General features: G+C 62.3%; 197 protein-coding genes, 1 tRNA gene and 4 pseudogenes (1 of these 202 only partly in view). 126 read left to right on the forward strand and 76 right to left on the reverse strand.

Features of this window, described 5'->3' with window-relative positions; all coding sequences use genetic code 11:
* On the forward strand, positions 1-341 hold the final stretch of the coding sequence (locus tag BLR26_RS26050) for a tetratricopeptide repeat-containing response regulator (protein ID WP_093387961.1). The gene continues 1,267 nt to the left of window position 1, outside the view; 341 of the gene's 1,608 nt are visible here — the last part of the coding sequence; its start codon lies beyond the left edge, outside the window; the stop codon is at positions 339-341.
* Complete coding sequence (locus BLR26_RS26055; protein ID WP_045196047.1) at positions 338-1,030, forward strand: sensor histidine kinase; 693 nt, start codon at positions 338-340, stop codon at positions 1,028-1,030. The genes BLR26_RS26050 and BLR26_RS26055 overlap by 4 nt, the downstream gene beginning before the upstream one ends.
* 68 nt (positions 1,031-1,098) lie before the next feature.
* Here BLR26_RS26055 and dctM read toward each other — a convergent pair whose 3' ends face one another.
* From dctM to dctP, 3 genes are all read right to left on the reverse strand, one after another.
* Complete coding sequence (gene dctM, locus BLR26_RS26060) at positions 1,099-2,379, reverse strand: C4-dicarboxylate TRAP transporter large permease protein DctM (RefSeq protein WP_093387964.1); 1,281 nt, start codon at positions 2,377-2,379, stop codon at positions 1,099-1,101.
* Complete coding sequence (locus BLR26_RS26065; protein WP_093387966.1) at positions 2,376-3,008, reverse strand: TRAP transporter small permease; 633 nt, start codon at positions 3,006-3,008, stop codon at positions 2,376-2,378. Before BLR26_RS26065 ends, dctM begins: the two co-directional genes overlap by 4 nt.
* Positions 3,009-3,070: 62 nt before the next feature.
* Positions 3,071-4,066, reverse strand: coding sequence for a C4-dicarboxylate TRAP substrate-binding protein DctP (dctP, locus tag BLR26_RS26070; RefSeq protein WP_093387969.1), 996 nt, complete (start codon positions 4,064-4,066; stop codon positions 3,071-3,073).
* 233 nt (positions 4,067-4,299) lie between these two features.
* Between dctP and BLR26_RS26075 the strand changes: the two genes are divergently transcribed.
* A complete protein-coding gene (locus BLR26_RS26075) occupies positions 4,300-4,944 on the forward strand; it encodes an MBL fold metallo-hydrolase (RefSeq protein ID WP_093387972.1) in 645 nt (214 codons plus the stop codon).
* Between the two features lie 95 nt (positions 4,945-5,039).
* On the forward strand, positions 5,040-5,735 hold the full coding sequence (locus BLR26_RS26080) for a YiaD family glycine zipper/OmpA-like lipoprotein (RefSeq protein ID WP_045196051.1): 696 nt from the start codon (positions 5,040-5,042) through the stop codon (positions 5,733-5,735).
* Between the two features lie 56 nt (positions 5,736-5,791).
* Here BLR26_RS26080 and BLR26_RS26085 read toward each other — a convergent pair whose 3' ends face one another.
* The 4 genes from BLR26_RS26085 to BLR26_RS26100 all read right to left on the reverse strand — a co-directional run bounded on the left by BLR26_RS26085 (position 5,792) and on the right by BLR26_RS26100 (position 9,816).
* A complete protein-coding gene (locus BLR26_RS26085; protein ID WP_093387974.1) occupies positions 5,792-6,376 on the reverse strand; it encodes a hypothetical protein in 585 nt (194 codons plus the stop codon).
* 68 nt (positions 6,377-6,444) lie between these two features.
* Positions 6,445-7,347: an acyltransferase gene (locus BLR26_RS26090; RefSeq protein ID WP_045196055.1), complete on the reverse strand. Its 903-nt coding sequence runs from the start codon at positions 7,345-7,347 to the stop codon at positions 6,445-6,447.
* 2 nt (positions 7,348-7,349) lie between these two features.
* Positions 7,350-9,446 (reverse strand): phosphate acetyltransferase, encoded by a 2,097-nt coding sequence (pta, locus tag BLR26_RS26095; RefSeq protein ID WP_045196057.1) that lies wholly within the window; start codon positions 9,444-9,446, stop codon positions 7,350-7,352.
* 31 nt (positions 9,447-9,477) lie between these two features.
* Positions 9,478-9,816 (reverse strand): DUF3565 domain-containing protein, encoded by a 339-nt coding sequence (locus BLR26_RS26100; protein ID WP_082075423.1) that lies wholly within the window; start codon positions 9,814-9,816, stop codon positions 9,478-9,480.
* Between BLR26_RS26100 and BLR26_RS26105 the strand changes: the two genes are divergently transcribed.
* From BLR26_RS26105 to BLR26_RS26115, 3 genes are all read left to right on the forward strand, one after another.
* Positions 9,785-10,270, forward strand: a complete 486-nt coding sequence (locus tag BLR26_RS26105) for an FKBP-type peptidyl-prolyl cis-trans isomerase (protein ID WP_045196060.1) — start codon at positions 9,785-9,787, stop codon at positions 10,268-10,270. The two genes, BLR26_RS26100 and BLR26_RS26105, sit on opposite strands and share 32 nt — an antisense overlap.
* Before the next feature lie 155 nt (positions 10,271-10,425).
* Positions 10,426-10,908, forward strand: a complete 483-nt coding sequence (locus BLR26_RS26110; protein WP_045196062.1) for a glutathione peroxidase — start codon at positions 10,426-10,428, stop codon at positions 10,906-10,908.
* A 117-nt stretch (positions 10,909-11,025) separates the two neighbouring features.
* Positions 11,026-12,129 (forward strand): NADH:flavin oxidoreductase, encoded by a 1,104-nt coding sequence (locus BLR26_RS26115; RefSeq protein WP_093387977.1) that lies wholly within the window; start codon positions 11,026-11,028, stop codon positions 12,127-12,129.
* Here BLR26_RS26115 and BLR26_RS26120 read toward each other — a convergent pair.
* Positions 12,098-13,315, reverse strand: coding sequence for a glycosyltransferase family 4 protein (locus BLR26_RS26120; protein ID WP_045196066.1), 1,218 nt, complete (start codon positions 13,313-13,315; stop codon positions 12,098-12,100). The two genes, BLR26_RS26115 and BLR26_RS26120, sit on opposite strands and share 32 nt — an antisense overlap.
* 267 nt (positions 13,316-13,582) lie before the next feature.
* On the opposite strand from BLR26_RS26120, the pseudogene BLR26_RS27845 reads away from it, so the two are divergent.
* Both BLR26_RS27845 and BLR26_RS27850 read left to right on the forward strand, forming a co-directional pair.
* Positions 13,583-14,218 (forward strand): annotated as a pseudogene (locus BLR26_RS27845) (PAS domain-containing protein); the annotation flags it as partial.
* Between the two features lie 231 nt (positions 14,219-14,449).
* Positions 14,450-14,809 (forward strand): annotated as a pseudogene (locus tag BLR26_RS27850) (methyl-accepting chemotaxis protein); the annotation flags it as partial.
* A 39-nt stretch (positions 14,810-14,848) separates the two neighbouring features.
* Here BLR26_RS27850 and cysZ read toward each other — a convergent pair.
* Positions 14,849-15,577 carry a sulfate transporter CysZ gene (cysZ, locus tag BLR26_RS26130; protein WP_045196071.1) on the reverse strand — a complete coding sequence of 243 codons (729 nt, stop codon included), beginning with the start codon at positions 15,575-15,577 and terminating at the stop codon, positions 14,849-14,851.
* A gap of 271 nt (positions 15,578-15,848) precedes the next feature.
* Between cysZ and BLR26_RS26135 the strand changes: the two genes are divergently transcribed.
* Positions 15,849-16,448, forward strand: a complete 600-nt coding sequence (locus BLR26_RS26135) for a peroxiredoxin (RefSeq protein WP_038993853.1) — start codon at positions 15,849-15,851, stop codon at positions 16,446-16,448.
* Positions 16,449-16,583: 135 nt separating this feature from the next.
* On the forward strand, positions 16,584-17,546 hold the full coding sequence (trxB, locus tag BLR26_RS26140) for a thioredoxin-disulfide reductase (protein ID WP_045196073.1): 963 nt from the start codon (positions 16,584-16,586) through the stop codon (positions 17,544-17,546).
* Between the two features lie 63 nt (positions 17,547-17,609).
* Here trxB and nadC read toward each other — a convergent pair whose 3' ends face one another.
* A complete protein-coding gene (gene nadC, locus BLR26_RS26145) occupies positions 17,610-18,458 on the reverse strand; it encodes a carboxylating nicotinate-nucleotide diphosphorylase (RefSeq protein WP_045196075.1) in 849 nt (282 codons plus the stop codon).
* 253 nt (positions 18,459-18,711) lie between these two features.
* On the opposite strand from nadC, the gene BLR26_RS26150 reads away from it, so the two are divergent.
* The 8 genes and pseudogenes from BLR26_RS26150 to BLR26_RS26180 all read left to right on the forward strand — a co-directional run bounded on the left by BLR26_RS26150 (position 18,712) and on the right by BLR26_RS26180 (position 27,778).
* Positions 18,712-20,910, forward strand: a complete 2,199-nt coding sequence (locus BLR26_RS26150) for a DUF1631 domain-containing protein (protein WP_093387980.1) — start codon at positions 18,712-18,714, stop codon at positions 20,908-20,910.
* Positions 20,911-20,989: 79 nt separating this feature from the next.
* Positions 20,990-21,556 (forward strand): 1,6-anhydro-N-acetylmuramyl-L-alanine amidase AmpD, encoded by a 567-nt coding sequence (gene ampD, locus BLR26_RS26155; RefSeq protein ID WP_093387983.1) that lies wholly within the window; start codon positions 20,990-20,992, stop codon positions 21,554-21,556.
* The gene (ampE, locus tag BLR26_RS26160; protein WP_045196081.1) at positions 21,553-22,386 is read left to right on the forward strand and encodes a regulatory signaling modulator protein AmpE; all 834 of its coding nucleotides are present in this window, start codon (positions 21,553-21,555) and stop codon (positions 22,384-22,386) included. Before ampD ends, ampE begins: the two co-directional genes overlap by 4 nt.
* A 1,122-nt stretch (positions 22,387-23,508) precedes the next feature.
* Positions 23,509-23,715, forward strand: a pseudogene (locus BLR26_RS27855) (HAMP domain-containing protein); the annotation flags it as partial.
* Positions 23,716-23,865: 150 nt separating this feature from the next.
* Positions 23,866-24,570, forward strand: coding sequence for a methyl-accepting chemotaxis protein (locus BLR26_RS27860; RefSeq protein WP_371128694.1), 705 nt, complete (start codon positions 23,866-23,868; stop codon positions 24,568-24,570).
* Between the two features lie 171 nt (positions 24,571-24,741).
* Complete coding sequence (fabV, locus tag BLR26_RS26170) at positions 24,742-25,956, forward strand: enoyl-ACP reductase FabV (protein WP_093387989.1); 1,215 nt, start codon at positions 24,742-24,744, stop codon at positions 25,954-25,956.
* A 181-nt stretch (positions 25,957-26,137) separates the two neighbouring features.
* Complete coding sequence (locus tag BLR26_RS26175; RefSeq protein WP_045196087.1) at positions 26,138-26,824, forward strand: GNAT family N-acetyltransferase; 687 nt, start codon at positions 26,138-26,140, stop codon at positions 26,822-26,824.
* A gap of 9 nt (positions 26,825-26,833) precedes the next feature.
* On the forward strand, positions 26,834-27,778 hold the full coding sequence (locus BLR26_RS26180) for an alpha/beta hydrolase family protein (protein ID WP_093387992.1): 945 nt from the start codon (positions 26,834-26,836) through the stop codon (positions 27,776-27,778).
* Here the strand turns inward: BLR26_RS26180 and BLR26_RS26185 are convergent.
* Genes BLR26_RS26185 through BLR26_RS26200 form a run of 4 tightly spaced genes read right to left on the reverse strand, consistent with a single transcriptional unit; the run spans position 27,762 to position 29,740 of the window.
* Positions 27,762-28,103 carry a HopJ type III effector protein gene (locus BLR26_RS26185; RefSeq protein ID WP_045196090.1) on the reverse strand — a complete coding sequence of 114 codons (342 nt, stop codon included), beginning with the start codon at positions 28,101-28,103 and terminating at the stop codon, positions 27,762-27,764. The genes BLR26_RS26180 and BLR26_RS26185 overlap by 17 nt on opposite strands.
* Positions 28,096-28,392, reverse strand: a complete 297-nt coding sequence (locus BLR26_RS26190) for a DUF1244 domain-containing protein (RefSeq protein WP_045196092.1) — start codon at positions 28,390-28,392, stop codon at positions 28,096-28,098. Before BLR26_RS26190 ends, BLR26_RS26185 begins: the two co-directional genes overlap by 8 nt.
* Before the next feature lie 24 nt (positions 28,393-28,416).
* Complete coding sequence (gene folM / locus BLR26_RS26195) at positions 28,417-29,115, reverse strand: dihydromonapterin reductase (protein ID WP_093387995.1); 699 nt, start codon at positions 29,113-29,115, stop codon at positions 28,417-28,419.
* A 55-nt stretch (positions 29,116-29,170) separates the two neighbouring features.
* Positions 29,171-29,740, reverse strand: coding sequence for an antibiotic biosynthesis monooxygenase (locus BLR26_RS26200; protein ID WP_045196096.1), 570 nt, complete (start codon positions 29,738-29,740; stop codon positions 29,171-29,173).
* Positions 29,741-29,978: 238 nt separating this feature from the next.
* Here BLR26_RS26200 and BLR26_RS26205 point away from each other — a divergent pair, with 238 nt between their 5' ends.
* On the forward strand, positions 29,979-30,929 hold the full coding sequence (locus BLR26_RS26205) for a MerR family transcriptional regulator (RefSeq protein ID WP_176794344.1): 951 nt from the start codon (positions 29,979-29,981) through the stop codon (positions 30,927-30,929).
* Here BLR26_RS26205 and BLR26_RS26210 read toward each other — a convergent pair.
* Positions 30,914-31,531: a hypothetical protein gene (locus BLR26_RS26210; protein ID WP_093387998.1), complete on the reverse strand. Its 618-nt coding sequence runs from the start codon at positions 31,529-31,531 to the stop codon at positions 30,914-30,916. The genes BLR26_RS26205 and BLR26_RS26210 overlap by 16 nt on opposite strands.
* A 68-nt stretch (positions 31,532-31,599) precedes the next feature.
* The gene (locus tag BLR26_RS26215) at positions 31,600-32,061 is read right to left on the reverse strand and encodes a PAS domain-containing protein (protein WP_045196101.1); all 462 of its coding nucleotides are present in this window, start codon (positions 32,059-32,061) and stop codon (positions 31,600-31,602) included.
* Positions 32,062-32,203: 142 nt separating this feature from the next.
* Here BLR26_RS26215 and BLR26_RS26220 point away from each other — a divergent pair, with 142 nt between their 5' ends.
* Positions 32,204-32,659 (forward strand): flavodoxin, encoded by a 456-nt coding sequence (locus BLR26_RS26220; RefSeq protein ID WP_093388001.1) that lies wholly within the window; start codon positions 32,204-32,206, stop codon positions 32,657-32,659.
* 3 nt (positions 32,660-32,662) lie between these two features.
* Here BLR26_RS26220 and BLR26_RS26225 read toward each other — a convergent pair whose 3' ends face one another.
* Positions 32,663-33,547: a LysR family transcriptional regulator gene (locus tag BLR26_RS26225; RefSeq protein ID WP_093388004.1), complete on the reverse strand. Its 885-nt coding sequence runs from the start codon at positions 33,545-33,547 to the stop codon at positions 32,663-32,665.
* A 96-nt stretch (positions 33,548-33,643) separates the two neighbouring features.
* On the opposite strand from BLR26_RS26225, the gene BLR26_RS26230 reads away from it, so the two are divergent.
* The 6 genes from BLR26_RS26230 (at position 33,644) to BLR26_RS26255 (ending at position 40,824) form a co-directional block, all read left to right on the forward strand.
* The gene (locus tag BLR26_RS26230) at positions 33,644-34,030 is read left to right on the forward strand and encodes a CidA/LrgA family protein (RefSeq protein WP_093388007.1); all 387 of its coding nucleotides are present in this window, start codon (positions 33,644-33,646) and stop codon (positions 34,028-34,030) included.
* On the forward strand, positions 34,020-34,706 hold the full coding sequence (locus BLR26_RS26235) for an LrgB family protein (RefSeq protein ID WP_093388009.1): 687 nt from the start codon (positions 34,020-34,022) through the stop codon (positions 34,704-34,706). The genes BLR26_RS26230 and BLR26_RS26235 overlap by 11 nt, the downstream gene beginning before the upstream one ends.
* 186 nt (positions 34,707-34,892) lie before the next feature.
* Complete coding sequence (locus tag BLR26_RS26240) at positions 34,893-35,798, forward strand: alpha/beta fold hydrolase (RefSeq protein ID WP_093388012.1); 906 nt, start codon at positions 34,893-34,895, stop codon at positions 35,796-35,798.
* A gap of 129 nt (positions 35,799-35,927) precedes the next feature.
* On the forward strand, positions 35,928-36,836 hold the full coding sequence (locus tag BLR26_RS26245; RefSeq protein ID WP_371128689.1) for an SDR family oxidoreductase: 909 nt from the start codon (positions 35,928-35,930) through the stop codon (positions 36,834-36,836).
* A gap of 75 nt (positions 36,837-36,911) precedes the next feature.
* A complete protein-coding gene (locus BLR26_RS26250; protein ID WP_045196112.1) occupies positions 36,912-37,265 on the forward strand; it encodes a hypothetical protein in 354 nt (117 codons plus the stop codon).
* A 502-nt stretch (positions 37,266-37,767) separates the two neighbouring features.
* Positions 37,768-40,824 (forward strand): hypothetical protein, encoded by a 3,057-nt coding sequence (locus tag BLR26_RS26255; protein ID WP_093388015.1) that lies wholly within the window; start codon positions 37,768-37,770, stop codon positions 40,822-40,824.
* A 10-nt stretch (positions 40,825-40,834) separates the two neighbouring features.
* On the opposite strand, the gene BLR26_RS26260 is transcribed toward BLR26_RS26255, so the two are convergent.
* Positions 40,835-41,614, reverse strand: coding sequence for an IclR family transcriptional regulator (locus tag BLR26_RS26260; RefSeq protein ID WP_093388018.1), 780 nt, complete (start codon positions 41,612-41,614; stop codon positions 40,835-40,837).
* A 173-nt stretch (positions 41,615-41,787) separates the two neighbouring features.
* Between BLR26_RS26260 and hmgA the strand changes: the two genes are divergently transcribed.
* Genes hmgA through maiA form a run of 3 tightly spaced genes read left to right on the forward strand, consistent with a single transcriptional unit; the run spans position 41,788 to position 45,024 of the window.
* Positions 41,788-43,089: a homogentisate 1,2-dioxygenase gene (gene hmgA, locus BLR26_RS26265; protein WP_045196118.1), complete on the forward strand. Its 1,302-nt coding sequence runs from the start codon at positions 41,788-41,790 to the stop codon at positions 43,087-43,089.
* 3 nt (positions 43,090-43,092) lie between these two features.
* On the forward strand, positions 43,093-44,385 hold the full coding sequence (fahA, locus tag BLR26_RS26270) for a fumarylacetoacetase (RefSeq protein WP_093388021.1): 1,293 nt from the start codon (positions 43,093-43,095) through the stop codon (positions 44,383-44,385).
* 12 nt (positions 44,386-44,397) lie between these two features.
* The gene (gene maiA / locus BLR26_RS26275; protein ID WP_093388023.1) at positions 44,398-45,024 is read left to right on the forward strand and encodes a maleylacetoacetate isomerase; all 627 of its coding nucleotides are present in this window, start codon (positions 44,398-44,400) and stop codon (positions 45,022-45,024) included.
* Positions 45,025-45,052: 28 nt separating this feature from the next.
* Here maiA and BLR26_RS26280 read toward each other — a convergent pair whose 3' ends face one another.
* The gene (locus BLR26_RS26280) at positions 45,053-45,859 is read right to left on the reverse strand and encodes a SirB1 family protein (protein ID WP_093388025.1); all 807 of its coding nucleotides are present in this window, start codon (positions 45,857-45,859) and stop codon (positions 45,053-45,055) included.
* 125 nt (positions 45,860-45,984) lie between these two features.
* Between BLR26_RS26280 and BLR26_RS26285 the strand changes: the two genes are divergently transcribed.
* Positions 45,985-47,004, forward strand: a complete 1,020-nt coding sequence (locus tag BLR26_RS26285) for a Leu/Phe/Val dehydrogenase (RefSeq protein ID WP_045196126.1) — start codon at positions 45,985-45,987, stop codon at positions 47,002-47,004.
* Between the two features lie 7 nt (positions 47,005-47,011).
* On the opposite strand, the gene BLR26_RS26290 is transcribed toward BLR26_RS26285, so the two are convergent.
* On the reverse strand, positions 47,012-47,275 hold the full coding sequence (locus tag BLR26_RS26290) for a YebG family protein (RefSeq protein WP_045196128.1): 264 nt from the start codon (positions 47,273-47,275) through the stop codon (positions 47,012-47,014).
* A 226-nt stretch (positions 47,276-47,501) separates the two neighbouring features.
* On the opposite strand from BLR26_RS26290, the gene BLR26_RS26295 reads away from it, so the two are divergent.
* From BLR26_RS26295 to BLR26_RS26380, 18 genes are all read left to right on the forward strand, one after another.
* Positions 47,502-48,008, forward strand: a complete 507-nt coding sequence (locus BLR26_RS26295) for a disulfide bond formation protein B (RefSeq protein WP_045196130.1) — start codon at positions 47,502-47,504, stop codon at positions 48,006-48,008.
* A gap of 565 nt (positions 48,009-48,573) precedes the next feature.
* Positions 48,574-49,518, forward strand: coding sequence for a ubiquinol oxidase subunit II (cyoA, locus tag BLR26_RS26300; protein ID WP_045196132.1), 945 nt, complete (start codon positions 48,574-48,576; stop codon positions 49,516-49,518).
* Positions 49,519-49,521: 3 nt separating this feature from the next.
* Entirely contained in the window at positions 49,522-51,540 is a 2,019-nt protein-coding gene (gene cyoB, locus BLR26_RS26305; RefSeq protein ID WP_045196135.1) for a cytochrome o ubiquinol oxidase subunit I, read from the forward strand.
* 3 nt (positions 51,541-51,543) lie between these two features.
* Positions 51,544-52,173: a cytochrome o ubiquinol oxidase subunit III gene (locus BLR26_RS26310; RefSeq protein ID WP_026001353.1), complete on the forward strand. Its 630-nt coding sequence runs from the start codon at positions 51,544-51,546 to the stop codon at positions 52,171-52,173.
* Entirely contained in the window at positions 52,174-52,506 is a 333-nt protein-coding gene (gene cyoD / locus BLR26_RS26315; RefSeq protein WP_038997063.1) for a cytochrome o ubiquinol oxidase subunit IV, read from the forward strand.
* 11 nt (positions 52,507-52,517) lie between these two features.
* A complete protein-coding gene (gene cyoE, locus BLR26_RS26320) occupies positions 52,518-53,405 on the forward strand; it encodes a heme o synthase (protein ID WP_038997062.1) in 888 nt (295 codons plus the stop codon).
* A gap of 194 nt (positions 53,406-53,599) precedes the next feature.
* Positions 53,600-54,595, forward strand: coding sequence for an isocyanide synthase family protein (locus BLR26_RS26325; RefSeq protein WP_093388028.1), 996 nt, complete (start codon positions 53,600-53,602; stop codon positions 54,593-54,595).
* Positions 54,595-55,299: an HAD family hydrolase gene (locus BLR26_RS26330; RefSeq protein ID WP_371128690.1), complete on the forward strand. Its 705-nt coding sequence runs from the start codon at positions 54,595-54,597 to the stop codon at positions 55,297-55,299. Before BLR26_RS26325 ends, BLR26_RS26330 begins: the two co-directional genes overlap by 1 nt.
* A 27-nt stretch (positions 55,300-55,326) precedes the next feature.
* Positions 55,327-57,087 (forward strand): isocyanide synthase family protein, encoded by a 1,761-nt coding sequence (locus tag BLR26_RS26335; protein WP_045196142.1) that lies wholly within the window; start codon positions 55,327-55,329, stop codon positions 57,085-57,087.
* 114 nt (positions 57,088-57,201) lie between these two features.
* Entirely contained in the window at positions 57,202-58,335 is a 1,134-nt protein-coding gene (locus BLR26_RS26340; RefSeq protein WP_093388034.1) for a hypothetical protein, read from the forward strand.
* A gap of 113 nt (positions 58,336-58,448) precedes the next feature.
* Positions 58,449-59,669 carry an alanine transaminase gene (gene alaC / locus BLR26_RS26345; RefSeq protein WP_045196146.1) on the forward strand — a complete coding sequence of 407 codons (1,221 nt, stop codon included), beginning with the start codon at positions 58,449-58,451 and terminating at the stop codon, positions 59,667-59,669.
* A 180-nt stretch (positions 59,670-59,849) separates the two neighbouring features.
* Positions 59,850-60,224 carry a YkgJ family cysteine cluster protein gene (locus tag BLR26_RS26350; RefSeq protein ID WP_045196148.1) on the forward strand — a complete coding sequence of 125 codons (375 nt, stop codon included), beginning with the start codon at positions 59,850-59,852 and terminating at the stop codon, positions 60,222-60,224.
* A 54-nt stretch (positions 60,225-60,278) separates the two neighbouring features.
* Positions 60,279-60,848, forward strand: coding sequence for a GNAT family N-acetyltransferase (locus BLR26_RS26355; protein WP_093388037.1), 570 nt, complete (start codon positions 60,279-60,281; stop codon positions 60,846-60,848).
* Positions 60,849-60,936: 88 nt separating this feature from the next.
* The gene (locus BLR26_RS26360) at positions 60,937-61,455 is read left to right on the forward strand and encodes a sigma-70 family RNA polymerase sigma factor (protein WP_045196152.1); all 519 of its coding nucleotides are present in this window, start codon (positions 60,937-60,939) and stop codon (positions 61,453-61,455) included.
* Between the two features lie 6 nt (positions 61,456-61,461).
* Positions 61,462-62,436 (forward strand): FecR family protein, encoded by a 975-nt coding sequence (locus tag BLR26_RS26365; RefSeq protein WP_093388040.1) that lies wholly within the window; start codon positions 61,462-61,464, stop codon positions 62,434-62,436.
* A gap of 80 nt (positions 62,437-62,516) precedes the next feature.
* The gene (locus BLR26_RS26370) at positions 62,517-65,036 is read left to right on the forward strand and encodes a TonB-dependent siderophore receptor (RefSeq protein ID WP_093388043.1); all 2,520 of its coding nucleotides are present in this window, start codon (positions 62,517-62,519) and stop codon (positions 65,034-65,036) included.
* A gap of 73 nt (positions 65,037-65,109) precedes the next feature.
* Positions 65,110-65,637 (forward strand): hypothetical protein, encoded by a 528-nt coding sequence (locus BLR26_RS26375; protein ID WP_093388046.1) that lies wholly within the window; start codon positions 65,110-65,112, stop codon positions 65,635-65,637.
* Positions 65,637-66,191, forward strand: coding sequence for a hypothetical protein (locus tag BLR26_RS26380; protein WP_093388049.1), 555 nt, complete (start codon positions 65,637-65,639; stop codon positions 66,189-66,191). The genes BLR26_RS26375 and BLR26_RS26380 overlap by 1 nt, the downstream gene beginning before the upstream one ends.
* Here the strand turns inward: BLR26_RS26380 and BLR26_RS26385 are convergent.
* Entirely contained in the window at positions 66,188-66,670 is a 483-nt protein-coding gene (locus tag BLR26_RS26385; protein WP_045196159.1) for a DMT family transporter, read from the reverse strand. The genes BLR26_RS26380 and BLR26_RS26385 overlap by 4 nt on opposite strands.
* Before the next feature lie 88 nt (positions 66,671-66,758).
* Here BLR26_RS26385 and BLR26_RS26390 point away from each other — a divergent pair, with 88 nt between their 5' ends.
* Together BLR26_RS26390 and BLR26_RS26395 are read left to right on the forward strand one after the other, a co-directional pair.
* The gene (locus BLR26_RS26390; RefSeq protein WP_093388052.1) at positions 66,759-67,730 is read left to right on the forward strand and encodes a LysR family transcriptional regulator; all 972 of its coding nucleotides are present in this window, start codon (positions 66,759-66,761) and stop codon (positions 67,728-67,730) included.
* Complete coding sequence (locus tag BLR26_RS26395; protein WP_093388055.1) at positions 67,727-68,110, forward strand: lysozyme inhibitor LprI family protein; 384 nt, start codon at positions 67,727-67,729, stop codon at positions 68,108-68,110. The genes BLR26_RS26390 and BLR26_RS26395 overlap by 4 nt, the downstream gene beginning before the upstream one ends.
* A 2-nt stretch (positions 68,111-68,112) precedes the next feature.
* On the opposite strand, the gene mnmH is transcribed toward BLR26_RS26395, so the two are convergent.
* A complete protein-coding gene (mnmH, locus tag BLR26_RS26400; RefSeq protein WP_093388058.1) occupies positions 68,113-69,216 on the reverse strand; it encodes a tRNA 2-selenouridine(34) synthase MnmH in 1,104 nt (367 codons plus the stop codon).
* Positions 69,216-70,250, reverse strand: coding sequence for a selenide, water dikinase SelD (gene selD / locus BLR26_RS26405; protein WP_045196165.1), 1,035 nt, complete (start codon positions 70,248-70,250; stop codon positions 69,216-69,218). Before selD ends, mnmH begins: the two co-directional genes overlap by 1 nt.
* A 121-nt stretch (positions 70,251-70,371) precedes the next feature.
* Between selD and BLR26_RS26410 the strand changes: the two genes are divergently transcribed.
* Genes BLR26_RS26410 through phnE form a run of 4 tightly spaced genes read left to right on the forward strand, consistent with a single transcriptional unit; the run spans position 70,372 to position 73,602 of the window.
* Positions 70,372-71,226, forward strand: coding sequence for a putative selenate ABC transporter substrate-binding protein (locus BLR26_RS26410; RefSeq protein WP_093388061.1), 855 nt, complete (start codon positions 70,372-70,374; stop codon positions 71,224-71,226).
* Positions 71,223-72,017 (forward strand): phosphonate ABC transporter ATP-binding protein, encoded by a 795-nt coding sequence (locus BLR26_RS26415; protein ID WP_093388064.1) that lies wholly within the window; start codon positions 71,223-71,225, stop codon positions 72,015-72,017. Before BLR26_RS26410 ends, BLR26_RS26415 begins: the two co-directional genes overlap by 4 nt.
* Positions 72,011-72,838, forward strand: a complete 828-nt coding sequence (locus BLR26_RS26420) for a PhnE/PtxC family ABC transporter permease (RefSeq protein WP_093388067.1) — start codon at positions 72,011-72,013, stop codon at positions 72,836-72,838. The genes BLR26_RS26415 and BLR26_RS26420 overlap by 7 nt, the downstream gene beginning before the upstream one ends.
* Positions 72,835-73,602 (forward strand): phosphonate ABC transporter, permease protein PhnE, encoded by a 768-nt coding sequence (phnE, locus tag BLR26_RS26425; RefSeq protein ID WP_093388070.1) that lies wholly within the window; start codon positions 72,835-72,837, stop codon positions 73,600-73,602. The genes BLR26_RS26420 and phnE overlap by 4 nt, the downstream gene beginning before the upstream one ends.
* A 14-nt stretch (positions 73,603-73,616) precedes the next feature.
* Here phnE and BLR26_RS26430 read toward each other — a convergent pair whose 3' ends face one another.
* The 4 genes from BLR26_RS26430 to BLR26_RS26445 form a co-directional block, all read right to left on the reverse strand.
* Positions 73,617-74,282, reverse strand: coding sequence for a hypothetical protein (locus BLR26_RS26430; protein WP_093388073.1), 666 nt, complete (start codon positions 74,280-74,282; stop codon positions 73,617-73,619).
* A 276-nt stretch (positions 74,283-74,558) separates the two neighbouring features.
* Positions 74,559-74,795 carry a hypothetical protein gene (locus tag BLR26_RS26435; RefSeq protein ID WP_093388076.1) on the reverse strand — a complete coding sequence of 79 codons (237 nt, stop codon included), beginning with the start codon at positions 74,793-74,795 and terminating at the stop codon, positions 74,559-74,561.
* A 392-nt stretch (positions 74,796-75,187) separates the two neighbouring features.
* Positions 75,188-76,066, reverse strand: a complete 879-nt coding sequence (locus BLR26_RS26440) for a bestrophin family protein (RefSeq protein WP_093388079.1) — start codon at positions 76,064-76,066, stop codon at positions 75,188-75,190.
* A 76-nt stretch (positions 76,067-76,142) separates the two neighbouring features.
* Positions 76,143-76,619 carry a GNAT family N-acetyltransferase gene (locus tag BLR26_RS26445; RefSeq protein ID WP_093388082.1) on the reverse strand — a complete coding sequence of 159 codons (477 nt, stop codon included), beginning with the start codon at positions 76,617-76,619 and terminating at the stop codon, positions 76,143-76,145.
* A gap of 138 nt (positions 76,620-76,757) precedes the next feature.
* Between BLR26_RS26445 and sodC the strand changes: the two genes are divergently transcribed.
* Positions 76,758-77,270 (forward strand): superoxide dismutase family protein, encoded by a 513-nt coding sequence (sodC, locus tag BLR26_RS26450; protein WP_093388085.1) that lies wholly within the window; start codon positions 76,758-76,760, stop codon positions 77,268-77,270.
* Positions 77,271-77,342: 72 nt separating this feature from the next.
* A complete protein-coding gene (locus tag BLR26_RS26455; RefSeq protein WP_093388223.1) occupies positions 77,343-77,648 on the forward strand; it encodes a HigA family addiction module antitoxin in 306 nt (101 codons plus the stop codon).
* 49 nt (positions 77,649-77,697) lie between these two features.
* Here BLR26_RS26455 and BLR26_RS26460 read toward each other — a convergent pair.
* Positions 77,698-77,782: transfer RNA gene (locus tag BLR26_RS26460), tRNA-Leu, on the reverse strand.
* Between the two features lie 108 nt (positions 77,783-77,890).
* On the opposite strand from BLR26_RS26460, the gene queA reads away from it, so the two are divergent.
* The 6 genes from queA to BLR26_RS26490 all read left to right on the forward strand — a co-directional run bounded on the left by queA (position 77,891) and on the right by BLR26_RS26490 (position 83,972).
* The gene (queA, locus tag BLR26_RS26465; protein WP_093388087.1) at positions 77,891-78,940 is read left to right on the forward strand and encodes a tRNA preQ1(34) S-adenosylmethionine ribosyltransferase-isomerase QueA; all 1,050 of its coding nucleotides are present in this window, start codon (positions 77,891-77,893) and stop codon (positions 78,938-78,940) included.
* Positions 78,941-78,954: 14 nt separating this feature from the next.
* Positions 78,955-80,070 carry a tRNA guanosine(34) transglycosylase Tgt gene (gene tgt, locus BLR26_RS26470; RefSeq protein ID WP_162195925.1) on the forward strand — a complete coding sequence of 372 codons (1,116 nt, stop codon included), beginning with the start codon at positions 78,955-78,957 and terminating at the stop codon, positions 80,068-80,070.
* Between the two features lie 47 nt (positions 80,071-80,117).
* Positions 80,118-80,453 carry a preprotein translocase subunit YajC gene (gene yajC, locus BLR26_RS26475; RefSeq protein WP_010223473.1) on the forward strand — a complete coding sequence of 112 codons (336 nt, stop codon included), beginning with the start codon at positions 80,118-80,120 and terminating at the stop codon, positions 80,451-80,453.
* 63 nt (positions 80,454-80,516) lie between these two features.
* Positions 80,517-82,382 (forward strand): protein translocase subunit SecD, encoded by a 1,866-nt coding sequence (gene secD / locus BLR26_RS26480; RefSeq protein ID WP_045196186.1) that lies wholly within the window; start codon positions 80,517-80,519, stop codon positions 82,380-82,382.
* A 9-nt stretch (positions 82,383-82,391) separates the two neighbouring features.
* Positions 82,392-83,303 (forward strand): protein translocase subunit SecF, encoded by a 912-nt coding sequence (gene secF / locus BLR26_RS26485; RefSeq protein ID WP_045196188.1) that lies wholly within the window; start codon positions 82,392-82,394, stop codon positions 83,301-83,303.
* Between the two features lie 120 nt (positions 83,304-83,423).
* Entirely contained in the window at positions 83,424-83,972 is a 549-nt protein-coding gene (locus BLR26_RS26490; RefSeq protein ID WP_045196190.1) for a glycine zipper 2TM domain-containing protein, read from the forward strand.
* A 126-nt stretch (positions 83,973-84,098) separates the two neighbouring features.
* Here BLR26_RS26490 and suhB read toward each other — a convergent pair whose 3' ends face one another.
* Entirely contained in the window at positions 84,099-84,917 is an 819-nt protein-coding gene (suhB, locus tag BLR26_RS26495; protein WP_010223469.1) for a type III secretion system regulator SuhB, read from the reverse strand.
* Positions 84,918-85,062: 145 nt separating this feature from the next.
* On the opposite strand from suhB, the gene trmJ reads away from it, so the two are divergent.
* From trmJ to BLR26_RS26600, 21 genes are all read left to right on the forward strand, one after another.
* A complete protein-coding gene (trmJ, locus tag BLR26_RS26500; RefSeq protein WP_093388088.1) occupies positions 85,063-85,821 on the forward strand; it encodes a tRNA (cytosine(32)/uridine(32)-2'-O)-methyltransferase TrmJ in 759 nt (252 codons plus the stop codon).
* Positions 85,822-86,604: a serine O-acetyltransferase gene (gene cysE / locus BLR26_RS26505; RefSeq protein WP_045196194.1), complete on the forward strand. Its 783-nt coding sequence runs from the start codon at positions 85,822-85,824 to the stop codon at positions 86,602-86,604.
* Between the two features lie 153 nt (positions 86,605-86,757).
* Positions 86,758-87,249 (forward strand): Fe-S cluster assembly transcriptional regulator IscR, encoded by a 492-nt coding sequence (gene iscR / locus BLR26_RS26510; RefSeq protein ID WP_036993915.1) that lies wholly within the window; start codon positions 86,758-86,760, stop codon positions 87,247-87,249.
* A 42-nt stretch (positions 87,250-87,291) separates the two neighbouring features.
* On the forward strand, positions 87,292-88,506 hold the full coding sequence (locus BLR26_RS26515) for an IscS subfamily cysteine desulfurase (protein ID WP_045196198.1): 1,215 nt from the start codon (positions 87,292-87,294) through the stop codon (positions 88,504-88,506).
* A gap of 46 nt (positions 88,507-88,552) precedes the next feature.
* The gene (iscU, locus tag BLR26_RS26520; RefSeq protein ID WP_002552476.1) at positions 88,553-88,939 is read left to right on the forward strand and encodes a Fe-S cluster assembly scaffold IscU; all 387 of its coding nucleotides are present in this window, start codon (positions 88,553-88,555) and stop codon (positions 88,937-88,939) included.
* Between the two features lie 28 nt (positions 88,940-88,967).
* Entirely contained in the window at positions 88,968-89,291 is a 324-nt protein-coding gene (iscA, locus tag BLR26_RS26525; RefSeq protein ID WP_045196204.1) for an iron-sulfur cluster assembly protein IscA, read from the forward strand.
* Between the two features lie 8 nt (positions 89,292-89,299).
* Positions 89,300-89,821: a co-chaperone HscB gene (hscB, locus tag BLR26_RS26530; RefSeq protein ID WP_093388090.1), complete on the forward strand. Its 522-nt coding sequence runs from the start codon at positions 89,300-89,302 to the stop codon at positions 89,819-89,821.
* A gap of 42 nt (positions 89,822-89,863) precedes the next feature.
* Positions 89,864-91,726 carry a Fe-S protein assembly chaperone HscA gene (gene hscA / locus BLR26_RS26535; RefSeq protein ID WP_093388092.1) on the forward strand — a complete coding sequence of 621 codons (1,863 nt, stop codon included), beginning with the start codon at positions 89,864-89,866 and terminating at the stop codon, positions 91,724-91,726.
* A 3-nt stretch (positions 91,727-91,729) separates the two neighbouring features.
* Positions 91,730-92,071 (forward strand): ISC system 2Fe-2S type ferredoxin, encoded by a 342-nt coding sequence (fdx, locus tag BLR26_RS26540; RefSeq protein ID WP_045196210.1) that lies wholly within the window; start codon positions 91,730-91,732, stop codon positions 92,069-92,071.
* 13 nt (positions 92,072-92,084) lie between these two features.
* Positions 92,085-92,285 carry a Fe-S cluster assembly protein IscX gene (gene iscX / locus BLR26_RS26545; RefSeq protein WP_045196212.1) on the forward strand — a complete coding sequence of 67 codons (201 nt, stop codon included), beginning with the start codon at positions 92,085-92,087 and terminating at the stop codon, positions 92,283-92,285.
* 91 nt (positions 92,286-92,376) lie between these two features.
* Positions 92,377-92,802 carry a nucleoside-diphosphate kinase gene (ndk, locus tag BLR26_RS26550; RefSeq protein WP_007964426.1) on the forward strand — a complete coding sequence of 142 codons (426 nt, stop codon included), beginning with the start codon at positions 92,377-92,379 and terminating at the stop codon, positions 92,800-92,802.
* Positions 92,803-92,830: 28 nt separating this feature from the next.
* Positions 92,831-93,976, forward strand: coding sequence for a dual-specificity RNA methyltransferase RlmN (rlmN, locus tag BLR26_RS26555; RefSeq protein WP_045196215.1), 1,146 nt, complete (start codon positions 92,831-92,833; stop codon positions 93,974-93,976).
* A 13-nt stretch (positions 93,977-93,989) separates the two neighbouring features.
* A complete protein-coding gene (gene pilW / locus BLR26_RS26560; RefSeq protein WP_045196217.1) occupies positions 93,990-94,748 on the forward strand; it encodes a type IV pilus biogenesis/stability protein PilW in 759 nt (252 codons plus the stop codon).
* Positions 94,748-95,758, forward strand: coding sequence for a RodZ domain-containing protein (locus BLR26_RS26565; protein ID WP_093388094.1), 1,011 nt, complete (start codon positions 94,748-94,750; stop codon positions 95,756-95,758). The genes pilW and BLR26_RS26565 overlap by 1 nt, the downstream gene beginning before the upstream one ends.
* A gap of 3 nt (positions 95,759-95,761) precedes the next feature.
* Positions 95,762-96,871 (forward strand): flavodoxin-dependent (E)-4-hydroxy-3-methylbut-2-enyl-diphosphate synthase, encoded by a 1,110-nt coding sequence (gene ispG, locus BLR26_RS26570; protein WP_038997015.1) that lies wholly within the window; start codon positions 95,762-95,764, stop codon positions 96,869-96,871.
* A 28-nt stretch (positions 96,872-96,899) separates the two neighbouring features.
* Positions 96,900-98,189 (forward strand): histidine--tRNA ligase, encoded by a 1,290-nt coding sequence (gene hisS, locus BLR26_RS26575; protein WP_045196222.1) that lies wholly within the window; start codon positions 96,900-96,902, stop codon positions 98,187-98,189.
* Positions 98,190-98,261: 72 nt separating this feature from the next.
* Positions 98,262-98,870 carry a tetratricopeptide repeat protein gene (locus BLR26_RS26580; RefSeq protein WP_176470444.1) on the forward strand — a complete coding sequence of 203 codons (609 nt, stop codon included), beginning with the start codon at positions 98,262-98,264 and terminating at the stop codon, positions 98,868-98,870.
* Entirely contained in the window at positions 98,863-100,014 is a 1,152-nt protein-coding gene (gene bamB, locus BLR26_RS26585) for an outer membrane protein assembly factor BamB (RefSeq protein WP_045196225.1), read from the forward strand. Before BLR26_RS26580 ends, bamB begins: the two co-directional genes overlap by 8 nt.
* 116 nt (positions 100,015-100,130) lie before the next feature.
* Positions 100,131-101,594: a ribosome biogenesis GTPase Der gene (gene der / locus BLR26_RS26590; protein WP_045196227.1), complete on the forward strand. Its 1,464-nt coding sequence runs from the start codon at positions 100,131-100,133 to the stop codon at positions 101,592-101,594.
* A 154-nt stretch (positions 101,595-101,748) separates the two neighbouring features.
* Complete coding sequence (locus tag BLR26_RS26595; protein ID WP_093388096.1) at positions 101,749-102,897, forward strand: pyridoxal phosphate-dependent aminotransferase; 1,149 nt, start codon at positions 101,749-101,751, stop codon at positions 102,895-102,897.
* Entirely contained in the window at positions 102,885-103,676 is a 792-nt protein-coding gene (locus BLR26_RS26600; RefSeq protein WP_093388098.1) for an amidohydrolase, read from the forward strand. Before BLR26_RS26595 ends, BLR26_RS26600 begins: the two co-directional genes overlap by 13 nt.
* A gap of 88 nt (positions 103,677-103,764) precedes the next feature.
* Here BLR26_RS26600 and BLR26_RS26605 read toward each other — a convergent pair whose 3' ends face one another.
* The 4 genes from BLR26_RS26605 to BLR26_RS26615 all read right to left on the reverse strand — a co-directional run bounded on the left by BLR26_RS26605 (position 103,765) and on the right by BLR26_RS26615 (position 109,957).
* Positions 103,765-104,607 (reverse strand): IS3 family transposase, encoded by an 843-nt coding sequence (locus BLR26_RS26605; RefSeq protein ID WP_371128695.1) that lies wholly within the window; start codon positions 104,605-104,607, stop codon positions 103,765-103,767.
* The gene (locus BLR26_RS27585) at positions 104,604-104,912 is read right to left on the reverse strand and encodes a transposase (RefSeq protein WP_256326695.1); all 309 of its coding nucleotides are present in this window, start codon (positions 104,910-104,912) and stop codon (positions 104,604-104,606) included. Before BLR26_RS27585 ends, BLR26_RS26605 begins: the two co-directional genes overlap by 4 nt.
* A gap of 93 nt (positions 104,913-105,005) precedes the next feature.
* On the reverse strand, positions 105,006-107,561 hold the full coding sequence (locus tag BLR26_RS26610) for a PepSY domain-containing protein (RefSeq protein WP_093388226.1): 2,556 nt from the start codon (positions 107,559-107,561) through the stop codon (positions 105,006-105,008).
* Positions 107,562-107,665: 104 nt separating this feature from the next.
* Complete coding sequence (locus BLR26_RS26615) at positions 107,666-109,957, reverse strand: TonB-dependent receptor (protein ID WP_045196234.1); 2,292 nt, start codon at positions 109,955-109,957, stop codon at positions 107,666-107,668.
* 216 nt (positions 109,958-110,173) lie between these two features.
* On the opposite strand from BLR26_RS26615, the gene BLR26_RS26620 reads away from it, so the two are divergent.
* Genes BLR26_RS26620 through BLR26_RS26630 form a run of 3 tightly spaced genes read left to right on the forward strand, consistent with a single transcriptional unit; the run spans position 110,174 to position 112,207 of the window.
* Entirely contained in the window at positions 110,174-110,854 is a 681-nt protein-coding gene (locus BLR26_RS26620; RefSeq protein ID WP_093388100.1) for a Fe2+-dependent dioxygenase, read from the forward strand.
* Between the two features lie 3 nt (positions 110,855-110,857).
* Positions 110,858-111,616: a tetratricopeptide repeat protein gene (locus tag BLR26_RS26625; protein WP_093388102.1), complete on the forward strand. Its 759-nt coding sequence runs from the start codon at positions 110,858-110,860 to the stop codon at positions 111,614-111,616.
* Positions 111,617-111,646: 30 nt separating this feature from the next.
* Positions 111,647-112,207, forward strand: a complete 561-nt coding sequence (locus BLR26_RS26630; RefSeq protein WP_143013315.1) for a hypothetical protein — start codon at positions 111,647-111,649, stop codon at positions 112,205-112,207.
* Positions 112,208-112,290: 83 nt separating this feature from the next.
* Here BLR26_RS26630 and BLR26_RS26635 read toward each other — a convergent pair whose 3' ends face one another.
* On the reverse strand, positions 112,291-113,454 hold the full coding sequence (locus tag BLR26_RS26635; protein ID WP_036993923.1) for a type III PLP-dependent enzyme: 1,164 nt from the start codon (positions 113,452-113,454) through the stop codon (positions 112,291-112,293).
* Between the two features lie 648 nt (positions 113,455-114,102).
* On the opposite strand from BLR26_RS26635, the gene BLR26_RS26640 reads away from it, so the two are divergent.
* From BLR26_RS26640 to BLR26_RS26650, 3 genes are all read left to right on the forward strand, one after another.
* Positions 114,103-114,591 (forward strand): RNA polymerase sigma factor, encoded by a 489-nt coding sequence (locus BLR26_RS26640; protein ID WP_045196243.1) that lies wholly within the window; start codon positions 114,103-114,105, stop codon positions 114,589-114,591.
* Between the two features lie 17 nt (positions 114,592-114,608).
* Positions 114,609-115,583: a FecR family protein gene (locus tag BLR26_RS26645; protein ID WP_093388107.1), complete on the forward strand. Its 975-nt coding sequence runs from the start codon at positions 114,609-114,611 to the stop codon at positions 115,581-115,583.
* A 108-nt stretch (positions 115,584-115,691) separates the two neighbouring features.
* The gene (locus BLR26_RS26650) at positions 115,692-118,130 is read left to right on the forward strand and encodes a TonB-dependent siderophore receptor (RefSeq protein WP_045196248.1); all 2,439 of its coding nucleotides are present in this window, start codon (positions 115,692-115,694) and stop codon (positions 118,128-118,130) included.
* 97 nt (positions 118,131-118,227) lie between these two features.
* Here BLR26_RS26650 and BLR26_RS26655 read toward each other — a convergent pair whose 3' ends face one another.
* From BLR26_RS26655 to BLR26_RS26670, 4 genes are read right to left on the reverse strand one after another with little or no spacing between them, the layout of a single operon-like run.
* Positions 118,228-119,382, reverse strand: coding sequence for an osmoprotectant ABC transporter ATP-binding protein OsmV (locus BLR26_RS26655; protein ID WP_093388110.1), 1,155 nt, complete (start codon positions 119,380-119,382; stop codon positions 118,228-118,230).
* Positions 119,379-120,026, reverse strand: coding sequence for an ABC transporter permease (locus tag BLR26_RS26660; protein ID WP_045196252.1), 648 nt, complete (start codon positions 120,024-120,026; stop codon positions 119,379-119,381). The genes BLR26_RS26655 and BLR26_RS26660 overlap by 4 nt, the downstream gene beginning before the upstream one ends.
* A 1-nt stretch (position 120,027) precedes the next feature.
* The gene (locus BLR26_RS26665) at positions 120,028-120,936 is read right to left on the reverse strand and encodes a glycine betaine ABC transporter substrate-binding protein (RefSeq protein WP_045196254.1); all 909 of its coding nucleotides are present in this window, start codon (positions 120,934-120,936) and stop codon (positions 120,028-120,030) included.
* A gap of 14 nt (positions 120,937-120,950) precedes the next feature.
* Positions 120,951-121,664: an ABC transporter permease gene (locus BLR26_RS26670; RefSeq protein WP_045196256.1), complete on the reverse strand. Its 714-nt coding sequence runs from the start codon at positions 121,662-121,664 to the stop codon at positions 120,951-120,953.
* Between the two features lie 380 nt (positions 121,665-122,044).
* On the opposite strand from BLR26_RS26670, the gene BLR26_RS26675 reads away from it, so the two are divergent.
* From BLR26_RS26675 to BLR26_RS26685, 3 genes are all read left to right on the forward strand, one after another.
* The gene (locus BLR26_RS26675; RefSeq protein ID WP_256326784.1) at positions 122,045-122,443 is read left to right on the forward strand and encodes a type II toxin-antitoxin system RelE/ParE family toxin; all 399 of its coding nucleotides are present in this window, start codon (positions 122,045-122,047) and stop codon (positions 122,441-122,443) included.
* Entirely contained in the window at positions 122,427-122,756 is a 330-nt protein-coding gene (locus BLR26_RS26680) for an XRE family transcriptional regulator (protein ID WP_093388115.1), read from the forward strand. The genes BLR26_RS26675 and BLR26_RS26680 overlap by 17 nt, the downstream gene beginning before the upstream one ends.
* A 105-nt stretch (positions 122,757-122,861) precedes the next feature.
* Entirely contained in the window at positions 122,862-124,445 is a 1,584-nt protein-coding gene (locus BLR26_RS26685) for a peptide chain release factor 3 (protein ID WP_093388118.1), read from the forward strand.
* Between the two features lie 42 nt (positions 124,446-124,487).
* On the opposite strand, the gene BLR26_RS26690 is transcribed toward BLR26_RS26685, so the two are convergent.
* The 14 genes from BLR26_RS26690 to BLR26_RS26755 form a co-directional block, all read right to left on the reverse strand.
* Positions 124,488-127,925, reverse strand: coding sequence for a dermonecrotic toxin domain-containing protein (locus BLR26_RS26690; protein WP_093388121.1), 3,438 nt, complete (start codon positions 127,923-127,925; stop codon positions 124,488-124,490).
* 95 nt (positions 127,926-128,020) lie between these two features.
* Positions 128,021-129,100, reverse strand: coding sequence for a polyamine ABC transporter substrate-binding protein (locus tag BLR26_RS26695; RefSeq protein ID WP_093388122.1), 1,080 nt, complete (start codon positions 129,098-129,100; stop codon positions 128,021-128,023).
* 55 nt (positions 129,101-129,155) lie between these two features.
* Entirely contained in the window at positions 129,156-129,497 is a 342-nt protein-coding gene (locus BLR26_RS26700) for a cupin domain-containing protein (RefSeq protein ID WP_045196265.1), read from the reverse strand.
* Positions 129,498-129,529: 32 nt separating this feature from the next.
* Positions 129,530-130,936, reverse strand: a complete 1,407-nt coding sequence (locus tag BLR26_RS26705) for an NAD(P)/FAD-dependent oxidoreductase (RefSeq protein ID WP_093388125.1) — start codon at positions 130,934-130,936, stop codon at positions 129,530-129,532.
* Positions 130,937-130,997: 61 nt separating this feature from the next.
* Entirely contained in the window at positions 130,998-131,807 is an 810-nt protein-coding gene (locus BLR26_RS26710) for an AraC family transcriptional regulator (RefSeq protein WP_093388127.1), read from the reverse strand.
* Positions 131,808-131,951: 144 nt separating this feature from the next.
* Entirely contained in the window at positions 131,952-132,920 is a 969-nt protein-coding gene (locus tag BLR26_RS26715; RefSeq protein WP_093388130.1) for a peptide ABC transporter ATP-binding protein, read from the reverse strand.
* On the reverse strand, positions 132,920-133,888 hold the full coding sequence (locus tag BLR26_RS26720) for an ABC transporter ATP-binding protein (RefSeq protein ID WP_045196592.1): 969 nt from the start codon (positions 133,886-133,888) through the stop codon (positions 132,920-132,922). The genes BLR26_RS26715 and BLR26_RS26720 overlap by 1 nt, the downstream gene beginning before the upstream one ends.
* Positions 133,889-133,898: 10 nt before the next feature.
* Positions 133,899-134,828, reverse strand: coding sequence for an ABC transporter permease subunit (locus BLR26_RS26725; RefSeq protein WP_045196274.1), 930 nt, complete (start codon positions 134,826-134,828; stop codon positions 133,899-133,901).
* A gap of 10 nt (positions 134,829-134,838) precedes the next feature.
* Positions 134,839-135,849 (reverse strand): ABC transporter permease subunit, encoded by a 1,011-nt coding sequence (locus BLR26_RS26730; protein WP_036993941.1) that lies wholly within the window; start codon positions 135,847-135,849, stop codon positions 134,839-134,841.
* A 74-nt stretch (positions 135,850-135,923) separates the two neighbouring features.
* Complete coding sequence (locus tag BLR26_RS26735; RefSeq protein ID WP_045196276.1) at positions 135,924-137,519, reverse strand: ABC transporter substrate-binding protein; 1,596 nt, start codon at positions 137,517-137,519, stop codon at positions 135,924-135,926.
* A 72-nt stretch (positions 137,520-137,591) separates the two neighbouring features.
* On the reverse strand, positions 137,592-138,917 hold the full coding sequence (locus BLR26_RS26740) for an OprD family porin (RefSeq protein ID WP_093388136.1): 1,326 nt from the start codon (positions 138,915-138,917) through the stop codon (positions 137,592-137,594).
* A 225-nt stretch (positions 138,918-139,142) separates the two neighbouring features.
* Complete coding sequence (locus BLR26_RS26745) at positions 139,143-140,735, reverse strand: ABC transporter substrate-binding protein (protein WP_093388229.1); 1,593 nt, start codon at positions 140,733-140,735, stop codon at positions 139,143-139,145.
* A 254-nt stretch (positions 140,736-140,989) separates the two neighbouring features.
* Positions 140,990-142,615 carry an ABC transporter substrate-binding protein gene (locus BLR26_RS26750; protein WP_045196280.1) on the reverse strand — a complete coding sequence of 542 codons (1,626 nt, stop codon included), beginning with the start codon at positions 142,613-142,615 and terminating at the stop codon, positions 140,990-140,992.
* 313 nt (positions 142,616-142,928) lie between these two features.
* The gene (locus BLR26_RS26755) at positions 142,929-143,648 is read right to left on the reverse strand and encodes an SIMPL domain-containing protein (RefSeq protein ID WP_093388139.1); all 720 of its coding nucleotides are present in this window, start codon (positions 143,646-143,648) and stop codon (positions 142,929-142,931) included.
* Between the two features lie 202 nt (positions 143,649-143,850).
* On the opposite strand from BLR26_RS26755, the gene BLR26_RS26760 reads away from it, so the two are divergent.
* Both BLR26_RS26760 and BLR26_RS26765 read left to right on the forward strand, forming a co-directional pair.
* Entirely contained in the window at positions 143,851-145,107 is a 1,257-nt protein-coding gene (locus BLR26_RS26760; protein WP_045196284.1) for an ATP-binding protein, read from the forward strand.
* The gene (locus tag BLR26_RS26765) at positions 145,107-145,667 is read left to right on the forward strand and encodes a response regulator transcription factor (RefSeq protein WP_010223415.1); all 561 of its coding nucleotides are present in this window, start codon (positions 145,107-145,109) and stop codon (positions 145,665-145,667) included. Before BLR26_RS26760 ends, BLR26_RS26765 begins: the two co-directional genes overlap by 1 nt.
* 59 nt (positions 145,668-145,726) lie before the next feature.
* On the opposite strand, the gene BLR26_RS26770 is transcribed toward BLR26_RS26765, so the two are convergent.
* Positions 145,727-145,918 (reverse strand): hypothetical protein, encoded by a 192-nt coding sequence (locus BLR26_RS26770; protein ID WP_093388142.1) that lies wholly within the window; start codon positions 145,916-145,918, stop codon positions 145,727-145,729.
* A gap of 14 nt (positions 145,919-145,932) precedes the next feature.
* Positions 145,933-147,573 (reverse strand): phospholipase, encoded by a 1,641-nt coding sequence (locus tag BLR26_RS26775; RefSeq protein WP_093388145.1) that lies wholly within the window; start codon positions 147,571-147,573, stop codon positions 145,933-145,935.
* A gap of 182 nt (positions 147,574-147,755) precedes the next feature.
* On the opposite strand from BLR26_RS26775, the gene BLR26_RS26780 reads away from it, so the two are divergent.
* The gene (locus BLR26_RS26780) at positions 147,756-148,697 is read left to right on the forward strand and encodes an AEC family transporter (RefSeq protein ID WP_093388147.1); all 942 of its coding nucleotides are present in this window, start codon (positions 147,756-147,758) and stop codon (positions 148,695-148,697) included.
* A 52-nt stretch (positions 148,698-148,749) separates the two neighbouring features.
* A complete protein-coding gene (locus tag BLR26_RS26785; protein ID WP_045196293.1) occupies positions 148,750-150,123 on the forward strand; it encodes an amino acid permease in 1,374 nt (457 codons plus the stop codon).
* A gap of 22 nt (positions 150,124-150,145) precedes the next feature.
* Here the strand turns inward: BLR26_RS26785 and BLR26_RS26790 are convergent, their stop codons facing one another.
* The 6 genes from BLR26_RS26790 to gatC form a co-directional block, all read right to left on the reverse strand.
* Entirely contained in the window at positions 150,146-150,523 is a 378-nt protein-coding gene (locus tag BLR26_RS26790; RefSeq protein ID WP_045196295.1) for a carboxymuconolactone decarboxylase family protein, read from the reverse strand.
* A 10-nt stretch (positions 150,524-150,533) separates the two neighbouring features.
* The gene (locus tag BLR26_RS26795; RefSeq protein ID WP_045196297.1) at positions 150,534-151,577 is read right to left on the reverse strand and encodes a calcium/sodium antiporter; all 1,044 of its coding nucleotides are present in this window, start codon (positions 151,575-151,577) and stop codon (positions 150,534-150,536) included.
* A gap of 62 nt (positions 151,578-151,639) precedes the next feature.
* On the reverse strand, positions 151,640-152,011 hold the full coding sequence (locus tag BLR26_RS26800) for a septal ring lytic transglycosylase RlpA family protein (RefSeq protein ID WP_093388150.1): 372 nt from the start codon (positions 152,009-152,011) through the stop codon (positions 151,640-151,642).
* Positions 152,012-152,096: 85 nt separating this feature from the next.
* Positions 152,097-153,542 carry an Asp-tRNA(Asn)/Glu-tRNA(Gln) amidotransferase subunit GatB gene (gene gatB / locus BLR26_RS26805; protein WP_045196301.1) on the reverse strand — a complete coding sequence of 482 codons (1,446 nt, stop codon included), beginning with the start codon at positions 153,540-153,542 and terminating at the stop codon, positions 152,097-152,099.
* An 11-nt stretch (positions 153,543-153,553) separates the two neighbouring features.
* On the reverse strand, positions 153,554-155,005 hold the full coding sequence (gene gatA, locus BLR26_RS26810; protein WP_093388153.1) for an Asp-tRNA(Asn)/Glu-tRNA(Gln) amidotransferase subunit GatA: 1,452 nt from the start codon (positions 155,003-155,005) through the stop codon (positions 153,554-153,556).
* A 16-nt stretch (positions 155,006-155,021) separates the two neighbouring features.
* Entirely contained in the window at positions 155,022-155,309 is a 288-nt protein-coding gene (gatC, locus tag BLR26_RS26815; protein WP_045196305.1) for an Asp-tRNA(Asn)/Glu-tRNA(Gln) amidotransferase subunit GatC, read from the reverse strand.
* 202 nt (positions 155,310-155,511) lie between these two features.
* On the opposite strand from gatC, the gene mreB reads away from it, so the two are divergent.
* From mreB to tldD, 8 genes are all read left to right on the forward strand, one after another.
* Entirely contained in the window at positions 155,512-156,549 is a 1,038-nt protein-coding gene (gene mreB / locus BLR26_RS26820) for a rod shape-determining protein MreB (RefSeq protein ID WP_008371426.1), read from the forward strand.
* 167 nt (positions 156,550-156,716) lie between these two features.
* Positions 156,717-157,784: a rod shape-determining protein MreC gene (gene mreC / locus BLR26_RS26825; RefSeq protein ID WP_093388156.1), complete on the forward strand. Its 1,068-nt coding sequence runs from the start codon at positions 156,717-156,719 to the stop codon at positions 157,782-157,784.
* Entirely contained in the window at positions 157,784-158,272 is a 489-nt protein-coding gene (mreD, locus tag BLR26_RS26830; RefSeq protein WP_045196310.1) for a rod shape-determining protein MreD, read from the forward strand. The genes mreC and mreD overlap by 1 nt, the downstream gene beginning before the upstream one ends.
* A 35-nt stretch (positions 158,273-158,307) precedes the next feature.
* The gene (locus BLR26_RS26835) at positions 158,308-158,910 is read left to right on the forward strand and encodes a Maf family protein (RefSeq protein WP_093388159.1); all 603 of its coding nucleotides are present in this window, start codon (positions 158,308-158,310) and stop codon (positions 158,908-158,910) included.
* A gap of 80 nt (positions 158,911-158,990) precedes the next feature.
* On the forward strand, positions 158,991-160,448 hold the full coding sequence (gene rng, locus BLR26_RS26840) for a ribonuclease G (protein WP_045196314.1): 1,458 nt from the start codon (positions 158,991-158,993) through the stop codon (positions 160,446-160,448).
* Positions 160,449-160,536: 88 nt separating this feature from the next.
* A complete protein-coding gene (locus BLR26_RS26845) occupies positions 160,537-164,352 on the forward strand; it encodes a YhdP family protein (RefSeq protein ID WP_093388162.1) in 3,816 nt (1,271 codons plus the stop codon).
* Between the two features lie 8 nt (positions 164,353-164,360).
* Positions 164,361-165,212, forward strand: coding sequence for a carbon-nitrogen hydrolase family protein (locus tag BLR26_RS26850; protein WP_093388165.1), 852 nt, complete (start codon positions 164,361-164,363; stop codon positions 165,210-165,212).
* Positions 165,213-165,214: 2 nt separating this feature from the next.
* Positions 165,215-166,654 carry a metalloprotease TldD gene (gene tldD / locus BLR26_RS26855; protein ID WP_093388168.1) on the forward strand — a complete coding sequence of 480 codons (1,440 nt, stop codon included), beginning with the start codon at positions 165,215-165,217 and terminating at the stop codon, positions 166,652-166,654.
* Positions 166,655-166,696: 42 nt separating this feature from the next.
* Here tldD and yjgA read toward each other — a convergent pair whose 3' ends face one another.
* The gene (gene yjgA, locus BLR26_RS26860; protein WP_045196322.1) at positions 166,697-167,218 is read right to left on the reverse strand and encodes a ribosome biogenesis factor YjgA; all 522 of its coding nucleotides are present in this window, start codon (positions 167,216-167,218) and stop codon (positions 166,697-166,699) included.
* A gap of 108 nt (positions 167,219-167,326) precedes the next feature.
* Between yjgA and pmbA the strand changes: the two genes are divergently transcribed.
* From pmbA to BLR26_RS26890, 6 genes are all read left to right on the forward strand, one after another.
* Positions 167,327-168,673, forward strand: a complete 1,347-nt coding sequence (gene pmbA / locus BLR26_RS26865) for a metalloprotease PmbA (RefSeq protein ID WP_093388171.1) — start codon at positions 167,327-167,329, stop codon at positions 168,671-168,673.
* 118 nt (positions 168,674-168,791) lie between these two features.
* A complete protein-coding gene (locus BLR26_RS26870) occupies positions 168,792-169,193 on the forward strand; it encodes a FagA protein (protein ID WP_082075425.1) in 402 nt (133 codons plus the stop codon).
* The gene (locus tag BLR26_RS26875) at positions 169,186-170,562 is read left to right on the forward strand and encodes a class II fumarate hydratase (protein ID WP_045196328.1); all 1,377 of its coding nucleotides are present in this window, start codon (positions 169,186-169,188) and stop codon (positions 170,560-170,562) included. The genes BLR26_RS26870 and BLR26_RS26875 overlap by 8 nt, the downstream gene beginning before the upstream one ends.
* Positions 170,563-170,589: 27 nt before the next feature.
* Positions 170,590-171,051, forward strand: coding sequence for a hypothetical protein (locus BLR26_RS26880; protein WP_093388174.1), 462 nt, complete (start codon positions 170,590-170,592; stop codon positions 171,049-171,051).
* Between the two features lies 1 nt (position 171,052).
* The gene (locus tag BLR26_RS26885; RefSeq protein WP_045196333.1) at positions 171,053-171,664 is read left to right on the forward strand and encodes a superoxide dismutase; all 612 of its coding nucleotides are present in this window, start codon (positions 171,053-171,055) and stop codon (positions 171,662-171,664) included.
* 11 nt (positions 171,665-171,675) lie between these two features.
* Positions 171,676-172,569: a ZIP family metal transporter gene (locus BLR26_RS26890; RefSeq protein ID WP_045196335.1), complete on the forward strand. Its 894-nt coding sequence runs from the start codon at positions 171,676-171,678 to the stop codon at positions 172,567-172,569.
* A gap of 14 nt (positions 172,570-172,583) precedes the next feature.
* On the opposite strand, the gene BLR26_RS26895 is transcribed toward BLR26_RS26890, so the two are convergent.
* The 10 genes from BLR26_RS26895 to BLR26_RS26940 form a co-directional block, all read right to left on the reverse strand.
* Entirely contained in the window at positions 172,584-172,856 is a 273-nt protein-coding gene (locus tag BLR26_RS26895; protein ID WP_045196337.1) for an HPr family phosphocarrier protein, read from the reverse strand.
* A gap of 20 nt (positions 172,857-172,876) precedes the next feature.
* Positions 172,877-173,731 (reverse strand): RNase adapter RapZ, encoded by an 855-nt coding sequence (rapZ, locus tag BLR26_RS26900; RefSeq protein ID WP_045196339.1) that lies wholly within the window; start codon positions 173,729-173,731, stop codon positions 172,877-172,879.
* A 2-nt stretch (positions 173,732-173,733) separates the two neighbouring features.
* Positions 173,734-174,198: a PTS IIA-like nitrogen regulatory protein PtsN gene (ptsN, locus tag BLR26_RS26905; protein WP_045196342.1), complete on the reverse strand. Its 465-nt coding sequence runs from the start codon at positions 174,196-174,198 to the stop codon at positions 173,734-173,736.
* A 12-nt stretch (positions 174,199-174,210) separates the two neighbouring features.
* A complete protein-coding gene (gene hpf, locus BLR26_RS26910) occupies positions 174,211-174,519 on the reverse strand; it encodes a ribosome hibernation-promoting factor, HPF/YfiA family (protein ID WP_010223385.1) in 309 nt (102 codons plus the stop codon).
* An 81-nt stretch (positions 174,520-174,600) separates the two neighbouring features.
* Complete coding sequence (locus BLR26_RS26915) at positions 174,601-176,094, reverse strand: RNA polymerase factor sigma-54 (protein ID WP_045196344.1); 1,494 nt, start codon at positions 176,092-176,094, stop codon at positions 174,601-174,603.
* Positions 176,095-176,273: 179 nt separating this feature from the next.
* On the reverse strand, positions 176,274-176,999 hold the full coding sequence (gene lptB / locus BLR26_RS26920) for an LPS export ABC transporter ATP-binding protein (RefSeq protein ID WP_038996944.1): 726 nt from the start codon (positions 176,997-176,999) through the stop codon (positions 176,274-176,276).
* A complete protein-coding gene (lptA, locus tag BLR26_RS26925) occupies positions 177,000-177,524 on the reverse strand; it encodes a lipopolysaccharide transport periplasmic protein LptA (RefSeq protein WP_045196347.1) in 525 nt (174 codons plus the stop codon).
* Entirely contained in the window at positions 177,511-178,086 is a 576-nt protein-coding gene (gene lptC / locus BLR26_RS26930) for an LPS export ABC transporter periplasmic protein LptC (RefSeq protein ID WP_045196349.1), read from the reverse strand. Before lptC ends, lptA begins: the two co-directional genes overlap by 14 nt.
* Before the next feature lie 8 nt (positions 178,087-178,094).
* Positions 178,095-178,619, reverse strand: a complete 525-nt coding sequence (locus tag BLR26_RS26935) for a KdsC family phosphatase (protein ID WP_093388177.1) — start codon at positions 178,617-178,619, stop codon at positions 178,095-178,097.
* Positions 178,620-179,594, reverse strand: a complete 975-nt coding sequence (locus BLR26_RS26940) for a KpsF/GutQ family sugar-phosphate isomerase (protein ID WP_045196353.1) — start codon at positions 179,592-179,594, stop codon at positions 178,620-178,622.
* Between the two features lie 244 nt (positions 179,595-179,838).
* Between BLR26_RS26940 and BLR26_RS26945 the strand changes: the two genes are divergently transcribed.
* The 14 genes from BLR26_RS26945 to BLR26_RS27010 all read left to right on the forward strand — a co-directional run bounded on the left by BLR26_RS26945 (position 179,839) and on the right by BLR26_RS27010 (position 190,725).
* Complete coding sequence (locus BLR26_RS26945; protein WP_045196354.1) at positions 179,839-180,648, forward strand: ATP-binding cassette domain-containing protein; 810 nt, start codon at positions 179,839-179,841, stop codon at positions 180,646-180,648.
* Positions 180,648-181,445 (forward strand): lipid asymmetry maintenance ABC transporter permease subunit MlaE, encoded by a 798-nt coding sequence (mlaE, locus tag BLR26_RS26950; RefSeq protein ID WP_045196357.1) that lies wholly within the window; start codon positions 180,648-180,650, stop codon positions 181,443-181,445. Before BLR26_RS26945 ends, mlaE begins: the two co-directional genes overlap by 1 nt.
* Positions 181,445-181,912 carry an outer membrane lipid asymmetry maintenance protein MlaD gene (gene mlaD / locus BLR26_RS26955; RefSeq protein WP_010223376.1) on the forward strand — a complete coding sequence of 156 codons (468 nt, stop codon included), beginning with the start codon at positions 181,445-181,447 and terminating at the stop codon, positions 181,910-181,912. The genes mlaE and mlaD overlap by 1 nt, the downstream gene beginning before the upstream one ends.
* Positions 181,913-181,921: 9 nt before the next feature.
* Positions 181,922-182,572 (forward strand): MlaC/ttg2D family ABC transporter substrate-binding protein, encoded by a 651-nt coding sequence (locus BLR26_RS26960; protein ID WP_045196359.1) that lies wholly within the window; start codon positions 181,922-181,924, stop codon positions 182,570-182,572.
* Positions 182,569-182,874: an STAS domain-containing protein gene (locus BLR26_RS26965; protein ID WP_045196361.1), complete on the forward strand. Its 306-nt coding sequence runs from the start codon at positions 182,569-182,571 to the stop codon at positions 182,872-182,874. Before BLR26_RS26960 ends, BLR26_RS26965 begins: the two co-directional genes overlap by 4 nt.
* Before the next feature lie 115 nt (positions 182,875-182,989).
* Positions 182,990-183,229, forward strand: a complete 240-nt coding sequence (locus BLR26_RS26970) for a BolA family protein (RefSeq protein ID WP_093388180.1) — start codon at positions 182,990-182,992, stop codon at positions 183,227-183,229.
* 23 nt (positions 183,230-183,252) lie between these two features.
* Positions 183,253-184,518 (forward strand): UDP-N-acetylglucosamine 1-carboxyvinyltransferase, encoded by a 1,266-nt coding sequence (murA, locus tag BLR26_RS26975; protein ID WP_010223372.1) that lies wholly within the window; start codon positions 183,253-183,255, stop codon positions 184,516-184,518.
* 107 nt (positions 184,519-184,625) lie between these two features.
* Positions 184,626-185,261: an ATP phosphoribosyltransferase gene (gene hisG, locus BLR26_RS26980; RefSeq protein WP_038996931.1), complete on the forward strand. Its 636-nt coding sequence runs from the start codon at positions 184,626-184,628 to the stop codon at positions 185,259-185,261.
* Between the two features lie 135 nt (positions 185,262-185,396).
* Positions 185,397-186,722, forward strand: coding sequence for a histidinol dehydrogenase (hisD, locus tag BLR26_RS26985; RefSeq protein ID WP_093388183.1), 1,326 nt, complete (start codon positions 185,397-185,399; stop codon positions 186,720-186,722).
* Positions 186,723-186,724: 2 nt separating this feature from the next.
* Positions 186,725-187,771: a histidinol-phosphate transaminase gene (hisC, locus tag BLR26_RS26990; RefSeq protein ID WP_093388186.1), complete on the forward strand. Its 1,047-nt coding sequence runs from the start codon at positions 186,725-186,727 to the stop codon at positions 187,769-187,771.
* Positions 187,772-187,877: 106 nt separating this feature from the next.
* Positions 187,878-188,528, forward strand: a complete 651-nt coding sequence (locus tag BLR26_RS26995; protein ID WP_093388189.1) for a FadR/GntR family transcriptional regulator — start codon at positions 187,878-187,880, stop codon at positions 188,526-188,528.
* A gap of 15 nt (positions 188,529-188,543) precedes the next feature.
* Positions 188,544-189,827 carry a CynX/NimT family MFS transporter gene (locus BLR26_RS27000; RefSeq protein ID WP_093388192.1) on the forward strand — a complete coding sequence of 428 codons (1,284 nt, stop codon included), beginning with the start codon at positions 188,544-188,546 and terminating at the stop codon, positions 189,825-189,827.
* Positions 189,828-189,915: 88 nt separating this feature from the next.
* The gene (locus BLR26_RS27005; RefSeq protein ID WP_093387155.1) at positions 189,916-190,386 is read left to right on the forward strand and encodes a nuclear transport factor 2 family protein; all 471 of its coding nucleotides are present in this window, start codon (positions 189,916-189,918) and stop codon (positions 190,384-190,386) included.
* A 39-nt stretch (positions 190,387-190,425) separates the two neighbouring features.
* Positions 190,426-190,725: a GIY-YIG nuclease family protein gene (locus BLR26_RS27010; protein ID WP_045196374.1), complete on the forward strand. Its 300-nt coding sequence runs from the start codon at positions 190,426-190,428 to the stop codon at positions 190,723-190,725.
* Here BLR26_RS27010 and yejK read toward each other — a convergent pair.
* Positions 190,706-191,713, reverse strand: coding sequence for a nucleoid-associated protein YejK (gene yejK, locus BLR26_RS27015; protein WP_045196375.1), 1,008 nt, complete (start codon positions 191,711-191,713; stop codon positions 190,706-190,708). The two genes, BLR26_RS27010 and yejK, sit on opposite strands and share 20 nt — an antisense overlap.
* A 408-nt stretch (positions 191,714-192,121) precedes the next feature.
* Here yejK and BLR26_RS27020 point away from each other — a divergent pair, with 408 nt between their 5' ends.
* Positions 192,122-192,403 (forward strand): HU family DNA-binding protein, encoded by a 282-nt coding sequence (locus tag BLR26_RS27020; RefSeq protein WP_009398256.1) that lies wholly within the window; start codon positions 192,122-192,124, stop codon positions 192,401-192,403.
* 51 nt (positions 192,404-192,454) lie between these two features.
* Here BLR26_RS27020 and rlmF read toward each other — a convergent pair whose 3' ends face one another.
* From rlmF to BLR26_RS27040, 4 genes and pseudogenes are all read right to left on the reverse strand, one after another.
* Positions 192,455-193,417, reverse strand: a complete 963-nt coding sequence (gene rlmF, locus BLR26_RS27025) for a 23S rRNA (adenine(1618)-N(6))-methyltransferase RlmF (protein WP_093387145.1) — start codon at positions 193,415-193,417, stop codon at positions 192,455-192,457.
* A gap of 101 nt (positions 193,418-193,518) precedes the next feature.
* Positions 193,519-196,365 carry a valine--tRNA ligase gene (locus tag BLR26_RS27030; RefSeq protein ID WP_045196381.1) on the reverse strand — a complete coding sequence of 949 codons (2,847 nt, stop codon included), beginning with the start codon at positions 196,363-196,365 and terminating at the stop codon, positions 193,519-193,521.
* Between the two features lie 434 nt (positions 196,366-196,799).
* The gene (locus BLR26_RS27035) at positions 196,800-197,120 is read right to left on the reverse strand and encodes a DNA polymerase III subunit chi (RefSeq protein WP_093388195.1); all 321 of its coding nucleotides are present in this window, start codon (positions 197,118-197,120) and stop codon (positions 196,800-196,802) included.
* A gap of 30 nt (positions 197,121-197,150) precedes the next feature.
* Positions 197,151-197,577: pseudogene (locus BLR26_RS27040) on the reverse strand (DNA polymerase III subunit chi).
* Positions 197,578-197,602 lie beyond the last annotated feature (25 nt).

Raw genomic sequence — 197,602 nt, forward strand, 5'->3', positions numbered from 1 at the left:
CTAAAGTCATGCAGAGCGTGGCGCAACTGACCGATGACCCGAGCGTGCTCGGCGCGGTGACCGAAGCGGTCGACCTCAACCGCCAGGGCGTGCGCAGCTACCAGGCCGGCCAGCTCAGCGAAGCCCTGGCGCAGTTCCGCCGGGCACTGACGCTGCAGCCGAAGAACATCAGTATCGCCCTCAACACCGCCCAGGCGCTGTTGCGCATCGGTGGCGAGACACCGCCGCCGGCGATCATGGACGAATGCCGCGCGTGCCTGGGCAGCGTCACCGGCATCCCGAAAAGCGATAACCGTTACGATCGCTACCGCAAACTGCACATCCGGGCTTTCGGCGCATGAACCAGGACAACCAGGGGCTGGATTTCTCGACGGTGATCGCCTCCACCGTGCACGACATGAAAAACTCCCTCGCCGCCTTGACCCAGGCCCACAGCCAGTGGCTGGCGCGCCTGCCCGAGGCGCTGCGCAGCGGCAGCGAGCAAGGGGTGATGGAGCATGAGTTCAGCCACCTCAACGGCATGCTGGTGCAGTTGCTGGGGCTGTACAAACTGGGCGTCAACCAATTGCCCATGTGCCCCGACTACCACGAGCTCGACGACTTCATCGAAGCCCAGCTGGCGGCCCAGCAGAACCTGCTGCAGCATCGCGACATCCTCGCCAGCTGGCGCATCGAAACCGCCAGCCCGCTGGGCTTTTTCGACCGTGAACTGGTCGGTTCGGTGGTCGCCAACATCCTCAACAACGCCATTCGCTACGCTGGCCATACCTTGCTGATCAGCGTCAATGACGAGGGCGAGCAACTGGTACTGAGCATCAACGATGACGGCCCGGGCTTCCCGGCGCGCATGCTCGAGCGCCAGCAGGAATATGTGCAGGGTATCGATGGCCAGAGCGGCAGCACCGGCCTGGGTTTGTACTTTGCCGCACGGATTGCCGGCCTGCATGAGCGCAACGGGGTCAAAGGGCGGATCGAGATTGCCAACGGCGGGGTCCTGGGCGGCGGGCTGTTCAGGCTTTACCTGCCTTGATCAACAGTGCCTGGGCAAACCTGAGGCAATGAGCTGCGACCGCCATTTGGCGGTCACAGCCCTGATGCTCACATACCAAGCAGATCAGGAAGCACCAGCGAGATCCAGGGCACATAGGTGACCAGAATCAGGAAGCCGACCAATAACGTCAGCCAAGGCATTGCCGCGCGCACGGTTGCCGTCAGCGGCATTCCGGTTACCGCCGAGGTGACGAACAGGTTCAGGCCGACCGGCGGGGTGATCAAGCCGATCTCCAGATTGACCACCATGATGATGCCCAGGTGAATCGGGTCGATGCCCAGTTTCATAGCGATCGGGAACAGGATCGGGGCCAGGATCAGGATGATCGCCGATGGCTCCATGAAGGCACCGGCCACCAGCAGCACGATGTTCACCACCAGCAAGAACGTCACCGGCGTCAGCCCGGCTTCGATTACCCAGGTGGTGATTTGTTGCGGTAGCTGTTCGGTGGTCAGGACGTGGGCGAAGAGCATCGCGTTGGCAATGATGAACATCAGCATGATGCTCAGTTTTGCCGACTCCAGCAGCACCTTGGGCGCTTCCTTGAACGACATGTCACGGTACACGAACAAGGCGATGAAGGCCGAGTACACCGCAGCGACCGCCGCCGCCTCAGTCGGGGTGAACATACCGCTGTAGATGCCGCCGAGGATGATCACCATCAGCAACAGACCCCAGACGGCCTTGCGGGCGGCACTGAGCCATTCCCTGAAAGTGGCACGGGGCAGGGCTGGCAGGTTCTTTTTCACCGCCACGATGTAGATGGCGATCATCAGGATCAAGCCCAGCATCAAGCCTGGTACTACGCCGGCCATGAACAGTTTGCCTACCGAGGTTTCGGTGGCGGCGGCATACACCACCATCACGATCGACGGTGGGATGAGGATACCCAGGGTGCCGGCGTTGCAGATGATGCCGGCGCCGAAGGCTTGTGGATAACCGGACCGAACCATCCCGGCAATCGCAATCGAGCCGACCGCAGCCACGGTTGCCGGGCTAGAACCTGACAGTGCGGCGAACAGTACGCAGGCCAATACGGCGGCAATCGCCAGACCTCCGCGAATGTGTCCGACACAGGTATTGGCAAAGTCAATCAGGCGCCGAGCCACGCCACCGGTGGTCATGAACGCCCCGGCCAGGAGAAAGAACGGAATTGCCAGCAAGGTGTAGTGTTCCGAGGTCTCGAACAACTTGATCGCCAGCGAGCGAACCGAGTCCTGGCTGAACAGCATGATAGTCAGCGAGCCGGAGAGCCCCAGGGAAATGGCAATGGGGACGCCGATGAACATCAGGGCGAAGAGGGTGACGAAGAGAAAGAGGATGGTCATCGCTTGTCGTCCTCATGCTCGGCCAGTTTCAGCGCATCCGCCGCTTCGTCGGCCAACCCCAAACCGGTCTGGCGGTGCTGGAGTATTCGTACCAGGATTTCGGTGAAACGGATGAACACCAGGGCAAAGCCCACCGGTACGATCAGGCCAACTTGCCACTGCATGATGCCGAAGTGACCCAGGTCCTCGGCGCCAATACCGGCATTGAACAGGGTTTGAATCCACTCGAAACTGGCGATGCTCAGCAAGCCGGCATAACCGAGGCAGCACAGACAGGCAAGCATGCCGAGTAGCCGTTGAACCGGCTTGCTGGCCAGTTTTACCAAGGCGTCGACACCAATGTGCCCGGCCACGCGAACGCCATAGGACAGGCCGAAAAAAATCAGCCAGCCGAACAGCGCCTTGGTCAGGGCATTGCTCCAGGTCATCGACTGGGCGGCGTCCATCACATGGTCGCCTATGCCGTTGAACAGGTCGGCCGCACCGGGCCAGCGCTCGGCAAGGCTGTAGAACAGGGTGTAGAGGTTGTTGAGGATGACGTAGACGAAGGTCACCAAGGTCATGGCGGCCAGGAGGAAGACGATAAAGCCCTCCTCGAAATGCTCCCAGATACGCCGTAAGGCATTCATGCGTATTCTCCGATGTGTAGCGGACACAGCTGCCGCCGTGGCGGCGGCAACTGTCTGCGGGCTTACTGCACCTGGTTGGCCGCCTCGGCTGCCTGGATCAGCTCGGCACCGATTTCACCTTCGAATTTTTTCCACACCGGCTTCATCGCCGTTCGCCATTGCTCGCGTTGCTCAGGCGTGAGCGTAATGATCTCGGTGGTCTTGGCCGCAATGATGCGTTCCTTGTCTCCCTGGTTGAGCGCCTCGGCTTCTTTGTTCACGTGCTGGGTGACTTCGCTGATGATTTTCTCAAGCTCTGGCTTCAAATCGGCTGGCAGGCCGTTCCAGAACTTGGTGTTGGTGATCAGCATGTAGTCGAGCACGCCATGATTGGACTCGGTGATGTACTTTTGCACTTCGTGCATTTTCTGGCTGTAGATGTTCGAGTAGGGGTTTTCCGCACCATTGACCACACCGGTCTGCAAGCCCTGGTAGACCTCGGCAAAACTCATTTTGCGCGGGTTGGCACGCACCGCCTTGAACTGTTCTTCCAGCACTGCCGAAGCCTGCACGCGGAATTTCAGACCGCGGGCATCTGCGGGAACGTGCAAGGCCTTGTTGGCCGACAATTGCTTCATACCGTTGTGCCAATAAGCCAGGCCGGTGATGTTCTTGTCCTCCATGGACTTGAGCAGGCCCTGGCCGGCGGGGCTCATCTGAAAGCGGTCCACGGCGTGGATGTCGTTGAACAGGAAGGGCAGGTCAAACAGTTGAACCTTCTTGGTGTACTGCTCGAATTTGGCCAGCGACGGCGCAATGATCTGTACATCGCCCAGCAGCAGTGCCTCCATTTCCTTGCCATCACCGAACAGCGACGAGTTGGGGTAGACATCGACCTTGACCTTGCCTGGCAGGCGCTCTTCCACCAGCTTCTTGAACATGATTGCGCCCTGGCCCTTGGGCGTTGAGTCGGCAACAACATGGGAAAACTTGATGGTAATCGGGTCAGCGGCCTGGGCCCAGCCAGCGGCCGAAAGGGTCAGCGCACAAACCAGTACCTTGAGTGAGGGAGTGAACATCCTGATTCTTCCTTTTTTTGTTGTAATGCTGCACTTTGCGCTGACGCGCGCAGGCAGGTTGACCCCGGCAAGTCTAGGTGGCTATTCAGAGATTGCTTTGTGCAAGATCAATGTCTGGTGAACTGCAAGGCACCTGTGCGTCTGCCAGGTCGATGGCCGGGGCTGGCCAACAGGCAGAAATGAGGTTAAGAAGTGGCATCGCTTCAGTGCCCCCACTATTTTCCGGTAACCCCATGCACGTTGCTCAACCCCAGCTAATCCGCGAAACCTTCCCCGTCGGCCCGCTGCAGTGCAATTGCACGATCATCGGCGACCCGATCAGCAAAAAGGCCATCGTCGTCGACCCGGGCGGCAACCCTGAGCAGATCCTCGCCCGCCTTGATGCCCATGGCCTCAAGGTGGTGAGCATCATCCATACCCACGCGCACCTGGATCACTTCCTCGCCTCCGGGCAGTTGAAGGAGATGACCGGCGCCACCTTGCACCTGCACAAGGACGACCAGTTCCTCTGGGACAACCTGGAAATGCAGTGCCAGATGTTCGGCGTGCCCTACACCCCGGTTCCGCCGCCGGACCGCTGGCTGGCCGACGACGAAGAGCTGGCCTGCGGCTGTGGCGTGGCCTTGCACACGCCGGGGCACACACCGGGCTCGATGAGCTTCTGGTTCGCCGAGGCCAAGCTGTTGATTGCAGGCGATACGCTTTTTCGTCGTGGGATTGGTCGCACCGATTTGTGGGGTGGCGATCAGGCGACTATCGTTCGTTCCATCAAGCAGCGCCTGTACAGCCTGGATGAAGAGGCTACGGTGGTCACCGGCCATGGCCCGGACACCCGCCTGGGGGATGAGATGCGCCAGAACCCGTTTGTGCGCGCCTGAGATTCCAGGGAATTTTTCTGCTTTGCTGCAATCCAAGGCTGGCATAGATCCGAATCAGATCCGCTGCACTTTCGAATTACAGTAGGAGCTTGTCCATGTTCACCATGCGTCGTTTGATTATCGTCGCTACCGCTGCCGCGCTGATGTCCGGGTGCGCCAGCCCCAACCCGTATGACAGCCAGGGTCAGGCGCAGCAGGGTTCCACAGGGATGAGCAAAACCGCCAAGTATGGCGGCCTGGGTGCGCTGGCCGGTGCCATCGCGGGCGCCGCCATCGACCATAACAACCGCGGCAAGGGTGCGCTGATCGGCGCTGCCGCCGTCGGTGCTGCCGCAGCAGGTTATGGCTACTACGCCGACAAACAGGAAGCCGAATTGCGTGCAAGCATGGCCAACACCGGTGTCGAGGTGCAGCGCCAGGGCGACCAGATCAAACTGATCATGCCGGGTAACATCACCTTTGCCACCGACTCGGCCAACATCGCGCCGAGCTTCTACTCGCCGCTGAACAACCTGGCAAACTCCTTCAAGCAGTTCAACCAGAACACCATTGAAGTGGTCGGCTACACCGACAGCACCGGCAGCCGCCAGCACAACATGGACCTGTCCCAGCGTCGTGCACAATCGGTGGTTACCTACCTGACTTCCCAGGGCGTCGATGGCAGCCGCGTCAGCGCCCGCGGCCTGGGCCCGGACCAGCCGATCGCCAGCAACGCCGACGCCAACGGCCGCGCGCAGAACCGTCGGGTAGAGGTCAACCTCAAGCCGATTCCCGGGCAGCAGTATCAGTAAGTCGCAAGATGTGAAGAAGGGGAGCCTGGCTCCCCTTTTTTGTGCCTGCGAATTTCTCAGCTTGGGCTTTTGGTGGTGACTTTCAGCACATCGGTAAACACGATGACCACAGACTGGCCGACCTTGAGATTCTTCATGCGCTCCTGAAGTTCAGGGTCTTCGACTTTCACGACCCTTTGCGGGCCTTCAGGCGGCATCAGCGTGACTTCGTGGGTTTTCAGATCAATCTTGGTGATCTTCGAGGTGACCTTGATCTGCCGGAATGCCTCACCACCCGGGTTGGGGTTGTCCTTGGTGGCACGGATGACGCCAGCGTCCTTGCTGATGCCCGGGGCTTTGCTAAGGTCGGTTTCCAGCACGGTAGCAACCGAGCGGTTGACGGTGATGTTGACCAGGTCGCCGACCTTGAGGTTATGCAGGTCCTTGGCCTGTTCGCTCAGCTGGATCGGCACCTCGGAGTCCTTAGGGCCAGCCACCGTAACAATGCGCTTGTCCTGGTCGATGGCAAGGACTTTGGTATCCACCATATCTTGTGTAGCGACAGCGTCGATCAAGATGTCTTCTGCCTGCACCGTGAAACTGGCTGCAGACAGAAGCGAAATGACAGCAACAGCATGGGCGAAGCGGCGCAGCGGTTTCATAGGCTTACGTTCCTTGTGATTGCTAGTGAAATCATCGTAGGAAGTGAGCATAGATGCTGTCTGGCAAATTACCCGTCGGCGTTTTGTCGCAGCCGTTCCAGCAAGGCGTCCTTGTCGCTCCACAGCTGGTTGATCCATTGCTGGAAAGCCAGGCGGTAGGTTTCATCCTGGTCGTAGTTCCTGCCCAGGAACTCGGCCGGAATCGCCAGCTCCTCGAAGTGCACGACGATGTGCCTGACCCGCCCGCACAACAAGTCCCAGAACCCTGGCGCACCGTTCGGATAATGAATGGTGACATTGACGATCGACTGCAATTGCTCGCCCATGGCATCAAGCACAAAGGCAATGCCGCCGGCCTTGGGCTTGAGCAGGTGTTTGAACGGCGACTGCTGCTGGCGATGCTTGGCTGCGGTGAAGCGCGTGCCTTCGGCGAAGTTGAAGATCGCCGTCGGCTTGCCGCGGAATTTGGCGCAGGTGCGGCGAGTGGTTTCCAGGTCCTTGCCGGCCTTTTCCGGGTGCTTGGCCAGGTACGCCTTGGAATAGCGCTTCATGAACGGGAAGCCCAGCGCCCACCAGGCCAGGCCAATCACCGGCACCCAGATCAGCACCTGCTTGAGGAAGAACTTCAGCGGGCGGATACGCCGATTGAGCACGTATTGCAGCACCAGGATATCGACCCAGCTCTGGTGGTTACTGGTGACCAGGTAGCTGTGCTGGTAATCCAGCCCGGCCAGGCCCTCGACCTGCCAGCGGGCCTTGCCCAGCAGGTTGATCCAGGCATTGTTGTTGCTGATCCAGGCCTCGTGAATGTGGCGCATCAGTTCATCGGTGAGGCGCTGCGCCGCGGCGAACGGCAGCAACAGCTTGAACAGGCTGACGATGAACAGCGGGGTGCAGCAGACGATGGTGTTGAGCCCCAGCAGCAGCGAGGCGATAACCCCGCGCAGTGGCGCGGGTAGCAATCCGAGCATGTTCAACTATCCAGTGAGCGGTTGGCCTGAATGGCGGTCAGGGCGATGGTGTAGACGATGTCGTCGACCTGGGCGCCGCGCGGCAGGTCGTTGACCGGCTTGCGCAGGCCTTGCAGCATCGGCCCCAGGCTGACGCAATCGGCGCTGCGCTGGACGGCCTTGTGGGTGGTGTTGCCGGTGTTCAGGTCGGGGAACACGAATACCGTGGCGCGGCCAGCCACCTGGCTGTTGGGCGCCAGTTGCCGGGCGATCTCCAGGTTGGCGGCGGCATCGTATTGCAACGGGCCGTCGATCAGCAGGCCGCGCTGGGTTTCCTGGGCCAGCAGGGTGGCTTCGCGGACCTTCTCGACCTCTTCGCCAGTGGCCGAATCACCGCTGGAGTAGCTGATCATCGCCACCCGCGGGGCAATGCCGAAGGCTGCGGCGGAATCGGCGCTCTGCAGGGCGATTTCCGCCAGTTCATTGGCCGTCGGGTGCGGGTTCATCACGCAGTCGCCGTACACCAGCACCTGCTCGGGAAAAAGCATGAAGAACACCGATGACACCAGGCTGCAGCCGGGGGCGGTCTTGATCAGTTGCAGGGCCGGGCGGATGGTGTTGGCGGTGGAGTGCACCAGGCCCGAGACCAGGCCGTCGACCTCGTCCAGGGCGAGCATCATGGTGCCGATCACCACCGGGTCTTCCAGTTGTTGCTCGGCCATCGGTGCATTGAGGCTTTTGCTCTTGCGCAGGCTGACCATTGGCTCGACGTAGCGCTCGCGGATCAGGTCCGGGTCAAGAATCTCCAGGCCCTCGGGCAAGGTGATGCCCTGGGCGCGGGCCACGGCCTGGACGTCGTCGGGCTTGGCCAGTAACACGCAGCGGGCGATGCCGCGAGCCTGGCAGATGGCGGCGGCCTGCACGGTCATCGGTTCTGCGCCTTCGGGCAGGACGATGCGTTTGTTGGCCTGCTGGGCGCGCTGGATCAACTGGTAGCGAAACACCGCTGGTGACAGGCGCAGTTCGCGCGGGGTGCCGCAGCGCTGGTGCAGCCAGTCGGCGTCCAGGTAGCTGGCGACGAAATCGGTGATCAGCTCGGCGCGCTCACGGTCATCCACCGGGATTTCCTTGTTCAGGCCATTGAGCTGGTTGGCGGTGTCGTAGGAGCCGGTGCTCACCGAGAGGATCGGCAAGCCGGCCAGCAGCGCGCCCTGGCACAGTTCGAGGATGCGCGGGTCGGGCTTGCTGTCGCTGGTCAGCAGCAGGCCGGCCAGCGGTACGCCGTTGATCGCCGCCAGGCTCACGGCGAGGATGATGTCGTCGCGATCACCCGGGGTCACCACCAGGGTGCCGGGCTTGAGCAGCGGCACGGTGTTGGCCACGGTCCGGGCACAGATGATGATCTTGTTCATGCGCCGGGTTTCGTAGTCACCGGCGTTGAGCACCTGGGCACCGAGCAGCTCGGCGACGTCGCGGGTGCGCGGGTCGTTGAGGCCGGCCTGGAACGGGATGCAGCCGAGCAGGCGGAAGTCGCCGCCACGCAGCAGCGGCGAATGCTCGGTCAGGCGCGCGGCGAAGGCGTTCATGTCTTCGTCGGTGCGCACCTTGTTGAGGATCACCCCAAGCACTTTCGGGTCGCGCGGGCCGCCGAACAACTGGGCCTGCAGCTCGACGCGCCCGGACAGCTCGGTGAGCACTTCGTTTTCCGGCGCCGAGACCAGGATCACCTCGGCATCCAGGCTCTTGGCCAGGTGCAGGTTGACCCGCGCGGCGTAGCTGGCGTGGCGGGTCGGGACCATGCCTTCGACCACTACCACGTCCTTGCCGACGCAGGCCTGCTGGTACAGGGTGATGATCTCCTCGAGCAGTTCATCCAGCTGGCCATCGCCGAGCATGCGCTCGACATGGGCCAGGCTCAGCGGCTGGGGCGGCTTCAGGCCATGGGTGCGGGCAACCAGTTCGGTGGAGCGTTCCGGGCCGGTATCGCCCGGGTGCGGCTGGGCGATCGGCTTGAAGAAGCCGACCTTGAGGCCGGCGCGCTCCAGGGTGCGCACCAGGCCCAGGCTGATCGAAGTCAGGCCGACCCCAAAGTCGGTCGGCGCGATAAAAAATGTCTGCATGCGAGCTTCTCGAAATGAGCTGTGCAAAGAATCAATTGCCAAGGGTAGCGCTATCGGCCCCCTGAGCGCACCAGCCACAGGCAAATGCCTGGCCGATGCGTTGCTGGCGTTGCTCGGGGTCGAGCACCCAGCTGCGTGATTGCCAGGGCGGCTGATGGCGCAGGTGCTGGGTGTGTCCGCACGACAGCTCGACCACCCAGTGGCCGTCCTCGTCCTGATGGAAACCCAGCACCTGGCTGAAGTATCCGGCAACCCGTTTGTCCGGGTTGCGTTCGCTTTCAGGCGATGCCTTGGTTACACTTGTTCGTTCTACATTCTTATGCAAAAGGTCTCGCCCCATGCTGATCGCCGCCAACAAGGCTGTCTCCATCGACTATACCCTCACCAACGACGCTGGTGAGGTCATCGACAGCTCCGCCGGCGGCGCTCCGCTGGTCTACCTGCATGGCGCAGGCAACATCATCCCGGGCCTGGAAAAAGCCCTGGAAGGCAAAACCACCGGTGACGAGCTGGACGTTGCCGTCGAGCCGGAAGACGCCTACGGCGAATACCTGGCCGAGCTGGTCAGCACCCTGAACCGCAGCATGTTCGAAGGTGTCGACGAGCTGGAAGTGGGCATGCAGTTCCACGCTTCGGCGCCGGATGGCCAGATGCAGATCGTCACCATTCGCGACCTGGACGGCGACGACGTCACCGTTGATGGCAACCACCCACTGGCTGGCCAGCGCCTGAACTTCAAGGTCAAGGTCGTCGATGTTCGTGATGCCAGCGAAGAAGAAATCGCTCATCGCCACATCCATGGCGAAGGTGGCCATCACCACTGATTTTCTGCGCTAAGCTCAGAGAGTCGCGAAGGCGCCCGGGCAAGTCCGTCGCACTCCAGCAGGGGAAGACGGCTTGGCAGGGCGCCTTTTTAATGGGCTGGTTTTATTGATTGCAGCCCGCAGCGACAACCGGGATCTGGAAAGGGGAGTACGTCATGAGTGCATTTCACGACCTGAAGTTGCAGGCACTGGATGGCCAGGAGTTGCCTCTGGCGCCGTTCAAGGGCCAGGTGGTGCTGGTGGTCAATGTCGCCTCCAAGTGTGGCCTGACCCCGCAGTACGCGGCGCTGGAAAACCTCTATCAGCAGTACAAGGGCAAAGGTTTCAGCGTACTGGGCCTGCCGTGCAACCAGTTTGCCGGGCAGGAGCCGGGCACTGAAGAAGAAATCCAGAAGTTCTGCAGCCTGAACTACGGCGTGACCTTTCCGTTGGGCAGCAAGCTGGAGGTCAATGGTCATGACCGCCATCAGTTGTACCGTTTGCTGGCCGGTGAAGGTGCCGAGTTCCCTGGCGATATCACCTGGAACTTCGAGAAGTTTCTGGTTGGCAAGGACGGCCGGGTATTGGCGCGCTTCTCGCCGCGTACCGCGCCGGATGATCCGGCGGTGGTGCAGGCGATCGAGAAGGCCTTGGCCTGATCGGTTGATCGCGGGGCTAGCCCCGCGATGCTGTTTAATCACCCAGATCAATAGTACTGGGCCACCCGAACGGCTCACCCTATCCTCAGGCGCATTCCCTCTTCCCAGGAGCGCCGCATGTCCGCCACCGCACTGTTCACACCCTTCCAATTGGGCGCCCTCGAGCTGCCAAGCCGCGTGGTCATGGCACCGATGACCCGCACCTTCTGCCCTGGCGGCGTGCCCCACGCACAAGTGGTCGAGTACTACCGCCGCCGCGCCGCTGCCGGCGTTGGGCTGATCATCACCGAAGGCACCACCGTCGGTCACCAGGCTGCCAACGGCTACCCGAATGTGCCGCGTTTTTACGGCGACGACGCCCTGGCTGGCTGGAAGAATGTCGTCGATGCCGTGCACGCCGAAGGCGGGCGCATCGTGCCGCAGCTCTGGCACGTGGGCAGCGTGCGCCGCCTGGGCACCGAGCCGGACGCCAGCGTGCCGGGTTACGGCCCGAGCGAAAAGTTCAAGGATGGCCAGGTTGTGGTGCACGGCATGAGCAAGGCCGATATCCGCGAAGTGATCGAGGCGTTTGCCCAGGCCGCTCGCGATGCCCAGGCCATCGGCATGGATGGCGTCGAGATCCACGGTGCCCACGGCTACCTGATTGACCAGTTCTTCTGGGAGGCCAGCAACCAGCGCACGGATGAGTACGGCGGCGACCTGGCCGGCCGTTCGCGTTTTGCCATCGAACTGATCCAGGCGGTGCGTGCGGCGGTGGGCCCGGAATTCCCGATCATTTTCCGCTTTTCGCAGTGGAAGCAGCAGGACTACAGCGCCCGCCTGGTACAGAGCGCCGAGGCCCTCGGCGCCTTCCTGCAGCCATTGGTAGACGCCGGTGTGGATATCTTCCACTGCTCGACCCGGCGCTTCTGGGAGCCGGAGTTCGAAGGTTCGGACCTCAACCTGGCCGGCTGGACCCGCCAGCTCACCGGCAAGCCGACCATCACCGTCGGCAGCGTTGGCCTGGATGGCGAGTTCCTGCAGTTCATGGTGGCGACCGACAAGGTGGCGCAACCGGCCAGCCTAGAGAACCTGCTCAAGCGCCTGAACAACGATGAGTTCGACCTGGTGGCGGTGGGCCGGGCGCTGCTGGTCGACCCGGAGTGGGCCGCCAAGGTGCGCGATGGCCGCGAGCAAGACATCCTGCCGTTCAGCCGTGAGGCGTTGACGACCCTGGTTTGATCGCAAGTGTCGCCGGGCCTGGGCGCGCAATGCTGCCCTGGTCCTGGCGACAGGCTGCCTGCAGGTGCGCTTCGAACTGTTCGACAATCGCCGGCCAGCCTTGGCGGCTGGCGTGCTGGCGGGCATTGAGGCGCACCCGGCGCAGAGTTTCCGGCTCTTCCAGCAACCAGCAGGCGGCATCGATAAAGGCTGCTGCATCCCCCGGCATGGCCAGCGCACCGCTATGCCCGTGGCGAATGTGCTGGGCTGCCGCGGCTTGATCGTAGGCAACCACACCCAGGCCTGAGGCCAAGGCTTCTAGCACGACGTTGCCGAAGGTTTCGGTCAGGCTGGGAAACACAAAAATATCCCCTGATGCATAGTGTTCAGCCAGGCTTTCGCCGCGCTGGGCGCCGCAGAATATTGCGCCCGGCAGGCGTTGTTCGAGCACGCTGCGTTGCGGCCCGTCACCGACCACGATCAATTTGATGCGCCGTTGCGGATACTGCTGTTGCAGGGCGTCCAGGCAAGGTTGCAGCAAACCTAGGTTCTTCTCGGCGGCCAGGCGTCCGACATGCAACAGGGCAATATCATCGGCGCCCACCCCCCATTGCTCACGCAGCGCCTGGCTGCGCCGCGCCGGGTTGAACAACTGGCTATCGACTCCCCGGGCCATCAGGCTGAGGTTGTCGAAGCCGCGCCGTTCCAGCTCCAGGCGCTGGCTTGGGCTGGGCACCAGGGTGCTGTGGGTGCGCCGGTGGAACCAGCGTAGGTAGTGGGTCAGCAGGCGCGCCAGCAGGCCCAGGCCGTATTCGCTGGAGTACTGCTGGAAATTGGTGTGAAAACCGCTGACCACGGCGATCCCCAGGCGCCGCGCCGCGCGCAGAGCGCTCAGGCCCAGCGGGCCTTCGGTGGCGATGTACAGTACGTCCGGGCGCTGCCGGCGCCAGCGGCGCAGCAGCTTGTGCATCGACACCTGGCCCCATTGCAAACCCGGGTACCCCGGCAACGGCCAGCCGCGGCACAGCAGCAGGTTGTCGTCGCTGGCCGAGGGCAGTTCGGCCGCTTGCCGCGGGCGCACCAACTCGACCCGATGGCCGCGCGATCGCAAGCCATCGCTGAGGCGGCCAAGGGTGTTGGCCACGCCGTTGATCTCGGGTGGGAAGGTTTCGCTGATCAGGGTGACATGCAGGGGCGGTGTGCTCATGAAGCCAGTTTCGACCGTGCCGATTGCCGCTCTATGACCGCAAAATGACAGATCGATGACGCCTGATTACTGGCGATTACAGGTGCGCAAATATTTCCCAGCAAGTGACTCAAGATTGCAGGTCCGCCAGCCGATGCAGAAGCATTCGAATGACTGATTTCGCTCCGGGAGAGCGTCATGTTCAACAGCAAACTCAAGCAAGAAATCCTCCGGCTGCGCGAAGAACTGCAATCAGTGGAGCAAGTAAAGTGCAGCCTCGACAGTGAGATGCTGGTGCTGCAGCTCGATCCGCAGGGGCGCATCGAATCGGTCAACAGCAATTTCGAAAAAGAGATGCTCTACAGCAGCCATCAACTGATTGGCCGCAACATCGAGGAAATCGTCCCGGCGCACGTCAAGCAACTCGACTTTTACCAGCGCATGAAGCACGCCATTGCCCGTAGCGAGCATCTCAATGGTGCTTTCCGCCTGCTGCGGGGCAATGGCGAAGAGGCCTGGCTGCGCTCGATCCTGCAGCCGGTGAAAAACAGCGAAGGGCGCATCAAGTATTTCACCCTGCACTCCAGCGACCTGACCCGCACCATTGAAACCTCCCGCGAGCACGAGAGCCTGATCAAGGCGCTGATGCGCTCCACGGCGGTGATCGAGTTCAACCTCAACGGTGAGGTGCTGGCCGCCAACGAGCGCTTCCTGCAGACCATGGGCTACAAGCTCGACCAGGTGGTGGGCAAGCATCACCGTCTGTTCTGCGAGCCGGAAGAGTACAACTCGGTGGGCTATCACGCGTTCTGGGACAAGCTGCGCCGTGGTGAGTTCGTCGCCGAACGCTTCAAGCGCATTGATGCCCATGGCCGCGTGGTGTGGCTGGAGGCGTCTTACAACCCGATCATCGATGCCCACGACGTGCTCTACAAAGTGGTCAAGTTCGCCACCGTGATCACCGATCAGGTCAACCAGGAAACGGCCGTGGCCCAGGCCGCCGACATTGCCTACACCACCTCGCTGGAAACCGACGCCTGTGCGCGCAAGGCCACCGAAGTGGTGACCCAGACCGTTGACGTCATGCGCGGCCTGGAAACTTACATGCAGGAGGCTGCCGAAGGCATCGAGGCGCTGGACAAGCAGTCGCAGGTGATCGGCTCGATCATCAAGACCATCAGCGACATTGCCGGGCAGACCAACCTGCTGGCCCTCAACGCCGCCATCGAGGCCGCACGTGCCGGTGAGCAGGGCCGCGGCTTTGCCGTGGTCGCCGACGAGGTCCGGCAACTGGCCTCGCGCACCAGCACCGCCACCGAGGAAATCGCCCGGGTGGTGCAGCAGAACGAACAACTGGCCAAGGCAGCGGTGGACATCATCGACAGCAGCAAGCGCCAGGCCGAGCAGGGCCTGTCACTGGCCGGGCAGACCGGCACGGTGATCGTCGAGATTCAGGACGGTGCACAGAAGGTGGTCAACGCGGTAGGGCAGTTTTCCAACCAGCTGTCGAGCTGATGGTAGTGCCGCGTAGCCGGGCGGCTACGCGGCGCTGCTTCAGGTACGCTCGCGGACCCAGAACAGCGTGGCGCCAGCCACTGCTGCCGGCATCATCAGGATGTTGAGGAACGGCACCAGCAGCACCAGGTACACCGAGCCACCAAAACCCAGGCTCTGCCAGCGCTTTTCGCGCAGCCAGGCGAGCATGTCCTGCCAGCTCATCTTGTGGTTGTCGGCCGGGTAGTCGATGTACTGGATGGCCATCATCCAGATCCCGAACAGCAGCCACAGCGGCGCGGCGATGATGTTCACCACCGGGATCAGCGAGAGGATGAACAGGCCGATCGCCCGTGGCAGGAAGTAGCCCAGCTTGCGCGCTTCGCGGCCCAGGGTACGGGGCACCATGGCGGTGAGTTCGGCCCAACTGAAGGCCGGAAAGTCATCGGTGCCGCGCACCACCACTTCGACCTTTTCCGCCAGGAAACCATTGAACGGCGCGGCAATGATGTTGGCCAGCATGGTGAAGGTGAAGAACACCATCAGCCCCACCAACACCACGAACAGCGGCCACAGCACGTAGTTGAGAAAACTCAGCCAGCTCGGCAGGCTGGGCATCAGCGAGTCGACCCAGAGGCTGAACTGGTGGCCGGCCAGGTAGATCAGGCCGACGAACAGCAGCAGGTTGACTGCCAGCGGCAGCAACACGAACAGGCGCAGGCTCGGGCTCAGGACCAGTTTCAGCCCTTCACGCAGGTACTGTGGGCCAGAGAGGACAGGGGCTTGCATATAAGGGAAGGCTCCGGGTAAAGGCAAACGCGCTGACCTTACCGAGTTTGCGCGACGGGCGAAAGCGCGGCGCAGAGCGAGAAACGGGCTGTAACAAAACCTCGGCAGCATCTGCGGCCAGGGCTCATAGATAAACCGCGCGCGCCTTTGCTGATGAATAGAGCCGGCCTATAAGGTGGATTGTCTAAGGATATTTCCTTAATCTCTGCCACCTCGCTAAAGTGCGCACATCTTTTCAACGCCTTCGAATTCTGACTTTCAAGGAGTTTCCATGAGCATTCTGGTCAACAAGCAAGCCCCTGATTTCGACGCGGCGGCAGTGTTGGGCGACGGTTCGATCGTCGACAGCTTCAAGCTTTCTTCCCTGCGCGGCAAGTACGTCGTGCTGTTCTTCTGGCCGCTGGACTTCACCTTTGTCTGCCCGTCGGAAATCATTGCTCACAACAACCGCATGGACAAGTTCCGCGAGCTGGGTGTGGAAGTGGTCGGTGTTTCCATCGACTCGCAGTTCACCCACCACGCCTGGCGCAGCACGCCGGTGGAGAAGGGCGGTATCGGCGCGGTCGAGTTCACCATGGTCGCCGACGTCAAGCACGAGATCACCCGTGCCTACGGTATCGAGCACGATGACGGCGTGGCCCTGCGTGCCTCGTTCCTGATCGACCAGCAAGGCGTTGTCCAGCACCAGGTGGTCAACAACCTGCCGCTGGGCCGTGAAGTCGACGAGATGATCCGCCTGGTCGAAGCCCTGCAGTTCACCGAACAGCACGGCGAGGTCTGCCCGGCCGGTTGGCGCAAGGGCCAGAAAGGCATGAAGGCCGACGCCAAGGGCGTTGCCGACTACCTGGCCGAGAACGCCGCCAGCCTGTAAGGCTGTGGCTTAACGCTTTTCAGGACCTGCGACCCAAAGCCTTCCCCAAGTGCTTCGCAGGTTCTTTTTTATTCCAGCCGGCAATCCCGGCAAAACGATGCTGGCCAGCAAGTGCCAGCTCGACAGGAGTGTGACATGTCTGAAGTACGCCATTCGCGAGTGATCATCCTCGGTTCCGGCCCTGCCGGTTACAGCGCCGCCGTCTATGCCGCGCGCGCCAACCTCAAGCCGCTGCTGATCACCGGCATGCAAGCTGGCGGCCAGCTGACCACCACCACCGAAGTCGACAACTGGCCGGGCGACGCCCACGGCCTGACCGGCCCGGCGCTGATGCAACGCATGCAGGAACACGCCGAGCGTTTCGAAACCGAAGTGGTGTTCGACCACATCAACGCCGTTGACCTGGCCAGCAAGCCGTACACCCTCAAGGGCGACAGCGCCACCTACACCTGCGACGCACTGATCATCGCCACCGGCGCCAGCGCTCGCTACCTGGGCCTGCCATCGGAAGAAGCGTTCATGGGCAAAGGCGTTTCCGCCTGCGCGACCTGCGACGGTTTCTTCTACCGCAACAAGCCGGTCGCCGTGGTCGGTGGTGGCAACACTGCTGTCGAGGAAGCCCTGTACCTGGCCAACATCGCCAGCAAGGTCACCCTGGTTCACCGCCGCGAGACCTTCCGTGCCGAGAAGATCCTCATCGACAAGCTCAACGCCCGCGTGGCCGAAGGCAAGATCGAGCTGAAACTCAATGCCACCCTGGACGAAGTGCTGGGCGACGACATGGGCGTCACCGGTGCGCGCCTGAAGAACAACGACGGCAGCTTCGACGAAATCAAGGTCGACGGCGTGTTCATCGCCATCGGTCACACCCCGAACACCTCGCTGTTCGAAGGCCAATTGACCTTGAAAGACGGCTACCTGGTAGTCAACGGTGGCCGTGACGGCAACGCCACCGCGACCAACGTTGAAGGTGTGTTCGCTGCCGGTGACGTGGCTGACCACGTGTACCGCCAGGCCATCACCTCGGCCGGTGCCGGCTGCATGGCCGCGCTGGATGTCGAGCGTTACCTGGATGGGCTGCAGAACGCAGCGCTCTGACAGGTTTGATGGTGAACAAAAAAACCGGCCTGATGGCCGGTTTTTTTGTCTCTGCATTCTGCCTCAGAGGCTCAGGCGCATGGACAGGTCCACCGCCTTCACATCCTTGGTCATCGCTCCGATGGAGATGTAGTCGACACCCGTTTCAGCGATCACCCGCAAGGTGCTTTCCGTCACCCCGCCGCTGGCTTCCAGCTTGGCCTTGCCGGCATTCAGGCGCACCGCTTCGCGCATGTCGTCCAGGCTCAGTTCATCGAGCATGATGATGTCGGCGCCCGCTTCCAGCGCTTCTTTGAGCTCATCCAGGCTTTCGACCTCGATTTCTACCGGCTTGCCCGGGGCAATGCGGTGCGCGGCGCTGATCGCCTGGGCGATGCCACCGCTGGCGGCGATGTGGTTTTCCTTGATCAGGAAGGCGTCGTAGAGGCCGATGCGGTGGTTATGGCAGCCGCCGCAGGTGACCGCGTACTTTTGCGCCAGGCGCAGGCCGGGCAGGGTCTTGCGGGTGTCGAGCAGTTTGACCTGGGTGTCGGCGACCTTGTCGGCGAGGAACTGCGCGTGGCTGGCGACGCCTGAGAGCATCTGCAGGAAGTTAAGCGCCGAGCGCTCGCCACTGAGCAAGGATCGGGCCGGGCCTTCAAGGTGGAACAGTACCTGGTTGGCGCTGGCGCGCTCGCCATCAGCGACCTGCCAGTGCACCGCAACCCGTGGGTCGAGTTGGCGGAACACCGCGTCGACCCAGGCCGTGCCGGCAATCACGCAGTCATCGCGGGTAATGATGGTGGCCTTGGCCAGGCGCTCGGCCGGGATCAACTGGGCGGTGATGTCGCCACTGCCGATGTCTTCAAGCAACGCACGGCGCACGTTGGCTTCGATTTCGGCGGTCAGGTCGGCGAGGCGTAAATTCGGCATGGCGGGCTCCACAAGCTAAGTGCTGGCGATTATAGGGCAGGGCAGCCCGCGCTTGCAGCAAACACTGTAGTGGCGGCCAAAGCTTGACCTTTGGTCAGGCCAACTGAGCTTTTTGTCCGGGCACCGGTCTATCAGCAGCGGCATGTGCGCACTGGCGAGCAGGAGGTTTTTACTCGATAATGCGCCTTGTATTTGGCGTCATAGCTTTGACGACCGCTAAAAAGCTCAAAATCGAACCTGCAAGGAGACCAGGATGCACAACGACGGGAAGGTGGTGCCGATCAAGGCCATCACCGATCAGGCGCACACAGCGCCCCTCGCTCGTCTGCCGGTGGTGCTTCTGCAGGTACGTGACAAGGCCGCGCTGCAACTGCGCCAGGGCCTGCAGGCGTTGTTCGACAACGCCGACGACACCCTGTTCGAGATGGCCGACAAGGCCGCGAGCAACGTTGAACAGAACATCCTTTTCGAAGCCATGCGCGACCTGCGCCTCAAGCGCAAGAACATCGAGCGCGGTTACCTCGACCATTTCTATGAAGCGTTCGTGCAGATCGGCCAGCCCGAGGCCCTGCCGGCCCTGCACAGCCATGGCTACGACCGCCTGGCGCTGGTGGCCAATGACGAGCTGGAACGTACCGTGGCCCTGGATGCCATGGTCGCGCGGGTGCTGGCCCGCGACGGTATCGCCCTCAACCAGTTGACCTTGCGCTTCAGCGCCCTGGTCGGCCAGGCCCTGGACGATCCGCGCAACCCGCTGGGCCCGGCGATGCTGTGCGATTATTTTTTGCGCGCCGGGCGCAGCCTGGGCGTGGGCATCAAGGTCAAGCTGATCATCCTCAAATTGTTTGAGCGCTATGTGCTGCACGATGCCGACCAGTTGTACGGCGAGGCCAACCAGTTGCTGATTGCCACCGGCGTGTTGCCCGAACTCAAGGCCGTGCCGCGACGCCGCGCCCAGGACCGCCCGCCGGCTGAGCGCGAGGCTGCGGCCAGCACAACCGACCAGCAATCGCCCAGTGATCCGCTGGATGCCAACGGCCAGGCGGTATTTGCCTCGTTGCAGGCGCTGCTGTCGCCGGTGCGCGGGCGAGTTGCCCCGCGCCTGGAGGCCTGTGAGCAGGTCCAGGCGATCAGCACCCGTGACCTGTTGCGCCTGCTTTCGCACCTGCAGCATTACGTGCCGCCGACAGCGCAGACCGATGACTTCGACCTGCACCAGCAGCTTGAACAGTTGCTGACCCGGGTCAGCGTAAAGAGCGGCACCTACCGCAAGATCGAGGTGGTCGACGAAGATGTCATCAACCTGATCGCCATGCTCTTCGAGTTCATCCTCGCCGATCGCAACCTGCCGCGTTCACTGCGCGCCCTGATCGGCCGCATGCAAATCCCGATGCTCAAGGTCGCGGTCCTCGACAAGAGTTTTTTCAGCCGCAGCAGCCATCCGGCCCGGCGCCTGCTCAACGAAATCGCCACGGCGGCCATGGGCTGGGGCGCCAGCGATGATTGCCAGCGCGACAGCCTGTACCTGCGGGTAGAAAAAATCGTCCAGCGCCTGCTCAACGACTTTGTCGACGACCCAGCGATATTTTCCGAACTGCTCGCCGAATTTCTCGCCTTCAGCAGTGATGAGCGACGTCGCAATGAGCTGCTCGAACAACGCACCCGCGACGCTGAAGAAGGCCGCGCACGTACCGCCCTGGCCCGTCAGCGGGTGCAGCAGGAGCTCAACCGACGCCTGCTTGGCCGCTCGCTGCCGCGGGTGGTGGTGCGCTTGCTTGAAGAGGCCTGGAGCCAGGTGCTGTTGCTGGCCTGCCTCAAGCATGGCGACACCTCCAGCCAGTGGCTCGAAGCCCTGGAGACCATGGATGAGCTGATCTGGAGCGTGCAACCGCACACTGAAGACGTAGCGCGCCTGCGCCTGCTGGAGCTGGTGCCGGGCCTGCTCAAGGCCTTGCGCGATGGCCTGGCCAGCGCCGCGTTCGATCCGTTTGCCACCAGCGAATTCTTTGCCCAGCTTGAAATTCTCCATGTGCAGATGTTCGATACGCCGGTGGTCGGTGGGCGGGTGGTGCCCAACGACGTCAGCGAGCGGGTGCTGGTGCTTGATGAAATCGTCCTGCGCGCGCCTGAGGCCGGCGAGCCGCAAGCAGCCCAGGTACGCCTGGCCGATGACGACCCGGCATTGCTGCAGGTCGAGCGCCTGCGCATCGGTGCCTGGGTCGAGCTGCTCGATGAAGACGAGGTGCAGCGCTGCAAGCTGATTGCCCAGATCGACAGCACCGACCGTTTCATCTTCGTCAACCGTACCGGCCTCAAGGTCCGCGAATGGTCGCGCATGGCCCTGGCCGTGGCCTTGCGCCGCGGGCATGTGCGCCAGCTGGACGACACCCTGCTGTTCGACCGGGCCCTGGACTCTGTGCTCAGCCAGTTACGCCAGGCGCAGGCACGCTAGTTTCCTGCGCGTTTTAACGATGCATCCCGCGTCACCACGGGGCATACTGAGCCAGTGCCCCCGTGTCTCAGGATTTTCTATGCAACTGGACCGCGCTACTGGCTGGTTCGCCGGCGTTTGCCACTGTCCCTCGCCCAACTGCAATGCCCGCGCCGAGGGCGAAGTCATCTCCCTGCTGGTTATCCACAACATCAGCTTGCCGCCAGCGCAGTTCGGTACCGGCAAGGTCCAGGAATTTTTCCAGAACCGCCTGGATGCCAGCGAACACCCGTATTTCGAAGGTATCCAGCACCTGCGCGTGTCGGCGCACTTTCTCATCGAACGTGACGGCAAGGTCACTCAGTTTGTCTCTTGTCTGGACCGCGCCTGGCATGCCGGAGTGTCCTGTTTCGACGGGCGTGAGGCATGCAACGACTTTTCCATCGGTATCGAGCTTGAAGGCACTGATGAATTGCCTTTCACCGATGCCCAGTATCAGGCGCTACAAACATTGACCCGGCAGATCCAGGCTGCCTGGCCAGCCATTGGCACTGAACGGATTCAGGGCCACAGCGACATTGCCCCGGGACGCAAGACCGACCCTGGTGATGCATTTGACTGGCCGCGCTACCGCGCCGGCCTCAAGGACAAGGAGGAACACCCATGAGTTTTCTGGTGCTGTTGCTGGTGCTGTGGTTCGAGAAGTTCTCGGCCCTGCGCCAGCGCCTGCAACGCGACGGTTTTTTCGTCACCGAGCTTGCGCGCCTGGAGCGTGACGGCAGACGCCACCCCTGGTGGGTGTTGGGCATCCTGGTGTTGCTGCCGGTGGGCCTGCTGGCCTTGCTGCTGCACGTGCTGGAGCCGGTGGCCTACGGTTTGCTGGCCTTGCCGGTGCACCTGCTGGTGCTGATCTACAGCCTCGGTCGTGGCGACATCAAGGCCGCGCAAGGACCGTTTCGCGATGCCTGGCGCCGTGGTGACGAGCAAGCGGCAGTGCATGTCGCCGAGCGCGACCTGGGCCTGACCGCCGACGATGCCCAGGCACTGCTGGAGCGGGTGCAGGGCAACCTGTTGTGGCAGGCCTACCAGAGCTTTTTCGCGGTGATTTTCTGGTACTTCCTGCTCGGCCCGGCGGCTGCCCTGGCCTATCGGCTATTGGCGCTGACCGCCGAACATGGGCGCACCCCTGCGTTGCGCGAGCATGCCTTGCAACTGCGCCACGCCTTTGACTGGGCGCCGGTGCGCGTGCTGGGCGTGAGTTTTGCCCTGGTTGGCAACTTCGTCGCGGTCAGCCGGGTGATGCTGCATGAACTGCTCAACTGGCACATCAGTGCCGCCGGCTTGATCAGCACAGTTGGCCGTGTAGCCGGTGATTTGCCGGCCAGCACGTCGGCAGGCCCCGATGGTCTGCTCGGGCTGGATAACCTCTGGGAGTTGCTGCTGCGCTCGGCAGTGCTCTGGTACGCCTGTTTCGCCCTGTGGACCGTGCTTGGCTAAGAGTCGTGACGGAGCGGCCGTTGGTCGCTCCGCAGCCGGTTAACCTTAAGTTACAAACCCCCGATCCGATATGCGCTATACAGGTGCTGCTGAATACACTCAGTGGCCTTGTGCCACTGTGCGCAGAACAATAAGAATCGGAGGGCGCCACCTGTGAACAGCCTGTTGTATCCGGCCATCGCGTTGATGAACCGACTGAGCTTCGGGATGAAGTTCAGCCTGATCAGTATTCTGTTTTTCCTGCCCATGCTGGTGACCAACTATTACCTGGTCCGCGATTCCTATGCGCAGTTCCACGCCACCCGCACCGAGCTGCAGAGCCTGGAGTTGCTGGCCAGCAGCCTGGCCCTGCGCGGCGAGGTGGAAGCCCTCGGCAACCTGGTGCAGATCAATGCCGTGCTCGGCCAATCGGGCAAGGCCGCGGATCTCGAGACGCAGATAGCCGGCGTCGAGCAACAGGTGCAGCGGCGCCTGTCCGCCTTGGCGGCAATGAGCGGCGATGAAGCACAGGTCAAGGCTTTTGATGACAAGCGCAGCGAGATGCTCGAGACCCTCAAGGCGGCCCAGGGCGAGTCTTCGCTGTCCAGCAAGGTGGCGTTTTTCGACAAGCTGCTGGGCCAGGCCCAGGTGCTCAGCAAAGTGGTTGCCAGCCAGTCCGGGCTCAGCCAGGACAGTGACTCGGCGATTCGCCAGCTCAGTGAACTGATGACCACGGTCACTGCGCAGGTGACCCAGACCCTCGGCGAGGGACGGGCGATCGGCTCGTATTCGCTGGGCCAGGGCTTTGTCAATTCGGCGTCCAGCGCACGCTTCGATGACCTGCTGCAGAAACTGGAAAAACTCGGCGCCGACTACGCCATCCGCCTGGATGAAGCGCTGGCTACCGAGCCCGGCGCGCAAGCGCGGCTGGGCAGCCTGGCCAGCAGCAGCCAGGCGTCGCTCAAGCAGGCCAGTGAACTGATCGAGGAGCAGGTCGTGGTCGCCGACACCCTCGACGCGCCCTGGCCGGGGTTCTACAAGCAGTTCAGCGGTTTGATCGAGCAGACCTACACGCTCAACAGCGCCGTCGGCGAGTTCCTCGGCCACCAGCTCGAGCAACGCCTGGCGGAACACCGCTCGCACATGATCCTGCAGGTCTGCGCGCTGGCCGCGGTGTTCCTGCTGATTGTCTACCTCTACAGCGGCTTCTACGCCTCGACCCGCAACACCCTCAAAAGCCTCGGCGCGGTGATGGACAAGGTCGCTGCCGGTGACATGACGGTGAACTTCCAGGCCAGCAGCCGCGATGAACTGGGCGAGTTGGGCCAGGTATTCAACGGCACCGTGCGGCGCATTCATGACCTGATCGAACAGGTCGGCCACACCGTCGCCGAGGTCGAGCGCCAGGCCGAGCAGGTGCACGCGGTGTCGGCGCGCAGCAACCAGGCGGTCAGCGGCCAGCGTGGGCAGATCGAACAGGTGGCCACGGCCATGAACCAGATGTCGGCCACCGCCCAGGAGGTAGCGCGCAGCGCCGCGGCGGCAGTCAGCAGCGCCCACGGCGTCAACCGCGAAACTGTCAGCGGCCGCGGCCTGGTGCAAACTCAGCAGGGCAATATCGCCCGCCTGGCCGGCGAAATCGACCAGTCGGTGGCGGTGATCAACCAGCTGGCCAGCGACAGCAAGGCTATCAGCCGGGTGCTGGAGGTGATCAAGAGCATCGCCGAGCAGACCAACCTGCTGGCCCTCAACGCTGCTATCGAAGCGGCCCGGGCGGGTGAGCAGGGTCGTGGCTTTGCCGTGGTCGCCGATGAAGTGCGGACCCTGGCCAAGCGCACCCAGCACTCCACCGAGGAGATCGAGCAGATGATCTCGCGCCTGCAAGGCGGGGTAGGGGCTGCCGTCAAGGCCATGGACAGCAGCCATCAGATGGCCTCGGGCACCGTCGGCGAGTCGCAACAGGTGCAGCAGGCGCTGGAGAACATCCTTGGCGCCATCGGCAGTATCGTCGACCAGAACCAGCAGATCGCCGCCGCAGTGGAGCAGCAGACGGCGGTGGCCCATGACATCGACCAGAACATCGTCGAGATCAACCGGGCGGCGGAAAACACCACCCAGGGCGCGCACCAGACCGAGGACGCCAGCCGCCAGCTGTCGACCCAGGTGCTGGAACTCAAGCGTCTGATCGGTGCGTTCCGGGTCTGAGATCAGCGGTTGCTGAAGTTTTCCGCGCTGTGACAAAGTAGCGCCCTGCAGGATTCCAGGGAGCCGGATGTGTCGGCAACGCTGCGGGTGTAGTCTCACCCTCACAGCAAACGGAACCTCGAGTCCACGCGATTCGGCTCCCTCAGCAAATTCACTGACGAGGTACAGACATTGGCCATCATCCATCCCAAAGTCCGCGGTTTTATCTGCACCACTACGCACCCGACCGGTTGCGAGCTGAACGTACGTGATCAGATCGAAGCCACCCGCAAGCTGGGCGTGCGCGAGGATGGTCCGAAAAAAGTACTGGTGATCGGTGCATCCAGCGGCTACGGCCTGGCAGCGCGCATCACCGCAGCGTTCGGTTTCAAGGCCGACACCCTGGGCGTGTTCTTCGAAAAACCGGGCACTGAAACCAAGGCCGGCACCGCGGGCTGGTACAACGCTGCCGCCTTCGACAAGTTCGCCAAGGCCGAAGGCCTGTACAGCAAGTCGATCAATGGCGATGCCTTCTCTGACGAAGCGCGGGCCAAGGTCATCGAGCTGATCAAGAACGAAATGGGCGGCCAGGTCGACCTGGTGATCTACTCGCTGGCCTCGCCAGTGCGCAAACTGCCTGCCTCGGCCGGTGAGCGCGCCGGCGAGCTGGTTCGCTCGGCGCTCAAGCCAATCGGCCAGCCGTACAAGTCGACCGCCATCGACACCAACAAGGACACCATCATTGAGGCGTCCATCGAGCCGGCTACCGAACAGGAAATTGCCGACACCGTCACCGTCATGGGCGGCCAGGACTGGGAGCTGTGGATCGACGCCCTGAACGCCACCGGTGTTCTGGCGCCGCAAGCGCGCACCGTGGCCTTCAGCTACATCGGCACCGAGATCACCTGGCCGATCTACTGGCACGGTGCCCTGGGCAAGGCCAAGCAGGACCTGGACGAAACTGCCCTGCGCCTGAGCAAAAAGGTCGGTGGCAGCGCCAACGTGGCGGTGCTCAAGTCGGTGGTTACCCAGGCCAGCTCGGCCATTCCGGTAATGCCGCTGTACCTGTCGATGGTCTTCAAGATCATGCAGGAAAAGGGCGTTCACGAAGGGACCCAGGATCAACTGGATCGCATGTTCCGTGACCGTATGTACCGTGCGGACGGTGCTGCGCCGCAGCTGGACGAGAAAGGCCGCCTGCGCCTGGACGACTGGGAACTGCGTGACGACGTACAGGATGCCTGCAAGGCCCTGTGGCCGCAGGTGACCACCGAGAACCTGTTCGAAATGACCGACTACGCCGGTTACAAGAAGCAGTTCCTCAACCTGTTCGGTTTCGAGCGTCAGGATGTTGACTATGACGCCGATGTGGCGACCGACGTACGGTTCGACTGCGTCGAGCTGTAATTAGGCGTTGCTAACTCTTTGTTGTCGCACCTGTTTTTCCTCGGGTGCGGCAACAGTTTCAAACTCGAAACACAATTTGAAACAAGTATGTCAGTGGCCTTTTGCTACCCCCTCCTCGGCACTGATCTATACCACTCATTCAAATGCCCTTTAAACCGTCAAGGTTTCGACAGGAGGCACCATGAGTGGACTGCAAAAACTAAAAGAGCGGATCAGGCAAAAGGGTCTGCAAAAGGTCCTCAAAACCCTGTGTGAGCGCTACATCTTCTTCCATTGGGAGTTGCTGTGGATGGAGCGCGACCTGATCAGCCCGGTACCGCCGCACAATCTGCGTGAGCATCCTGCGGTGCGCCTGGTGCAAATCACCACGGACAACGCCGATGCCTTCGCCCGCTATTTTGGCGACCGCGTGCAGACCATGCGCGAACTGGCCGCCGAAGGTCACACCGGGCACATGTACCTGGACGAGCAGGGCGACGCCGTGGCGTTTATTTTTGCCAGCATGCGCGACTATCACGACCGTCATTACTACGGCTGCACCTTCCCGGTGAAGCCCGGCGAGTTCTTTGAGTTCGGCGGCGAGATGACCCGTGCCTTCTTTGGCACCCGGCTGTCGGTGGATGCCCAGGTCAATTTGTGGGAAGCCATGCGGGAAAAGGGCTGCCACAAGGTGGTGGACGTCTGCGAAACCCACAACATTCCGGCGCTCAAGCTGCATCTGCGCATGGGCTATCACGAGCAGGGGCGGGTGATGCACGTGTATGGCCTGTTCGGACGCTGGCGCCTGTTCCGTGAAACCCGCTACGATGGCTCGCGACTGAGCGGTTTGCGCAAGGTCCCTGCACCGCGGGTAGCGGCTTCGGCATGACAGAGGTCGATGAGCAGTCTCGAAGCATTCCCGGCTTTGCCCGTTGCCAGCAACTGCGGCGAGGCCTTTCGTGAGATCACCGCCGATGGCTATGCCCTCGGCGGTTTCTGTTGGCGCCAGCAGGTGCCGGACGCCACGCGCCCGCTGGTGATCATCAATGCCGCCACGTCGGTGCGCTGCAGCTACTATGCCCGTTTTGCCCAGTACCTGTTCGGCCATGGCCTGGATGTCATCACCTATGACTATCGTGGCATCGGTGAGTCGCGTCCGGCGTCCATGCGCCATTTCCAGGCGTCCTGGAGCGACTGGGGCGTGCTGGATTTCGAAGCCATCCTGCAACGTGCCCAGCGCGAGTTCCGCGGCCAGCCCATCGATGTGGTCGGCCACAGTTTTGGCGGTTGCGCGGCGGGGCTGGCGCCTTCGGCGGGGCAATTGCGCCGGCTGGTCACAGTGGGCGCGCAGTTTGCCTACTGGCGCGACTATGCCGCCGACAGCCGCTGGCAACTGTTCGGCAAATGGCACGTGCTGATGCCGTTGCTGACCCGCGTGTTCGGTTACTTTCCCGGCAAGCGCCTGGGCTGGCTGGAAGACACCCCGGCCGGGGTGGTTCGCGACTGGAGTACGCGCACGGCGGCGTATGAGCAGCGCCCCAGTGGCCGGGCGCTGGGTGAATTGCCCTTCGCCCGGGTCAGGGCGCAAACCCTGGCCATCAGCCTGAGTGACGACCCGTTTGGCACGGTGGCGGCGATCGAGCGCTTACTGGCGTACTTCGAGGACAGTGAGCGCAGCCATCTGCGCATCGCCCCGGGGGATATCGATGAAAGCCGGATCGGTCATTTCGCCTTTTTCCACAGCCGCTTCCAGGACCGGCTGTGGCCAATTGCCCTGCACTGGTTGCAGCACGGGCAACTGGCCGAAGGCACGCCAGGGCGCTTGATCAGCCCAGGCGCTTGAGCGGCTGGGCGGCGAACTTGACGCCCGCCAGGCCATGCTCGATCAACGCGCGAATGTTGCTGTGGTCGCTGCCTTGCGGGGTGGCCAGCACCGAGCGGTAGTGCTCGCCGAACGCCAGCAGGGCTTCGTCATCGCTCAGGCCCTCAAGCAGGGCCAGGCCCAGGGTCTTGCACGAACCTTCGTTTTGCCCGGCTGCGTTGTCGACGCCGCCGTTGTTGAAGGCTTGTGGCTGGTAGCTGTAGTTGGCGGCGATGAAGGCCAGGGTGTCGGCGAAGGCATGTTCGCCGGATTTCAGGCTGGCGCGCAGGGTACTCAGGTCAGTCATTGGGTTTTCCTTTGGCGAACGCCGCTTGTTGTTCGGCGCTGGCTTCTTGCTGGTAAAGGGATTTCCATTCGGCGTAAGGCATGCCGTAGACCACTTCGCGGGCCTCATCCATGCTCAGCTCGATCTGCTTTTCGTCGGCGGCGGCCTTGTACCATTTGGACAGGCAGTTGCGGCAGAAGCCGGCGAGGTTCATCAGGTCGATGTTCTGCACGTCCTTGCGGCTGTCCAGATGGGCAACCAGGCGGCGGAAGGCGGCGGCTTCAAGTTCGAGTTTCTGTTGATCGTTCATGGACGTTCTCGTGACAGCGGTAGTTCAGTCTACCGCGATGCGGTTTTTCAGGTGGCGGCCACCGTTGATGACCAGGTTGCTGCCGGTGCTGTACTGGCTGTCGAGCAGAAAACGCACGGCATCGATCAGCGGCTGGGCGCCGGGCTCGAATTCCAGCAGGGCCTTTCTCAGGGTCTGCTGGCGGTAGGCCTCGTCGCTGTTTTCCTTGAGGATCAGCAAGCCCGGGAGGATCGCGTTGACGCGAATGCTCGGCGCGTACTTGGCAGCGAACGACAGCACCATGTTCTGCAGCGCGGCCTTGGTGGCGGCATAGCCGATATGGCTGCCGCTGCCGCGCGAGGAGGTCTCGTCGCAGATATGGATGATGTCGGCTTTGTCGACTTTGGCCAGTTGCGCGCCGAGGGCCAGGTTCAGGTGGTAGGGCGCCTCGACGTGCAGCTTGAACATGGTGTTGAGGTTGGCCAGGTCATCGTCGAGCCACAACGAGGCGTTGTGCACGATCGCCCGCAAGCCGTCGTAATTGCTTTGCAGGTGCTCGATCAGGGCCAGGCGGTCGGCTTCCTGGCACAGGTCGGCCTGGAACTGGATGATGTTCGGGTGCGCGGCCTCGGGGCTTTTGCTGCGGCTGGCGCTGACCACGGTATGGCCGGCCTGCGCCAGGTTCAGGGCCAGCGCCAGCCCGACTCGCTGGCTGGCTCCGGTGACAAGAATTGGGCTGTTCATGGTGGGGGCGGTCAACTTTTACTGGTTCGCTTGGATAACCCCCAGCATACCCGAACTAAGCGGGATTGCGCGCGCCCTGCGGCCCCGGGCGGGCGGGGCTGGCGTTCAGCCAGTTGGCCAGCAGGCGGGTCGACAATGGAATAAAGAAATACACCATCAACGGCGTCAGCCCCAGGGTACTGAGAAGGATGCGCGGCACCAGCTCCAGCGCGCCCAGCCAGTGGCCGAAGATCAGGTTGAACAGCAGTGACACCGGAAAGAACGCCAGCCAGATCGCCACCGCCTGCTTCCAGCGCGGCGGGCGCTGCACCGGGTTATTGCCGAACCAGCCTTCCAGGCCGCTGACCCGCTGTTCCGATGGCTCGGCGAACAGGCCATTGCCACGGGCCAGCCAGGCCTTGCGCGAGGCCGAATGCTCCCAGGCATGCATGGTCTGCTCGTTGGCAAAGCGGAAGATAATCTGGAATTCGTCGCCTTGCGGCGGCGGCGCGAGCACGCCCGAGCCCAGGTAGCCGGGAAAGTCGGTGGCCAGCTGTTCGCCTTCGTGCAGCCAGGCCATCAGGTCCTGGTAGCGACCATCGGCGACGCGGCGGGTAACCATCAGGGTTACGGGTGGGGTAGACATGGTATATCTCCTGGCAACTGGGCGTGGCGGGTAGGCCTGCCCCTTGAACGCCGCCCGGGGTGCTGGGCGGTATTCGCTTCTGTGCAAGAATCGATGCAAGAATCGGGCGCGGATTATTCCTTAAATAAGCTGACTCGTCAGTGCTGGTACTCGCCCACCTGTTAGAAATGCCAATGGTGGTGCTGGTGATTGGCGGAGTAGAATGACAATTGGCCCATAAACCCGCGGTTTCCCGGCAATGATCGAACCAGACCAGCCTTCATTGAATTCCCGTGAGTTTGACCACGAAGAACTGTTCCCGATCCGCGAAGTATCCCGCCTGACCGGTATCAATCCGGTCACCCTGCGTGCCTGGGAGCGCCGTTATGGGCTGATTCAGCCCACGCGCACCGAAAGTGGGCACCGTTTGTACTCGCAAGCGGACATCGACGAGGTACGTAGCATCCTCGGCTGGATCGAGCGCGGGGTTGCCGTCAGCAAGGTCGGGCGCATTTTGGCCAAAAGCCAGAATCTGAAGAGCGAAAGCCAGTCACCGCGTAGCGACGAATCCCAGGCCGATTTCAACCAATGGCAAACCCAGCTGCGCCAGGCCGTGAGGGCATTCGACGAGCGCCGCCTGGAGCGGGTGTACGGCCAGGTGTTCAGCAGTTATCCACAGCTGGTGGTGTTCCAGGACATCCTTATGCCGGTCTGGCAGGAGCTGCGCAGTACCCACGAAGCTTTCGGCCAGGCCAGTGAATGGCTGTTTCTCGACAGCTTCCTGCGCGGGCGGGTGTTGCAACGTTTGCAGCTGGCGCGTGAGCAGCAGGAAGTGCGCGTGCTGCTGGCGGCGATCCCCGGCCAGTGCCGGGAACTTGAGTTGCTAGTGGCGGCGCTGTTGCTCGGCACCAGCGAAATCGCCATCAGCGTGCTCGGCCTCGGTCAGCCGCTGGAAGAGCTTGGCCTGGTCTGCGAGCGCATGACCCCGCATGCTCTGGTGCTGTTTTCCAATCATCCGCCGGCCAGTGATTTACCCAAGCGCCTGGCGCGCCTGGCGCTGGCACTGGAGTGTCCGTTGTTGCTGGCGGGAGAGGCGGCGGACCTGGCTCAGGACAGCCTGATCGGCTCGCAAGTCGCGTGTTTGGGCAGCGAAGGACGCTTGATGCGCCGGCGGCTGCAGCAGTACCTGGCCGGTCACCTGGATTCTTGAGGGTGCAGCTCCGGATGGGCGCGGCGGTGTGCCTGGAGAATGTATTCGCGTAGCCGCTCGATTTCAGCCGGCAAGCTCTGGCCCAGGTTATAGGCGGCCAGGCGTTCGCCGGTGCGCCGCTGCAGGGTGCCGTGCAAGGCAATCGGGGCATCGCCGTCGGGGCTGAACCAGAGGTCGAAGTGTTTTGGTGGTTCGGGCAGCTCGCGCACTTCCAGCAACACACCCTTGAACGAGATTTCCCGCACCCACAAGCCGGTACTCAGGCCCAGCTCGTCTTCCAGTGCCACCGGTTGCTCCAGGGTCAGGCGCCAGGGGCGAACCACGGCGCCTTCTTCATAGATGTTCGGTGCACCCAGTTGCAGGTGCAGGGCATGGAACTCGTCTTCAACCAACTGCAGCGGAAAGGTCATCTGCTGGTTATTGAACTGGGCCTGCAGGGTTACCTGCTCGTCGGCGATCAGTCGGGTCAGCAGGTTTTTGATTGCGCTGCCGCCATTGACCATCAGGCGCGACGCCGGTTCAGCCGGGATGGGCTGGGCCGCGTGCTGCATGGAGCGGATGAAGTCCAGCTCATCCTGGGTCAGAAGGGCATCTGCTTGCATGGTCGAACTCGAAGTGACAATCGTGAATGCGTTTCTTCACCGTCATGGACAACCAAACGGCGTGTTTGTTAAGACCGTTGGTCGGCTTCCAGCGCCGCGATGCGCGCGCGGGCGTCGGCCAGTTGGCGCTCAAGCTCGACTACCCGCTGTTCGGCTTCGACCTGGCGGCTGACATCCTTCTGGATGCCGATGAAATACTTGCGCTTGTCAGCCTCATTGAGCACCGGGGTAATGGACAGTTCATTCCAGAACGCGCTGCCGTCCTTGCGGTAGTTGCGCAGGATTTCCCGGCTTGGCAGGCCATCCTTGATCGCCTGGCGGATCAATACCCGGGCGCCCTGGTCGCGATCGTCGTTCTGCAGGAAGCGGCAGTCGCGATAGAGGATGTCGTTGGCGTCATAGCCGGTCAGGCGCTCGAAGGCCGGGTTGACGTAGATCAGGATGGTGTCGTCGTCGCCTTCCTGTTCGGCCACCACGATCCCGTCGTTAGAGGCGTCAATCATGCGCTGCAGCAGTGTGGCATTGATCATCTTGTTAGGTCCGCAAGGGCTGTAGATCGGGCATGCTGGCTGATTCTAGTGGATTGGCCGTCGCTGTACAGCGGCAGATTAAGGCCTTTTGCCAGTGCCTGATGCTAGTATCCTACGTTTTTACTCAGTTTCGGAAACCTCTATGAAAGTCGTGATCCTTTCCGGTTCGGTCTATGGCACCGCCGAAGAAGTCGCTCGGCATGCCGAGAAGTTGCTCAAACAAGCGGGTTTCGAGGCCTGGCACGCCCACCGGGCTACCCTGCAGGACATCCAGGGCTTTGCCCCGCAGGCATTTTTGGCCGTGACCTCGACCACCGGCATGGGCGAGCTGCCGGACAACCTCATGCCGCTGTTCAGTACCATTCGCGATGCGCTGCCGGCCGAGTGGCGCGGCTTCAAGGGCGCGGTGATCGGCCTGGGCGATTCCAGCTATGGCGATACCTTCTGCGGTGGCGGCGAGCAACTGCGCGAGCTGTTCGCCGAGATGGGCCTGGTAGAGGTTCAGCCGATGCTGCGCCTGGATGCCAGCGAAACCGTTACCCCGGAAACCGACGCCGAGCCGTGGCTTGCCGAGCTGGCCAACAAGCTGCGCGGCTGATCATTACGACTGTGGCTGCTCGCGCAGCAGCTGCAGCCAGGCCTGGGCGGCGCGCGACAGGTAGGCGCCCTGGCGCCAGATGAAGGCGATGTCCCAGCGCAGGTCGGTCGGCGCGCTCAGTGCCAGGCGCACTACCCCCGGTCGTTCCAGGCCGCGGGCCACCACACTGGGCAACAGCACCACCCCCTGGCCGGCCGCCACCAGCGCGGCGAGAAAGTCGGCCTGGCCGCTACGGCCACCCTCCCTGGGGGTGAAGCCCAACTGCTGGCAAGCGCCGAGCAATCGGTCATTGAGCACGAAGCTGCGCTGATAAAGCAGGAACGGCGTGTCGGCCAGTTGCGCCAGGCTGACCTGGCCGGCAGCGGCTAAAGGGTGCTCGGTGGGCAGCAGCGCATCGAGGGGCTCGTTGCAAAATGGCTGGAAGGCAAAGGCCGGGTCGCTGGGGGTGAGGCTGCCGCCCAGTTCCAGTTCCCCGCTCAGTACGGCCTGCTCGACGCTGCGACTGCCGCCTTCGAACAGTTGAATGCTGATGTTCGGGTAGCGCCGCCGGTATTCGGCGAACAACCGTGCGAACAGCGCATCACTGCCCAGCAGTGGCAAGCCCAGGCGCAGTTCGCCGCGGGCCAGCTGGCTCAGGTCATCGAGCTCGCTGAGCAGTTCCTGGCGCAGGCGCAGCATGGCCTCGCCGCGTTCAAGCACGATCTTGCCGGCAGCGGTCAGGTGCAACTGCGAGCCCTGGCGCTCCAGCAGCGGCACGCCCAGGTCCTGCTCCAGTTGCGCAACCTGCTTGCTCACCGCCGACTGGCTGATGTGCAGGGTTTGCCCGGCCTGGGTAAAGCCGCCACGGTGCACCACTTCAAGAAAACTGCGTAGCTGTTTGAATTCCATAGCCTGAATTCCAATCTGGAATAGCTAGCAGTCTAACAATTCGCTTTTGGCGTGGGGAGCAGGCTTTTAAAATACAGGCCTGAGAGGACCCCCGCGATGAAACCCCCTGCGTTAAACCGATTTGTCCGCCTGCTCGCCGAGCTTGCGGTGTTGCTTGCTCTTTATAAGGTCGGTGGCCTGCTAGCCGCCTGGTTGGCCTGGCCGATTCCCGGCGGGGTCATGGGCCTTGCGCTGTTGCTGCTGCTGTTTGCTTTGGGTGTGCTCAAGCCGGCCATGTTGCAGCTCGGTGCCGGGTTGTTGATGGCCGAGATGCTGCTGTTCTTTATTCCGGCGCTGATGAGCCTGCTCGATTACGGCAGCCTGCTGCGCGATGAGGGCTGGCGGATTCTGCTGGTGATCGGCGTGAGTACCCTGTTGGTGATGGTGGTGACGGCGGTGACGGTGGAGTGGATCTGCCGCTGGAGGTTGCGCCATGACGCTTGAGCCGATGCCGCTGTTCTGGCTGGCCCTGACCCTGCTGGCCTATCTTGGCAGCCGTTGGTTGTACCGGCGCACCGGGCGTTACCTGCTGTCACCGTTGATCCTGGTGCCGGCCGTGCTGCTGGCGATCGCCGTGCCGCTGCACACCGCCTATGCCGAGTACGCGCGCAACACTCACTGGCTGATGTCGGTGCTGGGCCCGGTCACGGTGGCCTTTGCCGTACCGATCTGGCAACAGCGCGCCTTGCTCGCCCGCCACTGGCCGGCCCTGACCCTCGGCATGCTGGTCGGCAGTGCGGCCTCGATTGGCAGTTCCTGGGGCCTGGCGCAGCTGTTGGCACTGGACAGCTCGGTGAGCCTGTCGCTGGTGCCGCGCTCGATCACCACGCCCTTTGCCATGCCGCTGGCCAAAGACCTGGGCGGCGTGCCGGAGCTGACCGCGGTGTTCGTGATGTTCACCGGAGTGCTCGGGGCGATGTTTGGTGGCGTGCTGCTCAAGTACCTGCCGCTGCGCACGCCGTTGGCCCGTGGCGCGCTGTTCGGCGTCGGCGCCCATGGAGCGGGCGTCAGCCGCGCACATGAAGTGGGCGGTGAAGAGGGTTCGGTGGCCGGCCTGGTGATGGTTCTCACCGGCCTGCTCAATCTGTTTGCCGCGCCGTTGCTGACCTTGCTGCTGTGATTCACCTCGCTATTTTGCGCCCTGACTCCCAAGGTCAATAAGCTGGCTGCCAACGCAACTCTCGGCCAGGGCCTGCCTGACTAGACTGACGATCAATAGAGCACACGTATGTGCCGAGGTGATTGCAATGATCGCAGCCGATGCCTTGCCCAACACGACTACCTGTAACTTACCGGGACCACTGTGATGCCTTTGGCCGAGATTCCATTGTGCGTCTGGCGGACCCGGGGCCTGAATTTCTCGTTCCGTGGCCAGACCATTCGTTACTGGAGCGCAGGGCAGGGCGAACCGCTACTGCTCATTCATGGCTTTCCCACCGCCAGTTGGGACTGGCACTACCTGTGGGCGCCGTTGGCCCAGCGTTTCCGGGTGATTGCCTGTGACATGCTCGGCTTTGGCGATTCGGCCAAACCGCTGCATCATGACTACAGCCTGCTGGAACAGGCCGACCTGCAACAGGCGCTGCTGGCGCACCTGCAGGTCGAGCAGCCGGTGCATGTGCTCGGCCATGACTATGGCGGCAGCGTCGCTCAGGAGTTGCTCGCCCGCCACCATGAGGGCCGGGTGCAGATCGCCAGTTGCGTGTTCCTCAATGGCGGTCTGTTCCCCGAGCGTCATCGGCCGCTGATGATCCAGAAACTGCTGCTCAGCCGCCTGGGCTGGCTGGTCGGGCGCTCGTTCGGGCGTGATGACCTGGTGCGCCACGTTACCCAGATCTACGGCCCCTGCACCCATCCCAGCGAGAGTGCGCTGGACGATTACTGGAGCCTGATTGCTTCCAACCGTGGCACGCGCATCCTGCACAAGCTCATTGCCTACCTGCCCGAGCGGGTCGCCCACCGCGAGCGCTGGGTTGGCGCGATGCAGGCCGAAGGGGTGCCGCTGCGGCTGATCAACGGCGCGGTCGATCCGGTGTCCGGAGCGCATATGCTCGAGCGTTATCAGGAGCTGGTGCCCAATGCCGATACGGTGATGCTCCAGGGCATCGGTCATTACCCCCATACCGAAGCACCGGTACAGGTGCTGCGCCATTACCTGGCGTTTCGTGAACAACCCTTGGTGAGTGTGCCGCAGAAAGTCGCCTGGTCCTGAGCGACCCGGCGTGCGCAATCATCGCCTGGCCTTATCGCCTGCCATTCAGCGCCTGCCCGCTTGATTGTGTGCCAGCCGCGGCTGGTCGACACTCGGGCATCCCTCCCTTGTTCTGCTGGAGAACTGAGCATGACGATTCGCTTGGACGATAAAGTGGTGATTGTCACCGGCGCTGGCGGTGGCCTGGGTCGCGCCCATGCCCTGCTGTTTGCCCGCCATGGCGCGCGAGTGGTGGTCAACGATCTGGGCGGCTCGACCCACGGCGAAGGCGCCAGCGCCTCGGCTGCCGACCGGGTGGTGGCGCAGATTTGTGAAGCGGGCGGCATGGCCGTGGCCAACCATGACTCGGTCACCGATGGCCAGCGCATTGTCGAACAGGCCCTGGACAGCTTCGGCCGCGTCGATATCGTCATCAACAATGCCGGTATCCTGCGCGACAAGACCTTCCACAAAATGGACGACAGCGATTGGGAGCAGGTCTACCAGGTACACCTCGAAGGGGCCTACAAAGTCACCCGCGCCGCCTGGCCGCACTTGCGCGAGCAGAACTGGGGGCGGGTGATCTTCACCGCCTCGACCTCGGGCATCTATGGCAACTTCGGCCAGGCCAACTATGGCGCGGCCAAGCTCGGCCTGTATGGCCTGACCCGCACCCTGGCCATCGAAGGGCGCAAGCATGGCGTCCTGGTCAACGCCATCGCCCCCACGGGTGGCACGCGCATGACCGAAGGGCTGATTCCGCCACAGGTGTTCGAACAACTCAAGCCCGAGCTGGTCAGCCCGCTGGTGGTGTACCTGGGCAGTGACGCCTGCCAGGACAGCGGCGGCTTGTATGAAGTTGGCGGCGGCTGGGTCGGCAAGGTGCGCTGGGAGCGTAGCCTGGGTGTTGGCTTCGACCCGCGCGAGGGCTTTTCGCCTGAAGACATCGCTGCCAACTGGCAGCAGATCGGCAGCTTTGACAACGCCGTACATCCCAAGGACAGCCTCGAAGCCCTGCAACAGATGATGGCCAACCTGCAGAAGTATCCACAGGGCTGAACCTTGCCCAAGGTTGTGGTCGCCGGCTGAAGTTGCCTATGCTGGACGGCCACCTTGGTTGCAGGAGCACAGAGGATGTACGAATCCAGAACGGACGCTGTCATCTCTACCCGACAGTTCGGCTATCGCCTGATGTGGCACGGGATCGCGGCCTGCCTGTTGCTGATCGGCTCGATCCTGTTTGGCGTGGTTGGCCATCTGTACTTCGAGCCGCAAGTGCCCTGGCACGATGCCGTGTTCAACGCCACCTTGCTGCTGGGCGGGGTAGGGCCGGTGATCCTTCCCGAGTCTATTGGCGGCAAGCTGTTTTTTGCAGGTTACGGCCTGTATGTCGGCCTGGTGTTCGTCGCCAGCATCGGCCTGATCCTGGCGCCCATCGCTCACCGATTGTTGCACCGATTCCACTTTGATGACGCCGACGACGACTGAGTTGCAGGCATAAAAAAGGCCGCTGCAGTGCAGCGGCCAAGTAAGACGCAGATCAAGGAGCTTCAAAATCAACGTCGGTGAACCTGGAGAAGACGCCATCAGGCGGGGTGTGCACGCCGGTTGATGGAATGGGCTGACGCTTTGATTTGGCGTCTGCACCGTCTTGGTGTAACCAGAATAGGCGCCTGTCAGAATCGGAAAAATAGGTATTTCTGACATTCACTGTTACAACTCAGGTAACAGTCAGCCCCAAGACAGTAACCCGCTGTTTCACGAAAGTCAGTAAGCGAGTGTAAGCAACTGTGCACACTGTCCTCTTATTCTTATATGGAAATGGGCTGTTGCTTTAGTTAGCTGTAGGGCAATTCATTGGGTTTGAAAAAACGGGAGCCTGGGCACTTTCCAGAGATAGCAACCGGGACGGGTTTCGCTGAAATTTCCCTGAAGGTGGGCAAGTCAATTAGTCGCGTTATGACTATCAACCACCAACGGACATCAGCATATGGAATCGACCCGTTCGCTTGACACACCCGCGTTGAGCTACGACGACAGTACTCTGGAGACACTGCTGCTGGAAATGACCAGCAGCACTTTTGAAATCCAGCGCCAGCTTGAGTCGGTGGCAACGCTGCAGGATGCGGCGCTGATCAGTTTCTGGGAGAGGGCACGCAAGCCGGGTACTAAGCCGCTGAGCCTGTTTGTGCACCTGTCGAAATTGTTTTTTTTCGATCTGCGCTACTTTGCTTTGCGCCATCCCTGGCAGCAGCCGGAAATGGCAGCGCTGGAGGGGCAGATTTTCGATCCCGATGAGCACGTTCGCATTCTGACCCTCGATATTCAGGGACAGACGGCGATGTTGCCGTTGGCGTTTGTCATCAGCGAGTCGTTCGCCCCGTCATCCACCAGCAAACTCTGGTTTTACAGCCTGCAGGAGGGGTTGCAAGAGCAGGGGGATGCGCGGCGATTCATCGACAGAATGATGCTGCGCCTGTGCGCACCGGCTGCCAAGGATCCCTTGGTGCAGCCGTTGCCGCACGGAATAAAACAGCTACTTGCGCAAGGCCACACGCCGCTATTGAGCCTGGTATCGCTGAGCGATAGTCCGTTTCGACAACAGGTAGACGATGTCCGCCAAGCCCTGCGCGGGGTTCCTGCCCACGCTCTGCTGCAACAACGTCTCGCAACCCGGCTCAGGCAGCACCGCCACGCTCAATTGCCTGAATGGTTACGTGTTCTTGAGGGTGAACAACGTACCGCCTTCGAGTTGCGCGAAGGCGCTGTTGCTTTGTGCCAGCAACGGGTCGATGAACACCTGCAAGGTAGGGCCAGCGTTGAGGACTATGCCGCTGCGCAGATCGCCGCTTACCTGTTGCAGGCCTTGGGTGTCGAGACAGATGCCGGGCTACTGCGCGTTCGAGTCAGGCATGCACTGGACGTCGAGGGTGAAACGATACAGGGTGAGCGCGAGATGACGCTGGTGCAGTGGGTGTTGTCCGGTGGTTACCCCGGCAGTGAGTTTCAGGCCCACGTCATCGATGACACGTTGGCGGCGCGGCTGACACCGGATGTCATTCAACGAATGATTGATGAACTTGAGGTGCGCCAGAGTTATCCGCAAGCGCTGCAGTCTTCCTACCTTGAAGGCTCTGGCCCTCAACTGATGAGCGACGTGGTCAATGCACGGTTGGCCTTGAGCGCCCTGGCCGCGCGCTACCAAGGGTTCGACCGGGAGGCTTGCGACGCTCTGGAAGCTGCTCGCAACCATACCGGCGCCCTGGCTGCGCTTGGGATCGACGCGGGTGCGGTGATCCTTGAGCCCTTGCAGTTGGCGTTCAAGGATATGCTCTACCTGAGTTTTGGCTCGCAGGACGATCATCGTTTCCTGCTCTATGCCCCTGGCGCGCCGGAAGCGGATCTGCGGGTGTTCAGCAATGTGGGGCAGCTCAGCCTGGAAATTGCCCGGTGGGCCCTGACCGACCAGGGGCAAACCTATCTGCTTGGCCAAGTGCCAGTCAACGCCAGGATGAGCTTCAGTCGGTTTCTCAAGCAGACGCAAAAATTGCCGGGCACCTGGTCCCGACAAACAGTGGCACTGGAGCGCTGGCCCGATGCGAGCTGGCCGAGGGTGTTGTCGCAAGTTGCTTTCAGGAAGGTCTCGGCGTTACTTGACCAACAGCAATTGGCCACGCCTCAGTGGTTCATCGATGCATCCCGAGTTCAACGCCAGCAACTGAGCCATGTTGATGCTCAACTGGGTGCGATCCAGGACGCCTACCAACAGCTCAACACCATCGAGCCCTTTGCCAAATACGCCCATCGCCAGGTGCAGGACTGGATCAAGAAGCTTCTACCTGCGTCTGATATAGACCCTGATACCGTACTGGTGGAGCTTGAGGACGGTGGCATAAAGACGCTCACCCGCACGGTCATTGAAGGTTACGACAGCAGTTTCAACTTCGCCGACTTTGCCAGAATCACCTCCACCATCGGCCAGGACCTGTCGCGACTCGATCGTCCCTCTGTCGATGGCTACATTCGATCTGCCAGGCTGGGTGAGCGCTACATCCAGATGATTCGCCGGCGCCTGCTCGACCCCGTTGAGCCACAGTACAAGCGCCGTCGCCTGCTTCACCGCGAGCTGCTGCGTTTGCAGGTCCGCCGCGCCTGGCTGAGTGAAAGCATGGCGGGGCGCCTGACGTCCGAGCAGAGCGGGTGGCTGGGCATTGCTGTCGACAAGCTGGTTGATCTGGAGCCCGCGGTCGTTGGCGGTGAGCGGACCTCTGGCAAGAACGGTCTGTTCCAGCTGGCCCTGAGGGGCCGAAGGGTCGAGGGTGTGTACCTGTTCAGGAACGTATCGCAAAGCGTTGTCGAAGATCTTGTCTACACCCCCGATGCGCCGGATGACCTGATCTTCCGTACGCCGCAAGCGTTGGCGCTTCAATGGGAAGCGCTGCAGGACTATTTCTACCTGCGCGTGAGCATCGATGATCAGCCGGCCATCGGCAGCCTGATCGACAGTGTTGAACGAGCAGCTGATGGTCAGGCAATGGTCTTCGAGGCGATCAGCGACTATAAGCGCGTGACCGATCTTGCCTATGAATTCGACGTGATGGTCGAGCGGATCATTGCCGATGTGGACGCCGACACCACCAGTGTGGCCGAACGAATCTGGGGCATCCTCTTCGAGGTCGCCATCGGCGTTGCGGCGATTCTTTCGATTCCCTTTCCACCGGCCACCCTGGCGCTGAACGTGGTGCTGACCCTGCGCTCGTTCGTGCAAGGTGCGCTGGCCTACGAGGATGGCGATCGGGCTTCAGCCTTGAAGTGGTTTGTTGTCACGGCTGTGGGGGTCGTGTCGATTTCCGGCGTGGCAGGGCGCTTCGCCAGAGCGTTATCGAAGCTGTCCAAGGGTCCCGGCTCGCCGACCACCGAGCTGCTGAAAAAGCTGGTCGCCGACTTTGGCAAGGCGGGTTCGGAAACAGTCTCCAGCGTCGGTGAGGCGTTGGACGATGAACTCACCTTGTTCCTCAAGTACCTGGAGCGAACGGTTCCTGCCTGACGAGACTGGCTCAGGCTTCATGCCCCATGCGCCAACTGATGGTCCTGGCGGTGGCCAGCAGTTGTTGCGCAGCGGGGCCCTGTTCATCCGCGTGGAAAATCGAGGTCGGGCCGACCACGGTCAGCACTGCGGCAATCTTGCCCACGGCGTTGAACACAGGAGCGGAAAGCGCATCGACTCCGGGCATCAGCAGGCCATGCACATGATGCAGGCCGCGTTGGCGGATGGTCGCAAACAATGCCTGGTATTCGTCGGCACTGTGACCTGATGCGGCCAGCTCTTGCTCGCGCAGCTCGATGGTTTCACGTTCTGGCAGGTAAGCGCCGAACACCAGGCCAGTGGAGGACGTCAGCAAGGGCAGCACCGAACCGATCTGGGTGACCACGGTAACCGCGCGCACCGCCGGCTCGATGTTGACCACGGTGGCGCCCTGGTTGCCCCACACGGCGATGAAGCAGCTTTCGTTGAGCTCGTCGCGCAGTTGCGACAGCGGCAGCGCCGCCTCTTTCAATACATCCATCCCGCCAAGCGCGGCCAGGCCCACGCGCAGGGCTTCGCGACCGAGGCCGTAATGGTTGGTGGCCGGGTTCTGCTCGGCAAAGCCGCTGGCGATCAAGGCCTGCAGGTAGCGGTGGACCTTGCTCGCCGGCATGTCGACGTGCTCGGCCAGGCGCGACAGCGAGGTGGACGGCGATAACTGGGCCAGAGCCTTGAGGATGTCGGTGCCGACCTCGGCCGAGCGGACCTTCTGTTTGCCGGAGCTGTCGGCGGGGGAGCTGGCTTTGGCCATGGGGGAGTCGATCCGGGGAGTTAGATGGGCGTCTTTATAGCTTGACGGTCTTCACCAATCAAATTACGTTATGCGTAATGTAATTACGATAAAAATAACGCAGAAGCGCTGCCATTCCTTCAAGGCCCGCAGCCAACTGCCATTGACCGGCCTGCACTGGGCCCGGAGGCTCGATGAACCTCGATAACACCCCCGTCCTTGGCTACCAGAGCGGTTTCGGCAACGAATTCGCCAGCGAAGCCTTGCCTGGCGCGCTGCCGGTCGGGCAGAACTCGCCGCAAAAAGCCCCGTATGGCCTGTATGCCGAACTGTTTTCCGGCACTGCCTTCACCATGGCCCGCAACGAACAGCGCCGCACCTGGCTGTACCGCATTCGCCCTTCGGCCCTGCACCCGCGCTTCGAGCGCCTGCAGCGTCAACTGGCCGGTGGCCCGCTGGGCCCGGTGACGCCCAACCGCCTGCGCTGGAGCCCGCAACCGATGCCGAGCGAGGCAACCGACTTCATCGACGGCTGGGTGGCCATGGCGGCCAACTCGGCAGGCGAGAAACCGGCCGGCATCAGCATCTATACCTACTGCGCCAATCGCTCCATGGAGCGGGTGTTCTTCAACGCTGATGGCGAACTGCTGCTGGTGCCTGAGCAAGGTCGCCTGCGCATCGTCACCGAGCTGGGCGTGCTGGAAGTCGAGCCGCTGGAGATCGCCGTGTTGCCCCGTGGCCTGAAGTTTCGCGTCGAACTGCTCGACGGCAAGGCCCGTGGCTATCTGGCCGAGAACCACGGTGCGCCGCTGCGCATCCCGGACCTGGGGCCGATTGGCAGCAATGGCCTGGCCAACCCGCGCGATTTCCTCGCGCCGGTGGCCCATTACGAAGAAACCGACGCCCCGGTGCAGCTGGTGCAGAAGTTCCTCGGCGAACTGTGGGGCTGCCAGCTCAATCATTCGCCCCTGGACGTAGTCGCCTGGCACGGCAACAACGTGCCGTACAAATATGACCTGCGCCGCTTCAACACCATCGGCACGGTCAGCTTCGACCACCCGGACCCTTCGATCTTCACCGTGCTGACCTCGCCGACCAGCGTACCGGGCATGGCCAACCTCGACTTCGTGATCTTCCCGCCGCGCTGGATGGTGGCCGAGAACACCTTCCGTCCACCGTGGTTCCATCGCAACCTGATGAACGAGTTCATGGGCCTGATCAAGGGCGAGTACGACGCCAAGGCCGAAGGCTTCCTGCCCGGCGGTGCCTCGCTGCACAGCTGCATGAGCGCCCACGGCCCGGATGCCGAGACCTGCAGCAAGGCTATCGCCGTAGAGCTGGCACCGAACAAGATCGACAACACCATGGCCTTCATGTTCGAGACCAGCCAGGTGCTGCGCCCGAGCCGTCATGCGCTCGAATGCCCGCAATTGCAGGCCGACTACGATAGTTGCTGGGCCTCGTTGCCGAGCACCTTTACCCCGAATCGGAGATAACCAATGAATCAGTCCGCCCTTGCCCGCAGTTGGGTAGAACACGCCAACGGCCACGGCGACTTCCCGCTGCAGAACCTGCCGCTGGGCATCTTCAGCCGCAAGGACCAGGCGCCGCGCTGTGGCGTGGCCATCGGTGATGCCATCCTCGACCTCGAAGCAGTGCTGGCCGCCGGCCTGTTCGACGGCCAGGCCCGCGCCGCAGTCGAGGCCACCCGTGGTGGTGCGCTGAACGCTTTCTTCGCCCTTGGTCGTGGCGCCCGGGTGGCCCTGCGCGAGCGCCTGCTGCAACTGCTAGGCGAGCACAGCGAGCACCAGGCCGCGCTCAAGCCGCTGCTGCATGCGGCCAGCGAATGCCAGTTGCACCTGCCGGCGCGCATCGGCGACTACACCGACTTCTATGTCGGCATCGAGCACGCCAAGAACGTCGGCAAGCTGTTCCGCCCCGACAACCCGCTGCTGCCCAACTATAAATATGTGCCGATCGGTTACCACGGCCGCGCCTCGACCATCCGCCCCTCGGGCACCGACGTGCGCCGGCCAAAAGGCCAGACCCTGCCTGCTGGCCAGAGCGAACCAAGCTTCGGCCCGTGCGCGCGTCTGGACTACGAGTTGGAACTGGGTATCTGGATCGGCCAGGGCAACGACATGGGCGATTCGATTCCGGTGGCCGAAGCCGCCGAGCACATCGCCGGTTTCTGCCTGCTCAACGACTGGTCGGCGCGTGATATCCAGGCCTGGGAATACCAGCCGCTGGGGCCGTTCCTGTCCAAGAGCTTCATTTCCACCGTTTCGCCGTGGGTAGTCACTGCCGAAGCCCTGGAGCCGTTCCGCTGCGCCCAGCCGGCGCGCCCGGAAGGTGATCCGCAGCCGCTGTCGTACCTGCTGGACAAACGCGACCAGGCCAATGGCGCTTTTGATATCGAGCTGGAAGTGCTGCTGCTGACCGAGCGCATGCGCGAGCAGAACCTGCCAGCCCATCGCCTGACCCTGAGCAACACCTTGAGCATGTACTGGACCGTGGCGCAGATGGTTGCCCACCACAGCGTCAACGGTTGCCAGTTGCAGCCGGGCGACCTGTTCGGCTCCGGCACCCTGTCCGGTGCCCAGCCTGGCCAGTTCGGCAGCCTGCTGGAAATCACCCAGGGCGGCAAGGAACCGGTCGAACTGGCCTCGGGCGAGGTGCGCAAGTTCCTTGAGGACGGCGACGAAATCATCCTGCGTGCCCGTTGCAAGCGCGACGGCGTAGCCTCGATCGGCTTCGGCGAGTGCCGCGGCAAGATCCTGCCGGCGCACTGAGAGGGCAGGGCCATGGAACTCTTTGGTTACTACCGCTCGACCTCATCCTACCGGGTGCGCATTGCCCTGGCGCTCAAGCAGCTGGAGGTCCAGCAGGTGCCGGTCAACCTGCTCAAGGGCGAACAGCGCGAAGCACAGTTCCTGGCCCTCAACCCGCAAGGGCGAGTGCCGGCGCTGAAGATCGACTCCGGTGAGCTGCTGGTGCAGTCGCCGGCGATCATCGAGTACCTGGAAGAAGTTTATCCACAACCCGCGCTGTTGCCCCAGGACCCGCTGCGCCGGGCCCAGGTGCGTGGCGTGGCGGCGCTGATCGGCTGCGACATCCACCCCCTGCACAACGTCAGCGTGCTCAATCAGCTGCGCGGCCTGGGTCATGACGACGCCCAGGTCAACCAGTGGATCGGCCACTGGATCAGCCAGGGCCTTGCCGCGGTCGAGCAGTTGATCGGTGACCAGGGCTTCTGCTTTGGCGACGAGCCGGGGCTGGCCGACGTCTACCTTGTTCCGCAGTTGTACGCCGCCGAGCGCTTCAATATCGACCTCAGTGGCTTCCCGCGCATTCGCCGGGTCGCGGCCCTGGCCGAGGCGCATTCGGCGTTTGCCCAGGCTCATCCGTCGAGGCAGCCCGACGCACCATAAATCATGCTGCTCAGCCCGGAGCAGAATGTCAGTGCACCGATTGCGACGCTGGCGGCAGATGGCTCAGGCGTTCCGTCAGGCGCAAGCGCTGGATTGGATCGTCGCTGAGCAGCAAGGCGTGCTCCAGGTCGAAGCGTTCGGCCTGGGGGCACTCCAGGTGCTGATACAGGGTGGCGCGGGCCATGTAGTCGGCGGCAGTGCCAGGGCCTAGCTGCAACACCCGTTCAGCGTCCTTCAGGGCTTCGAGATGATCGTCGTGGCTGGCGTGCAGCTGGCGCAGGTTGCGTGACAGGCGCTGGAGCGTCTGCAGCGGGCTGGCGGTCAGCAGGTGGTCGGCGCTCAAGGCCAGTTGCGGGCCGAACTGACGGCCAAGCAGCTCGCGGCAATCGGCCGGGTACAGGCGTCGGCCGCCACAGGGGTCGAGCAGATGGTCGGCACCGGGCACGCGCAAGAGAAAGTGCCCGGGGAAGTTCACTCCCTCAAGAGGGATCGACAGGCCGCGGGCCAGTTCCAGGCTCAGCAGGGCCAAGGCCAGGGGCTGGCCGCGGCGGCGTTGCATGACTTTGTCGAGCAGCGCCGCCTGGGGCCGCAGCGGGTGGTATTCGTCCTGCTGGAAGCCCAGGGCGTTGAGGCGGCGTAACAACGGCTGGGCCAGTTCGCTGAGCGGCAGCATCGGCAGCCCGGTGCTGACTTCCTGCTGCAGGGCCTGAACCTCGGCCATGACGCGCGCAGGCACCACGCTGTCATCGTGCTCGGCAGCGATCCACAGCGCCGCCTCCAGCAAGGCGACCGGGTCACGTTCAAGGCAAGCCAGACAGGCACTACGTGGGTTCATCACAACCTCCGCTCAAGCTTCTGTTGTAGCGCTGGCGCGGCCTTTCGTCCAGTGGTCCGAGTGTTGTCATCGGGGTGTAAAGCGCGACCTATACTGGGATCAGCACCTCATCGAGGAGCCTGCCGATGTTCGCTCTCATGCAAAGCACTCGCACGCAGTCGCTGCACCTGTGCATCGACCCGCCGACCGGCCTCAAAGCAGTGGTCGCCATTCATAGCGAACACCTGGGCCCGGCCATGGGAGGCTGTCGCTACCTGGCTTACCCGGACGACGACAGCGCCATGGTCGACGCCATTCGCCTGGCCCAGGGCATGAGCTACAAGGCCGCCCTGGCCGGGTTGCCGTTGGGTGGCGGCAAGGCGGTGATCATTCGCAACCCCCATGTGGAAAACCGCGCGGCCTTGTTCGAGGCGTTCGGGCGCTTCGTCGAAACCCTGCAGGGGCGCTTCATCACGGCCGTGGACAGCGGCACCTCGACCCTGGACATGGACTGCATCGCCCAGACCACCCAACACGTCACCAGCACCACCGCTGCCGGTGATCCGTCACCCCATGCGGCCATGGGCGTGTTCGCCGGCATTCGCGCCACCTCGATGGCGCGCCTGGGCAGTGACAACCTCGAAGGCTTGCGCATCGCCGTGCAGGGCTTGGGCAATGTCGGCTACGCCCTGGCCGAGCAGCTGCATGCCGCGGGCGCCGAGCTATTGGTCAGTGACCATGACCCGGGCCGGGTGCAACTGGCGATCGAGCAGTTCAATGCCCGGCCGGTGGCCAATGAAATGTTGATCAGCACGCCCTGCGACATTTTTGCCCCGTGCGGGGTAGGGCCGATACTCACCGGCCAGAGCGTGATGCAGTTGCGCTGTGCGGCGGTGGCGGGGGCGGCGAACAATCAGCTGACCACCCTGCAGGTGGCCGACCAGCTGGAAAGCCGCGGCATTTTGTATGCGCCCGATTACGTGATCAACGCCGGCGGGTTGATCTATGTGGCGCTCAAGCACCGTGGCGAGGACCTGGGCACCATTACCGCGCACCTGGCGCGCATTCCCTCGCGCCTGACCGAAGTGTTCGCCCACGCCCAGGCGGAAAAACGCTCGCCGGCGCGAGTGGCGCAGATGCTCGCCGAGCAGATGATCTACAACTGAACGGCGCCTACTCGGCGGCGCCCTCGGCGAGCAGCTCGGACAGGGCGTCGGGCTGGCTCTTGAAGGCCTTGGCGAACACGTCACGGTTTTTCGCCATATAGATACCGGCATCCTCGACCTGCTGTTCGCTCAGCGACGGCACGGCTTTTTTCAGGACCTCGGCCAGCAGCTCGGCCAGCTCCAGCATCTTGTCGTGACGGTCTGCTTCGGCTTTATCCATGAACAAGCGCTCCAGGTCGCGGCTGCTGCGGTATACCACTTCGACGGCCATTCATCACCTCACATGCCTTTGGTAATCGATGTATTCGATACTGTTTATTTGTACAGTGTTAATGATAGGGTAATCCACAGGACTAAGATAGTGGCAAATCAGTATTCTGCTGTTGCCCATTCTTCACCAGGGCCTGGGACGGCACTTTTGCCGCTCTCTATGGTCTGCTTCAGCGTGTAGAATTGCGCATCGGCAGTCGAGCCATCCAGTCTACGAAGGAACAGCAATGAACGAGCAAACATCGCGCCTGAATCGGGAACGGCGCTTTCTGGTACTGCTGGGGGTGATCTGCCTGGCGCTGATCGGCGGTGCGCTGTACATGCAGATCGTGCTCGGCGAGGCGCCATGCCCGCTTTGCATCCTGCAGCGCTATGCGTTGCTGCTGATCGCCGTGTTTGCCTTCATTGGCGCAGCCATGCCCGGCAAGCGCAGCCTGACCCTGCTCGAAGGCCTGGTGGTGCTCAGCGCCATCGGTGGCATCGCCGCTGCCGGTAACCACGTGTACATCCTCGCCAATCCGGCGGTCAGCTGCGGCATCGACACCTTGCAACCGATCGTCGACGGCCTGCCGCTGGCCTCGGTGCTGCCGCTGGTGTTCCAGGTCGATGGCTTCTGTTCCACGCCGTACCCGCCGGTCATGGGCCTGTCCCTGGCGCAATGGGCACTGGTAGCCTTTATACTGACCGCCGTTCTGGTACCCCTGGGCATCTACCGCAACCGCCGTCAGGCTTAGACAAAAGTCATGTATTGACGCAAGCCTGTTGTGCAATCAACTTTGCAAAGTTTGTCGCACCAAACTTGATCCTGATCAAGTTCTAACCCTTGTAGAACGGGCGTTCCAGGGGTATTGAAAGGGGTGCGACAAACTGTCGCGAAACTGATTTTTCGGGCGCGATTGTTACACAATTGGTAAAGGACTGTTGCTCAATAAGTCATAGTCAACGATAGGTTACCTATCTACAATCGCCCCCAATTTCCGTTCGGCACCGCTTGCGAGTCGCAGGATTAAAGGAGCTCCAGGGCTCTTTTCGCTGACTCTGACGAGCATCGCCTGCGGCGATGCCGGGCTGACTCCCCTCCGTGATTTCCCGCACCAAATGGAATTGGTCTGAACACAGGCCTGTTGCCTACTGAAGTCAAAATAATAAACACCGCAATACCCGGTTTATGCCGAGCCGCCGCAGCTGGCCTCAAGGTATGACCGTATTCGATCCCATAAATGCTGACGCTTGGCAGGACGAAGTGTTGGCGACCAAAACACAAATTGCATTGAAGCAAGCTGCTCTAGAGGTCGTGAGATGAGTAAAAAGCGTTACCCCAGACTGTTTGGCATTCTGCCCTTTTTAGGCATGCTTTTACTCAGTGGGTGCAACTGGACCCTGCTCGACCCGAAGGGCCAGGTCGGCATTGAGCAAAAGAACCTTATCCTGATCGCTACCGGCTTGATGTTGCTGGTGGTGATTCCTGTCATTTTCATGACCCTGGCGTTTGCCTGGAAGTACCGCGCTTCCAACAAGGCAGCCACCTACACCCCGGACTGGTCGCACTCGACCAAGATCGAAGTGGCGGTCTGGACCATCCCGGTGCTGATCATCATTGCCCTGGGTTACGTGACCTACAAGACCACCCATGAGCTGGACCCGTATCGTCCGCTGGTTTCCGACGTGAAGCCGGTGCAGATCGACGTGGTCGCCCTGGACTGGAAATGGCTGTTCATCTACCCGGAACAAGGCATTGCCACGGTCAACAAGATCGTCTTCCCGGCCAACACTCCGGTCAACTTCCGCGTGACCTCGGATTCGGTGATGAACTCCTTCTTCATCCCGGGCCTGGGCGGGCAGATCTACGCAATGGCTGGCATGACCACCAAACTGCACCTGATCGCCAACGAGAACGGTGAGTTCGACGGTATCTCCGCCAACTACAGCGGTGCTGGTTTCACCGGTATGAAGTTCAAGGCAACCGCCACCTCCCAGGCCGATTTCGAAGCATGGGTGAACGAAGTCAAGCAATCGCCTAAAAAGCTGGATGCCGCTGAATACGCAGCATTGGCCAAAACAAGCGAAAACAATCCAGTCGCGCTGTACAGCGTGGCCTCGCCTGAGCAGTTCCAGTCCATCGTCGACAAGTACGAAGGCATGAACCGCGGCCGGCCGGTCCACGAACAAGAGCAGAGCAAAGAAGCGGCCGGTACCGAAGGGATGGACGTGAGTATGCATTCAGCTGCTGGGGCAGAGGAGTAAGAGATGTTCGGTAAACTAAGTCTGGATGCGATTCCGTATCACGAGCCGATAGTCATGGTGACGCTTGCCATGATCGCGCTCGGCGGTCTCGCGCTCGTTGGTGCTATCACCTATTTCAAGAAGTGGACCTACCTGTGGTCCGAGTGGCTGACTTCGGTCGACCACAAGAAGATCGGGGTGATGTACATCATCGTCGCGATGATCATGCTGCTGCGCGGCTTTGCCGACGCCATCATGATGCGCACGCAGCTGGCCATGGCCACCGGCGGATCCGAGGGCTACCTGCCGCCCGAACACTATGACCAGATCTTCACCGCTCACGGTGTGATCATGATCATCTTCATGGCAATGCCATTCTTCACCGGCCTGATGAACCTGGCCCTGCCTCTGCAGATCGGTGCGCGTGACGTTGCCTTCCCGTTCCTCAACTCCCTGAGCTTCTGGCTGCTGGTGTCCGGCGTCGTGCTGGTCAACGTCTCGCTGGGTGTTGGTGAGTTCGCCAAGACCGGCTGGGTCGCATATCCACCGTTGGCGGGTATCCAGTACAGTCCTGGCGTGGGTGTCGACTACTACATCTGGGCGCTACAGCTATCGGGCCTGGGTACGACGCTAACGGGTGTCAACTTCCTCGCCACCGTGCTGAAAATGCGCGCGCCTGGCATGAAGCTGATGGACATGCCGATCTTCACCTGGACCTGCACCTGGGCTAACGTGCTGATCGTCGCTTCGTTCCCGATCCTGACCGCTGCACTGGCTCTGCTGACCGTTGACCGTTATCTGGACTTCCACATTTTCACCAACGAGCTTGGTGGGAACCCGATGATGTACGTCAACCTGTTCTGGGCCTGGGGTCACCCTGAGGTTTACATCCTGATCCTGCCGGCCTTCGGCGTGTTCTCGGAAGTCACCTCGACCTTCGCCGGCAAACGCCTGTTCGGCCACAAGTCGATGATCTACGCTTCGGGCGCGATCGCGGTACTGGGCTTTGCGGTATGGCTGCACCACTTCTTCACCATGGGTTCGGGCGCCAGCGTCAACACCTTCTTCGGTCTGGCGACCATGCTGATCTCGATCCCAACCGGGGTGAAGCTGTTCAACTGGCTGTTCACGATCTACCAGGGCCGTCTGCGTTTCACCGCGCCGATCATGTGGACCCTGGGCTTCATGGTGACCTTCTCGATCGGTGGTATGACCGGCGTACTGCTGGCTGTTCCAGGTGCTGACTTCGTTCTGCACAACAGCCTGTTCGTAATCGCTCACTTCCACAACGTGATCATCGGTGGTGCGGTATTCGGCTACATCGCCGGCTTCGCCTTCTGGTTCCCGAAAGCCTTCGGTTTCACCCTGAACGAGAAGTGGGGCAAAGCTGCCTTCTGGTTCTGGATCTCCGGTTTCTACGTGGCCTTCATGCCGCTGTACGCACTGGGCTTCATGGGTATGACCCGTCGTCTGAACCACTCCGACAACCCACTGTGGGAACCCTACCTGTACGTAGCCGTTGTCGGCGCCGTGCTGATCCTGTTCGGTATCGCTTGCCAGCTGATCCAGCTGTACGTGTCGATCCGCGACCGCAAGGACAACATGGACGTGACCGGCGACCCATGGGGCGGCCGTACCCTGGAATGGTCGACTTCGTCGCCACCACCGTTCTACAACTTCGCCACCATGCCTGAGAAAGTCGGCCTGGATGCCTGGCACGAAGCCAAGGAAGCCGGTGTTGCCTACAAGGTTCCAGCCAAGTACGAAGCGATCCACATGCCGAACAACACCTCTACCGGTGTGTTCATGGGTGCCTTGCTGACCGTGTTCGGTTTCGCCTTCATCTGGCACATCTGGTGGCTGGTCGGCGCAAGCCTGATCGGTACCATCGCGGTCTTCGTCGCCCACGCTGCTCGTGACGACCAGGGTTACATGGTTCCAGCCGAGGAAGTGGCGCGCATCGAAGGTGAGCGCATGAAGTCCCTGGGCCTGGCTACCGGTACCCCGGTTGGCGCACGTGTCGAATCGTTTGAACGGGTTTAATCAATGTCCAGTCATGTAATTAACGCTGATACTCATGCTCATGGTCACGACCATGGGCATGACGACCACCACCACGACTCGGGCCAGATGACCGTATTCGGTTTCTGGCTGTACCTGATGACCGACTGCATCCTGTTTGCGTCGCTCTTCGCCACCTACGCGGTGCTGTCCGGCAGTTTTGCCGGCGGCCCGTCGGGTCACGACATTTTCCAGCTGGACTTTGTCGCGGTCGAAACCGCACTGCTGCTGTTCTCGAGTATCACCTTCGGCTTCGCCATGTTGCAGATGTTCAAAGGCAACAAGGGCGGCGTGCTGGGCTGGCTGGCTGTCACCTTCCTGTTCGGTGCCGGCTTCATCGCGATGGAAGTCTATGAGTTCCATCACCTGATCGCCGAGGGCTTCGGCCCGCAGCGCAGTGGCTTCCTGTCGGCGTTCTTCGCGCTGGTCGGTACCCACGGTCTGCACGTAACCGCAGGTCTGATCTGGATGGCGGTGATGATGTACCAGATCAACAAGCACGGTATCACTGGCACCGCCAAGACCCGCATGAGCTGCCTGAGCCTGTTCTGGCACTTCCTGGACGTGGTCTGGATCTGCGTGTTCACCGTCGTGTATCTGCTGGGGGTTCTGTAAATGGCTAACGCACATAACAGCCACGCCGAGGGCAACCACGGTAGCGTCAAGTCCTATGTGATCGGTTTCATCCTGTCGGTCATCCTGACAGCGATTCCGTTCGGCCTAGTGATGTTCCCGAGCATGCCGAAGGACATCACGATCATGGTCGTGGTGGCCCTGGCGGTCATCCAGGTCGTGGTTCACCTGGTGTACTTCCTGCACATGGACCGTTCCGCCGAGCAGCGCTCCAACGTGTCGACCTTCATGTTTACCGTGATGGTCATTGCACTGTTGGTCGGCCTGTCGCTGTGGATCATGTTCAGCATCCACACCAGCATGATGGCGAAGTGAGGTAAGACGACATGTCCGTTAAGCACTTTATCCAAATCACCAAACCGGGGATCATTTTCGGTAACGTGCTTTCTGTGGCAGGCGGTTTCTTCCTTGCCGCGCAAGGGCATGTCGACTTCATGCTGTTCCTGGCCACGGTGATTGGCACTTCGTTGGTGGTGGCGTCTGGTTGCGTGTTCAACAACTGCATCGACCGTGACATCGACATCAAGATGGAGCGCACCAAGAACCGGGCGATGGTCCAGGGCCAGATCTCGCTGAAAGTCGCGCTGGCCTACGCCACCCTGCTCGGGGTGGCCGGCCTTGGCCTGCTGTATGTGCAGGCCAATGCTCTGGCAGCGTTGTTCGGCCTGATCGGCTTTGTCATCTACGTCGGGTTCTACAGCCTGTACCTCAAGCGCAAATCGGTGCACGGCACCCTGGTGGGCAGCCTGTCCGGTGCCATGCCTCCGGTGATCGGCTATTGCGCGGTAAGCAATAGCTTCGACCTGGCTGCACTGACCCTGCTGGTGATGTTCAGCCTGTGGCAAATGCCGCATTCCTACGCCATTGCGATTTTCCGCTTCAACGACTACCTGGCCGCATCGATTCCGGTGCTGCCGGTCAAGCGCGGGATCCTGGTGGCCAAGAAGCACATCCTCTGGTACATCGTGGCGTTCCTGGTAGCGACCCTGATGCTGACCCTGGGTGGCTACGCCGGCATGAGCTACATGGCCGTAGCCGCGGCCATGGGCATGTACTGGCTGTACATGGCCTGGACCGGCTACAAGGCTGTCGATGACCGCCTGTGGGCACGCAAGCTGTTCGTGTTCTCGATCTTCACCATCACTGCCCTGAGCGTGATGATGTCGCTGGACACCAAAGTGCCGACCGAGCTGCTGCTGACTTACGCGCACTGATTCATCAGCGTGTAATGAAAACGCCCCAGGCTGCGAAGCCTGGGGCGTTTTTGTTTGTGCGGCGTTTCTACAAACGACCGAAACTGCTGTTGACAAGTACCCCGTGTTTGCCGGATTTTATCGCCGCGCAGGTAAGGAGTATCTGCGCAGGGCCAGAGGATGCTGGCCGTGATTCATCACACAAGGGACTGTTCATGACCGAGCCAAACGCCGTTGCTCAACGGGCGTGCCTCGCGCTGTTGCGCGAACGCCACACTTCCGCTCATTTCGACACCGCCTTGCAGGTGCTCGATTGCCTGTTCCGTCGTCGCAGCCTGGCGCCCGGGCAGGATGACGAGCTGTCGGCCGAGGTGCTCGAACCGCATCTGGATAAAGTCCTCACCGCCATCGAAGCCGGCCAGCGCATCGAGATGGTTCTGCCAGCCTTCCCGGGCAAATCGCCGAACCGGCAGAAAACCCTCAGCCACCTGCCAGACCTTGCCGAGCGCCACGCCATCGACGAGCTGCAGCAGCTGTGCGCGGAAATCCAGGCCCTGTACGCACCGGGTGCGTTGATTCACATCTGCTCCGACGGCTATGTGTTCTCCGACCTGGTGCGCGTGCCGGATGAGCACGTCAAAGCCTACACCGACGAGATCCAGCGCTACGCCGAGCAGCACTACCCGAACAGCTTCGCCCTGTTCGATCTCAAGGATGCCTATCCGCAACTGGGTTGCCTGGACTCCATGCGCGAAGAGCTGATGATCGAGTACGGCCAGTCGCTGATTGCGCTGGGCCAGCGCTTTCAGGACGAGCCACACATGATGCTGATGTACTGCGGCATCCACCGCTTTCTGTCCGAGGATTACTCAGGCCTTGGCGAGTTCGCCGGCATGAGCCTGAACGCGGTGAAGAAGATCGCCAAGCCGGCCTCGCAACGGGTGATCCAGCGCAGTGAAGCCTGGAGTGCCTTGCTGCAGGCGCGTTATCCACAGTGCCTGCGCCTGTCGATCCACCCGCAGTTGGCGGTATCGGCGAAAATCGGCATTCGCCTGGTGCCTACCAGCGACCTCTGGCGTACGCCCTGGCACTCGGTGGCGATCAAGCGTAGCGGGGTGGTGATGCTCGACAAGCGCAGCAACATCGATGAGCGCTACAGCCGCCTGGTGTTCCGCCAGGGCCGTCCTTGCCACTACGCCAGTGCGCAATGATGCCGGTAGCGCTGGCGGCTGATGCGGTGATCTTCGACCTCGACGGCACCCTGGTCGACACCTTGCCCGATATCGTCTGGTGCCTGAACCACGTGCTGCAAGAGCAGGGCTACCTGCCGCTGTCACTGGAGACCATCAGTGCCTACGTAGGCGGCGGTACCGGGGCGATGCTCGAGCGGGTTGCCGCGCGCCTGGGGATTGCCGACGACACGGCTCTGCATGAGCACTACATCGCCTGCTACCAGCAGCACCTGGTGCAGTACTCGCGACCGTTCGATGGCGTGCCGGAGCTGCTTGAAGGCTGTCGCCGGCTGCAACTGCCGATGGCCATCGTCACCAACAAGGCCCATGACATGGCGCTGCAGGTGGCTGCGCAGCTGTTCCCGTCGGGCACCTTCGAGCTTGTCCTTGGCCAGCGCCGCGGCCACCCGCTCAAGCCGCAGCCCGACGCGGCTCTGGAGGCGGCCCGCTACCTGGCCGTCGAGCCCGCGCGTTGCCTGTTTGTCGGCGATACCGTCATCGATCTGATGACCGCGCGGGCGGCCGGCATGCACTGCGCCGCCGTGACCTGGGGCTATGGCCCGGTCTATGCCTTGCAGGCACAGGCGGCGGATCTTTACTGCGAGCAGCCGGCAGAGCTGTTGCGGGCCCTGCAACAGGCACTCACTTCTTGCATGGCTGGCACTCTCGCCAGCCAACGTTGAAACACCACCTCTCAAGGAAGAAAGGTCATGCAACACAAGGACACCTGGATCAAGGCGGTCAGCGACGTGCTGGCGGGTTATCTGCTCAAGGACAATGACGATCGCTTCGACGCGGCGGGCAGGGCCAATCTGGCCGTCAGCCTGGCCCGCTTCTACGATCAGCAGGCGCCGGTGCGTCTGGTGCTGCCGGGCTTCCCGTGCAAGTCGCCGAACGCCCGCGACCAGACCTTCGGCACGATGCCGGATTACGGCGAAGCCATGGCCATCGAGCGCCTCGACCAACTCGGCCAGGACATCGCCGCGCTGCACGCGCCGGGCTGCGTGGTGTCGATCCTCAGCGATGGCACTACCTTCAACGACATCGTTGGTGTACCTGATGACCTGCGCAAAGCCTACAACCAGGCCCTGCGCGAGTTGTGCACCACCCACACGATCAACTGGGTGAGCATGGAAGACCTGTTCCCCCAGGCCAGCAGTGCCGATGCCGTACGCGCGACCCTGGTCAAACAGGCACGTTTGCCGTGGAAGAACGTCGAGGCACTGATCGAGCAGAGCCGCCATGATGAAACCCTCAGCCACGCCCACGACAAGCTCTGCAGCCACCTCTACAACGACTTGCGCCTGTGCCGCGAAGCTGGGCAGAGCGAAGACGAGCACCTGCAGCAGATCGGCTACAAGGCCTACCAGATGATGTTCCGCGGCCAGGCGTTGAATGCCGCGGTCAATCGCTTCTTCCCCGACGACATCCGCCTGTCGGTGCATCAGTACGACAATGCCGGGCCAAAATTCACCGTGGCCCTGGCCGACGGCCTGACCCGGGTGTCCAGCCCCTGGCATGCGGTGCCGGTGCGCCACCTGGATGGCAGCCAGACTCTGCGCGGCCGTGCCGAGGTGGACATCGACAAGCATGTGCTGGTGCAGTACCAGGGGCGCCCGTGGCTGTACCACGAGAGCACCGGCGAAGCGCTGCAGGGCTTCGAGTTCGAACTGCAGAAGCGCCCGTTGTTCGGCTTGGTGGTACGTGACCCGTTGGGGCTGGGCTTCGAACGTTTTTCGACGCAGCTGCTCGAAGCGCTGGTGGAGACCTTCGGCTTTGTCTGCCTGCGTGGCTGCCGCTTCGAAGACCGCGACAGCTTTGCCCGCGACTGCGAGCGCTTTGGCACCATCTACCAGTGGGCGTTCGGCAAGGTGCATGTGGTCAAGCCGGCGGACAAACCTGAAGGCGTGGTGCACTCGCTGGAAAAGACGCCATTGCATTGGGACCTGAACATGCTGCCGGACAGCGATGCTCAGGTTCAGCGCGATCCGAAGTTCTGCGCAAGCAAGTTCATGCTCTATTGCAAGACTGCGCCGCAACCGGGGGAAGGGCAGACCACCATCGTCGACAGCCGCAATGCCTTGCGCAAGGTTGGCAACCAGGTGGCGCGGTTGTGGCAGGCGGTTGATATCACCTATTACACGCGCATGACTTACTTTGGTGGGTCGCCGCGTCACTACAGCCTGGTCGACCTGCACCCGCGCACCGGCGAACGCATTCTGCGCTATCAGGAAGGCACCGACTCCAGCCTGCAGACCTTGAGCCAGGAGGTGCAAGGCTTCGAGGCGCAGGCTCAGCAGGCCCTGCTTGAGCAGCTCAATGCCCTGGTCTACGACGATGAATGCCTGATCGCCCATGACTGGGTCGAAGGTGATCTGGTGCTGATCGACAACTACCAGACCCTGCATGGCCGCTTGCCTATGTCGCCGGCCTCGGCCTCCCGTGAGCTGTGGCGGGTTCAGGTGTACTGAGCCGAACACTCCCTGGCAGCGGCTCGGTGCCCGCTGCCCGGGAGGCTTTCCGCCTGCCGCGGGTGCTGTGCCGGCGGTAGCGTGTCGTGATCTTCAACCTGACAGGATCATGGCATGAGTGTTTTGACCGTGTATTTTTGCGGCACCGGGTCGCACCGATTCGACGACAACAACCCCAACTTCTGGAATGGCGAGCTGGTTTCGACCCTCGCTTCAAACGACCAGGGCAAGGAGTATGCCCACTGGATCGCCGTCGATGGCCCGGGCAGTGGCAACCTGCAAGCCGATGAACTGTTCGTCGAACCCGGTGGTTATTACAACTGGAACCAGACCTTGTTCGGCAAAGGCTGGGAGGAGAACGTCCAGCACGCACTGCAGATCATCAAGGGGCAGAGCAACTGGCAGCGCACGGAACTGAGCGAGGAGGAGTATCAGCGCCTGAAGGCTGCTGGCATCCCTATCCCCAACTCGACCGCTACGGCGTCCTGGTTCTGGCGCACCTACAACTACGGCAATCGCAAGATTACCCCGCAGTTGCTCCAGGAGCAGATCATCAAGCAGTTTCGCAAGGAAGGCGTCATTCCCACCCAGGTCAACCTGGTGGGGTGGAGCAGGGGCGCCGTCAGCTGCCACATGCTGGCCAATGCCATGCTTGGCGACAGTGAGCTGAAAAAGCTTCCAGTGAATATATTCGCCATCGATCCGGTGCCGGGCATTGGTAACTTCGACCGCCATCGCGTGCAACTGGGCGAGAACGTCAAACAGTACGTAGGTTTCTTCTCCCGCGACGAGCGCTCCAAGGGCTTTGCCTGCGTAATTCCCAAAACCCATGACGCCACCCGTTGCCATGTCTACCCGATGCCGGGGCGCCACGCCACACTGGTGGGCAACGCGGCCGCCGACGGCGCCGCTGGCGGCAAGGTACTGGCCGAGCCCGGGCTGATCGTTCGCCATTTTGCCGAAGTCTGCCTGACCCGCTGGGGCGTCAAATTGCAGAAGATGCTTAACCTCAACGAACGTGACTTGCAGGCCTATCATCAGGTGCTTGAGCGTGATGAAAGCAAGTACCAGGCAATGCGCAAACATTCCTATACCTTGCTGACCGAAGCTGAAAAGGGTGAGCGCGCCGTTTCGCTGGGCAACCAGGGTACGGGTTTTTCAGCGGTGAAAGGCAGCGGTCTTATGCCTACCGAGGGCCTGGCTGCAGCCGTGAAATGGCAGGCATCGTCCTACAAGGAAATCCGTTAACACCTGTTTTTGTGCTGGACAGCGCGGCGGTCGAGGCCCTATCTTCTGCTTCGGCCACCGCAGTGGCCAACGTCGCTCGGACGGTTCCGGGCGCTTACGTCTTCGAGGAAGCCATGGCTGACCAAGGTTCGCCGCGCCGCTTTGCGCGCATTGATCGTCTCCCCCCCTACGTCTTCAACATTACCGCCGAGCTCAAGATGGCTGCACGCCGTCGTGGCGAAGACATCATCGACCTGAGCATGGGCAACCCCGACGGGGCCACGCCGCCGCACATCGTTGAGAAACTGGTGCAGGTCGCCCAGCGCGAAGACACCCACGGCTATTCGACGTCCCGCGGCATCCCGCGCCTGCGCCGGGCGATTTCGCGCTGGTACAAGGACCGCTACGAGGTCGAGATCGACCCGGAAAGCGAAGCCATCGTCACCATCGGCTCCAAAGAGGGCCTGGCGCACCTGATGCTCGCCACCCTCGACCATGGCGACACCGTGCTGGTACCCAACCCCAGCTACCCGATTCACATCTATGGCGCGGTGATAGCCGGTGCCCAGGTGCGTTCGGTGCCGCTGATTCCGGGCGTGGACTTCTTTAATGAGCTGGAGCGGGCGATCCGCGAATCCATTCCGAAACCGAAGATGATGATCCTCGGCTTCCCGTCCAACCCGACCGCGCAGTGCGTCGAGCTGGACTTCTTCGAGCGGGTGGTGGCCCTGGCCAAGCAGTACGACGTGCTGGTGATCCACGACCTGGCCTATGCCGACATCGTCTACGACGGCTGGAAGGCGCCGTCGATCATGCAGGTGCCGGGGGCCAAGGACATTGCCGTGGAGTTCTTCACCCTGTCCAAGAGCTACAACATGGCCGGCTGGCGAATCGGCTTCATGGTCGGCAACCCCGAGCTGGTCAGCGCCCTGGCCCGCATCAAGAGCTACCACGACTACGGCACCTTCACCCCGCTGCAGGTCGCGGCCATTGCTGCCCTGGAAGGCGATCAGCAGTGCGTGCGCGATATCGCCGAGCAGTATCGCCAGCGCCGCAACGTGCTGGTCAAGGGCCTGCACGAGCTGGGCTGGATGGTCGAGAACCCCAAGGCGTCGATGTACGTCTGGGCGAAGATTCCCGAAGAGTATGCACACCTGGGCTCGCTGGAGTTCGCCAAGAAGCTGCTGGCCGAGGCCAAGGTCTGTGTGTCGCCGGGCATCGGCTTTGGTGACTATGGCGATGATCATGTGCGCTTTGCCCTGATCGAGAACCAGGACCGTATCCGCCAGGCGGTACGCGGTATTCGCCAGATGTTCCGGGCTGATGGCATCGGCAGCAAGCCGGCCCAGAAGTAAGCACTGACCCGGGCGCGGGTCAAACCTGTTCCTACAGCTGGAGCAGGTTTTTCCCGCGAAACAACCGTCCGTCAGCGGCGATTTATTTCTGCATTACCCCCCTTCTCAAACACCCGGCAAAGCATAGAATGGCGGCGGGTTTCTCCCTATAACGATAATCAACCTCCCCCCCTTCTCATCATGTCCGAACATAATCCTTGTTTGAACTGCGGCGCCTGCTGCGGGTATTTCCGTGTGTCTTTCTTCTGGGGTGAGTGCACGTCGGCGGGTGGTGTCGTGCCCGACGATCTGGTGGTCCAGATCAGCCCCAGCCGCGTTGCGATGATCGGCACCGACAGCAAGCCCTGTCGCTGCATCGGGCTTGAGGGCGAGATCGGCAAAGGGGTCAGCTGCAGCCTGTATGAACAGCGCTCAACCCCTTGTCGCGAGTTCGATGCGGCCTGGGTCAATGGCGAAGCCAACCCCAGCTGCGATGCCGCCCGTGCCGCCTATGGCCTGCCACCGCTGGAGGCCAACGAGCCGATCTGGCCGGACGAGGGCGCCGAAGTCGCCTGAGGCGTGACTTGAGGGTTACACTGCCGGGTTGATGAATCGGACAGGAGGTCCCGCGTGACCCGCATGTACAGTTTTCCCGCTGACCTGTGCCTCGAAAGCCCGCGTCTGCAACTGCGCCCGATGGTGGCCGAGGATGCTGCGGCGTGGTTTGCCATCATGGCCGATCCGCAGGTCATGCGTTACTGGAACCACGGCCCCTGGCAAGTGCTGGCAGAGGCCCAGGCAGCACTGGCCGAAGACCGCGACGCGTACGCCGCCGGGCAGATGCTCAAGCTGGGAATCTATCGGCGCGACAATGGCGAGCTGATCGGCATGACCCAGCTGTTCAACCTGGAGCCCACCTCGCGCCGTGGCGAAATCGGCTATTGCCTGGCCAGTTGCGCGCAGGGCCGTGGCTACATGGACGAGGCGCTGACCTGTTTCATCGATTACCTGGCCCATGGCCTGCACCTGCGCCGGCTGGAGGCCGAGATCGACCCGCGCAACCAGGGGTCGGCGCGTACCCTGGAGCGCCAGGGTTTCGTCCTTGAAGGGCTGTTGCGCCAGCGCTGGTGCGTGGCCGGAGAGCTTTCGGACTCGGGGCTGTACGGGCTGCTGCTCGATCAGGCGCCGCTGGACGGTTGAATCCTGACCGCTGCCTGGCGGTTGCGTTGCGGTCGGGCATCTGGATATTATTCGGAACAATTCTCACTTACACACTTGCGAGTGCGCCATGTCCGTCGCCGAGCCGCCGCTGCAACGCGCGATCCATACGCTGTATTGCGAGCACCATGGCTGGTTGTTCAACTGGCTGCGGCGCAAGTTGCGCTGTTCACAGCATGCGGCGGACCTGGCACAGGACACCTTTGTACGCATCCTCGGCTCGCGCGACACGCTCCTGGGTATTCGCGAGCCGCGTGCCTTCCTCAGTACCACGGCGCGACGCCTGATCATCGATCGGGCACGTCGCCAGCAGATCGAAGACGCCTACCTGCGCGAACTGGCCCTGACTGTCGAGGTCATGGAGGGCCATCAGTCGCCCGAGCAGATCCTCCTGACCCTGGAGGCGCTGGAGCAGATTACCTTCATGCTCGAGGGCTTGCATGAAAAGGCCCGCCAGGCCTTTGTCGACTATTACCTGGACGAGCTGAGCCAGGTGCAGATCGCCGAGCGCCTGCAGGTTTCGCCACGCATGGTGCGCAAGTACCTGATGCAGGCCCTGGTGCATTGCCACCAGGCCGTTAATGTTTGATTGCCGATGACGGCCCAAGCGTCAATCGAGCAGCACGCCGCCGAATGGATTTTGCGCCTGGGCGAGGGTGAGCTGAGTGAGGCAGAGCGCCAGGCGCTGGAGGCCTGGCGTCGGCAGGACGCTCGCCATGAAGCCACCTTCACTCGCATGCAGGCGATCCTCGAACAGATGCACAGCCTGCGCCCGCAACGCCAGCCGGTGCGCGCCGCACTGCGCACGCCTGCAAATGCCCAGCGGCGCGCGCAGTACCCACGACGGGTGCTGTTGGGCCTGGCTTTGCTGGCAGCACTGGGCGTGCCCCTGAGCCTGTCCGGCTGGCATCCGCAAAACCTGCTGGCCGACCTGCACACCGCGCCAGCGCAATGGCAGAGCCACACGCTGAGCGACGGCACGCGGGTCATCCTCGAAGGCAACTCGGCCCTGGACTTGCGCTTCAGCGCCCACGAGCGACGTATCGAACTGTTGCGCGGCAAGGTGCTGGTGGATGTCGCGCACGACAGCAGCCGGCCTTTCGTGGTGGCCACCGCCGACGGCACGTTCCAGGCCCTGGGCACGCGCTTCGTGGTTGCCCGTGGCGGTGCCGGCAGCGAACTGACCATGCTCGAATCCCAGGTGATGGTGCGCAGTGCCGAGCAGGACAAGTCGCTGGCGGTGGGCAAAGGCGGGCGGGCCTGGGTTCGCCGGGATGACCTGGGGCTGCTGGCCAGTATTGATCCGGCCAGTGTTGACCAGGCCTGGCAGCGTCATCAACTGGTGGTTGAGCAATCGCCGCTGGTGGATGTCCTCGATGCCCTGGCCCGCCAGCGCCGCGGCCATCTGAGCTTCGACCGCAAGGCGCTGGCTGATCTGCGGGTGTCGGCAGTGCTGCCGCTGGACGACAGCGAGCGGGCCCTGCAGCTGCTGGCTGAAGTGCTGCCGATATCGATTCATTCGCATACGGCCTGGTGGACGCGTATCGAGCGCCGCAGTGCTGATAAGTAATTGTTCGCGACTGGTTCCTCATTCTCATCTTGGCCCGTCCTTCTAGAAGCCAACATGATTAAACAAGGAGCCTTTTCACCATGCGCCGATTTACTGGCCGCCCCGTTTTGAGCCCTCTGGCGCTCTGTGTACAGCTGGCCTGCAGCGGCCTGCTGCTGACTGCAGTCGCTGTGCCAGCAATGGCCCAGGGTCAACAACAGCGCTTCGACGTGCCTGCCGGTGCGCTGAGCACAGCGCTCAACCGCTTCGCCCAGCAAGCCGGCGTCGCCCTGGCCTTCGATCCGGCTGATTTGGCGGGGCGTAACACAGCCGGCCTGCAGGGCAGCTTCGCCCTTGAAGACGGTTTTGCCCGCTTGCTCGAGGGCAGCGGCTACCGTATTGCCCAGGGTGACAACGGTTATGTGTTGCTACCGCAAGCCGCTGCACCGGCAGCCCAGGTGCTGGAGCTGGGGGTCACCACGGTGGCCGGCCAGGGCATGGGCGAAAGTACGGAAAATACCGGCTCCTATGCGCCGGGGCTGATCAGCGTAGGCTCCAAGTCACCGACCAGCCTGCGCGAAACGCCGCAGTCGGTGGCGGTGATCACCCGTCAGCTGATCGAAGACCAGCAGCTCACCGACATCAACGAAGCGATGAAGGCGACACCGGGAGTGATTACCCAGAGCACGACTTTCCGCATCCAGGATTTCATCTCTCGCGGTTTTTCCATCCAGAACCTGCAGATCGATGGCGCCGCCCCGCAGGCGCTGGGCACGGCCATGGGCTCGTTCTATTCGTCGAACATCTTCGACCTGGCCGAGTTCGACCACGTCGAGGTGCTGCGTGGTAGCGGGGCCTTGTTCGGCGGCTCGGGCGACCCGGGCGGGATCATCAACATGGTGCGCAAGCGGCCGATGTCCGAGAACCAGCTCAAACTGAGCCTGTCGGCCGGCAGCTGGGACAACTATCGCCAGGAACTCGACATCACCGGGCCCATGGGCTGGGACGGCCGCTTGCGTGGGCGCCTGGTGGTGGCCAACACCGACCGCCAGTACTTCATCGACAAGCGCAGCACGGAAAAGCCGCTGGTGTACGGCGTGATGGAAGCCGACGTGAGCGATGACACCATGCTCACCTTCGGCGTGCGCTATAACAAGTCCCATGAGAACGGCACCAACGCCGCTGTGCCGCGCTACAGCAATGGTGCCGATCTGGGCCTGCCACGGCACACCGGCCTGACCCAGTCCTGGGCATTCACCGACACCACGGCGCGCGAGTATTTCGCCAAGGTCGACCATCGCTTCAACGACGACTGGAAACTCAACCTGTCGTACACCAACATCTGGGATGTGTCCTGGTTCAAGACCGCGTCGACCCTCAATGCGGTTGACCCGATCAGCGGCAGCGGCGTGACCTGGTACGGTACCCAGAGCCGCCAGGAAAACGAACAGCACCTGTACGACGTCAACCTGGCCGGCAATTTCCAGGCCTTTGGCCTGGATCACCAGCTGATACTGGGGGCTGACTACCAGCGCATCGACAGCCGCTGGCTGGGCACCGCGCCACATCCCGGCTTTGGCGGGCCGGTGAATGTCTTCGACCCCGACGCCACGCCCTGGCCGGAGCCTGCCAACCACACCGACTACAGCCGCGACTACAACCCCAACGCCCAGCGTCAGTACGGCCTTTACTCCAGCCTGCGCCTGCAACTGGCCGAACCGCTGCACCTGATCCTCGGTGCCCGCGCCCAGCGTTACCACTTCGAGCAGATGTACCAGACCCGCACCGGCGAGCAATGGAACGTGGCTTCGCAAGTCGACCAGCGCATCGGCACCAAGCTCACGCCGTTTGGTGGCGTGGTCTATGACCTTGATGAGCAGTGGTCGGCCTACGCCAGCTACTCGCAGATCTACAAGCCGCAGGCCAACAAGCTGGCCGGCCCGCAACCGGGCAGCCCGTTGCAGCCGATGACCGGCAAGACCTACGAGACCGGCCTCAAGGGCGAGCTGTTCGACGGCGCGTTGAACACCAACATTGCCTTGTACTACACCACCCGTGAAAACGAAGCGGTGCGTGACCCGCGCTTCACCTCGGCGAGCAATCTGTTTGCCGGCAGCTGCTGCTACCTGGACAACGGTGAAGTGGTCAGCAAGGGCATCGATATCGAAGCGTCGGGGGAACTGCTCCCGGACTGGATGCTGATCGGTGGCTATACCTTCAACCTCAATCGCAACCGCAGTGCCAATACCTCGCTGAGCACGGTGATGCCCAAGCACCTGTTCAAGCTCTACACCACTTACCGGCTGCCGGGTGTGCTGCAGGACTTCAAGGTTGGTGGCGGCGTGCAGGCGCAGAGTGCGACTTACGTATCCGGCACCACCAACCGTTTCAATGGCGATGGTTCAATCGCCGAGCGTGATGTGCCGTTCGACTTCACCCAAGGGGGGTATGCGACCTGGAGTGCGCTGGTCGAGTACAAGGTCGACGAGCACTGGGACCTGACCCTCAACGGCAACAACCTGTTCGACAAGAAGTACTACCAGACCGTGGGAACCTCCACCTATGGCAACTACTACGGCGACCCCCGCAACTTCATGCTGACCCTGCGCGGCACCTACTAAGCGCCGGGCGACTTTGCGCAGGCCACCGGTCTGCGCTATTGTCGCGCGCTCTTTTACCAGCAAGGATTGCCTGGTGCCGTTCAATTATCTGACCTTAAGCCTGGCCTGCTACCTCACCAGCCTGTTCCTCCAGGCCTGCGCCCGTGAGCACGACGTAATGCGCGGCATGCACGCCCTGGCCCTGGGGGTGTTGAACGGGTCCTTCTGGTTTGCCAACCCACTGTATTTCGCCGCCCTGGTGATGCACCGGACCAAGCCGCAGGTAGCCCTGTACCTGGGCTGCGCGGCGTTGGCGCTCAGTGGCCTGATGGTGCCGCTGGGCTGGCTCGGCTTGACCCCGGTGCCTGATTCGGCCAACGGACCGGGGCTGCTGATCGGTTACTACGTGTGGCTGCTGGCGATGCTGGTGTTCATTCTCGGCCAGTGGCGTTACCGCCACGAACCTGCGAACAGCAGCAAGGTGCCGCTGCTGGGCTGGCCGGCCTGGGGGCTGGTCGCCGGCATCGTGTTGACCGTGCCGCTGGCCTTCACGCCCTGGAGTAAAGTGCCGTTCCGCTCGGCCCCCGAGCCAACCTCGTGCATTGAATGTGGAGGCAATTGATGGCCCGCTTTTACGTTGCGATCACCCTGGCGCTGTACCTGCTGAGTCTGAGTTGCAAGGCCATTCACCTGTCGGCCGATGGCTCTTTGCATGCCCTGCAGGTGCTGTTGCTCGGGCCTTGGGGCATCGTCATGCAGATCTATGGCTGGTTTGCCAACCCGTTGCTGGGGCTGGCGATCCTTGTGCGCCGGCGTTGGCGCTGGCTGGCCCTGGTGCTTGGCCTCGGCGCCCTGTACCTGGGCCTCAGTGCCTTGATGGTGGAGCGCTTGCCCGACAATCACAGTTACAGCTTTCTCGACGTTACCGGTTTTGGCCCGGGTTATTACCTCTGGTTGCTGTCGATCAGCTTCTTCTGCGTCATGCAGGCCTGGTGGTGTCGGCAGGGGCTCAAGGGCGCGCAGCTACCCGGTTGGAATTGGCTGGATGGCGGCCTGGCAATCGTATTGAACATTGTCATCGTCTACGCCATCCAGACCCCCAGCCTGCACTTTCAGATAAAGAAAGTGATCGAACCGCCGCTGCCACCGATCGAGATCGACAAGGACGCCATCTAGCGGGCGGACGCCGAGGTTCCCCACTGCACTACCAGCATGCCGACCACGATCAGCCCGACCCCGGCCAGGCGCAGGCCGTTGACCGGGCGTTCGGGCAAACCCATCAGGCCCCATTGGTCGATGATCAACGACGACAGCACCTGCCCGGCAATTACGCAAACGATGAAGCCGGCGGCGCCCAGCCTTGGCGTCAGCACCAGTGCGGCGGTGATGTAGGCAACCCCGGCAACGCCGCCCAACCAGGCCCACCAGGGCGCTTGGGCCAAGGCATTGAGTTGTGGCAGCGGCGCCCGCAAAACCAGCAATGCCGGGATCACCATCAGCACACTCACCGCCAGCGACACCAGCGACGCCCACAACGGGTGCCCGAGCAGGCGGCCGAGCGCTGCGTTGCTGCCGGCCTGGAAGGGCACGGCGGCGCCGGCCAGCAGGGCGATGGTCAGGGGCAGCAAGGTGGCGGTAATAGCGGGCAGGTTCATGGCATGGCTCTCAAAAGTGGCTTGCCAAAGTCTTTGCTATCCATCCCAATAATGGAAATTCGAATGCTGCACAGGAGTTATTCGTCTGATGGATGATCTGCGCCGGATCGACCTCAACCTGCTGTTGACCCTGCACGCGCTGCTGGCCGAGCAGCATGTCTCGCGCGCGGCCTTGCGCCTGCATCGTAGCCAGCCGGCGGTCAGCCATGCCCTGGCGCAACTGCGTGAGCTGTTCGGTGATCCGTTGCTGGTGCGTCGCGGTGGTCGTCTGCACGCCACGGCGCGCGCCCAGGCCCTGATCGAGCCTTTGCAGCAGGCGCTGGAGCAGCTCGACGGCTTGCTCGGCAGCCCCGGTTTCGACCCGCGTCGGGCGCAGCGCAGTTTTCGTCTGGCGATGTCTGATTACGGCGCGCGGGTAGTGTTGCCCGGCTTGATGCGCATGTTGCGCGAAGAGGCGCCGGGGATCGATCTGATTGTCTCCCAGGGCAGCCGTGAGGCCATGCTCGGCCAGCTGTTCGACGGCGAGGCGGACCTGGCTCTGGCGGTGTTTCCGCAAATGGCCGAGGAGCTGCGGGCGCAGACGCTGTTCGAAGAGTCCTTCACCTGCATCGCCGATCGCAGCAGTTTGCCTGTGCGGGGCGGCCTGAGCCTGGATGCGTGGCTGGCACGGCCGCATGTGCTGGTGGCAGTGCGTCCGGGTATGGACAACGAGATTGACCTGGCGCTCCAGGGCATCGGTGCCCGGCGCCGGGTGGCGCTGGCCTTGCCCCATTGGACCGCGGCCCAGGAAGTGATTGCCGGCACCGACCTGATCCTGACCGTGGCCCGCCGCAGCCTGGACAGCGGTGCGCTGGATTCACGCCTGCGCAGGTTTGCGCCACCATTGGCAATCAAGCCCTTTGCCTTCCAGCAGGCCTGGCATCAGCGCCGCGAAGGGGAGGCGGGGCATCGCTGGTTGCGCGAGAAGGTGATGCAGGTGTGTCAATATGGCCGGCCTGATCGCGGGGCGAGTCGAGGCGTCGCACCGCCACTCCCACCCAAGAAGGAGTCCGCAGAATGAAACATCCATTTTTGCTTGTCGGCCTGTTGGTCTGTTGTTCTTCAATAGCCCAGGCCCAGGACGAATACTCACAGGCCTACAGCGCCTGCATGAAAACCGCCGAATCCACCCTGGCCATGAACAACTGCAACGGCGCCGAAATCAAACGCCAGGACAGCCGCCTCAACAGTGCCTACAAAAAGGCCATGGCCGGCCTCGAAGGGCCGCAGCAAACCCAGCTGCGTGAAGCCCAGCGGGCCTGGATCAAGTACCGCGACGCCAACTGCAACCTGTATTACAGCCTCACCGGCGGCACCATGGATCAGCTCAATGGTGCCGGTTGCATCCTCGGCAGTACCCGCGACCGCGCCGATGAACTGCAGGCCTTGCTGCAGCCTTGAGGTCAGCGCCGGGTGGCGCGAGCACGCAGGTACTCGCGCACTTCGCGCTGGTCGCCGGCAAACTCGATACGCTCGGCCTTGCTCTGGCGCTGGTAGGCGTACATCGGGTCGTAGTACTCGTTGAGCAGGCCGCTGATCCAGGCTCGGTGCAGGTCCACCTCACCCGTGTGAAGCTGCTCTTGCAGCGCTTGCTCGAGTAACGCCGACAACCGCTGATAACGCTCGCCGCCGAGGCGCTTGAGGATGTTGGCCATGCTTTGGGTCAGGCGTTCGGCAAACTGCGGCAGGCCGTTTTCATCCCCGTGCAAGGCAACGAACTCGGCGCTCAGGTCGATCACGTAATCGCGCAGAATCCGCTCGACCCGGTTGTCAAAGCTGTCTTCCAGCCACACCAGCGGGTAGTGCTGCATGCCCTGGTAAAGCTCCAGCGGCAGGGTGCAACTGCCGACGATGCGGCCCTCATCTTCGAGTACAAATTGCTCGACGCCGCGTGCGCGTTTTTTCAGTACGTCGATGGCCAGCTGGTTCTCGAAGTCGATCTGTGCCGGCTGGCCGGTAGCGCGTTTGCCGAAGCTTGAGCCGCGGTGATTGGCGTGGCCTTCCAGATCAAGCGCATTGTCCAGCGTTTGCAGCACCTCGGTCTTGCCGGTGCCGGTGAGGCCGCCGATCAGCACGAAGTCACAGTCGGTTACCGCTTGCTGGGTGGTATGCAGCAGGAAGTTGCGCATCGCCTTGTAGCCGCCGACCACCTTGGGGTAGTGGATGCCGGCTTCAGACTTGAGCCACTGCTGGGCGATCTGCGAGCGCAGGCCGCCGCGAAAGCAGTAGAGGTAACCCTCGGGGTTGGCCCGGGCGAAGGCCGCCCAGGCGGCAATGCGTTGGTCCTTGAGCGGGCCGCTGACCAGTTGATGGCCGAGGTCGATGGCGGCCTGCTGGCCCTGCTGCTTGTAGCAGGTGCCGACCTTCTGCCGTTCAAGGTCGTTCATCAGCGGCAGGTTGATCACGTGGGGGAAGGCGCCCTTGCTGAATTCGACCGGGGCGCGCATGTCCATCATGGCTACATCGTTAAGAAACAGCTGGCGGTAGTCGGTGCAGTTGTCGCGCATCAAAGCACCTCAACTGCATGGCTCTGTCGCTCGACCAGCTCGCCGATTGGCGCCAGGTTCAGGCCCAGTTCGCCGGCCACGGCGAGAAACTCCGCTTCACCCTCTGGCGCCACCGCCACCAGCAGGCCGCCGCTGGTTTGCGGGTCGCACAGTAGGTGCTTTTGCTCGTCGCTCAGCGCGGCGATTTTTTCGCCATAGCTGTCGAAGTTGCGCAGGGTGCCGCCCGGAACGCAGCCCTCACTCAGGTAGTGCTCAACGCTCGGCAGGCGGGGCACCGCGCTGTAGTTCAGGCGGGCGCTGAGGCCGCTGCCGTCGGCCAGTTCCACCAGGTGGCCGAGCAGGCCGAAGCCGGTGACGTCGGTCATGGCCTTGACCCCGGCCAGCTTGCCGAAGCGGCTGCCCGGGGTGTTCAAGGTGCACATCCAGTCGCGGGCCAGGCCCTTGTCCTGGTCGCGCAGCTTGGCTTTTTTCTCGGCGGTGGTGAGGATACCGATGCCCAGCGGCTTGGTCAGGTACAGGCGACAACCGACGGTGGCGGTATCGTTGCGCTTCATGTGGCGCTTTTGCACCACGCCGGTCACGGCCAGGCCGAAGATCGGCTCGGGGGCATCGATGGAGTGGCCCCCGGCGAGCGGAATACCGGCCTCGGCGCAGACGGCGCGGCCGCCACGGATCACTTCACGGGCCACTTCCGGCGCCAGCACATTGACCGGCCAGCCAAGAATGGCGATGGCCATCAGCGGGTCACCGCCCATGGCGTAGATGTCGCTGATGGCGTTGGTGGCGGCGATGCGGCCGAAGTCATAGGGGTCATCGACGATGGGCATGAAAAAGTCAGTGGTCGAAACCACACCGCGTTCGTCATCGAGGGCGTAGACGGCTGCGTCGTCGCGCGAGGCGTTGCCGACCCAGAGCTTGGGGTCCAGGGCCTGGGTGCCGCTTTCGGCGAGGATCACCTCGAGCATCTTCGGAGAGATCTTGCAGCCACAGCCGGCGCCATGGCTGTACTGGGTCAGGCGAATCGGCTCGCTCATACGCACCTCGAAAATTCGTGAAGGCCCGAGTGTAGCAAAGCTGGTCTTTACGCCGATGCCTCTTATAATTTCCGGGGTGGCCCGTGTGGCCCTTTCCCCGCTATTGAACCGGAGAATCCCCATGCTCAAACGTCCCCTGGCGCTGTTTGCCGGCCTGGTATTGTCGTGCTCGTCCTACCTGGCCATGGCGGCCGACACACTGCGAGTCAGTGCCATCCCTGACGAAGCGCCGACCGAACTGCTGCGCAAGTTCAAGCCATTGGGCGAGTACCTGGAGCAGAAGCTGGGGATGAAGGTCCAGTTTGTGCCGGTGGCCGACTACCCGGCGGTGGTCGAGGCGCTGGCCACCGATCGCCTGGATCTGGCCTGGCTCGGCGGCTTTACGTTCGTCCAGGTACATCTCAAGGACCCGACCGCCACGCCTTTGGTGCAGCGCGAACAGGATGCCAAGTTCACCAGCAAATTCATCACTGCCAATCCTGATGTGAAGAGCCTTGCCGACCTCAAGGGCAAGACCTTTGCCTTCGGTTCTGTTTCGTCCACCTCGGGCAGCCTGATGCCGCGCTACTTCATGCTCAAGAATGACAACATCAAGCCGGAGAGTTACTTCAGCCGCGTTGCCTATTCCGGTGCCCACGACGCCACTGCCGCCTGGGTCCAGGCCGGCAAGGTCGACGCCGGCGTGCTCAATGCCAGCGTCTGGGACAAACTGGTGGCCGCAGGCAAGGTCGATACCAATAAGGTCAAGGTGTTCGCCACCACCCCAAGCTACTACGACTACAACTGGACCGTGCGCGGCAGCCTCGAGCCGGCACTCAAAGCCAGGATCAAGCAGGCCTTCCTCGACCTTGATCCGGCCAAACCTGACGACAAAGTCATCCTCGACCTGCAGGCTGCGAGCCGCTTCATCGAAACCAGCCCGGATAACTACAAGGGCATCGAAGAGGCCGCGCGCGCCGCCGACTTGCTGAAATGACCATCCGTTTGCGCGGCGCCAGCCTGCGCCACGGCCAGGTCCAGGCGCTGCACGGCATCGACCTACAGGTTGGCGCCGGCGAGCGGGTGGCGATCATCGGCCCGTCGGGGGCGGGCAAGTCGAGCTTGCTGCAACTGCTGGGCACGGCCATCGCGCCCAGTACCGGCAACGTAGAGCTGCTCGGCGTGACACCCTGGCGCTTGTCGGCCGCTGCGCTTCAGCGCCTGCGTGCGCGTATCGCCCTGATCCACCAGACGCCGCCGTTGCCACCACGCCAGCGGGTGGTAACCGCAGTACTGGCCGGGCGCCTGGGACAGTGGAGCACCTTGCGCGGGCTGCTCAACCTGCTGCACCCGACGGATGTCGCCGGTGTGCGCGAGGTGCTGACGACCCTTGGCATGGCCGAGAAGATTTTTGTCCAGTGCGGGCAATTGTCCGGTGGCCAGTTGCAGCGGGTCGGCATTGCCCGCGCGTTGTACCAGCAACCGCAGATTTTGCTGGCTGACGAACCGGTCTCGGCGATGGACCCGGTGCTCGCCGAACACAGCCTGAAAACCCTCAACCAGCATGCCAGCGAACGCCGCGTGACCCTGATCGCCAGCCTGCATGCGGTAGAGCTGGCGCTGGCGCATTTTGCGCGGGTTATCGGTATTCGCGAGGGGCGCATCGTCTTTGACCGCCCGGCGAGCGAGGTGTCCAGCGCCATGCTCGATGCCTTGTATGCCAACGAGCAACTGCTGCCGCCGGCGTTACCGCTGCCGGCCTTGAACCTGCAGATTCCCCGATGCTGAAGGCCGATCGCCGTGACCCGGCGGCGTTGCCCAGGCTGCTGCTGGCGCTGCTGGCGATAGCCTTGCTGTGGCCGGGTATCCGCCTCAGCGAGCTCAACCCTGGGGTGCTTCTGCAGGCCGATAACCGCCGGGAGATGGGTAATTTTGTCAGCGCCTTCTGGCCGCCAGCCCATGAAGCGGACTTTCTTCGGCTGCTGCTTGAGGCCACCTTGCAAACCCTGGCCGTAGCCACCGCCGGCATGACCCTGGCCTTGCTGCTGGCGATCCCGGCCAGCCTGCTGGCCAGCCGGGCGCTGTCGTTGCGCGCCGCTTCCCGTGGCGGTCGCCTGGGCTTCTGGTCGCGCATCCTGCGTCTGCCGGTGCGCGGCCTGTTGATCTTTTTGCGCAGCGTGCCGGAGATCGTTTGGGCGCTGCTGTTCGTGCGTGCCGTGGGCCTGGGCCCGACCGCCGGGGTGCTGGCCATCGCCATCACCTACAGCGGCATGCTTGGTAAGGTCTATGCCGAGATTTTCGAATCGGTCGACCAGCGCCCGGCGCATGCCTTGTTGCAGACCGGCAGCAGCCGCTTGAGCGCGTTCTGCTACGGCATCCTGCCGACTGCGGCGGCGGAGCTGGTGTCTTATACGGTGTACCGCTGGGAGTGTGCGATCCGTGCCTCGGTGGTGATGGGTTTTGTCGGTGCAGGGGGGCTCGGCCAGCAGATCGACCTCTCCATGCGCATGTTCGCCGGCGCCGAGGTGGCGAGCATGCTGCTGACATTTCTGTTGCTGGTATGGCTGGCCGACCAGCTCAGCCGCCTGCTGCGCGGGAGGTTGGCATGAGAGTGCTGATCAATACCGCGCTGGTGCTGGCACTGGTGGCGGCGGTGGCAGCTTCGTTCGCTTACTTGAGCCTTGATCTGCAGGCGCTGTTTGGCAACGGCGGGTTAGGGCAGATGGGCGCTTATGCGCTGCGCTTCCTCAGCCCCGACCTGAGCCCCGAGCACCTGCGGGCGGTCGCCAAGGGCGCATTGGAAACCCTGGCCATGTCGGGCCTGGGTACTTTGCTAGCGGTGGTGCTCGGGCTGATGCTGGCCTTGCCTGCCGCCGGGCGGTTCGGCTGGCCGCTGCAAGGCGTTGCGCGCCTGCTGCTTAACGCCCTGCGCGCGATACCAGAGCTGGTGTGGGCGGCCTTGACCGTCCTGGCCGCGGGCCTTGGGCCCAATGCCGGGACCCTGGCCCTGGCTTTGCACACCTCAGGTGTTCTCGGCCGGCTGTTCGCCGAGGCACTGGAAAACGCCCCGCCAGAGCCGGCTGCGGCCATTCGTCTGCAAGGCGGCAGCCAGGTCACTGCATTCTGCTTCGGCACCTTGCCTAACCTCTGGCCGCAGATGCTTGCCTACAGCCTGTACCGCTGGGAAAACAACATCCGCATGGCCAGCGTGCTGGGTTTTGTCGGTGCCGGCGGCCTGGGGCAGATGCTCTACACCACCCTGAGCCTGTTCCAGGAAGCCCGGGCCAGCACGGTGATCATCGCCATGCTGGTGCTGGTGCTGCTGGTCGATGCCTTGAGCGATGTGCTCCGGCAGCGCTTTGTGCGGGCTTGAAAGCCGCAGGATGATCAGGGCTTGGGCAGATCATGGCTGGCCCATTCCAGGTAGCGGATGATCCGCTCCTTGTAGTGCAGGTGATCACGCACCACCATCAGGCCGAACCACAGCACCAGCAACACGGCGAAGGTCAACAGGATGACCAGGTTGCCTTTGCCGAACGCCCACAGCTCGGTGAGCTTGGCTTTCTCGGCGGCGATGGTGGCGAGGAAGGTGATGATCGCCACGAACATCGCGTTCTGGGTCAGGTTCAACGACTTGGGCGGGTTTTCGGAGATCTTTGCAAACGCCGCGATCTCGCCAGCCTGGGCTGCACTGACAGCGTTCTGCTCAAGCATCTGCAGGAAATGCGCGTAGCGCAGGTAGCTGTCGCGCTGCAGCAGCGGCTGGCTGGCGATGGCGTGGCGTTGATACAGGCTTTTGAACTGCTCGGCGACAAAGTACTCACGGGCCAGCAACATCGCCCACATGCACAGGCTGGTGCTGAGCATCACCGTGACCGGGCCTAGGGGGTGTTGTTGCACGCTGAACGAGGCGCTGACCACCAGGACGGTTGCCAGCACCACCAGCCAGGTCGGCAACAGGTGCGGGGCCAGCGGATTGTTGCGGATGGCGTGCCAATAGTTCGGGCGGCTGCGTTTGTAGAGCTGCAGCATTTCGCTCCATTGTTGAAACATCGTTACCTCATGGGCAGGGGCTTACCTGGAGGATAACGGCCGCGCCGGGGAAATCATCACTGGGTTTTGGCGGATGTGTTCTCGGCTTGCTGCAAACCCAGTCTCGCGGACAACCTGGTAAGGCTTGCAGGGCCGACTGTTTCAGTGCACATGGAGTGATCCTCGAGTCGGCTGCGCCGCCAATCGCCGGCAAGGCCGGCCCCCCACAGTGGACCTGTGTTCGCCGAACCCTGCGTGAGCTGGCCTTGCCAGCGATCGAGCGCGAAGCGCTTGCTATCAGTGGGCTACCGGAACGCAGGCCAGTGCCTGTTCAACTCGCCAGCGCGCAGCTTCCATCTCGTGCAGGGCAGTACGCACCAGCGCCTGTCCATGCAAATCGGGATGCAACAACACCGCTTGCTGGCCAACAGCCAAAGCACAAGTCAGATGCTCGCCGGCCTGTACGAGGATGTCTTCAAGGCAATGAGGGGAATCGGTGGGGAGAAGCGGGGGATCGGGGACTATTTTCAGCATGGTCAACTCCTAAGTCATCGGAGCTACCACCTGCCGCTGTCAAACGAAAGGGTGGCAGCTGTACGCGGGTTGACAGACCAGGGACTTAGGAACCCGGCGCACACGAATGTGCCCCACGTACAGCTGCCATATCGACAGCTGTAGCGCCTAAGTGTGAAACGGTCTGTCAAAACCGGTCGTTGATTTGGCAACGACCGGCCAAGACTAGGCAGCTAGCGACGCAGGCGCAACAACTGAAGTGCCTGGGGATTATGCTTGGGAAATGGACTACACGAAACAGCGAAACAGCGGTATTCACACCGGACTAGTGGGAGCGGGCTTGCCCCGCGATGGGGCCAGTGCAACTTGCGCATGATGGCGGCTGCAGGATTGATCGCGGGGCAAGCCCGCTCCTACAGGCACTGCGAATCCCGCTGCATTGATTCCAGGTTCCGTTCGATGGTTTCACAGATGCTATCCATCTGAATCTGATGCTCACTGATCCGGAACGGGCTCTGCAAATCCGTGCCGATGCGCTCGATGGCCAGCAGCATAAACCCCACCACGGTCGACGCCAGCGGGGTAAACCAGCCCAGCGATTCGACCAGCCCGATCGGTACGATCAAACAGAACAGCGAAATAAACAGCCGCGGGAAATACACGTAAGGGTAGGGCAGCGGTGTGTTGGCGATGCGCTCCATGCCGCCCTGGCTGTTGGACAGGTCGACCAGGGTCGATTCCAGCCGCGCCAGGCGAATGCTGTCCAGGCGCCCGGCCTTGTATTCACGGGTTAGCAGCGCCGCAGAGCCGGTGAGGATGTCGTTGGCGAAGTTGTTCGAGCGGCTGCGCCGGGCGAATTCTTCGGGCGGGATGAAGGCCATCAGTTCATCCGGGCACGGTTCGCCGCGAAGGTGTGCGGCCAGGCAGTTCACATAGGCGATATGGCGGCGCAGCAACGTCGTCTTGATCGGATTGACGCCGTCATCCAAATCATCGATCAGCGTCAGCACCTGGCGTGCGAAACTGCGTGAACTATTTACCAACCCGCCCCACAAGGTGCGCGCTTCCCACCAGCGGTTGTAGGCGCTGCTGTTGCGAAAGCTCACCAGCACCACCAGCGCTGAACCGAGCAGGGTCAGTGGCATCAGGGGCAGGGTGAACTTGCTGTTGAAGAACAGCATGAAATCGATGGTTACCAGCACGTCCCAGATCAGCAGCCAGAACAGCGACCAACCGACGTAGCCGAGGGTTTTGACGATCAGGCGGTATTTGCGGGCAATGGCGTCTTTCACAGGTGAACCTCGAACGGCGAATGCACAAGATCGGACGCCCTCGCACGCTCAAGGTTCGTTCCAGCTCATCGATCGGCTACAGCGCCTGCTTCATCTGCACCAATGCGACCCGTGTATTGCCGGGGCCCTCACGTTCGACGATGGCAAAAGGCTCAAAGCCCAGCTGTGGATAAAGCAGCAGCCCGGCGGCATTGCTGTTGAAACACGACACCTGCACCTCGCGCGCTTCGAACTGGCTGCGAGCCAGCTCGATCATGCTCTGCACCAGAAAACGCGCCACGCCATGACCGCGCGCGGCGGGGGCCACCACCACATTGCCGAGGGCGCACACGCCGCCGTGCTCGGCCTTGTAGAAGTTGGCAAAGGCCAGCAGCGTACCGTCACCCTCGACCACAGTGGAGCCGCTGCGCTGGGCGATGGCCTCGCTCAATTGCACGGGTGTCAGCGGGTACGCAGCTTTGGGGAACATGTAGAACAGCTCGTCCGGGCCTTGGGGGAAGCAGCAGATGGCAGCGATGTCCTGAGGCTGGACGGGGCGGTGGGTCAATTGCATGGCGCGACTCGATCAGCAAATGAGGGGAACAGTGATCCTACACACTTCGACAAAGCTGGTAATGGAATCCCCACGCTGCGCCAGGGTCCACCTTGATAAGGTGCCCTTCGGCTGCATCGACCCACAAGGAGCAACATCATGAAAGCACTTCTGTTCACCGCCGCCCTGGCAACAGCGGGCCTGGCTCAGGCCCAGACCGTGGAAATGGCCCTGGTGGGCGCCGACGGCAGCGCCAAACCTGTCGGTACCATTACCCTTGAACAGAATAAGTACGGCACTTTGCTCACGCCTGACCTGCGCGACTTGCCGCCGGGCGTACACGGCTTTCACCTGCACGAAAACCCCTCCTGCGCACCGGCCACCGCCGACGGCAAGACCACGCCGGCAGGTTCTGCGGGCGGGCATTGGGACCCGCAGCAGAGTAAAAAACACCTGGGCCCGTACGACGATGCCGGGCACAAGGGCGACTTGCCCGCCTTGTATGTCAGCGCCGACGGCACCGCCCGCTACCCGGTCCTGGCCCCACGCCTGAAGGCCGACGAGTTCAAGGGCCATGCGCTGATGGTGCATGGCGGCGGCGATAACCACAGCGATCACCCGCAGGCGTTGGGGGGTGGTGGGGCGCGGATTGCGTGTGGGGTGGTGCAATAAAGGGCTATCCACTGCGCAATGCGCTAGGCCTGCACGTGTTGCAATAACGGACTTTCACTGAGGTGCATCATGATCTGCAAAAACGCCATGCGTCCGGTACACCCAGGGGAAGTCCTGCGCGAAGATTTTCAGAGTGAGTTGGGTGTTAGTGTCGCCGCTTTGGCTCGCGCGTTGGGCGTGTCTGTCTCTGCGATAAATGCGGTTCTTTCTCGACGTCGTGGCGTTTCGGCAGACATGGCCTTGCGCCTCGCCACTTGCCTGGACACTACGCCGGAGTTCTGGCTCAACCTGCAGACGGCGTTTGACCTGCGCACGGCCGAGTTGAATCACGGCGATGAGATCCACCGGCAAGTGCGGCGCCTGGTGGCTTGTGCTTGAATTGCCGGGCACAAAAAAACCGACCCTGGGGTCGGTTTCTTTTTGCGTTTGGTGCCCCGAGGGAGACTCGAACTCCCACTCCTTTCGAAAACGGATTTTGAATCCGCCGCGTCTACCAATTCCGCCATCAGGGCTTGTGGCGGCGAAGTATAGAGAGGCGCCTACCGTTGGTCAATCAGCTTTCATGGTCAATTTTCACGGTTTCGGCTAAACTTTCCGGCCCTGTCGAACCGAACACCATCATGCGCGTCGCCGATTTCTCCTTTGAGCTCCCTGATTCCCTGATCGCTCGCCATCCGCTGGCGCAGCGCCATAGCAGCCGGCTGTTGACCCTGGACGGGCCGAGCGGGGCACTGGCGCATCGCCAGTTCACCGACCTGCTCGAGCATCTGCGCCCGGGCGATCTGATGGTGTTCAACAATACCCGGGTGATTCCGGCGCGTCTGTTCGGCCAGAAGGCCAGCGGCGGCAAGCTGGAAATCCTCGTCGAGCGCGTGCTCGACAGCCACCGGGTACTGGCCCACGTGCGTTCGAGCAAGGCGCCCAAGCCTGGCACGCAGATTCTCATCGATGGCGGTGGCGAGGCCGAGATGTTCGCCCGTCACGATGCGCTGTTCGAGCTGCGTTTTGCCGAAGAGGTACTGCCGCTGCTTGATCGCGTTGGCCACATGCCGCTGCCGCCGTATATCGACCGTCCGGATGAAGGCGCCGACCGCGAGCGCTACCAGACGGTGTACGCCGAGCGCGCTGGCGCCGTGGCCGCGCCAACCGCCGGCCTGCACTTCGACGAAGAACTGCTGGCCAAAATCGCCGCCAAGGGTGTGGAAACCGCCTTTGTCACTTTGCATGTAGGTGCTGGTACCTTCCAGCCGGTGCGGGTCGAGCGCATCGAAGACCACCACATGCATAAAGAGTGGCTGGAGGTCGGCCAGGATGTGGTTGACGCCGTGGCCGCCTGCCGCGCCCGTGGCGGGCGCGTGGTTGCCGTGGGTACCACCAGCGTGCGTTCGCTGGAAAGCGCCGCCCGTGATGGCGAGCTCAAGGCCTTCAGTGGCGATACCGATATCTTTATCTTCCCGGGCCGGCCGTTCCATGTGGTCGATGCCCTGGTGACCAACTTCCATTTGCCTGAATCCACGCTGCTGATGCTGGTTTCGGCCTTCGCCGGTTACCCCGAGACCATGGCTGCCTACGCGGCGGCGGTCGAACACAGGTACCGCTTCTTCAGTTACGGTGATGCCATGTTCATCACCCGCAATCCGGCGCCACGCGGCCCCGAGGATCAAGCATGAGTCGCACCTGTCGTATGTCCTTCGAATTGCTCGCCACTGACGGCAAGGCCCGTCGCGGCCGCCTGACTTTCCCGCGTGGCGTGGTCGAGACCCCGGCGTTCATGCCGGTGGGCACCTATGGCACGGTCAAGGGCATGCTGCCGCGCGACATCGAGGCGATCGGCGCGCACATGATCCTCGGCAACACCTTCCACCTGTGGCTGCGCCCGGGCACCGAGGTGATCAAGGCCCACGGCGACCTGCACGACTTCATGAAGTGGCAGGGCCCGATCCTCACCGACTCCGGCGGTTTCCAGGTGTTCAGCCTGGGCGCCATGCGCAAGATCCGCGAAGAGGGCGTGACCTTCGCCTCGCCGGTCGACGGCTCCAAGGTGTTCATGGGCCCGGAAGAGTCGATGCAGGTCCAGCGTGACCTGGGCTCGGACGTGGTGATGATCTTCGACGAGTGCACCCCGTACCCGGCCGATGAAGACGTCGCCCGGGTGTCCATGGAGTTGTCCCTGCGCTGGGCCCAGCGCTCGAAGAACGCCCATGGCGACAGCACTGCGGCGCTGTTCGGCATTGTTCAGGGTGGCATGCACGAGAACCTGCGCATGCGCTCGCTCGAAGGCCTGGAAAAGATCGGCTTCGACGGCCTGGCCATCGGCGGCCTGTCGGTGGGCGAGCCCAAGCACGAAATGATCAAGGTCCTGGACTACCTGCCAGGGCGGATGCCGGCTGACAAACCTCGTTACCTTATGGGGGTAGGCAAGCCGGAAGATCTCGTTGAGGGTGTGCGCCGCGGCGTCGACATGTTCGATTGCGTGATGCCCACGCGCAACGCGCGCAACGGCCATCTGTTTGTCGATACCGGCGTGCTGAAAATCCGTAACGCGTTCCATCGCCACGATGATTCGCCCCTGGACGCGACCTGCGATTGCTATACCTGCCAGAACTTCTCCCGCGCGTATCTGCATCATCTGGATAAATGCGGCGAAATGTTGGGCAGTATGTTGAATACGATCCATAACTTGCGTCATTACCAGCGCTTGATGGCTGGTTTACGCGAGGCTATTCAACAAGGTACATTGGCCGCCTTTGTCGATGCCTTTTACGCCAAGCGCGGGCTGCCTGTGCCGCCCTTGGACTGATGTTCTGTCGATCCCTAACAAGTACTGATTTGCAACTGGAGTGCTAAATGAGCTTTCTGATCCCTGCCGCATACGCGGACGCAGCTGCCCCAGCCGCCGGCCCAGCCGGTACTGGCTTCGAGTGGATTTTCCTGGTCGGTTTCCTGGTCATCTTCTACCTGATGATCTGGCGCCCGCAGGCCAAACGTGCCAAAGAGCAGAAAAACCTGCTGAGCAACCTGCAAAAAGGTGACGAAGTTGTCACCAACGGCGGTATCGCCGGCAAGATCGTCAAAGTTGCCGACGACTTCGTGGTTCTGGAAGTGTCCGACAACGTCGAGCTGAAGTTCCAGAAGGGCGCCGTAGCCGCGACCCTGCCTAAAGGCACGCTCAAAGCGATCTAAGTTTCAGTTTTTTACCAATCGACGGGGCGCGCAAGGCGCCCCGCGTCTTGAACGGGCGGCGTGATGCTGAACAAATACCCTCTGTGGAAATACGCACTGATCCTGGTGGTACTGGCGATCGGTTTTATTTATTCCGCTCCCAACCTCTACCCTGATGATCCGGCCGTTCAGGTCAGCGGTGCCAGTACTGCACTGCAGGTCACTCAGGCCGATCTGGACCGCGTGAGCAAGGCGCTCAACGAGTCCGGTATCCAGGTCAAGGCCGCGAGCCTGGGCGAGAAGGGCAAGGTTGGCCTGGTGCGCCTGAGCAAACAGGAAGACCAACTGCCAGCCAAGGATGTAGTGCGCAAGGCACTGGGCGACGACTATGTAGTAGCGCTCAACCTGGCCCCGACTACCCCGCAATGGCTGCGCAACCTGGGCGCAAGCCCGATGAAGCTGGGCCTGGACCTTTCCGGTGGTGTGCACTTCCTGCTTGAAGTGGACATGGACAAAGCCATGTCGGCGCGCCTGAAAGTCTACGAAGGCGAAGTCAAGAGCCTGCTGCGCAAAGAGCGCGTGCGCTATCGCAGCCTGCCGCAACAAGATGGCGGCATCCAGCTGGGCTTCTCCGATGACGAATCCCGCGAACAGGCCCGCAGCCTGATCCGCAAGAATTTCAACGATTTCGAGCTGACCACCACCGAGCGCAACGGTCTGTCGGTGCTGCGCCTGGCGATTACCCCGGCCAAGGTCGCGGAAATCCGTGAATACTCGATCAAGCAGAACCTGACCACGGTACGTAACCGCGTCAACGAGCTGGGTGTAGCCGAGCCACTGGTTCAGCGCCAGGGTGCCAACCGCATCGTGGTCGAGCTGCCAGGCGTGCAGGACACCGCCGAAGCCAAGCGTATTCTCGGCAAGACCGCCAACCTCGAATTCCGCCTGGGTGCTGAGCCTGGTGCCTCGAAAGCCACCACCGAAACCTTCGAGTTCCGTGAAGGCGGTCGTTCGGCTGCGGTCGAGCGTGGCCTGATCATCACCGGTGACCAGGTGACCGACGCCCAGGCCAGCTTCGACGAGCAGGGCCGTCCGCAGGTGAACATCCGTCTGGATGGTCATGGTGGCGAGCTGATGAGTCGTGCTACCCGTAGCAACGTCGGCCGCAGCATGGCGGTGATCTTCATCGAGCAGCGTCCAACCACGCGCTACGTCAAGCAGATGGTTGACGGCGTCGAGAAAGACGTTGCCGTGCAGACTTTCACCGAAGAGAAGAAGATCATCAGCCTGGCGACCATCCAGTCGCCACTGGGCAGCCAGTTCCGCATCACCGGCCTGAACGGTCAGGGCGAGTCGTCGGAACTGGCCCTGCTGCTGCGTGCTGGTGGCCTGGCGGCGCCGATGTACTTTGCTGAAGAGCGCACCATTGGCCCGAGCCTGGGTGCCGACAACATCACCAAGGGTATCGACGCATCCCTGTGGGGCATGCTGTTTGTCTCGCTGTTCATCATGGCCATCTACCGCTTCTTCGGCCTGATCGCGACCATCGCCCTGGCCGGTAACATGGTCATGCTGCTGGCGCTGATGTCGCTGCTGGGGGCAACGCTGACCCTGCCGGGTATCGCCGGTATCGTCCTGACCATGGGTATGGCGGTTGACGCCAACGTGCTGATCTTCTCGCGGATCCGCGAAGAGCTGGCCAATGGCATGTCGGTGCAACGCGCCATCCACGAAGGTTTCAACCGTGCCTACACGGCGATTGTCGACGCCAACCTGACCACCTTGCTGGTCGGCGGCATCCTCTTCGCCATGGGTACCGGCCCGGTCAAGGGCTTCGCGGTTACCATGTCCCTCGGGATTTTCACCTCGATGTTCACGGCCGTCATGGTCACCCGTGCAATGGTCAACCTGACCTGCGGCGGGCGTGATATCAAGAAGCTGTGGGTATAAGGGGCTGCCATGTTACGTACAATCAACTTCATGGGTGTGCGCAACCTTGCGTTCGGCATCACCCTGCTTCTGACCGTGCTGGCGCTGTTCAGCTGGTTCTACAAAGGCCTCAACTTTGGTCTGGACTTCACCGGCGGTACGCTCATCGAGCTGACCTACGAGCGTCCAGCCAACCTTGGCGAGGTCCGTGAAGAGCTGGTCAAGGCCGGCTTCCAGGACGCCGTGGTGCAGAGTTTCGGTGCTACCACCGACCTGCTGGTGCGTATGCCGGGCGATGATCCGCAACTGGGTAACCGCGTGTCCGAGGCGCTGCAAAAGGTCAGCACCGACAACCCGGCGGTGGTCAAGCGTGTCGAGTTCGTTGGCCCGCAGGTCGGTGAAGAGCTGCGCGACCAGGGTGGCCTGGGCATGCTTCTGGCCCTGGGCGGCATCATGATCTACCTGGCCTTCCGCTTTCAGTGGAAGTTCGCCCTGGGTGCGATCCTGTCGCTGATCCACGACGTGGTCGTGACCATGGGTATCCTCTCGTTCTTCCAGATCACCTTCGACCTGACGGTGCTGGCGGCGGTGCTGGCGATCATTGGCTACTCGCTCAACGACACCATCGTCGTATTCGACCGGGTACGTGAGAACTTCCGGGTTTTGCGCAAGGCTTCGCTGATCGAGAACATCAACATCTCGACCACCCAGACCCTGCTGCGGACCGTGGCGACCTCGGTGTCGACCTTGCTGGCGATTGCCGCGCTGCTGTTCTTCGGTGGTGACAACCTGTGGGGCTTCTCCCTGGCGCTGTTCATCGGTGTCATGGCCGGTACCTACTCGTCGATCTACATCGCCAACGTGGTGCTGATCTGGCTGAACCTGAACAGTGAAGACCTGATCCCGACGGTGAAAGCCGAAGGTGTGGACGACCGTCCATAAGGGAATTTCCCGCACTGTTGGTCGTACAAAAGGGCGCGAGTGTTGAACTCGCGCCTTTTTTTATGCTCCAAGGCAGGGAGAAGGCGGGCAATGTTCCGCAGGTATGATCAGGAGGTTCAGGTGAACAAATCGATGCTGGTGGGTGCGGTTCTGGGTGCTGTCGGTGTAACAGCCGGAGGTGCTGTTGCCACCTACAGCCTGGTCAAGGGCGGGCCGGAATACGCCGAAGTTTTGGCGGTGCAGCCGGTCAAGCAGACGGTCAAGACACCCCGTGAAGTGTGCAAGGACGTCACTGTGACGCGTCAGGCGCCGGTCAAGGATCAACACCAGATTGCCGGTACCGTGGTCGGTGCGCTGGCAGGTGGCCTGCTGGGCAACCAGATCGGTGGCGGTACCGGCAAGAAGATCGCGACCGTGGCCGGTGCGGTCGGTGGCGGCTATGCCGGCAACAAGGTCCAGGAAGGCATGCAGGAGCGTGATACCTACACCACCACGCAAACCCGCTGCAACACGGTCAACGACCTGAGCGAGAAGGTGGTCGGCTATGACGTGAAATACTCGATCGGCGACAAGGTCGGTCAGGTGCGCATGGACCGTGACCCGGGTTCGCAAATTCCGCTGGATAAAGAAGGCAAGCTGGTACTGAGCCAGGCCCAGGCTGGCCAGTAATCTACTGTAGGAGCGGGCTTGCCCCGCGATGCGGTGTAACGGTTAGATCGCTATCGCGGGGCAAGCCCGCTCCTACAGGCCAAAAAAAAGCACCCCGAAGGGTGCTTTTTTTGTGCTCGATCGTACTTAGCGTTTGATCGAAGCAGGCAGGTGCGGCTGAATAGCAGTCAGAACGGCCTTGAAGCACTTGGTGTTGCCAGCAACGATGTGACCCTTTTCGAGGAAGTCGTGGCCACCGGTGAAGTCGCTCACCAGGCCGCCGGCTTCCTGGATCAGCAGGGCGCCTGCAGCCATGTCCCATTCCGACAGGCCCGATTCCCAGAAGGCATCGAAACGACCGGCGGCAACGTAGGCCAGGTCCAGGCTGGCAGCACCGGCGCGGCGGATGCCGGCGGTCTGGCCAACCAGGGCGCGGAACATGCCCAGGTAGTTGTCCAGGTCAGCCATCTGGTTGTCGCGGAACGGGAAGCCGGTACCCAGCAGGGCGCCTTCCAGGCTGGTGCGAGGGCTGACGCGCAGGCGGCGGCCGTTCAGCTGGGCGCCACGGCCACGGCTGGCGGTGAATTCTTCCTGGCGGACAGGGTCCAGCACCACGGCGTGCTCAAGGCGGCCACGGTATTTGCAGGCAATGCTGACAGCAAAGTGCGGAACGCCACGCAGGAAGTTGGTGGTGCCATCCAGTGGGTCGATGATCCACAGGTAGTCCTTGCCTTCTTCGCCGCTACCGGCATGCAGGCCGGTCTCTTCGCCGTAGATGGAGTGGTTCGGGTAGGCCTTGCGCAGGGCATCGATGATTTTCTGCTCTGCGGCGCGATCGACTTCGGAGACGTAATCCTTGGCGTCTTTTTCATCAACCTTGATGCTATCCAGGCGCTCGATGGAGCGGAAAATCAATTCACTGGCGCTGCGGGCGGCGCGCAGCGCGATATTCAGCATGGGCTGCATGGACGTTTCACCTGGGTCGTTAAAGAAAGCCGAACATTCTAGCAGAAAACTTTGCGCGAAGAAGGGTGACATTTGCTTTCGTAGCGTAAAGTCGGTCGCTTCTGTAAGATTTGCTCCCCCTTCGCAACGTCTGTGAGCGCTCGCCTTGCTGCAAAATATTCGTGTTGTTCTGGTCAATACCAGCCACCCCGGCAATATCGGCGGCGCTGCGCGTGCCATGAAAAACATGGGCTTGTCGCGCTTGGTGCTGGTCGATCCGCAGCATTTTCCCTCGCCCGAGGCGGATGCCCGTGCGTCGGGTGCCGATGATGTGCTGGGCGGCGCACAAGTGGTCGCCACCCTTGAAGAGGCGCTGGTCGGCTGCAACCTGGTGTTCGGTACCAGTGCCCGCGAGCGCCGCATCCCCTGGCCGCTGGTCGACCCGCGCGAGTGCGCCAGCAAGGTCATCGAGCATGCCGTTCAGGGCGAAGAGATTGCCCTGGTGTTCGGCCGTGAGCACGCCGGCCTGACCAACGAAGAGCTGCAGCGTTGCCATTTCCATGTGCACATCCCCTCGAACCCGGACTTCAGCTCGCTGAACCTCGGCGCCGCAGTGCAAGTGCTGGCCTATGAGGTGCGCATGGCCTGGCTGGCGCAGGAAGGGCAGGCGTCGCCGGTGGAAGTAGTCGACAGCAGCGAGCTGGCGACCATGGATGAAATGGAGCTGTTCTACCAGCACCTGGAAAAGACCCTGGTCGATATCGGCTTTCTCGACCCGCTCAAGCCCAGGCACCTGATGCCGCGCCTGCGTCGCCTGTACGGGCGCAGCTCGGTGGATCGTTCGGAAATGAGTATTTTGCGCGGCATTCTCACCGAAACCCAGAAAGCGGCCCGTGGCGAGCCGCATAAGCGCAAGGATCAATAGATGTTCGAGCGTCTGCGTGAAGATATCCAGAGCGTTTTCCACCGCGACCCGGCGGCGCGCAATGCCTTTGAAGTGCTGACCTGCTACCCCGGCATGCACGCGATCTGGCTGCATCGCGCGGCGCACGCGCTGTGGCGACGGGACTGCAAGTGGCTGGCGCGGCTGGTGTCGAACTTCGGCCGTTGGCTGACCGGGATCGAGATCCATCCCGGTGCCAAGGTGGGCCGGCGCTTCTTTATTGACCACGGCATGGGTATCGTCATCGGCGAAACTGCAGAGATCGGCGACGACGTCACCCTTTACCAAGGCGTAACCCTGGGCGGTACTACCTGGAACAAGGGCAAGCGTCACCCGACCCTGGAAGACGGCGTGGTCGTTGGTGCCGGGGCCAAGGTGCTGGGGCCGTTCACCGTCGGCGCCGGAGCCAAGATCGGTTCCAACGCGGTGGTCACCAAGGCGGTACCGGCCGGCGCGACTGCGGTGGGTATCCCCGGGCGGATCATCGTCAAGACCGATGCCGAGGTCGAGGCCCGGCGCAAGGCCATGGCCGAGAAGATCGGCTTCGATGCCTATGGCGTCAGCGAAGACATGCCCGACCCGGTGGCCCGCGCCATTGGTCAGTTGCTTGACCACCTGCAGGCGGTCGACGGGCGCCTGGAAGACATGTGCGGCGCGCTTAAGAATCTTGGCAGTGACTACTGCGCCAAGGAGCTGCCGGCACTGCGTGAAGAGGACTTCGCCGAGATCAAGGATGAGGCCCGCAGCGACGCGTCGACGCATTGACAGAAGGGGCGTGCGCAAGCGCCCCTTAGTTTGCTATCATTCCGCCGCCCTCTTGCGGTAAACCCGACTAAAGCACTAGGTCTTATAGTTGACTTAAATGCTCGGGAATAGCATACTCGCTCCCATCCCGTAACCCCGTGGTACCTACTAGCCATGCGACTGACTACAAAAGGCCGATACGCCGTGACCGCCATGCTCGACCTGGCGTTGCACGCGCAGAATGGGCCGGTGTCTCTGGCCGACATTTCCGAGCGCCAAGGCATTTCCCTCTCTTATCTGGAGCAGCTGTTTGCAAAGCTGCGCCGCAGCAGCCTGGTTTCCAGTGTGCGCGGCCCTGGCGGCGGCTACCAGCTGTCGCGAAGCATGGAGAGCATTCAGGTCGCCCAGGTCATCGACGCGGTCAACGAATCGGTCGATGCCACGCGCTGCCAGGGGCTGGGTGATTGCCACGCCGGCGACACCTGCCTGACCCACCACCTGTGGTGCGACCTCAGCCAGCAGATTCACGAATTCCTCAGCGGCATCAGCCTGGCTGACCTTGTCACTCGCCGTGAGGTACAAGAAGTCGCCCAGCGCCAGGACCTGCGTCGTATCGCAGGCCGGGCACCGCAGCTGGACAAGATTGAGACGTCCGCCGTCGAATGACCGTTTCGACGCGCGGCGCGACCGCCTGATAGGAGATATTCAATGAAGTTGCCGATCTACCTCGATTACTCCGCGACCACCCCGGTCGATCCACGCGTTGCCCAGAAGATGAGCGACTGCCTGCTGGTCGACGGGAACTTCGGTAACCCGGCGTCGCGCTCCCACGTCTTTGGCTGGAAAGCCGAAGAAGCGGTCGAGAACGCCCGTCGCCAGGTCGCCGACCTGGTCAATGCCGACCCGCGTGAAATTGTCTGGACCAGCGGTGCCACCGAGTCCGACAACCTGGCAATCAAGGGCGTCGCGCACTTCTACAGCACCAAGGGCAAGCACCTGATCACCTCCAAGATCGAGCACAAGGCTGTCCTGGACAGCACTCGTCAGCTGGAGCGTGAAGGCTTTGAAGTGACCTACATCGAGCCAGGCGCCGATGGCCTGATCACCCCGGCTATGGTTGAAGCTGCCCTGCGTGAAGACACCATTCTGGTGTCGATCATGCACGTGAACAACGAAATCGGCACCATCAACGACATCGCCGCCATTGGCGAGCTGACCCGCGCCCGCGGCGTCATGTTCCACGTCGATGCCGCGCAGTCCACCGGCAAGGTCGAGATCGACCTGCAAAAGCTCAAGGTCGACCTGATGTCGTTCTCGGCGCACAAGACCTATGGCCCTAAAGGCATTGGCGCGCTGTACGTCAGCCGCAAGCCTCGCGTGCGCCTGGAAGCCACCATGCACGGCGGCGGTCACGAGCGCGGCATGCGTTCGGGCACCCTGGCCACCCACCAGATCGTCGGCATGGGCGAAGCCTTCGCCATCGCCAAAGAGCTGATGGCCAGCGAGAACCTGCGCATCAAGGCCCTGAGCGACCGCTTCTACAAGCAGGTTGAAGGCCTCGAAGAGCTGTACATCAACGGCAGCATGACCGCGCGCATTCCGCACAACCTGAACCTGAGCTTCAACTACGTCGAAGGCGAGTCGCTGATCATGGCGCTCAAGGACCTGGCCGTTTCGTCCGGCTCGGCCTGTACTTCGGCTTCGCTCGAGCCGTCCTACGTGCTGCGTGCCCTGGGCCGCAACGACGAACTGGCACACAGCTCGATCCGCTTTACCTTCGGTCGCTTCACCACCGAAGAAGAAATCGACTACGCCGCGCAGAAGGTTTGCGAGGCCGTAACCAAGCTGCGCGAATTGTCGCCGCTGTGGGATATGTACAAAGACGGCGTCGACATCTCCAAGATCGAGTGGGCTGCGCACTAAGTAGTCGCCGGCAAGAGCGGCTCTCTGATGAGGAAGGAATTGCACCATGGCATACAGTGAAAAGGTCATCGACCACTACGAAAACCCGCGTAACGTCGGCAAGATGAATGCCGAGGACCCGGATGTCGGCACCGGCATGGTCGGCGCTCCGGCGTGCGGCGACGTCATGCGCCTGCAGATCAAGGTCAACGAGCAGGGCGTTATCGAAGACGCCAAGTTCAAGACCTACGGCTGCGGTTCGGCCATCGCTTCCAGCTCCCTCGCTACCGAGTGGATGAAGGGCAAGACCCTGGACGAAGCGGAAACCATCAAGAACACCCAGCTGGCCGAAGAACTGGCGCTGCCGCCGGTTAAAATCCACTGCTCGGTACTCGCCGAGGACGCCATCAAGGCGGCCGTGCGCGATTACAAGCAGAAGAAAGGTTTGCTCTAAGGTCGCCTGTTGCAGGTAAGGAGTCTCGATGGCTATCAGCATGACAGAAGCCGCCGCCAAACATGTGCGGCGCTCCCTCGACGGACGCGGCAAGGGTGAAGGTATTCGCCTTGGCGTGCGCACCACTGGCTGCTCGGGCCTGGCCTATGTGCTGGAGTTCGTCGATGAAGTAACCTCCGATGACCAGGTCTTCGAAAGCCATGGCGAAAAGGTCATCATCGATCCGAAAAGCCTGACGTACCTCGACGGTACCGAGCTGGATTTCGTCAAGGAAGGGTTGAACGAAGGCTTCAAGTTCAACAACCCCAACGTGCGCGGTGAGTGTGGCTGCGGCGAAAGCTTCAACGTCTGAGGCTGCGCGTGGGTACTCCTTGTCATTTCGCCCTGTTTGACCTGCAACCTGGCTTCCGTCTGGACCTCGACAAGCTGGCTGTTCGCTATCGCGAGCTGGCCCGCGAGGTCCATCCGGATCGCTTCGCCGATGCCTCCGAACGTGAACAGCGCATTGCGCTGGAGCGTTCGGCTGCGCTGAACGAGGCCTACCAGACTCTCAAGAGCGCGCCCCGGCGTGCCCGCTACCTGTTGGCGATCGGCGGCCATGAAGTGCCGCAGGAAGTCACCGTCCATGATCCCGAGTTCCTGCTGCAGCAGATGCAGCTGCGTGAAGAGCTCGAAGACCTCCAGGACAGTGCCGACCTCGATGGCGTGGCCGTCTTCAAGCGTCGCTTGAAAGCCGCCCAGGAAGCACTCAACGAGGACTTCGCCGCCTGCTGGGATGATGCTGCGCAGCGTGAACAGGCCGAGCGCCTGATGCGCCGCATGCAGTTTCTCGACAAGCTCGCCTACGAAGTGCGCCAGCTGGAAGAGCGCCTCGACGACTAACCCGGCGCTGCTTCTGGCGGCGCCCCTGGTATTCAGATAAGCATGGCCCTACTGCAGATCGCCGAACCCGGTCAGAGCCCCCAGCCGCACCAGCGTCGCCTGGCGGTGGGTATTGACCTTGGTACCACCAATTCCCTGGTTGCTGCCCTGCGCAGCGGCCGCAGCGAGCCCCTGCCCGATGCCCAAGGCCGGGTGATCCTGCCGTCCGCAGTGCGCTATCACGCTGACCACATCGATGTCGGCCAGAGCGCCCGCGACGCCGCCTCCAGCGACCCGCTCAACACCGTGCTGTCGGTCAAGCGCCTGATGGGCCGTGGCCTGGCAGACGTCAAGCAACTGGGTGAGCAACTGCCGTACCGCTTTGTCGGTGGCGAGTCGCACATGCCGTTCATCGACACCGTCCAGGGCCCGAAAAGCCCGGTGGAAGTCTCGGCCGACATCCTCAAGGTGCTGCGCCAGCGCGCCGAAGAGACCCTCGGCGGCGAACTGGTTGGCGCGGTGATCACCGTGCCGGCGTATTTCGACGACGCCCAGCGCCAGGCCACCAAGGACGCCGCGCGTCTGGCCGGCCTGAACGTGTTGCGCCTGCTCAACGAGCCGACCGCGGCGGCCGTGGCCTATGGCCTGGACCAGAATGCCGAAGGCCTGGTGGCCATCTATGACCTGGGTGGCGGTACTTTCGATATCTCGATCCTGCGCCTGACCGGCGGTGTCTTTGAAGTGCTGGCCACCGGTGGCGACAGCGCCCTGGGCGGCGACGACTTCGACCACGCCATCGCCAGCTGGATTGTCGAGCAGGCCGGCTTGTCCTCGGACCTCGATCCGGGTGCCCAGCGCCAGCTGCTGCAGACCGCCTGCGCAGCCAAAGAGGCCCTGACCAATGCTGATGTGGTCAGGGTCGCCTATGGCAACTGGCAGGCCGAGCTGACCCGCAGTGCCTTCGATGCCCTGATCGAGCCCATGGTCGCCCGCAGCCTCAAGGCCTGCCGCCGCGCCGTGCGTGACAGCGGCGTCGAGCTCGAAGAAGTTGCCGCAGTGGTCATGGTCGGTGGTTCGACCCGCGTGCCGCGTGTGCGCGAGGCCGTCGGCACGTTGTTTGGGCGTACCCCGCTGACCGAAATCGACCCGGACCAGGTAGTCGCCATCGGCGCCGCCATCCAGGCCGATACCCTGGCTGGCAACCGCCGTGATGGTGGCGAATTGCTGCTGCTGGACGTGATTCCGTTGTCCCTGGGTCTGGAAACCATGGGTGGGCTGATGGAGAAGGTGATTCCGCGCAACACCACCATCCCGGTTGCCCGCGCCCAGGAGTTCACCACCTACAAAGATGGCCAGTCGGCCATGATGATTCATGTGCTGCAGGGCGAGCGCGAACTGATCAGTGACTGCCGCTCCCTGGCGCGCTTCGAACTGCGCGGCATCCCGGCGATGGTTGCCGGTGCGGCGAAGATCCGCGTGACCTTCCAGGTCGATGCCGACGGCCTGCTCAGCGTTTCGGCGCGCGAGCTGGGCTCGGGTGTCGAATCGAGCATCCAGGTCAAGCCGTCCTACGGCCTGACCGACGGCGAAATCGCCCGTATGCTCAAGGACTCCTTCGAGCATGCCGGTTTCGACAAGGTGGCGCGCCAGCTGCGCGAGCACCAGGTCGACGCCGAGCGCCTGCTCGAAGCGGTACAGGGCGCCCTGGACGCCGATGGCGAACGCCTGCTGGACGCCGAAGAGCGCCTGGCAATCGAGCAACAGATGCAAGACTTGCGTGATTTGATCAACGGCACCGATGGCGCGGCCATCGAGCAACAGACCAAGCGTCTGTCGCAGGTGACCGATGCCTTTGCCGCCCGTCGCCTTGATTCGACGGTAAAAGCCGCTTTGGCCGGGCGCAACCTGAATGAGATCGAGGAATAACTGATGCCGCAGGTGATTTTTCTGCCCCACGAGAGATTCTGCCCGGATGGCATGGTCGTGGAGGCCGAGACCGGGAAATCCATTCTCGAGGTGGCCCATGACAACCACATTGAGATCGAAAGCGCTTGTGGTGGCGTCTGCGCCTGTACCACGTGCCACTGCGTCATTCGCGAAGGTTTCAATTCGCTCAATGAGGCTGACGAGCTGGAAGAGGACTTCCTGGATCGCGCATGGGGCCTTGAGCCTACGTCGCGCCTGACCTGTCAGGCCGTGGTCGGTACCGAGGATGTAACTGTCGAGATTCCGAAATACTCGCTCAACCACGCTGCCGAAGCGCCGCATTGATCCTGGAGCCGACATGAGCCTGAAATGGGTTGATGTACTTGAAATTGCAATCCAGCTTGCCGAAAGCAAGCCGGAAGTCGATCCTCGTTATGTGAACTTCGTCGATCTGCACCGTTGGGTGCTGGCATTGCCGGAATTCAGTGACGATCCGACCCGTGGCGGCGAGAAGGTTCTCGAAGCCATCCAGGCGGCCTGGATCGAAGAAGCCGACTGAGCGCGCTCGGCAGGTTAGGCAATCCCCCGGAACCCGCGTATAATTCGCGGGTTTAATTTTTCGCTTCACTCAACGTTTCTGGAGTTTCACCATGGCTGTTCAACGTACTTTCTCGATCATCAAGCCTGACGCCGTTGCTAAAAACGTGATCGGCGAGATCACCACCCGTTTCGAAAAAGCCGGCCTGCGCGTCGTTGCCTCGAAACTCAAGCAACTGTCCAAAGCCGAAGCCGAAGGCTTCTACGCTGAGCACAAAGAGCGCGGTTTCTTCGGCGACCTGGTTGCCTTCATGATCTCCGGTCCTGTTGTTGTCCAGGTTCTGGAAGGCGAAAACGCCATCGCTCTGAACCGTGAGCTGATGGGCGCTACCAACCCTAAAGAAGCTGCTGCCGGCACCATCCGTGCTGACTTCGCCGAGTCCATCGACGCCAACGCCGTTCACGGTTCGGACTCCGAAGCCGCCGCTGCTCGCGAAATCTCGTACTTCTTCGCAGCTACCGAGGTAACCACTCGCTAAGCGAAAGCTTACGGGTGAGGGTGAATCCATGACGACATCGACTGGCAAAACTAACCTGTTGGGGCTTACCCAGCCGGAAATGGAAAAATTCTTCGACTCTATCGGGGAGAAGCGTTTCCGTGCCGGTCAGGTAATGAAATGGATTCACCACTTTGGCGTCGATGATTTCGACGCCATGACGAATGTCGGCAAGGCCTTGCGCGAAAAGCTCAAGGCTGTTGCCGAGATTCGCGGTCCGGAAGTGGTCAGCGAGGACATCTCCAGCGACGGCACCCGTAAATGGGTGGTGCGCGTGGCGTCCGGCAGCTGCGTCGAGACCGTGTACATCCCCCAGGGCAAGCGTGGCACCCTGTGTGTCTCGTCCCAGGCCGGTTGCGCCCTGGACTGCAGTTTCTGCTCCACCGGCAAGCAAGGATTCAACAGCAACCTCACCGCCGCCGAAGTGATCGGCCAGGTGTGGATTGCCAACAAGTCGTTCGGCAGCGTGCCGGCCACCATCGACCGTGCCATCACCAACGTGGTGATGATGGGCATGGGTGAGCCACTGCTGAACTTCGACAACGTGGTCGCCGCCATGCACCTGATGATGGACGACCTCGGCTACGGTATTTCCAAGCGCCGGGTGACCCTGTCCACTTCCGGCGTGGTACCGATGATCGAAGAGCTGGCCAAGCACATCGACGTCTCCCTGGCCCTCTCGCTGCACGCGCCGAACGATGCGCTGCGCAACGAGCTGGTACCGCTCAACAAGAAGTACCCGCTCAAGGTCCTGCTCGAAGCCTGCATGAACTACATGTCGCAGCTGGGCGAAAAGCGCGTGCTGACCATTGAGTACACCCTGCTCAAGGACGTCAACGACAAGCTCGAACACGCCGTGGAAATGGCCGAGTTGCTCAAGAACGTGCCGTGCAAGATCAACCTGATTCCGTTCAACCCGTTCCCGCATTCCGGTTACGAGCGGCCGAGCAACAACGCCATCCGTCGTTTCCAGGACCACCTGCATCACGCCGGCTACAACGTTACCGTGCGCACCACCCGTGGTGAAGACATCGACGCGGCGTGCGGCCAGCTGGTCGGCCAGGTGATGGACCGCACCCGCCGCAGCGAGCGCTATATCGCCGTACGTCAGTTGAATGCCGACGGTGACGTGCAAGAAAGCGCTGCGCGCAACTGAAGAGAGGACCTCCATGACCCTGCGCTTCGCGCTGTCGATCCTGGCGCTCGCCCTGCTTGCAGGTTGCGTGTCCGGCGGGAGTTCGGACGCGCTGGGCAGTCGTGAAGGTCGCGAGCAGGCACGCCAAGCCTATGTGCAGTTGGGCCTGGGTTATTTGCAACAAGGTTTGACCGAGCAGGCCAAGGCGCCGCTGAAAAAAGCCCTCGACCTCGATAGCCAGGATGCCGCAGCCCATGCGGCCCTGGCTTTGGTGTTTCAGGCCGAAGACGAGCCGGAACTGGCCGAGGCGCACTTTCGCAAGGCCCTGGCCCGGCGCCCGGACGACACCCGAATTCGCAACAATTACGGCAGTTTCCTTTATGCTCGTGGGCAATACGCCCAGGCGCAGCAGATGTTTGCCCAAGCGGCGGCCGATACCCTGTATCCTGAACGCTCCCGGGTGTTCGAGAACCTTGGCCTGACCGCGCTCAGGCTGGGGCAGCGCGCCGAAGCGCAGGAATACCTGGTAAAAGCTTTGCGACTCAACCAGCAGCAGCCGCGCGCGTTGCTGGAAATGGCTGAGTTGTCTTACGAAGACAGGCATTATGTGCCGGCCCGTGACTACTACGATCGTTTCAGCCAGCTGAGCGACCACAGTGCCCGCAGCCTGCTGCTGGGCAGCCGCCTGGCCAGCGTCTTCGAAGAACGGAACAAGGCCAGCGAACTGGGCCTGCAATTACAACGACTTTATCCCGGTACGCCGGAATATCAGCAATACCTGTCGGAGCAATGATGAAAGCGGCGCATCCCGAAGCAGCAGCAGCGACTCGCGAAAATCCCGGTGAAATCCTGCGTCAGGCCCGCGAGAGCAGGGACTGGTCCCAGGCCGAAGTGGCCCGCAAGCTCAACCTCACCGTGAGTTCCCTGAACAATCTAGAAGCCGGCGCCTTCGACAAGCTGCCGGGGCATACCTTTGCCCGTGGCTACATACGCGCCTATGCCAAGCTGCTGGACATGGACCAGGCTGCCCTGGTGCAGGCTTTCGACCAGTGCACCGGCACCCACGCCCAGGGCAGCGACGTTCACGCCCTTGGCCGCATCGAAGAGCCGGTGCGCCTGTCCCACAACATCCTGCGTATCGTCAGCCTGGTGCTGCTGGTGGTGGTGATCGGTGGTGGCTTCTTCTGGTGGCAGGACCAGACCAGCCTGCGAGGCAAGGACCTGGCCAACATGGCCCTGGAGCACGTCGAAGTCGAGAGCGCCGACGGCACCACCCAGATTCACCCGCTGGACGAGCCTGAAGACCAGGCTGTGAGCGCTGGCCAGCAACCGCAAAGCACTGCCTTGAGCCTTGAGCAGGCCCCGACAGAACCGGCTGGCGCCGCACCTGCCGAACAAGCACCGGCCAGCCCTGCTGCCACGCCTGCTGCGCCTGCCGCCAGCGCCGCGACCACGCCGGTTGTACCGGCTCCAGCGCCAGCCCCGGTGGCGCCCGTGGTCAACAGTGCAGTGGTTGCCGCTGCGCCAGCAGCACCTGCTGTCGCCGCTCCAGCCCCGGCCGGTAGCGGCCAGCTGCACATGCAATTCAACGCCGATTGCTGGACCTCGGTCACCGACGGCAACGGCAAGCTGCTGTTCAGCGCCATCAAGCGCAAGGGCGACAGCCTGGACCTGACCGGCAAGCCGCCGTTTTCGGTACGCCTGGGCTTTGCCCGCGGCGTGCAGGTCAGCTACAACGGCCAGCCTGTCGACGTTGCGCCGTTCACCAGTGGCGAGACCGCTCGCCTGAAGTTGGGACAATAAGTCATGCACGGCGAATCTCCGATCAAACGTCGCGAATCCCGGAAAATCTGGGTAGGTAATGTGCCTGTTGGCGGCGATGCTCCCATCGCGGTCCAGAGCATGACCAACACCGACACCAATGACGTGGCCGCGACCGTGGCGCAGATCAACCGCCTGATCGATGCCGGCGTCGACATCGTGCGCGTCTCGGTACCGGACATGGACGCTGCCGAGGCCTTCGGCAAGATCAAGCAGCAGGTCAGCGTACCGCTGGTTGCCGACATCCATTTCGACTATCGCATCGCCTTGCGCGTGGCCGAACTGGGCGTTGACTGCCTGCGCATCAACCCGGGCAACATCGGTCGTGAAGACCGCGTTCGGGCGGTGGTCGATGCCGCCCGCGATCGCGGTATTCCGATCCGTATCGGCGTCAACGCCGGTTCCCTGGAAAAAGACCTGCAGAAAAAGTACGGCGAGCCGACCCCGGCGGCGCTGGTCGAGTCCGCCATGCGTCATGTCGAGCACCTCGACCGCCTGGATTTCCAGGACTTCAAGGTCAGCGTTAAAGCCTCTGACGTGTTCATGGCCGTCGAAGCCTACCGCCTGCTGGCCAAGCAGATCATCCAGCCGCTGCACCTGGGCATCACCGAAGCCGGCGGCCTGCGCTCGGGCACGGTGAAATCCGCGGTGGGCCTCGGTATGCTGCTTGCCGACGGGATTGGCGATACTATTCGCATTTCGCTGGCCGCCGACCCGGTTGAAGAGGTCAAGGTCGGCTACGACATCCTCAAGTCCCTGCACCTGCGTTCGCGTGGCATCAACTTCATCGCCTGCCCGAGCTGCTCGCGGCAGAACTTCGATGTGGTCAAGACCATGAACGAGCTGGAAGGGCGCCTGGAAGACCTGCTGGTACCGCTGGACGTCGCCGTGATCGGTTGCGTGGTCAACGGCCCGGGCGAGGCCAAGGAAGCCCACGTGGGGCTCACCGGTGGCACGCCGAACCTGATCTACATCGACGGCAAGCCTGCGCAGAAGCTGACCAATGACAACCTGGTCGATGAGCTGGAAAAGCTCATCCGCCAGAAAGCGGCTGAAAAAGCCGAGGCCGACGCGGCGCTGATCGCCCGTGGCTGACTGACACAGAATTGTTAAGGGATTTTCCGTGAGCAAATCGCTGCAAGCCATTCGTGGCATGAACGACATCCTGCCCGAGCAGACGCCGCTGTGGCGTTATTTCGAGAACACCGTGGCCGGCCTGCTGGATACCTATGGCTATCGCCAGATCCGCACGCCGATCGTCGAGTTCACCGAGCTGTTCAAGCGCTCGATCGGCGAAGTCACCGACATCGTCGAAAAAGAGATGTACACCTTCGACGATCGTAACGGCGACTCCCTGACCTTGCGCCCGGAAGGCACCGCCGCCTGCGTGCGCGCCGTGCTCGAGCACGGCATCACCGGCAGCGGCCAGGTGCAGAAACTCTGGTACATCGGCCAGATGTTCCGTCACGAACGCCCGCAGAAAGGCCGTTATCGCCAGTTCAACCAGATTGGCGTTGAAGTCTTCAACCTCGACGGCCCGGATATCGACGCCGAGCTGATCATGCTCACCTGGCGCCTCTGGGGCCAGTTGGGCATTCGCGACGCGGTCAAGCTCGAACTCAACAGCCTGGGTACCAGCGAAGCCCGGGCCCGCTACCGTGACGCGCTGGTCGAGTTCCTCTCGGCGCGCCTGGAGCACCTGGACGAAGACAGTCAGCGCCGCCTGAAAAGCAACCCGCTGCGCATCCTCGACAGCAAGGACGCCAATACCCAGGCGGTGCTGGTCGATGCGCCGAAGCTCGAAGACTACCTGGACGAAGAGTCCCGCGTGCACTTCGAGGGCCTCAAGGCACGCCTGGATGCCGCCGGCATTCCGTTCGTGATCAACACCAAACTGGTGCGCGGCCTGGACTACTACAGCAAGACCGTTTTCGAATGGGTCACCGACAAGCTCGGCTCCCAGGGCACCGTATGTGCCGGTGGTCGCTACGACGGCCTGGTCGAGCAGATGGGCGGCAAGCCGACCCCGGGCGTTGGTTTCGCCATGGGTATCGAGCGCCTGATCCTGCTGCTGGAAACCCTCGAGCAGGTACCCGAGTCGATCAACCGTCAGGTCGACGTCTACCTGTGCGCCTTCGGCGAGCAGGCCGAGCTTGCCGGCCTGGCCCTGAGCGAGCGCCTGCGTGACCGTCTGCCGAACCTGCGCCTGCAGGTCAACGCCGGTGCTGGCAGCTTCAAGAGCCAGTTCAAGAAGGCCGACAAGAGCAACGCGCTGTTCGCCTTGATCCTGGGGGACGACGAGCTGGCGCAACAAGTGGTAGGTTTCAAACCCCTGCGCGGTCAGGGCGAACAACAAAATATTGCCTGGGATGCTCTGGCAGAGCACCTGGAAGCCTCGCTCGCGCAGGCGTGAGGCGAGTCAACAGCCGATTTGGTGAAAAGGAGTATTGGGGTGTCGAGTACCGATGATGAACAACTGGTCGCGATGAAGGACTGGTGGGACCGCAATGGCAAGCCGCTGGTAACCGGTGGCCTGCTGGCGCTGGTCGTGGTGTTCGGCTGGCAAGCCTGGCAGAAATACCAGACCAACCAGTCGCAAGGCGCCTCGAACCTTTACCAGGCCCTGCTGGAGACTACCCTGACGCCAAGCGGCGAGCCCGACGCGGCCAAGGTTGCCGAGCTGTCCGGCAAACTCAAGAACGAATTCGGCGGCTCGGCCTATGCCCAGTACGCCAGCCTGTTCGTCGCCAAGGTAGCCGTCGAGAGCGGCAAGCTCGATGACGCCGCGGCCGAGCTCAAGCTGGTGATGGACAAGCCGGCCGACGCGACCCTGGGTGAAATCGCCCGTCAGCGCCTGGCCCGTGTGCTGGCCGCGCAGAAAAAGGTCGACGAAGCGCTGAAGCTGCTCGAAGGCGATGCCGACAAGGCGTTCCTGGCCAGCCGCGAAGAGCTCAAGGGCGACCTGCTGGTGCAACTGGGCCGCGCTGGCGACGCCCATGCCGCTTACGAAAAAGCCAAGGCTGCGCTGTCTGACGACGCCGCGATCGGTGGCCTGCAACTCAAGCTCGACGACCTGGCCAAAGGGGATGCGTGACGTGATCGGTTGGAAACATGCAGCAGTGCTGACCCTGGCCCTTCTGGCCGTGGGTTGCAGCAGCAACAGCAAAAAGGAATTGCCACCGGCCGAACTCACCAAGTTCACCGAAGAAGTGGTCCTGAAGAAGCAGTGGAGCCGTTCGATCGGTGACGGTCAGGGCGAAACCTTCAACATGCTGGTGCCGGCGATCGAAAACGACCGCATCTACGCCGCCGATGTTACCGGCGTGGTGATGGCGCTGGATCGCAGCAACGGCGACGTGGCCTGGAAGAAGGACCTCGAACTGCCAGTGTCCGGTGCCGTTGGCGTCGGTTACGGCATGGTCATGCTCGGCACCCTCAAGGGCGAAGTGATTGCCCTGGATGCCAGCACCGGTGAGGAACGCTGGCGCTCGCGCGTTACCAGTGAAGTGCTGGCGCCACCAGCGACCAACGGTGACGTGGTGGTAGTACAGACCCAGGACGACCGCGTCATTGGCCTGGACGCCAGCACCGGCGACCGTCGCTGGATCTACGAAAGCACTCCGGCGGTACTGACCCTGCGCGGTACTGGCGCACCAATCGTGACCAACCGTCTGGCCGTTGCTGGCCTTTCGACCGGTAAAGTGGTTGCCCTCGACACCCAGAACGGCGCGCCGGTCTGGGAGCAGCGTGTGGCCATCCCGCAAGGTCGCTCGGAGCTCGACCGGGTTGTGGATATCGACGGCGGCCTGCTGCTGTCCGGCGGTACCCTGTACGTTTCCAGCTACCAGGGCCGCGTTGCCGGCCTGGACCTGGAGAGCGGCCGGTTGCTGTGGCAGCGTGATGCTTCCAGCTACACCGGTGTGGCCCAGGGCTTCGGTAACGTCTACGTGAGCCTGGCTTCGGGCACTGTGGAAGGCATCGACGAGCGCTCGTCCAGCGCCCTGTGGAGCAACGATTCGCTGGCACGCCGCCAGCTGTCGGCGCCGGAAGTGTTCTCCAGCTACGTAGCGGTGGGTGACCTGGAAGGCTACCTGCACCTGCTCAGCCAGGTCGATGGTCGTTTCGTCGGTCGTGAGCGTATCGACAGCGATGGCCTGCGCGCCCGTCCGCTGGTGGTGGGTGACACCATCTATGTGTACGGCAACAGCGGCAAGCTCGAGGCGCTGACCATCCGCTGAGGCTATGCTTGAGGCCATGCCGGCCTCGGGCTGCGGCACTTCGGGTGCCGCTCGAACTCCGGCCGCTGCAGTGCAGCGGCCTTTGTATTTTTCGAATTTATGAAGTGGAGAGCCGAATGGTTCCCGTAATCGCCCTGGTGGGCCGACCGAACGTCGGTAAATCCACCATGTTCAACCGCCTGACCAGGACCCGCGACGCTATCGTCGGCGACCTGTCCGGGCTGACCCGAGACCGCCAGTACGGTGAAGCGCGCTGGCAAGGCCGTTCGTACATCCTGGTCGACACCGGTGGTATTTCCGGTGACGAAGAAGGCATGGACGAGAAAATGGCCGAGCAGTCGCTGCTGGCCATTGAAGAAGCCGATGTGGTCTTGTTCCTGGTCGATGCCCGCGCCGGTCTGACCGCCGCCGACCAGATGATTTCCGAGCACCTGCGCAAGCGCAACAAACGCTCGTTCCTGGTTGCCAACAAGATCGACAACATCGATCCGCTGGCCGCCATCGCCGAATTTTCGCCACTGGGCATGGGTAACGCCATTGGTGTTGCCGGCGCCCAGGGCCGTGGCGTCAACAACCTGCTGGAAGCTGTACTCAGCGACTTCCCGCGGGACAAGGACGAGGAAGAGATCGACACCGACGTCGCTGAAGGCGAGGAAGCGGTGCGTATCCCTGGCCCGAGCGAAAAAGACGGGATCAAGATCGCCATCATCGGCCGGCCTAACGTCGGCAAGTCGACCCTGGTCAACCGCATGCTCGGTGAAGAACGGGTCATCGTCTATGACCAGCCCGGCACCACCCGCGACAGTATCTACATTCCCTTCGAGCGTAACGAAGAGAAATACACCCTGATCGACACCGCCGGGGTGCGCAAGCGCGGCAAGATCCACGAAGAAGTCGAGAAGTTCTCCGTGGTCAAGACCCTGCAGGCGATCAAGGACGCCAACGTGGTGATCTTCGTCATGGACGCCCGCGAAGGCGTGGTCGACCATGACCTGAACCTGCTGGGCTTTGCCCTGGAAGCCGGTCGCGCCATCGTTATCGCCCTGAACAAGTGGGACGGCATGCAGCCGAGCGAGCGCGACTACGTGAAGACCGAGCTGGAACGCCGGCTGTTCTTCGTCGACTTTGCCGACATCCACTTCATCTCGGCGCTGCACGGCACTGGCGTGGGTAACCTGTACCAGTCGGTGCAGAACTCGTTCAAGTCGGCGGTCACCCGCTGGCCGACCAGCCGCCTGACCCAGATCCTCGAAGATGCGGTCAGCGAGCACCAGCCGCCGATGGTCAACAGCCGCCGGATCAAGCTGCGCTATGCCCACCTCGGTGGCGCCAACCCGCCGATCATCGTGATCCACGGCAACCAGGTCGAGAAGGTACCCAAGTCCTACTCGCGCTACCTGGAAAACACCTACCGCCGCGTGCTCAAGCTGGTCGGTACGCCGATCCGCATCGAGTACAAGGGCAGTGACAACCCGTACGAAGGCAACAAGAACACGCTGACCGACCGCCAGGTCAACAAGAAGCGTCGCTTGATGTCGCACCACAAGAAAGCCGAGAAGAAGCGTAAAGACAAGCGCTAGAAGCATCGCGGGGCAAGCCCGCTCCTACGGGAGCGGGTTTGACCGGCGATTGGCCTGCGACCGTAACAACCTTTTTCCTGACTGATCAATCCGCTATGCTCGGTCCCAGACCGCGCCGCCTCGAGCCGGATAGTGCTGCAGGAAAGAGGGCTCCATGATCAGTAGCAAGTTGCCGAACGTCGGCACTACCATCTTTACCACCATGTCCCAGCTCGCCGCGCAAACCGGCGCCTTGAACCTGTCCCAGGGTTTCCCCGATTTCAACGGCCCGCAAGCATTGCTCGATGCGGTCGGCCGGCATGTCAGTGCCGGGCACAACCAGTACAGCCCCATGACCGGCTTGCCGGCCTTGCGCCAGCAGGTGGCGAACAAGATCGCCCGCAGCTATGGCGTCAGCGTCGATGCCGAGCATGAAGTGACCATCACCCCGGGTGCCACCGAAGCGATCTTCTGCGCCATCCATGCAGTGATCCGCGCAGGCGACGAGGTCATCGTCTTCGATCCCAGTTACGACAGCTATGAGCCCTCGGTAGAGCTGGCCGGCGGGCGTTGCGTGCATGTGCAACTGAGCGATGGCGAGTTTGCCATCGACTGGCAGAAGCTCACCGACGCCCTCAGCCCGCGTACGCGGATGATCATCCTCAACTCGCCGCACAATCCTAGCGGCGCCTTGATCAGCCGAGATGATCTGGACAAGCTGGCGCTGTTGATCGCCGACCGCGATATCTACCTGATCAGCGACGAAGTCTACGAGCACCTGGTGTTCGACGGTGTACAGCACGCCAGCGTATTGGCCCACGAGGCGCTGTATCAGCGTGCATTCGTGGTCAGCTCGTTCGGCAAGACCTACCACGTCACTGGCTGGAAAACCGGTTATGTGGTGGCGCCAGCGGCACTCAGCACCGAGCTGCGCAAGGTCCACCAGTACGTCAACTTCTGCGGCGTGACCCCGCTGCAATGGGCGCTGGCCGATTTCATGGCCGCGCACCCCGAGCACGTCGAAGAGCTGCCGGCCTTTTACCAGGCCAAGCGCGACCTGTTCTGCGAATTGCTCACGCCTTCGCGATTTCAGTTCAAGCCCACTCCGGGCACGTACTTCCAGTTGGTGGATTATTCGCACATTCGCCCGGATTTGAACGACGTCGAGATGTCGCTCTGGCTGACCCGCGAGCATGGCGTGGCGACCATTCCGGTGTCGGTGTTCTATCAGCAACCCATCCCCGCGCAGCGCCTGGTGCGCCTGTGCTTTGCCAAACGCGAGGAGACGCTGCGTCAGGCAGCGGAAAAACTATGCGCGATCTGAGTAGCCTGCCCAACCTGAACATTGCGTTGGTGCAGACCAGCCTGGCCTGGCACGACCGCCTGGCCAACTACGAGCAATTCGAAGGCCTGCTGGAACAGGCTCGTGGCGCCGACCTGATCATCCTCCCGGAGATGTTCACCACTGGTTTTTCCATGGACTCCGAAAGCCTCGCCGAGCCCGAGAACGGCCCGACCTACAAGTGGCTCAAGAGCCAGGCCAAGAAGCTTGATGCAGTGGTTACCGGCAGCGTGATCATCCAGGCTGCCGACGGCAGCCACCGCAACCGCTTGCTGTGGGCGCGGCCCGATGGCGAGATCCTGTACTACGACAAGCGCCACCTGTTTCGCATGGCCGGCGAGCACAAGCACTACACCCCGGGCGAACGCCAGGTGCAGTTCGAGCTCAAGGGCTGGCGGGTACGGCCGCTGATCTGCTACGACCTGCGCTTCCCGGTGTGGAGCCGCGATGCCCAGGACACTGACCTGCTGCTGTACACCGCCAACTGGCCGGCCGCCCGCCGCCAGCACTGGAACCGCTTGTTGCCGGCGCGGGGCATCGAGAACCTGTGTTATGTCGCCGCGGTGAACCGCGTGGGCACCGACGGCAAGGGCTTTGCCTATACCGGCGACAGCCAGGTGCTGGATTTTCAGGGCGAGAGCCTGCTAAGTGCAGGCGAGGCGGACGGGGTGTTTACCGTGGTGCTCAGTGCGGCAGACCTGGCGGCCTATCGCACGCGGTTCCCGGCCAACCTGGATGCCGATACCTTCGAGCTGCATTGACCCTCATCGCAGGTCAAGCCGCTCCCACACCAAACCTGTAGGAGCGGGCTTGTTCTGGTCAAGTTTTACCGGACACCGATTACGGTGATCAAGCTGCCAACTGCTCCATTGCTATTGGCGACAGATAGTTGTTGTAGCTATGGAGCCTGATTTGGTTGTAGCGCAAGAAGAAGCTGGTCATATCCTGTCTGGCTTCTTCGATCGTTGCATAGCCCTTGGCGGGCACCCATTCTGATTTGAGCGTGCCAAATAAGCGCTCCGTTGGTGCGTTGTCCCAGCATTGGCCTCTGCGGCTCATGCTTTGGGTTATGCCATGCTCAAGCAGTTCGGATTGGAAGCGTTGGCTGGTGTATTGGCAGCCTTGATCCGAATGAAACATCAAGCCCGCATATTTGCCTCGTACTTCTACCGCCATGCCCAAGGCCTTGCTGACCAGATGGGCATCATTGATCAGAGAAAATGCCCAGCCAATGACCCGACGGGCGAACAGGTCAATGACCACGGCCAAGTGATACCAGCGCTTCCCAATCATCAGGCTGGTTACGTCACCGCACCACACCTGATTGGTTGCCGTGGGCTGGAAGTTACGTTCAAGGACATTCTTGGCCACAAATGCCTCTACACCTCTGGAGCGATACTGGTGGCGACGGCGCTGCCTGCTGGTCAGGTTCGCCTCCGCCATAAGTCTTCCAGCTAGATACCTTCCAACCTTTAGCTGCTGGGCCTTCAAATACTGAGAAATCATTCTCGCACCGGCACTTCCCCTGCTTTCAGCATGTAGTTGCACGACCTTTGCCCTGAGCACATCACGCTCGGTATTGGGTACCGAGCGGCGATCAAGCCAGTCATAAAACGCACTGCGGGAAACGCCCAGAGCGCTGCAAAGCTGGCTGGTCGGATACGAGCCTGACTCTCTCAGCTCCTCGATCAGGAAAAACGATCGGGATCCGACATCAAGAGAGCGGTAGCCTTTTTTAGGATTTCGGCCTCGGTCTCTAAACGCTTGATCTTGGCGCGTAACTGCTGGAGCTCCCGCTGCTCATCGCTAATTGCCTTGGTGCCTGGCACTGGTTGCCCTTTCTGACGCTCTTTACGAACCTGGTCTACCCAGCGGCGCAGAGCTGTGGGGCCGACGTCCATTGATGCGCAGACGTCGGGAACCGAGCAGTTGTCGTCAAGAACCATGCTTGCAGCACGTTGCTTGAACTCGCGGGTATAAGTCTTTCGTTCTTGCATGGAACCTCCTGGTTGGGCGAATCATATCGCCCTTAAGAGGTGTCCGGGATCATTAGGCCAGTTCAGCTTGACCCGCGATGAGGCCCTCAAGGCTTAGTACACATCCCGCCGATACCGCCCCAGCTCGATCAACCGCTCAACCTCGACAGCCCCGAGCACCTCGTTAAGTACCTCATCAACGCCACTGGCCATGCCCTGCAAACTGCCGCAGATATAGATCGATGCACCCTGGTCGAGCCAGCGTCGCAGTTCTGTCGCCTGCTCGCGCAAGCGGTCCTGCACGTAGACCTTGTGGCTCTGATCGCGGGAAAAGGCCAGCTCCAGCCGGGCCAGATCGCCGCTGCGCTGCCAGCCTTGCAGTTCATCCCCACAGAGGAAGTCATAGGCCTGGTTGCGTTCACCGAACAGTAGCCAGTTGCTGCGCTCGCCGGCCACAATGCGGCCCTTGAGCAGGCTGCGCAGCCCGGCTAGCCCGGTTCCGTTGCCGATCAGGATCATCGGCGTGGCCGGCGCCGGCAGGTGGAAACCACTGTTGCGGCGCAGGCGCAGGCTGACACTGTTATCCACAGACAGATGCTCGGTCAGCCAGCCTGAACCCAGGCCGAGGCTGCCGTCAGGGTGGCGTTCCTGGCGCACGATCAGCTCCAGCACGCCGTCACTGGCGATCGAGGCAATCGAGTATTCCCGTGCTGCCAGCGGGATCAATGCATCGACCAATGCCTGCGCATGCAGGCCGACCAGGTGCTCACGGCTCTTGGGCAACTGCCGGCCGGCCAGGGCTTGCAACAGGCTCTCTTGCAGGCCATCGACCTGCACGGGTGTTTCGCCATCAAGGCCCAGGCCCTTGAGAAACTGCTCAAGACTGTGGGCGCTGTTACGCGGCAGGATCTCCACCAGGTCTCCAGCTTCCCACTGCGCAGGTTGCTCAGGCCTGAGGCCAAGCAGATACACCGCCGAACCCTGACTGCCCGGGTTCATCAGTTCGCGACTGATCAAGGTCCAGTTGGCAAATTCGGGTGCCTGCCAGGCCGCTGGTGGCGTGCTGCCAGTCAGTTGTGCGAGCTGTTGTTGCCAGTGTTGCAGGGCCGCAGGGTCAGCGCTGTCGACTTCAACCGGGGCGAAGGCGCTGGTGGCGCCGCGTTCGCCGAGCCAGGCCTGCAAGCGCCGGGCAAAGCCGCAGAAGTGCGGGTACTGGCGGTCGCCCAGGGCCAGCAGGGCATAGTTGAGGTTGCCCAGCGCCCAAGGCTGTCCAAGCACCTTGCGCTCGAAAGCGCGAGCGCTGTCGGGGGCTTCGCCGTCGCCGAAGGTACTGACGACGAACAGCGCTTGCCGAGCCTGGTTGAGGTCCTGTTCGGTCAGCTCAGCCAGGGGGCGGACCTGTACCGCGACGCCGGCAGCCTGCAGTTGCCCGGCGCTTTGCCAAGCCAGTTGCTCGGCGAAGCCGCTCTGGCTGGCAAAGCCCACCAGCCAGCCGTGGTCCTGCCCGTTCGACGGCGCGAAGTTACCTCGCGCGGCACGCACCTGGCGCTTTTTACGGCGGCGATCGAGGTACAACAGCCAGCCGGTGACGAAGAACAGCGGCATGGTCAGACTGGCGATGGTCACCACAATGCGCCCGGTCAGGCCAAAGTAGCTGCCCACGTGCAGGGCGTAGACGCTGGCCAGCAGTTGCGCCTTGAACGACTTGTCGGCATAGCGCTCGTTGCTCTTCACCTGGCCTGTGGCCGGGTCCAGGTTGAGGGTGTTGAGGGCGCGCTCGTGTTCGGCGCCTTCAAGCAGATAAAAGATCATCGCCGGTTGCCCGCCAGCTGGCGGCAGGCGCAGGTTGTAGCTGCTCATACCGGGGCCGGCGGCAGCTTGCAGGCTGGCCCAGACGGCGTCGTAGTCGACCACCAGCGGCTTGGCGTCTTTACCTGCGCCACCACCAGCACGTCCGCCGCGGCCTTCGCCGCGCTTGTGTTGCTGGCCAGCGGCCGGGCTGTCGGCGAGCAGCTTGTTCAGGCCTTCGCGGTACCACTCGTAGCTCCAGAACAGACCGGTGAGGGCAAACAGCAGGTAGAACAGCAGGCACCAGGTACCGGCCACGGCGTGCAGGTCCCAGTTGAAGGCGCGGCCTTTCTTGGCCCAGTCCAGGGTCAGCCAGGTCCGCCAATTCAGCGCCTTGCGCGGCCAGCGCAGATACAGGCCGGACAGGCAGAAGAAAATCAGCATCAAGGTACAGGCGCCGGTGATCTGCCGGCCGGTGTCGCCCATGGCCAGAAAACGGTGCAGTTGCAGCATCAGGTCGAAAAAGCCCTGGCCGGCGACGTCGCCCTGCAGCTTGCCGGTGTAAGGGTCGGCATAGCGCATCAAGCCCCGGCGTTCGCCCGGGGGAGGGGTGAAGAAGACCCGCGCCGCCTTGTCGTTGTCGGCCTGGACCCAGAGCATGGCGACCTTGTCACCCTGTTCGGCCTCGATCCTGCGCACCAGCTCGGGCATTGGCAGCACGCCTTCCTGGCGTACTTCGACGGTGAGCACATCAGGGTTGAACAGCTCCAGCAGCTCATCCTGGAACGACCAGATGGCACCGGTAATGCCCATCAGTGCCAGCACCAGGCCTGCGGTAATACCGAAGAACCAGTGCAGTTGAAACAGGGATTTCTTCACCACATCAATCACCTTGTCGTGTCGCAAATGCGAATGCGACGCACATTATGCCTTGATACACAAAAGCCCCGTTCACCTAAATGAACGGGGCTTGCCAGTCAGCTCACTCAGAAGTGGAAGCTGGTGGTCAGCAGGGCAGTGCGCCCGGCGGCCTGGTTGGCGTAGTGGGCAGCGTAGGCTTTGTCGTAGTACACCTCGTTGGTGAGGTTTTGTACGTTCAACTGCAGGTCGACGTTCTTGGTCAGCTTGTAGCTGGCCATAGCGTCGTAACGCCAGTAGGAATCGACCATCACGGTGTTGTTGACGTTGCCGAACACGTCATCGACGTAGAAGGCACCGCCGCCGACGGTCAGTTTCGGCGTGACGTTGTAGGTAGTCCACAAGGTCAGGCTGTTGTTCGGCGTGTTGGGCATCTGGTTGTCGTTGTTCGGGCTGTCGACAAACACGCCGCCGACGTTCTGCTTGCCCCCATCGATCAGCTTGGCATCCATGTAGGTGTAGCCGGCGAAGACCTGCCAGTCGTTGGTCAGCTTGCCGGTGGCGGTCAGTTCCAGACCGTCAACCCGGCTCTTGCCGACGTTCTCGTAAGTGTTGGTGCTGACCAGAACACGAGCGTTCTCTTTTTCGGTACGGAAGATTGCTGCGGTGAGGGCCAGGCGTTCGTCCAGCAGGTTCCACTTGGTGCCGATTTCGTAGTTGGTGGTTTCTTCCGGCTTCAGGTCACTGGTGGTGGTGGCGGTCAGCAATGGATTGCCGTCGCTGCCTTCACCGAGCGATGCACCGGCGGGGGTCGCCGAAGTCGCGTAGGAAATGTACACGCTACCATTCTCGGCCGGCTTCCAGGTCAGGCCCAGCTGGCCGGTGACGAACTCGCTGGTGTCTTCGGTCTTGAAGCTGGTTGCGCCGCTGGCGATTTTGGTTTTGGCCTTGGTATCGAAGTGGTCGTAACGCAGGCCCATGGTCAGCAACCAGGCCGGGTCCAGTTCCAGGGTGTCGGTCAGGTAGATGGCGCGGGTGTTGCTGGTGGTATCGGCGCCAGCCAGAGTGCGGCTAACGGTGCCATCCCAGGCTTCGTTCGGGTTCGGATCGGTGAACGAGGTGCAGACTCCGGAGATCTGTCCGGTGGCGCTGCTGCAGTTGCCCGAGGCAAAGCCGGTGACGTTGTAGCCGGTCTTGACCGAGGCTTCGCGGCTCAGTTCGATACCGGTCGAGAAGTTGTTCTTGAAGCCGCCGATGTAGACCTCGCCGAACAGGTCGGTCTGGTTGGTGGTGGTGCGGGTGTTGGCCACGCGGTTGTTCGGACGGCGCCAGACTTCACCGTTGAGGATGTTGCCCTTGCTGTCGTCCGGCTGGCTAAAGATGTAGTCCTGCAGGGTGTTGCCATGGCGCAGGGTGTTCTTGATCGTCAGCGCATCGCTCAGGTCGTGCTCGAGGGCGATGGTGGTGATGTCGGCGCGGCTCTTGTAGAAGTCGCGGCCGACCAGGCCATAGAAGTTGTCGCTGTCACCGCCATCGGTCGGTTTGTCCGGGTTGGCCGAAGTGCGGTTGGCGGAGCTGCCGGATTTCAGGCTGTAGGGGATGCCCGAGTCAGGCAGGTCATCGCTCTCCATGTGGTAGTAGTCCAGGCTCAGGCGGGTGTCGGTACCCAGGCCGAAGACCAGCGACGGTGCCACGCCCCAACGGTCGTAGTTGACCTCGTCGCGGCCGGCGACGTTGCTTTCGTGGCTCATCAGGTTAAGGCGGAACGCGGCGGTGTCGAGGAACTGATAGTTGCCATCGAAGGTGTAGCGTTTGGTCTGGTCCGATCCCCAGGTGAAGGCACCATCGGTGGAGTTGCCCAAGTGCGCGCGCTTGCTCACCAGGTTGATGGTGCCGCCTGCTGCGCCGCGGCCACCGATGGCCGAGTTGGGGCCCTTGGCCACTTCGACCGATTCGATGGCGAAGATTTCCCGGGTTTGCGAGCCGGTGTCGCGAACGCCATCCAGGTACATCGAGCTCTGCGAGTCGAAACCGCGAATGAACGGACGGTCGCCGGACGGGTTGCCACCTTCGCCGGCACCCATGGTGATGCCCGGCACGGTACGCAGGGCGTCCTGCAGGTTAAGGGCGTTGGTGTCCTTGATCACTTGCTGGGGGACCACCGTCACTGTGCGCGGAATATCTACCAGCGGCGCGGTGTACTTCTGCGAAGACGCGCGTTCGACCTTGTAGTCAGTGCTGGCGGTTTCGGCCTGGCCGGTGACGCTGGTGGCATCCAGGGCGATGGCACCGTCCTTGGCAGGCTCGGCATCGGCGGCAAATGCCAGGTGCCCGGCGGAGGTCGCGGTGAGCGCTACACCAATGGCGCAGGTGAGCAAGCGTGGTGAACTGACAGCGGTTGGCACGTAGTGACGCGGCATGGTGGTCCCCTTCCCCAGGTTTTTAGGCCGCGAAATATAATGTAAACAAATATGAGTAACAATTGAGAAGAATTGCTATTTGTGTGGAATTTACAATCTTTACAATTGGTGACTGGCGGTTTTTCCGTGCTGAAACGTCCCACCTGCCGAAAGGGCTTGTAGAGAGTCAATGGGAATCAATACCATTGACGTCTTTCACCTTCAGGTGCCCGCGCCATGCTGCTACATATTTCCGGCCTGTTTTCCACCGAGGAGGTCCAGCGTATTCGCCAGGCGCTGGAGCAGACTGAATGGGCCGATGGCAAGATTACCGCGGGCTACCAGTCGGCCAAGGCCAAGCACAACCTGCAGCTGCCCGAAGGCCATCCACTGGCCAAGGAAATCGGTACGGCGCTGATCGAACGCCTGTGGCAGCACCCGCAATTCACGTCGGCGGCTTTGCCGCACAAGGTGTTCCCGCCGCTGATCAACTGCTATCGCGAAGGCGGCAATTTTGGCTTTCATATCGACAACGCCCTGCGCCAGCCCCGTGGAAGCCACGAGCGGGTGCGCACCGATCTGTCCTCGACACTGTTTTTGAGCAATCCCGAGGACTACGACGGTGGTGAGCTGGTGATTCAGGATACTTTTGGCGTACAGCAGGTGAAGCTGGCGGCAGGGGACCTGGTGCTGTATCCGGGCACCAGCCTGCACAAGGTCAACCCGGTGACCCGCGGCGCGCGTTACGCGGCGTTCTTCTGGACCCAGAGCCTGGTGCGCGAAGACAGCCAGCGCGCGCTGCTGTACGAGATGGATAACGCCATCCAGCAACTGGGCGCCGACGTGCCGGATCACCCGGCGCTGATCCAGTTGACCGGCACCTATCACAACCTGTTGCGCCGCTGGGTCGAGGTCTGAGCCATGACCTTCGCCTTGCGCAATCGCCAGGAGCTGGACAGCGAACAGTTCGCCCAGATGCTCGAACACAGCCCGGCCAAGGCGGCCCAGGCACTGCTGGCTGCAGCCGGGCAGGACATTGTCGAGGCGCAGGTGCTGCTTGGGCAGATCCTTCTTGACGGTCGCGGCATCGAGCAAGACCCGGTTCTGGCCCGGCGCTGGTTCGCGATTGCCGCCAGCCGTGGCAGCGCTATGGCGCACAACATGCTCGGGCGCTGCCAGGAGCATGGCTGGGGAGGGCAGGCTGATGTGTCGGCTGCGGCCAGGGCCTATTGTCAGGCTGCTGAAATGGGGCTGGACTGGGGCCTGTACAACTACGCCAACTTGCTGGCTACTGGCCGTGGGGTGGCTCAGAACCATCCCTTGGCATTGCTCTGCTATCGACAGGCCGCACACCTGGGCCATGCCAAGTCGATGAACCTTTATGGGCGTTATCTGGAGCAGGGGCTGGCCTGTGAGCGGGACGTTGGCCAGGCGCAAGAATGGTATCGCCGCTCTGCCGAGGCAGGTGATTTTCGCGGGCAATTCAGCTATGCCACGGTGTTGGTCGAGAGCAATCAGCTTGATGCAGCATTAGCCTGGTTCGACACCGCGCTGCGAGGCGGCAATCTGAATTTCCTGCGCAGTAGCGTCTGCACCCTGCGGCAGGTTCAGGATGAGCGCTTGCTGCCTGTCCTGCGAGCCTATGAGCAACGGCTGACGTTCATGCAACTTCACCCTTAGCAAAGCCTTCGACGACTTTCCAGGGAATCAATGCAGCCTGCCCTGCTCACGACGGAACGCCCAAGCTCAATGTGCCTGCCCGATATTTTAAAGGACTTGAGAATGGTGGATCTTGTTGATAAATCGTTTATCGCTACCCTGTATTCAACCAAAGCCGGCCGTTCAGGACAGGTTGGCATCAGTGCACAACGTACCGAGTTTGATTTTGCAGAAAGTGGCTGGCTACAGATAGTGGGGCATGGGCTGCGGGTACGGCCGATCGATTTTCATTTTCAGTTCGTTGAAGATCAAGGTGACCGGATTCATTACGACATTACCTGCGCATCCAGGGTCGATGGTTACCTGGGGAAGAAGCTGGGCAGAAGTAGTGGGGGCTATCTCGGCTTGTACGGTAAAAATGAAATTACCTTCTTCTGGAAAGTTCAGCCGCACGCAGAGTGGTACGGTCAGCAAGAACGCCACTTCATCCTGCGTGACTATGAGGGTCACGAGATAAAGAGCTACTACAACAATCGGGATGGCGACAGGTATTTGAATGCATATGAGGGTGCGCCATTGAGCTTCGCGGTCAGGATTAAGGAAGTCCTGTAGACCGTGCTCACGCATTGATAACCCCGATCACGCAGATGATGACCAGGGGAGCCCGGGGGCAATGATGCCCCCGGTTTTTTGTGTTACAGGTAGTAGGCTTTCAGCGGCGGGAAGCCGTTGAACTCCACCGCGCTGTAGCTGGTGGTGTAGGCGCCGGTCGACAGCCAGTACAGGCGGTCGCCGATGGCCAGGTTCAGCGGCAGGCCGTATTTGTAGTGCTCGTACATGATGTCGGCGCTGTCGCAGGTGGGGCCGGCGATCACTACTTCTTCCATCTCGCCTTTCTTCTCGGTCCAGATCGGGAACTTGATCGACTCGTCCATGGTTTCGATCAGGCCGGAGAACTTGCCGACATCGGTGTACACCCAGCGCTCGACGGCGGTACGCGATTTACGCGCCACCAGCACTACTTCACTGACCAGGATGCCGGCGTTGGCGATTAGCGAACGACCTGGCTCGAGGATGATTTCTGGCAGGTCGTCACCGAAGTCTTCCTTGAGGAAGCGGATGATTTCCTCGGCGTAGGTTTCCAGGCTATTGGTGCGGGTGATGTAGTTGGCCGGGAAGCCGCCACCCATGTTGATCAGCTTGAGCTCGATGCCGTCTTCTTCTTTCAGGCGCTCGAAGATCACCTTCACTTTGGCGATGGCTGCATCCCAGACGCTGATGTCGCGCTGTTGCGAGCCCACATGGAACGACACGCCGTAAGGCACCAGGCCCAGGTCGCGGGCGAGGATCAACAGGTCCATGGCCATGTCGGTCTGGCAGCCGAACTTGCGCGACAGTGGCCAGTCGGCGGTGGTCGAGCCTTCGGTGAGGATGCGTACGTAGACTTTCGAGCCCGGGGCGGCCTTGGCGATGTTGCGCAGGTCGGCTTCGGAGTCGGTGGCGTACAGGCGCACGCCCTTCTCGTAGAAGTAGCGGATGTCCTTGGACTTCTTGATGGTGTTGCCGTAGCTGATGCGATCGGCGCTGACACCGCGGCCCATCACTTTGTCCAGCTCGTAGATCGAGGCGATGTCGAAGCTCGAGCCTTTTTCCTTGAGCAGGTCGATGATCTCAACGGCCGGGTTGGCCTTGACCGCGTAGTAGACCTTGGCGAATTCGAAACCGGCGCGCAGGTCGTCGTAGGCCTGGCTGATCATCTGCGTGTCGATGAGCACGAACGGGGTTTCTTGCTTGTCGGCGAAGGCCTTCATTTTCTGGAAGGTATCGCGCGCGAAGTAGTCTTCGACCTGAATCGACATGCTTAGGGACTCCATGGGCAAACTGAAAAAATAAGTGGCTGCAACTGAACGTCCTCCGTATCCCCACTTTGGTTCGCCTACTTCCCAAGGCATGTCGCCGAAAGCAAAAAGGTCAACCGTGCGTGATGAAGCGAGCTACGGGTGACCTTGCTGTCTCGTCGTCAGTACTTGAGCCGGATGGATCGTTTCCAGCATGGACGTTCGGCGCGAACTTTAGGACCTGAGGGGCTCGAGATCAACAAAAAATGTCGCGTTTTTGCACACGTCCGTCGCCCCGGGTTGGCCAGCCACTTTCTAACCGACCCAGGTAAACAGTAGATGTTCAATTTGATGACAAAAGCGTTAAAAATACCGGTATACGCCGGGATCTATCGTAGAACACGCAAATGGATGCAATAGTCAAAGTTGGTGGCGAAAGTACGGGAAAAGGCGGTAACTTTGGCGGGCAATGAGGTGACGGCGTAACCATGAATCGAAGGCTGGCCGTTCATATTTTTTTCCGCTCTGGCAGCCGATTATCTACACACATTTTCGTGATTTTTTTTCCGCTTGGACGCTTCGTCGGCAGTGGTGATCTTCGATTGCCGGCCTTAATAAGAAACATTACTATTCGCGCCATTCCTCATCGCCTGCGAAGAGCTGTGCATCGTGTCGCGACACAAAGGCTTTCTCGACCACTACCATGAGCTGATCGGCACCTGGACGCGCAAATTGCGCAGTCGTCAGCAGGCCGAGGACCTGGCGCATGATGCGTTTGTGCGGGTACTGGAAAATGACCAGGCGGGGGTCGAACAACCGCGCGCCTATTTGCACCAGACCGCACGCAACATTGCCGTGGACGGTTACCGCCGTGAAGACCGCCGCCAGGCCCTGGAGCAGGACGCGTTCGAGCCGGGCATCGACGCCAGCGGCGATCCCGAGGCCTACATGAATGCTGTGGAGCTGGCCGACAGCGTCGAACGGGCCTTGGCCGAACTGCCGCTCAACTGCCGGCGGGTGTTCATCTGGCAGAAGCTCGAAGGCCTGACCCAGGCCGAGATCGCCGAGCGCATGGGCTTGACCAAGAACATGGTCGAAAAGTATATGATCCGCACGCTCCGGCATCTGCGTGAGCACCTGGATGTGTCGACGAGATGAGTCAGGCGAATGTTTTCATGAATCAGCAGGCGTGCCCGTGCGGCAACGAGACCGTGCGCGAGCAGGCAGCCCAGTGGTTTGCCCGCAGCCGCGATGGCGCGCTGGCGCCGGCGCAACAGGGCGAGTTGCAGCGCTGGCTGGCCGAGCACTCGCAGCATCAAGCTGAATTCGATCTGCTGGGCACGCTCTGGGGCGCAGCCGGGCAGGTGCCGCGTGCGCGTCTCGAAGCGCTGTGCCAGGCCGATCCGGTCAGCCAGTTGCCGCGTCGACGCTTTATTCGCCAGGCGCTGGCGGCCGGCATCGCGACCCTGGCGCTGGGGTTGGGCTGGTTTGGCTGGCAGCAGCATCAACTTAATTACCAGGGCCAGCTGCAAACCGCCCTGGGCGAGCGGCGCCAACTCGACCTGCCGGATGGCTCACAGCTGGAGGTCAACGGTCGTACGCAACTGGTCGTGCAATTCAGCGCCGGTCAGCGGCATATCCAGTTGCGCCAGGGCGAGGTGATGTTCAGCGTCGCCCACGACAGCGCGCGGCCCTTTGTGGTCAGCACCGACAACGGCACGGTAACCGTGACCGGCACTCGTTTCGATGTGCGCCAGGACCCGGAGCAAACCCGTGTGGCGGTCGAAAACGGCTCGGTGCGGGTTGAAGGTCGCGATGCTTCCAAGGCTTTGCTGAGCGCAGGCCTGGGGGCGCATATCGATGCTCGCGGCCAGGTGACGGCTCCCTATGCGGTAGATACCGCAGCTGTGACCGCCTGGCGCAAGGGCAAGCTGGTGTTCAACGACGCGCCGCTCAGCGAGGTGGTCAAGGAAGTCTCGCGCTACCGCGAGCAGCCCCTGCGTGTCGCCCCCGGCAAAATTGCCGCGCTGCGCCTGAGCAGTACCTTCAACGCCGACGACACCGACGCCTTGCTGCGGGCGCTGCCGAGCATCCTGCCGGTGGCGATCAAGGCCCATGCCGACGGCTCCCGCGAAATAATCGCAAAATAAATTCAGGTTTTTTTCCAGTTGTTCGTCTTCCTGGCCAACTGCAACTGCCAAGCATTTCCATTTGCATGGCATTGACATTTATATGGACCCTCAGGACCTCTCGACGACGTGAACAACAACAACGTTTCCCCGCGTTCTTCCCGCTGGTTGCCCCTGGCCCTGGCACTGGCTGTCAGTGGCGGTATCGCCAGCACTTATGCCGCCCCGGCACCAGCCAGCATCCAGATCCAGGCCCAACCGCTGGCTTCGGCCTTGAGCCAACTGGGCCAGCAGACGTCGCTGCAACTGTTCTTCAGCCCCGAGCTGGTGGCCGGCAAGCAGGCACCAGCGGTCTCCGGCAACCTGCAACCGGAAGAGGCGCTGCGGGCGTTGCTTGAGGGCAGCGGCCTGACTTATGAAATTTCTCAGGGCACCGTGGTCCTGCACCCGGCGCAAAGCGCCGGCACCCTGACCACCGGCAGCCTCGAGCTGGCACCCACCGACGTCAAAGTCGTCGGTGACTGGCTGGGCAGCGCCGAAGAAACCGTGGTCCACAACCATCCCGGTGCGCGTACCGTGGTGCGCCGCGAGGCGATGATCGAGCAGGGCGCCTTGAACGTACGCGATGTGCTGCGCGGCGTGCCGGGTGTGCAGGTGCAGGACTCCAACGGTACCGGCGGCAGCGATATCGCCCTGAACGTTGGTGTACGCGGCCTGACCTCACGGCTGTCGCCACGCTCCACGGTATTGATCGATGGCATCCCGGCAGCCTTTGCGCCTTACGGCCAGCCACAACTGTCGATGGCGCCGATCTCGTCCGGCAACCTCGACAGCATCGACGTGGTGCGCGGTGCTGGGTCCGTGCGCTACGGCCCGCAGAACGTCGGCGGGGTGATCAACTTCGTCACCCGGGCCATTCCCGAGAAAGCCACCGGCGAGCTGTCGACGACGATGGAAACCTCCCGCCATGGCGGCTGGAAGCACATCGAATCGGCCTTCCTCGGCGGCACTGCCGACAATGGCCTGGGTGCGGCGCTGCTGTACTCCGGGGTCAACGGCAACGGTTATCGCAGCAGCAACAACGACAACGATATCGATGACGTGTTGCTCAAGACCCATTGGGCGGTGACCGACAGTGACGAATTCTGGCTCAACTTTCATTACTACGACGCCAAGGCCGACATGCCCGGTGGCCTGACCCAGGCCCAATTCGACGATGATCCGTACCAGTCCGACCGCGACTACGACACCTTCAGCGGCCGGCGTAAGGACGTGTCGTTCAAGTACCTGCGCCAGATCGACGACGTCACCCAGTTCGAAGTGCAGACCTACTACACCGACAGCTTCCGCGGCAGCAGCATCGCAGCCCGTGACCAGAAGACCCTGTCGTCGTACCCGCGCAGCTACCACACCTTCGCCATCGAGCCGCGGCTGTCGCGGATCTTCTTCGCAGGCCCGACCACTCAGGAAGTCAGCGTTGGTTACCGCTACCTGAAAGAAGCGATGCACGAACAGTCGACCCGCCTGGCGCTGATCAACAATGTCCCGACCGTGACCCCGGGCTCCGACGGCCATGTCTTCCAGGACCGCACCGGTGGCACCGAAGCCAGCGCCTACTACATCGATGACAAGATCGATGTCGGCAACTGGACCATCACCCCGGGGATCCGTTTCGAGCACATCAACACCGACTGGCATGAGCGCCCGGTGCGTGGTACCAACGGCGTGCCGGTGCAGGAAAAGAACCGCAGCGTGACCAGCAACGAGCCGCTACCGGCGCTGAGCGTGATGTATCACCTGTCGGATGAATGGAAGCTGTTCGCCAACTACGAGACCTCGTTCGGCAGCCTGCAGTACTTCCAGCTCGGCCAGGGTGGCAGTGGCGACCAGACCGCCAACGGCCTGCAGGCCGAGAAAGCCAAGACCTATGAAGTCGGCACCCGCTACAACAACGGTACCTGGGGTGGTGAGCTGACCGCGTTCTACATCGACTTCGATGACGAGTTGCAGTACATCAGCAACGACATCGGCTGGACCAACCTAGGCGCCACCAAGCACCAGGGTATCGAAGCCTCCATGCACTACGACCTGTCGGGGCTCGACCCGCGTCTGCAGGGCCTGAGTGCCAATGCCGGGTTCACCTATACCCGGGCCACCTATGAAGGCGAGATCCCTGGCTTCAAGGGCCGTGACCTGCCGTTTTATTCGCGGCAAATCGTCAATGCCGGGCTGCGCTATGAGATCAATCGCTGGACCTGGAACCTCGATGCCTACGCTCAATCGAAACAACGCGCACCGGGCACCGGCATGAATGCCGACGGCAGCTTCAACGGCAACTACATCACCGAACCGAGTGCCGATGGCCAGTACGGCGACATTCCTGGTTACGTGACCTGGGCGGCGCGCGGTGGTTATGATTTCGGCAAGGAGCTGTCGAACCTCAAGCTCGCGGCCGGGGTGAAGAACATCTTCGACAAGCAGTACTACACCCGCTCCAGCGACAACAACTCGGGGATCTACCTGGGCGAGCCGCGCACCTTCTATGTGCAGGCCAGTGTAGGTTTCTGAGGCCTGATCGCGGGGCAAGTCGGGTCGCCGCACCGCCGCTCCCCCATGTAGGAGCGGCGGTGCGGCGACCCGACTTGCCCCGCGATGCTTTTCAGCGTTACGCGACCGCTTCAGCCGGCGACACAATGCTGGTCTTGCCCCCCCGCGACCGCCCCGAACTCAGGTAAGCGGCGATCGATTCCTGGGTCACTTCGCCGAGGAACACCTGCTCGGCGTCCAGCACCGGCAACCATGAGCGATTGAACTCGTACATCCGCGACAGCAGGATGCGCAGGTGCTCATCGTGCGAGGCGGTGGCGTTGAAGGTGCGCAGAAAATCAACGCAGCTGCCTTGCCGGCGATGCAGGTCGCGACGACGCACGTAACCCATGGCCTTGTTCTGCCCATCGGTGACCACCACGTAGCGGCGATCATGTTCGTCCATCAGCTCCAGGGCGTCGGCCACTGGCGTTTCCGGGCTGACCGACGGCGCGTTGTCGGCGGCGTCTTCGGCACGCACCAGCAACAGACGCTTGAGGGTGCTGTCCTGGCCAACGAAGTTGCTGACGAAGTCGTCGGCAGGGTGCGCCAGCAGGGTGTCCGGGTGGTCGATCTGGATCAGCTTGCCGGCACGGAAAATCGCAATTTTGTCACCCAGTTTGATCGCCTCGTCGATATCGTGGCTGACCATGATCACGGTCTTGTTCAGCGCCCGCTGCATCTCGAAGAACTCGTTCTGGATCATCTCGCGGTTGATCGGGTCGACCGCACCGAACGGCTCGTCCATCAGCAGCAAGGGCGCTTCGGCGGCCAGGGCGCGGATCACGCCGATACGCTGTTGCTGGCCACCGGACAACTCACGCGGGTAGCGTTGCAGGTATTGCTTGGGCTCGAGCTTGATCATGCTCATCAACTCGCGGGCGCGCTCGTGGCATTTTTGCTTGTCCCAGCCGAGCAGGCGCGGGACCACGGTGATGTTCTCCTCGATGGTCATGTTGGGGAACAGACCGATTTGCTGGATCACGTAGCCGATGCGCCGGCGCAGGGTCACTTCATCAAGGCCGGTGGTGTCTTCGCCGTTGATCAGCACCTTGCCCGAGGTCGGCGCAATCAAGCGGTTGATCATTTTCAGCGTGGTGCTCTTGCCGCAACCGGAGGGGCCGAGGAACACGCAGATCTCGCCTTCGTTGACGGTCAGGCTGACCGAGTCGACGGCTTTGACGTCTTTGCCGTTGGCGTGGAAGGTCTTGCTGAGGTTCTGAAGTTCGATCATGGGCGCAGTCCTTTTGGAGTCAGGGAGCGTTGCAGGGCTTGCAGCAGCAGGTCGGCGAAGATGGCCAGGAGGCTCACCAGCACGGCGCCGACCAGCAGCATCGACATGTCGCTGCGGCTGATGGAGGTGAGGATGAGCACGCCCAGGCCACCGGCGCCGATGGTCGCGGCGATGGTCATGACGCCGATGTTCATGACCACGGCGGTGCGCACCCCGGCAAGGATTACCGGTACGGCGATGGGCAGCTCGACCATGCGCAGGCGCTGGCCGAAGGTCATGCCGATGCCGCGGGCGGCTTCACGAATACCCGGTTCGACATTGGTCAGGGCCAGGTAGGTGTTGCGCAGGATCGGCAACAGCGAATAGAGGAACACCGCAGTGATTGCCGGCAGCGGCCCCAGGCCCTGGCCGAACTTGGAGTAGAACGGCAGCAACAGGCCGAACAGGGCGATCGAGGGGATGGTCAGCAGCACCGTGGCGCTGGCCTGCAGGGGGCCGGCGAGGGCCGGGAAGCGGGTCATGAGGATGCCCAGCGGCACGCCGAAGACAATCGCCAGGCTGACGGCGATGCCGACCAGGGTGATGTGCTGCCAGGTCAGGTGCAGTACCTGGGCCCAGTCGAGGTGGGTAAAGGTATCGAGCATGTTATGGCTGCTCCTGTGCAGGTGGGTGCTGGCGCAGGTACTCGGCGGCGACTTTGCCCGGGCTCTGGTGTTCGACATCGACCTTGGCGTTGAGCTGGCGCATGGTCTCGTCGTCGAGTTGTTCGGCCAGCGGTTTGAGCAGGCTGGCCAGTTGCGGGTTGGCGTCGAGCACGGCCTTGCGCACTACCGGGGCTGCGGTGTAGTCGGGGAAGTAGTGCTTGTCGTCTTCCAGCAGCTTGAGGTCGAAGGCGCTCAGGCGCCCGTCGGTGGTGTACACCAGGCCACTGAACACCTGGCCGTTGCGCAGCGCGGTGTAGACCAGGCCGGCGTCCATCTGGCGGATGTCGCGGCGGGTCAGTTGCAGGTCGTAGGTTTCGGTCAGGCCCACCAGGCCGTCGGGGCGGTTGGCGAACTCGGTGTCCAGGGCCACCACGTGGGTGCGGTCCTTCTCGTCGCGCAGCACCTGGTTCAGCTCACTGATGCTGTTGACCTGCGGGTACTGGTCGGCGACCTTGCGCGGCAGCGCCAGGGCGTAGGTGTTGCTGAACTTCGACGGCGTCAGCCAGATCAGGTCTTTTTGTGCATCCAGCTCCTTGACCCTGGCGTAGGTGGCCGCTGCGCTGGGCATGCGTTCGTCGATGTGGTTGTAGGACACCAGCGAAACACCGGTGTATTCCCAGACCATGTCCAGCTGCCCGGTTTCGTGGGCGCTGCGGGCCAGGTTGCTGCCCAGGCCGCCGGTGATGCGCACGTCAAAGCCGTGCTGGTTGAGGTACTGGGCGGTGATTTCAGCCAGTACCGTTTGCTCGGTGAAGACCCGCGCACCGAGGCGGATCACAGGTTTGTTCGCGGCCTGGGCAAATCCTGCGAACAGCAGGGCCGCGCCCAACAACAAGGCGATTCTTTTCATGACAGTTCCTTCGCTTAGTGGGCCAGGCCGCGTTCAAGCCAACGGCGGCTGGACTGCGCCACCAGGGCGTCGAGCAGCAGGGCGAGCAGGGCGGTGCAGGCAGCGCCAAGCAGCAGTTGCGGCTGATTGTTCAGGGCAATGCCGGGAAAAATCAGGCTGCCCAGGCTGTTGGCGCCGATCAGGAACGACAGCGGTGCGGTACCGACGTTGATCGCCAGGGCCACCCGCACACCGCCGACGATGATCGGTACCGCGTTGGGCAACTCGACACGCCAGAGGGTCTGGCCCGGGGTCATGCCGATGCCGGTGGCGGCTTCCTTGAGCGAGGCGGGTACGTTTTTCAGGCCTTCGTAAGTGTTGCGCACGATTGGCAGGAGGGAAGCGAGGAACAGCGCGAAGATCGCAGGACCGGCGCCAATGCCCAGGAAACTCAGGGCAATGGCCAGAACGGCCAGAGGGGGGATGGTGTTGCCAATGTTGAAAAACTGCATGAAGCGTTCGGCGCGGTCGACCCGGTGCGGTCGACTCAAGGCAATCCCGGCGGGTATGCCCACGGCTAACGCCGCCACCATCGACAGCAACACCAGCATCAGGTGCGCTTGCAGGTAGAACCACAGATCGGCGCGGTAGTGCGCGATCGTATCGATGCCGATCCAGTGGATCAGCAGGGCCAGGATGACGAGCACGAAGGCACATCCCATCAGCCCCTTGCCATAGCTTTTAGCCACAGGCGGACTCCTTTTGTTGTCGGCGAACACACTCCCGTGGCGGCCACCATTCCAGGCGGCAGGCAGTGTGATCGCGATAAGCAGCGCGTTGTCCGGAAACGGAGCGGAACACGCCATAAGCGAAGCCTCGTCAGGCTCGTAGTGCCGGTGAAACCAACCCTGACGAACGGTCATGACCGATTGCGTATCAGGGCAGTGGACGCCTCCACAGCCGTAAAGGTTCCCATCTGAAGCGGCATTTGGCCAGCGTTAATCCCTGAGACGCGAGGCGCTTCGCACCAGAAAACCGGTCATTTCCTCCCTGGCACCAGTGATACGTCTGCTATCCAGCCGTCTGTCATGAAGCTCAGCATTGCAGTGGAAAAGTTCATGATAGTCGCTTGAGGGAATATTCCTCTGGAGGTATTTTATTGCCATGGTCAATTGGGTTCTGTGCTGAGTTTCTTGCTGATTTCGAGGGTCTGCATGAAAAGGTTCAGGACGAATTGCTCGGCCAGCTTAGGTTGCTGGAAAGCTGTGGACCCGCCCTTGGGCGTCCGCGAGTGGATACATTGAACGGATCTCGACACCCCAATATGAAGGAGTTGCGGTTTGAAGCTATGAATGGCGTCTGGCGGGTGGCTTTTGCATTCGATCCCAAGCGTCGCGCCGTTATCCTGGTTGCGGGTGACAAGGCTGGAGTCAGCCAGAAACGGTTTTATCGAAATTTGATTCGGCGCGCCGATGAGCGCTTCGACAGGTATCTGTCAGGAGGTGAGGAGCATGTCCAAAACACTTGATGATGTCATCAACAGCCTTGCGCCCGAACGAAGGGCGCGTGTCGAACAACGCGGGCGTGAGTTGATCCGCGAGGAAATGACCCTGCAGGCGTTGCGCAAACAGCTGGAGTTGACTCAGGAAGGAATGTCCAAGCGGCTGGAGGTAGGTCAGGCGAATATTTCCAAGATTGAAAAACGTAGCGATATGTTGATCTCGACTCTGCGTAGCTATGTCGAGGCAATGGGTGGAACACTCGAGCTGGTTGCACACATGCCAGACCGCGGGCCTGTCACTCTTGAGGGCTTCACTGAAAATTTGCCTGGACACAAGTAGCCTACACTTCGTTTCGCGCGACAGGCGGAGGCCTCAGGCTTTGGTCCCCGTTCGACTTCGGGTATGATACTGGCCCTTTTTGAATCACCTGCCAGGCGATTTCCCATGACCAACCAGGCCGCCGAAGTCGCGAAACGCCGCACCTTCGCCATTATTTCCCACCCCGATGCGGGTAAGACCACCATCACCGAGAAGCTGTTGCTGATGGGCAAGGCGATTGCCGTTGCCGGTACGGTGAAATCGCGAAAGTCCGACCGCCATGCCACCTCCGACTGGATGGAAATGGAGAAGCAGCGTGGTATCTCCATCACCACCTCGGTGATGCAGTTCCCCTATCGCGAGCACATGATCAACCTGCTCGACACCCCGGGCCACGAAGACTTCTCGGAAGATACCTACCGCACCCTGACCGCCGTCGACTCGGCGCTGATGGTGCTCGACGGCGGTAAGGGCGTCGAGCCGCGGACCATCGCCCTGATGGACGTCTGCCGGCTGCGCGACACGCCGATCGTCAGCTTCATCAACAAACTCGACCGTGACATCCGCGACCCGATCGAACTGCTCGACGAAATCGAAGCGGTATTGAAGATCAAGGCAGCGCCGATCACCTGGCCGATCGGTTGCTACCGCGACTTCAAGGGCGTGTATCACCTGGCCGGCGACTACATCATTGTCTACACCCCGGGCCATGGCCACGAGCGCACCGAGGTGAAGATCATCGAGAAGCTCGACTCCGATGAAGCCCGTACCCACCTGGGCGACGAATACGAGCGCTTCCTCGAGCAGCTGGAGCTGGTACAGGGCGCCTGCCACGAATTCGACCAGGACGAGTTCATGCGCGGCGAGCTGACCCCTGTGTTCTTCGGTACCGCGCTGGGCAACTTCGGTGTCGACCATGTGCTCGATGCCGTCGTCGACTGGGCGCCACGCCCGCTGCCGCGCGAGGCCAACGAGCGCGCTGTCGAGCCGACCGAAGAGAAGTTCAGCGGTTTCGTGTTCAAGATCCAGGCGAACATGGACCCCAAGCACCGCGACCGTATCGCCTTCATGCGTATCTGCTCCGGCCGTTACGAAAAAGGCATGAAGATGCGCCATGTGCGCACCGGCAAGGACCTGCGTATCGGCGATGCGCTGACCTTCTTCTCCTCCGAGCGTGAGCAACTGGAAGAGGCCTGGGCCGGCGACATCATTGGCTTGCACAACCACGGCACGATCCAGATCGGTGACACCTTCACCGAAGGCGAGGCCCTGGGCTTCACCGGTATTCCGCACTTCGCCCCGGAGCTGTTCCGCCGCGTGCGCCTGAAAGACCCGCTCAAGTCCAAGCAACTGCGCCAGGGCCTGCAGCAGCTGGCCGAAGAAGGCGCGACCCAGGTGTTCTTCCCCGAGCGCAGCAACGACATCATCCTCGGCGCCGTCGGTGTGCTGCAGTTCGATGTGGTCGCCAGCCGCCTGAAGGAAGAGTACAAGGTCGAGTGTGCCTACGAGCCGATCACCGTCTGGTCGGCGCGCTGGATCAGCTGCGAGGACAAGAAGAAGCTTGAGGAATTCAAGAACAAGGCCGTGGAGAACCTGGCCATCGACGGCGGTGGTCACCTGACCTACCTGGCCCCGACCCGGGTCAACCTGGCGCTGATGGAAGAGCGCTGGCCGGATGTGAAGTTCCGCGCTACCCGCGAGCATCATTGATTGCCCGACCCCGCCGCTTCTGGGTGGCGGGGTCGCCTCCTTTCAAGGGTGCATTTCTGCGCCCAACCGGTAGATCAGCAATGCCAGGCTGTCGGCATTGAACAGCATGATCTGCGCGCGTTTTTCGCTGTCACTCAGGAACACCTGACGAGCTTGCTGCAGATCCTGCGCGCCGGTGATCTTCAGGATCAGTTTCTTGCCTTTGCGATCGCTGCGACGCAAGTCGCGCAGCCTGCCAGTGTCTTCATCGTACAACGTGAACAACTTGTTCATCGGCGTCATGGCGCTGAAGCCGCTTTCGTGGGCGCGTTCCAGCCAGGCGCGCTCGGGGCCGGGGATCAGCCAGTCGGCGTACGGGGCAACACCCAGGGTGTAGGTGATGTCGCGGGTCTGGCAGGCCAGGTGAGACAGTTCATGCAGCAAGGTAAAGGCGCGGGTGAGGTTGGCGGCTGCCGGCTGGGCGTATCGGCGTTGTAGCGGCAACTGGTTGATGGTCGGGTTGTCGAAGAAGGCGTCGAGCAGAAAGATCTGCCGGCTGCGGTCGGCCGGGTTGACGAAGGCGCTGGCATCGATAGGCGCACCGACTCTGCTGCCCATGACATAGCGAGTCGAATGGGCGGGTGAGTAATTACGCGACAACAGCAGCGTCAGCAGTTTTTCTATCGGCCTGCTGACTTGCAGCAGAAGTGTGTCGGATACATCCGCGACGTTGAAGAAGTCCCTGAGGACCCTGGCCGTTTGCAGGGGTAGCTGGCGGGCTGTGGTGCGGCTGATGTTGAAGTGGCAGTTCACCAGGTAGGTTACTGCAGTATCGTGCGCTTCGCGGATCAGGTTGCCGCGATAAGGGTTTACGCGCTGGATCTGTGGCATGCCAACTGCGAGTATCGCGATCTGTTCCCGGGAGACGACCCGACGGGTATGGCGGCCGCTGAGGTCGCTCAGCACACCGCCGGCTTCGACCGGTTGCGGGCGTTCGGGCGCCGGGCTGCTCTCCTGATTTTTCCAGAACTTCTCCAGCGATTCGACCCCGACGGCGTCTTTGCCAACCAGCAGGCCCTGCACCAGCGCCGCGCAGAGTTCGGCCAGTGACTGGCTCCAGTTGCTGCGGTCGGCTTTTTCCAGGGTTTGCAGCACACTGGTTTCGGTCTGGAAAATACCCAGCAGCGTGCCCAGCCTGCCCGGCAGAAACAGGCTGGCTTGCAACCACAGCTGGCCGAGCAGGTTCTTCAAGGTTTGCCAGCGCGCCTCTTCGAGGGTCACCAGCTGGGCGTGGGCCATGTCCTGGAGCATCTGGGCGTTATCCACGAACAGTTGCTTGAACAGGTTGCCCGCGATCGGACGCCAGGCCAGGGTGATGGGGCCGGGGCGGGAAAACGGCAGGTCGAAATCCGATTCCACACTAAATGGCAGGTGTGGCTCTTCAAAGCCGCCGCGCCCATAGCGTTTGCGCATCTGCGCTGGCATACGCACGAGCAGCAAGGCCTGCAACGCTGGCGTGGTCCTGATCTTTTTCAGCAGGTCGCGGCTATCGGCAAATTGCCGATAGGCCTGGCGGCTGTCGTAAGGGCTGTACAGCACCAGCGGGCCCGCCTGCTGATTGCCGATCAGGTACAGGCCAGGCACCTGGTCCGGTTCAAGCCCGCTATCGGCCACCAACAGCAGTGGTGTCATGTGCTGTGTGCGGTCTTCTGGCAGTTCCAGTACCTGGGTAACCGTCTGTAGCGCTGCGCCATCGAGTTCGCCCTTGAGGCGGGCACGCCAGGCCGCTTCGAGCATTTGCCCGGGCAGTTGCCGGCAGAAGGTTGCCAGGCGCCGGGCATAGTCGGGGTCGTGTTCGGCGAATTTCTGCTGCAGCAGGCGCTGGTAGTGGCCGCCAATATCCAGCGCCTTGGCCACCTTGCGAACATACTGGCTGCGCAAGGTGGGTGGCAGCAGCTCACCCTTCTGGTCGGTCACCAGGGTGATTGCGTTGTCCCAGTCGCGGTAATGATCGAGCGCATAGTCAACCAGGGACTGGCGATGGCGCACGTAGCTGGCCGGCAGTGACAAGGGGATTTCCCCGGGTAGTGGCGGCGCAGTGATCCAGCGGTTGGTGGTGACCTGGATATCTTCAGGCCGGTAGTGGCCGGGGCCGAAATCCTGGTCCAGGCGCTGCTGCAGTTGTTCGCGGGCATAGGTGTCGATTTCGGGGATATCGAACAGGTAATCATCGTTTGCGCCCAGCAGGTTGCTGGCCAACACGCGCAAGTAGGCATGTTGATCTTCTACCGAGGCCTGGCGCAGCCACTCGGGTGCATGGGCTGCAACAGCCTCTGCCCTGGCGCGATCCTGCAGGTCGCGCAGGGCTGCGCCAATGGCATCGGTTTCGCTGATATAGCGGTTGAAGGCCTTGACCACGTTGCCCGGCAGGCGCGCAGCGATGGCCCGGTCGTACAGGGCCAGAATCCGCGACCGCCGAGAGGGCAGCGCAACAGGCGCAAAGGCAACGCCCAGGCGTTCGGCCAGCGTGCTGAGCAGGGCCAGCAGTTGCTCCTGGTAGTCTTGGTTCAGTTGCCCGTCGCGCATCAATACTGCTTGCAGTTGCCCGCGAAGGTGCTGGCGCAAGCGTCTGGCGCTATGGCCGAGCAAGGCCGGCGGGAGCAACGGCAAGGGGGTCGGCAGTTCAGTCGCGGTGGTGGCGCTGGCACGCCATTGGCTGTTATCAGTGGGGTGCCAGATCAGTTCGAGCAGCGACAGGACCGGAGTACTGCGGCCCTCCGGTTGCACGCTGATGGCGTGCAGGGGAGGGGCTTTGTGCAGAAAGCTGGACAGTTCGTGCTTGAGCAGTGCCCGGGTGACTGAGCTGAGGCTCGGGCGCTGGGCAAGCATGGCCTGGTACTCCTGGGCCAATTGTCCGACCTGGGTTTGCATCGATTGCGCATCCAGGCTGGCGTTGCCGAGGGTGCGGGCAAGTTGCTGCAATGTGGCGGTCGAGGGCGCTGCTTGCTGGGTGTGCAGGGGGGCGGCCTGGTCGGCAAGGCGATCATTGATCGTCAACATCAGGCTGTCGAACAGCGGCGCAGCCAGCAGATTGACCTGAAAATCCACAGCAGGTTGGCGCTGCAGTAACTGCTGTTGCGCCTGTGGTGCGTAACGCAGCACTGTTGCCATCAGCGCAGAATTATCCTGCAGGCCCAGCAGCGTCTGCTTGGCCTGGCGCCGATCGGCAAAGCGTTGCAGGCCGATGTCGGGGTTGTAGATGAACACTTCGGGCCAGTCGGCGCGGCTGAGCAGAAAGGTGGTGTCCAGGGCTATGGCCTGGCCATCGCCAGTCACCGCATCCAGGCGGTCGACGCGCAGCGCCGGGTCGTCGCCCAGTCGTTGCAGGGATTGTCGTTGCGCGGCGCTCAGCGGTTGCCTGGCGTCGAGGTGCTCGAGGTGACGCAGATAACCTGCGCGCAGGGCATCAGGATGAAAGTAGGGCAGGTTGGCCAACGGCATGAAAGTGTCCCGGCGGTACAAGGCAGCCGGGGGCCGATCCCCGCGGCAATCACTGGAGATTGCCGCGGGTAAGCAGGGCCGGGGCGTTACTTATATCAATTGCCGGCCTTGATGCTGGTCCAGATGCGCGTGCGGATGCGGTCGATCTTGGCTGGCATCGCCTCCAGGGCGTAGAGCTTGCCAAGCATCTCGTCGCTCGGGTAAATCATGGTATTGGCCTTGAGCGCCGGGTCGACCAGGGTGTCGGCCTTGAGGTTGCCGTTGGCGTACTGCACATGGTTGCTGATGTTGGCCATCACCTCGGGCTGCAACAGGTAGTTCATGTAGGCGTAACCGGCTTTTTCGTCCGGGGCATCAGCCGGCATGGCGACCATGTCGAACCACATCGGCGCGCCTTCCTTGGGAATCGAGTAGCCGACCTTCACGCCGTTGTTGGCTTCTTCGGCGCGGTTCCTGGCTTGCAGCACGTCGCCGGAGAAGCCCACCACCACGCAGATATCGCCATTGGCCAGGTCGCCGGTGTACTTGGAGGAGTGGAAGTAGCTGATGAACGGGCGCACCTTCATCAGCAGCTCCTTGGCCTTGTCGTAATCCTCGGGCTTCTGGCTGTGGTGTGGCAGGCTCAGGTAATTGAGGGCGATAGGTAACAGTTCCGGGCCGTTGTCGAGCACCGCCACGCCGCAGCCTTTCAGCTTGCTGATGTACTCGGGCTTGAAGATCAGGTCCCAGGAATCCAGCGGGGCGTTGTCGCCGAGCACCGCCTTGACCTTGTCGATGTTGTAGCCGATCCCGGTGCTGCCCCACAGGTAAGGGAAGCCGTACTGGTTGCCCGGGTCGTTGACCTCCAGGGCCTTGAGCAGCACCGGGTTGAGGTTCTTCCAGTTGGGCAGCTGGGTCTTGTCCAGTTGCTTGAGCGCCTTGCCCTGGATCTGCCGGGCCATGAAGTGGTTGGAGGGGAACACCACGTCGTAGCCGGAGTTGCCGGTCATCAGCTTGCCGTCGAGGGTTTCGTTGCTGTCGAACACGTCGTAGGTCGGCACGATGCCGCTGGCCTGCTGGAAGTTCTTCAGGGTGTCGGGGGCGATGTAGCTGGACCAGTTGTAGATCTTTACCGAGTCGGCCGCCTGGGCGACGGAGGCGGCCAGCAACACAGGTGCGAAGAGCAATGGGCGCATGTCTGGATTCCTTGCTTGGTCTGTTTTTTATCGAAGGAGGCAGGCGATCAAATGATCAGAAAATCAGCACATAGGTTTTGCGCACGGTCTCCTGGATGTCCCAGGTGCCGGTGCTGTTGGCCGGCAGCATGATCGCGTCGCCGGCTTCGATGGTCAGCGGCTCGCCGCCATCCGGGGTGAAGGTGCAACGGCCCTTGATGAAGTGGCAGAACTCCTGCTGGACGATTTGCCGGCGCCAGCGCCCCGGGGTGCATTCCCAGATGCCGGTTTCGACGCCGTCGCTGCGCTCGACGCTGGTGACCGAGGCGATCGAGACCGGCTCGCCGAGTGGCACCGCCACCGGGTTGGATTCGGCCAGGGTGACACTGTCGGTGTTCTTGAACTGGGTAATGCTCATAGCGGTGGATCCTGTGCAGGGGGTTCAAAAAGTCAGCGCATGAAACCTTCCATGAAGTCCGCTACGCCGCTGGCCAGGCGTCGGCGCCAGGGGGCGCTGGCCGGGTTGGCGAGGGTCTGGTCTTCATGGACGAAACTCTTGATGATCGCGTTGTAGCCCAGCCAGCGGCAGGGTTCCGGCTCCCAGCCGGGCAGGCTGTGCAGGGCGCGGTCGTGGCTGGCCCAGGGCTGCTCGGTGAGCAGGCTGCGCCGCTCGAGGATCAGCTCGGCCAGGGTCCGCCCGCCGAGGTTGCTGGCGCCAACGCCTTCGCCGCCATAGCCGCCGGCCAGGGCGATGCCCTGTTTGCGGTCGCAGAACATGTGCGGCTGAAAGCGCCGGGCCATACCCAGGTTGCCGCCCCAGGCGTGGGTGATCCTGACCTTCTGCAACTGCGGGAACAGCTCGCCGAACAGGTAGCGGCGCAGTTCGATTTCGCTGTCGGTGAGGTCGAAGTTGTCGCGCAGGCGGCCGGCAAAGCGATAGCCGCCGCGGGCGCCGAACACCAGGCGGTTGTCCAGGCTGCGCTGGCCATAGGTGACCTGGCGGCTGTTCTCGCTGAAAGCCTGGCCATGGTTGAGGCCGATCTGCTCCCAGACCTTTTCGGGCAGTGGCTCGGTGGCCACCAGCAGGCTTTGCACCGGCATCTGGTAGCGCCCCAGCGGCGGCAGGTTGACCGAGTAGCCTTCGACTGCTGGCACCAGCCACTGGTATTTGATCCGTGCCTGCAAGGTGCGTGCTTCACCGGAACGCCACTGGGTTACGGGGCTGTTCTCATAGAGCTTCACGCCCATGGCCTCTACCGTGCGGGCCAGGCCGCGCACCAGTTTGGCCGGCTGGATTGTGGCGACATTGGGGTTGAAGATCGCGCCATAGGGGCGGCTGATACGCAGCTGCGATGCCAGCTCATCGGGGCTTAGCCAGCGGTAGTCGGCTTCGTTCAGGCCCTGCTTGTAGAGCTTGTTCAGATACGCGCGCAGGCTGGTTTCCTGCTCGGGGTAGCGCGCGGCGCAGTACAGCACGCCGCCCTTGCGGTAGTCGCAGTCGATGCCTTCGCGTTCGAGCACCTGGGCCACTTCATCGGGAATGCCGTGCAACAGGTCATAGGCGGCGCGCCGCTGCTCGGGCGTGCTGCCGGCGAGCAGGCGGTCTTCACCGAGCAGGTTGCCCATCAGCCAGCCGCCATTGCGTCCGGAGGCGCCGAAGCCTGCAATCTGCGCTTCGACGATGGCGATGTTCAGCTGTGGTGCCAGGCGCTTGAGGTAGTAGGCGGTCCACAGCCCGGTGTAGCCAGCGCCGATGATGCAGACGTCGACGTCCAGGTCCTGTTGCAGCGCCGGGCGTGCGCTCAACGGCTCATCGAGTTGGTCCATCCACAGGCTGATACTGCGCCATGCCAGCATTGTTCGGCTCCACATCGGTAACGGTCTGTGGCGATCCTAGAAGCTTGCGGGGCGCTGTGTCTTACGTGCGTGCACGCAGAGAATTCTGCTTCACGTAGGCCTTGGGCGACAGGCCGGTGTGCTGGCGGAAACTTTTGTAGAACGCCGACAGCGAATTGAAACCGGCAGCAAAGGCCAGCTCGTCGATGCGTGCAACCGTGGCGGTGGCGCCGAGGCTGGTGAGCAGGTGCTGCAGGCGTGCCTGGTTGACGTAGCGGTAGAAGCTCTGGCCGAGCACCTGGTTGAGCAGGTAGGAGATCTGGTTGCGGCTGTAGCCGCTTTCGCGGGCCACCCGTTGCAGGTCGAGCTCCGGGTCGAGGTAGGGCTGCTGGCGCTGGAAGTACTGCTCCAGGTCCTGGGCCATGAAGCTCAGCTGGCGTGGTGACAGGCCCAGGCGGCTGGCGGCCGGGCGCAGGTCATTGTGGCCAGTGTCCTGGCTGGGCGCGCGGACCAGCGAGGCGTACTCGTTGACCCGCCAGATCAGGCCGTCGCGCACGGTGATCGCTTCGCTGGCCTGGAACGCCACCAGGCCTTCGCCACCGCGCAGGGTGACCTGGTACTGGATGAAGGCGGTGCAGCCATCGACGCGGATGCGGTCGCTGTGGACGATGTCTTCACCGGCTTCGCGGGGCATGCTCACACGCACGTATTCGCGCAGCTCATCGAGGTGCAGGACGCGGTTCTGGAAATAGTCGTTGTACTGGATATCGGGGTGATACAAGGCCATGACCCCGTCGAGGTCGCGATGCTTCCAGCACAGGTGGTAGCGCAGGACGGTGGCGGCGGTTTCCGGGGTTTGCTCCGGGCCGTCGGGGATAGGGTCTGGGGTCATTGCTGGATAGTGATGGAGGGGCCAATCGCGGGTCAAGTCGAGGCGTCGCACCGCCGCTCCCACACAGTGCGCTGTGGGAGCGGCGGTGCGACGCCTCGACTTGACCCGCGTGCGCTGTGGGAGCGGGCTCGACCCGCGATGCGGTTACAGGAACTGCTCGGCGTAATGGCACGCCACCTGCCGCGTCCCCACCTGCCTGAACGCCGGTTCCTCGGCAGCACAGCGCTCGGTGGCATACGGGCAGCGTTTGTGGAAGGCACAGCCAGGCGGCGGGTTCAGCGGGTTGGGCAGCTCGCCGGAAATCTTGATCTTCGGCTTCAGCGGGTCCGGATGAATGGTCGGCGTGGCCGACAGCAAAGCCTGGGTGTAAGGGTGCAGCGGCTTGCTGTAGATGTCCTCCTTGGGGCCCATTTCCGCCGGCCGGCCCAGGTACATCACCAGCACCTGGTCTGCCACGTGGCGCACTACCGCGAGGTTGTGGGAGATGAACACGTAGGCAGTGTTGAACTCCTTCTGCAGGTCCATGAACAGGTTCAGCACCTGGGCCTGGATCGATACGTCGAGGGCCGACGTCGGCTCATCGGCCACCAGTACTTTCGGTTGCAGCATCATCGCCCGGGCCAGGGCGATGCGCTGGCGCTGGCCACCGGAAAACATGTGCGGGTAGCGCTGGTAATGCTCGGGGCGCAGGCCGACCTGTTGCATCATCGCCTGGACCTTCTCGCGCCGCTCGGCGCGGGTCAGGTTGGTGTTGATCAGCAGCGGCTCACCCAGCTGGTCGCCGATCTTCTGTCGCGGGTTGAGCGAGGCGTACGGGCTCTGGAAGACCATCTGCACGTCCTTGCGCAATTGCTTGCGCTCGGCCTTGTTGGCCCCGGTGACTTCCTGGCCGGCGATCTTCAGCGAGCCGGACGAGGGCTCTTCGATCAGGGTCAGGGCCCGGGCCAGGGTCGACTTGCCACAGCCGGACTCGCCGACCACGGCCAGGGTCTTGCCGGCTTCCAGTTCGAACGACACGCCGTTGAGTGCGCGCACCAGGGCATGGCCCTTGAACAGGCCGCGGGAAACTTCATAGTGACGGGTCAGTTCACGGGCGGTAAGGACGACGGTCATTACGCCACCTCCTGGTTCAGTGGGTAGAAACAACGCACCTGGCTATGGGCCTGGGGATCGAGGGTCGGTCGTTGCCGGCGGCAGTTTTCCTGCACGTAAGGGCAGCGCGGCGACAGCAGGCAACCTTGAGGACGGTCATAGCGGCCGGGGACGATGCCCGGCAGGGTCGCCAGGCGCTCGGCGCCTTCGCTGTGCTCGGGAATCGCCGCCAGCAGTGCTTCGCTGTAGGGGTGGGCGGGGACGTCGAACAGTTCCGGCACCTGGCCGACTTCCACCGCTTGGCCGGCGTACATCACGCACACCCGCTTGGCGGTTTCGGCGACCACGGCGAGGTCGTGGGTGATCAGGATCAGCGCCATGTTCTGCTCTTTTTGCAGGTTCAGCAGCAGCTCCATGATCTGCGCCTGGATGGTCACGTCGAGGGCGGTGGTCGGCTCGTCGGCGATCAGCAGCTTGGGTTCGCCGGCAATCGCCATGGCGATCGCCACCCGTTGGCTCATGCCACCGGAAAGCTGGTGCGGGTAGGCGTCCAGGCGGCTTTCGGCGCCGGGGATTTCAACCTTCTTGAGCAGTTCCAGGGCACGCTGGCGGGCCGCCTTGCCGCGCAGGCCAAGGTGCTGGCGCAGCACTTCCTCGATCTGGAAGCCTACGGTGTAGCTGGGGTTGAGGGCGGTCATCGGGTCCTGGAAGACCATGGCCATATCCTTGCCAACCACCTTGCGCCGTTGCCGGCCGCTGAGCTTGAGCATGTTGGTGCCATCGAAGGTCAGGGCATCGGCGGTGATGCGCCCGGGGGCGTCGATCAGGCCCATCAGCGCCATCATGGTCACCGATTTACCGGAGCCCGACTCGCCGACGATGGCCAGGACCTCACCTTCATCGACCGTCAGGTCCAGTCCATCGACCACCGGTACCGCATTGGCGTCGCCAAAGCGCACGTTCAGATTGTTGATTTGCAGAAGTGACATGGCGATCTCCTCAGGCGGCATTCTTGAGTTTCGGGTCCAGCGCGTCGCGCAGTCCGTCACCCATCAGGTTGATTGCCAGCACGCTGAGCAAAATGGTCAGGCCAGGAAGGCTCACTACCCACCAGGCGCGTTCGATGTAGTCGCGGGCCGAGGCCAGCATGGTGCCCCACTCGGGGGTTGGCGGCTGCACGCCAAGGCCGAGAAAGCCCAGGGCGGCGGCGTCGAGGATTGCCGAGGAGAAACTCAGGGTGGCCTGCACGATCAGCGGCGCCATGCAGTTGGGCAGCACGGTGACGAACATCAGCCGGGGCAGGCTGGCACCGGCCAGGCGCGCGGCGGTGACGTAGTCGCGGTTCAGTTCGCCCATCACCGCGGCGCGGGTTAGGCGCACATAGGACGGCAGCGAGACGATGGCGATGGCGATCACGGTGTTGATCAGGCCAGGGCCGAGGATGGCGACAATCGCCACGGCCAGCAGCAGCGAGGGCAGGGCCAGCATCACGTCCATCAGGCGCATGATCGACGGGCCGAGGATGCGCGGAAAGAACCCGGCCAACAGGCCGAGGAAGATCCCCGGAATCAGCGAGATCACCACCGATGACAGGCCGATCAGCAGCGACAGCCGCGAGCCCTGGATCAGCCGCGAAAGCAGGTCGCGGCCGAGCTCGTCGGTGCCGAGGATGAACTGCCAGTTGCCGCCTTCCAGCCACACCGGCGGGGTCAGCAGAAAATCACGGTACTGCTCGCTGGGGCTGTGCGGCGCCACCCAGGGGGCGAACAGTGCGCAGAACACGATCAGGCTCATGAACATCAGCCCGGCGACCGCGCCCTTGTTGCGTGAAAAGGCCTGCCAGAACTCCTTGTACGGCGAGGGGTAAAGCAGGCTCTGGTCGACAGCGGTGGCCGGGGTGGTGACAGATTTTGCAAGTGGGGTAGTCATGACGAGGCCCTCAGCGCTGATGACGGATGCGTGGGTTGGCCAGGCCGTAGAGGATGTCCACGACGAAGTTGACCAGGATCACCAGGCAGGCAATCAACAGGATGCCGTTCTGTACCACGGGGTAATCACGGGCGCCGATGGCTTCGATCAGCCACTTGCCGATGCCCGGCCAGGAAAAAATGGTTTCAGTCAGTACCGCACCGGCGAGCAGGGTGCCGACCTGCAGGCCGAACACCGTCAGTACCGGGATCAGCGCGTTGCGCAGGCCGTGCACGAACACCACCCGGGCTGGCGACAGGCCCTTGGCGCGGGCGGTGCGGATGTAGTCTTCGCGCAGCACTTCGAGCATCGAGGAGCGGGTCATCCGCGCGATCACCGCCAGCGGAATGGTGCCCAGGACAATGGCCGGCAGGATCAGGTGCATCAGTGCATCCTTGAAGGCGCCTTCTTCGTCGCTGAGCAGGGTGTCGATGAGCATGAAGCCGGTTTTCGGCTCGATGTCGTAGAGCAGGTCGATGCGCCCGGACACCGGGGTCCAGCCCAGGCTCACGGAGAAGAACATGATCAGGATCAGGCCCCACCAGAAGATCGGCATCGAGTAGCCGGCAAGGGAGATACCCATGACCCCATGATCGAACAATGAGCCACGCTTGAGCGCGGCGATGACCCCGGCCAGCAGGCCGATCACCCCGGCAAAAAACAGCGCCGCCATGGCCAGTTCCAGGGTTGCCGGGAACAGTGCGAGGAACTCGGTCCAGACGCTTTCGCGGGTGCGCAGCGATTCGCCGAGGTCACCCTGGGCGAGCTTGCTGACGTAGTCCAGGTACTGTTCGGGCAGCGGTTTGTTCAGGCCCAGTCGCTCCATGGCCTGGGCGTGCATTTCCGGGTCGACCCGCCGTTCGCCCATCATGACTTCAACCGGATCGCCGGGTATCAGCCGTATGAGCGCAAACGTCAGCAAGGTGATGCCGAAGAAGGTCGGGATCAGCAATCCCAGTCGCCGGGCAATAAAACTAAACATCTTCTGGAGTACCTCATCAGCCGGTCAGGCATGCCCGCCGGCACCCGGGTGGGGCGCCGGCGGTCGTTCTTGTTCTACTTCACCTGGGTAGTGGCGAAGTTGTTATTGGTGAGGGGGTTGATGTGGTACCCCTCAACGTTGTTGCGCATGGCGGTAAACATTTGCGGATGGGCCATGCTGATCCACGGTTGATCTTCATCGTACACCGCCAGGGCCTTTACATAGAGCGCTGCACGCTCATTGTTGTCGGTAACCTCGCGGGCCTTGGTGATCAACTGCTGGAAGGTTTGATTGCACCAGCGCGCATAGTTCTCGCCGCTTTTCACCGCGTCGCAACTAAGCAGCGGGCTGAGGAAGTTGTCTGGGTCGCCGTTGTCGCTGGCCCAGCCGGTCGAGACCATGTCGGCTTCGCCCTTCTTGGCCCGGCGCAGCATCTCGGCCCATTCCATCACGCGGATATCGACGGTCAGGCCGATCCTGGCCAGGTCCGCCTGAAGCATTTCAGCGCTCAGGCGCGGGTTGGGGTTGGTCGGGCCGCCGCCGTTACGGGTGAACAGGGTCAGCACCGTGCCTTCGGGCACGCCGGCTTCCTTGAGCAGGGCGCGGGCCTTGTCGAGGTCACGGGGCGGGTTCTGGTTGTCGGTGTTGTAGCCGATCATGCTCGGCGGGTAAGGGTTGACCGCGACCAGTGCGTTGCCCTTGCCGAACAGCTGGTCGACGTGGGTCTGGCGGTCGAAGGCGATGTTGATGGCTTTGCGCACGCGCACATCGCTCAGGTACTTGTGTTCGGTGTTGAGCGAGATGTAGCCGGTGGTCAGCGCTTCCATCTCGGCCACTTTCAATTTGGGGTCGGCCTTGATGCTGGGGATGTCATCGGGCTTGGGGTACAGCGCCACCTGGCACTCGTTGGCCTTGAGCTTTTGCAGGCGCACGTTGTTGTCGTTGGCAATGGCGAAGATCAGCGCGTCGGCCGGTGGCTTGCCACGGAAGTAGTCCGGGTTGGCCTTGTAGCGCACCTGGGCGTCCTTGTTGTAGCGCTGGAAGATGAACGGGCCGGTGCCGATCGGCTTGTTGTTGAGGTCGCCGGTCTTGTTGGCCTTGAGCAACTGGTCGCCGTATTCGGCGGAGTAGATCGAGGTGAAGGCCATGGCCAGGTCACGCAAAAAAGGCGCTTCGGGCCGGGTCAGGGTGAAGACCACAGTGTGCTCGTCGGTCTTCTCGACGCTTTTGAGCAGGTCCTTGAAACCCATGCTCTCGAAGTAGGGGAAACCGATGCTGGTCTTGTTGTGCCACGGGTGATTAGGGTCCAGCTGTCGTCGGAAACTCCACAGCACGTCGTCGGCATTCATCTCGCGGGTAGGGGTGAAATAGTCGGTGGTGTGGAACTTGACCCCTTCGCGCAAGTGGAAGGTGTAGGTCAGGCCGTCATCGCTGATGTCCCAGCGCTCGGCCAGGGCCGGCTGGATATCGGTGGTGCCCGGGCGGAAGTCGACCAGGCGGTTGAAGATGGCCTCGGCCGAGGCGTCGGCGGTTACGGCGGTGGTGTACTGGACGATATCGAAGCCTTCCGGGCTGGCCTCGGTACACACCACCAGCGGCTTGGCTGAGAGGCCCGCCGCAGTACTCAACAGGACGGCTGCCAGGGCAGCCTGTAGCGGTAGCAGTTTCATGAAACCTCCTGCAATCGATTAACCAGAGTAGCCGTCCCGGCCGATTCGGCGAACCGACCGGGAAACCGCGTTCTAGAGGAAGTTGAAGGGAATGGTGGTGACAATCCGCAGCTCGTCCAGGCTACCGTCGATCTGGGCCTTGCTGGCCCGGTGCGCGGTGTAGGTGGCACGAATGGTGGTGTCCTTGAGCGAGCCGCTCTGCACCGCATAGGTGGTGCCGATGCCCCACTCGTAGTGGTTCTCGCCGTCCAGGCCACGCACGTCGTAGCCGCTGCCGGTGTAGTGGGTGCCGTCGATGCCCCAGCCGCGCGCGTTATAGAGGTTGAACTTGAGGCCCGGCACGCCGTACTGGGCCATGTTCAGCACGTAGGCGATCTGCATCGATTTTTCGTTCGGGCCGTTGAAGTCCGAAAGCAGGGAGTTGGCCAGGAAGATCGCGTTGGTGTCGTGCAGGTAGTCGAAGTACTCGTTACCGTTGACCTGCTGGTAGGAGAAGGTCAGGTTGTGGGCCTGGTGGGTCAGGCCGAACGACAGGCTGTAGGTGTCGTTGTCGATATTGCCAAGCTTGCTTTGGCCTTCATCCTTGGTCTTGTAGTAGTTCAGGCCGGTGGTCAGGCTCAGGACCGCGCTGTCGCCCAGCTCATGGCTGGCGCCGAAGTAGTACTGGTTCCACAGGTCTTCGACGTTGGACACGTAGAAGCTGGTTTTCAGGCTTTTCAGCGGCTGGTAGTTCACACCGGCAATGTTGACGTGATCGGCTGAAAAGGCGCGATCACCGTACTCGGCAACGAATTTGCTGGTGCCCTGTTCGGTCCGGTTCGAGAGCCGGTCGAAGGTGCCGACATCAAACGACAGGTTATCGAATTCTTCGCTGTGCAGGCTCACACCTTCGAAGCTCGACGGCAAGGCGCGGTTGCCGATGTAGGCCAGTACCGGGGTGTCCATCGATTGGCGGCCGGCGGTCAGGGTGGTGTTGGACACCCGCGCCTTGACGTTGGCCAGGCCCATCTTGCTCCACTGGCCGATGACATCGCCGTCGCTGTGGGTCAGGGTGCGGTTGTTCGGCCCGGCCACCGCCGCGCGGCCACGCTCCAGGGCGATGGCGTTGTAGACGGCGACCTCGGTGCTGAAGCCGAAGGTACCTTCGGTAAAGCCCGAGGTGTAGTTGAGGATGGTGCCCTGCACCCAGTTGTCACGGCTGTGGGTGTCGTGCTGGCTGCCGTCGCTCTTGTAGTACTTGAACAGCGGTGCGCGGGTGGCGCGTTCGCGGCCATACCAGTTGCGGGTCGAGCCGGACAGGCTCTGGCCTTCGATGAAGCCCTTGGCTTCACTCTGGGCGCTGGTGGCTTTGACGCTGACCGGAACATAGTCCTGGCTGGCGGGTTCGGCCTGGGCCATGGCTGACAGACCACTGAGGGACAGTGCCAGTACTGCGGTTTGGGTTCGTCTCAAGGTAAAGCTCCCTTTTCTTTTCTTCTTTTTAGTTACCGCCTGGCCTTGTGAGCTGGGCGTCTTGCCGGTTGGAACAAGGGTTTGCAATCGTTTGCTGCAAGGCAATCGGGCATATTCAGGCTGAGTTCGCCCGCGAAGGCGCTGCGCGCCCCCGAGGGAGAAAGCGGTTTTTTATTCGGTACTGACGCCTGAGAAGTTGTTGCGCCCGAAAGGGCTTACCTTGAAATCCACGACCTTGGCACTGAGCGGCTGGTTGACCGTCGAGTGGGCGATCGGGGTGATGGGCAACTGTTGCCTGAGGCGCTGCTGCGCCTGCTGGTAGAGCAGGGTGCGTTGCTCGCGGTCGGTGATGGTCTTGGCTTTCTTGACCAGCGCGTCGTACTGCGGGTCGCACCACATGGAGTAGTTGTTGCTGCCTATCGCGTCACAGCTGTACAGGGTGCCCAGCCAGTTGTCCGGGTCGCCGTTGTCGCCGGTCCAGCCGATCAGCGAGATGTCGTGTTCACCGTCCTTGGTGCGCTTGAGATATTCGCCCCACTCGTAGCTGACGATTTTCACTTTGAGGCCGACCTTGCCCCAGTCGGCCTGGAGCATTTCGGCCATCAGCTTGGCGTTGGGGTTGTACGGGCGTTGCACGGGCATGGCCCAGAGGGTGATTTCAGTGCCTTCCTTGACCCCGGCGGCCTTGAGCAGTTCGCGGGCCTTTTGCGGGTTGTAGCCGGCATCCTTGATGCTGTCGTCGTAGGACCACTGGGTCGGCGGCATGCTGCCCACCGCCAGTTGCCCGGCCTCCTGGTACACCGCCTTGACGATGGCCGGCTTGTTCACCGCCATGTCCATGGCCTGGCGTACTTCGAGCTGGTCGAAGGGTTTGTGCTGAACGTTGTAGGCGATGTAGCCGAGGTTGAAGCCGGGTTTTTCGATGACCTGCAGCTTGGGGTCGCTCTTGAGTGCATCGAGATCGGCCGGGCGTGGATGCAGGGTGACCTGGCATTCGTTCTTGCGCAGTTTCTGGATGCGCACCGAGGGGTCGGTGTTGATCGAGAAGATCAACTGCTCGATCTTCACCTGGCTCGGGTCCCAGTAGTCCTTGTTGCCGCGGTAGCGGATCTGCGAGTCCTTCTGGTAGCGCTGGAACACGAACGGGCCAGTGCCGATCGGCTTCTGGTTGATGTCGCTGGGGCGCCCGGAGGTCATCAGTTGCTCGGCGTATTCGGCCGAGAGTACGGCGGCAAAACTCATTGCCAGGTTCTGCACGAAGGCGGCATCGATGCTGTTGAGGGTAAAGACCACGGTCATCGGTGCGGTCTTTTCGATGCGGGCGATGTTCTTGTCCAGGCTCATGCCGACGAAGTAGGGGAATTCGGTGGGGTAGGCCTTGCGAAACGGGTGGTCGCGGTCGAGCATGCGATTGAAGGTGAACAGCACGTCGTCGGCGTTGAAATCGCGACTGGGGTTGAAATCCTTGTTGCTGTGGAACTTGACCCCTTCGCGTAGGTGGAAGGTGTAGGTCAGGCCGTCGTCGGACACCTCCCAGCTTTTTGCCAGGGCCGGTTTGACGGCGGTCGCGCCACGTTCGAATTCCACCAGGCGGTTGTAGATCGGCTCGGCGGCGTCGTTGTCGGTGGCGCTGGTGTATTGGGCGGTATCAAAACCGCCGGGGCTGCCTTCGGAGCAGAACACCAGGTTCTTGGCCAGGCCCGCAGGGGCCTGGGCGAGCAGGCCGAAGCCCAGCAGCGCTGCATAGATTGGAGTGTGGCGCATGACGATCCCTTCTCTCTTGTTGTTTTTTTCGCGGTCCATGGCGCACAGCCATACGAATCGCGCCGACTCTGCTGCACCCTTGACGGTAGAGCCATCAAAGCGCTGCAGATAGGTGCGATTACGCAGAGGTGTGTAGGAGGTATCCGATAGGGCGTGCGACTGTTCCGTGTCGATGCGCTAGCGGCTGACCTGCCAGGCCATCAGGCTGCGGCCCCGGCTGCCGTGTGGCGTCGCGGGGCCGAGCCAGATGGCTGCTATTTGGTCACGCTGACCCCATAGAAGGAGTTCAAGCCAAACGGGCTGATCTTGAAGTCCTGTACGGTTGAACGCATAGGTTGATACACCGTCGAGTGAGCGATGGGTGTCATCGGAACCTGTTCTTTGAGGATGTGTTGCGCTTGCTTGTACAGCTCGGTGCGCTTGGCCTGGTCGGAGGTGGCCTTGGCTTGCTTGACCAGGTCGTCGTACGGCTTGTAGCACCACTTGGAGAAGTTGTTGCCTTCCAGGGCATCGCAGCCAAACAGGGTGCCCAGCCAGTTGTCCGGGTCACCGTTGTCACCGCTCCAGCCAATCAGCATGGCGCCGTTCTCGCCGCCCTTGGAGCGCTTGATGTACTCGCCCCACTCGTAGCTGACGATCTTGGCCTTGATGCCGATCTTGGCCCAGTCCGATTGCAGCATCTCGGCCATCAGCTTGGCATTGGGGTTGTACGGGCGTTGCACCGGCATGGCCCAGAGGTTGATCTCGGTGCCTTCCTTGATGCCGGCTTCCTTGAGCAGCTGCTTGGCCTTCTCGGGATCGTACTTGGCGTCCTTGATGGTGGTGTCGTAGGACCACTGGGTCGGCGGCATGGCGTTGACCGCCAGCTGGCCGGCGCCCTGGTACACCGAGTCGATGATCTGCTGCTTGTTTACCGCCATGTCCAGCGCTTCGCGAACCTTGAGCTGGGCCATCGGGTTGGGCTCGTTGCTGCCCTTGATCTTGTCCATCACGTTGTAGGCGATGTAGCCGAGGTTGAAACCGGCCTGATCAGGCATCTTCAGGTTCGGGTCGTTTTTAAGTGGCTCGATGTCGGCCGGGCGCGGGAACAGGGTGACCTGGCACTCGTTCTTTTTCAGCTTCTGCATGCGCACCGAGGCGTCGGTGGTGATGGCGAAGATCAGGTTGTCGATCTTCACATCCTCAGGCTTCCAGTAGTCCTTGTTGCCCTTGAAGCGGATCTGCGCGTCTTTCTGGTACTTGCTGAACACGAACGGGCCGGTGCCGATCGGCTTCTGGTTGATGTCGGCGGGCTTGCCCTGCTTGAGCAACTGGTCGGCGTATTCGGCGGACTGGATCGAGGCGAAGCTCATGGCCAGGTTCTGGATGAACGCAGCGTCGACGCCGTTGAGGGTGAACTTGACCGTGTGCTCGTCGAGCTTTTCGACCTTGGCGATGTTCTTGTCCATGCCCATGTCGGTGAAGTACGGGAACTCGGTAGGGTAGGCCTTGCGAAACGGCATGTCCTTGTCGAGCATCCGATTGAAGGTGAACAGCACGTCGTCGGCATTGAAGGCGCGCGTCGGCTTGAAGAATTCGGTGGTATGGAACTTGACCCCTTCGCGCAGGTGGAAGGTATAGGTCAGGCCATCGTCGGAAATGTCCCAGCTGGTCGCCAGGCCCGGGATCACTGCGGTGCCGCCACGCTCGAACTGGCTCAGGCGGTTGAAGACGGTCTCGGCTGAGGCATCGAAGTCGGTTCCGGTGGTGTACTGGCCCGGGTCGAAGCCTGCGGGGCTGCCTTCGGAGCAAAACACCAGGTTAGTCGCCGCAAGGGCGGAAGGTGCGCCGGCTAGCAAGCCTGCGCCGACCAGAAACGGAATGACCGCGTGTTTGAGCATGGTGGCCTCATTGTTGTCATTTTTGATTTGAGGGGGCCTTGTGAGCCGACCTGCGGATACTATGCAGGCCCCATACCCAATGCAACACTCAAAGGGATGGGTGACGGTAAACAGTGGGACGAACGTACAGGAATGTCGCATCCGTATAATTTTTTACGGAGTTGATCGTTTGCGAGGGGGTGTTTCAGGTTGTTTCGAAGACGTTGTCTCACTATCGAGTCAGTCTTTGCACTAATTTGGGGCGCGAGGTGCTACAGGTAACAGGCTTCGCGACAGCCGAAGCTGCCGCGAAACAGCAGAAAAGTAACGCGGCTTACTGCATCTGGACTTCAATGGTGCCATCGGCACTCATGGTCACGTCGGTGGTGCCGGCTTCGATTTCCGGAGCGGGCGCTGCGTCTGCGGCCATGCCGGCGGCTTTCATCATCATCGGTGCGCTACGGGCATAAGGATGCGGGTAACCGCTGCTGTTGAGGTTCAGGTTGACCACTTTGTAGCCTTTGCCGCCCAGGGCTTCGGTGGCCAGTTGGGCACGGGCCTTGAAGGCGTTGACGGCATCCTTGAGCAGGTCGTCTTCGCTGGTTTTGCGCGTGGCCGGGGCGATGGAGAAGTCCATGCCGCCCATTTTCAGGTCCTGCAGCAGGGTGCCGGTGAGTTGCGACAGGGCCGGGAAGTTGGCGCTTTCCAGGCGCAGCTCGGCGCGTTCGCGCCAGCCGGTGATCTTCTGACCCTTGTTGTCGTAGATCGGGTAGCTGTTGCGGCTGCCCTGGCTGATCTTCACATCCTTGACTTCGCGCGCCTGTTTCACCGCCTTGTTCATGGTCTCGGTGATTTCAGTGGCCAGCTTGCCCGGGTCGGTATTCTGCGCTTCGCTGTACAGGGTCACGACCATCAGGTCGCGGGCCACTTCCTTGCTGACTTCGGCGCGCAGCGAAATCTGGTTGTAGCGCGGGGCCTCATCGGCCAGGGCCGGAAGGCTGGCTAGCAAGCTGGTGGCCATCGCCAGGGCGGCGCTGCTGCGGGTGATCGACATGTATGACTCCTTGAAAGTGTGGCGCGGGCACTGAACACAAGCAGTGCACGCTGGCCCATGAGACTGGCAACAGTGTAGTGAGGTTCAAAATGGCCATCATTGTTATGTAAAAAAGTGTGGCGCTTTGCCGCATCACTGCAGACCAGGCCGCAGCTTCGGTATACTCGCGACGATTCGCCTGGAGCACTCATCAGGAGAGCTCATGCTCGCCCCCGTACAAATGCTGTCTGCAACCCGTCAGAACCTCTGGCGCCTGACCTTCATCCGCATCCTGGTGCTTGCCGCCCAGGCCGGCTCGGTCGGTGTCGCCTACTGGACCGAACTGCTGCCGCTACCGTGGCTGTCGCTGGTCATTACCCTCGGCCTGTCGATGCTGCTGTGCGCGTTCACGGCCCTGCGCCTGCGCCTGACCCTGCCGGTCACCGAGCTGGAATATGCCTTCCAGCTGGCCTGTGACCTGCTGATCCACAGTGCCTTGCTGTATTACTCGGGCGGTTCGACCAACCCCTTCGTGTCCTATTACCTGGTGCCGCTGGCCATTGCCGCGGTGACCTTGCCCTGGGTCTATTCGCTGATCCTCTCCGGTATTGCCCTGGCCGCCTACAGCTTGCTGCTGGTGCAGTTCTATCCGCTCGAGACCTTCCCCATGGCCCGGGAGAAGATGCAGGTCTACGGCATGTGGCTGAGTATCGCCCTGGCAGCTGCGGTGATTACCTTCTTCGCCGCGAAGATGGCCGAAGAGCTGCGCCGCCAGGAGCAACTGCGCGCCGAACGCCGAGAGGAGGGCCTGCGCGACCAGCAACTGCTGGCCGTGGCCACCCAGGCCGCTGGCGCTGCCCATGAGCTGGGCACGCCCCTGGCGACCATGAGCGTATTGATCAAGGAAATGCGCCAGGACCACAGCGACCCGCTGCTGCAGGAAGACCTGGCGGTGCTGCAGGACCAGGTCAAGTTGTGTAAAGAGACCCTGCAGAACCTGGTGCGTGCTGCTGAAGCCAACCGGCGCCTGGCGGTCGAGAACCAGGAAGTGACCTTCTGGCTCGACGAAGCGCTCAACCGCTGGCACCTGATGCGCCCCGAGGCCAGTTACCGCTTCCAGCGCCTGGGCCAGGGCAATGTGCCGCGCCTGGCGCCGCCGCCGGACCTCACCCAGGCCTTGCTGAACCTGTTGAACAATGCCGCCGATGCTTGCCCGGACGACCTGGAAGTGCGCCTGGACTGGGACGCTCAGGACATGGTGATCAGCATCCGCGACCACGGCCCGGGCGTGCCGGCAGCGATTGCCGAATCGATCGGCAAACCCTTCTTTACCACCAAGGGCAAAGGCTTCGGCCTGGGCCTGTTCTTGAGCAAGGCCAGCGTGACCCGTGCTGGCGGCTCGGTAAAACTCTATAGTCATGAAGAAGGCGGTACGCTCACCGAGCTGCGCCTGCCGCGTGACGCGCGAGGAGATGTGTGATGAGTGATGAAATCCAGGTTGAAGGCGAAGAGCTGCCGCACCTGCTGCTGGTTGACGACGACGCTACCTTTACCCGGGTAATGGCCCGGGCCATGAGTCGCCGCGGCTTTCGCGTTAGCACTGCAGGTTCTGCCGAAGAGGGCCTGAAAATCGCCCAGGACGACGTGCCGGACTATGCCACGCTGGACCTGAAGATGGATGGCGATTCGGGCCTGGTACTGTTGCCCAAGCTGCTGGAGCTGGACCCGGAAATGCGCGTGGTGATCCTCACCGGTTACTCGAGCATCGCCACCGCGGTCGAGGCGATCAAGCGCGGTGCCTGCAACTACCTGTGCAAGCCGGCCGACGCCGACGATGTGCTGGCCGCGCTACTTTCCGAGCACGCCGACCTCGACAGCCTGGTGCCGGAAAACCCGATGTCGGTGGACCGCCTGCAGTGGGAACACATCCAGCGCGTGCTGACTGAACATGAAGGTAATATCTCCGCCACGGCCCGGGCCCTGGGCATGCACCGGCGGACCTTGCAGCGCAAGCTGCAAAAGCGCCCGGTTCGGCGCTGATTGACTATCGCGGGGCAAGCCCGTTCCTACTGTAGGAGCGGGCTTGCCCCGCGATCAATTTATTTGCCGCCGAGGATCGTTCGATCCACCCGCACTGCCAGTTGCCCGGCCCCGTGCGCGGCATCGAATACCACCTTGCCGCTTTCAGCCAGCTTGGCCCGACCCACCACCACGCCATCGCGCAGCAGCTCCAGGGGTACATCCTTGAGGGACTGGCCCGACGCCAGCTCAATGTTCAGGGTAATGCTCATGAGTGATTTCCTTATCACGGCTGTTGATCGATATAGGTCGTGGTGCTCGCATCCAGCGAGGCGATCAGTTCCGGCGAACCGCCGCGGAACTGGCGGAACAGATTGCGCGACACCGACTTGCCGGAGGTGTCCAGCGGCACCGTCAGGGTCGGTTGGAAGCGCTCGGTCAGTTCGGCGTAGTCGCTCCACGGGCCAATGTAGGACTCGTTGAAACCGTTGACCACGCTCACCGCATAACGCACGGCATGGCCGGGCAGCCAGTTGGGCTGGCTCGGTACCTGGGTCTGCCAGCCGTCGGCGCGAATGCTCGGGGCGCTGGCAGGGGCATCGAGGTAGCCGGTGGGTTTGTTCGGGCTGTAGTCCTTGAGCAGCAGGTAGGTACTCCAGCCCCACCAGTTGTCGATCTGCGCCGGGTCATTGAGGTTGTTGACGTCGGCGCGGCGCATCAGCTTGCCGTTGCGCAGGGCAAACAGTGGGGCGAAGTTGCCTGGCACCTGTCCTTCCACGGCAGCTTGCAAGTCAGCGGCGATGCGCAGCGCACCATAGGCTGTCGGCGCCGGCAGGTTGCCGGTGTCGAATGCCTGGAAGATCTCATCGGCAGATTTCTGCACCGCCAGGCCCACCTGTTTGCGGTTGGCGACGTCGATGCTGTCGAAGTAGCGCTTGTCGCCATAGCCGCGCCAGGTATCGCCCTGGGCATTGCGCAGCACCAGGCCGTACTTGCTGTCTTCATCGTGCATGAAGCGCGAGATCAGCGAGCCGAGATCGGCCGGGGTGACGTTGTCCTTGATCGCCTTGCGCGGTACCCGCACGTGGCCGGCGGAGAACAGGTCAGTGAGGAAGTGGTCGGCGAAGGCGTTCATCGCGTAGGCCAGTTCCAGCTGCCCGTCATCGCCGCTGGCGCGAGCTTTCACGGCCTGGCGCAAGGCGGCGGTATGGCCGGCGACATACGCCAGCAGCGCCCATTCACCGAAGTGGTCCCAGTTGCTGGCGGCCAGCTTGAGATAGCGACCCAGGGGGAACATCGGCGAGACGAAACTGCCGCCGCCGGTGATCTTGTTCCACTCTTCCGAGAGGGTGTCGCCCAACTGGTCGTAGGCTTCATGAGGCTGGCGACCGTCTTTGATCGCCTGGTTGGCGGCGGCGATTTCCCGCTGCATGACCGCGAGGATCTTGCCGGCTTCTTCCCGGGAGGCGGGAAGCACGGCCAGTGAATCAAAGGCGGCGGCAAAACGTTCAACGCGTTCTTCGGCTGTGGCGCCATCGGCAATCGGCCGCTCGGGAATGCCATAGAAATCGCCGCCCAGGGCGACGATCTGGCCGTAGCTTAGACTCAGGCCATTGGCCAGGTGCAGGGCGACTTTCCAGGCCGGGATCGGCGCGCTGTCGTGGCTGAAGCGCAGCAGGGTGTTGTCGCCGATGGCGGTGTGTTCGCCGCCTTCGAAGCGCAGTACCGGCTTGCCACTGGCAGGCGGTTTGGCCGCCAGGCCAAGGCGGTGGTATTTGATCGTGTGATGGCCGTCGAGCACCAGCACCAGGCGGGCGTCAGGGCCGGGAATGTTGATGCCGCTGACGCTGAACAGGGCGTCGAGGTCGGCGACCACGGTGGTGGCGAGCGCCTTTTGGGCGTGCAGTCCAGTTTGCATACCTGACATATTCAACTCCTTTGAGATGTCATGGATTTACCTAAACAACTGTATGTATGTACAGTTGTTTCGATCATATCCAAACCATTTCCTACGTCAACAACTCTTTTTTCTTACACAGGAATACGATTCATCAATCGGTGGCTGACGTATCATTAGCCCCCTAACGACAGCCATCGGGACCACCCTGCATGCTCGCCCTCTTTATCCAGACGCTGAACATCACGGCGCCGGTGTTCGCCATGCTGTTCATGGGCGTGCTGCTCAAACGCATCAAGGCCATCAACGACGGCTTCATCCACACCGCCTCGTCGCTGGTGTTCAACGTGTGCATGCCGGCTCTGCTGTTTTTGGGGATTTACCACGCCGACCTGACGGCGGCGGTCAAGCCCGGACTGCTGGTGTTCTTCGTGGTCGCCACCCTGGGCAGTTTTGCCCTGGCCTGGGGCTTCGCCCTGTGGCGCTGCCCGCGTGAAGACCGCGGCATCTACACCCAGGGCGGCTTTCGCGGCAACAACGGGGTTATCGGCCTGGCACTGGCGGCAAGCATGTATGGCGATTACGGCATTTCGCTGGGGGCGATCCTCGCCGGTCTGGTGATACTGCTGTACAACTCGCTGTCGTCGGTGGTGCTGGCGGTGTACAGCCCGAGCATGAAGTCCGACCCCTGGAGCATCTGCAAGAGTATCCTGCGCAACCCGCTGATCATCAGCGTGCTACTCGCCACGCCCATGGCCTACGGGCAAGTGCCGCTGCCCAACTGGTTGCTGACCTCCGGTGATTACCTGGCGCAGATGACCCTGCCGCTGGCATTGATCTGCATTGGCGGTACCCTGTCGCTGGCGTCACTGCGCGAAAGCGGTGGCCTGGCGGTCAGCGCCAGCCTGGTGAAGATGATCTGGTTGCCGGTGATCGGCACCCTGGCGGCCTGGCTTTGCGGCTTTCGCGGCGCGGAGCTGGGTATCCTGTTCCTGTACATCGGCAGCCCGACCGCCGCGGCCAGTTATGTGATGGCCCGCGCGGCCAACGGTAACCATGAACTGGCCGCCTCGATCATCGTAATTACTACGCTGATGGCCGCCATAACCACGAATATCGGCATTTTCCTCTTGCAGTGGGGCGGCTGGATCTAGATTCTGTGCCGACAATAAAGCCAACACTGCCTTCCACCTTCAAGGACATTTCATGCAAGAACAGAACCCCCCAGAGCGATTACAGCGCGGGTTGAAGAATCGCCATATCCAGTTGATTGCCCTGGGTGGCGCCATCGGTACCGGCCTGTTCCTGGGTATTGCCCAGACCATCCAGATGGCCGGTCCGGCCGTGCTGCTGGGGTATGCGATTGCCGGCCTGATGGCGTTCTTTATCATGCGCCAGCTGGGCGAGATGGTGGTCGACGAGCCGGTAGCCGGCAGCTTCAGCCACTTTGCCCACCGCTACTGGAACGAGTTCGCCGGTTTTGTTTCCGGCTGGAACTACTGGGTGGTCTATGTGCTGGTCGGCATGGCCGAGCTGACGGCCGTGGGTATCTACGTGCAGTACTGGTGGCCGGACTTCCCGACCTGGGCGACGGCGGCGATCTTCTTTGTGGTGATCAACCTGATCAACCTCACCCAGGTGAAGGTCTACGGTGAAATGGAGTTCTGGTTCGCCTTGGTCAAGGTCATCGCCATCGTCAGCATGATCGGCTTTGGCGCCTGGCTGCTGGCCAGCGGCAATGGCGGGCCGGACGCCAGCGTCGCCAACCTCTGGCAGTACGGCGGCTTCTTCCCCAACGGCTTCAGCGGTTTGCTGATGGCCATGGCGGTGATCATGTTCTCCTTCGGCGGCCTGGAACTGGTCGGTATCACCGCTGCCGAAGCCGACAACCCGCGCCACAGCATCCCGCGTGCCACCAACCAGGTGGTCTATCGCATCCTGATTTTCTACATCGGCGCCCTGGCGGTGCTGCTGTCGCTGTACCCGTGGCAGAAGGTGGTGCAGGGCGGCAGCCCGTTCGTGATGATCTTCCACAACCTGGACAGCAACCTGGTAGCGACCATCCTCAACGTGGTGGTACTGACCGCCGCGCTGTCGGTGTACAACAGCTGCGTGTACTGCAACAGCCGCATGCTGTTCGGTCTGGCCAGCCAGGGTGACGCGCCGCGTGCGCTGCTCAAGGTCAACCGCCGTGGCGTGCCGCTGACGGCCCTCGGTGTTTCTGCCCTGGCCACCGGCTTGTGCGTGCTGATCAACTACCTGATGCCGGGCGAAGCCTTTGGCCTGCTGATGGCTCTGGCAGTCTCGGCGCTGGTGATCAACTGGGCCAGCATCAGCATCACCCACCTTAAATTCCGCCGCGCCAAGCAGGCGTCGGGCGAGTCGACCTTCTACAAGAGCTGGGGCCACCCGGTGACCAACTACCTGTGCCTGGCGTTCATCGGGCTGATTCTGGTGGTGATGTACCTGACCCCGCCGATCCGCATTTCGGTGATGTTGATCCCGGCCTGGATCGCCACCCTGGGTGTGGCGTTCTGGCTGAAGAAGAAAAGTCAGAAGGCCGTCGTCGTCAGCAACTGACGGCCTTGGCGCAAGTGATCGATCAGCTCTGCGGGTAGCTGTCGATCACTTCCTGGGCGGCGCGAAAGGCATCGACCGCTGCCGGCACGCCGGCGTACACCGCGCAGTGCAGCAGCGCCTCGCGAATTTCCTCGACCGTACAACCGTTGTTCAGGGCGCCACGCACGTGGCCCTTGAGCTCCTGCGGGCATTTGAGTGCGGTGAGGGCGGCAAGGGTGATCAGGCTGCGGGTTTTCAGCGGCAGGCCTTCGCGGCTCCAGACGCTGCCCCAGGCATGTTCGTTGACGAAGTCCTGCAGCGGTTGGCTGAAGTCGGTGGCATTGCTCAAAGCGCGATCGACGAAGGCATCGCCCATGACCTGGCGGCGAACCTGTTCGCCGGATTTGTTGTTGTCGCCCATGTTGTTTTCCTTAGTGTTGGCGGCGCCAGGCACGCAGGGTGGTGTACAGCAGCAACGCCCCCAGTGCTGGCAATGCGTAGAACAGCATCAGTTTTTCAAGTCGGCTGGCCAGCGGCATGCCGGTGGTGAAGGCCACCACATGCAGACCATAAGCCAGATACAGGCAGAGGAACACCAGCCCTTCGGCGCGGGTCACCCGGTAACCGGAGTAGAACACCGGCAGCGCCAGCACCGCGACCCCGAGCATCACCGGCAGGTCGAAGGCCAGGGCATTGGGCGAGATCGACAGCGGCTCGGGGGCGACCAACGCGGTCAGGCCGAGCACCGCCAGCAGGTTGAACAGGTTGCTGCCGATCACGTTGCCCACGGCGATCTCCCGCTCGCCACGCAGGGCGGCGATCAGCGAGGTGGCCAGTTCCGGTAGCGAGGTGCAGACCGCGACCACAGTCAGGCCGATGACCCGTTCCGACAGGCCCAGGTCCTGCGCCACCTCTACCGCTGCCTCCAGCAGCAGATGACCGGCCAGGCTGAGCAGGCCAAGCCCGGCCAGCATCAGCAGCACACTACCAAGCCAGAACCGGCCGCCACGCTGCGGGCGCGGTCCGGGGGACGGGTAGGTGCGCGCGTGGTGGCGGGACTGGTGCCAGAGGATCGCCAGGTAGCCGAACAGGCCACACAGCAGCAGGGCTCCTTCCAGGCGCCCGAGCAGTTCGTTGAAGGCCAGCAGGTACACCGCCAGGCTCGCGGCGATCATCAGCGGGATATCCAGGCGAACCAGCTGGCGCGAGACCCGCAGCGGGATGATCAGCGCGGCCAGGCCCAGGGTCACGAGAATGTTGAAGATGTTACTGCCGATCACGCTGCCGACCGCGACATCCGGCGCGCCGGTGTAGGCCGCCTGCAGGCTGACGGTCAGTTGCGGCGCGCTGCTGCCGAATGCCACCAGGCTCAGGCCGATGATCAATGGCCGCACTTGCAGGCTGGCGGCCAGGCGCAGGGCGGCGCGCACCAGCAGTTCGGCGCCGGCGATCAGCAACAGCAGGCCGATGCTCAACTGCAGCAGGCTGAAAGTGGGTAAAGCGGCCAGGTCGAAAATGGTCGGGCTCCGGGGTCAGGTCAATCGCTGAGACTTTGTACCCGTACGCGCGCGGTTCCGCTACGGATCATCCCGAGTTTATCCGCGGCGGCGCGCGACAGGTCGATCAGCCGGCCACGGGTATGCGGGCCGCGGTCGTTGATGCGCACCACGACGCTGCGTTCGTTGTTGAGGTTGGTGACCTTGACCCGCGTGCCGAAGGGCAGGCTGCGGTGGGCGGCGGTCATGCCGTGCTGGTTGAAAGGCTCGCCACTGGCGGTGCGTTTACCGTGGTGACGGGAGCCGTAATAGGAGGCGGTGCCGGTCTTGTCGTAACCGCGGGGGTCGATATCGTGGCTGGCGCAGCCGGCCAGCAGGGTGAAAAGCGCGAGTGCGCTGAGGGGACGCCACATGTATGCAGATGCTCCGTAGGGTGGCCATCGCGGGTCAAGTCGGTGCGGCGCCCCGACTTGACCCGCGATTTAGCAGGCGACGCGATTACCCTTCGAGCTTGCTCTTGAGCAATTGGTTCACTTGCTGCGGGTTGGCCTTGCCTTTGGAGGCTTTCATGGCCTGGCCGACGAAGAAGCCGAACATCTTGCCGCGCTTGGCTTCATCCGCAGCGCGGTATTGCTCGACCTGCTCGGCGTTGGCGGCCAGCACTTCGTCCAGGACCTTCTCGATCGCACCGCTGTCGGTGACCTGCTTGAGGCCCTCGGCTTCGATGATCTGGTCGGCATCGCCGTCGCCGGCGGCCATCTTCTCGAACACCACCTTGGCAATCTTGCCGCTGATGGTGTTGTCGAGGATGCGCTTGAGCATGCCGCCCAGGTGCTCGGCAGTGACCGGCGACTGGTCGATTTCCAGGCCCAGCTTGTTCAGCAGGCTGCCCAGCTCGACCATGACCCAGTTGGCGGCAAGCTTGGCGTCGCCGCACACACCGACCACCTGTTCGAAGTAGTCGGCCTGTTCGCGGCTGGTCGCCAGGACGTTGGCGTCATAGGCCGAAAGGCCGAACTGGCTCTGGAAGCGCTCACGCTTTTGCGGTGGCAGTTCCGGCAAGGTGGCGCGCACCTCTTCAAGGAAGGCGCTTTCGATGACCACCGGCAGCAGGTCCGGGTCGGGGAAGTAACGGTAGTCGTTGGCTTCCTCCTTGCTGCGCATGGAGCGGGTCTCGTCCTTGTTCGGATCGTACAGGCGGGTTTCCTGGATGACCCGGCCGCCGTCTTCGATCAGCTCGATCTGGCGCTGCACTTCGGTGTTGATCGCGCGCTCGATGAAGCGGAACGAGTTGACGTTCTTGATCTCGCAGCGGGTACCGAACTCGGCCTGGCCCTTGGGGCGTACCGAGACGTTGCAGTCGCAACGCAGCGAGCCTTCGGCCATGTTGCCGTCGCAGATGCCCAGGTAGCGCACCAGGGCGTGGATGGCCTTGACGTAGGCCACGGCCTCCTTGGCGTTGCGCATGTCCGGCTCGGAGACGATCTCCAGCAGCGGGGTGCCGGCGCGGTTGAGGTCGATGCCGGTGGAGCCGCTGAAGTCTTCGTGCAGGCTCTTGCCGGCGTCTTCTTCAAGGTGCGCACGGGTGATGCCGACGCGCTTGACCGTGCCGTCTTCGAGGGCGATGTCCAGGTGGCCCTTGCCGACGATCGGCAGTTCCATCTGGCTGATCTGGTAGCCCTTGGGCAGGTCGGGGTAGAAGTAGTTCTTGCGCGCGAACACGTTGTGCTGGCCGATCTCGGCATCGATGGCCAGGCCGAACATGCAGGCCATGCGCACCGCTTCCTGGTTGAGCACCGGCAGTACGCCGGGCATGCCCAGATCGATCAGGCTGGCCTGGGTGTTCGGCTCGGAGCCGAAAGTGGTGGCGCTGCCGGAGAAAATCTTCGACTGGGTGGCGAGCTGGGTGTGAATCTCCAGCCCGATGACAACTTCCCATTGCATGTGGTGATCCCTCAGAAGCCGTTAGGTGCGCGAGTGTGCCAGTCAGTCACTTGCTGGTAGCGGTGCGCGACGTTGAGCAGGCGGCCTTCGTGGAAATACGGTGCCAGCAGCTGCACGCCAACCGGCAGACCATCGACGAAACCGGCCGGCATCGACAGGCCTGGCACGCCGGCGAGGTTGGCGGTGATGGTGTAGAAGTCTTCCAGGTACTCGGCGACCGGGTCGTTGTTCTTGGCGCCGATCTTCCAGGCCGGGTTTGGCGTGGTCGGGCCGAGGATCACGTCGACGTCGTTGAACGCCGCCATGAAGTCGTTCTTGATCAGGCGGCGGATTTTCTGTGCCTGCAGGTAGTAGGCATCGTAGTAACCGGCCGACAGGGCGTAGGCCCCGACCATGATCCGGCGCTGTACTTCAGGGCCGAAGCCTTCGCCGCGGGAGCGCTTGTACAGGTCGGTGAGGTCGACCGGGCTCTCGCAGCGGTAGCCGAAACGTACACCGTCGAAACGCGACAGGTTGGACGAGGCCTCCGCCGGGGCGATCACGTAGTAGGCCGGGATGGCGTGCTGCATGTTCGGCAGGCTGATTTCCTTGACCACCGCGCCGAGCTTTTCCAGCTCCTTGACGCTGGCCTGGACCAGGTCGGCGATGCGCGGGTCGAGGCCGGCACCGAAGTATTCCTTCGGCAGGCCGATGCGCAGGCCCTGGAGCGAGGCGTTGAGGCTGGCGCTGTAGTCCGGCACCGGTTCGTCGATGCTGGTGGAGTCCTTGGCGTCGAAACCGGCCATGCCTTGCAGCAGCAGCGCGCAGTCTTCGGCAGTGCGGGCCAGCGGGCCGGCCTGGTCGAGGCTTGAGGCGTAGGCGATCATGCCCCAGCGCGAAATCCGACCGTAGGTCGGTTTCAGCCCGGTCAGGCTGGTCAGCGCTGCCGGCTGTCGGATCGAACCACCGGTGTCGGTGGCGGTGGCGCCAGGCAGCAGGCGCGCAGCAACCGCGGCCGCCGAGCCACCGGACGAACCGCCCGGCACGTGCTCGAGGTTCCACGGGTTTTTCACCGCACCGTAGTAGCTGCTCTCGTTGGCCGAACCCATGGCGAATTCGTCCATGTTGGTCTTGCCCAGGGTCACGGCGCCAGCTTCGGCCAGCTTGCTGACCACGGTGGCGTCGTACGGCGCCTTGAAGTTGTCGAGCATCTTCGAGCCGCAACTGGTGCGGATGCCCTGGGTGCAGAACAGGTCCTTGTGGCCGATCGGTGCACCGAGCAGGGCGCCGCTCTCGCCGGCGGCGCGGCGGGCGTCGGCGGCCCGGGCCTGGCTGATGGCCAGGTCTTCGGTGACGCTGATGAAGCTGTTGATTTGCGGGTCGAGCTGGTTGATGCGCGCCAACAGGGCGCGGGTCAGCTCTTCGGAAGAAAACTTCTTGTCGGCGAGTCCGCGGGCGATCTCGGCCAGGGTCAGTTGATGCATGGCAGGCTCTATTCCCTTACTCGATGACTTTCGGAACCAGGTACAGGCCGTTTTCCGTCGCCGGGGCGATGGCCTGGTAGCTGTCGCGATGGTTACTTTCTGTTACCACGTCGGCGCGCAGGCGCTGGGTGGCTTCCAGAGGGTGGGCCAGTGGCTCGATGCCAGTGGTGTCGACCGCTTGCATCTGGTCGACCAGTCCCAGAATACTGTTCAGGGCATCGGTAGTGCGTGGCAGATCGGCTTCATTCAGGCCCAGTCGGGCCAAATGAGCGATCTTTTCCACGTCGCAGCGTTCAAGCGCCATGGGGATCTCCTGGGAAAACAGAAACGGATTTGCTCCGCGATGAGGAACATGCTGGCAGTATTACGGTCATAAGGCCGCGATCATGTGCAGGCTTGCTCGGAAAAACCGCCAATTTAACATATTGGTGCCTTGCCCAAAATCCCCGCCGTTGTTAGAGTTTGCCGCACTTTTTTACCCACGCGTTGCCTAGGGTCACTTTCCCATGTTCAAGAAACTGCGTGGCATGTTTTCCAGCGATCTTTCCATCGACCTGGGCACTGCCAACACCCTTATTTACGTGCGTGAGCGCGGTATCGTCCTGAATGAGCCATCGGTTGTGGCCATTCGTACTCACGGCAACCAGAAAAGTGTCGTCGCTGTCGGTACCGAGGCAAAGCGCATGCTGGGCCGTACGCCTGGCAACATTGCTGCCATTCGTCCGATGAAAGACGGCGTGATCGCCGATTTCAGCGTTTGCGAAAAAATGCTGCAGTACTTCATCAACAAGGTTCACGAAAACAGCTTCCTGCAGCCAAGCCCGCGGGTACTGATCTGCGTGCCGTGCAAATCGACCCAGGTCGAGCGCCGGGCCATTCGTGAGTCGGCGCTGGGCGCCGGTGCCCGTGAAGTGTTCCTGATCGAAGAGCCAATGGCCGCCGCCATCGGTGCCGGCCTGCCGGTCGAGGAAGCCCGCGGTTCGATGGTCGTCGATATCGGTGGTGGTACCACTGAAATCGCGCTGATCTCCTTGAACGGTGTGGTCTACGCCGAATCCGTACGAGTCGGTGGCGACCGTTTCGACGAAGCCATCGTCACCTACGTGCGCCGCAACTACGGCAGCCTGATCGGTGAGTCCACCGCCGAGCGCATCAAGCAGGAAATCGGTACCGCCTATCCGGGTGGCGAAGTTCGTGAAGTCGATGTCCGCGGCCGCAACCTGGCCGAGGGCGTGCCACGTGCCTTCACCCTGAACTCCAACGAAGTGCTGGAAGCGTTGCAGGAATCCCTGGCGACCATCGTCCAGGCGGTCAAGAGCGCCCTGGAGCAGTCGCCGCCGGAGCTGGCTTCGGACATCGCCGAGCGTGGCCTGGTGCTGACCGGTGGTGGCGCCCTGCTGCGCGACCTCGACAAGCTGCTGGCACAGGAAACCGGCCTGCCGGTAATCGTCGCCGAAGACCCGCTGACCTGCGTAGCTCGCGGTGGTGGCCGTGCCCTGGAAATGATGGACAAACACACCATGGACCTGCTCTCCAGCGAATAAGCCGGAGCCCGCAGTTCACGCCGCCCGGTTTACAGGTAGTGCCCACAGTGCTACCTGTATGTGCTGGGCTGACGTCCGTGTGGGCGTCGTTTTCCGTCAATCCGCAAGCAGGCCGGTGCGTTGCCGTATGAATGACCTCTTGAATCGTCGTCCACGAGGAGCGGCCCATTAAACCGCTTTTCGCCAAGGGCCCTTCGCTGGGCGTACGCCTGCTCGTGCTGGTTGTGCTGTCGATCACCCTGATGGTGGTCGACGCGCGCTTCACCCTGCTCAAGCCAATGCGTAGCCAGATGGGCCTGGTGCTGATGCCGTCCTACCTGGTTACCGATCTGCCCCAGCGCGTGTGGCAGGGGGTTGCCAGCCAGTTTGGCAGCCGTACCGAACTCGCCGCTGAAAACGAAAAACTCAAGACCGAAGCCTTGCTCCTGCAAGGTCGCCTGCAGAAGCTGGCGGCCCTGACCGAGCAGAACGTGCGCCTGCGCGAGTTGCTCAACTCCTCGGCGCTGGTCAACGAGAAGGTCGAAGTTGCTGAGCTGATCGGCGTCGATCCCAATCCTTTCACTCACCGGATCCTGATCAACAAGGGCGAGCGCGATGGCGTGGTCCTCGGTCAGCCGGTGCTCGACGCGCGTGGCCTGATGGGCCAGGTGGTCGAACTGATGCCCTACACCTCGCGGGTACTGCTGCTGACCGACACCACTCATAGCATTCCGGTGCAGGTCAACCGCAACGGCTTGCGGGCAATTGCCAGCGGTACCGGCAACCCCGAGCGCCTCGAACTGCGCCATGTAGCCGACACCGCCGACATCAAGGAAGGCGACCTGCTGGTCAGCTCCGGCCTCGGCCAGCGCTTCCCGGCCGGTTACCCGGTGGCCACGGTCAAGGAAGTGATCCACGACTCAGGCCAGCCGTTTGCCATTGTCCGGGCGATTCCGACCGCTGCGCTCAACCGCAGCCGTTACTTGCTGCTGGTGTTCACCGATAGCCGCTCGCCCGAGCAACGTGCCAGCGATGCCGCGATTGCCCAGGAAGAGGCTGATCGCCAGGGCCTGCCCGCTTCGGCGGCCGCGCCTGCGCCTGGCAGCGCCCCGGCTGCACCGGCTGCGGCCACCCCGGCGCCGGCTGCCACGACGCCAGCCGCACCGGCAACCAGTGCCCATCCGCCCGCCACGGCAGCCCCCGCAGCCCCTGCTGCGGTTCCCGGCGCGCCAGTCATTACCCGGGAGAGACACTGATGGTAAGCACCCGCAGCCGTAATGGCTGGGTCATCTGGCTGAGCTTTCTGATCGGCATGCTGCTCAGCGTGTCGCCCATGCCGCAGTTCGCCGAAGTGTTCCGGCCGATGTGGCTGGCCCTGTTGCTGGCCTTCTGGACCCTGGCCGTGCCGCACCGGGTCGGGATGACCACTGCATTCGTCCTCGGCCTGGCTGAGGATGTGCTGTATGGCACCTTGCTGGGGCAGAACGCCCTGGTGCTGACCCTGATCACTTTCCTGGTGCTGTCGTTGCAACAGCGCCTGCGGATGTTCCCGATGTGGCAGCAGAGCCTGGTGATCCTGGTGATTTTCGGCCTGGCCCAGTTGATCCAGCTGTGGCTCAGCGCCCTGACCGGCAACCGCTTGCCGACCCTGGCGCTGATCTGGTCGGCGGTCATCAGCGCCTTGCTCTGGCCGTGGATCAGCTATGGCCTGCGTGGTCTGCGCCGACGCCTGAGCATCAACTGAGCACTCACATTCAACGCTGACAGGGAGACGTCAAGATGACCCTGCTGTACCTGGCCTCTGGCTCGCCACGCCGCCGTGAGTTGCTGACCCAGATCGGTGTTCCCTTTACTTCGCTCAGTGCCGCGATCGACGAGACGCCGCTGCCCGCAGAGGCTGCAGCAGCTTACGTCGAGCGTCTGGCGCGGGAGAAAGCGTGCGCTGGCCTTGCGTCACTACCCGAAGGTAGCGAGGGCCCGGTAGCAGTGCTGGGCGCCGATACCGCCGTGGTGCTCGAAGGTCGAATTCTCGGTAAACCGCAAAACCGCGAAGATGCCCTGGCCATGCTGGCAGCCCTGTCCGGGCACGAGCACCAGGTAATGACGGCGGTGGCCGTGGCCGATCATCAGCGTTGCCTGAGCGTCAATGTCACAAGCCGTGTGCGGTTTCGCCCCATCAGTGCCGAGGAAGCCGAGGCCTACTGGGCCAGCGGCGAACCTGCCGACAAGGCCGGAAGCTACGCCATTCAGGGCCTGGGGGCGGTGTTCGTGCAGCGCCTTGAAGGCAGCTATTCGGCCGTGGTCGGCCTGCCCTTGAACGAAACCGCCGAACTGCTCGGTCAATTCGCCATCCCCTGCTGGCAGCGTCTGCCGGCCTGTTGAGCGAGGATTAGCCAGAACTGCCCTAGCCAGTCGCCCGCGAGCGATCCATGATTACTGAAGTCCTTTGACGAGAGCCTGCCATGAGTGAAGAGATTCTGATCAACATCACACCGATGGAATCACGCGTGGCGGTGGTGGAGAACGGTGTACTGCAGGAGGTGCATGTCGAGCGCACCCAGCGCCGTGGCATCGTCGGCAACATCTACAAAGGCAAGGTGGTGCGGGTACTGCCGGGCATGCAGGCGGCCTTCGTCGACATCGGCCTGGACCGTGCGGCGTTCATCCACGCCTCGGAAATCTCCCTGCGCGAAGGCTCGTCGGTCGAGAGCATCAGCGCCCTGGTGCACGAAGGCCAGAGCCTGGTGGTGCAGGTGACCAAGGACCCGATCGGCTCCAAGGGCGCGCGCCTGACCACCCAGCTGTCGATCCCGTCGCGGTACCTGGTGTACATGCCGCGCACCAGTCATGTCGGTATTTCGCTGAAGATCGAAGACGAAGCCGAACGCGAGCGCCTCAAGCAGGTGGTGACTGACTGCATCGCCCAGGAAAATATCCAGGATGCCGGTGGTTTCATCCTGCGTACCGCTGCCGAAGGCGCCGGGGCCGATGAAATCCTCATGGACATCCGCTACCTGCGCAGGCTCTGGGAGCAGATCGGCGCGCAGATCAAGACCGTTGGCGCGCCGACCGAAATCTACGAAGACCTCGGCCTGGCCCTGCGCACTCTGCGCGATCTGGTTAACCCGAAAATCGAGAAGATCCGCATCGATTCGCGGGAAACATTTCAGAAAACCACGCAGTTTGTCGCCGAATTGATGCCGGAAATCGCCGATCGTCTGGAACACTACCCGGGCGAGCGACCGATCTTCGACCTCTACGGCGTCGAAGACGAGATCCAGCGCGCCCTGGACCGCAAGGTGCCGCTCAAATCCGGCGGTTACCTGGTAGTCGACCCGGCCGAGGCGATGACCACCATCGACGTCAATACCGGGGCTTTTGTCGGCCACCGCAATCTTGAAGAGACCATCTTCAAAACCAACCTCGAGGCGGCCACCGCCATTGCCCGGCAACTGCGCCTGCGCAATATCGGCGGGATCATCATCATTGACTTCATCGACATGGAAGATGAAGAGCACCAGCGCCAGGTACTGCGGACCCTGGAAAAACAGCTGGAGCGCGACCACGCCAAGACCAACATCATCGGCATCACCGAGCTGGGCCTGGTGCAGATGACCCGCAAGCGCACCCGCGAAAGCCTCGAGCAGGTACTCTGTGAGCCCTGCTATTGCTGCCAGGGCCGGGGCAAGCTGAAAACCCCCGAGACCGTCTGTTACGAAATTTTCCGCGAGATCCTCCGCGAAGCCCGCGCCTACCAGGCTGAAGGCTACCGGGTGCTGGCCAACCAGAAAGTGGTCGACCGCCTGCTGGATGAAGAATCGGGTAACGTTGCCGAACTTGAAGCCTTCATTGGTCGAACCATTCGCTTCCAGGTCGAGTCCATGTATTCCCAGGAACAATATGATGTGGTGCTCCTCTGACTCGGTCTGAACAACATTGCGCAGTGCGCCGGCTGGCAAACCGCCGGGTTGCGGCCATAGTTAAGGCACGATCTGGAGGGCCACAGGCATGGAACGACTGATGCGCGTTCTCGGCGCCTTGACCCGCTGGGGGTTGGGCATCAGTGCCTTGCTGGCGGTGTTGGTGGCGCTTTATGTCAGTCTCGGCCGGCAGTTCATCCCGCTGGTGGCCGAGTACCGTGCCGAGGTCGAGGACAAGGCCGAGCAAGCCTTGGGCCTGCCGGTGCATATCGGTGCCCTGGAAGGGCACTGGAGCGGCCTGGCACCGATCGTGCGGGTACGCGATATCCAGGTCGGCGAAGGGCCCAGTGCCCTGCGCCTGGACGGCGTCAGGCTGGTGCCGGACCTGTGGGCCAGCCTGGTCGAGCGCCAGGTGCGCCTGGCCAACCTCGAAGTTGGCGGCCTGCAACTGAGCCTGCGCGAGGACCAGAACGGCGCCTGGGCCCTGGAAGGCCTGCCGAAAAAAGACGACAAACCACTCGACCCCGAGCAACTGCTCAAGCAGATCCAGGTGGTGTCGAAAGTCACCGTGGTCGACAGCCAGGTGACCCTGGAGCCGTTCCAGCGCGAACCCATGACCCTCACCTACGTCAGCCTCGGCCTGCAGACCGGCAGTGTGCGCCAGCGCCTGGACGCGCGGCTGACCTTGCCCGATGGCCAGCCACTGGCGTTGAGCCTGCGCAGCCGGATTCGCCCCAGCCAGTGGCGCGACGGTGAAATCGATGCCTACCTGAGCCTGCCGCAAAGCGACTGGGCGCGCTGGCTGCCGCCACGCCTGCTGGGCCAGTGGCAGGCCACTGAGCTGCGCGCCGGTGGCGAGCTGTGGCTGAACTGGGGCAAGGGCCAGTTGCAAAGCGCTGTGGTGCGCCTGAATGCGCCAGAGCTGCGCGGCAATCATGCCGAACGCAAGCCCGTGCAGATTGACAACCTGGCCCTCAATGCCTGGTTCCAGCGCGGCGACAAGGGCCTGGAGGTGCTGGTCGACTCGCTGGCCATGAGTCTGGGCAAGACCCGCTGGGAATCCCATGTGCAGCTCAAGCAGACGGCCGCGACCGAGTCGAGCGAGGAAACCTGGGCGATCCAGGCCGACCGTCTCGACCTGACCCCGGTTACGCCGCTGATCGACGCGCTGGCGCCGCTGCCGGAAAAACTCATGGCCGTGGTCGATGGCCTCAAGGTCACCGGGGCCTTGCGTAACGTGCGCCTGGATGTGCGGCCTAAAGCCACCGGCGACCAGCGCCTGAGTTTTGCTGCCAACCTTGAGCGGGTTGGCTTTGACGCCTATCACGGTGCACCGGCTGCCGGTAATGTCAGCGGCAGTATCAGCGGTGACCTCGGCCAGGGCGAACTGCGCCTGGATACCGATGCCTTCATGCTGCACCTGTACCCGATCTTCGAGAAACCCTGGCATTACCAGAAAGCCAACGCACGCCTGACCTGGCGCCTGGACCAGGAAGGCTTCACCCTGATCGCGCCGTACCTGAAGGTGCTGGGCGAGGAGGGCAAGATTGCCGGCGACTTCCTCATTCGCCTGCTGTTCGATGAAACCCGTGAAGACTACATGGACCTGCGCGTCGGCCTGGTCGACGGCGATGGCCGCTACACCGCCAAGTACCTGCCCGAAGTACTAAGCCCGGCGCTGGATGAATGGCTGCGCACGGCGATCCTCAAGGGCGCGGTCGATGAGGGTTACTTCCAGTACCAGGGCTCGCTCAACCACGGCGCCTCGGAGCAGGCCCGCAGTATCAGCCTGTTCTTCAAAGTCCATGACGCCGCCCTGGATTTTCAGCCCGGCTGGCCTCAGGTGCAGAAAGTCGCCGGTGACGTGTTTATCGACGACGATGGTGTGCGCATCAAGGCGCAAAGCGGACAGTTACTCAATACTCAGGTACGCAACGTCGAGGTCAACATTCCCCATGTTGCCGCCGGTGAACACAATCACCTGTACCTGGACGGCGAATTTGACGGCGGGCTTGGCGACGGCCTGAAGATCCTCCAGGACGCGCCTATCGGCACCGGGCCGATGTTTGCCGGCTGGGAGGGCGAGGGCGATCTCAAGGGCAAGCTCAAGCTGGATATTCCCCTGGCCAAAGGCCAGCAACCCAAGGTGGTCGTTGACTTCAATGTTCGCGATGCACGGCTGAAGATCGCTTCACCTGCCCTGGAACTCCATCAGCTCAAGGGTGACTTGCGCTTTGACTTCGACAAAGGCTTGAGCGGCGAGAACATCAGTGCGCGGGCTTTCGACAAGCCGATCACCGCGCAGATCTTTGCCGAAGGCAAGCCCGGGCAGATGCAGACCCGCATCAACGCCAAAGGGCAGATGCCGCTCAAGTCACTGACCGACTGGCTGCAGGTCAAACAGGCCCTGCCGCTTTCCGGGGAGCTGCCTTACCAGTTGCAGGTCAGCCTGGGCAGCCGCGACAACACCTTGACTGTCGATTCCAGCCTCAAGGGCCTGGCGGTGGATTTGCCCGCGCCGTTCGGCAAGGCCGCCAACGAGACCCGCAACAGCCAGTTCAGCATGGGGCTGCAGGGGCCGGAGCGGCGCTTTAATGTCACTTATGCCGACGTTGCCAAGGCCATCTACGCCGCGCCCATGGACAAGCTCGACCAGGGCCGCGGTGAACTGCTGTTCGGCGCCGGTACCGCACAGTTGCCGCCTGGCCAGGGCCTGCGTGTGCGCGGTCGCCTGGCCGAGCTGGACCTGGAGCCCTGGCAGAAGCAGTTCGAGCGCTTTGCCGGCAACGACCCGGGTGGCAGTGCCAAGCAGACGCTGCGTGGCGTCGACCTGAGTATTGGCCAGCTCAAGGGCTTTGGCCTGAACCTGGCGCAGGCGGTGGTGCGTGTCGATCGCGGTGGCAACCTCTGGGTCGTGCGCCTGGACAGCAAGGAAGTCATCGGTAACGCGCGGATCCCGGATGCCAAGGGCGCGCCGATGGTAATCAACCTGCAGACCATTCACCTGCCGGCCGCCGACCCCGCCGAAGCGTCTTCCGATGACGGCCCGGACCCGATGGCGAGTATTGATCCGCGCAAGATTCCGGCCGTTGATCTTTCCATCGACAAGCTGTTCCGTGGCGATGACCTGCTCGGCAGCTGGGCGGTCAAAGTTCGTCCGACTGCCAAGGGCATCGCCCTCAATGACCTCGATGTCAGTGTCAAAGGCCTGCAGATCGACGGTAATGGCGGTTGGGAAGGGGCGCCAGGGGCGAGCAGCAGTTGGTACAAGGGCCGTCTGGAAGGCAAGAACCTGGTGGACATCCTCAAGGCTTTCAACTTTGCGCCGACCGTCACCAGCCGGGACTTTCGCCTGGATGTCGACGGCCGCTGGCCCGGCTCGCCAGCCTGGGTCGGCCTCAAGCGCTTCTCCGGCAGCCTCGACGCCGCCCTGCGCAAAGGCCAGTTCGTCGAAGTCGAAGGTGGCGCCCAGGCCCTGCGCGTGTTCGGCCTGCTCAACTTCAACTCGATTGGCCGGCGCCTGCGTCTGGACTTCTCCGACTTGCTCGACAAGGGCCTGAGCTACGACCGGGTCAAAGGCCTGCTGGTGGCCAGTGAAGGGGTGTATGTGACCCGCGAACCGATCACCGTCACCGGCCCCTCCAGCAACCTTGAGCTGGACGGCACCCTGGATATGGTCCGTGACCGGGTCGACGCCAACCTGCTGGTGACCCTGCCGGTGACCAACAACCTGCCGATTGCCGCGCTGATCGTCGGCGCGCCGGCCATCGGCGGGGCGCTGTTCCTGGTTGATCGCCTGCTCGGTGACCGGGTGGCGCGCTACGCCAGCGTGCATTATCGCGTCGAGGGTCCGTGGAAAGAGCCTAAGATAAGCTTTATCAAACCTTTCGAAAAATCACGCTAGGAGCCGGGATGAAGTCAGCGGTTATCCAGATGGTCAGCCAGAGCGACGTTCAGGCCAACCTGGTGCGCGCCCGGCAACTGCTTGAGCAGGCAGCCGCAGGCGGTGCACGGCTTGCCGTGCTGCCGGAGAACTTCGCTGCCATGGGCCGGCGCGACAGCGCCGCAATCGGCCGCGCCGAAGCGCTGGGCGAAGGCCCGATCCTGCCCTGGTTGAAACAGACCGCCCGTGACCTCAAGTTATGGATAGTGGCCGGGACCTTGCCGCTGCCGCCGGTCGGCCAGGCCGAAGCCAAGGCCCATGCCTGCTCGTTGCTGATCGATGAGCACGGTGAGCAGGTGGCGCGCTACGACAAGCTGCACCTGTTCGATGTCGATGTCGCCGATAACCGTGGCCGCTATCGCGAATCCGATGACTACGCCCATGGCGGCCAGGTAGTGGTCGCCGATACCCCGGTCGGGCGCCTGGGCCTGAGCGTCTGCTATGACCTGCGCTTCCCCGAGCTGTACAGCGCGCTGCGCGAGGCCGGGGCTGAGCTGATCAGTGTGCCGTCGGCCTTCACCGCCGTGACCGGTGCCGCGCACTGGGAAGTGTTGATTCGCGCGCGGGCGATTGAAACCCAGTGTTATGTCCTGGCCGCGGCCCAGGGCGGAACTCACCCGGGGCCCCGGGAAACCTATGGCCATGCGGCGATCGTCGACCCCTGGGGGCGCATCGTCGCCGAACAGGCCAGCGGCGAAGCCGTGCTGCTGGGCGAACGTGACAGCAGCGAACAGGCGTCCATCCGGGCGCGGATGCCGGTGACCTTGCACCGGCGCTTTTTCTCGCAGGACGCCTTGCGGCCTGCGCACACCTCGGAGTGACTATGAGCGAGATGTTATCCACTGTCAGCGAACACCTGCTGGCGCCGGGCGGCCTGACCCTCGACAGCCTGCAGTCAGTGCTGGGCGAGCTGGCCGGGCCGGGCATCGATGCCGCCGACCTGTACTTCCAGGGGCAGATTTCCGAATCCTGGGCGCTGGAAGACGGCATCGTCAAAGAAGGCAGTTTCAACCTCGACCAGGGCGTGGGCGTACGTGCCCAGTCCGGCGAGAAGACCGGTTTTGCCTACAGCAACGCCATCAACCTCGAAGCCCTGACCTCGGCGGCCCGCGCCGCGCGCTCGATTTCCCGTGCCGGGCAGAACGGCAGCGTGCAGGCGTTCAACAGCCAGGACGTTACCCAGCTGTATGGCACCGACAATCCGCTTGAGGTCATCAGCCGAGCCGACAAGGTCGAGCTGCTCAAGCGTGTCGACGCCGCCACGCGCAAGCTCGATCCGCGTATCCAGCAAGTCACCGTGAGCATGGCCGGGGTCTGGGAGCGCATCCTGGTCGCCGCCGCCGATGGCAGCCTGGCCGCCGACATTCGCCCGCTGGTGCGTTTCAACGTCAGTGTCATCGTCGAGCAGAACGGCCGTCGCGAGCGCGGCGGTCACGGTGGCGGCGGGCGTACCGACTACCGCTATTTCACCGACGAACGGGTCATGGGCTATGCCCGTGAGGCCCTGCGCCAGGCGCTGGTCAACCTCGAAGCCATCCCGGCGCCGGCCGGTACCCTGCCGGTGGTGCTCGGCTCCGGCTGGTCGGGCGTATTGCTGCACGAAGCGGTCGGCCATGGCCTGGAGGGTGATTTCAACCGCAAGGGCAGTTCGGCCTACAGCGGCCACATGGGCGAGAAGGTGGCTTCGAGCCTGTGCACCATTGTCGATGACGGCACCCTGGAAGGTCGTCGCGGATCACTGAGCGTCGATGACGAAGGTACCCCGACCGAGTGCACCACGCTGATCGAGAACGGCATCCTCAAGGGGTACATGCAGGACAAGCTCAACGCCCGCCTGATGGGCATGGCCCGCACCGGCAACGGCCGACGCGAATCCTACGCGCACCTGCCGATGCCGCGCATGACCAACACCTACATGCGTGCCGGCGAAAGCGACCCGGCAGAAATCATTGCCTCGGTGAAAAGGGGTATTTACTGCGCCAACCTCGGCGGTGGCCAGGTGGACATCACCAGCGGCAAGTTCGTGTTCTCCACCAGTGAGGCGTACCTGATCGAAGACGGCAAGATTACCGCGCCGGTCAAAGGCGCAACCCTGATCGGCAACGGGCCGGAAGCCATGAGCCGGGTATCGATGGTCGGCAACGACCTGTCGCTGGACAGCGGTGTCGGTACATGCGGCAAGGATGGTCAGTCGGTGCCGGTGGGCGTTGGCCAGCCGACCCTGAAGATCGATGCGATCACCGTCGGTGGCACCGGCGCATGAAGATGAAACCGGGCAGGCAGGGCGCCTGCCCGTGTGCGGGGTTCAACGCAGGCCGCGTTGGACCTCGTCGAGTTCGCGGATGTACTTGAAGATCTTGCGGCTCGCGCTTGGCGGCTTGTTGCGCGCCAGCTCGTGCTGGGCCTGGCGGATCAGCGAGCGCAGTTGCTGGCGATCGGCATCGGGGTATTCCTGGACGAACTTCTCCAGGACCTCGTCGGTACCATCGATCAGCCGGTCACGCCAGCGCTCAAGGTTGTGGAAGCGCTCGTTGTATTGGCGCGAGGAGGCGTCGAGCTGGTCAAGCAGGGCATTGATCGCGTCGATGTCCTGGTCGCGCATCAGCTTGCCGATGAACGACTTGTGACGCCGTTTGGCCTCGTTCGCGGTGTGCCGCTTGTGCTCTTCCAGGGCCGCGCGCAACTCGTCGGTCAACGGCAGTTTGGCCAGGGTATCGGGCTTGAGCAAGGTAAGGCGCTCGCCCATCTCGACCAGCGCCTGCATTTCGCGCTTGACCTGGGTTTTGCTTTTTTCGCCGTCAAAGGCGGTGTCGTAAGAATCAACCATGGGGGCAGTCCGCTGAGAATCGCCGCCATGATAACCAGTCGGGGGCCGCTTGTCCGGTCCGGTCGTAGATTGACCCGCGCCGAACGCAGAATTTGAGTGGAGAAAACCATGAGTGCAGTCCAGAGCGTAGGTCCGCAGGCCCTGCCGGCGTTGCAGGAACAGGTCGAACAGATCATTGCCGAAGCCCGGCGCCAGGGTGCCAGCGCCTGCGAAGTGGCGGTATCGCTGGAGCAGGGGTTGTCGACTTCGGTGCGCCAGCGTGAAGTCGAGACCGTCGAATTCAACCGTGACCAGGGTTTTGGCATCACCTTGTACGTGGGCCAGCGCAAAGGCTCGGCGAGCACCTCGGCCAGCGGCAGCGAGGCGATCCGGGAAACCGTCGCCGCCGCCCTGGCAATTGCCAAGCACACTTCCGAAGACGAGTGCGCCGGGCTTGCCGATCCGGCGCTGATGGCCCGCGAGCATGCGGATTTCGACCTCTATCATGCCTGGGACATCACCCCTGAGCAGGCCATCGAAAAGGCCCTGGAGTGCGAAGCCGCAGCTTTCGATGCCGATGCGCGGATCAAGAACGCCGACGGCACCACCCTCAACACCCACCAGGGCTGTCGCGTGTATGGCAACAGCCATGGCTTTATCGGCGGCTACGCTTCGACCCGGCACAGCCTGAGCTGCGTGATGATTGCCGAAGCCGACGGGCAGATGCAGCGCGACTACTGGTATGACGTCAATCGCCAGGGCGAATTGCTCGCCGACCCGCGCAGCATCGGTATCCGCGCTGCGCAACGGGCAGCCAGCCGCCTGGGCGCGCGTCCGGTACCCACCTGTGAAGTGCCGGTACTGTTCTCGGCCGAGCTGGCAGGGGGGCTGTTCGGCAGCTTCCTTTCGGCGATTTCCGGCGGCAACCTGTACCGCAAGTCTTCGTTCCTCGATGGTGCCATGGGCCAACGGCTGTTCCCGACCTGGCTGACCCTGGACGAGCGCCCGCACCTGCAGCGTGCCCTGGGCAGCGCCGCGTTCGATGGTGACGGCCTGGCCACCTATGCCAAGCCATTCGTTGAAAACGGCCAACTGGTGTCCTACGTGCTGGGTACCTATTCCGGGCGCAAGCTGGGCTTGCCGAGCACCGCCAACGCCGGCGGCGTGCACAACCTGTTCGTCACCCATGGGGTCGAAGACCAGGCTGCCCTGCTGCGGCGCATGGGTCGTGGACTGCTGGTTACCGAGCTGATGGGCCATGGTCTGAACATGGTCACCGGCGACTACTCGCGCGGTGCTGCAGGCTACTGGGTAGAAAACGGCGAGATTCAGTTCGCCGTTCAGGAAGTGACGATCGCCGGTAATATGAAGGATATGTTCCATCAAATTGTCGCGATTGGTAATGATCTGGAAACCCGCAGCAATATTCACACAGGCTCGGTGCTGATCGAGCGGATGACCGTCGCGGGCAGTTAACGCCCGGTGTTGCTCCCCCTTCGAAGCCCGGCCATGTGTCGGGCTTTTTGTTTTTCTTTTTTCATTTTGTTGAACTGATTCTGATTATCACTTAATAATGAATATCATTATCTAGGCGATGATGTTCATGAAACCAGTCCTCCACGAATTGCCCTACCTGGAAAACTGGCGCTGGCTGAGCCGGCGCATTCGCTGTGCACTCGATCCGGACGAGCCGCGCCTGATCGAGCACTACCTCACCGAAGGCCGTTACCTGGTGTGTTGCACCGATACCAGCGCCTGGACTATCGCCTTGACTTCATTCCGCCTGCTGCTGGACACCGCCTGCGATCGCGCGCTGCCCTGGCATTGGCGCTGTCTGTGCCTGGACCAGGCCTGGCGGCCGCTGCTGGAGCTGCGCAACCTCGATCGGCGCGAAAACAACCAGCGCTGGCAGCCCTTCGCCCTGCAACTGGCGAACTGCGTGCTGCTGCCTTCGATTTCCTACGATGAACTGATGCAAGGACTTGATGATGAGTAATACCCGTATCGAGCGCGACAGCATGGGTGAACTGCTGGTGCCAGCCGAGGCCCTGTATGGCGCCCAGACCCAGCGCGCGGTAAACAACTTCCCGATCAGCCAGCAACGCATGCCGACCCAGTTCATCCGCGCACTGCTGCTGGCCAAGGCTGCTGCGGCCAAGGCCAACATCGAGCTCAAGCAACTGGAGCAGGCCCGCGGCGAGGCGATCGTCAAAGCCGTGGAGCAGTTGCTGGCCGCTGACTTCATGCAGCATTTCCCGGTGGATATCTTCCAGACCGGCTCCGGTACCAGTTCGAACATGAACGCCAACGAGGTGATCGCGACCCTGGCCAGCCGCGTGCTGGGCGATACGGTCAACCCCAACGATCACGTCAACTGCGGGCAAAGCAGCAACGACATCATCCCCACCACCATTCATGTCAGTGCCGCGCTGGCCCTGCACGAGCAGTTGCTGCCGGCGCTGCAGCATCTGGTCAAGGTGATCGACGCCAAGGCCGAGCAGGTGCATCCGTTCATCAAGACCGGCCGCACCCACCTGATGGATGCCATGCCGGTGCGCATGAGCCAGGTGCTGGGTGGATGGTCGGCGCAAGTCAAGGCGGCCATTGCTCATCTGCAAGCCACCTTGCCAAGCCTGCAAGCCCTGGCCCAGGGCGGCACCGCCGTGGGCACTGGCATCAATGCCCATCCTGAGTTCGCTGCGCGCTTCAGCCAGCAACTGACAGCGCTTACCGGCGTCGAATTTGTTCCGGGGCACAACCTGTTCGCCTTGATTGGTTCGCAAGACACCGCAGTGGCGGTATCCGGCCAGCTCAAGACCACCGCTGTGGCACTGATGAAAATCGCCAACGACCTGCGCTGGATGAACTCCGGGCCGCTGGCCGGCCTGGGCGAAATCGAGCTCGAAGGCTTGCAGCCGGGCTCTTCGATCATGCCAGGCAAGGTCAACCCGGTAATCCCGGAAGCGACTGCCATGGTCGCCGCGCAGGTGATCGGCAACGACGCGACCATCGCCGTGGCCGGGCAGTCGGGCAACTTCGAACTCAACGTGATGCTGCCGATTATTGCCCAGAACCTGCTCAGCAGCATCGAGCTGATGGCCAATGCCAGCCGCTTGCTGGCCGACAAGGCGATTGCCAGCTTCACGGTCAATGAACCCAAGCTCAAGGAAGCCCTGGCGCGCAACCCGATTCTGGTCACTGCCCTGAACCCGATCATCGGCTACCAGAAGGCTGCCGAAATCGCCAAGACCGCTTACAAGCAAGGCCGCCCGATTATCGACGTAGCCCTCGAAAACACCGACCTGCCGCGCAGCCAGCTTGAAGCGCTGCTCGATCCGGAAAAGCTCACCGCCGGCGGGATCTGAGCCGGCCCACCGCTCTGGAGGTTTGTCATGCAGCACTGGAAACGCACCACCGAAATTGCCAACCGCCTGTTCGAACAGGGCGAGTTGGTCGATGCCCGCGAGTTGTATCTGCAAGCCCTGGCGCTTGCCCAGGTGTTGTTCGAACGCTGGCATGACGCCGACGAAGCGGTGGCCGTGTGCGTCATCGCCCACCACAATCTGGCTGACCTGCACCTGCGGCTGAATCAGCCGCAGGAAAGCGCCGAGTACCTGTGCGCCATTCACCAGCGGTTGTTGCAGACCGCCCAGGACCCGCGCATGGCGCCGATACTGCGCGAAGCTGCGTTGCGCCACAGCAGCAAGACCTACACCGAGTTGCTGAGCTTCATCAGCGAGTACGGCCAGTACCCGCGTACCGAACGTCTGCTCTACCGGCACGAGCCGCAGCCGGCCCTGCATGCCGGCCAGGAAAGCGCCGCGCCTTCAGTCCTACAATATGGAATCCAGTGATATGCCTTATACCTTGCCTGCATTGCCTTACGCCTACGATGCGCTGGAACCGCACATCGATACCCAGACCATGCAGATTCACCACAGCAAGCACCACCAGACTTACATCAACAACCTCAACGCGGCGGTCGAAGGCAGCGAGTATGCCGAGTGGCCGGTGGAAAAACTGGTGGCCAGCGTCAAGCAACTTCCGGAAAAATTGCACAACGCGGTAATCAACCAGGGCGGCGGTCACGCCAACCATTCGCTGTTCTGGACCGTGATGTCGCCCCAGGGCGGCGGCCTGCCACAAGGCGCTGTGGCCAAGGCCATTGATGAGCAATTGGGTGGCTTCGAGGCGTTCAAGGACGCCTTCACCAAGGCTGCGCTGACTCGCTTTGGCAGCGGCTGGGCCTGGCTGAGCGTGACCCCGGCCAAGACCCTGGTGGTTGAAAGCAGTGGTAATCAGGACAGCCCGCTGATGAACGGCAATACGCCAATCCTCGGCCTGGACGTCTGGGAGCATGCTTACTATCTGCTGTACCAGAACCGTCGTCCGGAATACATCAACGCCTTCTACAACGTGATCGACTGGTCCGAGGTAGAGCGTCGTTACGCAGCTGCGCTTGTGTGAGTCGCAGCGCAATGCGTTCGGATGTAATGTCGATTGCCGGCGTGCGGCTGTTTCGCCTGGCGCTCGGTACCCTGTTGCTGCTGGTCGGCTTCGCCCTGCTGGTGGCCCAGGGTATCGCCTGGCTGGACCTGGAGCCGCGCATGTTACGGGCGCTCGAAGGCGGTGCGCTGTGCGCCCTGGGTACGGCCTTGGGCGCGGTGCCGGTGCTGGTGATCCGCAACATGCCAGTGGCGTTGGCCGATACCTTGCTGGGCTTTGGTGCCGGGGTGATGCTGGCGGCCACGGCCTTTTCGCTGATCATTCCCGGGCTGGATGCCGCCCAGGCCATTGGCCTGGGTAAATGGGGCGCCGGTGGTTTGGTCAGCTTCGGCTTGCTGTTCGGGGCCTTCTGCCTGTACCTGGTCGACCTCAAGGTGTCCGGTGCATCGCCCGAGGCCCTGGTCGGCACGCCGCAGCAACCGGTGATCGCCGCGCGGATCTGGGTGTTCGTCATTGCCATCATTGCCCATAACATCCCCGAAGGCATGGCCATTGGCGTGTCTGCCGGTGGTGGCATGCCCGATGCCGACAGCCTTGCCATGGGCATTGCCCTGCAGGATGTGCCGGAAGGCCTGGTGATCGCCCTGGTGTTGGCAGGGGCGGGGATGGCCCGCTTCAAGGCGTTTCTGATTGGTGCGGCTTCTGGTCTGGTCGAGCCGCTGGCAGCGGTGGTGTGTGCCTGGCTGGTGACCGTGGCAGAGTTGTTGCTGCCACTGGGCTTGGCGTGTGCTGCCGGGGCGATGTTGCTGGTCGTGACCCAGGAAATCATTCCCGAGTCGCGCAGCAATGGCCATCACCGGCTAGCCAGCCTGGGCCTGTGCATCGGCTTCTGCCTGATGATGGTGATGGATACGGCGCTTTCGTGAGAAAACGGGGGCGGTTACTCGCCCTCGTCGAAGTAATTGTTGATCAGTTCGATCAGGGCGTTGAGTGCATCATCGTCCTGCTCGCCCTCGGTGTGCAGATGAATGGCGGTGCCCTTGCCGGCCGCCAGCATCATGACCGCCATGATGCTCTTGCCATCAACCAGGGATTGCGGATTACGCCCAACGCGAACCTGGCAGGGAAACTTGCCCGCAACGCCAACGAACTTTGCCGCTGCCCGGGCGTGCAGCCCCAGCTTGTTGATGATGGTGATTTCTTTTGCGGGCATCGAGGCGCTGGTCCTGTGGGCTAGAGGTCGCGGTGGCGAACCTGGACATTCTTTAACGATTGTTGCAGTAACTGGCCCAGACGCTCGGTCAGGTACACCGAACGGTGGTGGCCACCCGTGCAGCCAATGGCAATGGTGACATAGGCACGGTTGCTGGCGGCAAAGCGCGGTAACCACTTGAGCAGGTAGCTGGAGATGTCCTGGAACATGTCCTCGACATCCGGCTGCGCAGCCAGGTAATCGATCACCGGTTGCTCCAGGCCCGAATGGTCGCGCAGTTCCGGCTTCCAGTAAGGGTTGGGCAGGCAGCGCACATCGAACACCAGGTCGGCATCGACCGGCATGCCGCGTTTGAAACCGAAGGATTCGACCAGGAAGGCCGTACCGGGCTCCGGCTGGTTGAGCAGGCGCAATTTGATCGAGTCACGCAACTGATACAGGTTCAGGTTGGTGGTATCGATCTTCAGGTCGGCGAGGTCGGCAATCGGCCCGAGCAGCTCGCTTTCGACTTCGATCGCTTCGGCCAGCGAGCGTTCGTTGTTGGTCAGCGGGTGGCGGCGGCGGGTTTCCGAGAAGCGCTTGAGCAATGTTTCTTCATCGGCATCCAGGTACAGCACATCACACTGGATGTGCCGGCTACGGGCGTCCTCAAGCAGCTCGGGAAAGCGCGACAAGTGGCTGGGCAAGTTGCGCGCGTCAATCGAAACGGCCACCTTGGGCTGCATCAATTCCGTGTTGATCAGGGCGCTTTCGGCCAGTTGCGGCAGCAAGCCAGCAGGCAGGTTGTCGATGCAGTAGTAGCCGTTGTCCTCAAGTACATCGAGGGCGGTACTCTTGCCGGAGCCAGACCGGCCGCTAACGATGATCAAGCGCATGTTCAATGCCCGTTCTGTACGTCCAGTACGACCTGGTACAAGGCTTCGTTACTGGTGGCCGCACGCAGCTTTTCGCGTACGTCCTTGCTATCGAGCATGCTGGCGATCTGGCGCAGCAGCTCCAGGTGCGCATCGGTAGCCGCTTCCGGGACCAGCAGTACGAACAGCAGGTCGACCGGGGCGCCATCGATGGCGTCGAAATCGATAGGGGCGTCAAGGTGCAGCAGCGCGCTGACCGGCGACTCACAGCCCTTGAGGCGGCAGTGGGGAATGGCAATGCCGTTGCCGAAGCCGGTGGAGCCCAGTTTCTCCCGGGCGATCAAGGCTTCGTACACGATCTGGGTGTCCAGCTCGGGCACTTCTCTGCCGATCAGATTGGCGATCTGTTCGAGCGCACGCTTTTTACTGCCGCCCGGCACGTTCACAAGGGAACGGCCGGGGGTCAGGATGGTTTCAAGTCGGATCATGGATGAGGGGGATCAGCGGGCCGCTGCACCTTGCAGCAGGCTTTGCTGTTTTTCCTTGTGTTTTTTCAGTTGGCGGTCGAGCTTGTCGGTCAAGGCGTCGATCGCTGCATACATGTCTTGGTGTTCGGCATTTGCAACCACTTCGCCGCCGGGAATGAACAGCGTCGCTTCAATCTTCTGCTGCAGCTTCTCGACCTTCATGATTACCGTCACATTGGTAATCTTGTCGAAATGCCCCTCCAGTCGTTTCAATTTCTGCTCGACGTACTCACGCAGGGGCTGAGTAACTTCTACATGCTGTCCACTGATATTGACTTGCATACAGCTTCTCCTTTGTTGCCGGTGCATAAGAGGCAGGTATTGCGCCTGCCACTGAACTGCGGTGGCACACCTCAGGAGCCGTTACATCAATCGCTTGCGCTCGCTCGACGGTGCGATGCCGAGGGACTCGCGGTACTTGGCGACGGTGCGACGTGCTACCTGGATGCCTTGTGCCTCCAGTAAACCAGCGATCTTGCTGTCACTCAATGGCTTTTTCTGATTTTCCGCTGCAACTAGTTTCTTGATGATTGCGCGGATCGCTGTGGACGAGCATTCGCCGCCTTCGGAGGTGCTGACGTGGCTGGAGAAAAAGTACTTCAGCTCGTAAATTCCGCGCGGCGTGTGCATGTATTTCTGCGTGGTCACCCGGGAAATGGTCGACTCGTGCATGCCCACCGCTTCGGCGATGTCGTGCAGCACCAGCGGCTTCATCGCCTCGTCACCGTGATCGAGGAAGCCGCGCTGGTGCTCGACGATCTGGGTGGCGACCTTCATCAGGGTTTCGTTGCGGCTTTGCAGGCTCTTGATGAACCAGCGCGCCTCCTGCAACTGGTTGCGCATGAAGGTGTTGTCGGCGCTGGTGTCGGCGCGACGGACGAAACCGGCGTACTGCGGGTTGACCCGCAGGCGCGGGACTGCTTCCTGGTTGAGTTCGACCAGCCAGCGCTCGTTGTCCTTGCGCACGATCACGTCGGGCACCACGTACTCGGCTTCGCTGGACTCGATTTGCGAGCCCGGGCGCGGGTTGAGGCTCTGTACCAGTTCGATGACCTGGCGCAGCTCGTCTTCCTTGAGCTTCATGCGGCGCATCAGCTGGCTGTAGTCGCGGCCGCCGAGCAGGTCGATGTAGTCGCTGACCAGACGCTGGGCTTCGGCCATCCACGGGGTACGCGGCGGCAGCTGGCGCAGTTGCAGCAACAGGCACTCGCTGAGGTTGCGCGCGCCGATGCCGGCGGGTTCGAATTGCTGGATACGGTGCAGCACGGCTTCGACTTCATCCAGCTCGATGTCGAGCTCGGGGTCGAAGGATTCGCAGACTTCTTCCAGGGTTTCGTCGAGATAACCCTGGTTGTTGATGCAGTCGATCAGGGTCACGGCGATCAGCCGGTCGGTGTCGGACATCGGTGCCAGGTTGAGCTGCCAGAGCAGGTGGCTCTGCAAGCTTTCGCCAGCCGAAGTGCGGGTGGTGAAGTCCCACTCGTCATCGTCGTTGCTGGGCAGGCTGCTGGCGCTGGTCTGGTAGATGTCTTCCCAGGCGGTGTCGACCGGCAACTCGTTGGGGATGCGCTCGTTCCACTCGCCCTCTTCGAGGTTGTCCACCGTTGGGGCGGTCTCCTGGAAGCTGGTTTCCTGAACGTCGGCGACGGGTTTGCTCTCGGCGTTGTCGGCCATCGGGTCGCTGTTGTCGAAGTCGTCGCCTTCTTCCTGGCGCTCGAGCATCGGGTTTGATTCCAGCGCTTCCTGGATTTCCTGCTGGAGGTCCAGGGTAGAAAGCTGGAGCAGACGTATGGCCTGTTGCAACTGCGGGGTCATCGTCAGTTGCTGGCCCATTCTTAGGACGAGCGATGGTTTCATGGCAGGGGCTTAACACCTTATTTGCCGGCGCACATGCGCCATCCACTACAAGGGCACCGAAGCGCCAACTTTAAGCAAATTATATGCCTGAAATTGCAGCGTTTGCCTAGAGCGCCGTAACAATTAAGCCATTATCTGGCTTGTTTACGAGCGCTCCGGCAGCGCCTTACACCTTGAGCCTACAGGCGGAACTCATGGCCGAGGTAAACCTCTTTGACCAGGTCGTTGGCCAGGATGGTCTCTGCATCGCCTTCGGCGATCAGTTGGCCATCGTTGACGATGTAAGCGGTTTCGCAGATATCCAGGGTTTCACGGACGTTGTGGTCGGTGATCAGAACGCCAATACCCTTGGCCTTCAGGTGGTGGATGATCTGCTTGATGTCGCCGACCGAAATCGGGTCGACACCGGCAAAGGGTTCGTCGAGCAGGATGAACTTGGGCGCGGTGGCCAGGGCGCGGGCAATCTCGACGCGGCGGCGTTCACCACCGGAGAGGCTCATGCCGAGGTTGTCGCGGATGTGGCTGATGTGGAACTCCTGCAGCAGGCTTTCCAGCTCTTTGCGCCGGCCATCGCGGTCCAGGTCCTTGCGGGTTTCGAGGATCGCCATGATGTTGTCGGCCACCGACAGCTTGCGGAAGATCGAGGCTTCCTGCGGCAGGTAGCCGATACCGGCGCGGGCGCGGCCGTGCATGGGCTGGTGGCTGACATCGAGGTCGTCGATCAGGACGCGGCCCTGGTCGGCCTGGACCAGGCCGACGATCATGTAGAAGCAGGTGGTCTTGCCGGCGCCGTTAGGGCCGAGCAGGCCGACGATCTGGCCACTGTCGATCGACAGGCTGACGTCGCGGACCACTTGCCGGCTCTTGTAGCTCTTGGCCAGGTGCTGGGCTTTGAGGGTTGCCATTTACTCGGCCTTCTTCTTCGGCTGGATCACCATGTCGATACGCGGACGCGACTCGGTGACTTTGCCACCGCGACCGGCGGTAGCGATCTGTTTCACCGTGTCGTAGACGATTTTCTCGCCCTCGGTGGTGTTGCCTTCGTTGATGACCTTGGCGCGGTCGATCAGGACGATGCGGTTTTGCGGCGCATTGTACTGGATGGTCTTGCCGTAGCCCTGCATCTTGTCTGGCTTGGCGGCGCTCTGCTGCTGCTCGAAGTAGGCCAGGTTGCCCACCGAGGTCACCACGTCGATGTCGCCACCGGCGGTACGGGTGATGGTCACTGTGTTGCCTTTGATCATCATCGAACCCTGGGTGATGATCACGTCACCGGTGTAGGTGGCGATGCCTTTTTTGTCGTCCAGTTGAGCGTGGTCGGCCTGGATGCGGATCGGCTGGTCACGGTCGTTCGGCAGGGCCCAGGCGCTCGCGCTTCCCAGTGCTGCGCTCAGGCTGAGCAAAAAGGGGAGGGTTTTAACGAGCCTCATACTGTCCTCTTACGTTGGACAGCAGGTCCATCCTGCCGTCTTTCAAATACGCTTTCATTCCATTGCCCGTAGTGACGCCACCGGCGCCGTCGATTCTAACGGCTTGCTCGGTTTGCGCATATTGCTTCTGCGGGAATACCGTCATGCGGCTGCTGGTAATGATCATGGTGCGGTTCTTTTCGTCGGTGCGGGCGACCCTTACCGAATCGATCAGTTCGACTTCGCTGCCGTCGGGGTTGACCTCGCCGCGCTCGCTCTGCACGTGCCACGGATAAGTGGTGCCGCGGTACATCTGCAGATCGGGCTTGGTCAGCAGGGTGACTTCGCTGGCCTTGAGGTGCTCGACCTTGTCGGCGGTCATCTCGTACTGCATCTTGCCATCAGGCAAAAACTGCACGCTGTGGGCGTTCACCGCGTAATAGTCGATGGCGCTCTGGTCCGGCCCGGCAACCGGCTTGTTGTCGAGGAAGCTCTCGGGGCTGATGTTCCAGTAGCCGACCGCCACCAGCAGGGCGGCGATCACACTGAACAGCGCAATGTTGCGGATTTTCTTACTGAACATGTGTCGCTCTACAGGTAATGGGCGTTGGCCGCGTCGAGGTTGCCCTGGGCTTGCAGGATCAGTTCGCAGAATTCGCGGGCTGCACCTTCGCCGCCACGTGCCAGGGTTACCCCGTGGGCGTGCTCGCGGACGAACGCGGCAGCATTGGCCACCGCCATGCCCAGGCCGACCCGGCGGATTACCGGCAGGTCAGGCAGGTCGTCGCCCAGATAGGCGACCTGTTCATAGCTTAGGTTGAGCTGGCCAAGAAGCTCGTCCAATACCACCAGTTTATCTTCCCGGCCCTGGTACAGGTGAGGAATGCCGAGGTTCTTTGCCCGGCGCTCGACCACCGGGGTCTTGCGACCGCTGATGATCGCCGTGGTTACGCCCGAGTTCATGAGCATCTTGATGCCCTGGCCGTCGAGGGTGTTGAAGGTCTTGAATTCGCTGCCATTTTCGAGGAAGTACAGGCGACCGTCGGTGAGCACGCCGTCTACGTCAAAAACCGCCAGTTTGATGGCCTTGCCGCGCTGGAGCAGGTCCTGGGTCATTTACATCACTCCCGCACGCAACAGGTCGTGCATGTTCAGGGCGCCGACCGGGCGCTCGTCCTTGTCGATCACCACCAGGGCGCTGATCTTGTGGTCTTCCATGATCTTCAGGGCTTCGGCGGCGAGCATCTCGGCGCGGGCGGTCTTGCCGTGGGCGGTCATGACTTCTTCGATGAGGGTCTTGTGCACGTCGATATTGCGATCGAGGCTGCGGCGCAGGTCGCCGTCGGTGAAGATCCCGGCCAACCGTCCGTCGGCTTCGAGCACCACGGTCATGCCCAGGCCCTTGCGAGACATTTCAAGCAGCGCGTCCTTGAGCAGGGTGCCACGTTGCACCTGCGGCAGCTCGTCGCCGGCGTGCATGACGTTCTCGACTTTCAGCAGCAGGCGTCGGCCGAGGGCGCCGCCGGGGTGCGAGAAGGCGAAATCTTCAGCGGTAAAGCCGCGGGCCTCGAGCAGGGCGATGGACAGGGCGTCGCCCAGCACCAGCGCGGCGGTAGTCGAGGAGGTCGGTGCCAGGTTCAGCGGGCAGGCCTCCTGGGCAACGCGGGCGTCGAGGTTGACCTCGGCGGCCTTGGCCAGGGGCGAATCGGGGTTGCCGGTGAGGCTGATCAGCTGGATACCCAGACGCTTGATCAGCGGCAGCAGGGTGACGATCTCGGCGGTGGAGCCCGAGTTGGACAGGGCCAGGATCACGTCGTCGCGGGTGATCATGCCCATGTCGCCATGGCTGGCTTCGGCCGGGTGAACGAAAAACGCCGGCGTACCGGTGCTGGCCAGGGTCGCGGCGATCTTGTTGCCGATGTGCCCCGACTTGCCCATGCCGACCACCACCACCCGGCCCTTGCTGGCCAGGATCAGCTCGCATGCCTTGACGAAATCGGCGTCGATGTGGGCCAGCAGGCCCTCAACCGCCTCGAGTTCGAAACGGATGGTGCGCTGCGCGGATTGGATCAGGTCGCTGGATTGGCTCATGTCGAAAATCGGATTGCCTGATGAAAAGGCGGCGATTATAGCGGTAATGGGCGAAAGCCTCACCTTGTGATTGTCATACATTCGCCCGGTTGGCTTAACCATAGCTGAACAAGCACTTCGGCGGCCTTGGGGCGGCCCTATCAGCGGTGCTATAGTTCGCCGCTGTTCGGCCCGCTTGGTGCGTGCGTGCCTCCACGAAGGGGGCGCGCGTCTGAGTGAGAAGGCTGCATCGCAAGGAGTCTAGATGAGCGTTGATAACGCCTACGCGGTCGAATTGAAGGGCGTTTCCTTCAAGCGCGGTTCGCGCAGCATCTTCAATAATGTCGACATACGCATTCCCCGTGGCAAGGTTACCGGCATCATGGGGCCTTCCGGGTGCGGCAAAACCACGCTGCTGCGGCTGATGGGTGCACAACTGCGCCCGGCCAGTGGCGAGGTCTGGGTGGCCGGGCAGAACCTGCCGACCCTGTCGCGCAGTGACCTGTTCGATGCCCGCAAGCAGATGGGCGTGCTGTTCCAGAGTGGCGCGCTGTTCACCGATCTCGATGTGTTCGAGAACGTCGCCTTCCCGTTGCGCGTGCATACCCAGCTGTCTGACGAGATGATTCGCGACATAGTCCTGATGAAACTCCAGGCTGTTGGCCTGCGTGGCGCCATCGAGCTGATGCCCGACGAGCTATCCGGTGGCATGAAACGTCGTGTGGCGCTGGCCCGGGCGATTGCTCTGGATCCGCAAATCCTCATGTACGATGAACCGTTCGTCGGCCAGGACCCGATTGCCATGGGCGTGCTGGTGCGGCTGATCCGCCTGCTCAACGATGCCCTGGGCATCACCAGCATCGTGGTTTCTCACGACCTGGCCGAAACCGCCAGCATCGCCGACTACATCTACGTGGTCGGTGACGGCCAGGTATTGGGGCAGGGCACGCCGCAAGAGCTGATGGGCTCCGACAACCCGCGCATTCGTCAATTCATGAAAGGCGATCCGGATGGGCCGGTGCCCTTTCACTTTCCTGCGCCGGATTACCGCGCCGATCTTCTGGGGAAGCGTTGATGCGCAGAAAATCCTTACTCGAACGTATTCGTCGCTTTGGCCGATCGGCCATCGACGTGCTGGCCATTCTCGGCCGCTCCTTCCTGTTCCTGCTGCATTCGCTGGTCGGGCGCAGCGGCACTGGCGGCGGCTTTCAGTTGCTGGTTCGCCAGCTCTATTCGGTTGGCGTGCTGTCGCTGGCGATCATCGTCGTGTCCGGTGTGTTCATCGGCATGGTCCTGGCCCTGCAGGGCTTCAGCATCCTCACCAAGTACGGTTCGGAGCAGGCGGTGGGGCAGATGGTCGCCCTGACCCTGCTGCGTGAACTGGGCCCGGTGGTTACCGCGCTGCTGTTCGCCGGCCGTGCAGGCTCGGCGCTGACCGCCGAAATCGGCAACATGAAGTCCACCGAGCAGCTGTCCAGCCTGGAAATGATCGGTGTCGATCCGCTCAAGTACATCGTCGCGCCGCGGCTGTGGGCCGGTTTCATCTCGCTGCCGTTGCTGGCTTTGATCTTCAGCGTGGTCGGTATCTGGGGTGGTTCGTGGGTTGCCGTCGACTGGCTGGGCGTTTACGAGGGCTCGTTCTGGGCCAACATGCAGAACAGTGTTTCCTTTACTGACGATGTGCTCAACGGGGTGATCAAAAGCCTGGTGTTTGCCTTCGTCGTGACCTGGATTGCCGTATTCCAGGGTTATGACTGCGAGCCCACTTCAGAAGGGATCAGTCGTGCCACCACCAAGACCGTGGTCTATGCCTCATTGGCAGTCCTGGGTCTGGACTTTATTCTGACCGCCTTGATGTTTGGAGATTTCTGATGCAAAACCGCACCCTGGAAATCGGTGTCGGCCTGTTCCTCCTGGCCGGGATCCTGGCGCTGATCCTGCTGGCCCTGCGCGTCAGCGGCCTGTCGGCGAGCCCGAGCAGCGACACGTATAAACTTTATGCCAACTTCGACAATATCGCCGGTTTGACGGTCAGAGCTAAAGTGACCATGGCCGGTGTGACCATCGGCAAGGTCACTGCCATCGATCTGGATCGTGACACCTTCACCGGTCGGGTGACGCTGCAGCTGGAAAAACGGGTCGATAACCTGCCTGTCGATTCCACTGCATCTATCCTCACCGCAGGGCTGCTCGGCGAGAAATACATCGGTATCAGCGTGGGCGGAGAAGATGCGGTGCTCAAGGATGGTGCAACCATCCACGACACCCAGTCGGCGCTGGTACTGGAAGACCTGATTGGCAAGTTCCTGCTCAATACCGTTGGCAAAGAAGCTAAATAAGGAGTTTCCATGATTTCTATCCTGCGACGCGGCTTGCTGGTGTTGCTGGCAGCACTGCCGCTGATGGCCAGTGCAGCTGCTCTGTCACCCAAGCAGGTGATCGAGAAGACCACCACCCAGTTGCTGGCTGACCTGAAAGCCAACAAGGAGCAATACAAGGCCAACCCGAGCGCCTTCTACGATGCGCTCAATGCCAACCTGGGGCCGGTCGTCGATGCCGATGGCATCTCGAAAAGCATCATGACCGTCAAGTATTCGCGCAAGGCTACCCCGGCGCAGATGCAGCGCTTCCAGGAAAACTTCAAGCGCAGCCTGATGCAGTTCTACGGCAACGCCCTGCTCGAGTACAACAACCAGGGCATTACCGTCGGCAACGAGAAGAAGGATGGCGACGACCGTGCCAGCGTCGACATGAGCGTCAAGGGCAACAACGGTGCTGTCTATCCGGTGTCCTACACCCTGACCAGGCTCGACGGCGAGTGGAAGGTGCGTAACGTCATCGTCAACGGCATCAACATCGGCAAGCTGTTCCGTGACCAGTTCGCCGACGCCATGAACCGCAACGGCAACGATCTGGACAAGACCATCGACGGCTGGGCGGGCGAAGTGGCCAAGGCCAAGGAAAGCACCGAGCAAGCGGCCGAGAAGCAAGGGCAATGAGCGACAGTGTCGTGACCATGAGCGAGCCAGGCGTATTGAGCCTGGCCGGGGTGCTCGACTACCGCAGCGGGCCGGCCTTGCGCAAACAGGGCAAGGCCCTGATTGCGGCGTGCAAGGCCCCTGGGCTGGTGCTCGATTGCGCGCAGGTGGAGAAGTCCAGCAGCGTCGGCCTGTCCCTGCTGCTGGCCTTCATGCGCGACGGCAAGGCGGCCGGCAAGGCCGTCGAGGTTCGCGCCATGCCCCAGGATATGCGGGAAATCGCCGAGGTTTATGACCTCGACGAGGTGCTGGCCGGTCAATGACCGCCAGCCAGTGACTGGCCCCTCTGTCAGAGTCTCCGATTACGGGGTTCGCAGGCGAGGGGCTTTTTTGTATGATGGCCGACCCGCGCGCAAAGGGCGCCGATTGAGGTTGAGCATGCAGGCCGTAGAAGTTAAGAACTTCCTTGAAGAAAAGTTGCCGGGAACCCGGGTCGAAGTTGAAGGCGAAGGCTGCAACTTCCAGTTGAACGTGATCAGCGACGAATTGGCGGGCCTGAGCCCGGTCAAGCGTCAGCAGCAGATCTATGCTCACCTTAACCCGTGGATCACCGATGGCAGCATCCATGCGGTAACCATGAAATTTTTCAGCAGCGCAGCCTGGGCTGAGCGCACCTGAGCCAACTTGGCGGCGAGACTCTAATGGACAAACTGATTATTACTGGCGGCGTTCGCCTCGATGGCGAAATCCGCATTTCCGGGGCAAAGAACGCTGCCCTGCCGATCCTGGCGGCCACCTTGCTCTGCGATGGCCCGGTCACCGTTGGCAACCTGCCGCACCTGCACGACATCACCACGATGATCGAGCTGTTCGGCCGCATGGGCATTGAGCCGGTGATCGACGAGAAGCTCTCGGTCGAAATCGACCCGCGTACCATCAAGACCCTGGTCGCGCCGTACGAGCTGGTGAAAACCATGCGTGCCTCGATCCTGGTACTGGGCCCGATGGTCGCCCGTTTTGGCGAAGCCGAAGTGGCCCTGCCTGGCGGTTGCGCCATTGGTTCGCGTCCGGTCGACCTGCACATCCGCGGCCTTGAGGCCATGGGCGCGAAGATCGAGGTCGAAGGCGGCTACATCAAGGCCAAGGCCCCAGAAGGCGGCCTGCGTGGCGCGCACTTCTTCTTCGATACCGTCAGTGTCACCGGTACCGAGAACATCATGATGGCTGCAGCCCTGGCCAAAGGCCGCAGCGTGCTGCAAAACGCTGCGCGCGAACCGGAAGTGGTCGACCTTGCCAACTTCCTCAACGCCATGGGCGCGAAAGTCCAGGGCGCTGGTACCGACACCATCACCATCGATGGCGTCGAGCGCCTGGGTTCGGCGACCTACCGGGTCATGCCTGACCGTATCGAGACCGGTACCTACCTGGTTGCCGCTGCCGTGACTGGCGGTCGCGTCAAGGTCAAGGACACCGATCCGACCATCCTCGAAGCCGTCCTTGAAAAACTCAAGGAAGCCGGCGCCGAAGTTACCACCGGTGAAGACTGGATCGAGCTGGACATGCATGGCAAGCGGCCGAAAGCCGTCAACCTGCGTACCGCTCCGTACCCGGCGTTCCCGACCGACATGCAGGCGCAGTTCATCTCGCTCAACGCCATTGCCGAAGGCACTGGCGCGGTAATCGAGACGATCTTCGAAAACCGCTTCATGCACGTCTACGAGATGCACCGCATGGGTGCCCTGATCCAGGTCGAAGGCAACACTGCCATCGTTACCGGGACCAAGACCCTCAAAGGCGCTCCAGTGATGGCCACCGACCTGCGGGCTTCGGCCAGCCTGGTGCTGTCGGCGCTGGTTGCCGAAGGCGATACCCTGATCGACCGCATTTACCACATCGACCGTGGTTATGAGTGCATCGAAGAGAAACTGCAGATGCTCGGCGCCAAGATCCGCCGCGTGCCGGGCTAGTCTGTGAGTGGCGCAGGGACGCGCCAGCCAATTGCTGCACCGAATTGAATGCGGTCGGGCCTGTTAGCGCCCGGCCGGCTGTAGCCGCATAAGGACCGACGTTTCCCATGTTGACCATCGCGCTATCCAAAGGTCGGATTCTCGACGATACCCTGCCGCTGCTGGCGGAAGCCGGTATTGTGCCGACCGAAAACCCGGACAAGAGCCGCAAGCTGATCATCCCGACGACTCAGGAAGACGTGCGTCTGCTGATCGTGCGCGCCACCGACGTGCCGACCTATGTCGAGCATGGTGCCGCCGACCTGGGCGTGGCCGGCAAGGACGTGCTGATGGAGTACGGTGGCCAGGGCCTGTACGAGCCGCTGGACCTGCAGATTGCCCAGTGCAAGCTGATGACCGCCGGCAAAGTCGGCGCTGCCGAGCCCAAGGGCCGTCTGCGCATCGCCACCAAGTTCGTCAACGTCGCCAAGCGCTACTATGCCGAACAAGGCCGTCAGGTCGATATCATCAAGCTGTATGGTTCGATGGAGCTGGCGCCGCTGATTGGCCTGGCCGACAAGATCATCGACGTTGTCGACACCGGTAACACCCTGCGTGCCAATGGCCTGGAACCCCAGGAACTGATTGCCACCATCAGCTCCCGGCTGGTGGTCAACAAGGCTTCGATGAAGATGCAGCACGCCCGCATCCAGAGCCTGATCGACACCTTGCGCCAGGCTGTCGAATCGCGACACCGCGGCTAAGACTTTCTACCTCCTGCGCGCGGCCTTCGCTGTCGCGCCCGTCTATCCGCGTCATAGCCAATTTTCTCGGGTGCCCGCGCGGATGGACTGGTAGCTTAGGGCGCCTGAGCATTCGCCATTTATGAGGCCCTCGCTATGACCACGTCCACTGCAATCGCCCGACTCAATGCCGCTGACCCGGATTTCGCCCGACATCTGGATCATCTGCTGAGCTGGGAAAGTGTCTCTGACGACGCGGTCAACCAGCGCGTACTCGACATCATCAAGGCCGTGCGCGAGCGTGGCGATGCGGCGCTGGTGGAGTTCACCCAGCGCTTTGATGGCGTGCAGGCGACTTCGATCGACGACCTGATCCTCGGTCGCGAGCGCCTGGAACTGGCCCTGACCCGCATCACCCCGGCCCAGCGCGAAGCCCTGGAAAAAGCCGCCGAGCGCGTGCGCAGCTACCACGAGCGACAGAAGCAAGACTCCTGGAGCTACACCGAAGCCGACGGCACTGTGCTTGGCCAGAAGGTCACGCCGCTGGATCGTGCCGGCCTGTATGTGCCGGGCGGCAAGGCGTCGTACCCGTCATCGGTACTGATGAACGCGATTCCGGCCAAGGTCGCCGGCGTTGGTGAAGTGGTCATGGTGGTGCCGACCCCGCGTGGCGAGGTCAATGAGCTGGTGCTGGCCGCCGCTTGCATCGCCGGTGTCGACCGGGTTTTCACCATCGGTGGCGCCCAGGCGGTTGCCGCCCTGGCCTATGGCACCGAAAGCGTGCCGCAGGTCGACAAGGTGGTCGGCCCGGGCAACATTTATGTCGCCACCGCCAAACGCCATGTGTTCGGTCAGGTCGGTATCGACATGATTGCCGGCCCGTCGGAGATTCTCGTGGTCTGTGACGGCCAGACCGATCCGGACTGGATCGCCATGGACCTGTTCTCCCAGGCCGAGCACGACGAAGACGCCCAGGCGATTCTGGTCAGCCCCGACGCCGAATTCCTCGACAAGGTCGCAGCCAGCATCGACAAGTTGCTGCCGACCATGGAGCGCGCCGAGATCATCAAGACCTCGATCAACGGCCGTGGTGCGCTGATCCAGGTGCGCGACATGCAGCAGGCCATGGACGTTGCCAACCGCATTGCCCCTGAGCACCTGGAGCTGTCGGTCGCCGACCCGCAGGCCTGGCTGCCGCAGATTCGCCACGCCGGCGCGATCTTCATGGGCCGCCACACCAGCGAAGCCCTGGGCGATTACTGCGCAGGCCCCAACCACGTACTGCCGACTTCCGGCACCGCGCGCTTCTCGTCGCCGCTGGGGGTGTATGACTTCCAGAAGCGTTCGTCGATCATCTTCTGCTCCGAGCAGGGCGCTTCCGAGCTCGGCCACACTGCCTCGGTACTGGCCCGTGGCGAGTCGCTGATCGCCCACGCCCGCAGCGCCGAATACCGCATCCTTGCCGACAAGAAGGGGAACTGAACATGAGTAAATTCTGGAGCCCCTTCGTCAAGGACCTGGTGCCTTACGTGCCGGGCGAGCAGCCAAAGCTGGCCAGGCTGGTCAAGCTCAACACCAACGAGAACCCCTACGGCCCGTCGCCCAAGGCGCTGGAAGCCATGCGCGGCGAACTCAACGACAACCTGCGCCTGTACCCGGACCCCAACAGCGACCTGCTAAAGCAGGCGGTAGCGGACTACTACGGTGTGCAGGGCAACCAGGTGTTCCTCGGCAACGGTTCGGATGAAGTGCTGGCGCACATCTTCCATGGCCTGTTCCAGCACGATGCGCCGTTGCTGTTTCCGGACATCAGCTACAGCTTCTACCCGGTCTACTGCGGCCTGTACGGCATCCCGTTTGAAGCAGTGGCGCTGGACGAGCAGTTCCAGATCCGTGTCGCTGACTACCGCAAGGCCAACGGCGGGATCATCTTCCCCAACCCCAACGCGCCGACCGGTTGCCTGCTGGCCCTGGAGGCCATCGAGCAACTGCTCGAGGCCAACCCCGACTCGGTGGTGGTGGTCGATGAAGCCTACATCGACTTTGGCGGCCAGACCGCCATCAGCCTGGTGGATCGCTACGACAACCTGCTGGTCACCCAGACCCTGTCCAAGTCGCGTTCGCTGGCCGGCCTGCGGGTAGGCCTGGCGGTCGGCCATCCGGACCTGATCGAGGCGCTGGAGCGGATCAAGAATAGCTTCAACTCCTATCCACTGGACCGTATGGCGATTGTGGGTGCGGCGGCGGCGTTCGAGGACCGTGCCTACTTTGAAGAAACCTGCCGCAAGGTGATCGACAGTCGCGAGAAGGTGGTCGCTGAACTCACTGCCCGTGGCTTTGAAGTACTGCCCTCGGCAGCCAACTTCATCTTTGCCCGGCACCCGCAGCAGGATGCCGCCGAACTGGCAGCGCGCCTGCGCGAGCAGGGGGTGATCGTGCGTCACTTCAAGCAGGCGCGGATCGCCCAGTTCCTGCGCATCACCATTGGTACCCCGGAGCAGAATCAGGCGTTGCTCGATGCGTTGAACTGATAGAGCACAGTCCTTGTCGCGGGGCAAGTCGAGGCTTCGCGACTTGCCCCGCGATGGATTTTACCGGTAACCTCCCTCTCTCAAATTCATCCGATGATTGGATGTCATGACCTTACTGATCAAACGCTCCCTGGTCGAACAAGCGGTCGAGCAACTGCGACAACGGGTTGCCAGCGGCGCCTGGACAGTGGGCCAGCGCCTGCCCACCGAGCCGGAACTGGCTGCTGAGCTCGGCATCAGCCGCAACACGGTGCGCGAAGCCATGCGTGTGCTGGCTTTCAGTGGCCTGGTCGAAGTTCGCCAGGGCGATGGCAGTTACCTGCGTACCGCCGTCGACCCGTTGCAGGCCCTTCAGGCGCTGTCACGCTGCGACCTGGAGCAGGCGCGGGAAACCCGCCATATCCTTGAAGCCGAGGCCATTGGCCTGGCCGCGCTGCGCCGCAGCGAAGAAGACCTGCAAGGGCTACGAGAGGCCCTCAAGCACAGCAGTGCGCATTTTCACGATGACCTGGAGCAATACATCGGTTGCGACCTGGTGTTCCACCAGCGCCTGGTGGATGCCGCGCATAACCCGGCGCTGAGCGAGTTGTATCGCTACTTTTCCGGGGTGGTGGCGGCCACCTTGCATCACAACCTGAGCCACGCTCCCCGCTGCCAGCTTGTGTTCGACCTGCACGGGCAGATTCTCGATGCCATCGAACAACGCGATCCGGACAAGGCCAAGGCCCTGAGCCGGACCCTGATCAACGAATCCTGACCTTGCGAGACTGCCATGGGCGATGAAACAACCCGAACTGCGGCGCCGGCCAACGGGCCGGAGCTGGAAGAACTGCTGATCGACGCCGAAGCCGACGACGAACAAGTGCAACAGCAACCGGTGCTGCTCAAGCGCCCCTGGCTGTTGCTGCTCGGCCTGGTGCTGGTGGCGCTGAACCTGCGTCCGGCGTTGTCGAGCATGGCGCCGCTGCTGGGCCAGGTCAGCGACAACCTCGGCTTGAGCGCTTCCCAGGCGGGCCTGCTGACCACCTTGCCGGTGCTTTGCCTGGGCTTGTTCGCGCCACTGGCGCCGGTGTTGGCGCGACGTTTTGGCAGTGAGCGGGTCATTCTCGGCATCCTTCTGGTACTGGCTGCGGGGATTGCCGTGCGCAGCGCCTTTGGCAGCACCGGGGTATTCGTCGGCAGTATCATGGCCGGGGCTAGCATCGGTGTGATCGGCGTGCTGTTGCCGGGCATCGTCAAGCGCGACTTCCCCAAGCATGCCGGGACCCTGACCGGCGTCTACACCATGGCCTTGTGCCTGGGCGCGGCAATGGCTGCGGGCGCCACCGTGCCCCTGAGCGAGCGCCTGGGCGACAGCTGGTCGCTGGGCCTGGGCTTCTGGTTGATCCCGGCCTTGCTGGCGGCGCTGATCTGGCTGCCCCAGGCCCGCCAGGGCCACGGCGCCCACAATGTGGCCTACCGTGTACGCGGCCTGCTGCGCGATCCGCTGGCCTGGCAGGTCACCCTGTACATGGGCCTGCAATCGTCGCTGGCCTATATCGTTTTCGGCTGGCTGCCGTCGATCCTCATCGGTCGCGGCCTGAGCCCCACCCAGGCCGGGCTGGTGTTGTCCGGCTCGGTGATCGTGCAGTTGCTCAGTTCGCTCAGCGCGCCGTGGCTGGCGACCCGTGGCAAGGACCAGCGCCTGGCCATTGTGGTGGTCATGCTCATGGCCCTGGCCGGCTTGTTCGGCTGCCTGTATGCGCCGCTGGAAGGCCTGTGGGGCTGGGCCATTGTCCTGGGGCTGGGGCAGGGCGGTACCTTCGCCCTGGCATTGACCCTGATCGTGCTGCGTTCCAAAGACGCTCACGTCGCCGCCAACCTGTCGAGCATGGCCCAGGGCATCGGTTACACCCTGGCATCGATGGGGCCGTTCGCGGTCGGCCTGGTGCATGACCTGACCGGCGGCTGGAACGCGGTGGGCTGGATCTTTGCCGTGCTGGGCATCGGCGCCATAGGCTTTGGCCTCAAGGCCGGGCGCAACCTGCATGTGCAGGTGGTCAGCGAGCGGGTTTGAGCAGACATTCGCCAGGCAAATGCCCATAGCTTTTTGCCACTTCGACGGACTATGGTGCAGGTCTATTGCCATGAACCGGACCTGCACCATGAGCGACGCCAATACTGCCCTGATCACCCGCTTCTACCAGGCCTTCCAGCGCCTGGACGCCGAAGCCATGGTCGCCTGTTACAGCGACGATATCGTTTTCAGTGACCCGGTCTTCGGTACTTTGCGCGGCAAGGATGCCGGTGACATGTGGCGCATGCTCACCACCCGCGCCAAGGACTTTACCCTGACCTTCGACACGGTACGCGCCGACGAGCGCGCTGGCAGCGCCCGCTGGGTCGCCCGCTACCTGTTCAGCCAGACCGGCCGCACCGTGGTCAACGACATCCAGGCACGCTTTGTGTTTCGGGACGGCAAGATCTGCGAGCACCACGACAGTTTCGACCTGTGGCGCTGGGCACGTCAGGCCTTGGGCACCACGGGGGTGCTGCTGGGCTGGTCGCCGCTGGTCCAGGGCAAGGTGCGCGCCCAGGCGCAGAAAGGCCTGCGGGCGTTTCAGGCGGGGCGCTGAGGCGCTAAGCTGTGCGCTTTGCCGTTGATAGTCACTAACGTGTCCGAGCCCATTGCCCAACCACCGAACAAACCCTGGTACGTCTACCTGGTACGCGCCGCCAATGGCTCGCTGTACTGCGGGATCAGCGACAACCCGGAGCGGCGCTTCCAGGCCCACCAGAAGGGCCAGGGGGCACGCTACTTCAGCACCAGCCCGGCAGTGGCTTTGGTCTATGTCGAGGCCTGGCCCGACAAAACCAAGGCGCTGCAACAGGAGCGGCTGGTGAAAAAGCTGCGCAAGAGTGCCAAGGAGGCGCTGGTGGCCTCCTGGGCGGGGCTCAGTCCTTGCGACGCTTGAGCTGATCGGTCAGTTGCGTCGGCAGGCCTTTGATGATCAGGGTGCCGGCTTCCTCGTCGTACTCGACCTTCGAGCCCAGCAAGTGCGCTTCAAAGCTGATCGACAGCCCTTCGGCACGGCCGGTGAAGCGGCGGAACTGGTTGAGCGTGCGCTTATCGGCGGGGATTTCCGGCGACAGGCCGTAGTCCTTGTTGCGAATATGTTCGTAGAAGGCCCGTGGGCGGTCTTCATCGATCAGCCCTGAGAGCTCCTCGAGGGTTACTGGCTCGCCGGCCTTGGTCTGGCTGGTGGCGTAGTCGACCAGGGTCTGGGTCTTCTCGCGGGCGGCTTCTTCGGGCAGGTCTTCGCTTTCGACAAAATCGCTGAAAGCCTTGAGCAGGGTGCGGGTCTCGCCCGGGCCGTCGACGCCTTCCTGGCAGCCGATGAAGTCGCGGAAGTACTCCGAGACCTTCTTGCCGTTCTTGCCCTTGATGAAGGAGATGTACTGCTTGGAGGCCTTGTTGTTCTGCCACTCGGAAAGGTTGATGCGCGCGGCCAGGTGCAGCTGGCCCAGGTCCAGGTGGCGCGACGGGGTCACGTCCAGCTCGGCGTTTACCGCCACGCCTTCGCTGTGGTGCAGCAAGGCGATCACCAGGTAATCGGTCATGCCTTGCTGATAGTGGGCGAACAACACGTGGCCGCCGACCGACAGGTTGGACTCTTCCATCAGCTTTTGCAGGTGCTCGACGGCGACGCGGCTGAAGGCCGTGAAGGTGCTGCCTTCGTCGAGGTATTCCTTGAGCCAGCCGCTGAACGGGTGGGCGCCGGATTCTGCGTGGAAGAAGCCCCAGGCTTTGCCCTGTTTGGCGTTGTAGCTATCGTTGAGGTCGGCCAGAAGGTTTTCGATGGCACCCGACTCGGCCAGTTCCGAGTCGCGGGCGTGCAGCACGGCGGGGCTGCCATCGGGTTTCTTGTCGATCAGGTGGACGATGCAATGACGGATCGGCATGGGATTCTCGGTTGAAAATGGGCGGTGCTGGCCGCGTTGCAAAGTCGCCAAGTGTACCTCAGCACAGGGGTGATTCAGCGGCCAGATGTTGGCAGATATGTCGGTTGTTTATTTTTTGTTCAAATTTTTGCGTTTTTTCGCGCAAACCCCCGAAAAACCTGCACATTTGCCCTGTGGGAGGCGGATATTTATCTATTCCTGTGGTAGTTTTGCCCGGTCTTGCGCCCCGTGTGTGGCGCATTGCTGGCAGACCGCTCGCGTCACGTCGAACCAAACGTCGTTTTACGTATCTACATACGCGATTGACGTGGCTGTAACACCGGACCGCCGGATCCCCCGCAGGTCTGGCTCGATGACTGACGTAGCACTCTGCATACTCACTGAATTTGATAGGGAAGGAACACCACCATGGCATTGACCAAAGACCAACTGATCGCCGATATCGCTGAAGCTATCGACGCGCCAAAAACCACCGCGCGTAACGCTCTGGAGCAACTGGGCCAGATCGTTGCTGATCAACTGGAAAATGGCAGCGAAATCACCCTGCCAGGCATCGGCAAACTGAAAATCACCGAGCGTCCTGCCCGTACCGGCCGCAACCCTTCGACTGGCGCTGCCATCGAAATCGCTGCCAAGAAAGTCGTCAAGTTCGTACCAGCCAAAGTGCTGACCGACGCTGTAAACAAGTAATTGTAAACAGCTCGACAAAAGCCGCGTCCGGGTTGCCCGGACGCGGTTTTTTTATGACTGGGTTTTGCTCCAGCGCTGCTGGCGCCAAGCCTGGCGCGCTGCGGCGTCCTGGAAGGTCCAGGCGATCATGCGGCTCTGTTTCTGCCCCTGGCCCATCTCCACCACCCGCTGTTCGGCCGCCCCGGCCTTTTTCAGCGCGGCCTGGATGCCGGGCAGGTTGGAGGCTTTCGATACCAGGCTGGTGAACCACAGCACCTGCTGGCTCAGGCTGACGCTCTCGGCCACCAACTGGCTGACGAAGCGGATCTCGCCGCCTTCGCACCACAGTTCGTTGTTCTGCCCGCCAAAGTTCAGCACCGGCAGCTTGCGCTTGGGATCGGCCTTGCCCAGTGCCCGCCATTTGCGCTGGCTGCCGCGGGTGGCTTCTTCGCGTGAGGCGTGGAAGGGCGGGTTGCACAGGGTCAGGTCGAAGCGCTCGTCGCTTTTGAGCAGCCCCAGCAGGATGTGCTTGCGGTTGCCTTGCTGGCGCAGGCTGATGGCCTTGCCCAGGCCATTGGCCTGGACGATGGCGCCGGCCGCAGCCAGTGCCGTGGCGTCGATGTCTGAACCGAGAAAGCGCCAGCGGTAATCGCTGTTGCCCAGCAACGGGTAGATGCAATTGGCACCGACGCCGATGTCCAGGGCCTGGACCTGCGCGCCACGGGGTATTTCGCCGCCGTTTTCGTCTGCCAGCAAGTCGGCCAGCACGTGTACGTAGTCGGCCCGGCCGGGGATTGGCGGGCACAGGTAGTCAGCCGGGATGTCCCAGTGCTGGATACCGTACTGGGCCTTGAGCAGGGCGCGGTTGAAGACCCTGACGGCATCCGGGTTGGCGAAGTCGATGCTCGGCTTGCCGTGGGGGTTGGTGATCATGAACTGGCCCAGCTGCGGGCTGCTCTTGATCAACTGGGGGAAGTCGTAGCGGCCCTGGTGGCGGTTGCGCGGGTGCAGGGTCGGTTTGTTGGTTGTGGTCATGTTGAGGTCCGGTGCAAAGCATCGCGGGTCAAGCCCGCTCCTACAGAGACTTCTGTGGGAGCGGGCTTGACCCGCGATGGCATCACTGAGGTCAGCGATCGTTACAAGGCGGCAATCCGCGCATGCTGCTCGGTGAAGTTGGCCAGGGCCTGTTCGGCTTCAGCCAGCTTGGCGCGTTCCTTGTCGATCACCGCAGGCGGTGCCTTGTCGACGAAGGCGGCGTTGGACAGCTTGCCGCCGACGCGCTGGACTTCGCCCTGCAGACGCTGGATTTCCTTGTTCAGGCGAGCCAGCTCGGCGTCCTTGTCGATCAGCCCGGCCATCGGCACCAGTACTTGCAGATCGCCGACCAGGGCGGTGGCGCTCAGCGGCGCCTCGTCCTGTTCGCCGAGCACGGTGAAGGACTCGATCTTCGCCAGCTTCTTCAGCAGCGCTTCGTTTTCCTGCAGGCGGCGCTGGTCTTCGGCGCTGGCGTTTTTCAGGAACAGTTGCAGTGGCTTGCCCGGGCCGATGTTCATTTCGCCGCGGATGTTGCGCACGCCGAGCATCAGCTCCTTGAGCCATTCGATATCGCCTTCGGCAGCGGCATCGATGCGGCTTTCATTGGCCACTGGCCATGGCTGCAGCATGATGGTCTTGCCTTGCGCGCCGGCCAGCGGCGCCAGGCGCTGCCAGATTTCTTCGGTGATGAACGGCATGAACGGATGGGCCAGGCGCAGTGCCACTTCCAGCACCCGAACCAGGGTGCGGCGAGTGCCACGGGCGCGTTCGACCGGGGCGTTCTCGTCCCACAGGACCGGCTTGGACAGCTCCAGGTACCAGTCGCAATACTGGTTCCAGATGAACTCGTAGAGCGCCTGGGCGGCCAGGTCGAAGCGGAACTGGTCGAGCTGGCGGGTGACTTCGGCTTCGGTGCGCTGCAGCTGCGAGATGATCCAGCGATCAGCCAGCGACAGCTCGTAGGCTTCGCCGTTCTGGCCGCAGTCTTCGCCCTTGTCCAGAACATAGCGCGCAGCGTTCCAGATCTTGTTGCAGAAGTTGCGGTAGCCTTCGACGCGGCCCATGTCGAACTTGATGTCGCGACCGGTGGAGGCCAGCGAGCAGAAGGTGAAGCGCAGGGCGTCGGTGCCGTAGCTGGCGATGCCTTCCGGGAACTCGGCCTTGGTCTGCTTGGCGATCTTCTCGGCAAGCTTTGGCTGCATCATGCCGCTGGTGCGTTTTTCCAGCAGTTCGTCCAGGGTGATGCCGTCGACGATGTCCAGCGGGTCAAGGACGTTGCCCTTGGACTTGGACATCTTCTGGCCCTGGCCATCGCGCACCAGGCCGTGCACATACACGGTCTTGAACGGTACCTGCGGGGTGCCGTCCTCGTTCTTCACCAGGTGCATGGTCAGCATGATCATCCGGGCAACCCAGAAGAAAATGATGTCGAAGCCGGTGACCAGCACGTCGGTGGAGTGGAACTTCTTGAGGAATTCGGTCTGCTGTGGCCAGCCCAGGGTCGAGAAGGTCCACAGGCCCGAGCTGAACCAGGTGTCGAGCACGTCGTTGTCCTGGTTCAGGACCACGTCGGCGCCGAGGTTGTGCTTGCTGCGCACCTCTTCTTCGCTACGGCCGACATAGACCTTGCCGGATTCGTCGTACCAGGCCGGAATACGGTGACCCCACCACAGCTGACGGCTGATGCACCAGTCCTGGATGTCGCGCATCCAGGAGAAGTACATGTTTTCGTACTGTTTGGGCACGAACTGAATGCGGCCGTCTTCGACGGCAGCAATCGCAGGCTCTGCCAGCGGCTTGGTCGACACGTACCACTGGTCGGTCAGCCACGGCTCGATGACGGTACCCGAGCGGTCGCCTTTCGGCACTTTCAGGGCGTGGTCGTCGACGCTGACCAACAGGCCGGCGGCGTCGAAATCGGCAACGATCTGCTTGCGCGCAACGAAGCGGTCGAGGCCTGCATACTGGGCCGGCAGGGTCGCGTCGATGCTGTCGTTGACGCTGCCGTCGAGGTTGAACACCTGGGCGGCCGGCAGGACGAAGGCGTTCTTGTCGAAGATGTTCAGCAGCGGCAGGTTGTGGCGCTTGCCGACTTCATAGTCGTTGAAGTCGTGGGCCGGGGTGATTTTCACACAGCCGGTGCCGAACTCAGGGTCGCAATAGTCGTCGGCGATGATCGGGATACGGCGGCCAACCAGCGGCAGCTCGACGAACTTGCCGATCAGCGCCTTGTAACGCTCGTCTTCCGGGTTCACGGCAACGGCGGCGTCGCCGAGCATGGTTTCCGGGCGCGTGGTGGCGACGATCAGGTAGTCCTTGCCGTCGGCAGTTTTGGCGCCGTCAGCCAGCGGGTAGCGCAGGTTCCACAGGTGACCCTTCTCGTCGTGGTTTTCCACTTCGAGGTCGGAGATCGCCGTGTGCAGCTTGGTGTCCCAGTTGACCAGGCGCTTGCCGCGGTAGATCAGGCCGTCTTCATGCAGGCGCACGAAGGCTTCTTTCACTGCTTCCGAGAGGCCGTCGTCCATGGTGAAACGCTCGCGGCTCCAGTCGACCGACGAGCCCAGGCGGCGAATCTGGCGGCTGATGTTGCCACCGGACTGATCTTTCCATTCCCAGACCTTTTCCAGGAACTTCTCGCGGCCCAGGTCGTGACGGTTCTGGCCTTTGGCTTCGAGTTGACGCTCGACCAGCATCTGCGTGGCGATACCGGCGTGGTCGGTACCTGGCTGCCACAGGGTGTTGCGGCCCTGCATGCGGCGGAAACGGATCAGGGCGTCCATGATCGCGTTGTTGAAGCCATGACCCATGTGCAGGCTGCCGGTGACGTTCGGCGGCGGGATCATGATGGTGTAGGAATCGCCCGCGCCTTGCGGAGCGAAATAATTCTCGGACTCCCAGGTGTTGTACCAGGAAGTTTCAATGGCGTGCGGCTGGTAGGTCTTATCCATGCGCGGCGGGACCCTTAGGCATTTATTCAGGAAAGCCGGAGAGTATAACGAAGCCGCAAGCTTCAAGCGACAAGCTGCAAGCTCAGAGCGCCGCACGGCTCTTGCAGCTTGTCGCTTGAAGCTTGTTACTGCTTTTTATTGGTTAAGCATGCGCTCAGGCTTGGCATCGAGGCGGCGCTTGATTTCGCTTTCGATATGCGGGGGGCAAACTTCAAGCGACAAGCTGCAAGCTCAGAGCGCCGCACGGTTCTTGCAGCTTGTCGCTTGAAGCTTGTTACTGCTTTTTATTGGTTGAGCAGGCGCTCGAGCCGGGCATCCAGGCGGCGCTTGATTTCGCTTTCGATATGCGGGGGGGCAAACTTCAAGCGACAAGCTGCAAGCTCAGAGCGCCGCACGGCTCTTGCAGCTTGTCGCTTGAAGCTTGTTACTGCTTTTTATTGGTTGAGCAGGCGCTCAAGCCTGGCATCGAGGCGGCGCTTGATTTCGCTTTCGATATGCGGGGCGAAATCGTTGATCACGTCCTGCATGATCAACTGGGCCGCCGCGCGTAGCTCGGCGTCCAGGTGCAGCAGGGTTTCCTGGCGCTTGGCCTGCGGGTCGGCTGGCGCTTCAGGCGCCGGCTGCGGCGCTGCTTCGGCCTCTTCGAGCAGCAGCGGGATCTGCTCCTCGACGGTGTCGGTCAATAGCGGCGGCTCAAGGGATGCATCGCCAAGCAGCTGGCGGATCGACTCCAGGTCGTCCAGCAGGTGCGCGATTGGGGCAGGGGAGTGGTTTGTCCATCGTCTTCAGAGTCGCTGTAAGCGGTGATCTTGCAGAGCATAGCCCTGTTCGCGGTAGAAACGGAAACTCTCTCGGGCCGCCTGACGAATCGCCGGCTCTTCGACCACGATCTCGCGATCCGGGCAAAGCGGAAGCGAACGCCGGTACCTTGAGGTCAAGGTTGATCAGCAGGTCCTGGTGGCTGCCGGCATCATCGCCAAGGCCCAGAGCGACGCTGCCCTGCGGGTTGTCTTCAGCCGCGTCGTGGGGCACGAAGGCCTCGCCCTTGAACGCCCACAGGCGCGCGTCCAGTTCATCGCGCTGGGCGGCGTCGCTGCAATGCAGGTAAACCCGGTGCCCCAGGCGCCAGGCCTTGTCGCACAGTTTGCAGGCGAAATCCAGGCGCGCCGAGGGCGCGGCGCTGGGCAATATGTAGAAATCGACTTTGCTCATGGTCTGCCTGCCGGCCGGCTACGCC

Origin of the sequence: Pseudomonas sp. UC 17F4 (assembly GCF_900101695.1) — a bacterium.
Lineage (GTDB): Bacteria > Pseudomonadota > Gammaproteobacteria > Pseudomonadales > Pseudomonadaceae > Aquipseudomonas.

What these genes read in the sequence shown, in the direction of transcription:
- BLR26_RS26055 (WP_045196047.1), top strand. Translation starts at nt 338, where the DNA reads ATGAACCAGGACAACCAGGGGCTGGATTTCTCGACGGTGATCGCCTCC.
- dctM (WP_093387964.1), bottom strand. Translation starts at nt 2,379, where the DNA reads ATGACCATCCTCTTTCTCTTCGTCACCCTCTTCGCCCTGATGTTCATC.
- BLR26_RS26065 (WP_093387966.1), bottom strand. Translation starts at nt 3,008, where the DNA reads ATGAATGCCTTACGGCGTATCTGGGAGCATTTCGAGGAGGGCTTTATC.
- dctP (WP_093387969.1), bottom strand. Translation starts at nt 4,066, where the DNA reads ATGTTCACTCCCTCACTCAAGGTACTGGTTTGTGCGCTGACCCTTTCG.
- BLR26_RS26075 (WP_093387972.1), top strand. Translation starts at nt 4,300, where the DNA reads ATGCACGTTGCTCAACCCCAGCTAATCCGCGAAACCTTCCCCGTCGGC.
- BLR26_RS26080 (WP_045196051.1), top strand. Translation starts at nt 5,040, where the DNA reads ATGTTCACCATGCGTCGTTTGATTATCGTCGCTACCGCTGCCGCGCTG.
- BLR26_RS26085 (WP_093387974.1), bottom strand. Translation starts at nt 6,376, where the DNA reads ATGAAACCGCTGCGCCGCTTCGCCCATGCTGTTGCTGTCATTTCGCTT.
- BLR26_RS26090 (WP_045196055.1), bottom strand. Translation starts at nt 7,347, where the DNA reads ATGCTCGGATTGCTACCCGCGCCACTGCGCGGGGTTATCGCCTCGCTG.
- pta (WP_045196057.1), bottom strand. Translation starts at nt 9,446, where the DNA reads ATGCAGACATTTTTTATCGCGCCGACCGACTTTGGGGTCGGCCTGACT.
- BLR26_RS26105 (WP_045196060.1), top strand. Translation starts at nt 9,785, where the DNA reads ATGCTGATCGCCGCCAACAAGGCTGTCTCCATCGACTATACCCTCACC.
- BLR26_RS26100 (WP_082075423.1), bottom strand. Translation starts at nt 9,816, where the DNA reads ATGGAGACAGCCTTGTTGGCGGCGATCAGCATGGGGCGAGACCTTTTG.
- BLR26_RS26110 (WP_045196062.1), top strand. Translation starts at nt 10,426, where the DNA reads ATGAGTGCATTTCACGACCTGAAGTTGCAGGCACTGGATGGCCAGGAG.
- BLR26_RS26115 (WP_093387977.1), top strand. Translation starts at nt 11,026, where the DNA reads ATGTCCGCCACCGCACTGTTCACACCCTTCCAATTGGGCGCCCTCGAG.
- BLR26_RS26120 (WP_045196066.1), bottom strand. Translation starts at nt 13,315, where the DNA reads ATGAGCACACCGCCCCTGCATGTCACCCTGATCAGCGAAACCTTCCCA.
- cysZ (WP_045196071.1), bottom strand. Translation starts at nt 15,577, where the DNA reads ATGCAAGCCCCTGTCCTCTCTGGCCCACAGTACCTGCGTGAAGGGCTG.
- BLR26_RS26135 (WP_038993853.1), top strand. Translation starts at nt 15,849, where the DNA reads ATGAGCATTCTGGTCAACAAGCAAGCCCCTGATTTCGACGCGGCGGCA.
- trxB (WP_045196073.1), top strand. Translation starts at nt 16,584, where the DNA reads ATGTCTGAAGTACGCCATTCGCGAGTGATCATCCTCGGTTCCGGCCCT.
- nadC (WP_045196075.1), bottom strand. Translation starts at nt 18,458, where the DNA reads ATGCCGAATTTACGCCTCGCCGACCTGACCGCCGAAATCGAAGCCAAC.
- BLR26_RS26150 (WP_093387980.1), top strand. Translation starts at nt 18,712, where the DNA reads ATGCACAACGACGGGAAGGTGGTGCCGATCAAGGCCATCACCGATCAG.
- ampD (WP_093387983.1), top strand. Translation starts at nt 20,990, where the DNA reads ATGCAACTGGACCGCGCTACTGGCTGGTTCGCCGGCGTTTGCCACTGT.
- ampE (WP_045196081.1), top strand. Translation starts at nt 21,553, where the DNA reads ATGAGTTTTCTGGTGCTGTTGCTGGTGCTGTGGTTCGAGAAGTTCTCG.
- BLR26_RS27860 (WP_371128694.1), top strand. Translation starts at nt 23,866, where the DNA reads ATGTCGGCCACCGCCCAGGAGGTAGCGCGCAGCGCCGCGGCGGCAGTC.
- BLR26_RS26175 (WP_045196087.1), top strand. Translation starts at nt 26,138, where the DNA reads ATGAGTGGACTGCAAAAACTAAAAGAGCGGATCAGGCAAAAGGGTCTG.
- BLR26_RS26180 (WP_093387992.1), top strand. Translation starts at nt 26,834, where the DNA reads ATGAGCAGTCTCGAAGCATTCCCGGCTTTGCCCGTTGCCAGCAACTGC.
- BLR26_RS26185 (WP_045196090.1), bottom strand. Translation starts at nt 28,103, where the DNA reads ATGACTGACCTGAGTACCCTGCGCGCCAGCCTGAAATCCGGCGAACAT.
- BLR26_RS26190 (WP_045196092.1), bottom strand. Translation starts at nt 28,392, where the DNA reads ATGAACGATCAACAGAAACTCGAACTTGAAGCCGCCGCCTTCCGCCGC.
- folM (WP_093387995.1), bottom strand. Translation starts at nt 29,115, where the DNA reads ATGAACAGCCCAATTCTTGTCACCGGAGCCAGCCAGCGAGTCGGGCTG.
- BLR26_RS26200 (WP_045196096.1), bottom strand. Translation starts at nt 29,740, where the DNA reads ATGTCTACCCCACCCGTAACCCTGATGGTTACCCGCCGCGTCGCCGAT.
- BLR26_RS26205 (WP_176794344.1), top strand. Translation starts at nt 29,979, where the DNA reads ATGATCGAACCAGACCAGCCTTCATTGAATTCCCGTGAGTTTGACCAC.
- BLR26_RS26210 (WP_093387998.1), bottom strand. Translation starts at nt 31,531, where the DNA reads ATGCAAGCAGATGCCCTTCTGACCCAGGATGAGCTGGACTTCATCCGC.
- BLR26_RS26215 (WP_045196101.1), bottom strand. Translation starts at nt 32,061, where the DNA reads ATGATCAATGCCACACTGCTGCAGCGCATGATTGACGCCTCTAACGAC.
- BLR26_RS26220 (WP_093388001.1), top strand. Translation starts at nt 32,204, where the DNA reads ATGAAAGTCGTGATCCTTTCCGGTTCGGTCTATGGCACCGCCGAAGAA.
- BLR26_RS26225 (WP_093388004.1), bottom strand. Translation starts at nt 33,547, where the DNA reads ATGGAATTCAAACAGCTACGCAGTTTTCTTGAAGTGGTGCACCGTGGC.
- BLR26_RS26230 (WP_093388007.1), top strand. Translation starts at nt 33,644, where the DNA reads ATGAAACCCCCTGCGTTAAACCGATTTGTCCGCCTGCTCGCCGAGCTT.
- BLR26_RS26235 (WP_093388009.1), top strand. Translation starts at nt 34,020, where the DNA reads ATGACGCTTGAGCCGATGCCGCTGTTCTGGCTGGCCCTGACCCTGCTG.
- BLR26_RS26240 (WP_093388012.1), top strand. Translation starts at nt 34,893, where the DNA reads ATGCCTTTGGCCGAGATTCCATTGTGCGTCTGGCGGACCCGGGGCCTG.
- BLR26_RS26245 (WP_371128689.1), top strand. Translation starts at nt 35,928, where the DNA reads ATGACGATTCGCTTGGACGATAAAGTGGTGATTGTCACCGGCGCTGGC.
- BLR26_RS26250 (WP_045196112.1), top strand. Translation starts at nt 36,912, where the DNA reads ATGTACGAATCCAGAACGGACGCTGTCATCTCTACCCGACAGTTCGGC.
- BLR26_RS26255 (WP_093388015.1), top strand. Translation starts at nt 37,768, where the DNA reads ATGGAATCGACCCGTTCGCTTGACACACCCGCGTTGAGCTACGACGAC.
- BLR26_RS26260 (WP_093388018.1), bottom strand. Translation starts at nt 41,614, where the DNA reads ATGGCCAAAGCCAGCTCCCCCGCCGACAGCTCCGGCAAACAGAAGGTC.
- hmgA (WP_045196118.1), top strand. Translation starts at nt 41,788, where the DNA reads ATGAACCTCGATAACACCCCCGTCCTTGGCTACCAGAGCGGTTTCGGC.
- fahA (WP_093388021.1), top strand. Translation starts at nt 43,093, where the DNA reads ATGAATCAGTCCGCCCTTGCCCGCAGTTGGGTAGAACACGCCAACGGC.
- maiA (WP_093388023.1), top strand. Translation starts at nt 44,398, where the DNA reads ATGGAACTCTTTGGTTACTACCGCTCGACCTCATCCTACCGGGTGCGC.
- BLR26_RS26280 (WP_093388025.1), bottom strand. Translation starts at nt 45,859, where the DNA reads ATGAACCCACGTAGTGCCTGTCTGGCTTGCCTTGAACGTGACCCGGTC.
- BLR26_RS26285 (WP_045196126.1), top strand. Translation starts at nt 45,985, where the DNA reads ATGTTCGCTCTCATGCAAAGCACTCGCACGCAGTCGCTGCACCTGTGC.
- BLR26_RS26290 (WP_045196128.1), bottom strand. Translation starts at nt 47,275, where the DNA reads ATGGCCGTCGAAGTGGTATACCGCAGCAGCCGCGACCTGGAGCGCTTG.
- BLR26_RS26295 (WP_045196130.1), top strand. Translation starts at nt 47,502, where the DNA reads ATGAACGAGCAAACATCGCGCCTGAATCGGGAACGGCGCTTTCTGGTA.
- cyoA (WP_045196132.1), top strand. Translation starts at nt 48,574, where the DNA reads ATGAGTAAAAAGCGTTACCCCAGACTGTTTGGCATTCTGCCCTTTTTA.
- cyoB (WP_045196135.1), top strand. Translation starts at nt 49,522, where the DNA reads ATGTTCGGTAAACTAAGTCTGGATGCGATTCCGTATCACGAGCCGATA.
- BLR26_RS26310 (WP_026001353.1), top strand. Translation starts at nt 51,544, where the DNA reads ATGTCCAGTCATGTAATTAACGCTGATACTCATGCTCATGGTCACGAC.
- cyoD (WP_038997063.1), top strand. Translation starts at nt 52,174, where the DNA reads ATGGCTAACGCACATAACAGCCACGCCGAGGGCAACCACGGTAGCGTC.
- cyoE (WP_038997062.1), top strand. Translation starts at nt 52,518, where the DNA reads ATGTCCGTTAAGCACTTTATCCAAATCACCAAACCGGGGATCATTTTC.
- BLR26_RS26325 (WP_093388028.1), top strand. Translation starts at nt 53,600, where the DNA reads ATGACCGAGCCAAACGCCGTTGCTCAACGGGCGTGCCTCGCGCTGTTG.
- BLR26_RS26330 (WP_371128690.1), top strand. Translation starts at nt 54,595, where the DNA reads ATGCCGGTAGCGCTGGCGGCTGATGCGGTGATCTTCGACCTCGACGGC.
- BLR26_RS26335 (WP_045196142.1), top strand. Translation starts at nt 55,327, where the DNA reads ATGCAACACAAGGACACCTGGATCAAGGCGGTCAGCGACGTGCTGGCG.
- BLR26_RS26340 (WP_093388034.1), top strand. Translation starts at nt 57,202, where the DNA reads ATGAGTGTTTTGACCGTGTATTTTTGCGGCACCGGGTCGCACCGATTC.
- alaC (WP_045196146.1), top strand. Translation starts at nt 58,449, where the DNA reads ATGGCTGACCAAGGTTCGCCGCGCCGCTTTGCGCGCATTGATCGTCTC.
- BLR26_RS26350 (WP_045196148.1), top strand. Translation starts at nt 59,850, where the DNA reads ATGTCCGAACATAATCCTTGTTTGAACTGCGGCGCCTGCTGCGGGTAT.
- BLR26_RS26360 (WP_045196152.1), top strand. Translation starts at nt 60,937, where the DNA reads ATGTCCGTCGCCGAGCCGCCGCTGCAACGCGCGATCCATACGCTGTAT.
- BLR26_RS26365 (WP_093388040.1), top strand. Translation starts at nt 61,462, where the DNA reads ATGACGGCCCAAGCGTCAATCGAGCAGCACGCCGCCGAATGGATTTTG.
- BLR26_RS26370 (WP_093388043.1), top strand. Translation starts at nt 62,517, where the DNA reads ATGCGCCGATTTACTGGCCGCCCCGTTTTGAGCCCTCTGGCGCTCTGT.
- BLR26_RS26380 (WP_093388049.1), top strand. Translation starts at nt 65,637, where the DNA reads ATGGCCCGCTTTTACGTTGCGATCACCCTGGCGCTGTACCTGCTGAGT.
- BLR26_RS26385 (WP_045196159.1), bottom strand. Translation starts at nt 66,670, where the DNA reads ATGAACCTGCCCGCTATTACCGCCACCTTGCTGCCCCTGACCATCGCC.
- BLR26_RS26390 (WP_093388052.1), top strand. Translation starts at nt 66,759, where the DNA reads ATGGATGATCTGCGCCGGATCGACCTCAACCTGCTGTTGACCCTGCAC.
- BLR26_RS26395 (WP_093388055.1), top strand. Translation starts at nt 67,727, where the DNA reads ATGAAACATCCATTTTTGCTTGTCGGCCTGTTGGTCTGTTGTTCTTCA.
- mnmH (WP_093388058.1), bottom strand. Translation starts at nt 69,216, where the DNA reads ATGCGCGACAACTGCACCGACTACCGCCAGCTGTTTCTTAACGATGTA.
- selD (WP_045196165.1), bottom strand. Translation starts at nt 70,250, where the DNA reads ATGAGCGAGCCGATTCGCCTGACCCAGTACAGCCATGGCGCCGGCTGT.
- BLR26_RS26410 (WP_093388061.1), top strand. Translation starts at nt 70,372, where the DNA reads ATGCTCAAACGTCCCCTGGCGCTGTTTGCCGGCCTGGTATTGTCGTGC.
- BLR26_RS26415 (WP_093388064.1), top strand. Translation starts at nt 71,223, where the DNA reads ATGACCATCCGTTTGCGCGGCGCCAGCCTGCGCCACGGCCAGGTCCAG.
- BLR26_RS26420 (WP_093388067.1), top strand. Translation starts at nt 72,011, where the DNA reads ATGCTGAAGGCCGATCGCCGTGACCCGGCGGCGTTGCCCAGGCTGCTG.
- phnE (WP_093388070.1), top strand. Translation starts at nt 72,835, where the DNA reads ATGAGAGTGCTGATCAATACCGCGCTGGTGCTGGCACTGGTGGCGGCG.
- BLR26_RS26430 (WP_093388073.1), bottom strand. Translation starts at nt 74,282, where the DNA reads ATGTTTCAACAATGGAGCGAAATGCTGCAGCTCTACAAACGCAGCCGC.
- BLR26_RS26435 (WP_093388076.1), bottom strand. Translation starts at nt 74,795, where the DNA reads ATGCTGAAAATAGTCCCCGATCCCCCGCTTCTCCCCACCGATTCCCCT.
- BLR26_RS26445 (WP_093388082.1), bottom strand. Translation starts at nt 76,619, where the DNA reads ATGCAATTGACCCACCGCCCCGTCCAGCCTCAGGACATCGCTGCCATC.
- sodC (WP_093388085.1), top strand. Translation starts at nt 76,758, where the DNA reads ATGAAAGCACTTCTGTTCACCGCCGCCCTGGCAACAGCGGGCCTGGCT.
- queA (WP_093388087.1), top strand. Translation starts at nt 77,891, where the DNA reads ATGCGCGTCGCCGATTTCTCCTTTGAGCTCCCTGATTCCCTGATCGCT.
- tgt (WP_162195925.1), top strand. Translation starts at nt 78,955, where the DNA reads ATGTCCTTCGAATTGCTCGCCACTGACGGCAAGGCCCGTCGCGGCCGC.
- yajC (WP_010223473.1), top strand. Translation starts at nt 80,118, where the DNA reads ATGAGCTTTCTGATCCCTGCCGCATACGCGGACGCAGCTGCCCCAGCC.
- secD (WP_045196186.1), top strand. Translation starts at nt 80,517, where the DNA reads ATGCTGAACAAATACCCTCTGTGGAAATACGCACTGATCCTGGTGGTA.
- secF (WP_045196188.1), top strand. Translation starts at nt 82,392, where the DNA reads ATGTTACGTACAATCAACTTCATGGGTGTGCGCAACCTTGCGTTCGGC.
- suhB (WP_010223469.1), bottom strand. Translation starts at nt 84,917, where the DNA reads ATGCAGCCCATGCTGAATATCGCGCTGCGCGCCGCCCGCAGCGCCAGT.
- cysE (WP_045196194.1), top strand. Translation starts at nt 85,822, where the DNA reads ATGTTCGAGCGTCTGCGTGAAGATATCCAGAGCGTTTTCCACCGCGAC.
- iscR (WP_036993915.1), top strand. Translation starts at nt 86,758, where the DNA reads ATGCGACTGACTACAAAAGGCCGATACGCCGTGACCGCCATGCTCGAC.
- BLR26_RS26515 (WP_045196198.1), top strand. Translation starts at nt 87,292, where the DNA reads ATGAAGTTGCCGATCTACCTCGATTACTCCGCGACCACCCCGGTCGAT.
- iscU (WP_002552476.1), top strand. Translation starts at nt 88,553, where the DNA reads ATGGCATACAGTGAAAAGGTCATCGACCACTACGAAAACCCGCGTAAC.
- iscA (WP_045196204.1), top strand. Translation starts at nt 88,968, where the DNA reads ATGGCTATCAGCATGACAGAAGCCGCCGCCAAACATGTGCGGCGCTCC.
- hscA (WP_093388092.1), top strand. Translation starts at nt 89,864, where the DNA reads ATGGCCCTACTGCAGATCGCCGAACCCGGTCAGAGCCCCCAGCCGCAC.
- fdx (WP_045196210.1), top strand. Translation starts at nt 91,730, where the DNA reads ATGCCGCAGGTGATTTTTCTGCCCCACGAGAGATTCTGCCCGGATGGC.
- iscX (WP_045196212.1), top strand. Translation starts at nt 92,085, where the DNA reads ATGAGCCTGAAATGGGTTGATGTACTTGAAATTGCAATCCAGCTTGCC.
- ndk (WP_007964426.1), top strand. Translation starts at nt 92,377, where the DNA reads ATGGCTGTTCAACGTACTTTCTCGATCATCAAGCCTGACGCCGTTGCT.
- rlmN (WP_045196215.1), top strand. Translation starts at nt 92,831, where the DNA reads ATGACGACATCGACTGGCAAAACTAACCTGTTGGGGCTTACCCAGCCG.
- pilW (WP_045196217.1), top strand. Translation starts at nt 93,990, where the DNA reads ATGACCCTGCGCTTCGCGCTGTCGATCCTGGCGCTCGCCCTGCTTGCA.
- BLR26_RS26565 (WP_093388094.1), top strand. Translation starts at nt 94,748, where the DNA reads ATGAAAGCGGCGCATCCCGAAGCAGCAGCAGCGACTCGCGAAAATCCC.
- ispG (WP_038997015.1), top strand. Translation starts at nt 95,762, where the DNA reads ATGCACGGCGAATCTCCGATCAAACGTCGCGAATCCCGGAAAATCTGG.
- BLR26_RS26580 (WP_176470444.1), top strand. Translation starts at nt 98,262, where the DNA reads ATGAAGGACTGGTGGGACCGCAATGGCAAGCCGCTGGTAACCGGTGGC.
- bamB (WP_045196225.1), top strand. Translation starts at nt 98,863, where the DNA reads ATGCGTGACGTGATCGGTTGGAAACATGCAGCAGTGCTGACCCTGGCC.
- der (WP_045196227.1), top strand. Translation starts at nt 100,131, where the DNA reads ATGGTTCCCGTAATCGCCCTGGTGGGCCGACCGAACGTCGGTAAATCC.
- BLR26_RS26595 (WP_093388096.1), top strand. Translation starts at nt 101,749, where the DNA reads ATGATCAGTAGCAAGTTGCCGAACGTCGGCACTACCATCTTTACCACC.
- BLR26_RS26600 (WP_093388098.1), top strand. Translation starts at nt 102,885, where the DNA reads ATGCGCGATCTGAGTAGCCTGCCCAACCTGAACATTGCGTTGGTGCAG.
- BLR26_RS27585 (WP_256326695.1), bottom strand. Translation starts at nt 104,912, where the DNA reads ATGCAAGAACGAAAGACTTATACCCGCGAGTTCAAGCAACGTGCTGCA.
- BLR26_RS26615 (WP_045196234.1), bottom strand. Translation starts at nt 109,957, where the DNA reads ATGCCGCGTCACTACGTGCCAACCGCTGTCAGTTCACCACGCTTGCTC.
- BLR26_RS26620 (WP_093388100.1), top strand. Translation starts at nt 110,174, where the DNA reads ATGCTGCTACATATTTCCGGCCTGTTTTCCACCGAGGAGGTCCAGCGT.
- BLR26_RS26625 (WP_093388102.1), top strand. Translation starts at nt 110,858, where the DNA reads ATGACCTTCGCCTTGCGCAATCGCCAGGAGCTGGACAGCGAACAGTTC.
- BLR26_RS26630 (WP_143013315.1), top strand. Translation starts at nt 111,647, where the DNA reads ATGCAGCCTGCCCTGCTCACGACGGAACGCCCAAGCTCAATGTGCCTG.
- BLR26_RS26635 (WP_036993923.1), bottom strand. Translation starts at nt 113,454, where the DNA reads ATGTCGATTCAGGTCGAAGACTACTTCGCGCGCGATACCTTCCAGAAA.
- BLR26_RS26645 (WP_093388107.1), top strand. Translation starts at nt 114,609, where the DNA reads ATGAATCAGCAGGCGTGCCCGTGCGGCAACGAGACCGTGCGCGAGCAG.
- BLR26_RS26655 (WP_093388110.1), bottom strand. Translation starts at nt 119,382, where the DNA reads ATGATCGAACTTCAGAACCTCAGCAAGACCTTCCACGCCAACGGCAAA.
- BLR26_RS26660 (WP_045196252.1), bottom strand. Translation starts at nt 120,026, where the DNA reads ATGCTCGATACCTTTACCCACCTCGACTGGGCCCAGGTACTGCACCTG.
- BLR26_RS26665 (WP_045196254.1), bottom strand. Translation starts at nt 120,936, where the DNA reads ATGAAAAGAATCGCCTTGTTGTTGGGCGCGGCCCTGCTGTTCGCAGGA.
- BLR26_RS26680 (WP_093388115.1), top strand. Translation starts at nt 122,427, where the DNA reads ATGTCCAAAACACTTGATGATGTCATCAACAGCCTTGCGCCCGAACGA.
- BLR26_RS26685 (WP_093388118.1), top strand. Translation starts at nt 122,862, where the DNA reads ATGACCAACCAGGCCGCCGAAGTCGCGAAACGCCGCACCTTCGCCATT.
- BLR26_RS26690 (WP_093388121.1), bottom strand. Translation starts at nt 127,925, where the DNA reads ATGCCGTTGGCCAACCTGCCCTACTTTCATCCTGATGCCCTGCGCGCA.
- BLR26_RS26695 (WP_093388122.1), bottom strand. Translation starts at nt 129,100, where the DNA reads ATGCGCCCATTGCTCTTCGCACCTGTGTTGCTGGCCGCCTCCGTCGCC.
- BLR26_RS26700 (WP_045196265.1), bottom strand. Translation starts at nt 129,497, where the DNA reads ATGAGCATTACCCAGTTCAAGAACACCGACAGTGTCACCCTGGCCGAA.
- BLR26_RS26705 (WP_093388125.1), bottom strand. Translation starts at nt 130,936, where the DNA reads ATGCTGGCATGGCGCAGTATCAGCCTGTGGATGGACCAACTCGATGAG.
- BLR26_RS26710 (WP_093388127.1), bottom strand. Translation starts at nt 131,807, where the DNA reads ATGACCCCAGACCCTATCCCCGACGGCCCGGAGCAAACCCCGGAAACC.
- BLR26_RS26715 (WP_093388130.1), bottom strand. Translation starts at nt 132,920, where the DNA reads ATGACCGTCGTCCTTACCGCCCGTGAACTGACCCGTCACTATGAAGTT.
- BLR26_RS26720 (WP_045196592.1), bottom strand. Translation starts at nt 133,888, where the DNA reads ATGTCACTTCTGCAAATCAACAATCTGAACGTGCGCTTTGGCGACGCC.
- BLR26_RS26725 (WP_045196274.1), bottom strand. Translation starts at nt 134,828, where the DNA reads ATGACTACCCCACTTGCAAAATCTGTCACCACCCCGGCCACCGCTGTC.
- BLR26_RS26730 (WP_036993941.1), bottom strand. Translation starts at nt 135,849, where the DNA reads ATGTTTAGTTTTATTGCCCGGCGACTGGGATTGCTGATCCCGACCTTC.
- BLR26_RS26735 (WP_045196276.1), bottom strand. Translation starts at nt 137,519, where the DNA reads ATGAAACTGCTACCGCTACAGGCTGCCCTGGCAGCCGTCCTGTTGAGT.
- BLR26_RS26740 (WP_093388136.1), bottom strand. Translation starts at nt 138,917, where the DNA reads ATGGCCCAGGCCGAACCCGCCAGCCAGGACTATGTTCCGGTCAGCGTC.
- BLR26_RS26745 (WP_093388229.1), bottom strand. Translation starts at nt 140,735, where the DNA reads ATGCGCCACACTCCAATCTATGCAGCGCTGCTGGGCTTCGGCCTGCTC.
- BLR26_RS26750 (WP_045196280.1), bottom strand. Translation starts at nt 142,615, where the DNA reads ATGCTCAAACACGCGGTCATTCCGTTTCTGGTCGGCGCAGGCTTGCTA.
- BLR26_RS26755 (WP_093388139.1), bottom strand. Translation starts at nt 143,648, where the DNA reads ATGTCGATCACCCGCAGCAGCGCCGCCCTGGCGATGGCCACCAGCTTG.
- BLR26_RS26760 (WP_045196284.1), top strand. Translation starts at nt 143,851, where the DNA reads ATGCTCGCCCCCGTACAAATGCTGTCTGCAACCCGTCAGAACCTCTGG.
- BLR26_RS26765 (WP_010223415.1), top strand. Translation starts at nt 145,107, where the DNA reads ATGAGTGATGAAATCCAGGTTGAAGGCGAAGAGCTGCCGCACCTGCTG.
- BLR26_RS26770 (WP_093388142.1), bottom strand. Translation starts at nt 145,918, where the DNA reads ATGAGCATTACCCTGAACATTGAGCTGGCGTCGGGCCAGTCCCTCAAG.
- BLR26_RS26775 (WP_093388145.1), bottom strand. Translation starts at nt 147,573, where the DNA reads ATGTCAGGTATGCAAACTGGACTGCACGCCCAAAAGGCGCTCGCCACC.
- BLR26_RS26780 (WP_093388147.1), top strand. Translation starts at nt 147,756, where the DNA reads ATGCTCGCCCTCTTTATCCAGACGCTGAACATCACGGCGCCGGTGTTC.
- BLR26_RS26785 (WP_045196293.1), top strand. Translation starts at nt 148,750, where the DNA reads ATGCAAGAACAGAACCCCCCAGAGCGATTACAGCGCGGGTTGAAGAAT.
- BLR26_RS26790 (WP_045196295.1), bottom strand. Translation starts at nt 150,523, where the DNA reads ATGGGCGACAACAACAAATCCGGCGAACAGGTTCGCCGCCAGGTCATG.
- BLR26_RS26800 (WP_093388150.1), bottom strand. Translation starts at nt 152,011, where the DNA reads ATGTGGCGTCCCCTCAGCGCACTCGCGCTTTTCACCCTGCTGGCCGGC.
- gatB (WP_045196301.1), bottom strand. Translation starts at nt 153,542, where the DNA reads ATGCAATGGGAAGTTGTCATCGGGCTGGAGATTCACACCCAGCTCGCC.
- gatA (WP_093388153.1), bottom strand. Translation starts at nt 155,005, where the DNA reads ATGCATCAACTGACCCTGGCCGAGATCGCCCGCGGACTCGCCGACAAG.
- gatC (WP_045196305.1), bottom strand. Translation starts at nt 155,309, where the DNA reads ATGGCGCTTGAACGCTGCGACGTGGAAAAGATCGCTCATTTGGCCCGA.
- mreB (WP_008371426.1), top strand. Translation starts at nt 155,512, where the DNA reads ATGTTCAAGAAACTGCGTGGCATGTTTTCCAGCGATCTTTCCATCGAC.
- mreD (WP_045196310.1), top strand. Translation starts at nt 157,784, where the DNA reads ATGGTAAGCACCCGCAGCCGTAATGGCTGGGTCATCTGGCTGAGCTTT.
- BLR26_RS26835 (WP_093388159.1), top strand. Translation starts at nt 158,308, where the DNA reads ATGACCCTGCTGTACCTGGCCTCTGGCTCGCCACGCCGCCGTGAGTTG.
- rng (WP_045196314.1), top strand. Translation starts at nt 158,991, where the DNA reads ATGAGTGAAGAGATTCTGATCAACATCACACCGATGGAATCACGCGTG.
- BLR26_RS26845 (WP_093388162.1), top strand. Translation starts at nt 160,537, where the DNA reads ATGGAACGACTGATGCGCGTTCTCGGCGCCTTGACCCGCTGGGGGTTG.
- BLR26_RS26850 (WP_093388165.1), top strand. Translation starts at nt 164,361, where the DNA reads ATGAAGTCAGCGGTTATCCAGATGGTCAGCCAGAGCGACGTTCAGGCC.
- tldD (WP_093388168.1), top strand. Translation starts at nt 165,215, where the DNA reads ATGAGCGAGATGTTATCCACTGTCAGCGAACACCTGCTGGCGCCGGGC.
- yjgA (WP_045196322.1), bottom strand. Translation starts at nt 167,218, where the DNA reads ATGGTTGATTCTTACGACACCGCCTTTGACGGCGAAAAAAGCAAAACC.
- pmbA (WP_093388171.1), top strand. Translation starts at nt 167,327, where the DNA reads ATGAGTGCAGTCCAGAGCGTAGGTCCGCAGGCCCTGCCGGCGTTGCAG.
- BLR26_RS26870 (WP_082075425.1), top strand. Translation starts at nt 168,792, where the DNA reads ATGATGTTCATGAAACCAGTCCTCCACGAATTGCCCTACCTGGAAAAC.
- BLR26_RS26875 (WP_045196328.1), top strand. Translation starts at nt 169,186, where the DNA reads ATGAGTAATACCCGTATCGAGCGCGACAGCATGGGTGAACTGCTGGTG.
- BLR26_RS26880 (WP_093388174.1), top strand. Translation starts at nt 170,590, where the DNA reads ATGCAGCACTGGAAACGCACCACCGAAATTGCCAACCGCCTGTTCGAA.
- BLR26_RS26885 (WP_045196333.1), top strand. Translation starts at nt 171,053, where the DNA reads ATGCCTTATACCTTGCCTGCATTGCCTTACGCCTACGATGCGCTGGAA.
- BLR26_RS26890 (WP_045196335.1), top strand. Translation starts at nt 171,676, where the DNA reads ATGCGTTCGGATGTAATGTCGATTGCCGGCGTGCGGCTGTTTCGCCTG.
- BLR26_RS26895 (WP_045196337.1), bottom strand. Translation starts at nt 172,856, where the DNA reads ATGCCCGCAAAAGAAATCACCATCATCAACAAGCTGGGGCTGCACGCC.
- rapZ (WP_045196339.1), bottom strand. Translation starts at nt 173,731, where the DNA reads ATGCGCTTGATCATCGTTAGCGGCCGGTCTGGCTCCGGCAAGAGTACC.
- ptsN (WP_045196342.1), bottom strand. Translation starts at nt 174,198, where the DNA reads ATGATCCGACTTGAAACCATCCTGACCCCCGGCCGTTCCCTTGTGAAC.
- hpf (WP_010223385.1), bottom strand. Translation starts at nt 174,519, where the DNA reads ATGCAAGTCAATATCAGTGGACAGCATGTAGAAGTTACTCAGCCCCTG.
- BLR26_RS26915 (WP_045196344.1), bottom strand. Translation starts at nt 176,094, where the DNA reads ATGAAACCATCGCTCGTCCTAAGAATGGGCCAGCAACTGACGATGACC.
- lptB (WP_038996944.1), bottom strand. Translation starts at nt 176,999, where the DNA reads ATGGCAACCCTCAAAGCCCAGCACCTGGCCAAGAGCTACAAGAGCCGG.
- lptA (WP_045196347.1), bottom strand. Translation starts at nt 177,524, where the DNA reads ATGAGGCTCGTTAAAACCCTCCCCTTTTTGCTCAGCCTGAGCGCAGCA.
- lptC (WP_045196349.1), bottom strand. Translation starts at nt 178,086, where the DNA reads ATGTTCAGTAAGAAAATCCGCAACATTGCGCTGTTCAGTGTGATCGCC.
- BLR26_RS26935 (WP_093388177.1), bottom strand. Translation starts at nt 178,619, where the DNA reads ATGACCCAGGACCTGCTCCAGCGCGGCAAGGCCATCAAACTGGCGGTT.
- BLR26_RS26940 (WP_045196353.1), bottom strand. Translation starts at nt 179,594, where the DNA reads ATGAGCCAATCCAGCGACCTGATCCAATCCGCGCAGCGCACCATCCGT.
- BLR26_RS26945 (WP_045196354.1), top strand. Translation starts at nt 179,839, where the DNA reads ATGAGCGTTGATAACGCCTACGCGGTCGAATTGAAGGGCGTTTCCTTC.
- mlaE (WP_045196357.1), top strand. Translation starts at nt 180,648, where the DNA reads ATGCGCAGAAAATCCTTACTCGAACGTATTCGTCGCTTTGGCCGATCG.
- mlaD (WP_010223376.1), top strand. Translation starts at nt 181,445, where the DNA reads ATGCAAAACCGCACCCTGGAAATCGGTGTCGGCCTGTTCCTCCTGGCC.
- BLR26_RS26960 (WP_045196359.1), top strand. Translation starts at nt 181,922, where the DNA reads ATGATTTCTATCCTGCGACGCGGCTTGCTGGTGTTGCTGGCAGCACTG.
- BLR26_RS26965 (WP_045196361.1), top strand. Translation starts at nt 182,569, where the DNA reads ATGAGCGACAGTGTCGTGACCATGAGCGAGCCAGGCGTATTGAGCCTG.
- BLR26_RS26970 (WP_093388180.1), top strand. Translation starts at nt 182,990, where the DNA reads ATGCAGGCCGTAGAAGTTAAGAACTTCCTTGAAGAAAAGTTGCCGGGA.
- murA (WP_010223372.1), top strand. Translation starts at nt 183,253, where the DNA reads ATGGACAAACTGATTATTACTGGCGGCGTTCGCCTCGATGGCGAAATC.
- hisG (WP_038996931.1), top strand. Translation starts at nt 184,626, where the DNA reads ATGTTGACCATCGCGCTATCCAAAGGTCGGATTCTCGACGATACCCTG.
- hisD (WP_093388183.1), top strand. Translation starts at nt 185,397, where the DNA reads ATGACCACGTCCACTGCAATCGCCCGACTCAATGCCGCTGACCCGGAT.
- hisC (WP_093388186.1), top strand. Translation starts at nt 186,725, where the DNA reads ATGAGTAAATTCTGGAGCCCCTTCGTCAAGGACCTGGTGCCTTACGTG.
- BLR26_RS26995 (WP_093388189.1), top strand. Translation starts at nt 187,878, where the DNA reads ATGACCTTACTGATCAAACGCTCCCTGGTCGAACAAGCGGTCGAGCAA.
- BLR26_RS27000 (WP_093388192.1), top strand. Translation starts at nt 188,544, where the DNA reads ATGGGCGATGAAACAACCCGAACTGCGGCGCCGGCCAACGGGCCGGAG.
- BLR26_RS27005 (WP_093387155.1), top strand. Translation starts at nt 189,916, where the DNA reads ATGAGCGACGCCAATACTGCCCTGATCACCCGCTTCTACCAGGCCTTC.
- yejK (WP_045196375.1), bottom strand. Translation starts at nt 191,713, where the DNA reads ATGCCGATCCGTCATTGCATCGTCCACCTGATCGACAAGAAACCCGAT.
- BLR26_RS27020 (WP_009398256.1), top strand. Translation starts at nt 192,122, where the DNA reads ATGGCATTGACCAAAGACCAACTGATCGCCGATATCGCTGAAGCTATC.
- rlmF (WP_093387145.1), bottom strand. Translation starts at nt 193,417, where the DNA reads ATGACCACAACCAACAAACCGACCCTGCACCCGCGCAACCGCCACCAG.
- BLR26_RS27030 (WP_045196381.1), bottom strand. Translation starts at nt 196,365, where the DNA reads ATGGATAAGACCTACCAGCCGCACGCCATTGAAACTTCCTGGTACAAC.